The organism is Mycobacterium sp. pW045 (assembly GCF_041287085.1).
Taxonomy (GTDB): domain Bacteria; phylum Actinomycetota; class Actinomycetes; order Mycobacteriales; family Mycobacteriaceae; genus Mycobacterium; species Mycobacterium algericum_A.
Genome location: NZ_JBGGKU010000001.1, coordinates 227,178 through 457,863, shown reverse-complemented (window position 1 = coordinate 457,863; position 230,686 = coordinate 227,178). Strand labels below are relative to the sequence as shown.

The window sequence follows — 230,686 nt, the reverse complement described above, 5'->3', positions numbered from 1 at the left end:
GGGCACCGACAGCCGGCTGGAGCGCACCGAACGGGTGGGGGCCGCCGAACGCAAGATCGCGCGCAAGCAGCGGCGTGAGCAGTCGGACGAGGCATGACCAGCACGGCCCGAGCGGCGATCCGCACCGCACGCAGCGTCGTCGTCAAGATCGGCACCACCGCGCTGACCGCCGACAACGGCATGTTCGACCCGGACCGGCTGGCCGGGCTGGCCGAGGCGATCGAGTCCCGGATGAAAGCCGGCTCGGACGTGGTCATCGTGTCGTCCGGTGCTATCGCCGCCGGTCTCGAACCACTCGGCTTGGCCAAGCGGCCCACCGATCTGGCCACCAAGCAGGCCGCCGCCAGCGTGGGCCAGGTGGCGTTGGTCAATGCCTGGAGTGCGGCCTTCGGCCGGTTCGGCCGCACCGTCGGACAGGTGCTGCTCACCGCCCAGGACGTCTCGATGCGGGTGTCGCACACCAACGCGCAGCGCACCCTGGACCGGCTACGGGCACTGCACGCGGTGGCGATCGTCAACGAGAACGACACGGTGGCCACCAACGAGATCCGGTTCGGCGACAACGACCGGCTCTCGGCGTTGGTGGCGCACCTGGTCGGCGCCGACGCGCTGGTGTTGCTCTCCGACATCGACGGCCTCTACGACGCCGACCCCCGCAAGGGGCCGGCCCGGTTGGTTCCCGAGGTGTCCGGCCCGCAGGACCTCACCGGAGTGGTGGCCGGTGAGGGCAGTCAGCTGGGCACCGGCGGCATGGTGTCGAAACTGTCGGCGGCGTTGCTGGCCGCCGATGCCGGCGTTCCGGTGTTGCTGGCCGCCGCCGCCGACGCTGCCGCGGCCCTCTCGCACGCAGCGGTGGGGACTGTGTTCGCCGCCCGGCCGCAACGGTTGTCGGCGCGCCGGTTCTGGGTGCGCCACGCCGCCGACGCGGCGGGCACGTTGACGCTCGACGCCGGGGCGGTCGAGGCGGTGTTGCAACGGCGCCGCTCACTGTTGGCGGCCGGCATCACCGGGGTGTCGGGCAGATTCCACGGCGGCGACGTGGTCGACCTGTGTGGCCCGGACGCCTCGGTGGTGGCGCGCGGTGTCGTCGGTTACGACGCGACGGAGCTGGCGGCCATGATCGGTCGTTCCACCGCGGAGTTGGCGCCGGATGCCCGCCGCCCCGTCGTCCACGCCGACGACCTGGTGGCAGTGTAGGACCACCGGCATGGGTACCGTTTTCACCATCGACGGCGCCGGATGGAGCGGGTTGCTGCGGTTCATGTGCCGCGGTGCTGTCACCAGGGGCAAGAGAATCCGGAACGTCAAGTACCCCAACACCTACGTCGACGGCTTGCGGTATGTCCCGGCGGTCCGGGCGGTGGAACGAGGTGTGCAGGCCCTCGACGACATGCTGACCGCGCACTTCGACGGCCACCCCGCTGCCGATGACGTGCTGGTCTACGGCGTGAGCATGGGGGCGCAGGTTGCCTGCAAGTGGCTGCGCGAGCGTGGCGCGACCTCGACAGTCCCCGTCGACAAGGTGTCGTTTCTGCTGTTGGCCAATCCCGAGCAGCCGTTCCACGGCATCTACCGGGCCGATCCCAAACTGGTGAAGTTCATGACGCTGCCCGATTACGGCGGTGTGGGCGTGCCGGCGGCCACCCCGTTCCCGGTGACCGACGTCTGCCGTCAGTACGACGGCATGGCTGACTTCCCCAATCTACCTGCCGCACAGGTGAAATCACGTGCAGTCGTCAACGCGTTGCTGGGTCTGCTGACTGTCCACAACAACTACTTCCGGCTCGACATCGACAGCCCCGATAACGTCCGTGTCCACCGCGGCAACATCACCTACGTGTTCTCCCCGACGCGGGTACCTCCGATCTGCCGCTTCACGGCGCTGTCGCCCATCCAGCGGAACCGGCAGCGTCAGCAGATCGAGAACTGCTATGACCGCTCGGCCTGGCCCGGCCGAGTCGCGCTGTAGCGCCCGAGCTATCGGCTCGTTGGATTCAGATACAGTGCGCCCCAGACAATCTCGGTCAGCGCAGCGGAGAGTTCAGCGTCGTAGTTGGAGTCTTGCACGGGTAGGTTCTGCTGGCAGGCCCGCTCCACCATCCAGGTCAGTGCACTGGCGGTGGCCGCGACGGGTAGTGCGCGGCGAATGGAACCGTCGGCCTGGCCGTCCTCGATGACCCGGGCCACCCGGGCTGAGATGCCGGTCAGCAACTCCCGGTAGGTGGCCGCCACCAGCGGGTCGTAGCCGGCCATCTCACTGAGTGCGATCAGCAGTGGCTGGTGTCGGCGGTAGCTGGCGATGATCGCGTTCATCGCAGCGTGGACATCATCAGGATCGCGACGCGCTGCCACCTGCCACCAGCGTTCGGCCCCCGAGGCCAGATCGCCGAACACCTGGCCCGCGAGCCGGCGCAGCAGATGGCCCTTGTCCTCGAAGTAGATGTAGAAGCTGGCGCGCGACATTCCTGCCTCGGTCGCGAGCCGGTCCACGCTGAGTTCGGTGAAACTGGTGCCTTCGCCCATCAGCCGCTCGGTGGCGTCGAGCAGCCGACGCTCGATCTCCTCGCGCCGTTGTTGTCGGCTGGTCGGGGGCTTCCGGGTCACCGATGCCATGCCGACCAGCGTAGCGGCGAAACGGACATCTTGACTAGACAATCTGTCTAGACGTAGCGTTGGCGCAAACCAGCCGGTGATCGTCGTCATAGCAAAGGGGCGTCCATGTCAGCACCGTCACTGTCCACCCGCAGCTACGACCCGATCGATCTGTCGTCGCGAGCCTTCTGGTCGACCTCTGCCGCAGACCGGGAACGAGCCTTCGCCGTATTGCGCGCCGAGCGTCCGGTGAGCTGGCATCCCCCCGTCGAGGACGCCCTGATGCCCGACCCGGCCGATCCCGGCTACTGGGCGGTGACCCGGCACGCCGACATCGTCGCGGTGAGCCGCGACAACCAGACGTTCCTGTCCGGCAAGGGGGTGTTGTTCGAGAACATCCCCGAGGAACTGCTGGAGGCGTCGCAGTCCTTCCTGGCCATGGACGCACCGCGGCACACCAAGCTGCGCAAGCTGACCAGCAGCGCGATGACACCCCGGCAGGTTCGTCGCATCGAGGATTCGATCAAGGCCAATGCCGCGGCTATCGTCACCGAACTCAAGGCCGCCGGTAGCGGCGTCGACTTCGTCGAGTACTGCGCCAAGGAACTGCCGATGCGCACGCTTTCGGACATGGTCGGCATTCCGCCGTCCGAGCGGGAGCGGGTGGCCGAGGCCGCCGACACCGCGGTGTCGTGGGCCGACGAGGTGCACCTCAACGGCCGCAACCCGCTGCAGGCGTTATTCGAGGCCCAGGGCTACCTGCATCAGCTGGTCGGAACGCTGGCAGCCGAACGCCGCGAGAACCCCAGCGACGATCTGATCAGCAGCCTGGTGACCACCGAAGTGGACGGTGACCGGCTCACCGACGGCGAGGTCGCTGCGTATTTCGTGTTGTTGTGCGTGGCCGGCAACGACACCACCCGGCAAGCCACCAGTCATGCCATGAAGGCGCTCACCGACTTTCCGGAGCAGCGGGCGTGGCTGCTGGAAGACTTCGACAACCGCATCGGCACGGCGGTCGAGGAGTTCATCCGCTGGGCCACGCCGGTGATGACCTTCCGGCGCACCGCTGCCACCGATATCGAGCTGGGCGGTCAGCTGATCCGGGCCGGCGAGAAAGTGGTGATGTTCTATTCGTCGGGCAACCGCGACGAGACGGTCTTCGACCATCCGAGCCGATTCGACCTGAGCCGCGATCCGAATCATCACGTCGGCTTCGGCGGCGGCGGTGCGCACTTCTGTCCGGGCACCCACGTGGCCCGCGCCCAGTTGCGTGCCATCTTCGGCGAACTGCTGCGCCAACTGCCGGGGATCGAAGCCGGCGAGCCGTCCTACGTGCCCGGCAACTTCATCCACGGTGTCCGCGCCATGCCCTGCACGTTCTGATTCTGGGCGCGAGCAGACGCAAAAGCCCCTAAATCGACCCGCAAAAGGGGGCTTTCACGTCTGCTCGGCGGGGTTTGGGGTGAGGTGGTCGGTGCCGAACCTGCGGCCGGTGGCGTCCTTGCCGACCGCGGTCAGCACCACGACGGCGACCAGCGCCGGCACCACCGTGACCACCAGGGCGAACGGGTAGCCGTTCGCGGCCGCGAGATGCTCCTGGATCGGCAGGTTGAATGCCGCCAGCAGATTGCCCAGCTGATAGGTCACGCCCGGATAGAAGCCGCGGATCGCGTCCGGTGACATCTCGGTCAGGTGCGCCGGAATCACCCCCCAGGCGCCCTGCACGCAGACCTGGAGCAGAAACGATCCCAGGCACAGCATCCCCGCGCTCTGCGATAGCGCGAACAGCGGCACGATCGGCAGGCCCATCACCGCCGCCCAGATGATCGCGTAGCGGCGGCCCAACCGCTGCGACAGCGAGCCGAAGATCAGCCCGCCGATGATGCCGCCGATGTTGTAGATCACCGCGATCCACTTCGCCGTGACATGAGACAGCCCCGCGCCGTCGTCCGAGCTCAGAAACGTCGGGTAGATGTCGTGCGTGCCGTGGCTCATCCAGTTGAACGCCGTCATCAACAACACCAGATAGCAGAATCGCCGGATCACCTTGGCGTCGGTGAACACGTCGCGAATCCTGGTGCGCGTCACCCGCATCCGGTCCTGGGTGGCCTGCCACACCTCGGATTCGGTAACCCGATAGCGGATCAACAAGCTGATCAACGCCGGCAGGATGGACAGCCCGAACAACCAGCGCCAGGACAATCCCAGCCAGTCGTTCACCAGCAGCGAGGCCAGGCTGGCGGCCAGGTAGCCGAACAGATAGCCCTCCTGCAGCAGCCCGGAGAAGAAGCCGCGTCGCTCCGGGGGAATCTTCTCCATGGCCAACGCAGCGCCCAGGCCCCATTCGCCGCCCATGCCGATGCCGTAGAGCAGGCGCAGGACCACCAGCACGGTGAAGGTCGGCGCGAACGCGCACAGGAACCCCACCGTCGAGTAGAAGATCACGTTCACCATCAGTGGTATCCGGCGGCCCACCCGGTCGGCCCACAGGCCGAACAGCAGCGCCCCGACCGGACGCATCGCCAACGTGGCGGTGGTCAGAAACGCCACCTCGGTTTTGGTGTGGCCGAAGGTCTTGGCGATATCGGCGTAGACGAACACCACGATGAAGTAGTCGAAGGCGTCCATCGACCACCCCAGCAGGGCGGCCAGGAAAGAGTTGCGCTGATCGGAGGTGAGGCGCTGTTTCACCGGGACATCCTGCCCTATTCGCCGGGCGCTAACGCACCGAAACGGCGTCAAGCTCAGCGGCCAGTACGGCCAGTGTCGCCGAACAGCCGCCGTCGAATTTGACGTCGGCCAGCCCGTCGCCGCGAGTGGGCCCACGGTTGACGATGGCGACCGGGATACCGCGCGCCGCGGCATGGCGGACGAATCGGTAGCCGGAGAACACCGTCAGCGACGATCCCGCCACCAGCAACGTCTCGGCCTCATCGACAACGGAATACGCCTGGGCAACGCGGTCTTGGGGAACACTCTCGCCGAAGTAGACGATGTCCGGCTTGAGGATCCCGCCGCAGGCGTGGCAGTCGAGGTAGCGGAAGGATGCGGTGTCGGTCACGACGGCGTCCGCGTCGGGGGCCACCGCGATGGCGCCGAGCGGCCCGGTTCGGCTTATGAATCCGGGGTTGAGCTCCTCCAGTTGCTCGGCCAGCGAAGCCCGGCTCATGGTGGTCCCGCACCTCAGACAGACCACCGTCGCGTAACTGCCGTGCAGGTCGATGACACGGCGGCTGCCCGCGCGGGTGTGCAGCAGGTCGACGTTCTGGGTGATCACCCCGGTGACGACGCCGGCCGCTTCCAGGGCGGCCAGCGCGGTGTGCCCGGCGTTGGGGGCGGCGGCGGCCATGTGTCGCCAGCCGAGATGGTTGCGCGCCCAGTAGCGCTGACGGAAAACCGGGTCGCCGGTGAACTGGGCGATCGTCATCGGGTTACTCGGTGGGGAATCGGGGCCGCGATAGTCGGGAATGCCCGAGTCCGTGGAGATGCCGGCTCCGGTGAGCACCGCCGTACACCGGCCCGCCAGCAGCGTCAGCAGGTCGCAGACCGTCGGTTCGGCGCCGCCCATCCGGCTAGCGTAGGCACTGTGCGGCAGTCGACCGTTCGGCAGCCATGTTGCGGCACATCATCTCCAGTGCCGCATCGCCCAGCGCGGCGTCGATGTGGGCGACGGCGTCGACCGGTATCACCACCGGAAGGTGCCGAACGTAGGCGTCCAGGGCGGTGTAGAGGATGCACTGTTCGGTGACCTGCCCGGTCAGGATCAGCCGCCGGGTGCCGAGCCGGCCCAGCAGGTACTCCAACGGCGTGGAATAAAAGGCGCTGTGTCGCACCTTGGTCATCGCCCGATCGCCGGCGCTCGGCACGATGGGGCGAACCAGTTCGGGGCGTGCGCCCTCCAGCGCCGACCCGATGATGTCGGCGAATCCGGCGGTGAAGTCGCCGTGGTTGTCGTTGATGTAGATCAGGTCGACCCGCCCGTCGGCTCGACTGCGTTCGACCAGGTCGGCCAGCGGTTCGACGATCTTCGCGACGTTGTCGGCCAGTTGTGCCGCGTCGGGATGCCGGTACGCGTTGAGCATGTCGATGACGGCCACCGCGGTATCGCTCATGGCCCTGGTGATACCCGAAAGCTGCCCGTTGACACCATCGGGGCGAGAATGGGAGGCCATGGCGCATTCTGGGGACTTCTACAACGCCTACCGGCATGGCTTCGCGCGGGTTGCCGCCTGCACCCACCGCACCACGCTCGCCGACCCGGCCGCCAACGCCGAGTCGGTGCTGCGCCTGGCGAGGGAATGCCATGACGACGGCGTCGCGCTGGCCGTCTTTCCCGAGCTCACGCTGTCGGGATACTCCATCGAGGACATCGTGCAGCAGGACAGCCTGCTCGGCGCTGTCGAGACGGCGCTGCTGGAGGTGGTTGCGGCCTCGAAGCCGCTACTGCCGGTGCTGGTGGTGGGGGCGCCGCTGCGCTATGCCCACCGGGTCTACAACACCGCCGTGGTGATCCACCGCGGGCGCATTCTCGGGGTGGCGCCGAAGTCATATCTACCCACCTACCGGGAGTTCTATGAGGGGCGCCAGTTAGCCGCCGGTGCCGGCGAACGCGGGATGATCCGGCTCGGCGGCCTCGAGGTGCCGTTCGGTCCGGACCTGCTGTTCGCCGCGACCGACCTGGCCGGGTTCGTGCTGCACGTCGAGGTCTGCGAGGACATGTTCGTGCCGGTGCCGCCCAGCGCCCAGGCCGCGCTGGCCGGCGCGACGGTGCTGGCGAATCTCTCCGGCAGCCCTATCACCGTCGGGCGCGCCGAGGATCGCTGCCTGCTGGCGCGGTCGGCGTCGGCGCGATGCCTTGCCGCCTACATCTACGCCGCCGCCGGGGAGGGGGAGTCGACCACTGACCTCGCCTGGGACGGCCAGACGATGATCTGGGAGAACGGCACGCTGCTCGATGACAGCGAACGCTTTCCCACCGGCGCCCGCCGCTCGGTCGCCGATGTCGACCTCGGCCTGCTGCGCTCGGAGCGCGTGCGGATGGGCACCTTCGACGACAACCGCCGCCACCACCGCGACGCAGTGCAGTCCTTTCGGCGGGTGGAGTTCGCGCTGGACCCGCCTTCCGGGGACATCGGGCTGCGCCGGGTGGTCGAGCGGTTCCCGTTCGTACCGTCGAATCCCCAGCGCTTGCAACAGGATTGCTACGAGGCCTACAACATCCAGGTGTCCGGCTTAGAGCAGCGGCTGCGCGCCCTGGACTATCCCAAGGTGGTGCTCGGGGTGTCGGGTGGACTCGATTCGACCCACGCCCTGATCGTCGCCGCGCGGGCCATGGATCGGGAGAACCGGCCGCGCAGTGACATTCTGGCGTTCACCATGCCCGGCTTCGCCACCGGCGAGCGCACCAAGGCCAACGCAGCCGCGCTGAGCCGGGCGCTGGGCGTGACCTTCGCCGAGATCGACATCCGCGACAGCGCGAGGCTGATGCTGGCCGAGCTGGGCCATCCGTTCGCTCGCGGTGAAGCCGTCTACGACGTGACGTTCGAGAACGTGCAGGCCGGGCTGCGCACCGACTACCTGTTCCGGATCGCCAACCAGCGCGGCGGCATCGTGCTGGGCACCGGTGACCTGTCGGAGTTGGCGCTGGGCTGGTCCACCTACGGCGTGGGCGATCAGATGTCGCACTACAACGTCAACGGCGGGGTGCCCAAGACGCTGATCCAGCACCTGATCCGCTGGGTGATCAACTCCGGTGAATTCGACGCCGAGGTGTGCGCGGTACTGGCCTCGGTGCTCAACACCGAGATCAGCCCGGAACTGGTGCCGGCGGCCTTGGGCCCGGACGGAGCCGAGGAGATTCAGCGCAGCGAGGACAAGGTGGGGCCTTACTCGTTGCAGGACTTCGCACTGTTTCAGGCGCTGCGCTACGGGTTCTCGCCGGCCAAGATCGCGTTCCTGGCCTGGCACGCCTGGCATGACGCGGCCGCGGGGTCCTGGCCGCCCGGGTACCCGGCGGACAAACGAGTGGTGTATTCGCTGGCCGACATCCGGCATTGGCTCAAAGTCTTTGCGCAACGGTTCTATTCGTTCAGCCAGTTCAAGCGCTCGGCGCTGCCGAACGGGCCGAAGGTCTCCCACGGTGGTTCGCTGTCGCCGCGAGGGGAATGGCGGGCCCCGTCGGACATGTCGGCGCGGATCTGGCTCGACGAGATCGAACGGGAGATCCCGGCGGGGTAGTGAGGAGCACCGACGATGGCCGAGGTTCGACGGTTTCCGCTGCCACCGGGGTTGCAGCGGACCATGACGCTGCTCGCCGACCCGCCCACCGATCCGCAGGTCAGCCGCGGCTATCTCGACCTACTCGACGGGGCGGGGGAGGCGGGCGCGCCGCAGAACACCGGTGCCATCCAGAAGCTGTGGGCCTCGTCCTTCGGGTCGCTGTTCTACGACAACGCCCAGGCGTTGGGCCGCCGGCTGCTCGAAGCCTGGCAGCACCCGATCGACTGGCTCAACATTCCGGCCGGCGGGGTGGCGCTGGACGTCGGCTGCGGCCCGGGCAGTATCACGGCCTCGCTGGCCCGCGCCGTGGGCGCCGACGGTTTGGCGTTGGGTATCGACGTCTCCAAGCCGATGCTGGCGCGGGCGGTCCGGGTGCAGGCCGGCTCACAGACCGCGTTTCTGCGAGCCGACGCGCAGCGAATGCCGCTGCGCGACAACACCGTTGACGCGGTCGTCTCAATTGCCGTGCTGCAGCTAATCCCCGATCCGGCAGTGGCGCTGGCCGAGATGGGGCGGGTGCTCAAGCCCGGCGGCCGGATCGCGCTCATGGTGCCCACCGCAGGATCGGCCTCCCGGATGTGGCGGCTGCTGCCCAAGGCCGGTGCACGGGTATTCCACGACGACGAGATCGCCGACATCCTCGAAAGCCACGGTTTCACCAGCGTCCGGGCCAGGAACTACGGAACCATTCAGTGGGTGCGTGCCAAGCGGATCTGACCCGCTGACCGCGACTACCCGGCGGCGCCGAACGCCGACCGGGCGTTCAGCGACCGGGTTGGCCGGTCGTCAGCGCCGCTTCGATCGCCGCGGCGGTCGGGGCGCAATCGCCGGCGCCGGGAACCAGCGTCGCCAGTGCCCCGGCCACACAGGCAAGCCGCAGCGCATGTGCCTTGCCGTTGGGCCACTCGGCTGCCAGCACGCCGGCGAAGACGTCGCCGGCACCGGAGGTGTCGATAGCAGCCACCACCGGTGCCGGCACCTCGACGATGCCATCAGCCCCGCTGTAGCGGGCGCCGCGCGCTCCGAGCGTGACCACCCGATGCGGTACCGGACGGCTGAACCGCGCCGATTCCGTCTCATTGACCACCGCCACATCGATCAGCTCCGCCAGCTCGGTCAGGTCTTCACCGACCGGGGAGACGTTGACGATCACGGTCGCCCCCGCCCGGCGCGCGGCTCGGGCCGCTGCGGTGGCGGTTGGGATCGGAATCTCCAGCTGCAGCAGCACCACGTGCGCCCTGGTGATCAGCTCGCACTGGCCGGCGTCCAGCGTCAGCGCGCTGTTGGTCCCCGGCGCCACCACGATGGTGTTCTCCCCGGCCGGATCCACCGTGACGACCGCCGATCCGCTGGGACCCGCGACGGTCGTCAATCCGCCGGTGCCGACCCCGTTGTCCTCCAGGTGCCGGCGTAACCGCAGACCGGCGTCATCGTCACCCACCGCGCCGATGAACGAGACGTCGGCGCCGGCACGCGCGGCCGCCACCGCCTGGTTGGCTCCCTTGCCGCCGGGGTGGCTGCTCGGCGCCGAGCTGAGGACCGTTTCGCCGGGGGCGGGCAGCGCAGCCACCGTGAACACGGTATCCAGATTCACACTGCCCACCACGCACAGCTGCGCCACCATGCTGTCCAGCTTCGCATTCGCGACCTCGTAATGTCGCGCATCCCTTAGGGTGGGGAACCGTCTGGTAACCGGGGAAGGGAGCGGCCGGGTGGACTCGGCACCGTCGGCAGCCACGGACGACACCGTGAACGTTGAGCGACGGCGCCGGTGGCTGCCGTCTCGGCTCAGCATCCAGACCAAACTGATGCTGATCCTGCTGCTGACCAGCATCGTGTCGGTTGGTGTGGTGGGCTTCGTCGAGTTCCAGTACGGCGCAGCCGAACTGCAACGTTCGGCCACGAGCAAGCTGGTACAGGCCCGTGAGGCGCAGCACCGAGCGGTCTCGAGCCTGTTCGCAGAGATGACGAGTTCGCTGATCATCTTCAGCGGGGGAGCGACGGCCGCTGGCGCGCTCCACGCGTTCACCGCGGGCTTCGACGAACTTGCCCGCGCCACAGTCACTCCCGAGCAGCAACGTGCGATCGTCAGCCACTACCGCGACAACTTCATCGAGCAGCTGACCGAGCGGACCGGGGAGCGGGCGGACATCGCCGCGCTGCTGCCGGCGTCGACCGCGCAGCGTTACCTGCAGGCGCACTACACCGCCGGCTATACCGGGGAATCCGAGAAGCCCGAGGACGCCGGCGACGGCAGCGCCTGGTCCGCGGCAAACGCCGAATTCAACAGCTTTTTCACGGAGATCGTCAAGCGCAACGAGTACCTGGATGCGCTGCTGCTGGACACCAGGGGCAACGTGGTCTACTCCGTGAACAAGGGCGTGGACCTGGGCACCAATGTGCTGACCGGCCCCTACCGCGAATCCGTGCTGCGTGACGCCTACCGTAAGGCGCTGGCCTCCAACGCGGTCAACTTCGTCTGGATCACCGATTACCAGCCCTATCAACCCAACCTGGACACGCCGACCGCCTGGCTGGTGTCGCCGGTCGGCGTCAAGGGCACCGTCGAGGGGGTGCTGGCCCTGCCGCTGCCCAGCGCGAAGGTCAATCGGATCATGACCGCCAACCGTGACTGGAAGGCCGCCCAGGTCGGGCGCACCACCGAGACCTATCTGGCCGGACCCGACGACCTGATGCGCTCCGATTCGCGGCTGTTTCTGGAGGACCCGGAGCGGTACCGCCGCGAAGCGGTGGCGGCGGGTACGCCGGTCGCCACGGTGGACAAGGCGCTGAAGCTGGGGACCACCACCCTGGTTCAGCCGGTGGGCTCCCCGGGTCTGCGTGCCGCGCAACGCGGCCAGACCGGCACGCTCAACACCGGATACGACTACCTCGGCAACCGTGAACTTGCCGCGTACGCGCCGCTGACCATCCCCAACTCGGATCTACAGTGGTCGATCCTGGCGACCAGGGACTACTCCGACGCGTACGCCGGGGTCACCTCGTTCAGCAAGCGGGTGGTGCTGGCCACCACCGGGGTCATCATCGCCATCTGTGTGCTGGCGATGCTGCTGGCGCGGCTTTTCCTGCGGCCGATCCGACGGCTGCAGGCCGCCGCCCAGCGGATCAGTGCCGGCGACTACAGCGCCGCGGTACCCAGCGGAACGGCTGACGAGATCGGCGATCTCACCAAGGCCTTCAACGACATGGGCCGCAGCCTGCGGACGAAGGAGGAACTGCTCAACGAACAGCGCAAGCAGAACGACGAGCTGCTGTTGTCGCTGATGCCGGAGTCGGTGGTGCAGCGCTACCGCGGCGGTGAGCAGGCCATCGCCGAAGAGCACCACAACGTCAGCGTCGTCTACGCCGAACTGCAGGGGATCGACCAGCTCTCCGGCGAGGTTGCCGCGAACGAATTGGTGACGATCGTCGACGAACTGGTTCGGCAATTCGATGCGGCGGCCGAAGTCGTTGGCGTCGAACGAATTCGAACCATGTACAACGGCTACCTTGCCGGCTGCGGTTTGACCACCCCGCGGCTGGACGGCGTGCACCGCATCGTCGAATTCGCGAGCGAGATGCAGCGCATCGTCGACCGGTTCAACGTCAAATCCGGCCGCCGGCTGAGCCTGTGGGCCGGTGTCAACACCGGCGAAGTCGTCAGCGGTCTGGTGGGCCGATCCGGGGTGACCTACGACCTGTGGGGATCGGCCGTCAACCTTGCCTATCAGTTACGCAGGGGTACACCGCAATCCGGCATCTACGTCACCGGGGCGGTGCGCGACATGCTCGGCGGCGGCGCGGAGTTCACCCCGGCCGGCACCGTGGCCATCGGTGACACCGAAGAGCAGGTCTGGCGCTTGGCGGAGCCCACGTGAACATCTTCGGGCCGTGGTTCTACTGGGCGGTCGGCGTGGCCGCCGGGTTTCCCGCCGGTCTGATCCTGCTGACCGAATGGCATGTGGCGTTGACCCGCAGGGGCAGCTACCTGGCCCGGCCGGTGGCGTTGGTGCGGAATTACCTGCTGCCGCTGGGCGCGTTGCTGATAGTGCTGGGGCAGGTGGCCGCAGTACCGGCGCAGGACCCGACGGTGCGGGTCATCTACACCCTGTTCGGCTTCGTGCTGCTGGTGTTGCTGTTGTCCGGGCTGAACGTCACCTTTTTCCAGAGTGCCCCGAAAGGCTCTTGGCGAGGCCGGATCCCGACCATCTTCATCGATGTCGCCCGCTTCCTGCTGATCGGTGTCGGTCTGGCGCTGATCCTGTCCTACGTGTGGGGCGCCAAGATCGGCGGTCTGTTCACCGCGCTGGGCGTGACCTCGGTGGTCATCGGCCTGATGCTGCAGAATTCGGTCGGTCAGATCGTTTCGGGGCTGTTCATGTTGTTCGAGCAGCCGTTCCGGATCGGCGACTGGCTGTCCACCCCGACCGCGCGCGGCCGCGTCGTCGAGGTGAACTGGCGGGCGGTGCACATCAGCACCGCCGGCGGCCTGCAGGTCACCCCGAACTCGGTGCTGGCGAGCACGTCGTTCACCAACGTCAGCCGGTCCGGTGGTGCGCATCGGGTGTCGATCACGACGACGTTCGCGGTCTCCGACCCGCCAGACCGGGTGTGCGCGCTGCTGTCGCGGGTCGCCACCGCACTGCCGCTGCGTACCACCGGCGAGGCGCCCGGTTCGGTGGCACTCGGCGGCGGCGAATACCGGACCACGATCGCCCTCGACTCCCCGGCTGACGACGGTCCTGCGCAGGCCACCTTCCTGCGGTGGCTCTGGTATGCCGCCCGCCGCGAGGGGCTGCACCTCGACGACTCCGACGACGTGTTCTCGACACCCGAGCGGGTTGCCGAGGCGCTGCGCACGGTGGTGGCGCCTGCGCTGCGGCTGACCGATGCCGACCAGCAGGCCGTGGCGCCCTACGCCGTGGTGGTCCGCTACGGCGCGGATGAAGTCCTGGAGCAGGCCGGGCATGTGCCGACCGCGATGATCTTCCTGACCGAGGGCAGTGTCCGGCTCACCACCGAGGACCCGGCGGTGCCGAGCGCAACACTGCGCCACGGCGCCTTTCTCGGGGTCACCACGCTGACCCGGCAGGCCAGCCAGTTCGATGCCCGAGCACTGGAGGAAGTGACCGCGGTGGTGATCGGCCGCGACCACATCGAGGAGCTGGTGATGGCCAAGCCGCTGTTGCTGCAGGAGTTGGGCCGGATCATCGACCAGCGTCGCGCGGCGCCAGCCTAGCGCCGCCGCCAGAATGGGGCCGTTTCGCCCGATCCACCGTTCGCCGATACCCTGGATCGATGAGCGTGCCCGTACTTCCCGACCTGCGCCAAGAGGTCCACGACGCCGCCCGCCGGGCTCGGATCGCCTCCCGCGCGCTGACCTCGTTGTCCACGGTGGCCAAGAACAGTGCGTTGAACGCCGCGGCCGATGCGCTGCTGGCCCATGCCGACGATGTCCTGGCCGCCAACACCGAAGACCTGGCCGCGGCCAGGGCCGCCGGCACTCCGGAGGCCATGCTCGACCGGCTGGCGCTGAACCCGCAGCGCGTCGAAGGGATCGCTGCGGGCCTGCGCCAGGTCGCGGGGTTGCCCGACCCGGTCGGCGAGGTGCTGCGCGGCTACACCCTGCCCAATGGGCTGCAGCTGCGTCAGCAGCGGGTTCCGCTCGGCGTGGTGGGCATGGTCTATGAGGGCCGGCCCAACGTCACCGTGGACGCGTTCGGCCTGACGCTGAAGTCAGGCAACGCCGCGCTGTTGCGCGGCAGCTCGTCAGCGGCGCATTCGAACCGGGCCCTGGTCGAAGTGCTGCGCAAGGCGCTGACCGACGAGGACCTCCCCGCCGACGCCGTCCAGTTGCTCTCGGCGGTCGACCGCGCCACCGTGACCCACCTGATCCAGGCCCGCGGACTGGTCGACGTGGTGATCCCGCGCGGCGGGGCCGGGCTGATCGAGGCCGTGGTGCGCGATGCGCTGGTGCCGACCATCGAGACCGGCGTCGGCAACTGCCACGTCTACATCCATGAGGCGGCCGACCTCGACATCGCCGAAGAGGTGCTGTTGAACTCCAAGACACGGCGGCCCAGCGTCTGCAACGCCGCCGAGACGCTGTTGATCGACCGGGCCATCGCCGGCTCCGCGGTGCCGCGGCTGGTCGACGCGTTGACCGCCGCCGGGGTTGCGGTGCACGGGGACGCCGACGCGGCCGCGGGCGAGGACGACCTGCGCCGTGAATACCTGGCGATGGACATCGCCCTCTCGGTGGTCGACGGGCTCGAGGACGCCATCGACCACATCAACGAATACGGCACCGGTCACACCGAGGCCATCGTCACCAGCAACATGGCCGCCGCCCAGCGCTTCAGCGAGCAGGTCGACGCCGCGGCGGTCATGGTCAATGCCTCCACGGCGTTCACCGACGGCGAGCAGTTCGGTTTCGGCGCCGAGATCGGAATCTCCACCCAGAAGCTGCACGCCCGCGGCCCGATGGGGTTGCCGGAGCTGACATCGACCAAATGGATCGTGTGGGGCGACGGTCACACCCGTCCCGTCTAAAAGGAGCCATACCCTCGCATGGAAAAGCCCGGCATACCCGCCACCCCGGCCCGGCACGCCTCGTTGTTCACCGACATCGACGACGTGGCCCGACGGCTGGCCGAGACCGGCTACCTGGCCGACACCGCCACCACCACCGCGGTCTTCCTGGCCGACCGGCTCGGTAAACCGCTGCTGGTGGAGGGCCCGGCCGGAGTCGGCAAGACCGAGCTGGCCCGCGCGGTAGCCGCGGCGACCGGCGCCGGGCTGGTGCGGCTGCAGTGCTACGAGGGCGTCGATGAGGCCCGGGCGCTCTACGAGTGGAATCACGCCAAGCAGATACTCCGTATTCAGTCCGGCAACGCTGCCGATCAGGGCAGTGACTGGGACGCCACCAAGATGGACGTGTTCTCCGAGGAGTTCCTGCTGTCGCGCCCACTGCTGACCGCGATCCGGCGCACCGAGCCGACGGTGCTGCTGATCGACGAGACCGACAAGGCCGACATCGAGATCGAGGGCCTGCTGCTGGAGGTGCTCAGCGACTTCGCGGTCACCGTTCCGGAACTGGGCACCATCACCGCGATCCGGACGCCGTTCACGGTATTGACCTCCAATGCCACCCGGGAACTGTCCGAAGCGCTCAAGCGGCGCTGCCTGTTTCTGCACATCGACTTCCCCGACCCGGACCTGGAGCGGCGCATCCTGCTGTCCCGCGTACCCGAGCTGCCCGAACACCTTGCCGCCGAACTCGTGCGCATCATCGGCGTGCTGCGCGGCATGCAACTCAAGAAGCTGCCCTCGGTGGCCGAGACCATCGACTGGGGACGGACGCTGTTGGCGCTGGGCATGGACACCATCGACGACGCCACCGTTGCGGCCACCCTCGGGGTGGTGCTCAAGCACCAGTCCGACCAGGTGCGCGCATCAGGGGAACTGCGACTGAACTGATGGTGCAGTAGATGGTTCGCCGCATCCGCCCGCCGCATCCGCTGGCCCCGCACGGTATCCCCGGTCACCTGGTGGGGTTCGTCGAAGCACTGCGCGGCCAGGGGATTTCGGTGGGGCCGTCGGAAACCGTCGACGCCGGACGAGTGCTGGCCGCGCTCGAGCTCGCTGATCGCGAGGTGTTGCGTGAGGGCCTGGCGTGCGCGGTGCTGCGCCGGCCCGATCACCGCGACACCTACGATGCCATGTTCGACCTGTGGTTTCCCGCCGCGTTGGGTGGCCGGACCGTGGTCGTTTCGGACGAACCGCAGTCGGCCGACGACATTCCGCTGCCGGAAGACGCCGAACAGCTGCGCGCGATGTTGGTCGATTTGCTGACCGCCAACCCCGACCTGGCCGAGACCGACGCACGGTTGTCGGCGATGATCGCCGCGATCGTCGGCGCCTACGGGCAGTACCGCTCCAGCCGAGGCCCGTCGTACTCGGCCTACCAGGCACTCAAGGCGCTCGAGCTCGACGAATTGGAGGGCAGGCTGTTGGCCGGACTGCTTGCGCCTTACGGGGACGAGCCCAGTCCGACTCAGGAGCAGATCGCCAAAGCCGTTGCAGCCCAGCGGATCGCGCAGCTGCGCAAGCTCGTCGACGCCGAAACCAAGCGGCGGACCGCGGAACAGCTGGGCCGCGAGCATGTGCAGATGTACGGCATCCCGCAACTGAGCGAGAACGTCGAGTTCCTGCGCGCTTCCGGTGAACAGCTGCGGCAGATGCGCCGCGTGGTGGCCCCGTTGGCTCGCACCCTGGCCACCCGACTGGCCGCGCGACGGCGACGTTCGCGCGCCGGCACCATCGACTTGCGCAAGACGCTGCGGCGCTCGATGTCCACCGGAGGCGTGCCGATCGACGTGGTGCTACGCAAGCCTCGCCCGGCTCGGCCGGAACTGGTGGTGCTGTGCGACGTGTCCGGATCGGTGGCCGGGTTCAGTCACTTCACTCTGCTGTTGGTACATGCACTGCGCCAACAGTTTTCCCGCGTTCGGGTGTTCGCGTTCATCGACACCACCGATGAGGTCACGCACCTGTTCGGGCCCGAGGCCGACCTGGCGGTGGCCATTCAGCGGATCACCCGCGAGTCCGGGGTGTACACCCGTGACGGCCACTCCGATTACGGCAACGCGTTCGTCTCGTTCGCCGAGAAATATCCGAGTGTGGTGTCACCGCGCAGTTCGCTGCTGGTGCTGGGCGATGGCCGCACCAACTACCGCGATCCCGGGGTGGGTGTGCTCTCGCATCTGGTGACCGCCAGCCGGCATGCGCACTGGCTCAACCCCGAGCCCCGCCACCTCTGGGGCAGCGGCGACTCCGCGGTGCCGCGGTATACCGATGTCATCACCATGCATGAATGTCGCTCGGCAAAGCAGTTGGCTGCGGTGATCGACCAGTTATTGCCGGTCTGACCCCAAATCGCGAACGTGCGTGTTTGTCCGGCAACACGCCGGGCGGGCCGTGCAACTGTGCACGCTCACCTCAACCCGCCGTCCCCGCGCACCTCAAACGAGCAAGTAAGTGACCTTTCTGCGAGAAACTAGAGTAGTTCATTACTCTATGAACCCCGCAGAGCATCGAAATAGCCTAAGGCGTCTTAGCGAGTCTTAAGCATCTCGTTGTTCAACGGGGAGGTCGTGTGATGGCTGACAGCAACCGCAGTGCGAAGCGGAACTCGGCACGTAAGGGCAAGGCACGTCGCGCGAGCCGCGTCGGCGGTGCCGGCGCGGCGGTAAGTGCGTTTCTGGCGTTCGGGATGACGCCGCTGGCGTACGCACCGCAGGCCCGGGCCGACGACTTCGGGCTGGCCGACCTGTTCGACCCCTCGACGTGGGCGTTGCCCTACGACGGCATCGACTGGGGTTCCTTCGTCGACCCGGCGGCCTGGTCGTCGTTGTTCGACGCTGCGGCCTTCGACGCCACCGCCGTGGGAACCGCAACCGCGGACCCGTTCGGGCTGGATGCTGCCTTCAACTCGTTCATGAGCGACGTCAACTCCTGGGTGAGCACCAACTGGATCGGCACCCAGCTCGGCGACTGGGTCGACACCAACCTGCTCAACCCGCTGGGTGCGGCGTGGGCCTCCGCCGACAGCTGCGGGTTCGTCTGCAACGGTCTGGCCGGCACGGCCGCCGACCCGGACGGCCAGGACGGCGGTTGGCTGTTCGGCAACGGTGGCGCGGGCTACAGCTACACCGCCGGTGACGGCTTCCACGATGGTGGCGACGGTGGTGACGCCAACATGTGGGGTGACGGGGGCGCAGGCGGTAACGGCTCCGACGGTGGCGCCGGTGGCGCCGGCGGCGCGGGTGGCATGTTCTCAGGTAACGGTGGCGACGGTGGCGCCGGTGGTGACGGCCTCGCCGGCTCCGCGCACGTCGACGGTGGTGCCGGTGGTGCCGGTGGCAACGCCGGTCAGTTCTCCTTCTTCGCGCACGGCGGCGCGGGTGGCGTCGGCGGTGATGGCGCGACCGGTCAAGCCGGTGATCACGGTGTTGCCGGGGTGGATCTGGGCAATGGTGTGGGCGCGGGAACCGACGGCTCTGACGGCGGAAACGGCGGCAAGGGCGGCAGCGGTGGTTCCGGCGGGTTCATGTTCGGGACCGGTGGTGCGGCCGGTGACGGCGGTGCGAACGGCGCCGGCGGTAACGGCGGCGACGGTGCCGACGGTGTCGTCGGGAACCTCAACGGCGGTAACGGCGGTGACGGCGGCGACGCCGGCACCGTGGGTGGCGCAGGCACTGCCGGCGCCGGCAGCAGCATCTTCGGCACGGCGGGCGCCGCTGGCCACGCCGGCACCGCGACGACCACCTCCGGCAACGGCGGCGACGGTGGCGACGGTCTCGCCAGTTCCAACCCGAACGTCGACGGCGGCACCGGTGGTAACGGTGGTGACGGCGGAGCCACCGGCAACGGCGGCAACGGCGGCTCCGGTGGTGACGGCGCGGGCGGGGTGGCCAGCGACGGCAGCAACGGTGGCGCCGGCGGTAACGGTGGTACGGGCGGCGCACAGGCCGGCAACGGTGGCAACGGCGGTGCCGGCGGTGTCGGTGGTGCCGGCGCCAACGGTGCTCAGGGCTCCACCGGCACCACCGGTGTGTCCGGGGTCAACAACGGGGCCGGTGGAAACGGCGGTAGCGGCGGCGCCGGGTTCGACGGTGGTGCCGGCGGTCACGGCGGTAATGGTGGCCAAGCCCAGGCGGTCGGCTACAGCGACGGTCTCAACGGGGATGGCGGTGACGGCGGTGCCGGCGGTAATGCCGGCGCGGCCGGCAACGGCGGCGACGGCGCGGCCGGCATCTGGGGTGTCAACGGGGAGTACGGCGACGGGTCGGGCGGCCAGGGCGGTAATGCCGGCACGCCGGGCACCGTTGCCGGTAACGGCGGTCAAGGTGGCGCTGCCGGAACCGGCGGCATCGGCGGCAGTGCCGGTAACGACGGCGCCGACGGCGGCGTGCCGACACCGGGCCTGGCACACGGTGGTGCCGGTGGTGCCGGTGCCGCCGGCAACGCTGCGCATCTCGATGGCGGCCACGGCGGTGACGGTGGTACCGGCGGGACCTACGGCAACGGCGGTACCGGCGGCGAGGGCGGTGACGGCTTCCAGGGTGTGACCGGCGGAGTGTTCTCCAACGGCAACGGCATGCCGGGCGGCACCGGCGGTAAGGGCGGTGACGGCGGTCAGGGTGGTGTGGCCGGCACCTTGGCCGGTTCCGGCGGCCACGGCGGCAACGGCGGTGACGGTGGTACCGGTGGCACCGGTGGGACCGGCGCCAACGGGCAGCCCGGTACCGGTGATGACGGCGGCGACGGCGGCGACGGCGGTATCGGCGGAGCCGGTGGACACGGCGGTGATGGCGGCGGCGTTCCGGTCACGAACCTCACCGGCGGGCTCGGGATCGGCGGCAACGGCGGCAACGGCGGGAACGCCGGTGCGGGCGGCAACGGTGGGGACGGCGCCACCAACGCCACCCCGGGTGGTGACGGCGGCAGCGGCGGTAACGGCGGGGACGCCGGCACCACCGGCGGTGCGGCCGGTACTCACGGTCAGCACGGCGGCAGCGACGGCAGCGCCGGCGCGGTCTCGCATGTCGCCGGTAACGGCGGTAACGGCGCGGTGGGTGCGGACAACACCGGGACCGGTAACGATGCCGGTGACGGTGGTGACGGCGGTGACGGCGGTGCCGGGGGGACCCTGGGCCAAAACGGTAACGGCGGTGACGGCGCCAACGGCGGGACCGGCTTCAACGGCGCGAACGCCGGCGACGGCGGGGACGGTGGTAACACCACGATCGGCAACGCCGGTAACGGCGGTGACGGCGGTGACGCCTTAGGCCTACCGACGGTGGGCGCTAACGGCGGCAATGGCGGCGATGGCGGTAAGGGCGGCAACTCCGCCAACTACGGTAACGCCGGCGACGGCGGCGACGGCGGCCTGGGCGGCAGCGACAACGGCGGGGCCACCGGCGGTAACGGCGGCAGCGGCGGTGACGGCGGCGCCATCACCGTTGTCGGCCACGGTAACGCCGGTAACGGCGGCGACGGCGCCGACGGCGGCCTTGGTGGCGTCGCCGGCGGCCAGGGCGGTGATGGCGGCAACGGCGGCGGCAACGACGGGTTCAGCCCCGGTAACGCCGGCAATGGCGGTAATGCCGGCAACGGCGGCACCGGCGACGGCTTCAGCAACGGCGGCGTGGGTACCGGTGGCGCCGGTGGCACCGGTGGCGCCGGCGGCGCCATCACCTGGTCCGGCATCCACGGCAACGCCGGTAACGGCGGTAACGGCGGTAACGGTGGGCTCGGTACCGGCGCCGGCGGCAGTGGTGGCAGTGGCGGCGGCGCCGGCGTCGGCGGGAGCAATATCGGAACCGGTAACGGCGGTAACGGCGGCAATGGTGGGTCCGGCGGCAACGGCCTCAACCAGGCCGCCGGCGGTAGCGGCCAGATAGGCGCCGCCGGCGGCACGGCAGTTACCGGCAACGGCGGCAACGGCGGCAACGGCGGGTCCGGCGGTGCCAGCGCCGGCGGTGTCGCCGGGGCCAGCGCCGCGGGCGGCGCCGGCGGCAACACCACGACCGGTAACGGCGGGAACGGCGGTGACGGTGGCAACGGCGGCAGCGGCACCGCGGGCAACAGCAACGGCACCGGCGGCAGCATCGGCGGCCAGGGTGGGACCGCGGTTACCGGTAACGGCGGTGACGGCGGTGACGGCGGGTCCGGCGGCAACGGATTCGGCACCGGTAACGCGGGCCCGGGCGCTCAGGGTGGCGACGGCGGTGCCACCACCACCGGCAACGGCGGTGGCGGCGGTGACGGCGGGTCCGGCGGCAACGGCGGCGTGAACGGCTTCGGCGGCGGCGGCGGCAACGGCGGTGCCGGTGGCGCCACGGCGACCGGAACCGGCGGTACCGGTGGCGACGCCGGCGACGGTGGTGACACCGGCTTCAACTCGATCACCGGCGAAGGCTCGCAGGGTGCCGGAGGCGGTACCGGCGGCAACGGCGGTGACGTGTCTGTCCAGGGCACCGGGGGCGACGCCGGTGACGGCGGTGACGGCGGTGCCGGCGGCAACGGCGGTCCGGCGGCGGCCGGCACCGCCGGACACGGCGGCGGCAATGGCGGCGCTGCCGGCGCCGGCGGTACCGGCGGTGATGGCGCGGGCACCGGCAACGGCGGCCTCGGCGGCAACGGCGGCACCGGCGGTACCGGCGGTACCGGCTCGGCCGGCAACTCCGGCGCCAACGGCCCCGGCCAGGACGGCGGCAACGGCGGCTGGGCCGGATATGGCGGCAACGGCGGTACGGGCGGCGACGCCCTCGGCTCCGGCAACGGAGGCACCGGCGGCAACGGCGGTGCCACGGGTAACGGCGGTAACGGCGGCACCGGCTCCGATGCCACCAACGCCAGCGGCAACGGCGGTGCCGGCGGCAACGGCGGTGCGACCTCCCCGATGGGACCCTTCCCTGTCGGCGGCACCGGCGGCGACGGCGGCAAGGCCTGGGGTACCGGCACCGGTGGTGACGGCGGCGACGGGGGCGCCGGCGGAAGCTCCGGTAACGGCGGCAACGGCGGGAACGCCACCGGTACCGGCAACGGCGGCGACGGCGGGGTCGCGGGCCTGGCCGGCACCGGCGGCAAGGGCGGCAACGGTGGTGACTCCGTGGCCGGCGACGGCGGTGACGGCGGCGGCGGCGGTGACGGCGGTGACACCAGCGCGGTCGGCGGTAACGGCGGCAACGCCGCCAGCGCACCGGGCACCGCGGGCGCCGGCGGCTTCGGTCCGGGCGGCGGCTGGGCCGGTAGCGGTGGTAACGGCGGCAATGCCCTCGGCGCGACAGGCGACGGCGGGGCTGGCGGGGGCGGCGGCGCGGGCGGCGACGCTCTTGGCGCCGGTGGCAATGGCGGCAACGGCGGCGATGCCACGGCGAGCGTTGCGGGCACCAACGGTGGCACCGGTGGCCACGGTGGCATCGGCGGTGATGGCGGCGGCGGCGGCAACGGTGGTAACGCGGCCGGATCCGGGACCGGTGGCAGCGGTGGTGACGCCGGTGACGCCGGGGCCAACAGCGCCGGCGGCAACGGCGGCAACGGCGGCGACGCCTCCGCCAACCACATCGCCGGCAACGGCGGAGCAGGCGGCCACGGCGGTGGCGCTGACTACCACGCCTACTTCCCGGTCGCCGGCGGGGCCGGCGGCACTGGCGGTAACTCGCTCACCGGCGACGGCGGGCTCGGCGGCAACGGCGGCGCCGGTAGTGACGGCGCGGCCGGCGGTCGCGGCGGCATCGGCGGTGAGGGCAACGCCGGTGGCGGCGGCCAAGCGGCCGGCACCGGGGGCGCTGGCGGCACCGGCGGCTTCGGTGGCGACGCTGGGGGAGCCGGGGCCGGGGGCTACTCGACTGGCACCACGGTGGCCGCGACCGGCGACGGCGGGGCCGGCGGGAACGCGGGCTCCAGCGGCTCTGGCGGCACCGGAGGAGCTGGTGGCACCGGAGGCGCTGCGGCGGCTGGGACCGGCTTCGGCGGTGACGGCGGCCAGGGCGGTAGCGGCGGTACCGCCGGGTACGGTGCGACCGGCGGCACCGGCGGCAACGCCGGGGGCACCGGGAACGGTGGCGATGGCGGTACCGGTAGCACCGGAGGTGCCGGAGGCAGCGGCGGTGCTGGCGGCACCGGCGGTGCGGGCGTCAACGGCACCGGCGGCGGCAGTGGCGGCAACGGCGGCAATGGCCGAGACGGTGGCGACGGCGGAGACGGGGGCGCCGGCGGCGACGCCACCAATGCCGCGCTCGGCGGCGTCGGCGGCCACGGCGGCGCCGGTGGCGCCGGGGGTGCGGTCGGTGGCGGCGGTACCGGGGGTACCGGGACCGACGGTGGTGGGACCGGCTCCGGCGGCAGCGCCGGGACCACCCCCGGCGGCAACGGCGCCGAAGGCGCCGACGGTACGCCGCCACCGCCCGCATGATGGTCGGCTGAGACCGGCCACGGCACGACCGCGGTCGTCGGAGATCCAAATCCGGCGGCCGCGGTCTTGTCATGACGTGATCACTGTGAACGCCAACGGCGTTGCGCGTAGCTTGGCTCAGGCCTCTGATCGGAATCCGTCGAGCAGACGGACCAACTGGTCGCGCCGCTCGATGCCGAGCTTGGCGAACATTCGGTAAAGATGGCCATCGATGGTCCGTACCGAGACAGAAAGCCGATCGGCGATCTGACGGTTGGGCAGGCCGGCGGCAACGAGCATCGCGATCTCTCGTTCACGGTCGGTGATCGGCAGTGGCTGCGTCACCGCCACGACGGCGGGAGTGTGGATGTCGCCCTGCCCGGCCAACCATTGGGTCCGGGTCGCCGACTCCAACTGCTTGCCGCGTTGACTGACGCGCCCGTACTCAGCGGACGCTTGGGCTGCCGCATCGGCGGCGAACGCGAACGCACCGATGGCCGCGAACCGCTCCGACGCGACACTCAACAGGTCGGCGTTACGGTCGGCCAGGCCACGAGCTTGGGTGGCAACCGCATCCGGCAAGGGAGCGTCCAACTCCTTGGCGAGCTCTGCCAGTCGGTCCGCGTGCGACCGGTCGCCGAATCGGACCGCGGTGTGCAGCGCGCGCACCTCGACAGCGAGCATCCCGGACCGGCGGGCGATCTGTGCCGCTCGCAGCGCGTGGGTCCGGGCATCGGAGGTCTGACCGTGCGCCACCCGCTCCCAGGCCCGGGCAAGCTCCAGTTCCGGCAGGAACGCCGCGATTTGCGGTCCGTAGGCCTGCTCACAATGTCGCAGTGCGATAGACGCCGACACGGAGTTGCCCCGCGCCGCATCGGCTTGAGCCGACCAAGCGTTGGCCAGCATCGGCCACAGCGATGGGGCAGCGCCCGTCAGTACGGGCGCCGAGTCTTGAAATAGCGAAGTTGCCAATGGCAATTGGCCGCGTGCCAGGTGGATCAGGCCGACCAGCACACCGACCATCGCATCGGGTTCCGGCACCCCGGCCGCCATGGTGGCATAGCGTTCCGCGGCTCGTTCGGCAGCGGAGTAATCCCCGGCGTCGACGAGTGCCGTCACCTCGGCGATACCGAGCCCGAATCGAATCATCCCGGAGCGACTGTTCGCAGCGGCGCGCAATCCTATCTGGGCGATTCCGTTGACCTCGCCGAAGCGTCCGGCTTTGGCCAGCGCGTGTGCGGTCGGCAGGGCAGCCAGGGCCGTCGCCATCGGGGATATGTCTGCTTCGCAGAGCGATGTCCCGTCGCGGAGTGGCGTTGCAAGGTCGCCGGTGAAGAACGCGAAAGCCGTCTCCAGCGCATGGACCAGCGCGGCGCTGACTTCTGAGTGGGCGCGGCCGGTGACCTCGGCCAGTACCTGCTGTGCCGCGTCGATCTCACCGCAGTTCCAGAACAGATTCGACGCGCGTACGCGACCCCAGTCGACGATCGCGGCGTCGTCGGCGCCGTCGAGGCTGACATCGGTCAGCACCGATTCGGCTTCGTCGCCTCGGCCTTGCCACAGCAGTGTGTCGCCGAGCACGAGCGCCGCCGATAAGCCGCCGTCGCGGTCAAAGGCGAAGCGGGCCAGCTCTTCTGCGTGGGCGAGGTTGGACATCGTCGCTGCCCGCACCGCTGCGCCGATGATCAACTCAAAGTCGGGCTCCAGGTCGCTGCAGATCATGAACTGGGCCATCCGGATCTTGCCGCGAACGTCGGGCAACCGCAGGCGCCGACCGCCTCTGCGGAAATACTCGTCAAACGCGTTGAACAGCAACCCGTTGAGTCGGCGCGAGCGCACTACACCGATACGTTCGAGCACCGCCTCGCCGAAAATCGGGTGGGTCACCTGGACCAGAGTTCCCCCGCCGTCGGAGGCCAGGTGAATCAAGCGATGACGTTCCAGTCCGGAAACAGCTTCGGAAGAACAGATTTCGCGGAAGACTTCCCAGTCCAGCAACTCGGCAATCGCAAGAATCTCGAGTGCCTCCAGTTCGTCCGGAGTAAGGGCCTGGAGCCGAAACTCCAACAGGACAGCGAGTTCCTGGTCGGCGTGCAGTGAACCCTTGAGCTGCCAGCCGTACTCGTCTTGCACCAGGACGCCGTTGTCGCGGCCGGCTCGCAGCAGTCCGCGCAGATACAGCGGACTTCCGCCACTTCGGTCGTGTAACCGGTTGATCACCTGCGTGCTGACGACACCCCCGAGCACCCGGCGTGCGAGTTCACCGGTCTGTTCGCGGGTGAACGGGTTGATGCGCATGTTCAACAGCAGCCGTTCTTTGAGCAGCGCGGCCACCGCGTCGAGGAGCGTTTCGCCGGACCGGATCACCACTATCAGTTGCGCGGTGCCCTCGGCGGCTAGCTGATAGACCAGGGTGGCCGACAACGGGTCCAGCAGTTGGGCGTCGTCGACGACGACCACCGGGCGATCGTCGGCCGCGAGGTTCTGGTGCGCTATCGCCAACATCGCAGCCGGTTCGCAGCTCGCATCGACCGTCACCGACCGGGAGAATGCACCGAGCGGCACGTCAAACCCGGTCTGGGTGCCCAGCACGAAGCGGACCGCGCGGCCGGCCGCGGTGAGGCGGGCCCCGAGCGCGCGGGCAAGCGTCGATTTGCCGACGCCGCTGTCGCCGACCAGCGCGATGCCCTGATACTCAGAATCCGGCCCGAGCGTCGCCAGCGCCGCACGCAGTTCGTCGTCGCGGCCGACGATCGGCCACGCGGAAGATTCAGTCGTCGTGCGCAAAGGTTCCGACCTCCCCCGGACAACTGCGTGCGACTTAAGTTACGCGCGATTCTGCGGAGGTGCAGATAATTCCGCGGCAGCACGACAAAGGTTTACGGCGGCGTTAAATACGCTGCGCACCAGGGGGAAATCGCTAGCCGGCCGACCAGTCAGCGGGCCCGCTCGTAGACCAGCCAGCGCAACTCGATCGGGCTGGCCTCGCGCGAGGTCCTGAACGCATCGAGTCCGCTCACCCAGTCGATGTACCAGCTGGTGGGTGGCCAGGCATCGTCGGGCAGATGTGCTTTCTCGTAGTCGTGGACGGACTCATCGGCACGGATCTCGAGAGGCAATCCTGCTGCCGCAGCTGACATTTCATCACGGGTGAATAAGGTCGAGTACACCTGCTGACAGAATTCGCGGGCGGCATCGTCGGGGCGGTAGCCGTCGCGGGCCAGGAACGCGTTGAACACCAACCGCCCACCCGGAGCCAGATGCCGGGCGGCGAGCTCGAAAAGACTGCGTAGCTGTTGCGTCGACCGGAAATCGGTCAACACCTCCGAGAGCACGATCAAGTCGTAGTCGTCGCGCAGGTCGTCAGCGTCGACGAAAACGTCACGCACGATGACGCGCACGTCCAACGAGTCGCGTTGCGCTTCTTGCCTGAGGATATCGGCGAACGTTGCAGTCATCTCCACCACGTCGACCGGATGCCCGCGACGTGCCAGCGCCAGGGCGTTACGGCCGGTGCCCGCGCCGATATCGAGTATGCGATAAGTAGCCGGAGCCGGGGCCTCGGAGGCCAGCTGCCAGACCCGGGCATCGGGTTCGGTGCCGAACAGCGGGGGCTCGCGCGTCTCCAGCCAGCGCTCGTACGCCTGCTCGATCGAGGTCCATTCGGCGCGGACCGTGTAGTTCAGGGTGAGGCCGATCGGGGCGTCGTAGGAGATGACGATGTTCGAGCGTGGGGATGCCGAATAGGCCGCACTCAGTTGACCCGCCAAGACCCCCCGCAGATGGGCGAGTTCGGCGTCGTTGAAGCGCTTGCCCAGGCCCGCGAACACGGTGTCACACATCGAGACGTATTCGTCCAGCATGCTCGGGACGGCCGGAAGCACGACCTGACCACTGATCCGTGCCCGGGTGTAGAAACGCCGCAGCATGGCGTCCTTCGCCGATCGCGCCACATCTGATCTCGGAGACAAATCTTCCACCGCCTTCTTCTACACGATCCGGCGATGCTTTGCCGCGGCAACGGGGCTAACCGGCCGGCGGCCGTCCGGTGATGCTGTTTCCGCTGGTCCAGTAAGCTGGCCAACCATGCATGTCGGGCTACGCAGGCTGGGGGTGATGGGCGGGACGTTCGATCCCATCCATTACGGCCACCTGGTCGCGGCCAGCGAGGTAGCCCACAAATTCAAGCTGGACGAGGTCGTCTTCGTGCCCAGCGGGCAGCCCTGGCAGAAGGATCGGCACGTCTCGGCGGCCGAGGACCGGTACCTGATGACGGTGATCGCCACCGCGTCCAATCCGCGCTTCTCGGTGAGCCGGGTGGACATCGACCGGGCCGGTCCCACCTACACGCGCGACACGTTGCAAGACCTGCATGCGCTGAACCCCGATTCCGAGCTGTACTTCATCACCGGTGCCGACGCGTTGGCGTCGATACTGTCCTGGCAGGGCTGGGAGGAGTTGTTCGACCTGGCGCGGTTCGTGGGGGTCAGCCGCCCCGGATACGAGCTGCGGCATGACCACATCACCGGTGTGCTGGGCGAACTGGAGGAGCATGCGTTGACCTTGGTGGAGATTCCGGCGTTGGCGATCTCGTCGACCGAATGTCGCGAGCGCGCCGAGCAGCGTCGGCCGCTGTGGTATCTGATGCCCGACGGCGTTGTGCAGTATGTGTCCAAACGCCGGCTCTACCGCGGCGGCGACGGCTCGGACGCCAACAAGGCGGTGGGCCGATCCACCAGCCTGCCGGCCGGGAACAACGCATGACGGCCGGCTCAGAGGCGATCGACATGGCGAGGGTGGCCGCGGTGGCCGCCGCCGCCAAGCTGGCCACCGATGTCGTCGTCATCGACGTCTCGGACCAACTGGTCATCACCGACTGCTTCGTCATCGCCTCGGCATCCAACGAACGGCAGGTCAACGCGATCGTCGACGAGGTGGAGGAGAAGATGCGGCTGGCCGGCCACAAGCCGGCGCGCCGCGAGGGCACCCGCGAGGGCCGCTGGACGCTGCTGGACTACGTCGACATCGTCGTGCACATCCAACACCAGGACGAGCGCGACTTCTATGCGCTCGACCGGCTGTGGAAGGACTGCCCCGTGGTGCCGGTCGACCTGGGGCCTGCGCCGGCCCCGGAGGACGCGTCGTGAGGGTCCGCCGGCTGATCCTGTTACGGCACGGCCAGACCGAGTTCAACGCCGGCAGCCGCATGCAGGGCCAGCTGGACACCGTCCTGAGCGACCTCGGTCGCGCGCAGGCGGTTGCGGCGGCCGAGGTGCTGCGCAAGCGCCACCCGTTGCTGATCGTGTCGTCGGATCTATGGCGCGCCTACGACACCGCCACGGTGCTGGCCGAGCACAACGGGCTGCCGGTCCGCGTCGACACCCGGTTGCGCGAAACGCACCTGGGTGACTGGCAGGGGCTGACCCACGAAGAAGTCGACGCCGCGGCGCCGGGCGCGCGGTTGGCGTGGCGCGACGACGCCCGGTGGGCTCCCCACGGCGGCGAGAGCAGGGTGGATGTGGCCGCGCGCAGCGAACCGCTGGTCGCCGAGTTGGTGGCCGGCGAGCCGGCCTGGGGGAGCGCCGACCAGGTGGACCGGCCGGTGGTGCTGGTCGCACACGGCGGCCTGATCGCAGCGCTGACCGCTGCGCTGCTGCGTCTTCCGGTCGAGAACTGGCCGGCGCTGGGCGGGATGGCCAACGCCAGCTGGACCCAGCTCAGCGGGTACTCCGAGGAGTCCGACGGCGCCGGCGACTTCGCTGATGTGCGATGGCGCCTCGATGTCTGGAACGCTTCGGCGCAGGTGGCCGGCGATGTCCTCTGAACCCCTGCCGCCGGCCGAGAAGCGCCCCGCGCTGCTGATCTTCGCCGACTCACTGTCGTACTACGGGCCGACCGGCGGGCTGCCCGCCGACGACCCGCGGATATGGCCGAACATCGTCGGCGCGCAACTCGGCTGGGACGTCGAGCTGATCGGGCGGATCGGTTGGACCAGCCGCGACGTGTGGTGGGCGGCCACCCAGGACCCGCGCGCCTGGGCTGCGCTGCCTCGTGCCGGGGCCGTCATCATCGCCACCAGCGGGATGGACTCGCTGCCGTCGGTGTGGCCGACCGCGCTGCGTGAGTTGATCCGGTATGTTCGCCCGCCCCGGCTGCGGCGCTGGGTCCGCGATGGATACGGCTGGCTGCAGCCGCGGTTCTCGCCGCGGGCACGAGCGGCGCTGCCGCCGCAACTGACCGCCGACTATCTCGAGATGACCAGGGGCGCAATAGACTTCAACCGGCCAGGAATCCCGATTGTGGCCTGTCTGCCATCAGTTCACATCGCCGACACCTATGGTCGGGCTCACCAGGGGCGGGAGCCGACGGTGCACGCGATCACGCAATGGGCGCAGCGTCAGGACGTCACGCTGGTCGATCTGAAGGCGGCGGTGGCCGACGAGGTCATGAGCGGGCGGGCCAACCCGGATGGCATCCACTGGAACTTCGAAGCGCACCGGGCCGTGGCCGAACTGATGCTCAAAGCGCTGGCTGAGGCGGGCGTTCCCGGATCGTCGGCGTGACCCGTCCATGACCGTCACCGTCATCACCGATTCGTCGGCATGCCTGCCCGCGGAGCTGCGCGACCGGTGGGGTATCCGGGTGGTGCCGCTGCACATCCTGCTCGACGGCGCTGATCTGCGCGACGGCATCGATGACGTGCCAGCGGACATCTATGCCCGCGACGGCGTCAGCACGGCCGGAACCAACCCGGAGGAACTCACCGACGCCTACCGGGCCGCGCTGGGCGACAGCGCCGGCGCCGGGGTGGTGGCGGTCCACATCTCGGCGGCGTTGTCGGGCACGTTCGGCGCCGCCGAGCACGTCGCCGCCCAGCTCTCCGGGGTGCGGGTCGTCGACTCGCGGTCTGCGGCGATGGGCACCGGGTTCGCGGCGCTGGCCGCTGCGCGCGCTGCCGCCGGCGGCGCCGACCTCGACGCCGTGGTGGCCGCGGCGGAAGCGGCTGTGCTGCGCAGCCACGCCTATCTGGTCGTGCACCGGCTGGACAACCTGCGCCGTAGCGGCCGGATCGGCAGCGCGGCGGCCTGGCTGGGGACCGCGTTGTCGCTCAAGCCGCTGCTCGCCGTCGATGACGGGAAACTCGTGTTGGCACAGCGCATCCGCACCGTTGGCAAGGCCGTCGCCTCGATGATCGACCGCGTCTGTGAGGTGGTGGGCGATCGGCCGGCCGCGCTGGCCGTGCATCACGTCGCCAATCCGGATGGGGCTCGTGAGGTGGCCGACGCACTGGCCGAGCGGTTACCGGCCTGCGCACCGGCCCTCATCACCGGCCTGGGTTCGACGTTGGCGCTTCACGTCGGGGCGGGCGCGGTGGCGGTCTGTGTCGACGTCGATCCCACCGCGGGCCCCGGCCGGGTCTGACCACGTTCTACTGCGTGGCAAACCTGTCGGTGTCGGCGGCGGCCCCGGTACGCGGACGGTGCGCCGCGATGCCGCGGATGTTCTTATTGGGACCCCACGGCCGGACCACCTGCGGCCACCAGAACCACTTGCCCAGCAGCGTCGCAATCGACGGCATGAAGAATGCGCGGACCACGAAGGTGTCGAGCAGCAACCCGATCGCCACGGTGGTGCCGTACATGCCGATCGCCTTGAGATCGGAGAAGAACATGATGCCCATGGTCGCCGCGAACACCATGCCCGCCGACGTCACCACGCCACCGCTGCCGGCCATCGCCCGGATATAGCCGGTCTTGAGTCCGGCGTGGATCTCCTCTTGGAACCGCGAGACCAGCAGCAGGTTGTAGTCCGACCCGACCGCCAGCAGCACGATCACCGCCAGCACCAAAGTCACCCAATAGATATGTTGACCGAAGATGTGTTGCCAGATCAGCACCGAGATGCCGAAGGACGCGGCGATCGAACTGGACGCGGTGCCCAGGATCACCGTGGCGGCCACCAGCGAGCGGGTGATCATCATCATGATCAGGAAGATCAGCGTCAGTGACGCGACCACCGCGATCAACAGGTCGAACTCGGCGCCATTCTGCATGTCCTCGTAGAGGGCGGCCATCCCGCCGACGTAGACCTTGGCATCCGACAACGACGACTGCTTGAGGGCCTCCTGCGCGGCGATCCGTTCCGGTTCGACCCGCTTGATGCCCTCGGCGGTGGCCGGATAAGTCTGGTGCGTCACGAAGAAGCGCGCCGACTTTCCGTCCGGCGACATGAACAACCGTAGCCCGGTCTGGAAGTCCTTGTTGTCGAAGGCTTCTGCGGGGAGGTAGAAGAAATCGTCGTTCTTCGAGTCGTCGAAACTCTGGCCCATCATGATCTGGGTATTGCTCAGATCCTCCATCTGGTTGACGAAGGCCGAGAACGTCGAGTGCACGGTCAACACCAGACCGCGCATGATCTTCATGGTGTCCACCACGGCCGGCAGCAACTCGACCGCCTGCGGCAGCAGCCGGGCCGTCTTCGTGATGTCGGCGGAGAGGTTGTGCATCTCCTCCGAGAGCTGGTCGACGCCGTCGGTGGTGTCGAATGTGCTCCGCAGTGCCCAGCACATCGGGATGTCGAAACAGTGTGGTTCCCAGTAGAAGTAGCTGCGCAGCGGTCGGAACTGGTCGTCGAAGTCAGCGAGGTGATCGCGGATCCGATCGGTGACTTCCACTGTGCGCTGGGTGACCTCGGCGGTGTCTTCGAAGGTCCGGTCCACCTCCTGCAGGTAGCCGTACATCTCGATGAGTAGCGAGATGTCCTTGTCCAGCTGCTGGGAGATCGTATCGATGTCTTTGATCCGGTCCTTGAGCGTCTTCATGTTCTGCATCATCAGCTGGTTGGCCGCGCTCAGCTGAAACGGAATCGAGCTGTGCTGCAGTGGAATCCCCAGCGGGCGGGTGATGTCCTGAATCATCGCGATGCCGTGCACTCGCATGATGTTCTTGGCGACCCGGTCCAGGACCAGCATGTCGGCCGGGTTACGCATGTCGTGATCGGAGGTCACCATGGTGATGTCCGGCGCCATCCGGGCCGCCGAGAAGTGTTTCTCTGCGGCGGCATAAGCGACGTTGACCGGTGTGTCCTTGGGCAGATACTGCCGGTCGTCGTAGCCGGGTTTGAAGCCGGGCAGGGCGACGAGCCCGATCATGATGATGGCCAGACTCGCCACCGTGATCGGTGCCGGCCAGCGCACCACCGAGATCCCGGCACGGCGCCAGAACCCGCCCCGCTTGGCCGGTTTGGGATCGAGCAGCCCGAAACTGGTGACCACGACCAGCATGGCGGGTCCCAAGGTGAGCGCCGCGGCGACCACGACGATCATGCCTACCGATACCGGGATGCCCATGGTGTGGAAATAGGGCAGCCGGGTGAAGTACAGCACCGCCGACGCCCCGGCGATGGTCAGCCCCGATCCGAGCACGACAGGGGTGACGCTGCGCACGGTGGTGTAGTACGCGTCGACCCGGTCCTCGCCGGCCCGCCGGGCCTCTCGGTAGCGGCCGATGAGGAAGATGCCGTAGTCGGTGCCGGCGGCGATGGCCAGCATCACCATGATGTTGACCGCGAACGTCGTCAGGCCCATGACATTGTTGAAGCCGAGGAAGGCCACCACACCACGGGCGCAGATCAATTCCAACAGGGTCAGGAACAGCTGCGTCAACATCGCGCCGAACGAGCGGAAGACGATCAACAGCATGATCGCGATCGCGCCGATGGTGAACAGGGTGATCTTCACCAGGCTGGCGTCGCCGATCGCCCGCAGGTCGGCCGTCAGCGCCGCCGGCCCGGCGACGTAGGCCTGCACCCCGGGTGGCGCCGGTGTGTCGTCGATGGCCTTGCGGACCGCCACCACCGAATCGTTGGCTTCGGTCATGCCCTGGTTGCCGACCAGGTTGAGCATGATGTACGCCGCTTTGGCGTCGGAGCTCTGCACGCCCGCCGCGGTCAGCCGGTCTGACCAGAAGTCTTGCGCGTGCTCGACGTGGTCGGTGTCGGCGACCAGCTTCTTGACGATCTCGTCGTAGTAGTGGTGGGCGTCGTCACCGAGCTCGTCCTCGCCGACGACGACCATCATCACAGTGCTGTTGGAGTTGTACTCCTGGAAGTTCTTACCGACCAGCTGACTGGCGATCATCGACGGTGCGTCCACCGGCGCCAGCGGTGCGGAGTGCTCTTCGGAGATCACTTCCAGCTGGGGCACAAGAACGTTCACGATGACGGTGAACACGATCCAGGCGATGATGATCGGCACCGCGAAGATGCGCAGCATGTGTGCGAAAAACGGTCGTTTGACGTGCGGGTCCTGGTGCTGATCGAGCCGGTTGCGGATGCGTTTGATCATCCGGACTTCACCAGGCAGAAGGTCTGGGCGTTGAGCCCGGTGGCACGCCGCTCGTCGAGCAGCCGGTCATCGATCTTGATCCGGCAGCCGATCTCACCGGAGTTGCCCTGCACGATCATGTTGGCCTGCACGGCGGGAAGCACCGTGACGACGGTGTAGGACCACGGCAGCGGCACGTCGTTGATCTGGTGGACGTTGGCCTCGGCGTCCCAGTAGTTGATGTCGGCTCTGGTGCCCGGCGGGCCGAATGCCTCGTAGGCGACGTACTTGGGGTTGAACTGCACGATCTCGATGCCGGCGCCGGCGTGGGGGTTGAGCTCCTGCGAGGCGAACACCTTGTGCAGTCGGGTGACAATCACACTGGATACGAAGATGACCACGATGAAGACCAAGGGAATCCAATACCGTCTGAGTATTCCGCCGATCGGGATCGCCTTCATATCACCGCCTTCCGCGGGTCGATAGTGCGGTCGAACGCGGGCAGCGGACAGTTTGTTCCCCGGCCTGGCCGGAAGCGCCGAAGGCTGCCGCAAAAATTGCCCCCGGGCAGCATAACCTTCGATTGGCTAAGGATCGCAACCCCTCGTTTCCAGGCTCGCCGGTTCGTAAGTCGCCGGTAGCGCGGCGCTGGCGATCGGGCTTCAGTAGCATGGCCGCTGATGCACGGTCTGGTGAATGGCGTCCGATTCGGCGCAGTGGTCATCGTGGTAGCGCTGGCGTTGGCTGGTTGCAGCGGCAGGTCAGGCTCGAAAGCGGTGGACTCGACCACGCCGGAAGCCTCGTGGTCGGGTCCGGACGCGCCGCCGGATCCGCGTACCCTGCTTCGGGCCGGTGACCTCGCTGTTTCGCAAGTGCCCGAGAGCGTGCTGATCTTCATCGAGAGCCAGTCCAGCGACGCCGGAACCTGGAAGGCGCGGGTGGTCACCTCCGACGGCGCCGAACGGCAACTCAAGATCGGATCCGACGGGGTGGCGGTGCTGGTCGGCCCGACCGCGACCGAGGACAGCGATGCCGACAAGGCCAAGCGCCGCGCCAACGTCGAGGGCGCCCGCCTGGACTATCGGGCGGCGGTGAACAGGGTGTTGACCGCGGTGCCCAACGGCTCGATCACCGAACTCAGCCTGCTCGACATGAACGGCACCGTCGTCTGGGATGCCGACGTGTGGGACACCGACCTAATCGAACGCGACGTCACCGTCGACGCGGCGTCCGGGGCGATCACCACCAACCGTTAAGCGTCGCCGCTCAGCGCGGCGGCGCGACCGGTGACCGGCGGCAGATCGGCCAGCGTGACGATGCCCGGCGGGGCAGCGACCACCGCCGGCACCGCGTTGGTCACCGGCATCGCCGTATAGATCGAGCCCAAGCCGTTGAGGTTCGGCTCGCTCCAGTCCCGTGGTGGCAGGCAGTTGATGACGGTGCGCATGTTCGGCCGCCCGAACACCTGGATCACGTGGCCGTGCGCCACCGGTTTGGGCGGGGCGACGTGGCTGCCCATGATCCAGTTGAACCCCACACTGACGACGTTGCGGTCGCCGGCCCAGCCGCGGTGATACCCGAAGACACTGCCCACCGTGCCGGCCGGGATCTTCATGAAGCCCAGGTCACTGTCACCGGTCGCGGCGGTGAACTGCACGTCGAAGGTCATCTTGTCCAACTGCGCCCCGATCGCGTCGGCCATCATGGCGGCAGACTCGGCGAACACCTCGCTTTCGACGCGGACACTCTCGGCGAGCCCGGGAGTGTCGGGATGCTGGCCGAAACCCATCGCCGCCATGGTGGCTGCCGACTCATAGGTCGAGCAGTCCACCGATTCGGTGATCCGGATCTCGTCGACCCGTTCGCACGCCCCGGACAGCACCATGCCGACCATGTTGGTCAGCCCCGGGTGCGCGCCGCTGCCGAACATCGTCGCGTTGCCCGCGCGGCAGGCGTCCTCAATGCGGTTGCGGTCTTGCGGGGCCTGCTTGCCGCCGGTGATCCACGCCGCGGTGGAGCACACGTTGATCCCGGCTTCGAGTAGCCGGACCAACTCGTCGATGCTCGGCCACAGCGGGTTGTAGCAGCAGGCGTCGGGTTTGAGTGCGATCAGTGCGTCGATATCGTCGGTGGCGGTGATCCCGGTGGGACCCGTCTCGGCGGCGCAGCCGGCCAGCTCGGCGGCATCCACGCCGACCTTGTCCTTGCCGTGGGCGTACACACCCACCAGCTCCATGTCGGGACGTCCGATGATGGCGTGCAGCGAGCGCTGCCCGATGTTGCCGGTGGTCCATTGGATGACTCGCAACGGTGTGTTCATGGCTCACCACCATATTCGGGTGCGCCGCGACGGCCATTGTGGCACCGTCGGGTCTTGTGACCGGCGTGCACGTGCGTACCGCGACCGACGGCGACTGGCCGGCAATCGTGTTGTTGGAAGACACCGGCTTCGGGACGGTCCACCATCCTGACGGCCTTGCCGCCTTCCGCGACCTGGTGCCGGCCGGCGCCACGGTGGTGGCCTGCGAGGGGGCCACGGTGATCGGTGTGGCGTTCTATCTCGATTTGCGTCTGACCGTTCCCGGCGGGGGGATCCTGCCGGCCGCCGGGATCAGCGGCGTGGTGGTGGCGCCGACCCACCGCCGGCGCGGGGTGCTGCGGGCGATGTACGACGAGTTGCACCGCCGCATAGCCGATGCCGGCTATCCGATCGCAGCGCTGACGGCCAGCGAGGGCGGGATCTACGGCCGGTTCGGTTACGGCCCGGCGACCATCGATCACGGGCTGAGCGTGGATCGGCGATTCGCGGTGCTGCACGCCGACGCTCCCGACCCCGGGGGTGTGCGGCTGGTCGAGACCGCTGAGTGTGGCGGCGACTTCGCCGCGATCTATGACCGGTGGCGCGTCACCACTCCGGGAGGTCTGCGGCGCCCACAGCCGCTCTGGAACGAGCTGCTCGCCGACCGGCCGGAGGAGCGGGCCGGCGGCACCGCGCTGTTCGCGCTGCTGCATCCCGACGGTTACGCGCTGTACCGGGTGCACGGTGAGCACCCGAAGACGGCGCGGGTCGAGGAGTTCCGGGCGGTGAGCGCCGAGGCGCACGCGGCGCTGTGGCGCGCGCTGCTGGGGCTGGATCTGATTCAGGAAGTCGCCATCGGCACCTATCCGGACGATCCGCTGCCGTACCTGCTGACCGATACCCGGCTGGCGCGCACCACCGGCCGCAAGGACCACATGTGGCTGCGCGCGATGGACGTCCCGACCGTGTTGCAGGCTCGCCGCTACGCCTGTGAGCTGTCCGTTGTCCTGCAGCTGAACGACGGATTCCGTAGCGATGGCGGGCGTTTCGCGTTGACGGTACGCGACGGGCAGGCAAGCTGTGTGCGCACCGAGGCGCCGGTCGACGTCGAACTGGATCTCGACGTGCTGGGCATGCTGTATCTGGGCGTGCACCGGGCGTCGGTGATGGCCAGGGCCGGCCGGCTGCGGTGCGACGACGAGGCCGTGGTGAGCCGGCTGGACGCCGCCTTCGTCAGCGACGTCCCGGCTCAGCTGGGATTCTTCTTCTAGTCCGCCCTGCGGCGAGCGGGCGTGTCTCCGGCCCGACACCCCGGGAGCACGCACGCTCGCGATGCGAGCGAACCTACAGCTTGGCCAGGTCGTAGCTGCCCAGGTTGTCCATCAGCACGTGCAGCTGATCCTGCGATGAGCCCAGCGTCTGTTCGATCGCGGTGAGCCGGGCCGCCAGGTGGCCTACCGGGTATTCCCAGGTCACCCCGATTCCGCCGTGCAACTGGATGGCCTCCTGGGCGATATGCCGCCCGGACCGGCCGATCTGCAGCTTGGTGCGTGCCGCGATCACCGGGTCGAGGTTGCCGTCGGCGATCGACATGGCCGCGTAGAGGCTCATGCTGCGGGCCAGTTCCAGCGACACGTACATGTCGGCGGCACGCTGGGTCAGAGTCTGGAAGGTGTTGAGTGTCACCCCGAACTGCTTGCGTGTCTTGAGGTAATCGGTGGTGAGCCGCAGTGCCTCTTCCATCGCGCCGACCGCCTCGGCGCACACCGCCGAGGAGATCCGGATCATTGCGTGCTCGATGGCCCCGGTGGCGTCGGTCGCCTCGCCGAGCGGGCTGCCCGGCGCATTGTCCAGGTCGAGTTGGGCGCCGCGCTGGCCGTCGAAGGTCCGGTAGGGCTGGCGGGCTAGGCCGTCGGCGCTGCCGTCGACCACAAACAGCCCGGTCCCACCGTCCGGAAGGGCGGCGCTGACCACCAGCGTGTCGGCGCGGTCCCCGGTCAGTACGGGGTTCTTGCGCCCGCTCAACACCCACGAATCTCCTTGCCGCACCGCGGTGGTGGAGACCTGGGCAGCCACGCCGCGCATCCCCGGCTCGGCGTGGGCGAACGCCAGGATCTGTTCGCCCGAGGCGACGGCGTCGAGCAGTTCCCGTTGCTCGGCAGTGCCTCGTTCGGCGATCAGCGCGCCAGGTCCGAGCGCGCCGTGGATGACCGGCTCAGGTGCCAGCCGCCGGCCCATCTCGGTGAGCACCACCATGATCTCCAGCGGGCCGGATTCGTCCGGGTCGAATCCCAGACCGAGAATCCCGGTGTCGGCCAGCTGTTTCCAAACCTGTGGGTTGAATCCGGGGTCGGCCTCAATGACGTCGTTGCGGGTCTCGGTGTCGTAGCCCGACAGCATCGAACGGGTGGTGTCGCGCAGCAGAACCTGCTCGTCGCTGAGTTGAAAGTCCATGACCGTCGTACCTCCTACAGGCCGAGAATGGTGGACGCGATGATGGTGCGCTGCACCTCGTTGCTGCCGCCGTAGATCGATGTCTTGCGGTAGTTCAGGTAGGTCGGCGCGGCGTGCTGCGCCCACTCCGGTGACGCGATGCCCTCACCCGCCTGGTACGGCAGCGCGTCGGGGCCGGCCAGCTCGACGAACAATTCGGTGACGGCCTGCTGCAGCTGGCTGCCGCGCAGTTTGAGCACCGAGGACGCCGGGCTGGGCTTGCCGTCCGCCGAGTCGCTCGACACCCGCATCTGGGTGAGTTCCAGTGCCAGCAAGTCATTCTCGGTCTCGGCGACTCGCGCTGCGAACAGCGGGTCGTCGAGTGCGCCGAGCTCCTTGGCGCGCTCCTTGACCTCGGCGAGTCGGACTTTGGTGCGAGTCACCCCGGCGATTCCGGTGCGCTCGTTGCCGAGCAGGAACTTTGCGTAGGTCCAGCCGTGGTTCTCCTTGCCGACGAGCTGATCGGCGGGCACCCGCACGTCGGAGAAGAACACCTCGTTGACCTCGTAGCCGCCATCGATGAGCTTGATCGGTCGCATGGTGACACCCGGCGTGGACACCTCGAAGAGCAGGAACGAGATCCCGGCCTGCTTCTTGGGTGCTTGCGGGTCGGTGCGCACCAGGCAGAAGATCCAGTCGGCGTACTGGCCGAGCGTGGTCCAGGTCTTCTGGCCGTTCACGATGTAGCTGTCGCCGTCGCGCACCGCCGTGGTGCGCAGGCTTGCCAGATCGGAGCCGGCATCGGGTTCGGAAAAGCCCTGGCACCACCAGATGTCCAGGTTGGCGGTAGCAGGCAGGAAGCGTTCCTTGATTGCCTGGGAACCGAATTCGGCGATCACCGGTCCGACCATCTTGGCGTTGAAGGTCAGCGGTTCGGGCACCGATGCCAACTGCATCTCGTCGAGCCAGATCTGGTGCTGGGTCAGCGTCCAGTCCTTGCCGCCCCACTCAGTCGGCCAGTTGGGCACCGCCAGACCGTGGGCGTTGAGAATCCGCTGGCTGGTGACGATGTCGTCGGGAAAGATCGACTCGCCCCGCCGGCTGCGCTCCCGGATCTCGGCGGGGATCTCGGAGGTGAAAAAGGTACGCAGTTCGTCGCGGAATGCGGATTCTTCGTCGGTGAGTGCCAGTTGCACGGCGGACTCCTGGGTCGGGATGGAAACGCAGACTGGTATGCACCCTAATCCGAACCCGCCATGGCCGGTCCACAAGGCCGCTATCGTGCGTTTTTGTAGGCTTGACCGCATGAGGCGGTCGTTGTTCGCGCTGTGGGTCCTGTTGTCGGCGGTGTCGTGTTCGGCGGAACCGGCCAAGCCCGCCGAACCGGCGCCGGGCCCGTCGCAGTCGCCGGCCGCCAAACCGGCGGCGCACATCGGCCAGACGCTGGACCTGATGCGGATCGGCGGGCAGCAGATCGCTGTGACGTTGACCGAGGTCATCGACCCCGCCACCGTCCCCAACGGCTGGGGCGAGGCCGGCAAGACCTACGTCGCGACCAAACTGCGGATCGAGAACACCGGAACGACGACCATCGTCGGCAACAGCAACAGCGATGTCTCGGTGGTCGGTTCGGACGAGCACGACTACCAGGCCGATTTCGCCACCGTGACCGAGTGCCAGGACGTCGGGTACGGCTGGTTCCTGATCGCCGCCGGTTCCTCGAGCACCGGTTGCGTCGTGTTCGCGCTGCCCGCGGGGGTCACCGCGAAGAAGGTGCGTTACTCACCGTCCTCGGGCATCTCCCAGGACGTCGGCGAGTGGTTGAACCCGTAGCAGCGGCTTGCTGCACAGTGGCGCGTTGATCCACAGTCGCGAGCCGCACCCGGCGCTGGACCGGGTGGGCCGCCGGGGCCGGCATCTACCGTCGGCGCATGGCACCAGAACCACCCGGCGAGCGCCTGCAGCGGCGGCTCGGCCTGCTGCCCGCATCCGACCGCGCCGAGGAAACCCCAGAGCCCGCTGACGAGGCCGACCCGAACTCGCTGCTGCCGCGCTGGCTGCCCGACGCCACGGACGTCGGTTGGCTCGCCAAGGTGCGGGCTGATCCGGGCCGCGCCGGTGCGATCGCCCTGGCGGTGATCGCGGCGGTCGCGGTGCTCATCACCGTGTTCACGGTGGTCCGCGACCGGCCCGCGCCGGTGCTCAGCGCCAAACTTCCTCCAGTGGAGATGGTTTCGACTGCCAGCCCGCAGACCGCGGAATCATCGGCAGATCCTGCGCCGGTCGCAGATCAGGTGGTGGTCAGCGTGGTGGGCTTGGTCCACAAGCCGGGGTTGGCGACGTTGTCACCCGGCTCCCGGATCGCCGATGCGCTCACCGCCGCCGGCGGGGCGCTCGACGGTGCGGACACCATCGGGTTGAACCTGGCCCGTCCGGTGGTGGACGGCGAACAGATCGTGGTCGGTCTGGCGCCGCCGGCCGGACCGCCGGTACTCGGCAGCTCCGTCGGTGCGGCATCGCCGCCACCGGAGGCTCCCCGCAGCAGCACCGCGCCCACGGCGACGGCGCCGGCGACCAAACCCGAGCCCAAAAGCGGCGAGCCGGTCAACCTCAACACCGCGACCGTGGAACAGCTCGATGCCCTGCCCGGCGTCGGGCCGGTGACCGCGGCAGCCATCGTGGCCTGGCGGGAAGCCCACGGCAAGTTCGCCGACGTGGACCAACTCGGCGATGTCGACGGGATCGGCCCGGCGCGGCTGGCGAAGCTGCGTGCCCTGGTGCGTGTCTGACGGTGGCCCAGCCACCGGCCCCCGCACCGCCGGCGGCCCGGCTGGACGTTCGGTTGGTGCCGGCGGCCCTGACCGGCTGGGCGGTAACCGCCGCCGGCATCCAGTGGCAGATCGGCGGCACGTTGGCGGCGCTGTGCGCACTGATCGGCGTCTTGTCGGCGCTGCTGTGGCGGTATGGCGGGCGCACGCGGCGGCCCGGGTATCGGCTGGCTGGAGCGGTCCTGGCGGCGGCGTCAACGGTGGGGGTGGGGTTCGGCTGGGCCGTCGCGCTGCGCACCGAGTCGCTCAGCCACCACCCGATCACCGCAGCATTCGGCCGCACCGCCCCGGTCACGGTCACCCCCAGCGAGAGTCCACTGCCGGCCGGCGCCCGCCGGCTGCTGTTCCGGGCCACCCTGCAGTATCTCGATGGTGCCGAATCCTCGGGCAGGGTAGTGGTTTTCGCGTCCAACATGGAATTCGGTGACGTAATGGTGGGCCGGTCTGTGGCGTTCCGTGCCAAGATCGCCCGCCCGGCGCGTCGTGACTTGACGGCGGCGGTGCTGACCGCCACCGGCGAGCCGACGTGGGGCGATCCCGGACTGGTCGCGCGGACTGCACATCAGGTGCGCGCGCGGTTCGCGGCCGCTGCCGCGCGGGTACTGCCCGGTGAACAATCCCGGATGCTGCCCGCGCTGGTGCTCGGGGACACCTCGGCGATCACCGCCGCGACCGGGCGAGAGTTCCGGGCCGCGGGCTTGACGCACCTGATGGCGGTCTCCGGCGCCAACGTCACCATCGTCTGTGGCGCGGTGTTGTTTTCGGCGCGGCTGGTCGGGCCGCGTGCTGCAGCGGTGCTGGCCGGGGTCGCGTTGCTGGGGTTCGTCATCGTGGTGCAACCGACGGCCAGTGTGGTGCGGGCGGCGGTGATGGGGGCGATCGCGCTGCTGGGCGTGCTGTCGGCGCGACGACGGCAAGCGATTCCGAGTCTGGCCGCCAGCGTGCTGGTGCTGCTCGCACTGGCCCCGCAGTTGGCCGTCGACGTCGGCTTCGCCCTGTCAGTGGTGGCAACTGCGGCATTGGTGCTCATCGCGCCGGTGTGGTCGGCTCGGCTGGTGGCGCGCGGCTGGCCCGAACCCTTGGCTGCCGCGGTGGCCGTGGCATGGGCGGCAAACCTGGTCACCGCGCCGCTGATCGCCGGGATCTCCGGCCGGCTCAGCCTGGTCAGCACGCTCGCCAACCTCGCGGTCGCGGCGCTCGTCGCGCCCATCACCGTGCTGGGCAGTGCGGCGGCGGCGTTGTGCGGGTGGTGGCCGGCGGCCGCCGAACTGCTGATCCGGTTCACCGGCCCCGAACTGTGGTGGCTGGGCCACGTCGCCCACTGGACCGCCGCGGTCCCCGCCGCCACCGTGCCCGTGCCGGCCGGCGCGGCCGGGGTATTCGGCGTCGGCGCCGCTGCCGTCGCGATCGTGCGCTGTTGGCGCTGGCGGTGCTGTCGGCGGATGCTGGCCGCCCTGGTCGTATGCCTGCTGGCGTGGTCGGTCACGGAGGTGTTGACCGGCTGGGCGGTTGTCGGGGCTGCGTGACACGATTGGCGGGTGAGCCAACCGGTTTCGCCGCTACACCTGATCCTCGGTGACGAGGAACTGCTGGTCGAACGGGCCGTCGCGCAGGTGCTGGCGGCGGTGCGGGCTCAGGCCGGCAGTGCCGACATCCCGGTTGACCGGTTGCGGGCCGGCGAGGTCGACGCCGGCGAACTGGCCGAACTGCTGAGCCCGTCGCTGTTCGCCGATGAGCGTGTGGTGGTGTTGGAAGCCGCCGGCGAGGCCGGCAAGGATGCGGTGAATCTCATCGGCGCGACGGCCGCCGACGTCCCGCCGGGCACCGTGCTGGTCGTGGTGCATTCCGGCGGGGGACGGGCCAAGGCGCTGGCCGGTCAGCTGCGGCAGCTCGGCGCTGAGGTGCATCCGTGCGCCCGCATCACCAAGGCCACCGAACGCGCCGACTTCGTCCGCGCCGAGTTCCGCCGGCTCAAGGTCCGGGTTGACGACGCCTGCGTCACGGCGCTGCTCGACGCGGTCGGCTCCGACATCCGCGAGCTCGCCGCGGCCTGCTCACAGCTGGTTGCCGACACCGGCGGGCATGTCGACGCCGTCGCGGTGCGCCGCTACCACAGCGGCAAAGCCGAGGTGAAGGGCTTCGACGTCGCCGATCGGGCGGTCGTCGGGGATGTCGAAGGCGCCACCGAGGCGCTGCGATGGGCGATGATCCGCGGCGAGCCGCACGTGGTGCTGGCCGACGCGCTGGCCGAGGCGATCCACACCATCGCCCGGGTGCGGCCCAAATCCGGAGACCCCTACCGGTTGGCCGGCGAGTTGGGCATGCCGCCCTGGCGGGTGCAGCGGGCACAGAAACAGGCCCGGCATTGGTCGCAGGAATCGGTCGCCGCCGCGGTGCGGCTGGTGGCGGGCCTGAACGCGGACGTCAAGGGCGCCGCAGCCGACGCCGACTACGCGCTGGAGGCAGCGGTGCGCAAGGTCGCCGAACTGGCCGCCCGCTGAGGAGCGCCGAACAGTCGCGAAAGCCCCCGAATTCCGACCGGAACGGGGGCTTTTGCGACTGTTCGCGAGTGGATCAGAGCTTGTTGAGAGCCCGAGCCAGTGCCGACTTCTTGTTGGCGGCCTGGTTCTTGTGGATCACGCCCTTGCTGGCGGCCTTGTCGAGCTTCCGGCCGGTCGACAGCAACAGCTCGCTGGCCTTTTCCTTGTCGCCGGCCTCGGCTGCCTCACGGAAGGCGCGGATCGCGGTGCGCACCGCCGACTTCACCGACTGGTTGCGCAGCCGGGCGCGCTCGTTGGTCCGGTTGCGCTTGACCTGCGACTTGATGTTGGCCACGAAGTAGTTCCTTCTTAAAAGCTTGGTTGGGTTCGCCTCCCGACGTGGGGGCAACGGCTGTTCAGATTACCAGCTGGCCGGTCAACTCCCCAACTTGGCTCAACTGTGGCCGCTGTGCTCAGCCTCTTGCGACCACGTCGACGCGGTGCAGGTCGTCGCCGAGCTCGATCGGCCCATCGAACTCCGCGGCCGCCAACGCCCGCCACTCTTCCTCTTGCCCGGGGGCGATCGCGGGCACGTAATGGGTCAGCACCAGCGTGCCGACTCCGGCGCGCCGGGCGGTGGCGCCGGCTTGGGCGACCGAGGAGTGATAGTCGCAGATGTCGCGGATCCGCTGCTGCGGCAGCGCAGCGATGAGGTCGCTTCGAATCACGGTGTGAACCAGCGCGTCGGCGCCGGCGGCCAGCTGGTCGAGGCTGTCGCAGGGCACGGTGTCGCCGGCCATGACCACCGAGGCGGTTCCCGACGCGTCGGTGTGCTCGATGCGGAACCCGATGGTCGGTGTCACGGGCCGGTGGTCAGTGGGCGCCACGGTGATCCGCACGCCGTCGCGATCCCAGACCTGGCCGGCGGTGTGTTCCTGCACGTCGACCGGGGGCGGGGCGGTCAGGTCGTCGTGGTGGGCGATGCGGTAGCCGATGTCATGGCCGAACGCCTGCAGCATCGCCGCCACGACATCGGCGGTACCCGGCGGCCCGATGATCGGCAGCGGCGCGGGGTCGGGGGTGAACGTGGTGACCCACCGGGTGATCAACAGGTCGCCGAGGTCGGCGATGTGGTCACTGTGCAGGTGGGTGAGCAGCAGCGCGGACAGCGTGTTGGCCGACGCGCCCGCAGCGGCCAGCCGCTGCAACACCCCGCGTCCGCAGTCGACCAGCAGCGCCTGGCCGCCGGCCCGGATCAGGGTCGAGGGACCGGCACGGTTGGGGTCGGGGATCGGGCTTCCGGTGCCCAGCAGGGTGATCTCGATCGTCATGACGTCACATATGCCACACAACTCCGTCCGCCGCTGGCTGATTGACAGAGTTTGGGCATCGCCGCCCCCCGACCGGGCAAAATGGCCTAGCCTGGTGTGAAGCAGATCACTGCGGCGGGAGGCTTCTATGCGGATCGCGGACGTATTGCGGAACAAGGGCGCGGCGGTGGTGACCATCCATCCGGATGCCACCGTCATGGAGTTGCTGGCGGGATTGGCCGAGCACAACATCGGCGCCATGGTCGTGATCGGAACCGATGGCCTGGAGGGGGTGGCCTCCGAGCGTGACGTGGTTCGGCAACTGCACGTCCACGGCGCCAGCCTGCTGGCGCGGCCGGTGTCGGCGATCATGACCCGGTTGGTGGCGACCTGCACCAAATCCGACACCGCCGACGAGGTCAGCATGCTGATGACCGAGCACCGGGCGCGCCACATACCGGTGCTTGAAGACGGCCGGCTGGCCGGGATCGTCAGCATCGGCGACGTCGTCAAGTCGCGGATGGAGGAGTTGCAGGCCGAGCACGCGCAGCTGCGCTCCTACATCAGCCAGGGATAGCGGATCCCGCACCCCGCAGGGCTCAGCTCCACGCGTAGTCGCTACGCAACCGCGCGGCCACCACGTCGAACACCGCGCGTTCCAGGGTGGCGCCCTCGCGCCGGATCGACTCCTCGGGCACGTCGAGCACCCGGTCCAGCCGTACCCAGCTGAGCCGGTGGGCTTCGTCCCAACTGCCCGCGCCGATGCCCAACCAATTCGCGTCCTCGGCGTGGCGCGGCTGGCTGGACAACATCAGTCCCAGCAGCATGCTGCGGTCACGTCCGACGACCAGCACCGGCCGGTCCTTTCCTTCGCGCGGATTGTCCTCATAGGCCACCCAGGTCCAGACGATCTCGCCCGGGTCGGCTCGGCCGTTGAGATCGGGCGCGTACACCAGGCGGCGTGCGCGGTGTGCGGTGGGGACACTGCTATTGGTTACCGGGCGGCCAGCCGGAATCGCCGGCGACGGTTCCGACGCCGTGCCGGTCAGCACTTCCAGGCCGATCTTGATGCCCTGCTCGATGCCCCGCTGGATGCGCTGCTGCACCAGCGGTGACTGTTCGAGCTGACGGAGGAACCGTGGAGCTTCGTTGAACACCAGGTTCTCCGCGAATTGCTGCACCGTCTGCCATGGTGTCTTCCGCGGGGAAGCCATGTTCGCAGCATAGGCGAAACGGGGTCGGGCGCCGGCGTACCGCGTTCGGTGCGTTCGGCTGCGTTCGTCGACCGCGATGTGACGCGCCGACTTAGGGCAGCTAAGAACTCGCCGACACCGACTATTCCCCCTTAGTTACCTGGGGAAAATCTCGCAATAGCGCTCGCCGGCGCACAGCTATGTGAACGGGTAGTTGTGCTTAATCACAGGTATCTGTTAGATTTGAACGGCTTTGCAGCGGACGGTGCTGGGGGAGCATCCGGCGGTGGCAAAACGGCCCGCCGGTTGGACATCGTGAAAGGCATATGGGGCTATGAACATTCGCAAGATCGGCGTGGTTGGGGCTTTCGCAGCGGGCGCGGCATTCGCATTGGCGCCGCTGGCGGCCGCGGACCCGGGTGACCCCCCCGCGCCGCCGGACTTCAGCAACATCCTGCTGGGCCAGGTGCAGTCGATGAACTGGCTCTTCGGCGCCCAGGCCACGGCGTCGGGGGTCGACAGTGACCTCATCACCGCGGGCGAGCCGACGCTGGCGGACCCGCTGTCGTTCAGCACCATCTCCGCTGAGAACCTGACGGAAAACCCGGTCTTCGCGGCGATGTTGTTCGGTCCGAACTGGGAAGACGAGATGTCGAGTGACCCCGGTTCCTACAGCCTGTTCAACGGCGCGCTGACGCAGTTCTACGACGCCAGCAACGTGCTGACGTACGCGTTGCTGACCGGTGGTGGCGAGATCGACGTCGCAGACGCCGGCGATTACCTGTTCGGCTCCGAGGCCGGGATCGCCGATGGTCTGGCCGGTGACGGCTTCTTCGCCGACTTCGGCAACTTCTTCCAGGCGGGCGTGGCCGACCTGTTCGGGTACTTCGGATTGGGCGCGCTCGACATGTGATCGCTGCTTGAGAACGCAAACCCCCGGAGGTGCCGCCGCCTCCGGGGGTTTCGTTTTGGGGCTGTCGCCTCGCTACCCTGACAGGACAGTAGGCACACACCGCCACACCACCGCTTCACCAGGAGATTCCCATCAGCAGCTTCGCCGACCAGACCTTCACCGCGCCGGCGCAGATACGGAACTTCTGCATCATCGCCCACATCGACCACGGCAAGTCCACTCTGGCCGATCGGATGCTGCAGCTGACCGGCGTCGTCGACGACCGGTCGATGCGCGCCCAGTACCTGGACCGGATGGACATCGAGCGGGAACGCGGCATCACCATCAAGGCGCAGAATGTGCGGCTGCCCTGGGAGGTCGACGGTGAACAGTTCGTCCTGCACCTGATCGACACCCCCGGACACGTCGACTTCACCTACGAGGTGTCCCGAGCGCTGGAGGCCTGCGAGGGCGCCATCCTGTTGGTCGACGCCGCCCAGGGCATCGAGGCCCAGACCCTGGCGAATCTGTACCTGGCGCTGGACCGTGACCTGACCATCATCCCGGTGCTCAACAAGATCGACCTGCCTGCCGCCGACCCGGAGCGCTACGCCGCCGAACTGGCCCACATCATCGGTTGCGAACCCGGCGATGTCCTCAAGGTGTCCGGCAAGACCGGCGAAGGGGTGGCCGACCTGCTCGACGAGGTCGTCAAGCAGATGCCCCCACCCACCGGCGACGCCGATGCGCCCGCCCGGGCGATGATCTTCGACTCCGTCTATGACATCTACCGCGGCGTTGTCACCTATGTCCGCGTCGTCGACGGCAAGATCATGCCGCGCGAGAAGATCGCGATGATGTCCACCGGCGCCACCCACGAGTTGCTGGAAGTCGGCATCGTCTCCCCGGAACCCAAGGCCACCAAGGGGCTCGGCGTCGGAGAGGTCGGCTACCTGATCACCGGCGTGAAGGACGTGCGTCAGTCCAAGGTCGGCGACACCGTCACCACCGCGCGGGGCGGCGCCACCGAGGCGCTCACCGGTTACCGCGAGCCCAAGCCGATGGTCTACTCCGGGTTGTATCCGGTGGATGGCTCGGACTACCCGAACCTGCGTGATGCGCTGGACAAGCTGCAGCTCAACGACGCCGCCCTGACCTATGAGCCGGAGACCTCGGTGGCGCTGGGTTTCGGCTTCCGCTGCGGCTTCCTGGGGTTACTGCACATGGAGATCACCCGGGAACGCCTTGAGCGAGAATTCGACCTCGATCTGATCTCCACCTCACCCAACGTCGTCTACCGGGTGATTCGCGAAGACAACACCGAGGTGATCGTCACTAACCCGTCGGACTGGCCGGAAGGCAAGATCCGCACCGTTTTCGAGCCCGTGGTCAAGACGACGATCATCGCGCCGAGCGAATTCGTCGGCACCATCATGGAACTGTGCCAGTCCCGGCGCGGTGAACTGGGCGGCATGGACTATCTGTCGCCGGAACGCGTCGAGTTGCGCTACAAGATGCCGTTGGGCGAGATCATCTTCGACTTCTTCGACTCGCTGAAGTCACGCACCCGCGGCTACGCCAGCCTGGACTACGAGGAGGCCGGCGAGCAGGAGGCCGATCTGGTCAAGGTCGACATCCTGCTGCAGGGCGAGGCGGTGGACGCCTTCAGTGCGATCGTGCACAAGGATTCGGCGTCGGCCTATGGCAACAAGATGACCACCAAGCTCAAAGAGCTGATTCCGCGCCAGCAGTTCGAGGTGCCGGTGCAGGCCGCGATCGGCTCGAAAATCATTGCCCGGGAGAATATTCGGGCCATCCGGAAGGACGTGCTGTCCAAGTGCTACGGCGGTGACATCAGCCGTAAGCGCAAGCTGCTGGAAAAGCAGAAGGAAGGCAAGAAGCGGATGAAGACCATCGGTCGGGTCGACGTGCCGCAGGAGGCGTTCGTCGCGGCACTGTCCACCGATGGCGGCGGGACCGCCGGGGAAAGAGCCAAGAAATAGTGGCCAACCGGGTGGGCAGAACCGCTGCCGGTGCGGCGGCGCTGGCGCTGTTGGCGAGCGGGTGCACCACGGTGGTCAGCGGAACCGTCAGGCCGGCACCGGGTTTGGCGCCCACGCCGGTGACCGGGATCGCGGTCCGGCAGGTGTTGCTCGACGACGCAGAGTTGGCGAAGTTGATCGGTCAGCCCTTCCGCAGCGACCCCTCGCTGCCGCCACGGTTCGGCGGCGTCGACAGTCTGCCCGATGCCTGGGACACCGCGGGCCCGGAAGACTGCGTCGGTGCTGCGGTGGGCGGACAGCAGGCGGTCTACGAATCCGCCGGCGTGCAGGATGTCGCCCACGAGTTCTGGGACAGCACGTCCACCACCGGGCACTCGGCCCTGACCGGGGTCGGCGAGGCCGTGATCGCCTTGGCCACCCAGGCCGACGCCGACGCGCTCTTCGAGAAGTTCACGCAGCAATGGGGCCGCTGCGACGGGGTCACGGTGACCCGCGGCGACGAGGCCAGCGGCGAGGCCAGCGGCGAGATCGTCGACGTCTCCATCGGCGACACGGTACTGACCGCCACCGTACGGACCACCGTGGACGGCGAGGTGGGCCTGCGGGTGTCACGCGCAGTGGCGGTCCTGGTGAACTGCATCGTCGACGTCGACGTGTTCTGGTTCGTCGGCGAGGACGACCATGCCGACGCCCCACCGGCCGGGGATACCACCGCGGCCGACCTGGCCAGAGCGATGCTGGACAAGGTCCGCAACCTGAGCGGCTGACCCAGACCGGGCGACCCCCGCGCTCCCGGCGAAAACGACCCCTAGTTAGGCGCGTTCGCGGGCTGGAAACCCCCGGTGGAGTCGGCCTCCTCCTCGGCGCGGATCACGTGCACCACGGCGTTGATCAGCGCCAGGTGGGTGAACGCCTGTGGGAAGTTGCCCAGGTGCCGACCGGTGCGCGGCTCGATCTCCTCGGCATAAAGGTGCAGCGGGCTGGCGAACGACAGCAGTCGCTCGCACAGATGCTTGGCCTGGCTGACCTCTCCGATCTCCACCAGCGCCGAGACCAGCCAGAACGAGCAGATCGTGAAGGTGCCCTCGGTCCCGGATAGTCCGTCGTCGGTCTCCTCGGTCCGGTAACGCAGCACCAGGCCGTCTTCGGTGAGTTCCTCGGCGATCGCCATCACGGTGGCACGCACCCGCGGATCGTCGGCCGGCAAGAACCGGGTGAGCACCACCAGCAGCAGTGAGGCGTCCAGCGCATCGCTGCCGTAACTCTGCGTCAGCACGCCACGCGAATCCACCCCGTTGGCCAGCACGTCGGCCTTGATCTCCTCGGCGATCACCCGCCACTGCCGGGCGTAGGAGACCTCGCCCTGCAACTCGGCCAGTTTCGAGCCACGATCCAGCGCCACCCAGCACATCACTTTCGACGATGTGAAGTGCTGCGGTTCGCCGCGCACCTCCCAGATCCCGCGATCGGGCTCGCGCCAGTGCGCGATCGCCTCCTCCACCTGACGTTTGAGCACCGGCCACAGCGTTTCGGGGATCTGCTCGCGGGACTTGGCGTGCAGATACACCGAGTCGAGCATCGTGCCCCAGATGTCGTGCTGGCGCTGGTTGTAGGCGCCGTTGCCGATCCGCACCGGGCGGGCGTTGTCGTAGCCCGACAGATGCTCCAGTTCCTCTTCGGCGAGTTCGTGTTCACCGCCGACGCCATACATCACTTGCAGCGGACGCTGCTGGCCGTTATTGGCGCCGGACACATCGGCAATGAACGAGAAGAAATCGTCGGCCTCGCGGTCCAGGCCCAGTGTGTAGAGCCCCCACAATGCGAAAGTCGAATCGCGCACCCAGGCGTAGCGGTAATCCCAATTGCGTTCGCCCTGTGGGGTTTCCGGTAACGACGTGGTGGCTGCGGCCAGCAGGGCGCCAGTCGGCGAATATGTCAGTCCCTTCAGCGTCAGCGCGCTGCGCTGCAAGTAGGCCCGCCACGGATGGTCGGGGAAGTTGCCGATGTTGATCCACTGCCGCCAGCACTCGGTGGTGTTCCACATCTTGTCGGCGGCCTCGGCGTAAGTCTGCGGTGCCGGGTGTCTGGACCAGCTCAACGCCACGAACACGTCGTCGCCCTCGGTCAGCCGGGTTCGGGCCCGCGCCTCCCGGCCCTCCAGACCCAGTCGCAGGTTCGTCGTCAACCGCAGTGTCGGGTGGGCGTCCGGGTTCTGCCGGGCCCGCGCGATCGCCTCGCCGTAGGCGTTGGCCGAGTACTCCCAGGTGGCGCTGGTGCGGTGGTAGTCGAAAGCCGGCTCGCAGCTCATGGTCAGTTCGACGGTGCCGCTGACGCAGCGCACCGTGCGCAACAGGATGTGCTCGGCGTCCCAGTCGGTAGGGGTGCGCCGGTGGGTCTGCGACCGCGCCTCGATGTCGTGCCACTTGCCCATCACCAGCGCGTCTCGCACGATCAGCCAGCCGGTATGGGTCTGCCAGGTGGTCTCCATGATGGGACTGCCGGGAAGGTAACGCCGCGCCGCGGGCACCGAAACCCCGTACGGTCCGAGCCGAAAGTGCCCGGCGCTGCGGTCCAGGATCGACCCGAAGACGCTGGGGGAGTCGGGCCGCGGCACGCACATCCACTCCACCGAGCCGGCCGCCGAGATCAGGCAGTTCGTTTCGCAGTCCGACAGAAACGCGTAGTCGGCGATCGGGGGGAACGAGTTGCGGACCTGCCCCGGGGCGGCCGAATAGGGCACGGGCGCGGTGGCCGACAATGGCGGGGTCATTTTGGTCGCGACACGGGCATCGGGGGCTTCTCCGATGACTTCGGGAGCGGTCTTGTCGGGTGCATCGCCCGGCGGGGGGTGCAGGACCATTCCGACATCATCGCTGGCGGCCTGCCGTGAGTCCACCTGACCCACCCCGTGTCGGCGATCGCCGCGGTGCTGTGGGCGGTGATCCGCTTCGCCCGGCTTCGCCGCGCTCGCGATCGCCGCGGTGCTGATGGCGGCGATCCGCTTCGCCCGGCTTCGCCGCGCTCGCGATCGCCGCTAAGGTGGGCGGGGTGGGTGGCTTCCTGAGCTGGTGGGACGGCGTTGAGCTGTGGCTATCCGGACTCGGCTTCGTGATCCAGACCGCGGTGGTGATGCCGGTGGTGCTGGCGTTGGCCTACATCCTGGCGGTGGTGCTGGACGCGATGCTGGGGCAGGGGATCCGGATACTGGAACGGGTCCGCCCCGACGACGGCGAGGCCCGGTAGATGCCGCGTTCGCAGGTGACGTTGATTCTGGTCGGATTGATCGCGCTGGTAATCGTCAGCTGGCTGCTGACCCGCTGAACCGCGGGGGCCCGTGCCGCGGTTCCAGCTTCGGCTCTCCTCCGTCGAGCCTCACTGAACCGCGGGGTTCTGTTAGGCTTCCCCGCATGTTCGCAGCGTCCGGTGATGGAGTGTGCCGCGGCCCGGCCCTCCGGGTGTATATCGCCGTGGGTAATTGCGCTGTGGCCGACGTGCACTGTTGTCGCTGACTCCCGCCCGTCGGCGCTTGGGGGTCGCAATGCCCGGCTTCTCATTCATCGGGCCATGACCTTTGCCACGCGACGGGAACCGATTCCCTCAGTCTGCACGGAAAGGTCACCAATGCCTCACACTGTCACCCGTGGCGCTGCCCTCGGTCTGGCCGCCATTCTGATCGCCGGGTGCGGCGGCGGCCCCAGCGACGTCGTCGGCGGCGGTGAACGGTCCGACGCTCACACCACGTTGACCCTGGTGGCCTACGCGGTGCCCGAACCCGGCTGGAGCAAGGTGATCCCGGCCTTCTACGGCACCGAGGCGGGCGCCGACGTGCAGGTCGTCACCTCCTACGGAGCCTCGGGCGACCAGTCTCGTGGCGTCGCCAACGGCAAACCCGCCGACATCGTGAACTTCTCCGTCGAACCCGACATCACCAGGCTGGTCAAGGCCGGCAAGATCGGCGAGGACTGGAACGCCGACGTCACCAAGGGCATCCCGTTCGGCTCGGTGGTGACCCTGATGGTGCGGCAGGGCAATCCCAAGCACATCAAGGACTGGGACGACCTCCTGGCGCCCGGCATCGAGGTCATCACTCCCAGCCCGCTGAGTTCCGGATCCGCGAAGTGGAATCTGTTGGCCCCGTACGCCGTCAAGAGTGAGGGCGGCAAAAATCCGCAGGCCGGCCTGGACTTCGTCGACAGACTTGTGACCGACCATGTCAAGCTGCGTCCGGGCTCGGGACGGGAGGCCACCGATGTGTTCCTGCAGGGCAGCGGCGATGTATTGATCAGCTACGAGAATGAGGCGATCGCCGTCGAGCGCAAGGGCAAACCCGTGGAGCACGTGAATCCGCCGCAGACGTTCAAGATCGAGAATCCGCTGGCGGTGGTGACCTCCAGCCGACACCTGGACACTGCCACCGCGTTCAAGAACTTTCAGTACACGCCCGCCGCGCAACGGCTGTGGGCGCAGGCGGGCTTCCGTCCGGTCGACCCAAGCGTGGCGGCCGAGTTCCGCGAGGCGTTCCCGGCGCCGGGCCAGCTGTGGACGGTCGCCGATCTAGGCGGTTGGGAGGTCGTCGACAGCGGTCTGTTCGACAAGGACAGCGGCGCCATCACCAAGGTCTACACCCGGGCCACCGGATGACCGAGATCGTGGTCACCGAGGCGACCCGGACCGGCGGAGACGAGCCGCCGGTGTACACCGGGTTGCATCGCGAAGGCGTCTCGCTGCGGGTGGGTGCCGCGGTGGTGTGGCTGTCGCTGATCGTGCTGGCGCCGCTGGCCGCGGTGAGCTGGCAGGCCGCCGGTGGTGGCTGGCAGGCGTTCCGGCTGGCAGTCACCTCGCACGCCGCGCTGGAGTCCTTCCGGGTGACGCTGACGATCGCGACCGGGGTCACCGTTGTCAACCTCGCGTTCGGGCTGCTGATTGCCTGGGTACTGGTGCGTGACGACTTCGTCGGCAAGCGTTTCATCGACGTCATCATTGACCTGCCGTTCGCGTTGCCCACCATCGTCGCCAGCCTGGTGATGCTGGCGCTGTACGGCCCGGCCAGCCCGGTGAACGTGCACCTGCAGCACACCGCCTGGGGCGTCGGTTTGGCGCTGGCCTTCGTCACCCTGCCGTTCGTGGTGCGCGCGGTACAACCAGTGCTGTTGGAGATCGATCGGGAGGTCGAGGAGGCCGCCGCGTCGCTGGGCGCCTCGGGTGCGACGATCTTTCGTTCGGTAATCTTGCCGTCGTTGACTCCGGCGCTGCTGACCGGAGCGGGCCTGGCATTCTCCCGGGCCATCGGCGAATTCGGCTCGGTGGTGTTGATCGGTGGGGCGGTGCCCGGTAAAACCGAGGTGTCCTCGCAGTGGATCCGGACCCTGATCGAGAACGACGACCGCACCGGAGCCGCGGCGATCTCCCTTGTACTGCTCACAGTTTCGTTCTTGGTGTTGCTGGCACTGCGGGTACTGGGTGCGCGGGTGGCCAAGCGACAGGAGCGGTCCTGATGACTCCGTCACCGAAAGTCCGTTACCTCATCCGCTTTCTGGCGCTGACCTACATCGGCTTGTTGCTGATCGTTCCGGTGTCATTGATCCTGTGGCGCAGCTTCGCGCCCGGATTCGGACAGTTCTTCGCCTACATCTCCACTCCGGCGGCGATTTCGGCGTTGCAGCTGTCGCTGCTGGTGGTGGCGATCGTGGTGCCGCTGAACGTCGCCTTCGGTATCCCGACGGCGCTGGTGCTGGCCCGCAACAGGTTCCGCGGCAAGGGAGCGCTCCAGGCGATCATCGACCTGCCTTTTGCGGTGTCGCCGGTCATCGTCGGGGTCGCGCTGATCGTGCTGTGGGGATCGGCCGGGTTGCTGGGTTTCGTGGAGAACAGTTGGGGTCTCAAGATCATCTTCGGCCTGCCCGGCATCGTACTGGCCAGCATTTTCGTCACCCTGCCGTTCGTGATCCGGGAAGTCGAACCGGTGCTGCACGAACTGGGCGCCGACATGGAGGAAGCGGCCGCGACGCTGGGTTCAAGCTCGTGGCAGACGTTCTGGCGGATCACACTTCCGTCGATCCGGTGGGGACTGACCTATGGAATCGTGCTGACCGTGGCGCGCACGCTGGGTGAGTACGGCGCGGTGTTGATCGTGTCGTCCAATCTGCCCGGCACATCCCAGACGCTGACACTGCTGGTGTCCGACCGCTACAACCGCGGCGCCGAATACGGCGCCTACGCCTTGTCGACGCTGTTGATGACGGTTTCGGCGTTGGTGTTGATCGTCTCTGTGGTGCTCGACATGCGGCGGGCCGGAAAGGGGAGCAGATGACCGACGCAATCAGCGTGCGCGGAGCCAACAAACGCTACGGAGACTTCGTCGCACTCGACAACGTCAACTTCGCGGTGCCGTCCGGGTCCCTCACCGCACTGCTGGGCCCCAGCGGCTCGGGCAAGTCCACGCTGTTGCGGGCGATCGCCGGCCTCGACCACCCGGACAGCGGAACGGTGACGATCAACGGCGTCGACGTCACCGGTGTCCCGCCGCAGCGGCGCGGCATCGGATTCGTGTTCCAGCACTATGCGGCGTTCAAGCACATGACGGTGCGCGACAACGTGGCGTTCGGGCTCAAGATCCGCAAACGACCCAAGTCCGAGGTCAAGGAGAAAGTGGACAACCTGCTGGAAGTGGTCGGGCTCAGCGGGTTTCAGGCCCGCTATCCCAACCAGCTCTCCGGTGGGCAGCGGCAGCGGATGGCGTTGGCGCGGGCATTGGCGGTGGACCCGCAGGTGCTGCTGCTCGACGAGCCGTTCGGGGCATTGGACGCCAAGGTACGGGAGGATCTGCGGGCGTGGCTGCGCCGGCTGCACGAGGAGGTCCACGTCACCACGGTGCTCGTCACCCACGACCAGGCCGAGGCGCTGGATGTCGCGGACCGTATCGCGGTACTCAATCAGGGCCGTATCGAACAGCTCGGTTCCCCGACCGAGGTCTATGACGCTCCGGCGAACGCGTTCGTGATGTCGTTCCTCGGGGCGGTGTCCTCGCTCAACGGTGCCCTGGTGCGCCCGCACGACATCCGGGTCGGTCGCACCCCGGAGATGGCGGTGGCCGCCGTCGGCGACACCGCCGAGGCGTCCGCGGTGCTGCGCGCGGTAGTGCACCGGGTGGTGGCGCTGGGCTTCGAGGTCCGTGTCGAGCTGATCAACGCCGCCACCCATGCGCCCTTCATCGCCCAGATCACCCGCGGCGACGCCGAGGCGCTGGCCTTGGCCGAAGGGGACACCGTCTATGTGCGGGCCACCCGGGTGCCGCCGCTGCGCGAGTCCACGTTCCCAGTGAACTGACCTTCCTTCGGTCGTTTTGTTTGGATTCGTTGACAATCGCCCACTAAATTTCGTAACGTGTCGCTCACGTAGTTTTCAGGTTGTTCATATACTTGGGGGTGTTGCGATGTCGCGTTCCGTTGACGGAAGCCGGGAGCAGTGGCGTCGCGCCGCTCGACTGCGGGCGGTCACGGCCGCGGCCTTGACATTCGGCGCGGCCACGTTGAGCGTCGGCGCCCCGGCCAACGCCGACATTCCTGACTTCGACGACGTACTGTCTGACCTCGCGGCACCGGTGGTCGACGTGACGAGTGACGCTGATTTGCCGCCGTTGCTGGATGGACTTACCTTCGACCCGCACCTGGACCTCGATAGCTCGCTGATCCATCTCTCGTCTGAAACCGGGCCTGTTGTGGACGTGGATTCCGGCCCGCCGGCGCCACCGGTAGTCGGTGCGGAGGAGTTTGCCGCGGCTCACGACTTCGGGGCGACTTACGATTCTGAGGCCACTCATGATGCGGCAGGCTCCGCTGCTGCCACCGTTCCCGAAGGTATCCACGAACAGATCGAGTACTACCAAGCGGTGTTGGCGAATTATGCGTCGCAGCGGGTCTACCTCTCTCCAGACGAACGTGCGTTCTACGACCCTTACTACGAGAACATCGCAAAGAGTCTGCAAATGATGCAATGTTGGGAGCTCACCGGCGACATGAACAGTTGTGTGGGTGTCCCCGGTGGCGACGGTTTCCCGGGCGGCAATCTTCCGGACATCAATTCGCCGTGGGCAGACCCGCTCCAACTCCACAACCAGGTGGAGGACTCGGTATATCGCTTCCTCAATGACTGGTTCATCGCGCCGCTATATACCGTTGGCAGCTGGATCTACACAGTTGGCAGCTGGATCGGCTGGGCCACCGACCCGCTCTTGCCGGTCGCGCAGTTCGCGACCGAAGTCGCCCACAATGTCGCCAAAGGGCTTGCCGATATGGTGGTCTCGGCCGCACGCTTCCTGACGGGCACGTAGCCCGACCGGCGTAATCAGGCAGCCAAGCCCTTGGCAGCCAGCGCCGTCTCCACCCGGTCCAGCACGGTCGCGGCTACCAGGCGGTGCGCGCCGAGCGGTTCGGCCATCGGAATGCCCTCGCGGCGTGCGTATTCGGCGATGCCATCGGTGATCTTGCCGTGCGCCAGGAACCACGGCGCGATCATCAGCCGCTCGGCGCCGCGCGCCCGGAGCCGCTCGGCCGCTTGCGACACCGAGCCCGCCATGGTGGCGAAAGCCATTTCTACACCCGTCCAACGGGTTCCGCGCGACAACCGGTCGGTGACGCGCGCGGTGCGGGCGTTGGCGACAGCGTCCGACGATCCGACCGCGACCGCCACCACGCCCAGCTGCGGGTCGAACCGCGACACCCCGGCCGAGGTCAGCCGCTCACCGAGCACCTGCACCAGCCGACGGTCTTCGCCCAACGTGGGCGCCACCCGGACGGTCGCCCCGGATTCTTCGATCATCCCCGGGATGTCGATGCGGGCGTGGTAGGCGCTGGCCAACAGGAACGGCACCACGATGGCGTCGTCGCCGACGTCGGCCAGCACCTCGCGCAGATTCGGGGTGTTGTGTTCGCAAAACGCCACCCGCACATCGTGTTCGGGCGCCACCCGGCGCAGATGCCCGGCGATCGCCCGGGTGTTGGCGGCCGAGCGCGGATCCCGGCTGCCGTGCGCCGTCAAGACCAGGGTGGTCACGAGGCGTGCAGCCCGCATTCGGTCTTGGCGCTACCGGCCCAGCGGCCGCTGCGCGGATCGGCACCGGCCGCCGGCTTGACGGTGCACGGCGCGCAGCCGATCGACGGGTAGCCCTCGTCGATCAGCGGGTTCACCAGCACGTTGTTCGCGGCGATGTAGGAGTTGAACTCCTCGTCGGTCCAGGCCGCGATGGGGTTGATCTTCACCAGACCGAACTGCTCGTCGAAGCTGATCAGCGGGGCGTTGGCCCGGGTCGGCGCCTCCACCCGCCGCAGCCCGGTCACCCACGCCGAGTAGCCGCTCAGCGTGCGGGCCAGCGGCTCGACCTTGCGCAGCCGGCAGCACAGCGCCGGATTCGACGCGAACAGATCCTTGCCGTGGCCGGCGTCCTGCTCGGCGACGGTCTGCTCGGGGGTCACGTTGACCAACGCGATGTCATACATCGCCTCGACCGCATCGCGGGTGCCGATGGTCTCGGCGAAGTGGTACCCGGTGTCGAGGAACAGCACCGGTACCCCCGGGCGCACCTTGGCCGCCAGATCCACCAGCACAGCGTCGGCCATATTGGAGGCCACCACGTAGTTGCAGGTGGCGCCGCCACGCGGTCCGTTGACGCCGCCGAAGTTCGCCTCGGTCCACTCCAGCAGCTCGGCGGCGGTGGCGCCGTCGAGCTCGGCCGCCCCCTTGGCGGCCAGTTCTCGCAACTCGTCTTCGCTGTGCGGCCTCATCGCAGGTCGTCTTCCTCGGCCCGCACCGCCCACTGCGCGAATCGCTCGCCGGCGTTGCGCTGCTTGATGAAATTGCGCACCACCCGGTCGATGTAGTCACCGAGGTCGTCGTTGAACACCTTGTGTTGACGCAGCTTTCGGCCGAAACCGCTGTCGGCGCCCAGGCTGCCGCCGAGGTGCACCTGGAAACCCGGGACCGAGTTGCCGTTGCCGTCATCGATCATCTGGCCCTTGAACCCGATGTCGGCCACCTGAATGCGGGCGCACGAGTTGGGGCAACCGTTGATGTTGACGGTGACCGGGACGTCCAACTGCGCGTTGAGGTCATCCAGACGCTGCTCGAGTTCGGGCACCAGGCTTTGCGCGCGCACCCGCGTCTCAACGAACGACAGCTTGCAGAACTCCAGGCCGGTGCAGGCCATCAGGTTGCGCCGCCACGGCGACGGGTTGGCCGGCAGGCCCAGCGCCTCAAGTTCGGTCAGCAGGCCGTCGAGCTTCTCGTCGGGAACGTCGAGGATGATCAGCTTCTGATATGGGGTGAACCGGGCGCGGTCGCTACCGACCTGTTCCATCAGTTCGGCGATCTTGAGCAGCGTGGCGCCGTTGACCCGGCCGGAGATCGGGGCCACCCCGACCGCGTTGTGGCCGTTGCGGAGCTTCTGCACTCCGACATGGTCGATGGTCGCGGTGGGCTGGGCAGGGGCCGGGCCGTCGATCAGCTTGCGGCCCAGGTACTCGGTTTCGAGAACCTCGCGGAACTTTTCCACGCCCCAGTCCTTGACCAGGAACTTCAGCCGGGCCTTGGACCGCAGCCGGCGGTAGCCGTAGTCGCGGAAGACCCGGGTGACGGCTTCCCAGACGTCCGGAACCTCATCCAGCGGCACCCACGCGCCGAGCCGCTTGGCCAGCATCGGGTTGGTCGACAGGCCGCCACCGACCCACAGGTCCAGGCCGGGCCCGTGCTCGGGATGGTTGACGCCGATGAAGGAGATGTCGTTGATCTCGTGGGCGACGTCCTGCAGGCCCGACACCGCGGTCTTGTACTTGCGTGGCAGGTTGGCGTACTCGGGCTTGCCGATGTAGCGCCGGACGATCTCGTCGAGCGCGGGGGAGGCGTCGAGCACCTCATCGAGAGACTCCCCGGCCAGCGGTGAGCCCAGCATGCCGCGCGGGCAGTCGCCGCAGGCCTCCAGGGTCTGCAGACCGACGGCGGCGAGGCGATCCCAGATCTCTGGAACCTTCTCGATCTCGATCCAGTGGTATTGCAGGTTCTGCCGGTCGGTGATGTCGGCGGTGCCCCGGGCGTAATCGACCGAGATCTGACCGAGGGTGCGCATCGCGGTGGTCGACAGCGCCTTGCCGTCGCAGCGCACCCGCATCATGAAGTATTTGGCCTCCAGCAGGTCGGCGTTCTCATCGCCGGTGAAGGTGCCGTCGTAACCCTGCTCACGCTGGGTGTAGAGACCCATCCAGCGGAACCGGCCACGCAGGTCGTCCTTGGGGATGCTGTCGAAGCCCTGTTTGGAGTAGACGTCGATGATGCGCGCCTGCACGTTGAGCGCCGGGTCATCCTTCTTGAACTGTTCGTTGCTGTTGACCGGTTCGGTCTCACCGAGTGCCCACTGGGCCTCGCTGCGCTGCCGGCCCTTGCTCGGCGCGGACGGGGTGGCGGTCATCGATTCTCCTTCGAAAAAGGAGCTGGCGGGATGGAGCGCGGGTCACCGGTGGCTGAGTCCGGCGGCGCAGATCCGTCGGCCAGCTGGAAGATACAGGTGGGCGGCTCTACGACATCAAGGCAGACAGCGACAGGTGCAAACCCGCTTGAAATCGATGTGCCGCCGAGCCACCAGGGCAACCCCGGATGCGGTGCAGTAGGCGGCAGTCACACGGCCGATTATGCCATGGATGCCGAAAATCTTCCTTACCGGCGCAAAGTTGTGATCAGCGTGCGTAAAACTCAGTTGGGGCCCGAGGGCGAAGCGGTCGGTACGGGAGGACCGGATCGGGACAGCCGGGTTTGTGCGGATCCGGGTGCGGACCGCACCCAACGAGCTGATGGAAAGCCGATCGGAAGGCGGGTGGGACAGGTGAGTGTCGTCGACTTCGGATGGGAGCCGGTGTGGGAACCGCCACCGGCGCCTGAACCGCCGCCGCGGACCAACGGACGCGCCATGCTGCGACGCTGGCTGGCCATCGCGACCCTGGTGGCCGCGGTGGGCGGCGGCGGTTGGCTGGCGGTCCGGCATTACGAAACCCATATCGCCGGCCAGCAGGCCCTCGATGTGGCCGAGGCATATGTGTTGCGGCTGACCAACATCGACGCCGACGACGTAGACCGGAGCTTCGCCGACATCGCCGACGGCGCCACCGGCGAGTTCGACGCGATGCATGCCCGGTCTGCGGCCAGGCTGCGCCAGCTGCTGATCGACAACAAGGCGACCGCGCGCGGCCACGTCGCCGAAGCGGTGGTCAAGTCCGCCGACCGGAACCATGCCGTGGTCGTGCTGCTGGTCAACCAGGCGGTGCGCAACGCCGACAACCCCGAACCGGTGATCGACCGCAGCCGGATCCGGATGACCATGGACCGGATCGACGGCCGGTGGCTGGCCAGCAAGGTGGAGTTGGTATGAGGAAACTCACAGCGCTGGCGGCCGGTGTGCTGCTGATCGGTACTGCCGAACTGACCGCGCTGGCCCACGCCGACCCGATCAACTGGGAGGCCATCGCCAACTGTGAATCCGGTGGCGACTGGGCGGCCGATTCCGGTAACGGCGACTACGGCGGTTTGCAGATCAGTGCCGCGACCTGGGATGCCAACGGTGGAGTCGGGCTGCCGTCGGACGCCAGCCGGCAGCAGCAGATCGCTGTGGCCAAGCGCATCATGGCCAGCGAGGGGCCGGCCGCCTGGCCGGCATGCGCGTCCCGCGGCGCCGCGGCCACCACCGGTGCCGGGGCGGCCCCGGTTGGCTCGCTGACCCACTATCTGTCGGCGCTGTTCGAGGACACCGTAGGGCCGGCCGTACCGGCCGACTGAAGTAGCTACCCGGCATCGCGGTACCTAGCGTCGTGGGATGATCGGGCCCTATGACGACCGCGACCGCGGTAGCGCTGCCCGAGCTGGCGCCGGCCCGATTTGACCAGCAAAGCCCGTTCGGGGTGTATGTGCATGTCCCGTTCTGCTTCACCCGCTGCGGGTACTGCGACTTCAACACCTACACCCCGGCTGAACTGGGCGGGGCCAACCCCGACGCCTGGGTGGCGGCGCTGGCCAGGGAGCTGGAGCTGGCCGCCGCCCGGCTGGGCGGCCCACGCGCCGACACCGTGTTCGTCGGCGGCGGCACGCCCTCGCTGCTGGGCTCAGCGCGGCTGGCGGCGGTGCTCGATCATGTGCGCGAGCATTTCGGGCTCTCCGACGACGCCGAGGTCACCACCGAGGCCAACCCGGAGTCGACGTCGCCGGAGTTCTTCGAGTCGATCCTGGCTGCCGGCTATACCCGGGTGTCGCTCGGCATGCAGTCGGTGGCGCCGCAGGTACTGGCCACCCTGGACCGCATCCACTCGCCGGGCCGGCCGGTTGCTGCTGCCCGCGAGGCGAGCGCAGCCGGCTTCCAACACCTCAACATCGACTTGATCTACGGCACCCCGGGTGAGTCCGACGATGATCTGCTTCGCTCGGTGGACGCCGCGCTGGAGGCGGGTGCCGACCATGTCTCGGCGTACAGCCTGATCGTCGAGGACGGCACCGCGCTGGCCCGACGGGTGCGGCGCGGCGAACTGCCCCTGCCAGACAACGACGTGATGGCGCATCGCTACGAGCTGGTCGACAGCCGGCTTCGGGCGGGCGGGATGGACTGGTATGAGGTGTCGAACTGGGCCCGTCCCGGCGCGGCCTGCCGGCACAATCTGGGCTACTGGAACGGCGGCCGATGGTGGGGTGCGGGCCCGGGGGCTCACGGCTACGACGGCGCGCTGCGGTTTTGGAACGTCAAGCACCCCAACGCCTACGCGCAGCTCCTGGGCGAGATGACGCTGCCGATCGCGGGCTTCGAGGAACTCTCCGAGGTCGACCGGCACACCGAAGAGGTGATGTTGCGGTTACGCATGCGCGAGGGGCTGGCGCTGGCGGTTCTGGATCCGGGTGAGCGCGAACGCGCCGAGTCCGCCGTCGACGATGGCTTGCTGTGCGTCGACGGCGACCGGCTGGTGCTCACCGACCGCGGGCGGCTGCTGGCCGATGCGGTGGTGCGTTCGCTGCTGGGGTAGCCGCCGCAGCGGAGCGACAGGTCAGCCGCTGAACCAGCCGCGCCCGCCGTCCCAGCTGCCGCAGATGCCGTTGAAGCAGCCATGGCCGAAACCGCCCTGACCGGGGATGAAGCCGCCGCAGCCCTGCCAGCCGGCGTCGTGTCCACAGCCACTGCCACCGCCGTTGCCGTCGGGCCCACCGGAACCGTGCGGTTGGGCCACTACGGTCTGACCGGTCTGATCGGTCGTAGCTGCCGGCACCAGGCCGGTCGGGGCGACAGCGATCGCCGCAGCGGCGCCGGCTACGAACATCGTTCCCACGAAGTTTCGAATGCTTAGCATGTCTCCATATTCCGTACGGGCGCCCTACTTGCCAACCGTTGTGTGAGGACCGATACCGAATCGTGAACGCCCGTAACACCTCACCGCGCCGGCGGTGCAGCGGTGAGCGTCACGATCCGCGGCGGCCCGGACCGCCTACTCGGAGGCCGAAGGTCAAGATCGACGGGTGAGATACCCGGCAGGGTATAAAGGGGGGTGATGCGGGAAGGGGTCTGACGTGGTTGGTGACGACGAGAGCGTCAAGGCGGTGCTGAACCGGCTGCGCCGTGCCCACGGCCAGCTTGCCGGCGTGATCGCGATGATTGAAAGCGGCCGGGACTGCAAGGAAGTCGTCACGCAGCTTGCCGCGGTTTCGCGCGCGCTGGACCGGGCAGGTTTCAAGATCGTCGCCAGTGGGCTTCGCGAATGCCTGACCGGCGACTCCGACAGCGGAAAAGCCCCGCTCACCGAGGACGAACTCGAAAAATTGTTCCTTGCCCTGGCTTGACGGGCCGGTACCGTCGCGACACCGCATGCCGGGCCAGCCGAGGGCTACGCGAGCAGTTCGAGGATCTTTTTCGTCACCGCGGCCGCCGTCGGATGCTCCCACAGCAGCGTCGGCGACAGCGTCAGCCCGATCTGCTTTTCCAATCGACGTCGCACGGCGACGGTCATGATCGAGTCGACGCCCATTTCGATCAACGGAAGGTGGGGGTCTACGCCGTCCTCGGGGAGACCGAGTTGGCCCGCTATCGCGGCGAATACCCGTTCCGCCACCCAATCGGAGGCCTCGGCGGGATCCTCGGGCAAGCCCGCCTGTACCGGATCGCGCGATTCGACGACGTCGGATTCGGCGGGGGCGATGTCGGCAAGCATGGCTACCGACGCCGCGAGCGGCGTGACCGGCAGTACGACAGCGTTGGCTTGGTCATCGCGCATCGCCAGGTCCAGCGCCCACATCGCATCGTCGGCGCTGACGGTTTCCATCCCCATGGACTCGAGCTGCGCGGCAACGTACTCGGAGGTCGACCCCATCCCCAGACCACGCCACGCCGTCCAGGCGACGCTGATGGTTCGGTCACCCAGCTTGCGGCGTTGCCGGGCGAACGCATCGAGAAACGCATTTCCGCACGCGTAGGCGCCCTGACCCGGAAAGCCGGTGAGGTAACCACATGACGAGAACAGCAGCATCCAGTTCAGCGTCCCCGGTGGGAACATTTCATCAAGCACCCGTGCGCCGGTGACTTTTGCGTGCATGGAAGCGTCGACCTGCGCAAGCGTGGTGTCAGTCAGCAGCGCGCCGGTCTCGATACCTGCGGCATGCACTACCCCGAGTACCGGCGGCAGATCCCTCAACGCGTGGTGCAGGGCCGCCGCAGCCCCGGCTGCGCCGATGTCGACGGCGGCCACTCGCACGAATACCCCGCGTTCCTCCAGCGATCGGACCGTCTGCGCCAACCCCGGGTTCGCCGGGGCATCCGCGAGTGCCCTGTCCGGCATTCCCGAACGCGACACGAGCACAAGGCGTCTGGCGCCGAGGTCGACCAACCGGTGGGCCATCTGCCGTCCGAGGGCGCCGGTACCCCCGGTGATCAGGTAGGTACCGCCCGGCGAGCACTGCATCGGTTCACCGACGCACGTCGCGGGCGCCAGGCGTGCGGTGTAGGCGATGCCGTCACGCACCACCACCACCCCGTGTCCGGTCAGGGAACTCAGCGCGGGTACGGGCAGCTGGGGCTCGGACAGCTCCTCAAACAGGTCCAAGACCCCGCCCCAGAGCTGAGGGTGTTCGGCGGCGGCCACCCGGGACAGACCCCATAGCGGCGCCTGCTCGATATCGGTGCCTTCATGCACGTTTCGGGTCAGCACCCACAGCCGTGCCTTAGAGCCCTGTCCTACCAGGCATTTCAGTGTCCGCAGGACTAAGTCGATGGACACCCTCGGCTCATCGCGCGGCTCGGTCAATACCAGGACCACCGCACCGGAACCAGAGCTTGCGTCACCAGACCTTAGTTCCGCAGGGTCTGCAACGCTGCGGGTAGGCACGCCGGCAGCGGCCAGATCGCGGGTACACCATGCTCGCGTTTCGTCGGTGCCGCCGATCAGGGTGACGTGCTCGGGGCGATCGGTGTCACGCCACGCTGTCGGGTGCCACGCCAATCTGTGTACCAGGCGGCTGGATTCACGTGCTCCGGACCGCTCGAGATCTTCGAAGGCCAACCCGGTCATCGCGACCAGCACCGTGCCGGCAAGGTCGGTGATCACGACGTCGGTGATCGCTCCTGCTGCGCGGCGGCGCGCGTGGAGTACGGCCTCGCCGCAAGGCGGGCCGCACACCGCCACCCGCTCAATACGCGCGGGCATCTTGAGGCGTCCGGGGTCGCTGAAAAGGACCGACGCCGTCGATGTCGCGGCATCGAGAAGTCCTGCCCAGGTCGCCGGAGTCGATCCGTCCGGCTCGGCGTTGACCCGCGCCAGCAATTCGCCGTCGCCGCAGCGCAGTTCCAGGATCTCCCACTCGAATCCCATGGCGGTGACACCGAGCGATTCCAGCAGGTCGATGACGCGGGTCGAAGGCAGCACCTCCGTGCAACGTCGTTGCACGGCCGGCAGTTCGAAGGCCGGCGCTGCGACGTCGTTGTTGACCTCGGCAACCGCCGTGCAATGGGTCAGCCAACCGCCCCCGGCCGGCGTGTCGTCTGGCTCCACGAGGCGTGAGGCCAGGCTCAGGCAGTGTTCCTGCAGCACCACCTGGATGTCGCGGGTCCGTCCGGGTGCGACCGGCGTGCGTAGCCGCACATCTGCCAAATCCGTTGTGGCGGCGTTCAGCATCGTGTTCAGGAGAACGGCGGCGGGGACGATCTCGGTGCCCTGTACGGGATGATCGCCGGGATAGGGCCGGTTGGACATATCCAGCCGGGTCTGCCACATGCGGGTGGGAACGGCGCCGGTGATATCCACTGGGCCGCCTAGGAGCGTGTGGGTATCGACGTCGTGAATCCCGCCGCCGGCCGGTGGGGGAGTCGGAGTGCGCCACAAGTGCTGATGCTGCCATTGGGTGACCGGCAGGTTGTCGGTCCAGGGCGAGGTGGCCGTGACGCCGTGCGGGAACGACGCCCCGTGGCAGTACAGCGAAGCCAGCGCACGGGTGACCGCGCGCAGCTCGGGCTGTTGACGCCGGAGGGTGGGGACCACGCCGTGCTCGTCGATCCCGAGGTGTGACAACGTTTCGGCAATCGAGTGCGAGACCACCGGATGGGCTGATATCTCCAGAAACAGTCGGTGCCCGTCGTCGGCCGCGGCGATAACGGCCTCAGCGAATCGCACTTGACCCCGTAGGTTGGCCACCCAATAGCGCGAGTCGCGGGGCGCCGTTGAGCGGGGATCGTCCAGCGCGGTCGTGTACAGCGGGACGGAGGGTTCGTCTGCCGGCGGGAGTCCTGCGGTAAGCCGGGCAAGGTCGTGGGTGAGTGCGTCCATCTGCGGGCTGTGGAAGGCCACGTCGGTGTTCACCCGACGCGCCGAAATGCCGTCGTCCGAACAGCGTTGGCAGATCTGATCGATTGCCTCGACGGTGCCGGAGACCACCGCGGACTCAGGTGTGGCGCTGATCGCCGCCACCACGTCGCTTCGCTGGCACAGGCGCCGTTGTGCCTCCTCGAGTGAGAGTCCCACCAGCGCCATCGCGCCGTGTCCGGCGACCCTGCGGAAACCGCGGGCCCGGTAGCACGCCACTTTGGCTCCCTGCGCCAAGTCGAGAACACCGGCTGCCACGCATGCGGCGACCTCGCCGACCGAATGACCGATGATGGCTGCCGGAGTGACGCCGCGCTCGGCCAACAATGCGGCGAGGCCGGCTTGAATCGCGAAGGTCAACGCCTGCACCCGGTCGGTGGCGCCCAGGTCTCCGGTGCTCAGCGCTTCGCGGGCGGAGAATCCCAACTCCGCTTGAAATACCGGATCGATTTCGTCGATGACGGCGGCGAAGGCGGGCTCATTTGTCAGCAGTTCGCTGCCCATGCCCTCCCAGTGCGATCCATGCCCGGAGAAAACCCAGACGGCGCCATCCGAGCCGCCGGGTACCACGGCACCGGTGACCACGGCAGGTTGTTGGGCGTCGTTCGCCAGCGAATCCAGACCGGCCACCAGTTCGTCGCAGTTGTCGGCGAGCACGGCCGCGCGGATCCGGTCGTGCGAACGCCGGGTCCACAGTGTCGCCGCCACCTGTTCCACGGAGCAGTCGCGGGCTCGCAGGTGGCCGGCCAATGCATCGGCCTGGCGAGCCAATCGGGCGTGCGTGCGCGCGGAGATCGGAACGACGACCGGCACGGCAGCGGGCGCCGGGACCGGCCCGGGGTGCTCGGCGGGCCCCGGCGGCGCTTCTTCCAGGACGATGTGGGCGATGGTGCCCCCATAGCCGTAACTGCACACCGCGGCGCGGCGCCGTCTGTGCTGCTGTCGGGGCCAGGCCTCGACCTCGGTGGCGACCCGCAGGCCGCTGTCCGCCCAGTCGATGGCTGTGGTGAGTTTGCTGATCCCGGCTGTCGGCGGGATTGCCTCCTGATGGAGCGCCAGTGCCGCCTTGATGAGGCCGACCACCCCCGCTCCGCCTTCGAGGTGGCCCGTATTGGGCTTCACCGATCCGACCAGGCACGGCGCGGTCGAGGAGCGTCCGGCGCCGTATACCGCAGCGAGAGCGGCCAGTTCGACCCGATCGCCGACCGGTGTACCGGTCCCGTGCGCCTCGACGAAGTCAACGCTGGTGGGCTCGATCTCGGCGGACGCGCAGGCAAGCCGGAACAGATCTTCCTGGGCCCTACCGTTGGGCGACATGATGCCCGGCGTGTTGCCGTCATGGGCGACCGCGCCACCACGGACCACGGCCAGCACCGGGTTGCCGTCCCGTCTGGCGTCGCCGAGACGCTTGAGGACCACCACTGCCGCGCCCTCTCCGCGGCCGTAGCCGTCGGCCGCCATGTCGAACGTTTTGGACCGACCGTCCGGTGCGGTGGCGCCAGCCTGATCGAGCACCCGGGTCAAACCGGGCCCGATCAGCGCGCTCACGCCGCCAGCCAGCGCGAGTGACGTTTCGCCGGTACGTAATTGCTGACACGCTTGATGTACCGCCACCAACGATGCGGCGCACGCCGCGTCGAGGGCGACACTGGGACCACGAAGATCAAGTAGGTGTGAGACCCGGTTGGCGACTCCGCACAGTGCTGTTCCGATGCCGGCCCAGGCCTCGATGCCGGGCAGGTCTTCCATGATCAACTTGCCGTAGTCGTCGGCGTTGACCCCCATCAACACCGCGGTGTCGCTGCCCGCCAACGACCGGGGTGCGATACCGGCGTGCTCGATTGCCTCCCAGCACACTTCGAGTGCGAGACGCTGCTGCGGATCCATCAGTTCGGCCTCGCGCGGCGAGACGCCGAAGAACTCCGCGTCGAAGCCGGCAAGATCGTCTAAGAAGGTGCCCCACGGTGTGGTGTCCCGCAGCACCGCGGCGTTTCGCGGGTCACGCCGCAGATACGGCTCCCAGCGTTCGGCAGGTACCTGCCGAACCGCACTGCGACGGTCGAGCAGAAACCGCCAGAAGTCCGCCGGTGTGGCGATATCACCGGCCAGTCGGCATCCGATGCCGATGATGGCGATAGGTTCGGCAGTGTCGTCGGAGGGGACGGCGTGCTGGTGGATGCCGCGAGTCGTCATCTGCTGCCCACCTGGGCGACGATCTGCTTCTTGTCGACCTTCCCGACGGCGGTGATGGGCAGCGAGGGCATCGCAACGAGCATGTCCGGGCGAGAATGGGCAGAGACGCCGCGCTCGTCCAGGTAGCGGTTGAGTTCGGCGAGGCCGATCTGCTCGCTCTTGAAGGTCACTGCAGCGCAGATCTTTTCACCCAGAAACTCGTCCGGTAGCGCAATCGCGGCGGCAGCCGAGACAGCCGGGTGGGTAAGGATGTGCTCCTCGATGTCAGACGCCGAAACTGTCTCACCGCCACGGTGAATCACGTCCTTGATCCGCCCGGTGACTTCCACGTTGCCGGCGAGCGGACCGTCGGCGAAGATACGCACCTGGTCTCCGGTCCGGAAGAATCCATCGGGGCTGAACGACCGCGCATTGGCCTGATCCGCTCGGTAGTAGCCGTTGAGCGTGTACGGCCCGCGCACCAGCAGTTCGCCTTCCTCACCCGGCGCCACGTCCTGGCCGTTGTCGTCGACGACGCGCAGTTCGTCGTGTGGTGACATCGGCCGGCCCTGCGTCTGCTCGACGACCTCGGCGGGGTCGCCGGGGCGAGTGAAATTCAGCATTCCCTCGGCCATTCCGAAAATCTGCTGCAGCCCCGGCCCCAGGGTCTCCCGGAGATAGCGGGCTTCGTCGGGCGCCATCCGTGATCCACCCACTTGCAGCAATCGCAGCGCTGTCGGCGGATTCGGCTCCCAATCGCAGGCTTGAGCCCACAGCTTCGCCAGGGCGTTGACCAGCGCGGTGGCGGTCACGCCGTGCCGGTGGATCAGCGCAAAAGCGGCTTCGGGGCTGGGGTCGGCGGTGAACACCGTGGCGGCGCCCACCGACATCGCGCCCAACATTCCCGGGCATCCCAGCGGAAAGTTATGACCGGCGGGAAGCGCCACCAGGTAGACGTCGTCGCCGGTCAGTTCGCACGCCTGAGCGCAGGCGGTCGTGTTGTAGACGTAGTCGTCATGGGTGCGGGGAATGAGCTTGGGCATGCCGGTCGTGCCACCCGATACCAGCAGCAGAGCGGGCGTGGTGGTGTCGACATCGACGCGCTGAAGGGCCGGACCGGCGCATTGGGCAACTGTCGACCACGCCGTGAACGGTCCGGGATCTCCATCGACGATGACGTGCTGCAGCCTGGGGCGGCTTTCGGTGACGCGCGCGGCAAGTTCGCGGTAATCGAAACCGCCTGCACGGTCGGCGATTATCAGAGCCACCGCGTCACTCACGTCGGCGAAGTGGCCGAGCTCGGCGGCACGGTGGCCCGGCAAGCACATCACCGGCACGGCGCCGGCCCGCAGTATGCCGAAAAACGCCAGCGCGAACTGTGTCGAGTTCGGCAGCTGAAGCAGGACGCGGTCGTCCGCAGCGATGCCGAGCCGCGCCAGGCCTGCCGCGAAACGGTCGGCAGCCGAATCGAGTTCGGCAAAGGAATAGCTGCGGGCCGAATCGATGACCGCAGGCCGCTGTGGCCACGTGGCCGCCGCCTCGGTGAGGATCGAGTCCAAGGTGCGTCCGGTCCAGTAACCCGCTTGTCGATACTCGGTGGCGCGGTCAGCCGGGAAGGGCACGAAGCCGGCGAGGAGTCCGTCGGGTTCGGGCTGGAGCACAACGCTCATCCAGTCGAACCACCCCTCGGTCAATCATGGTGGTGTGCGACCGACCCCCATGAGATAGCCTTCGTAAAGTTAGGCCATCCTATACTAACTTAAGGAGACGTCGTGCGCGGTGGTGCGACACCTTCGCAGGCGGTCCGTGACGAGGTCGCCGAACTGCTTGGCGTGAGTCCAGACACCATTGATCCGGCGCAGGACCTGATCGCGTCGGGCCTGGATTCGATCCGAATGATGTCGTTGTCGGGCCGCTGGCGAAAACGGGGGATCGACGTCGATTTCGCGACCCTGGCGGCCGATCCCACCGTTCGGGCGTGGTCGGACCTGGTTGCCGCGCACGCTCCAGGGGCCGACGCGCTCGACGCCGCGCCGGAGACCGGCGCCTCGTCCGCGGACCACGGCGACCCCGCAGCGCCGTTTCCCCTTGCGCCGCTGCAACACGCCTACTGGGTGGGCCGAAACCATCAGCAGCAACTCGGTGGGGTAGCCGCGCACCTGTACGTCGAATTCGACGGTGCCGGCGTCGATCCCGAGCGTCTGGCCGCGGCGGCTGCCGAACTGGCCGCCCGCCACCCGATGTTGCGGGTCGAGATCATGACCGACGGCACCCAACGCATCGGAGACCGTGCGCTGCCGGTCAAGATCAGTGACCTGCGCGCCCTGGATGCCGAGGCCGTCGAGCAGCAGCTGCTTTCGACGCGCGAGGCCAAGTCTCACCAGCTGCTCGACGGCGAGGTGCTTGAGCTGAGCCTGTCTCTGCTGCCGGGCGGGCGAACGCGACTGCATGTCGATCTGGACATGCAGGCGGGTGATGCCGTGAGTTACCGCCGATTCATGTCGGACCTGGCGGTGCTCTACGCAGGTGGAACCCCGCCGCAGCTGGACTACACCTATCGGGAGTATCGCGCCGCCATGGCCCCGCTGGAGGCGGCACGGTCGGCTGAGGATCAGCCCTGGTGGAGCGAACGGATACCGAATCTGCCCGGCCCGCCGTCGTTGCCGCTCGTCCCGACATCTGAGCAGTCGAATCCCCGACGCAGCGTTCGGCGTTGGCACTGGTTCGACGCAGCAGCCCGCGAGGCACTGTTCGCTGCGGCCCGCAGCCACGGCGTCACGCCGGCGATGGCGTTCGCGGCGTCTTATGCCGGGACCTTGGCCCGATGGTCCACCAGCCGTCGGTTTTTGCTGAACCTGCCGATGTTCGGCCGTGAGCCGTTCCACCCGCAGGTAGACATGCTGGTCGGCGACTTCACGTCGTCGTTGATGCTCGATGTCGATCTGACGCAGGCGCACTCCCCGTTGTCGCGGGCGGTCGCAGTACAGGAGGCGCTGCACTCCAGCGCGCGCCACCGCGGCTATTCCGGGCTATCGGTGCTGCGCGAGCTGAGCCGCCACCGCGGTGTCCAGACGCTGGCCCCGTTCGTATTCACCAGTGGACTCGGTCTGGGTGATCTGTTCGGTGGTGAGGTGACCGAGCTGTTCGGCGCGCCGGTGTGGACGATCTCCCAGGGGCCGCAGGTGTTGCTGGATGCTCAGGTGACACCGCTGGGCGGCGGCCTGCTGGTGAACTGGGACGTCCGTGAGGAGGCGTTCCAGCCCGGTGTCGTCGATGCCATGTTCGGTCACCAACTCGATGAACTGCACCGGCTTGCCGACCCCGACGCCTGGACCGCGCCCGATCCACCGGAGGTCCCCGAATCCCAGCGGGTTGTGCGGGCGGCGGTGAACAGCACCGTCGCCGACTCCAGCGGCGAGGCGCTGCACACCGGGTTCTTCCGGCAGGCAGAGCGCCAACCCGATGCTCCAGCGGTGTTCGCCCGTTCCGGCGAGCTGAGCTACCGGCAGTTGCGTGATCAGGCGCTGGCGGTAACCGCCGCCCTGCGTGCCGAGGGGGTGCAGGGCGGTGACACGATCGCGGTGCTGGGACCGAAGAACGCCGAGCAGCTGCCGGCCGTGCTGGGGATCCTGGCCGCGGGGGCGGTGTATCTGCCCATCGGTGCCGACCAGCCCCGTGAGCGGGTGGAACGTCTACTGCAGACCGGATCCGTCCGCCTGGCGTTATTGTCCGGCGCGCAGCAGACACCGTCGTCGGTGCCCGCGCTCCGGCTAGCCGAGCTGCTTTCCGGCCCGACGAGTCCGGATGAATCGATTTCTGTCGCAAGCGATCCCGAAGCGCCGGCCTACGTTCTGTTCACTTCGGGCTCCACTGGAGAGCCCAAGGGCGTGGAGCTCACGCACGACGCGGTGATGAACACCGTCGAGTTTCTGCTCCGGCATTTCGACATCGGTGCCGGCGACCGCTGGCTGTCGCTGGCGACGTTGGAGTCCGACATGTCGGTGCCGGACATCTTCGCCAACCTGCGTGCGGGTGGGGCGATCGTCGTGGTCGACGAAGACCAGCGCCGTGACCCCGACGCCTGGGCCAGCCTGATCCAGGCGCACCAGGTCACCGCTCTCAACTTCATGCCCGGCTGGCTCGAGATGCTGCTCGCGGTCGGTGAGGGACGGTTGTCGTCGCTGCGGGCCGTGGCCGTCGGCGGAGACTGGGTGCGCCCGGAGTTGGCCCGCCGGCTGCGGCTGCAGGCCCCCCGAGCCCGCTTCGCGGGGTTGGGTGGCGCCACCGAAACGGCGGTGCACGCCACCATTTTCGAGGTTGACGAGGCGGCGGGGCTACTGGCGAACGGCAGCTCGGTGCCCTACGGTGTGCCGCTGCCGAACATGGCTTGCCGGGTGGTCAGCGAAAGCGGCAGCGATTGCCCGGATTGGGTGATCGGCGAACTCTGGGTGACCGGACGCGGCATCGCCCGCGGCTACCGCGGTCGCCCCGACCTCACCGCGGAGCGCTTCGTCGAGTATCCACTGCACGGTGTGACGCGCAGCTGGTACCGAACCGGGGACCTCGCCAGGTACTGGCCGGACGGCACGCTGGAATTCGTCGGCCGCGCTGATCACCGCATCAAGATCAGCGGTTACCGCGTCGAACTCGGTGAGGTTGAGGCCGCGCTGGGAAGAATTCCCGGCGTACATGCCGCGGTGGCTGCGGTCCTGCCTGCCCCCGGTGGCTCAGACGGGCTCGCGGCGCTGGTCCGCGTGGACGAAGATTCGGGTTTGACGGCAGGCCGGATTCGCGATGCGCTGATCGATCTCGTTCCCGCGCACATGATTCCGCGTTGGATCTCGCCGGTGGATCGGATCCCGTTCACCGATGCCGGCAAGATCGACCGTGCGGCCGTTGCCAGCCGGCTTGACCAGGAGTTCGGCCAACTCGGCGGCGCGACGGGATCTGTCACCGGGCCGCGATCGACCTTGGAGCGGGCGCTGTGCCATATCGTCGCGGGGGTCTTGGGCTGTGACGGTGACGCCGTGGATGTTCACGACGACTTCTTTTCGCTCGGCGGTGATTCGGTCCTCGCAACGAAGGTCGTGGCCGAGATCCGGGTGTGGCTCGATTCGCCGCGGACGATGGTGTCAGACATGTTCGCTGCCCGCACGGTTGCCGCGCTGGCCGAGGTACTCACCGGCCGGGAAAGTGACGCCGGCCGAATGGAGTCGGTTGCCGAGGCGTATCTCGAAGTCGCGGCGATGTCGGAGGCCGACGTGATGGTGGCACTCGATGCAGGTTCGGCCAACGGGTGATGGTGGCGAATTCAGCCGAGCCGGCCGACCCTGGGCTTGAGCTGTGCGGCTGAGGCGAACGTCGCTGATATGGCTGCGCAGTGGCGGCCGTCGGACCTGTCACCGTGGTAACGGCCGACCGGCAATGTATTGCGCCTGGCCCGGGTAGCTGCTACCCGAGCCCGGCATCCGCACTGCGCGAGCGTGCGTGCTTTCGCGGTAAACATCGGCGTGTCTAGCGCAGACACGCACGCTCGCGCAGGCGGCGGTACCTGCGTGGTGCGCAGGCCGTGTGCAGTTAGTTGAACAGGCCGGTCAGCCAGTCCAGGTCGAACAGGCCGGGGTCTGCCAGCGAGGCGCCGACGTCAGGGTCCACTACTTCGTCTACCGGCAGGTTCGCGGTCAGCGCTTCGGCGATCCGGCTGGGGAGCACGTCGAGGAAGTAGGAGAAGGTGCCTTGCTCGGTGAGCAGCCCCCACCACTGGCCGGTGTCTTCGCCGGTGTCCGAATCCCAGGTGATGTAGCCGTTGAGCAACGCGTCGAACGGGTCCTGTGCCACGTGTGCCACGCCGTCGGGCACGCCGCTCAGATTCTCCGACAACGCGAATGCGAAACCGGTGAGCGGTTCCATCAGGTACTTGGCGGTGGACTTCCAGAAGCTGAAGTCGCCGAAGAGCTCCTGCAGGTTCCCCAGAACGTGGGTCATGTCGGCGCCGATGCCCATCACGCCGGGCACCTCGAAGTCCTCGCCGCGCGGGACGTGGTCGAAGAGCGGCTGGAAGATGTTGTTCATGTTGTACAGCCAGTCGTTGTTGATCAGGTTCCAGACCTCGGTGAAGTCGCCGTTCTGGAAGGCCTCGAGCGCCTGCGGGATCATGTTCTCCAGCCCGAGGACTCGCCCACCGCCGGACCACATGATCTCGAGGCCGGCCTGCAGCCCGTCGAGGCTGTTCTGGGTGACCTCGCCGTAATAGCTGGACAGCTCGCCCAATGCCGTAGCGATCGGGTTCGGACCATTGAGCAGGTCCATGATGTAGTCGAGGTTCTCCGCCGTGGTCGCGGTGAGCTCCACGGCGGGCTGATGGGTGACCGCAGGGGCTAGCGGGCTGACCGGGCTGACGGCGAGCATGCCGGCGCCGGCCAGTGCGATGCCGGCCGCCAAGAGCCCGGTGGTCCGGGCGTAAGATTCGGTGCCGCGGTCCGCCGAACCGGCGACGAGAGCGAGCTGCATTGCTTCTCCTTATCGTGACCTCAACTTGGCATGAGGTACCTGTGTATTTGTAAATGCTCGCTTACATTAACCACATTTTTAGTTGTCAGGCAAGGCTAACCTAACTATGTGGGAACCGTCACAAACTAGGGTAAGCTAACCTTACTTTCAACGGTGGTGTAGCGTCCCTCGGCATGAGTGCCTCGCCATCCGATGCCGTCAGCGTCGCGCTGCGGGAGATCCTCCGCGATGATCTGAATGTCGACCTGACCAAGGTGACGGCGGAGTCGCGGCTGGTCGATGAGGTCGGCCTTGATTCGGTGGCTTTTGCGATCGGCATGGTCGCCATCGAGGATCGGTTGGGCGTGGCACTGTCCGAGGAAGACCTGCTGACCTGCGACACCGTCGGAGACCTCGAGGCCGCCATCCGGGCGAAAGCCCCCGCCGACGCGTGAGTGCGCTGGCAAGCGCCCTGACCAGGGCGATGACCGCCTCGGATGGGGACCTGGTGGTCTTCGACCAAGCCAGTGGCAGCTGGCAGCGTCACCCGTGGGCCCAGGTGCACGCCCGCGCTCAGGGGGTGGCGTCGAGGATTCTTGACACCGGCAGCGACGGCGCGGTCGGCCTGGTCGGGGAGCCGACCGTCGAACTGGTCGCCGCGATCCAGGGGGCCTGGCTGGCCGGGCGCAGTGTGTCGATCCTGCCCGGACCGGTCCGCGGCTGCGACCCGCAGCAATGGGCCCAGGCGACCCGAAAGCGGTTCAGCGGTATCGGTGTCGACACCGTCTTCACTCACGGCGGGCCCCGGCAGCTGCTGGACGATCCCGACGCCGCCATCACCGTGCACGATGTCACCGCCGCCGCCAGCGAGCCTTCGGCCGCCTTCAACGCGGTGACCGCCGCACCGGATGTGCCGGCAGTACTGCAGGGCACCGCCGGCTCCACCGGCACCCCCCGCACCGCCCAGCTGTTACCGGCAGCGGTGCTGGCCAACGTCGCCGGCCTGGCCGAGCACCTCAGCGTCGACTCGGCGACCGACGTCGGTTGCAGTTGGCTGCCGCTCTACCACGACATGGGGCTGACCTTCCTGCTCAGCGCGGCGTTGACCGGCTCCCCGCTGTGGCTGGCGCCCACCGCAGCGTTCGCTGCTTCGCCGTTTCGCTGGCTGAGCTGGCTGCACGACAGCGGGGCAACCTTGACTGCCGCACCCAACTTCGCTTACGGCGTGATCGGCAAGTATGCCCGTCGAGTGCCCGAAGTGGACCTGGGCCGGCTACGGGTGGCGATCAACGGAGGCGAGCCGGTCGACTGCGCCGCCCTGGAACGATTCGCCGCCGAACTCAGCAGATACGGCCTCGATCCCGGTGCTCTCATGCCGTCGTACGGCCTGGCCGAAGCCACCTGCGCGGTGACCGCACCACGGCCAGGGGCCGGCCTGCAGTACGACGAAATCGTCGGCGCGGCAGGCGATGACACCCCGGCGGTGCGCAGGCATGCGGTGCTCGGCGAACCGATTCCCGGGATGCAGGTCCGAATCGGCCCGGCAGCCGAACCTCACGAGGAGCTGTCGCAGCGTGAGGTCGGTGAGATCGAGATCCGCGGAACGTCGATGATGTCGGGCTATGTGGACCAGCCGCCGTTGGACCCGGACGGCTGGTTCGCGACCGGCGACCTCGGCTACTTCACCGACGCCGGACTGGTGGTCTGCGGTCGTGCCAAAGAGATCATCTCGATCGCCGGACGCAATGTGTTTCCCACCGAGATCGAGCGCGTGGCCGCCGAGGTGCGCGGTGTCCGCGATGGCGCGGTGGTGGCGGTCGGCACCGATGGGATCCGCGCGGGGCTGGTGATCGCTGCGGAGTTCCGCGGCCGCGACGAGGCCGGCGCGCGTGCCGACCTGATCTCGCGGGTGGCATCGCAGTGCGGGGTGGTGCCCGCAGATGTGGTGTTTCTGTCGCCGGGCTCGCTGCCGCGCACATCGTCGGGGAAGCTGCGGCGGCTGGAAGTCAAACGGAGCCTGGAGGTTATGAAGTGACCGACGTGACCGCCGGGCCCGACATCGCGACTTATCGAGCCTTGCTGGATGAGGTGTTCGATCAACGAGTTGCCGACTGGACTGCGGAAGCCGAAGTCACCGAACGGTTTCCACGTGAACTGATCGAGCACTTGGGCCGCACCGGCGTGTTCGCCGGCAAATGGTCCAACGACCAGCATCCCGACGTCGCCAAGCTGGTGGCGCTGGCGTTCAAACTGGGACAGCTGAGATCGGCCGGGATCGGTGTCGGGGTGAGCCTGCATGACTCCGCGATCGCGATCCTGCGTCGATTCGGGCGATCGGAGTACCTGAAGGACATCTGCGAGCAGGCCATTCGTGGCGAGGCGGTGCTGTGCATCGGGGCATCCGAGGAGTCCGGAGGCTCCGACCTGCAGATTGTCGAGACCGAAGTCCGTTCCGCGCGAGGCGGTTTCGATGTCCGCGGCCGCAAGAAGTTCGTATCGCTGTCACCGATCGCAGATCAGATCGTGGTGGTGGCGCGCGGTGTGGACCACGACGAGCACAGCCGCCACGGCAACGTCATGGTGATCGCGGTCCCGGCGTCCCAGGTGCAGGTCAACGAGCCCTACCGCAAGGTGGGGGCCGGACCGCTGGACACCGCCGCGGTCGATATCGACACCTGGGTGCCCGCTGATGCCCTGATCGCCCGCCCGGGCACCGGCCTGGCCGCGATCTCCTGGGGGCTGGCCCATGAACGCATGTCGATCGCCGGGCAGGTCGCCGCGTCGTGCCAGCTGGTGCTGGGGCTCACGCACGCTCGGATGATGCGCCGCCGACAGTTCGGCGCCACCCTGTTTCAGCACCAGGCGCTACGGATGCGCGTGGCCGACCTGCAAGCCCGTGTCGATCTGCTCCGCCACGCACTCAACGGCATCGCCGCCGACGGGCGGCTCGATCTGCGAACCGCCGCGGCCATGAAGGTCACCGCCGCCCGGCTGGGTGAAGAAGTGTTCTCCGAATGCATGCACATCTTCGGCGGTTCGGGCTACCTGGTCGACGAGACACCGATCGGGCGCTGGTGGCGGGACATGAAACTGGCCCGGGTCGGCGGCGGCACCGATGAAGTGCTCTGGGAGTTGGTGGCCGCCGGGATGCGTCCCGACTATGACGGCTACGACGAGCTGTTCGACAGCGGGTCGTCGTCGGGGTAGCGCAGTACCGCATACAGTGCCATCGTGCGATAACCCATGTCGTGTTCGCCGAGGAAGGTGCCGCCGACATATTCGGCCAGCCGACGCATCGCCGTATTGCGGTACTCGGGTTCGAACATCATCCGCCGGCACTGCGGTTCGAGGTCGAACACGCTTGTCATGACGCGCGGCAGCAGGATGGCCGCGAAGCCCCGATTGGCCACCGCCGCATCGGCGACGGCCCCGTGCATACCCAGATCGTGCGGGTCGGCGGCATAGTACTTGGCGATGGAATCTTTTGCGGCCCGGTACAACTCGATATAGCCATAATCTCGTCCGTGTCGGCTGACGATGAGCGGCCGAGTGAAAGTGCCGGCCACCTGGGCGCTCAGGTACCGATGCCAGCGTTCCGGCGGCCAGGCGGACTCCCATGTTTCCGCCAGGTGCGGCCGGTTCATCCACTCCGACACCATCTCCGCATCGGCATCCGGATCGGCCACCCGGATCGCGTACGGCTCGGCCAGTACCGGGATCGGGGGAGCAGGCACGCGGCGAACCTCGTCGGATATGTCGGTCAGCTCGCGGTGCAGGATGGCGGCGGCATCAGTCATAACGAACCGTTAGCCTACCGGAGGCCCTGTCCGTCAAAGTGAGGATAGGGTAACCTCGGTCGGGCTGGGCGGCGCGAGCGCCAGGCCCCACCCCGCGGGGCGGGTAACCGTCGGCGAAAGGACCTTGATGGCGCGCGGTTTGCAGGGCGCGATACTTAGGGGCTTCGGCGCCCGGGACCACGTCGTAACGGTGCTCGAGACCAGCTGGATCACCCCGCACTTCATCCGCATCTGGATGCACTCACCGACCCTGTTCACTGAGGCGAGTGTCGAACCCGCGGCCTGGCTGAGGTTCTGGTTCCCGGACCCGGATGGCTCGGACACCGAATTCCAGCGCGCTTACACCATCGCCGAGGGTGACGTCGCTACCGGGCGGTTCGCGATCGACATGGTGCTGCACGAACCGGCCGGGCCGGCCACCCGCTGGGCCCGCGCCGTGGAACCCGGAACCACCATCGCGGCGGTATCGCTGATGGGCTCCTCGCGCTTCGAGGCGCCCGAGGCCGACGCCCAGCCCGCCGGCTACCTGCTGGTGGGGGACTCGGCGTCGATTCCGGGAATCAACGGGATCATCGGGACGGTCGCGCCGGAGATACCGATTGAGCTCTATCTCGAACAGCACCATGACGAGGACCTGCTGATTCCGCTGCGTGAGCACCCCCGGCTGCGGGTGCACTGGGTGCCCCGCCGTGATGCGAGTTCGCTGGCCGCAGCCATCGAGGCTCGCGACTGGTCGGACTGGTATGCCTGGGCCACTCCCGAAGCCGCGACGCTCAAGGCGCTGCGGACCCGGCTGCGCGACGAGTTCGGGTTTCCCAAATCTGAGCTCCACGCGCAGGCCTACTGGACCGCCGGGCGTGCCATGGGCACCCAACGTGGGCCGGAGGCTCCGGTCGCCGAGCAGTCGGCGCCTGCTGCCCTGCCGGAGGCCGCGACGCCCGCCGCCACCGCGGCGACACCACGCGGCAGGTGGCGTGCCCAGGCGGCGGGCCGGCTGCTCAGTCCGCTGCGGGTGCCGCTGATCATCTCCGGTGTCCTGCAGGCATTGATCACACTGCTACAGTTGGCCCCGTTCGTGCTGCTGGTGGAGCTGGCCCGGCTGTTGGTTGCCGGCGCCGACGAGTCACGGCTGTGGACGCTGGCGATCGCGGCACTCTCGTTGCTGGGCCTGGGCACATTGCTGGGGGCTGGGCTGACGCTGTGGCTGCATGTCGTCGACGCCCGCTTTGCCAGCGCGCTGCGTACTCGATTGCTGAGCAAGCTGTCGCGGCTGCCGCTGGGCTGGTTCACCGCGCGCGGATCCGGATCGATCAAGCAACTGGTCGCCGACGACACCCTGTCGCTGCACTATCTGGTGACCCACGCCATCCCCGATGCGGTCGCTGCGGTTGTGGCGCCGGTCGCGGTGCTGGTCTACCTGTTCGCGGTGGACTGGCGGGTGGCGCTCGTGCTGTTCGTGCCGGTGCTGATCTACCTGGTGCTGATGTCGGTGATGATGACTCAGTCGGGTCCCAAGATCAGTCAGGCGCAGCGCTGGGCCGAGCGGATGAACGGCGAAGCCGGTACCTATCTGGAGGGGCAGCCGGTGATCCGGGTGTTCGGCGGGGTGGCCGCCTCGAGCTTCCGCCGCCGCCTCGACGAATACATCAATTTTCTGGTGGATTGGCAACGGCCCTTCATCGGCAAGAAGACGCTGATGGATCTGGTCACCCGCCCGTCGACGTTCCTGTGGCTGATCATGCTGACCGGTACCCCGCTTGTCATTCTCGACCGGATGGACCCGGTGAGCCTGCTGCCGTTTCTATTGCTGGGCACCACCTTCGGTGCCCGGCTGTTGGGTATCGGCCTGGGCGTCGGCGGAATCCGCGGCGGCATGCTGGCGGCTCGGCGACTGCAGATCGCGCTGGACGAACCCGAACTCGAGGTCGGTGTGCATGCGTCCGCGGCATCGGAGGCACCGCAGCCGGCCGGGACGGTGCGCTTCGAAGCGGTCAGCTTCGGTTACCGCCCGGGTGTGCCGGTGATCCGCGATGTGTCGCTGACGCTGCGGCCCGGCACGGTGACCGCTCTGGTCGGCCCGTCGGGATCCGGCAAGTCCACGCTGGCCGCTTTGCTGGCTCGCTTCCATGACGTGCAGGAGGGCGCGATAACCGTTGACGGACAGGATATTCGGTCCTTGTCTGCCGACGACCTCTATCGTCGTGTCGGGTTCGTGTTGCAAGAGACTCAGCTGGTTCACGGTAGCGTCCGCGACAACATCGCGCTGGCGGTGCCCGATGCGACGGATGAGCAGGTGCACCATGCTGCGCGCCAAGCCCAGATCCACGACCGGATCCTGCGGCTGCCCAACGGCTACGACACGGTGCTCGGCGCCGCCGCGGCGCTCTCCGGGGGTGAACGCCAACGTCTCACCATCGCTCGTGCCATCCTCGCCGACACCCCGGTGCTCATCCTCGACGAGGCCACCGCCTTCGCCGACCCCGAATCGGAATACCTGGTGCAGCAAGCCCTGAACCGGCTGACCAAGGACCGCACCGTGTTGGTCATCGCCCACCGGTTGCACACCGTCACCGGCGCGGATCAGATCGTGGTGCTCGACCACGGCGCCGTCGTCGAACAAGGCCGCCACGACCAACTGCTGGCGGCGGAGGGACGTTATCTGCAGCTGTGGGAGAGCGGACGCCGGGCGGTCGGCGTGGGAGCGGAGGCGACATCGTGATCCGCACCCTGATCCAGCTGATTCCGCGAGACCGCCGCGGCCGGCTTGTGGGCTACACCGTGCTGACGCTGTTGTCGGTGGTGGCGCGGGCGGTGGGCACCGTTTTGCTCGTCCCACTGGTGGCCGCGCTGTTCTCCGACAACCCGAGCCGTGCGCTGAGCTGGCTGGGCTGGCTGACCGCGGTGACCATTGCCGGCTGGCTGATCGACTTCGCGTGCGCACGAATCGGATTCGATGTCGGGTTCGCCGTCCTCGACCACACCCAGCACGATGTCGCCGACCGGCTGCCGGCGGTCCGGCTCGACTGGTTCACCGCCGACAACACCGCCACCGCCCGGCAGGCGATCGCCGCCACCGGCCCCGAGCTGGTCAGTCTCGTGGTCAACCTGCTGACCCCGCTGATCAGCGCCATCCTGCTGCCGCCGGCGATCGCGGTGGCGCTGCTCGGCGTCTCCTGGCAGCTGGGTCTGGCCGCCCTGGGCGGCGTGCCGCTGCTGCTGGGGGCGCTGTGGGCGGCCAACCGGCTCAGTGCCCGCGCCGACGTCGCCGCCGGGGAAGCCAACACCGCGCTGACCGAGCGCATCATCGAGTTCGCCCGCACCCAGCAGGCACTGCGCGCGGCGCGACGGGTCGAACCGGAACGCAGCACCGTCGGTGCGGCCCTGACTGCCCAGCACGGCGCGGCAATGCGGCTGCTGCTCATGCAGATTCCCGGCCAGCTGTTGTTCAGCCTGGCCAGCCAGGGTGCGCTGATCCTGCTCGCCGGCGCCACCACCGTGCTGACCGTGCGCGGCACCCTGGGCGTTCCGGAAGCCATCGCGCTGATCGTCGTGATCGCCCGCTACCTGGAACCGTTCACTACCATCAGCGAGCTGGGTCCGGCACTGGAATCGACGCGGGCCAGCCTGGAGCGAATCCGGGCCGTGCTGACCGCCCCGGCGCTGCAGGTCGGCGATGGTGAGCTGCCCGCTGGTGCCGGGGCTCCCCGGATCGAGTTCGACAACGTCACCTTCGGCTATGAGCCGGCCGGCGAGCCGGTGCTGGACCGGGTCAGTTTCACACTGGAGCCGGGCACCACGACCGCTATCGTCGGGCCATCCGGGTCGGGCAAGAGCACCATCCTGGCCCTGATCGCCGGCCTGCACGAACCGACTGGCGGGCGGGTCTTACTGGACGGAGTCGACACCGCCGAACTCGACGCGGTGTCACGCCGAGCGGCAAGCACCATGGTGTTCCAGCATCCCTACCTGCTGGACGGCACGATCCGCGACAACGTCCTGGTCGGAGACCCCGAAGCCGATCAGGAGGCCTTTGTTCGGGTTGCCGAGCTCGCCCGGGTTGACGAGCTGATCGCCAGATTGCCCGACGGTGCCGACACAAAAGTCGGAGAGGCCGGCGGGGCACTGTCCGGCGGCGAGCGTCAACGGGTCAGCATCGCGCGCGCCCTGCTCAAGCCCGCCCCGGTGCTGCTGGTCGACGAAGCGACCAGTGCCCTGGACACCGAGAACGAGGCCGCGGTCGTCGATGCGCTCGGCGCCGAGCTGCGCCCGCGCACCCGAGTGATCGTCGCGCACCGGCTGGCCAGCATCGCCCAAGCCGACCGCGTGCTGTTCCTCGACGACGGCCGGATCATCGAGGACGGCACGATCGAGGAATTACAGTCCGCCGGCGGGCGTTTCGACGAATTCTGGCGGCAACAGCATGATGCCGCCGGATGGCGCATCCACACCGGCTAGCGATGGTCGCAAGAACGGCGGAGCCGGGCGTAGCGGGCCATCGCCGTTGAGTCAGCGATGGTCGCAAGGGCGGCGGAGCCGGGCGTAGCGGGCCATCGCCATTGATTCCCGTGCGATCATTCCTACGGTGAACGCCGACGAGGACCCCGAGGCCCGGATCCGGGAACTGGAGCGCCCGCTGGCGGACTTCGCCAAAGCCGCCGAAGTCACCGTCTCCTCGGCCGGCGCCGAGCCGGCATCGCCGCCGGCAGGCCACGGGCGCGGGACCGCCGTGGCGGTCCGTGCGATGGCGGCGGTCTTCGTGACGGTCGCCGCCGCAGCGGTGTTCCTGATCTCGCGCGGACCAACCGGTACGACGCCCGGGTTCCCCACCGTGCCCAGCACTGCGGCGCCGACACCATCGCGATCGGTCCCGGTGGCGCCGCCCGCCCCGGCGTTGCCGGCCAACCCGACGCCGGGCCGCGCCGACACCATCACCGTCTCCGGGGCCGGGCAAGACAAGACCCTGGCGTGCGCCGGCAACCAGGTCTCGGTGAGCGGGGTCCGCAACACGATCACGCTCACCGGCCGGTGCGCGGGATTGACCGTCTCGGGCATCGGCAACATCATCACCGTCGACTTCACGCCCGCGATCACCACATCCGGTGTCGACAACCGGGTGACCTACCGCTTCGGGGATCCCGAGGTGAGCACCTCCGGGTTCGACAACGTCGTCGTACGTGGATGAGGCGGCTCGCCCGGCCGCGGAATCCGATCCGGCCCGGATGGACGCAGCCGGGCAGCTGTATCTGGCGGTGGCACAGCGGGATTCGGGGCGGCGGCCGATGCCCTCAGCCGATGACTTCTGACGCCCAGTATTCGCGCAGGCTGGCGATCTGTTCCCCGGCGAACTCCAGAATGGCGACTTCGCGCATCCGCTTGCGCTGCCCTTGGACGCGGTCATCGAAGGTGGCTTGCCATTCGGCGATCACCGTGGTGCCGTCGGTGGCGCGGTAGAGGTTGAGCAGCCGGGCGTCGATGTCGGCTTGGCCTTCCACGACCTTGGTCTGCCAATAGTCGCGGATCCCTGCTCGAGTGCGAATGGGTTCCTGGAGTACCCGCTCGTGGTAGGTCGCGTCGTCGGTGAAGATCGTGACGATGAGGTCTGGGTCCTGCTGCATCCAGGCGCGCAGGTAGGTGTCGATCGTGGCGCGGACATCCATCATGGGCAGGAGTGTGGCCCACGTGGCGGGCCCGCCATTGCCGAACGCGCATTCCCTGCGATGAAACCGGCGAGAAACCGGTCCCGGTACACGCTCGGTGGGGCGCCGGCCGGCAAACCGGCGGAGCGCTCGCCCGGATTTCCCGGCCGCCCCCGATGGGGGTAACCTTACCCGGGGAAATTAGGGCAGCCTTTACTAACACCCAGCGAGTGCGCGGAGGAGATCGGATGGCCGGCGACGACATCTCGGCCGTCGCGCGTTTTCCCACCTGGATCGGCCGCTTCTCCGGCCCCGGCCCCGCAACGCTGGTCTTCCCGCACGCCGGCGGCGCGGCCGTCAACTACCGTCCGCTGGCGCTGGCGTTGGCCGGCGGCGTCGACACCTACGTCATGCAGTACCCGCAGCGCGCCGACCGGTTTCGCGAACCCGCCGCCGAGACTCTGCCGGAGTTGGCTCAAGGACTGTTCGACGCCGGCCCCTGGGAGGAACTCGGCCCGCTGCGGCTGTTCGGCCACAGCATGGGCTCCATCGTCGCATTCGAGTTCGCCCGCCTTGCCGAACAGCGTGGCATCGAGGTGCAGCGACTGTGGGCCTCGGCGGGGCCGGCACCGGGCGCGGTGGCCGGACTGCGCAAGGTGCCGACCGGGGATGCCGAGCTGCGCGCGGAGTTGGAGCAACTCGGCGGCACCGACCCTCGAATCCTCGCCGACCAGGAATTCCTCGCCTTGCTGCTGACCCCCGTGCGCGCGGACTACCAGGCGTTCAACCGTTACCGGTGCGCGCCGGAGGCGACCATCCACGCCGACATCAACGTGCTCGGCGGCCGATCCGACGACCGGGTGGGCACTGACCTGCTGAAGCGCTGGGCCGACCACACCACCGGCAACTGCACGATCTCGCTGTACGACGGCGGGCATTTCTACCATTACGAGCACATTGACACTCTCGCGAATCGGATCATCGCCAATGCCTGACCGGTGCGAGGATCCGGTCGTCATAGTCGGTCTGGGCGTCGAAGCGCCCGGGGGTATCGAGACCGCCGAGCAGTACTGGTCACTGCTGGCCGACGGGCGCGAAGCGCTGAGCACCATTCCCGACGACCGGGACTGGGCGGTGCGCGAACTCATCGACGGATCACACCGTGACGGCTTCAAACCGCTCTGCGACTCTGGTGGGTTCCTTTCCGGCGCCACCGAATTCGACCCCGGTTTCTTCGGCATCGCGCCACGCGAAGCCGTCGCAATGGACCCGCAGCAACGGGTGGCGCTGCGAGTGGCCTGGCGCGCGTGCGAGGACGCCGGGATCAACCCGGACGAACTCACCGGCCACGACGTCGGCGTCTACCTCGGCGCATCCGTTACCGGCTACGGCCCGGACATGGCTCAGTTCTCCGAGCACAGCGGTCACCTGCTACCCGGCACCGCGTTGTCGGTGATCTCCGGCCGCGTCGCCTACACCCTCGGGCTGGCCGGACCGGCGATCACCGTCGACACCTCCTGCTCGTCAGCGCTGTCGGCGCTGCACCTGGCGATCCAGGCGATTCGGACCGGCGACACCGACATGGCGCTCGCCGGTGGTGTGTGCGTGATGGGCTCACCGGGCTTCTTCGTCGAGTTCTCCAAGCAGCACGCGCTCTCCGACGACGGCCATTGCCGGCCCTACAGTGCTGCCGCCTCGGGGACGGTATGGGCCGAAGGTGCCGGAATCTTTGTGCTGCAGCGCAAGTCGGCCGCCCTGCGCGAACATCGCCACATCTACGGCGAGATCCTGGCCAGCCGGCTCAACCAGGACGGCCACACCACCGGGCTGCTCACCCCCAGTGAGCAGGCGCAGCAGCGGCTGTTCCGGCACGCGCTGGTCGACGCCGACGTGCACCCACGCCAGGTCGGCATGATCGAGGGGCACGGCACCGGCACCCGGGTCGGTGACCCCGTCGAACTGCGGTCGCTGATCAACGTGTACGGCGCAGCCACCGAACCGGGCGCTGGACCGCGACTCGGGTCGGTCAAATCCAACATCGGGCACACGCAGGCCGCGGCCGGTGCGCTCGGCCTGAGCAAGGTGCTGCTTGCCGCCGAACACCAGGCGATACCACCGACGCTGCACGTCGACGACGGGTGGCACGACGGCATCGACTGGGACGGCGGCGAGGGCGGGGGCATCACGCTGGCCGACGCCCTGACCGCCTGGCCGGCGAGCGACGGCCGTCGGATCGGATCGGTCTCGGCGTTCGGGATGAGCGGCACAAACGCGCATGTGATCGTCGCTGTCGATGACAGCCGCGACAGCCAGGCGGTGGCGGCGTGCTGAACAGTCACCCGGCCGCGCTGCCCGACGGCCGCACCCCCGTCCTCATCTCGGCACACGCCCGCGACCTGGTACAGGCCGAAGCCGGCGCGCTGGCACGCTACCTGCGCAACCGGCCCGCGGGGGTCGGGGCCGTCGCCCAAACGCTGCGGGCAACCCGCCCGATCCGCCGGTACCGCACTGTGATTCGGGCGCGTGACACCAACGAACTGATCAGCGGCCTGGACGCCGTCTACCACGAGGTCGAGCATCCGCTGGTGGCCCGGTCGAACCGTCAAGAGGCCGCCCGCATCGCCTTCGTGTTTCCCGGGCAGGGCAACCAGTGGCCGGGCATGGGCGCCGATCTGTTCGGAATTGCGGCCTATTGCGCCGAGGCGGACCGCTGCGAGGATGCATTCCGCCGCGCCGGGCACGCCTCGCCGCTGACCTATCTGCGCGGCGCCGATGACCCGGATCCGGTGGTGGTGCAGGCCGCCCAGTTCACGCACGCCGCGGCGCTGGCCGCCACCTGGCGCCATTTCGGCGTACTGCCCGACATCACCGTCGGTCACAGCCTGGGGGAACTCGCCGCCGCCTACACCGCCGGAGTGGTGGACCTGGATGCCGCGGCTGCGGTGGTGATCGCGCGGGCGGAACTGACCGATCTGCTGGCCGACAACGCCGCTGGCCGCTTCGGCATGGCGATGATCGCGCTGGCCGCCGACGACGTCGCCGAACTCATCGCTGGCGTCTCGGGCTGGCTGGAGCTGTCGGTGATCAACGGTCCCGAGTCGGTCGTAGTTTCCGGCGAATGGGCTGCGGTGCAGCAGATCCTGGAACGCGCCGACCGGCGCGGGGTGTTCGCCCGCGAGCTGGCGGTGCGCTACCCGGCGCACACCAGCGTCTTGGAGCCGCTGCGCGACCGCATGACCGCGCAGTTACCGGATGCGCAATTCCACGGCGCCCCGGTGGAATTCATCGGATCGGTGTATGGCGGACCGATACCGCCGGGAAAGACCTTCCGGCAGTATTGGTTCGACAATCTCCGTCAGCAGGTGCGGTTCGACCTGGCTGCCGCCGCTGCGGTGGCGCGCGGTGTCACCACTTTCATCGAGATGTCGGCGCATCCCACGCTGCTCGTGCCGCTCGGAGATGTCGCCGGCACCGCCCAAGTGCTGGCCAGCACCGACCGTGACCAGCCGGCCGGCGAGGCGTTGGCCGCCAACATCGCCGCCGCGGCCGTCGCCGACCCCGGTTACCGCTGGCGGGATTTCGCCGCGCCGGCCGCCGCGCCGCTGCGCCATTTCCCGCACGCGCCGATGCACACCACCCGGCTGTGGGCCGGCAGGAAAACCCCCGCGCCGCGCCCAGGGAGGCCGGTGGTCATGAACGAACAATGGCAATCGATCGAGATTCCGGAAGATCGGCCCGCCGGGATGGCCGTCATCGACTACACCGGGCAATCCCCGAAGCTCGCGGCAGAACTGATCGCGGCGATGGGCGCAGACCCCGCGGACCTGGCACATGCCGAACAGCTGGTGCTCGTCGCACCCCCTGCCGGTGACATCGAGATCACCGCGGCGGCAGCCGCGTTCACCGGTACTGCCGTGGCCCAGGCGCCACCGGCGCTCGGAGTGCACTGCCGACGGGTCTGGCTCATCACCGCCGGCGCCGAGCAACTCGACGGTGACCCGCCGCCGCGGCCCCAGGCCGCCGCGCTGGCGGCACTGCACCGCAGCACCGGATTCGCCCACCCCGACCAGACGTTCGCGCACCTGGATCTGCCGGTCGATCCGACCGCCGACGACATCGGCGCCGCGGTGGCCGCGCTGAGCCTGACCGACACCGAAGTCGCGGTGCGCGCCGGCCGCCTTTCGGTGCGCCGGCTGGTGCGATCCGATGCCGCCCCGGCCGTGCCCGCAATCCCGGAGGTCGTGGTGATCAGCGGCGGCACCGGCGCCATCGGGATGGCCTTCGCGGCGTTCTGCGCCGACCACGGCGCCCGCGACATCAGCCTGCTCAGCCGCAGCGGCGACACCGATGCAACCGCGGACCGGTTGGATGCCCTGCGTGTGCGTACTGGGGCTCGCATCACCGCGATCCGGTGCGATATCACCGACGATGCCGCACTTGCAGCGGTGATCGCCGAGCACCACCCGGCCCCGTCCGGACTCGTGGTGCATACCGCGTCGGCGGAAGCGGTCGCCGCCGAGCAGATCACCGAGGCAGCGGTTCGGGACGCCCTCGGCGCCAAAGTGATCGGCCTGAACAATCTGGTGCGGCACTGGCCGCAGCGGTCCGACGCCCGGGTGCTGGTCTGCTCGTCGGTGTTGGCGCTGTGGGGCGGCTCGGGACACGGCCTCTACGCAGCGGCCAATCGGATGGCCGACACCCTGGTGAGCCGGCTGCGGGCGCAGGGCCGCAGCGCCAACTCGATCCGGTGGGGATTGTGGCAAAGCGTGGCCGTGGTGAGCGGCGACGAGAAGACCCGGATCGCCCGGACGGGTCTGACCCCGATGGCGCCCGAGGCCGCGATCACCGCAGGGCTCAGCGCCACGCCGAACGACCCGGCGATTTTGGCCGCCGACTTCGACCGGCTGGGGGTGTTCTTCGACAGCCAGGGCGTTCCCTCTCCCTTCGATGTCACCGCGGCACCCGCGAGTGGCATATCGGGGGATCGCCCGGTCGGCGACGTCGTGGTCGGCGAGCTCGCGGCGGTGCTCGGCCTGGACCGCACCGACGACATCGACATGCATCGGGCATTGGTCGACCTCGGCATGGATTCACTGCTCGCCCTGGACCTGCGCAAGCGGCTGGCTCGCACCACCGGGAGAAGGGTGGCGCTCGGACCGCTGCTGGCCGGCATGACCGCGGCGCAACTGACCGCGACGCTCCGTGATGACACCGCTGCTGCCGCGGCGACGGAAAGGACTGTTTTCACCCATGACTGACACCGTCGACCAGTCGACAGACGCGACCGAGTTGCGACTGGAGTTGCTGCGCCGCCGGCTCGCCGAACGCGGGCTGGCCGCCACCGCGCCGGCCACCGAACCCGCCGAACCCGCGATGAACGATGGGCAGCGCCGGATGTGGTTCGTCCAGGCGCTGGACCCCGACGGCACCGTCGCCAACATCTCGGTCTCCTACCGGCTGTCCGGCCGGCTGGACAGCGACCGGTTGAGCACAGCTCTGGCCGCGGTGGCCGACCGTCACCCGTTGCTCCGCACCACATATCGCGTCGATGACAACGGCGAACCGCGGCCGGTGGTCGCAGCGGTCACACCGGCCTACACCGAACACGACCTGACCGAGCTCGCCGGACAGGCCCGGGCACTGCGGCTGGAGGTGCTGGCCCAGCGCGAGTTCGCCACCCCGTTCCGGCTCGAATCCGATGCCCCGTTGCGGCTCACCGTGATCCGGCTCGGGCCCGACGAACACATTCTGCTGCTGGTCGCCCACCATATCGCCTGGGACGACGCCTGCTGGCCGGTCTTCTTCGCCGATCTGACCGCCGCCTACACCGACCCCGACGCGTTCGCCGCCCGCCCACCCGCAGCTGTTGTCAGCACACCGCCGGTCTCCGATCACGGCGCCGACCTGGACTACTGGCGCACCCTGCTGGCCGAGCCGCCCGACCCGCTGGAACTGCCGGGCCCGCGCGGCTCCGCGGTGCCCCACACCCTGCGGGCCGGGCTGTGCACCCGGCCGCTGCCGGCCGAATTGATGGACAGCATCACCGACCTGGCCCGCGACTACGGCGCAACGCCCTACATGGTGGTCGCGGCGGCGCTGTCCGCGCTGATCCACCGCTACACCGGCACCGATGATTTCCTGATCGCCTCACCCGTTCTCAACCGAACGGCCGGCACCGAGGAGACCATCGGCTACTTCGGCAACACCGTGGTGCTGCGTGCTCGGGTCACCGCATCCGACCGGTTCAGCGACCTGCTGACCCGCACCCGCGACAGCGCACTGGGTGCGTTCGCCCACCAAGGCATCAATCTCGACCGGGTGGTCCGTGAGCTCAACCCGGACCGCCGGCACGGGGGCGTGGAGCGGCTCACCCGGCTCAGCTTCGGATTCCGGGCCGGCGGCGGTGAAGGTTTCCACCCGGACGGAATAACTTGTGTCCGAGCCGATTACCGCGGCAAGATCGCCCAGCTGCCGTTGGGGATTATGGTCGAGGCCGGCGGCTCCCGCGACGGCGGCGCGCTGATCGAAGCCGAATACCTGCACGACGTGCTCGACGAAGCGCTCGTCGAGCAGCTGCTGCGACACCTGGTGCAACTGCTGGGCGCCGCCGTCGCGCAACCGCAGGCGGCCGTCAGCGAACTCGACATGCTCGGAGACGACGATCGCCGCTGGCTGGAAACGGCTTCTCGCGGGCCGGACTTCAGCGCCACTCCGACGACGCTCGGCGCACTGGTCGCCGACCGGGCGGCGCTGACCCCGGACGCCATCGCCGTGGTCGACGACCACGGCCGCTACACCTACGCCGAGATCAACGCCCGTGCCAACCGGATCGCGCATCACCTCATCGCCGCCGGTATCGGCACCGAAGACAAGGTTGCGGTGCTCTTCGGCCGCTCGGTCGACCTGGTGGTCACTGCGCTGGGCATCGCCAAGGCCGGCGCGGCCTACGTTCCCGTCGACCCCGAATATCCGCCGGACCGCATCGAGTTCATCCTGGGCGACGCCCGGGCCGCCCTGGTGATGCGTGAGCCCTTCACGTCCGAGGCGTTGGCCGACCGTCCCGACACCGACCCGACCGATGCCGACCGGGTGCGCCCGCTCCGGCCGGATAATCTGGCCTATCTCATCTACACCTCGGGATCGACCGGCCTGCCCAAGGGGGTCGAGGTGTCCCACGTTCCGATCACCGAGTACCTGATTTGGTTCGGGGACGAGTACGGCATCGACGACACCGACGTACTGCTGCAGGTCGCATCGCCCAGCTTCGACGTGTCTGTCGGTGAACTGTTCGGCACGCTGGGCAACGGCGCCCGGTTGGTCATTCCGCGCCCCGACGGGCTGCGCGACATCGGCTACCTGACCGATCTGCTGCAGCGCGAGGGCGTCACCGCCATGCACTTCGTGCCCTCACTGCTGGGGCTGTTCCTGTCGCTGCCCGGGGTTAAACAGTGGCGCACCCTGCGACGCATCCCGATCGGCGGCGAGCCGCTGCCGGGCGAGCTGGCGGACAAGTTCCATGCCACCTTCGATGCGATGTTGCACAACTTCTACGGCCCCACCGAGACGGTGGTCAACTCGTCGCGCTACAAGGTGGAGGGCGCGCAGGGCAACCGGGTCGTGCCGATCGGCAGTCCCAACATCAACACCACCATGTGGCTGCTCGACGACGCGCTGCAGCCGGTGCCGGTCGGGGTTATCGGCGAGATCTACATCGGCGGAACACATGTCGCCCGCGGCTACTTCGACCGTCCCGGCCTGACCGCGGAACGCTTCGTCGCCGACCCGTGGACGCGGGGAGGACGGCTGTACCGCACCGGTGACCTGGCCCGCCGCAACGCTGCCGGCGACCTGGAATTCATCGGCCGCGCCGACGACCAGGTGAAGGTCCGCGGCTTTCGCATCGAGCTCGGCGAGGTGGCCTCGGCCATTTCGGTCGACCCCAGCGTGGGTCAGTGTGTGGTAGTCGTGTCCGACCTGCCGGCGCTCGGCCGCAGCCTGGTCGCCTACCTGACACCCGCGGAGCGTGGTGCGGGCGAGGACACGGTTGAGATCCCCCGGATCCAGGCCCGGGTCGCCGCCGCGCTGCCCGAATACATGGCCCCGGCGGCCTATGTGGTGGTCGACGACATCCCGATCACCGCCCACGGCAAGATCGACCGAGCCGCCCTGCCCGACCCGCAGCCCATCGAGTCGGCCCCCTACCGAGAGCCGCAGACCGACACGGAACATACGGTGGCGCAACTGTTCTCGCAGCTACTCGACCGAGAGCAGGTCGGCGCCGACGACTCGTTCTTCGACCTCGGTGGTCACTCGCTGCTGGCCACCAAATTGGTCGCCGAGATCCGAGCCCGATGCGGCGTTGAGATTGGCGTCCGCGACATCTTCGAGGCAAGCACGGTGACCCGGCTGGCCGCCGCAATCGATCGGGCGCCGGCCGGGGGCTCCGGGCCGGGTCGCCCGCCGCTGATCGCAGTGGACCGAACCGGGCCGCTTCCGGTGTCCGCGTCTCAGCTGCGCACCTGGTTCGCCTACCGGCTCGACCCGCGGGCTACCGGCGACAACATCCCGCTGTCGGCCCGGCTCACCGGTCCCTGCGACACCGCCGCGCTGACCGCTGCGATCAACGACGTGGTGGCCCGCCACGACAGCCTGCGCACCACGTTCTGTGAGATCGACGGAGTGCCCCACCAGATCATCAACCCGCCCGTACCGGTCGAGATAGCCGAACTGCGGTGCCCGGAAAGCGATCCGGAGGCGGTCGAGCGGTGGACCGGTGACCGGCTCGACGAACAGCGGGCCGGCGCCTTCGACTTGGAGCACGACTGGCCGATCCGGACGGCACTGCTGCACCTACCCGGCGATGAGCGGGTGCTGTCACTGGTGGTGCACCACATCGCCGCCGACCACTGGTCGGTCGAGGTGCTCTTCACCGATCTGCTGATCGCGTACCGGTGCCGGGCTGCCGGTAGTGCGCCGTCGTGGCCACCGCCGGCTTTGCGGTATGCCGATTTCGCGCACTGGCAGGGTGAGCTGCTGCTTGACGAATCCGGGTTGATCGACGCGCAGCGCCGCTACTGGATGGAACAACTTGCCGGACTGGCCGATGACACCGGCCCGCGGCCCGATTTCCCGCGGCCGGCCACCGCCGACGGGGCCGGCGACTCCGTCGCCTTCACCGTCACCCCGGAGGTACGGGCCGGGCTGGCGGCGTTGGCCCGCGACACCGGCGCCACCGAGTTCATGGTGCTGCAGGCCGCGGTTGCGGTGCTGCTACACCTGGCGGGCAGCGGCGACGACATCCCGCTCGGTGTTCCGGTCGCCGGCCGAACCGACAACGCCCTGAATAACTTAGTCGGGTTCTTCGTCAACATCCTGGTGCTGCGAAACCGGTTGGACGGCAACCCGACACTGCGCGATGTCGTGTTGCGGGCACGCGAAGTGGCGCTGGGGGCCTACGCGAACGCCGACCTGCCCTTCGATCGACTGGTCGAAGCGCTCAACCCCGTCCGGACGCTGTCGCGCAACCCGCTGTTCCAGGTGGTGGTGCACGTACGCGACGCCGCCGAGGTCACCCATGTCATCAGCAGCGGAGACAGCGGCGATGGTGAAGACGACCTGGTCTTCCGCACCGTGATGCCGACGTTCGACATCGCGCACGCCGACCTGTCGGTGAACCTGTTCGCCACGACCGCCACCGGCGGCGACGGCGCCGGCTACGACGGCCACCTGATCTACCGCACCGACCTCTACGAACGATCCACCGTGCAGCGACTGGCCGACTGGCTGGGCCGGGTGCTGGCGGCGATGGCCGGCGCGCCGGAGCGCACACTGCGCGACATCGGCCTGATCGACGACGAACAACGTGACCGCATCCTCACCCAATGGAGCAACGGAGCGCCGATAGGCGACGCTGACCCGCAGACGATCGCCGAGGTGCTCGCCCCGAGCCGGAGCTTCGACGGTGTCGCGGTGCGCTGCGCTGGAGCCGAGCTGAGCTATCCGGAGCTGCACAGCCGCTCCGACCGGCTCGCCGGGCTGTTGATCGAGGCGGGCGTGCAGCCCGGAACCCTGGTGGGCCTGTCGGTTCGGCGTGACCTGGACCTGGCCGTGGCGCTGGTCGGGATCATGAAGGCAGGTGCCGGCTACTTCCCGCTGGACCCCGGCTATCCGCGGCAGCGCCTGGAGTTCATGGTCGACGACGTCTTTTCCGACCCGGTTGCGCCGAAGGTGATCGTGGTCAGCTCGACGACGCGTGACGCGATGCCGCACGGGGCGACGCTGCTGTGCCTGGACGACGCGGACGTGCAGGACGAGCTGGCGAAAGACCCTGACGGAACGGTCCTTCCGGTGCCGCACCCGGACGACCCGATGTATCTGGTGTTCACCTCCGGCTCCACCGGCGTGCCCAAGGGAGTGCTGGGCACCCACCGCTCGATGAGCGCCCGACTCAACTGGCAATTGGCCCACTACCCGGTGCACGGTGACGACATCCGGCTTGCCCAGTCGTCGATGACGTTCCTCGAGGGCGGGATGGAGTTGTTGGCCGGCCTGGCGGCCGGGGCAACGATGATCTTGGCCGACGACAACGAGTTCCGCGATCCCGAAGCCCTGGCCCGGCTGATCACGGCCGAGCGGGTGGCCCAGGTGACCGCGGTGGCCAGCCTGATCTCGGTGCTGGTGGATTCGACGCCCGATGCGGTACGAGGTCTGCGCCGGCTGGTCTGCAGCGGCGAGCCGGTCTCCGCGGACCTGCTGGCCCGGCTGACCGCGGTGCTCGACTCGGACACCCAACTGCTCAACAACTTCGGTGCCACCGAGACCTCCGGGGCCGCGGTGCGCGGCGAGTTGACCCCTCCGACACCGAAACTCGGGCGGCCCACACCCGGCTCGCAGGCCTACCTGCTCGACGACGCGCTGCGGCCGGTGCCGCCCGGTGTCGTCGGCGAGGTCTACTACGCAGGTCCGCAGATTGTGCAGGCCTACTGGAAGCGGCCCGGGCTGACCGCCACCCGATTCGTGGCCAACCCGTTCAGCCCCGGTGACCGGCTCTACCGCAGCGGGGACCGGGCCCGCTGGAGTACCGATGGAGTACTGGAGTTCGTCGGCCGCACCGACCACCAGGTCAAGGTGCGTGGCTTCCGGGTCGAGCTGGCCGAGGTCGAGGCCGCGCTGCGCGCTGCCCCCGGGGTGGCGACGGCTGCCGCCCGGACCTGGGAGCAGCGGGGCGCCACCACACTGGCCGGCTACCTGGTGCCGGCCGAGCCGGTCGCCGACGCAGCGCCGTTCGTCGCATCGGTGCGCGCCGCGCTGGCCGCGGAGCTGCCCGGTTACATGGTGCCGTCGTCGCTGACGGTGCTGGAAACCATGCCACTGACCGACTCGGGGAAGCTGAATCGGCCGGCCCTGCCGCAGCCGGCGGTGGCCACGCGCGGAGCGGCTGACCCGCCGGTGACTGCCACCGAGAAGACACTGGTGGGCATCTGCGCCGAGTTGCTCGGCGTCGAACGTATCGGCCGCAGTGACGGATTCTTCGAGCTCGGCGGCGACAGCATCCTCTCGGTGCAACTGGCCGCCCGGGCGCGCGCTGCCGGACTGGACATCGACCCGCGGATGATCTTCGAGCACCCGACATTCGCCGGACTGGCCGCCGCGGCCGACCGCCTTGCCGCGACCGGAGGCGGCACCGACACTGCCGTCGACACGGCGTTCGCCCCGATGAGCGTCTCGGGGTTGAGCAGCGATGCGCTGGCCGATCTCACCGCGACATGGGGCGACTCACCGTGACGGAGGCCACAACTCAGCGCAGCAATGCGCAATCCATCGAGGACGTGCTGGCGCTGTCGCCGCTGCAGCAGGGATTGTTCTCACTGGCAAAGCTGGCCACCGATGGGTTGGCGGCTGCGGACGGGGTTGACGTCTACACCGTGCAGTTCGTCATCGACATCGTCGGGGCTGTCGACGCGCAACTGCTGCGCCGGAGTGCCGAGGCCATGCTGGGCCGGCACGCCAACCTGCGGGCGTCGTTCTGGGATGTCGACCTGCCGCACCCGGTGCAGATCGTACCGGTCGAGGTCACGCTTCCGTGGCGGGAAATCAACGCGACACCAAACGAATTCGATGAGATAGCACGTAGTGAACGCACCGCCAACTTCGACCTGGCCCGCGGCCCGTTGCTGCGCTTCGTGCTGGCTCGCTCGGCGCCCGATCGGCACCGGCTGATTCTCACCGTGCACCACCTGTTGGTCGACGGCTGGTCGATGGCGGTGTTCTTCGACGAACTGGTGGCGATCTACCGTGCCGGCGGCACCGACTCGTTGCCCGCGCCGCGTCCCTACCGCGACTACATCGGCTGGCTGGCGACCCAGGATGTCGCAGCCGCCACCGAGCGGTGGCGCGACTATCTGGCGCCACTGACCGCGCCGACGATCCTGGCCGACGGCGAGCGGACCGAGCTGGGCAGCGTCATGCCGCAGACCTACGAGGTGGCCCTGGATCCCGACGACACCGCCCGGCTGACCGAGTGGGCCCGCCGAAACGGGCTGACTTTGAACACCGTGCTGCAGTTCACCTGGGCGGTGCTGCTTGGACGGCTCACCGACCGTCGCGAGGTGGGATTCGGTGCGGTGGTGTCGGGCCGGCCCCAGCAGCTCACCGGCGTCGAATCCATGGTCGGCCTGTTCATCAACACCGTTCCCGTAGTCGCCGCCACACCGGCCGGCGCCGAGGTGATCGCGGTCTGCCAAGCTCTGCAACGGGATACCGCAGCGATGCGCGACTTGGGCTACCTCAGCCTGGCATCGGTGCAACGGGCCGCACGTAACGCTGTCTTCGACACCCTGCTCGTTTTCGAGAACGCCCCGATCGGGTCGGCGGCAGCCGGGGTGACCACGCCGGACGGAGTGCAGTTCATCCCGGTCACCGTGGCGAGCCTGACCCACTACCCGCTGACCGTGGTCAGCTACCCGCCGCGCGACGGCAGGCTCACCCTGCTGCTGGAAGCGGTGCCGGAGGCCCTGGGCGAACTGTCGGTGCCGGACCTGGGCCGGCGACTGCTGCAGCTGCTGCGCCAACTGGTCGACCCGGCGCGGCCGCGCGTCGCCGACCTGGACGTACTGTTACCCGTCGAACGGTCTCGCCGCGGCTCGCCGGTGGCTGCGCCGGCGGGGACCGTGCCGGCACTGTTCGCCGCCGCCGCAGCACGCCATCCGGAGAGCCCGGCGCTCACCGGCGAGCGGCAGATCCTGACCTATGCCGAACTGGAGGCCGAGTCGAGCCGGCTGGCACAGGCACTGGCCGGGCGCGGCATCGGACCCGAGGACCGGGTTGCGATTGCGCTACCGCGCTCGGCCGATTCGGTCATCGCCATCCTGGCCGTGCTGCAGTCCGGAGCAGCCTACGTGCCGGTGGATGTCGATCTTCCGAAGAAGCGGATCGAATCGATTCTGCGCCAAGCTGATCCGAAGCTCACATTGACCGTCGAGCTGTTGGCCCAGTTGCGATCCGATGCTGCGCGGCGGCGCCCCACACCGGCGGGGATCCACCCGGACTCCGCCGCCTATGTCATCTTCACCTCCGGTTCCACCGGCGAGCCCAAAGGCGTCATCGGCACCCACCGGGCGCTGACGTCGTACTTCGCCGACCATCAGCAGCGCATGTATGCGCCGGCGATGGCCCGGCTGGGACGGCCACTGCGCGTCGCGCACGCCTGGTCGCTGAGTTTCGACGCGAGCTGGCAGCCGCTGGTCGGCCTGCTGGGCGGGCAGACCGTGCACCTGTTCTCGGCAGCGGAGATGCGCGATGCCGAGGCGATCATCGACGGTGTCCGCCGACACCGGCTGGACATGATCGACACGTCGCCGTCGATGTTCACCCAGCTGTTCGATGCCGGCCTGCTCGACGCGCACGCCGCCCACCGCCTCACCGTGCTGGCGCTCGGCGGCGAGGCGATCGCCCCGCACGTCTGGACGAGGCTGCGTTCGGTCGCGGCGGCATCGTCGGTCGCCGTGCACAACTGCTACGGCCCCACCGAGACCACCGTGGAGGCTGTCGTCGCCGACGTCGCTCACACCGAACTGCCGGTGATCGGAGAACCGGTGCGGGGCATGACCGCTCACGTGCTGGACTCCGCGTTGCGGGAGGTTCCCGACGGGGTGGTCGGCGAGCTGTACCTGGCCGGTGCGCAGGTCACCCGCGGCTACCTGGGCCGGGCCGGCGCGACCGCGGCCCGCTACGTCGCCGACCCGTTTCACCCCGGTGGCCGGATGTATCGCACCGGGGACCTGGTGCGACGCCGCACCGACGGCCGACTGATCTACCTGGGCCGTGCCGACGACCAGGTCAAGGTGCGCGGCTACCGGGTCGAGGTCGCCGAAGTCGAAGCAGCGCTGGCCGCGGCGACCGGGGTCGCGGCAGCAGCGGTGCTGCCCGTGGACGGCGCCACCGGAACGCAACTGGCCGGATTCGTCACCGGCACCGGCCTGGACGCGGCCCGGGTGCGGACAGCGGTCAGTGCCCGGCTGCCGGCGTACCTGGTGCCGGCCAGGATCGTCGTGGTGGAGTCGATGCCGTTGACCCCCAACGGAAAGCTGGACGCTGAAGAGCTGCTGGCGCTCCTCGCCCGGGCCGGGCCCGTTGTCGGCGACGGCGATGAGCCGGCCACCGAGACCGAGCGGATATTGGTCGAGCTGATGGCCGAGATCTTCGGCGGGCCGGAAAGCCCGGCGCCCGGCGTCGAGACCGATCTACGCGACCTGGGCCTGGACAGCATCGTGGCGTTGGCGATGGTGCGGGCGGCCCGCCGGGCCGGACTGTCGTTGCGTCCGCGGACCGCATTGAGTTGCACCACGATCCGGGACATGGCCGCCGCCTTGGATAGTGAAGCCGCTGAAGCTGCCGAAGCCGCCGCGGTGGCCGTCGCGGACGACGGGCCGATGCCACTGCTGCCGGCCGGCCGGTGGCTCTACCAGTACGGCAGCCCGCGCCGGCTCGGGCAAGTCGAGGCGGTTCGGGTGCCGGCCGACATCGACGCGGGACAATTGCGGTCGGCGCTGGCCGCGATCGTCGCCGCGCACCCGGTGCTGCGCGCACGGCTCGACCCGGACACGCTGACGCTGTGCCCGGCCGAACCTGCCGATGTCCTCAGCGAAATCACCGTCGGTGCTGACGAGCTGACTGATCTCGCTGCGGTCACCGAGCACGGCGGCAAGCTGTTGGCGGATCTGGACCCCGAGAACGGGGTGCTGTTGCGCGCGGTATGGCTGCGTCCGCCGACCGGGATCGGCGTGCTGTTGCTGTGCGCCCACGTGCTGGCGCTCGACCCGGTGTCATGGCAGGTGGTTCTGGGCGAGTTGCACGCCGCGCTGGCCGGCGCAGATCCGCTGCCCGAGCGCAGTGGCTACCGGCGCTGGGCGGCGGCGCTGAGCGCGCGGGCGCAAAGCCTGGACACCGTGGACTTCTGGGCCGAGCAGATCACCGGTGACGATCCCCAACTGGGCTCTCGGAGGGTCCGTCCAGACCACGACCGCGCCGGTGACCTCACGGTCTCGGTGGCTGTCGCCGACCCGGAAGTCACCGCAGCGTTGCTCGCTTCGCGTGCGCCGATGCATGATCTGCTGGTGGCGGCGACCGCGCGGATGATCGGGGCCTGGCGGGCTCGGCGCGGGCAGCAGGGCCCGGCACCGCTGCTGGCATTGGAGACCCATGGGCGCGCCGAAGATCTGGTGTACGACGGCCGCCGGGTCGACCCCGCCGACATCGCCGGGCTGCTGACGTCGATCTACCCGCTGCGAATTCGTCAGGCCGACCCGGGTGGGGTCGCGCGGGCACTGGCCGAGATCCCCGGCAGCGGAATCGATTACGGATTGCTGGCCTATCTGCGTGATGACACCGCGACCCGGTTCGCCGGCCATCCGGGTCCGCAACTGCTGCTGAACTACCTTGGCCGCGTCGACCGGGTCGGGGACGGGCCAGCCCTGGCGCCCGACCTGATCGCCGGCCTGCCGTCGGTGCCCGAACCCGATCAGGCGGTGCGTCACGAGTTGGGCATCTTCGCCGCGGTGGCCGACCTCGGGGCCGGCGCGGTGGTGATGACCCAGTGGCGGACGCTGCCCGACATCCTCGGCGACGCCGAGATCACCGAACTGCAGGAACTGTTCACCGGGGCCCTGCGTGACCTGGCGGAGGAGCTGTCATGAGAACCCTGGCAGTGGTGGGGGCAGGCGCCAAGGCGGTCGCGGTGGCCGCGAAGGCCGCGGTGTTGCGGGAGATGGGCGTTGAGACACCGGAGATCGTCGCCGTCGAACGCACCGAGGTGGCCGCCAACTGGCGGGCGACCGGCGGGTGGACCGACGGGGCCCACCGACTGGGAACCAGCCCGGAGAAGGACGTCGGCTTCCCGTATCGCTCGGCGCTGGTGGCGGGCCGCAACGCCGAACTCGACGAGCGGATGACCCGGTACAGCTGGCAGTCCTACCTGATCGCCACCGGACAGTTCGCCGAATGGGTGGACCGGGGCCGTCCGGCGCCCACCCATCTGCGATGGAGCCAGTACCTGCGTTGGGTCGCGGACGCCGTGGCGCTGACCGTGATCCCCGGCGAGGTCGATCGGCTGGCCGTGGCCGGCGACGGCTGGGCGCTGCACACCCGGGAGACCGAAGTGGCCGCTGACGCGGTGATGATCACCGGTCCGGGCCAGGCCGAGAGGTCGATTCTGCCCGGTAACCCGCTGGTGCTCTCGATCGCGCAGTTCTGGCACCGGGCCGCGGCCGACCGGATCAGCGCGGAGCGTGTCGCCGTCATCGGTGGTGGTGAAACCGCCGCGTCGATGCTCAACGAACTGTTCCGGCACCGTGTCTCGACGATCACCGTGATCTCCCCGCAGGTGACGCTGTTCACCCGCGGAGAAGGCTTCTTCGAGAACGCGCTGTTCTCCGATCCGACCGACTGGTCCGCGCTGACACTGGCCGAGCGACGGGATGCGCTGGCCCGCACCGACCGAGGGGTGTTCTCGGCACGGGTGCAGGACGCGCTGCTGGCCGACGACCGCATCCGGCACCTCCGTGGGCGGGTGGCGCACGCAGTGGCTCGTGACGGTCGGATCCGGTTGACGCTGAGCACCAATCGGGGCGGTGAGAACTTCGAGACCGTACACGGCTTCGACCTGGTGATCGACGGTTCCGGGGCCGACCCGCTGTGGTTCGTGTCGCTGTTCGGGCAGGACACCCTGGACCTGTTGGAGCTGGGCCTGGGTGGGCCGCTGTCGGGGGACCGGTTGGCCGAGGCGGTCGGCCACGATCTGGCCGTCGCCGGCGTCACCCCGAAACTGTTCCTGCCCAACTTGGCCGGATTGACCCAGGGGCCGGGTTTTCCCAACCTGAGCTGCCTGGGTCTGCTGTCCGACCGGATCCTGGGCGCCCACATCCCGGCGAGCAGTCGCGAAAGCCCCCTTTCGGCGCCGCCTGAGGGGGCTTTGGCGACTGCTCGCGGTCAAAATAACGAGGAGAACTGATGAGCACCAACCCCTTTGACGACGACAACGGTAGTTTTTACGTGCTGATCAACGATGAGGACCAGCACAGCCTCTGGCCCAGTTTCGCCGAGGTTCCCGCCGGGTGGCGGGTGGTCTACGGGGGCGAGCAGGGCGCAGCGCGCGCGGCCTGCCTGGAGTACGTCGAACAGCATTGGACCGACCTACGCCCCAAGAGCCTTCGTGATGCGATGGCGGCCGAACGGGGATAGCCCGGCCACGATCGCGTCGATGCCACGTACCCTCGGGTGAAGACTCACCCCATGGTTTTTGCTCGACGCAATCAGAAAGGCGTGGTTATGTCCGTGAAACTGCTCACCGTCGGTATGGGCCTGGCGGCCGCGATCGCCGTGCCGGGCGTGGCGGTCGCCGAAGTGCCGAACCAGCCGCCGCTCACGGTGTTTCACGCGCCGCTTCCGCAGGACCCGCCACCGGCGGCGAGCCTGCCGAGCGCCGAGCAACTCACCGGAATCCTGGACAACCTGGTCGATCCGCAGGTTCCCGCCGAGGTGAAAAGCGGCTTGGTGGCCGGTGGTCTGCAGCGGCACCAAGCCGACGTGTTGGACCACCAACTGCGGCGACTGGGCCACCACGGTGGGCTTCCGCTGACCTTCACCGCGGCCGACATCGCGTCCACCGGTCCCGACACCGTCAGCGCCGATATCACCGCCACCGGACCCGGGTTGCCGGCCCCCATCACCAAGCCGGTGACCTTCACCGACCAGAACGGCTGGATGCTGTCCCAGAACGGGGCCGACGAGCTGATGGAGGAGATCGTCGGCCGGCTGCCGCACTGAGTCGCCCCGGGGTCGGAGCCGGCGGTCCGGGCGCGGGAGCACTCAAGAACGGCTGAGCCGGGCGAACATACCCTTCTGCGTCCGGTAGAGGCGCGGGAATTCGGCGAACAGCCGGTCGTAGACCGCACGGTTGCCCGCGTCCGGCTCGAAGACGCCGTCGAGGGGGATCAGGTCGTGTAATTCGTCGCGGTCCAGTTCGCCCATCCCGATAGCGGCGAACAGGGCCGCACCGCGCAATTGGGCGTTGAGCGGGTCGGCGACCCGTTCGCAGGTGCGGCCGCACACGTCGGCGATGATCTGGCACCACAGCTCCGAGCGGGCACCGCCACCGACGATCCGGATGGGTCCGGTCGTGGTGGTGAACCGGTTCACGCAGTCGAGTAGCCAGCGGCTGTTGTAGGCCACTCCTTCGAGCACCGCGCGCACCAGATCGGCGCGGGTGGTGTCCAGCGACAGATTGTGGAAGCCGCCGCGGGCATTGCGATCGTCTATGGGGGAGTGTTCGCCTTTGAGCCAGGGGGTGAAGATCACCCCGTTGGAACCGGCCGGCGCATCGGCGGCCAATGCGGTCAGCGCAGGGTAATCTAAGTCATCGAACAGGTTGTCGCGCAACCATTGCAGTGCCCGGCCGGCGGTGTCTTGATTGTTGACCAGTAGGTAGCTCGTCGGATCGAGTCCCGGCACCGTCGCGAGCTGGTGCAGCGCATCGGTTTTCTTGATCGTCATCGGGCAGCTGATCCATGAGGTGGTGCTGATGGTCAGGTGCAGCTCGCCCGGCCGCACCGCACCGGAGCCCACCGCCGCGCTGTGCATATCCGGGGTTCCGGTAACCACTTGTGCCACAGGCGAAATGCCCAGGTCAGCGGCGACTGCCGGGGCTACGGGTGAGATGATTGAGCCGGTCGGCACCAGCGGCGGCAGCTTCGCCCGTTCGACACCGGCGAGTCGCACCAGCACGTCGTCGTAGTCGAGCACGGATAGGTCGCGGTTGTCGGTGAGCCACGCGCCCATCATCGAGGCGCGCGACGCCGCGGCGCGCCCGGTGAAACACATGCTCAGGTAGTCCACCGGCTCCAGAAGCCAGCGGGCCCTGGCGAACACCGTCGGGTCGCCATGCTGCAGGTACAACATGTGCCCGACCGGATCGTCGCCGCTGGGCGAGGGGATGCCGCCGTTGCGGCGAAGCCAGCTGAGTAATGCCCGCGGTCGGTAGCCGGCCAGTCGGCCACCAAATACCTTGCGGCTGTAGGGCGCTCCCCGGGTGTCCATCCACATCACGCACGGACCGACCGGGCGGCCGTCGGCGTCGACCGCGACGGTGCTGGCCCACTGCCCGGTGATCGACACCCCGGTCACCTGATCGCCACGCACGCCGCTGTCGGCCAGGCCACGTCGGGTGGCGTCGCGGATGATCGCCCACCACAGCCCGGCATCCTGGGTTGCCGCCCCGCCCGGCCCGTAGGTGGTCGGCACTGCGATGAGATCCGACCACAATACGGTGCCGTCCAGGGCGACGAATCCGACTTTGGGGCCGCCGGTGCCCAGGTCGACGGCGAGGACGACGCGGTCGCGGTTCATAGGGCGCCGCTCCTCCTCATCACTTCGCCGGCGTTCCGTCCTGCATCGTCTCGGCGCGGGTCATAGCGGCGGCAGAGACTGCTGGGTGTCGAGCATCCGCTCCATGAAGCCCTCGATGAATTGGGCTGCCTCGTCGGTCATTCCGCCGGGCACGCCGCCGTAGATCGCAGCGCTGATCGGCGCCTGGCCGGCGGCGGTCTGCTTCTTGGCGTACTCCACCGCGTCGGCCAGGTCGGCGGCGAAGGCCTCGGCCACGCCGGGCTGGGTCTGCGGCCGGGTGACCGCCATATGGATGGCGTTGGGGTACTGCTGGCCGTTGAACCGCCAGCCCTTGGGTTTCATCGCGTCGGCGACGTGGTAGATGTCGAACTCGTCGGAGCGGAAGGCGAAGCAGAACGTCGGCGAACCCATGATCGTCAGCTCCGGGTGGCTGCGCACCGCGCCCTGCATGGTGAACGCGGTCTCCAAGATGGCCTTGGCATACGACCGGTAGCCCTCCCGGCCCAGCTGCACCATCGAGGCCCACGCCGCGGCGATCAGACCACCCGAGCGCGAGCCCTCGATGCCCGGCGAATGGTATTTCCCGCCGCTCCATTCCGGTAGGTAGAAGTACTGCGCGTTGCGGTAGGCCTTGTCGCGGAACAGCAGGGTGGAGGCGCCCTTCAACGCATAGCCGTACTTGTGGTTATCCGCCGAAATGCTGGTGACCCCGGGCACCCGGAAATCGAACAGCGGGACGTCATAACCCAGCTCCTGGGCGAAGGGCAGCACGAACCCGCCCAGGCAGCCGTCGACGTGCAACCCCACCCCGCGCGACAAGGCCAGCTCGCCCAGCTCCGGGATCGGGTCGACGGTGCCGTAGCCGTAGTTACAGGCCGACCCCATGATCGCGATGGTGTTCTCGTCGATGTTGTCGGCCACCCAGTCGACGTCGACTTCGGTGGTCTGCGGGTTGATCGGGGCTCGGCGAATCTCGATGCCGAACAGGTGACAGCCCTTGTCGAACGCGGGGTGGCCAGTCTCGGGCTTGATGAAGTTCGGCCGGGTGATGCCCCGGTGCTTGGCGGCGTGCTCGCGGTAGGCCAGCAGCGCGTGGATGATGCTGCCGGTGCCGCCGGTGGTGACCATCCCCACCGGTTCGCCATCGCTGACGGCGCCGGCGTGCATCAGGTCCAGGGCCATCGCGATGATCTCGCCCTCGAACTTGGTCGCCGACGGGCAGATGTCACGCTGCAGCACGTTCACGTGGGCGAACAGCCCGAACGCCTCATCGAGGAAGCGGTAGTGCTCGTGGTCGCCGCAGTACATGGTCCCGGAGACCTTGCCGGTCTCCCAGGTCGGGTCTTCGGCCTGTGCCATCTCCCGCAGTTCGGCGAGCACCTCCTCGCGTGAGCGGCCGCGTTCGGGTAGCACGCGGTTCACGGTGAAGCGATCGGCGTAGGGGAAGTCGGGCATGCCGTTCCTCTCTTCTGCGCGAGCGTGCGCAGATGTACCGGGATCCCGGCGTGTCGGCGTGCAAACGCGCACGTTCGCGCCGGGGAACGTCCCAGAAAGTAATCTAGTGCTATGGGTGTGGCTGATGATCGTCGCTTCGAGGTGCTGCGCGCCATCGTCGCAGACTTCGTCGCGACAAAAGAACCGATCGGGTCCAAGGCACTGGTTGAGCGGCACAACCTCGGGGTCTCCTCGGCGACGGTGCGCAACGACATGGCCGTGCTCGAGGCCGAAGGCTACATCGCCCAGCCGCACACCAGCTCCGGGCGGGTGCCCACCGAGAAGGGTTACCGGGAGTTCGTCGACCGCATCGACGAGATCAAACCGCTCTCGAGCGCGGAGCGCCGGGCGATCTTGTCGTTCCTCGACTCCGGAGTCGACCTCGACGACGTGCTGCGCCGGGCGGTGCGCACCCTGGCCCAGCTGACCCGCCAGGTGGCCGTCGTGCAGTACCCGACCCTGTCGGTGTCCACGGTGCGTCACCTCGAGGTGATCGCGCTGACCCCGGCGCGGCTGCTGCTGGTGGTCATCACCGACTCCGGCCGCGTCGACCAGCGCATCGTCGAACTCGGCGACGCCATCGACGACCACCAGCTGTCCCAGCTGCGCGAACTGCTCGGGGCGGCACTGGACGGCAAGCGGATCTCGGCGGCCTCCACCGCCGTCGCCGAGCTCGCCGGGCACCTGGACGGGCGCAGCGGGCTGTCGCCGGGCCTGGCCAACGCGGTCGGGCGGTCGGCCACGGTGCTGCTGGAATCGCTGGTCGAGCACCGCGAGGAGCGACTGCTGCTCGGCGGTACCGCCAACCTGACCCGCAATGCCGCCGACTTCGGTGATTCGCTGCGGTCGGTGCTGGAAGTACTCGAGGAGCAGGTCGTGGTGCTGCGGCTGCTCGCGGCGCAGCAGGAAGCCGGTAAAGTCACGGTGCGCATCGGTCACGAGACCGAGGCGCAGGAGATGGCCGGGGCGTCGGTGGTGTCCACCGCCTACGGTTCCCAGGGCACCGTGTTCGGCGGTATGGGGGTGCTGGGTCCCACCCGGATGGACTATCCGGGAACTATCGCCAGTGTTGCTGCCGTTGCAACCTACATCGGTGAAGTGCTCGGAACCCGATAATCTCCGGTCGGCAGAAGTTGGGAAAGGTCAGTCGTGGCACGCGATTATTACGGACTGCTGGGCGTCGATAAGGGCGTCAGCGACACCGAGCTGAAGCGCGCATATCGCAAGCTGGCTCGCAAGTACCACCCCGACGTCAACCCCGACGAGGCGGCGCAGGCCAGGTTCAAGGAGATCAGTGCCGCCTACGAGGTCTTGTCCGACCCGGAGAAGCGCCGCATCGTCGACCTCGGCGGCGACCCGCTGGAGAACGGCGGCGGGGCCGGGAACGGATTCGGCGGCTACTCGGGCTTCGGCGGCCTCGGCGACGTGTTCGAAGCCTTCTTCGGCGGCGGCACCACCTCGCGCGGTCCGATCGGCCGAGTCCGGCCGGGGTCGGACTCGCTGCTGCGCATGCGCCTGGACCTCACCGAATGCGCGACCGGGGTGACCAAGCAGGTCACCGTCGACACCGCGGTGCTCTGCGATCGCTGCCAGGGGCGCGGCACCCACGGTGATTCTCGCCCGATGGCCTGTGACACCTGTCATGGCCGCGGTGAGGTGCAGACCGTGCAGCGCTCACTGCTCGGCCAGGTGATGACATCGCGGCCGTGCCCCACCTGCCGCGGAGTTGGTGAGGTGATCCCGGACCCGTGCCAGCAGTGCGCCGGCGACGGCCGGGTGCGGGCCCGCCGTGATATCAGCGTGAAGATCCCCGCCGGTGTCGGCGAGGGGATGCGGGTCCGGCTGGCCGCTCAAGGTGAGGTGGGACCCGGCGGCGGACCGGCCGGCGACCTCTACGTCGAGGTGCACGAGCAGCCCCACGACATCTTCGCCCGCGACGGCGACGACCTGCACTGCCACCTCTCGGTGCCGATGGTCGACGCGGCGCTGGGCACCACGGTGGTCGTCGACGCGATCCTCGACGGCCCGACCGACATCACCATCCCGGCCGGGACCCAACCCGGGGCCACCCTGGTGTTGCGCGGCCACGGCATGCCGCAGCTACGTTCCGGGGCGCGCGGTGACCTGCACGCCCACGTCGAGGTGGTGGTGCCCGAGCGGCTGGACCAGCACGACATCGAGCTGCTGCAGCAGTTCAAGCAGCACCGCGAACGCGAGACCGCCGAGGTTCGCACGTCACACGCCTCGCACGGCGGCGGACTGTTCAGCCGGCTGCGCGAGACGTTCAGCGGCCGCTGAGACTTGGCCGGCCTGTTCTATGTCGGGGCGCTGCCCGAGGTGGGTGCGCTGGCCGACATCGACGGTGACGCCGGGTTCCATGCCGCGACGGTGCGCCGGATCCGCCCCGGCGAGCAGCTGACGCTGGGCGACGGCGCCGGCGTGCTGGCCGAATGCCGGGTCGAGCAGGCCGACCGGACCGGGTTGCGGGTTCGGGTAGTCGATCGCAGGGTTGTCGCCGCGCCCGCCCCACCGGTCACGGTGGTGCAGGCGCTGCCCAAATCCGAACGGTCCGAGCTGGCGATCGAGCTGGCCACCGAGGCCGGCGCCGACGGGTTCGTGGCGTGGCAGGCCGACCGCTGCGTCGCCCGCTGGGACGGTTCGCGGGCCGACAAGGGTCTGCGGCGGTGGCGAGCGGTTGCCCGGGCGGCGGCCGGGCAATCGCGGCGCGCCCACATTCCGCCGGTGGAGGGCGTGCTGGCAACCGCCGAGCTGGTCTCATGGGTGCGCGAACAGGTGGCCGGCGGCACCACGGTGCTGGCGTTGCACGACGGGGCCGGCGCCGGGTTGCCCGCGGTGGCTGCCGCGTCGGCGTTGGCGCTGATCGTCGGCCCGGAAGGCGGTATCACCGACGCGGAGCTGGCGGCGCTGACCGGCGCTGGCGCCGTCGCCGCGCGGCTGGGGCCCACCGTGCTGCGCACCTCCACCGCGGCGGCGGTCGCGCTCGGGGCGCTCGGGGTGCTGACGCCGCGCTGGGGGTGAGGCAGCGGACCTGGCGGTCGGCGAGGGCTATGCGGTAGCGCTGGGAAGCCGGCCCGAGTGCAAGCGCTGGGAGCTGGCGGTGGCCGACGGTAGACTCACAGCAACCGGCTGACCCGCTGATACCCGGCGCTGACCAGAAAGCAGGCATCGAAAACCCCGTGACGCCCCGCGATACCCCCGCTGCCGTGCCGGCCTCGCAGGTTCGCAGCAGTGTCGACATTCCACCCGACCTCGTCGTGGGTCTGCTGGGTTCCGCAGATGAGAACCTTCGCGCCCTGGAGCGCCTGCTGGCCGCCGACCTACATGTCCGCGGCAACGCCGTCACCTTCTCCGGGGAGCCGGCCGACGTTGCCCTGGCCGAGCGGGTCGTTTCTGAACTGATCGCGATCGTGGCCGGCGGCCAGGTGCTCACCCCGGAAACGGTGCGTCACAGCGTCGGCATGCTGACCGGCGTCGGCAACGAGTCCCCGGCTGAGGTCCTCACCCTCGATGTGCTGTCGCGGCGCGGCAAGACGATCCGGCCCAAGACGCTCAATCAGAAGCGTTACGTCGACGCCATCGACGCCCACACCGTCGTGTTCGGCATCGGGCCCGCCGGTACCGGCAAGACGTACCTGGCGATGGCCAAGGCCGTCAACGCCTTGCAGACCAAGCAGGTCACCCGGATCATCTTGACCCGTCCGGCGGTGGAAGCCGGTGAGCGGCTGGGTTTTCTGCCCGGCACCCTGAGCGAGAAGATCGACCCGTATCTGCGTCCGCTCTACGACGCGTTGTACGACATGATGGATCCGGAGCTGGTCCCCAAGCTGATGAGCTCGGGGGTGATCGAGGTGGCGCCGCTGGCCTACATGCGGGGACGCTCGTTGAACGACGCATTCATCATCCTCGACGAGGCGCAGAACACCACCGCCGAGCAGATGAAGATGTTCCTGACCCGGCTCGGCTTCGGTTCGAAGATCGTGGTCACCGGCGATGTCACCCAGATCGACCTGCCCGGCGGCGCGAGATCCGGGCTGCGGGCGGCCGTGGACATCCTCGACGACATCGACGACATCTATGTCGCCGAGCTGAGCAGCGCCGACGTCGTCCGGCACCGGTTGGTCTCCGAGATCATCGACGCCTACTCACGCCATGAAGCCGAACAATCCCAGCCGGGACTGACGATGAACCGGGCGGCCCGCCGGGCGGCTCAGGGCCGGTCGCGCCGGTGAGCATCGAGGTCTCCAACGAATCCGGTCTCGACGTCTCCGAGGTCGAGCTGGTCAGCGTCGCCAAGTTCGTGCTGGCCAGGATGGACGTCAACCCCGGCGCCGAATTGTCGATGGTGCTGCTGGACACCGCCGCGATGGCTGACCTGCACATGCGGTGGATGGATCTGCCCGGGCCCACCGACGTGATGAGCTTCCCGATGGACGAACTCGAGCCCGGCGGGCGCCCGGACGCCCCCGAGCCCGGGCCGTCGATGCTCGGCGACATCGCGCTGTGCCCGGAGTTCGCCGCCGAACAGGCCGCGGCGGCGGGGCATTCGCTCGGTCAGGAACTCGCGCTGCTGACCGTGCACGGCGTGCTGCACCTGCTGGGCTACGACCACGCCGAGCCCGACGAGGAAAAAGAGATGTTCGCGCTGCAGCGCCGGCTGCTCGAGGAGTGGGTCGCCGACCAGGTGGAGAGCTACCGGGCCGAGACCCAGAGCGAGAAGGACCGCCGGTTGCTGGACAAGTCTCGGTACTTCGACGAACCGTGACCGGAACACCGCTGGTAGTCGGCGTGATCGCGCTGATCGGTCTGGGCGGACTGTTCGCGGCGATCGATGCCGCGGTCAGCACCGTCTCGGTGGCGCGCGTCGCCGAACTGGTCCGCGCGAAACGTCCTGGTGCGGTGTGGCTGGCCAAGCTGATGGCAGAGCGGCCCCGCTACATCAACCTGGTGGTGCTGCTGCGCATCACCTGCGAGATCACCGCCACCGCGCTGCTGGTGTTCCTGTTGCACTCGGTGCTCGGGCTGGACTGGGGGCTGTTCGCGGCCGCGGCCGCCATGGTGGTGGTGAGCTTCGTGGTGATCGGGGTAGGGCCCCGCACTCTGGGGCGGCAGAACGCCTATTCGATCGCCCTGGCGTCAGCGCTTCCGCTGCAAGTCCTTTCGGTGCTGCTCGCCCCGATCAGCGGTCTGCTGGTCTTGCTGGGCAATGCGCTGACCCCGGGCCGGGGATTCCGCAACGGGCCGTTCGCCTCCGAGATCGAGTTGCGCGAAGTGGTCGATATGGCGCAGCAGCGTGGGGTGGTCGCCGCCGACGAGCGCCGGATGATCCAGTCGGTCTTCGAGCTCGCCGACACCCCCGCCCGCGAGGTGATGGTGCCGCGCACCCAGATGGTCTGGATTGAACACGACAAATCAGCCGGACAAGCCACCTCTTTGGCGGTGCGCAGCGGTCACTCCCGCATCCCGGTGATCGGCGAGAATGTCGACGACATCCTCGGCGTGGTCTACCTGAAAGACCTTGTCCAACAAACCTATTACTCGACAAACGGCGGGCGGGACACCACCGTGGCGCAGGTGATGCGTCCAGCGGTGTTCATGCCCGACTCCAAGGCGCTCGACGCCTTGCTGCACGACATGCAGCGCGCTCGCTACCACATGGCGCTGCTGGTCGACGAATACGGCGCGATAGCGGGGCTGGTCACCATCGAAGACGTGCTTGAAGAGATCGTCGGCGAGATCGCCGACGAGTACGACCAGGGTGAAGTGGCACCGGTGGAGGATCTGGGGGCCAACAGGTTCCGGGTTTCGGCACGACTGCCCATCGAGGACGTCGGTGAACTCTACGGGATGGAGTTCGACGCCGGCCTCGACGTCGAGACCGTCGGCGGCTTGTTGGCGCTGGAACTGGGCCGGGTCGCGCTGCCCGGCTCCGAGGTAGTGTCACACGGACTGCGGCTGCGGGCCGAAGGCAGCCGCGACAGCCGCGGGCGGGTGCGGATCAGCACCGTTCTGGTCAGCCCGGTCGACCCCGACGGTCAGGAGGCCGCAGTTGAGCAGTGATCTGCCGGGCGCACAACCCGACGCGAGTGCGCCGAGCGTGCGCTCATTGCGAAAGTCTTCGCGAGAACTCGCGCTGAGTGCACGTTCGGCGAAGGGTCTCTCGTGAGCGAATTCCATTCCGGCTTCGTGTGTTTCGTCGGCCGTCCCAACACCGGAAAGTCCACCCTGACCAACGCTCTGGTCGGCGCGAAGGTGGCGATCACCTCCAACCGGCCACAGACCACCCGACACACCATCCGCGGCATCGTGCACCGCGAGGATTTCCAGATCATCCTGGTCGACACCCCCGGCCTGCACCGCCCCCGAACGCTGCTGGGCAAGCGGCTCAACGAGTTGGTCAAGGACACCTACGCGCAGGTCGACGTCATCGGCCTGTGCATCCCGGCCGATGAGGCGATCGGCCCGGGGGACCGCTGGATCATCGAGCAGATCCGCGCTGTCGCCCCCAAGACGAAACTGGTGGTCGTTGTCACCAAGATCGACAAGGTCTCCCGAGACAAGATCGCCGCACAACTGGTCGCCGTCGGTGAGTTGGCCCCGGAGGCCGAGATCGTCCCGGTCTCGGCTGTCAGCGGCGAGCAGGTCGACGTCCTCATCGGCGTGCTGGCCGCGGCGCTACCGGTCGGCCCGGCCTTCTACCCCGACGGCGAGTTGACCGACGAACCCGAAGAGACCCTGATGGCCGAGTTCATCCGGGAGGCCGCCCTGGAGGGGGTGCGCGACGAACTGCCGCATTCGCTGGCGGTGGTGATCGACGAAGTGCGCCCGCGGGAAGACCGTGATGACCTGATCGAGGTGTACGCGGTGCTCTACGTCGAACGCGACAGCCAGAAGGGGATCGTGATCGGCCGCGGCGGCTCCCGGCTGCGCGAGGTGGGAACCGCCGCCCGCTCCCAGATCGAAAAGCTGTTGGGCACCAAGGTCTTCTTGGATCTGCGGGTCAAGGTGGCCAAGAACTGGCAGCGCGACCCCAAACAACTCGGCCGGCTGGGGTTTTAGAACCGGCCTATGCCCCCGCGCGAGCCGGCGGGCAGCTCGGCCCGTCGGCGCGCCAGACCACGGACGGTCCCCGCCGGTGGCCGGACCGGGGACACATTCTCTCGCCGGTAGGCGCCATTGGGTACATTCCAGGGGTGCTGGAACCCAAGTCGCTGGTTGTCTCCACTGTTGGCCTGCTCATGTGCGCGCAAGCACTGACCGGTTGCGGGGGCGGCCAAAAGCCGATCGATACCACCAAGCTGTTCAACGTCGAGTCGACGTTCGGCTCGGAATACAAGACCCAGACCCAGGGTCCCAAGGACATCGATCCCAAGATTCTCGGGCCGCAGAAGATGCCGCCCGGTGTGACCTTCGAGCCCTCGGACTGCGCCGACTACGCGGCCAGCAGCGGTCGTCCCCCCAAGGGCATCCGGGGCAAGATGTCGATGGTCTCGATCGTCGGCAACGGCAACCAGCTGGTCGCCATCGCCATGCAGGCCGACCAGGATCTGCCTTACGACGAGTCCGCCGCCGAGAGGTGCAAGCACGTCTCCTTCCAGGCCGGCAAGCTCACCGGCTACCTGGATGAGACCGATGCGCCCGAGATCGACCGTGCCAAGACGGCCGGCTCGCACTCCGAGATCGAGATCACCGGCAAAGACGGCCAACAGCAGTCCCGTGAGTCCTACACCTTCACCGCCTACCTCGGTAGCGCCCTGGTGCAGGTGACCGCGAGCCCGCAGGCGGTGCGCGGTCAGCCGCCGGGCATGGTCGACGCCGATCGGGCGCGCCAGCTGCTGGTCGACGCGGTGTCGGCGCTGCGCAGCTAGGTTATGCGTACGCCGTCGGCGCGGGATCGGCGGTGAGCGCGCGCGAGCCCCGCGTCATCGTGATCGGCGCGGGCATCGCCGGCATCACGACCGCGCATGTGCTGCGTGAGCGCGGGTTCACCGACATCACCGTGCTGGAGAAGGGTTCCGACGTCGGCGGCGTCTGGCACTGGAATCGCTATCCGGGTCTGCGGTGTGATGTGCCGTCGCAGATCTATCAGTTCGGGTTCGCGCCGAAACCCGACTGGCGGCATGCCTGGGCCACCGGCACGGCCATCCAGCGCTACCACCGCGACGTCGTCGACCGGCTCGGGCTGGCGCCGCTGATCCGGCTCGACACCGAGGTCACCGCCGCACAGTGGGATGAGCGCCGACATTGGACCCTCACCACCGCCGCCGGTGAGCAGCTGGTCGCCGATTTCGTGGTCTGCGCGACCGGTGTGCTGCACCATCCGTTCACCCCCGACATCCCGGGGCTGGCGAATTTCGCCGGCGCGGTTGTGCACACCGCCCGCTGGGACGACGAGCTCGACACGGCCGGTAAGCGGATCGCGGTGATCGGAACCGGGTCGACCGGTGTGCAAGTGGTGTCCGCGCTGCAGCCCGGCGCGGCGTCGATCGACCACTACGTGCGTTCGGCGCAGTGGATCCTGTGGGCGCCCACGTCGCTGCGGCAGGTCCCGGGTGCTGCCGCGGTGCTGGGGCGGTTCCCGACGCTGCACCGGGCGCTGTACCGGCTCATGACCTTCGGTGGGTCGGCGCTGTTGACCGACGTCACCACCCGCCCGTCGTGGCGACGTCGGGCCGTCCAGGCCTATGCCCGAGCATGTCTGCGAATTCAAGTTCGGGACAAAGAATTACGGGCCAAACTCACCCCCGACTACCAGCCGTTGTGCAAGCGCCAAGTGGTGTCGGGACGTTACTACCGGGCGATCCGCGCCGACAACAGCGACCTCGTCACCGACGACATCGCCGAAGTCACCCCGAGCGGCATCCGCACCGCCGACGGCACCCACCGCGACACCGACGTCATCGTGCTGGCGACCGGGTTTCACGCCCACCACTACATGCGCCCGATGCGGCTGCTCGGCCGCGACCGGATCAGCATCGACGACGCGTGGTCCGCCGGTCCGCGCGCTTACCGGATGACGGCGATCCCGGGCTTCCCCAACCTGTTCACGGTGTTGGGTCCGAACTCGCCCACCGGGTCGATCTCGTTGCAGTACACCTCCGAGCTGACCGCGCGTTACATCGCGCAGTGGCTGGAGAGGTTCCGGGACGGAGAGCTGGCGAGCGTCGAGGTCACCGAGGAGGCGACGGCACGGTTCAACGACGAGGTCGCCGCCGCGATGGGGCCGACGGTCTGGAACACCGGCTGCAACTCGTGGTACCTGACCGAGGGCGGCGCCGTCGACCTATGGCCGTTCGACCGCGCGACGATGAACGCGATGCTGGCCGGCCCGGACCCGGCGGACTTCCACCTGAGCTGAGGCGGAGCTCAGTCCTCGCCCCGCGCCACCGGCCGGGACGGGTCCGAACTCCACTGCGACCACGACCCGGGAAACATCGCGGCGGACCGGCCGGCGGCGGCCAGCGCCGCCACGATCACCGTCGCGCTGATACCCGATCCGCAGTAGGCGCCCACCGCGTCGTCGGCCCCCACACCGCGATCGGCGAGCAGCCGGGCGACCGCGGTATCGGGCAGGAAAGTCCCGTCGGCGTCCAACAACGCGGTGAACGGCAGGTTCTTCGCGCCCGGGATATGGCCGGCGACCGCGTCGACGGGTTCCCCGTCGCCGCGGAACCTTTCCGGGGCGCGGGCATCCAGCAGCGCCAACGTGCCAGACCCGGCGCCGTCGCCGGCCTCGTCAGCGGTCAGGGTGGGCCGAAGCCCGTCGTAGAGATCCTCGGGCAGCACGGTGACGTTGCCCGGTTCGGGGGAGACCTCCCCGGTCTGCAATACGCCGCCGTTCGCCGTCCAGGCCGACAGCCCACCGTCGAGGATGCGCACTCCGGCCACCCCGGACGTAGACAGCAGCCACCACAATCGTGCGGACGCGGCCCGATTCCAGTCGTCGTAGACCACCACCGGCGTGTTGCGCCGCACCCCCCACCGGCGCGCGGCGGCCTCGAGGTTGCGACCGGTCGGGAGCGGATGGCGGCCCCGGCCGGTGACGGCACGGTCGGACAATTCGTCCTCGAGCGAGACGTACACCGCGCCCGGCAGATGACCCTGCAGGTAGGCCTGGTGTCCGTCCGGTGCCTCCAGGCTCCAGCGGGCGTCGAGAATCGTCACCGGATCACCGGCACCCAACAGCTCAGCGAGCTCGGTGGCGGTGATCAGAACCTTGTCGCGCGGGTTCACCGCTGGGCTCTGCTCAGTAGTTGTTGCAGGAGACGGCGATCGAGGTGATCGTGCCGATGTACTGCTGGGCCTCGGGCATGGCCTGGATCTGGGTGGCGATCCGCTGGCGCTTGTCGGGCGGCGAGGACAAGAAGGACCGCAGCCAGGTCTGGGCCATCGGCGAGGCGTTGAACTCCGCGGCGGCCGCGGGGTTCTCTGCGTTCAGCGCCGCGTTCACCTGCGAGTAGTTACAGGTGGTGTTGATGATCGGCCCGAGGTCGGGATCCGCGGACGCGAACCCGGCCCCAGCAGACAGCGACAAAGCCAGACTGCCGGCTGCGACAGCGATCCTGGTCAACGACAGAGCGGCCATTTTGCAGACGCCTTTCCCCAGTGCATTTCACGTGTGGATATGAGGTCCTACTTCGAAGACGGACCAAGCTTAGCGGACAGCCGATGGCGCCGCCGAAGTCGCTGGTCGCCGCCTTTTTGGGTGTTACGGGCAGGGGTTGGGATCGGTGCGCCACCACGGTGTGGGCTGTTGTGCCGCCCAGCCGCTGATGCCCTCCAATTCCGCGGCCAGTGAAATCAGCAGACCGTCACTGTTGGCCGGCCCCAGCAATTGCACCCCGATCGGCAGGCCCTCGGCGGTGAACCCGGCCGGCACGTTGATCGACGGCCAGCCCAGCAGGTTCCACGGCCAGGTCACCGGGCAGGCCGCGATAATGGCGCGGTCGGTCGCCAGGGCGTTCAGGTCGTCGAACGCGTGCACCAGTGGCGGCGGCTGGGCGGTGGTGGGGGCGAGCACCGCGTCGACGATGCGAAAGATCGAACCCACCCGGCGCTGATCCTTCGCCTCGTGAGCGCGGGCCTTGCGCAGCACCGCCTGCGACAACAGCCGGCCGGTGCGCATGTTGGCCAGCGTGCGCGGATCGAGGTCCACCGCGCCGCCGAGCGCATTCGCGGCAGTCAGCACCCCCGCAGTGGAGCGGGACAGGAAATTCCACGACAATCGCACGCCGTAGTCGGGATTACCCGGGAACACGATGTGCCCGAGCAGTCGAAGCTGCGCGGCGACCTGCTCGAGCGCGGCCCTGATCTCCGGGTGCAGCCGGGCGCTGAACCCGGTGTAGGGAAACCGGGTGGACATCGCGATCCGCAGCTGTCCGGGCGCCCTTCCCACGTAGTCGGACGCCATGATCGGGGGCGGTTTGTGCAGGTCACCGTCGGCATTACCGGAGGCCGCGTCCAGCACCAGCGCCGCGTCCTGGACCGTGCGGGCGAGCACCCCGTTGGCAGTGAGGCCGTTGAACGCCTCCGGCAGCGGCCAGGTGGAGATGCGGCCTCGCTGCGGTTTGATGCCGACCAGATGCGTCCACGCGGCGGGTATGCGCACGCTGCCGGCGCCGTCGGAACCGATCGCCGCGGCGACCAGACCCGCGGCGACCGCGGCGGCGCTGCCGCCCGACGAGCCGCCCGGGGTGTGCCGGCGAGACCAGGGATTGCGGGTGTCGCCGAACCCGGGGCCGCCGGTGAACGGCCACTGGCCCAACTCGCAGGTGTTGGTCTTGCCGACGATCACCGCTCCGGCGGCTTTGAGCCGCCGCACCACCTCGGCGTCGTGGGCGGCCGGCTCGACGTAGCCGGACGTGCCGAAGGAGGTGGGTACACCCGCGACGTCGGTGTCGTCCTTGACCGCGATCGGGACGCCCAGCAGCGGGGCGCGATCGCCAGCGGCGCGGCGCCGGTCGGCTTCGGCGGCACTGCGCAGCGCCGAATCGGTGAACACCACCCGGAAGGCGTTCAGCGTGGACTGGCTGGCGTCGATGGCGTGCAGGCAGCGGCGGACCAGGTCGACGGAGGCCACCTCGCCGCTGGCCAGCTGGTAGAGCTGTTCGGTGAGGGTGGGAAAGCGGGTGCCGGGTTCCGCGGGCGGGTGGGTCATCGGTGACGAGACTATCCGGCGTGCCACGCCGGTGACCGTCCTCGAAACGCCCCCGTAATGATGCGAAACTGGTGCGATGCGGCTGTACCGGGACCGGGCGGTGGTGCTGCGCCAGCACAAGCTCGGCGAAGCCGACCGGATCGTCACTTTGCTCACCCGCGACCACGGACTGGTCCGCGCGGTGGCCAAAGGGGTGCGCCGTACCCGCAGTAAGTTCGGTGCCCGCCTGGAGCCGTTCGCCCACATTGACGTACAGCTGCATCCGGGCCGCAACCTCGACATCGTCACCCAGGTGGTGTCGGTGGACGCGTTCGCGAGCGACATCGTCAGCGACTACGGCCGCTACACGTGCGCCTGCGTGATGCTGGAGACCGCCGAACGTCTCGCCGGCGCCGAGCGGGCACCGGCAACGGCGTTGCACCGGCTGACCGTCAGCGCGTTGCGGGCGGTGGCCGACGGCCGTCGCCCCCGCGAGCTGGTGCTGGACGCCTATCTGCTGCGTGCCATGTCGGTGGCCGGGTGGGCGCCGGCACTGACCGAATGTGCCCGTTGTGCCACCCCCGGCCCGCATCGGGCGTTTCATGTCGCGGCCGGCGGTAGCGTCTGCGGTCACTGCCGCCCGGCCGGGTCGACCACCCCGCCGATGGGGGTGCTGGATCTGATGGCGGCGCTGCACGACGGGGATTGGGAGCTTGCTGAATCTTCTACGTCGGCGCACCGCAGCCACGCCAGCGGATTGGTGGCCGCCCATCTGCAGTGGCATCTGGAGCGCCGGCTGCGGACATTGCCGCTGGTGGAGCGCGTTCAGCGGGTGGCGGCCGGGCAGGACGCGGTGGGGGTCGAGGCGGTACCGGAGGCCACCGGCAGCGACGGCTGACCCCGGGGGCACCGACCTGGCAATTGTGTTCGTTTCCGTGGACCATTCGCGGGTCGGCGGTAGGCTGATGCAACTTCACGATCCGAAGGCTCAATCTGGAAGGCAGGCCGAATGATTCACGACACCGGGTGGGGACGCTGGGCGCACTACACCGCGCCGCGATACGCGGCCGGCCTCGGCGCAGCGGCGGGAGCCCTGCTGGTCGCGGGAATGCTCCCGGCGGTGGGCCCGGTCGCGCAGGCGGGCTTCGGGCTGGGTGTCGGGGTCATGGCGCCGTTGTCGACTCATGCCCCGGGTGCCGACGGCGCCGATGGCGCCGACGGTGCCGACGGTGCTCCGGGAGCCGACGGCCGGGGCGGTAAGGGCGGCAAAGGCGGGCAGGGCGGCAAGGGTGGCCAAGGCGGCAAGGGCGGCCAAGGCGGCGCCGGAGGTAAGGGCGGTGACGGCGGCAAGGGCGGCGCCGGCGGGCACGGCGGTGCCGGTGGCGCCGGTGGTGCCGGTGGTGCGACCGGCCCCGGCGGGCAGCCTGGTGCGGGCGGTGCCGGTGGTGCCGGCGGAGCGCCCGGACCCGGTGGAACGCCTGGTCAGCCCGGTCAGCCCGGACAGCCCGGACGCGCCGGCTGACTGAGCGATACGAGCGAACCGACGCGTCTGGCACGCTGCTCCGATGGGAGTGGCACCCGCCGCGGCGACCCCAACCACCCCCGCTAGAGTCTGACTCGATCGCCGGGGGGCAACGTAACAAGGAGCCACAAAGAAGTGACTGACAACCCACGCGCAGACGTCGTATCCCGGCAGTACGAGCGGTGGACCTACCCGCCCCCCATCCACGACCTGCAGGCGTGGTCGGCCGGGAACTGGGAGTGGTTCGACCCGAGCCATGCCCACCGGGTGCTGTGGCCGGACCGGGAGTACCGGCCCGAACTCGACATCCTCATCGCGGGCTGCGGCACCAACCAGGCGGCGGTCTTCGCCTACAACAACCCGAAGGCCAGGGTGGTGGCCGTCGACATCAGCCAGGCATCGCTGGGGCACCAGCAGTACCTCAAGGACAAGCACGGGCTGTGGAATCTGGAGCTGCACCAGCTCCCGATCGAGGAGTTGGCCACGCTGGGCACGGACTTCGACCTGGTGGTGTCCACCGGCGTGCTGCACCACATGGCTGACCCGAAGGTGGGGATGAAGGCGATCGCGGAGCGGCTGCGGCCCGATGGCGTCGCCGCCATCATGCTGTACGCGCGCTACGGCCGGATCGGCATCGAGATCCTCGAGTCGGTCTTCCAAGACCTGGGATTGGAGCAGAGCGATGCCTCCATCCAGACCGTGCGGCAGGCCATCCGGATGCTGTCTCCGGACCATCCCGTCCAGTCGTATCTGAAGATCGCCGGCGACCTGGTTTCGGACTCCGGCCTGGTGGACACTTTCCTGCACGGTCGGGCGAAGAGCTACGACGTCGACGGCTGCATCGATCTGGCCAATTCGGCGGGGCTCGACTTCCAGGGCTGGCTGCTCAAGGCGCCGTACTACGCGCACGACATCGCCGCGCCGTCGGGCGGCTTCTACGACGTGGTGAATGCGCTGCCCGAGGCCAAGATCTGGTCGGTGATGGAGCGCATCCACACCCTCAACGCGCGGCACTTCTTCCTTGCCACTCGTCCTGACCGTCCCAAGAACACCTACACGATCGACTTCTCGACGCCCGAGAGTCTCGACTACGTGCCGCTGTTCCGCTTCAAGTGCGGTTTGAACGGCAACGAGATCTTCCGTCCGGGCTGGCGCATGCAGCTCAACCCAGCCCAGCTGCCGTTCGTCCAGAGCATCGACGGGCGCCGGAGCATCCGTGAGATCGCCTCGAGCCTGGCGCAGGCCGGCGGGCCGTCGCGGGGGAGCACAGCCGATCTGGAGAAGTTCGGTCGCAAGCTGTTCCAATCGCTGTGGCGCCTGGACTTCGTCGCGATGGACCTGAGTACCGATTCCTGATCGTCGGCATGGCCGGTAAACCGCCGCAGCGCAGGCGCGGTCACCGCAGGCGGTGCCGGCCCGGTCGGGCAAAATTGGGCGCATGGTGTTGAATCGGGCCGATCGCAAGGGCGGCTGCCCGCAGTTGCCCGCGGCACCCGAGGACTATCCGGTGTTCCCGGACACGTCCACCTGGCCGGTGGTGTTCCCGCAGTTGCCGTCACCACCGGGCGGGGGGCCGTGCCGTCCGCCGCAGCACACCTCCAAGGCCGCCGCCCCGCGGATTCCGGCCGAGGCGCTGCCCAATCACGTCGCGGTAGTGATGGACGGCAATGGCCGCTGGGCCACTCAGCGCGGCCTGGGCCGCACCGAGGGCCACAAGATGGGCGAGGCGGTGCTGATCGACATCACCTGTGGTGCCATCGAGTTGGGCATCAAATGGCTCACCGTGTATGCGTTCTCCACGGAGAACTGGAAACGTTCCGCCGAGGAGGTCCGCTTCCTGATGGGGTTCAACCGCGAGGTGGTGCGCCGCCGCCGGGAGAACCTCAACGCAATGGGAGTGCGGATGCGCTGGGTGGGCTCGCGACCCAAGATGTGGCGCAGCGTCATCAAGGAATTCGAGATCGCCGAGGCCATGACAGTCGGCAACGACGTCATCACCATCAACTACTGCGTCAACTACGGGGGGCGCACCGAGATCGCCGAGGCCGCACGGGCCATCGCCGCCGAAGCCGTTGCGGGCAAGCTGAACCCGAACCGGATCAATGAGGCCACCGTCTCCCAGCATCTGCACCGCCCGGACATGCCCGACGTCGACCTGTTGATCCGCACCTCTGGTGAGCAGCGGTCATCCAACTTCATGCTGTGGCAGGCGGCCTACGCCGAGTACATCTTTCAAGAAAAGCTGTGGCCCGACTACGACCGCCGCGACCTGTGGGACGCCTGCGAACAGTACGCCTCCCGGCAGCGCCGATTCGGGACGGCGTGATGACGGATCTGGCCCACCGTCTCCACACGGCGCTCACCGCGGCGGCGGTGCCCACGGACGCCGAGCCCGACGGTGCGCTGACCGTCCATCATGACGGCACGCTGGCGTCATTGCGGGTGGTGCCGATCACCGACGAACTGGAGTTGGTGTCGCTCACCCAGATCCTGGCCTGGGACCTGGCGCTGACCAAGAAGCTGCGTGAGCGAGCGGCCGAGCAGGCGCGCCTGAGTCAGCTCGGCACGGTCACCGTGGTAGAGAAGGGCACCACTAAGTCCGCAGATGTGTTGCTGCGCTACAACTTTCCAGGCTCCGGTCTGAGCGACGACGCGCTGGCCACGCTGGTGCTGTTGGTGCTGGCCAAAGGCGTTGATATCCGCCAGGCGCTCACGTCCTGACCCGGGCTTCGTTGACGGCTCCCGCCGAGCGCACTAGCTTAACGTGATCTGAGTGTTCGCTGATGTGTCCCCAAAGGCGAGAGATTGGGGGAGACGTGATCGCCAAGCACCGCGGCGGCCCGGCTGTGGTCACCGCCCTCGGCGCCCTGCTGGCATTCGGCGCGTCCCCGGCAGCCGCCCCGCCGGCCCGGGCGGACGTCGTCGATACCGACTGGCTACTCGACCAGCTGGCCCCCGAACCCGCTCCGGCGGCCGCCTTTGACCCCGTCGATCTGAGTCACCTGTTCGACCAGTGGTTCTACGCCCCGCTGCACGCCGGGGTCGCGGAGTGGCTCGACAGCGCCGTCGGTCAGAACATCGCCGACGCCGTCAACGTCGTGCTGGGCAGCTTTGCCATCGGCAACGGTGCTGATGGCACCGCCGATCACCTCGACGGGTTCGCCGGCGGCTGGCTGCTCGGTGACGGCGGTGCCGGATTCGGCGGCGGCAACGGCGGTGACGCGGGGCTGTTCGGCAACGGCGGGGCGGGGGGCGCCGGAAGCTACGGCATGGCCGGCGGGGACGGTGGAGACGGCGGCTGGTTGCTGGGCCGGGGCGGCGACGGCGGCGCCGGCGGCGCCGGAATTACGGGGGTGGACGGTGCTGCGGGGATCAATTCCGCCGGCGGCGACGGTACCGATGGCGGTGACGGCGGCGCCGGCGGCAACGGTGGCGCGGGCGGATTGCTGTTCGGGATCGGTGGCCGGGGCGGTTCCGGCGGTGCGGCCGGGGCCGGGGGCAGCGGTGGCGCCGGTGCCGACGGTGTCGAGGGGCACATCGACGGGTGGGCGGGCGGCGCCGGTGGCGATGCGGGGCTGACCGGCGCCGGGGGGCGTGGCGGTAGCGCCGGTTGGTGGGGGGCGACCGGGTCCGGCGGGGCGACCGGCGATGCGGTGGACAGCATCAGCGGTAACGGCGGCGCCGGCGGCAACGGCATGGACGCCGGGGTGGCCGGCGCGGCCGGAGGCAACGGGGGCGCCGGCGGGACCGGTGGCGATCACGGCGACGGCGGTGCCGGCGGGCACGGCGGTAACGGTGCTGTAGGCGCGGCTGGAGCCGATGCCGAACCGACCGTGACCGGTGCCGCCGACGGCGCGGCAGGACAGGCCGGTCAGAGCGGGGGCGCCGGCGGTGATGGCGGTGCCGGCGGGGCCGGGGGCGTTACCAGCGGCAATGGCGGCGCCGGCGGCCGCGGTGGTGATGGCGGCCGGGGTGGCGCCGGTGGTGTCGGCGCAGACGGCGGCGACGGCGTGCTCGGCGGTAACGGCGGCAATGCCGGGCTGGGCGGTGCCGGCGGTGACGGCGGCGCCGGCGGCCGGGGCGGTGACGGCGGCGCGGCCGCCCACGGACTGGCCGGTACCAACGGTGATGGCGGAAACGGCGGCGCCGGTGGGGATTCCGGTGCCGGAGGCAACGGCGGTGATGGTGCCACCGGTACCGCCGCACACACCGCGGGAGGCAATGGCGGAAACGGCGCCGACCCCGGCGCGGTCGGAGCCGGCGGTGCCGCGGGCGCGGCGGGCACCGGCGGGCTGGCCGGCAGCGGTAGAGCCGGCGCGGTCGGTGCCGACGGGCTGATGGCCACCGGCGGGGGCAACGGCGGCATCGGGGGCCGTGGCTACGACTATTCGGGAGCGGACTCGGGGGCCCGGATCGTTGCACTGGCGGCGCCTTCGGGTGGCGCGGCGACCGGCGGCGCCGGTGGACTCGGCGGCAACGCCGCCGCGCTCAACGGGGTGGGCGGAGCCGGGGGCGACGGCGGCAACGGTGGCGCCGGGGGTTTGGGCGGAAGCGGCGGCTATCAGGGCGGAGCCGGGGGCAAGGGCGGCGACGGCGGCGACGGCGGTACCGGCGGCGCGGGCAGCCTGACCGGTGCCGCCGGTACCGGTGGTCGCGGCGGCAACGGCGGCGCCGGCGGGGCCGGCGGCAATTGCCTGGATCTGCCCGGCGCCAACTGTGCCGGCGGCATCGGCGCCGGGGGTCAGGGCGGCGTGGGTGGCAAGGGTGGCGCGGGCGGTGTGGGCGCGAACGGTACGGCCGGGGCGATCGCTGTCAACAACGGTGCCGGCGGAAACGGGACCAACGGCGGTGTCGGCGGCCAGGGCGGTGATGGCGGTGCCGGCGGTGATGCCGGCACCAACCTCGCCACCGGCGCGGTAGGCCTCAACGGCAATGGCGGCGCCGGGGGCGCCGGGGGTGTCGCCGGTGCGGGCGGCAATGGCGGCGCCGGCGCCGACAACACCAGCAATGTCATCAACAACGGCACCGGCGGCGCGGGTGGTCGCGGTGGTGACGCCGGGACCGGTGGTGGCGGCGGTAACGGCGGTGCGGCCGGAGGCACCGCGGGCGGTGGCGGCACCGCCGCGACCGCCGGTGCGGCCGGCGGGCTGCCGAGCGGGCCCAGCGGCAATGGTGGCGACGGCGGACGCGGCCACGACGCGACGAGCAGCGGTGCCGCCGGAGGGCAAGGCGGCCGGGGCGGCGACGGCGGCAATATCGGCAACGGCGGGGAAGGCGGCGCCGGCGGCAACGGAGGGCAGGGAACGACGGGAACCAGCCCGAGCACCGCGGGTAGCAACGGCGGCACCGGTGGGGGTGGCGGGATCGGTGGCAATGGAGGTGCCGGAGGCAAGGGCGGCTCGACCTCGGGTGACGGCGGTGCCGGTGGGCAAGGCGGCCGAGGAGGAATCGGTGGCACCGGCGGGAACGGCGCCGTCGGGAATAACGGCGGTCTGGCGAATCTCAACGGCGAGAAAGGTGGCACCGGCGGCGCCGGGGGAGTCGGTGGCGTCGGCGGTGTCGGCGGTGTGGGCGGAAGCGCCACTACCGGCGTCGGCGGTGGCGGAGGTGCCGGCGGCGTCGGCGGAGTAGGGGGCCAAAGCGGCAACGGCGGTACCGGTGGCCAAGGACTGCTCGGCGTGTTAGGGCTCGGGGGTATCGGAGGCGACGGCGGCAATGCCGGAACGCCGGGCACCGGCGGCTACGGCGGTACCGGTGGCGTGGGTGGCGCAAGTGCCAGTGGCAGCGGCGGTACCGGCGGTAGCGGTGGTAGCGGCGGCACCGGCGGCCAGAGCGGCAATGGCGGCAACGGCGGTGCGCCGGCACTCGGCCTAGGCCTGCTGGGCGGTAAGGGCGGCAGCAGCCCCGACGGCGGGACCGGTGGCCACGGCGGTACCGGCGGCAACGGTGGACACGTCGGTGGCGGGGCGGGCGTTGGCGGGGCCGGCGGGGTCGGCGGCCAGACCGGCGTCGGCGGTCAGGGCACTAACGGCAGCGGTGCCGGCAGTTCCGGAGTCCAGGGCGCTGACGGCCTGGTGGGCAGCGACGGCTGTATCGACGGAGCTACACCGCCCTGCTGAGCGGGCGGCCGATGGTCGCGCCTGCTCAGAACCGGAGCGGTCGCCTGAATCTCACTGGAAAATCTCAGGTTTATGGGTTTCGCACGGCCGGGCCCGCGTTCACGACTCCGGGGCGGGGTGGGTTCTGCCGTCCCGGACTCGCCCTGCCCGGCTGGTGGGGCGGGTGCCGCTGGCGCGAGGTATAGGCAAAACGTTGGCGAACTATATGAAAAAACAATAAATGAATACCTAGATTTTTACTAAAAAGAAAATCTCCAATAGCTAAACTAACGGCCACGGATATAACTCAGTAATTCCCTAAATCGGACTTATAGTCCGGATAGGAGAACCGGGATGACCATCAGGCATCGCGTCACCGGACACCGAGTCACCTCCTTCGCCGCAAAGCGTCCACGCCGCCGCGTGCTCGGCGCCGGAACCGCGGCCGGGGCGTTTCTGGCGTTCGGAACCGCCCCGCTGGCCAGCCCACCGCCGGCGCGCGCGGATCTGGATTTCGGTTGGCTGATCGACCTGTTCGACCCGGGGCTCGCCTCTGACGTCGACGCCGGCCCGCTGACCGAAGCACTTGATCTGCAGCCGTGGCTCGATCCGGCGACGTGGGCCGAGCAGCTGCCCGGCCTGGCCGCCAGCTCCCCAGCCGAATGGGGCTCGACCGACTGGACCGCGCTGTTCGACCAGTGGATCTACACCCCGCTGCACGCCGGCCTGCAGGACTGGATCAACAGCCCGTTCGGCCTCCAAGTCGACACGGCAATCAACGGCTTGCTGGGTTCCTTCGCGATCGGCAACGGCGCCGCCGGCGACGCGACCAGCCCGGACGGCGGGGCCGGTGGCTGGCTGTTCGGCGACGGTGGCGCCGGCTACGACGGCAGTGCCGGGGGTGTCGCCGGCGGCGACGGCGGAGATGCGGGCTTCTTCGGCAACGGTGGGGCCGGCGGTGACAGCGGCGGTGGCTTCACCGGGGGCGCCGGTGGCACCGGGGGTTCGTTCATGGGCGTCGGCGGTAACGGTGGGGCCGGCGGCGACGGTGGCGCGGGCGCTTCCGGCGGCAACGGGGGCGTCGGCGGCGCCGGAATCGGCTGGCTGTTCGGTAGCGGTGGCGCCGGCGGCCTCGGCGGCGACGGTGGCCTGGGTACCGCGGGAGTCACCGGCGCCCAGGGCATCTGGACGGTGGCCGGCGGCACCGGCGGGCTCGGCGGCATCGGCGGCGGCGGCGGCGCCGGCGGCAACGGCGGAGCGGGGGGTTCAAGTTCGTCGCTGCTGTTCGGTGATGGCGGACGGGGCGGCGGCGCCGGGAACGGCGCGGCCGGCGGTAATGGCGGCGTCGGCGGCCTGGGCGCCAGCGGTGACTTCAGCGCTCATGTCTCCGGTGCCGGCGGCGATGGTGGCGACGGCGGGAACGGTGGCGTCGGTGGCGCGGGCGGCCAGGCCGGCGCCGGTGGTCTGGGTGCCCAGTTCGGCAGCGCGGGGCTGGCTGGGGCCGGCGGGAACGGCGGGTCCGGTGGAAACGCCGGTGCCGCCGGTGATGGCGGGGCCGGCGCGGCCGGTACCGCCGATCATGTCGACGGTGGTGCCGGCGGCAACGGCGGTGAGGTCGGCCGGTCCGGCGCGGGCGGGTCGGGTGTCACCGGGGTGGCCGCCGCCGGACAGGCGGCCACCAGCGGCGGCGACGGCGGTGCCGGTGGAGCGGGCTGGACCTCGACCGATTCCGCCGTCGACGGCGGCAACGGCGGCGCCGGCGGCAACGGCGGCAGCTACGGCAACGGTGGAAACGGTGGTGCCGGGGGCGCCGGGGCGGCCGGCGCCCAGGGCGACGACGGGACAGCAGCGACATCGGCTGGGCAGCTCAGCAGCGCTGGTGAAGTGGGCGGCGCCGGCAGTAACGGCGGGGCCGGCGGCAACGGCGGGCTGGGCGGATCGATCGCCGGTGACGGTGGTCAAGGCGGCGCCGGCGGCGCGGGTGGTGCCGGCGGCCGCGGCGGGCTCGGCGGCGACGGTTACGACGCGGCCTCCGATGCCCATGCCGCGGGAGGCGCCAACGGTGGTGACGCCGCGCTCGGCGGCAACGGCGGACACGGTGGCAATGGTGGTGCGGGCGGGTCCGGTGGTGGTGTGGCGGCCGGCGGCTCCGGCAGCGCCGGAGCCAACGGTGACGGCGGTGTCGGGGGCGCCGGAGGTGACGCCGGTTCCGGTGGCAATGGCGGCGATGCCGCTAATGGCACCGCCGGTCACGTCGACGGCGGTAACGGCGGCGCCGGCGCCAATGCCGGTGTGGCCGGCGCCGGTGGCCTCGGGGGCGTGGCCGGCACCGGCGGGCTGGCCGGCACCGGGGTGGCTGGGTCCGCCGGCGCCGACGGGGTCAAGGGACTGCTAGGCGGCAACGGCGGCGACGGCGGTGACGGCTTCAACCAGTCGCCGGTTGGTCAGGGTGGCTTCGCCGGGCAGGCCGCCACCGTCATGTCCGACGGCGCCCGGACCGGCCTGGCCGGCGGCAACGGCGGGTTGGGCGGTCGCGCGGCCTTCGACGCCGGAGTCGGTGGCGACGGCGGCAACGGTGGTTCCGGCGGCGCCGGCGGTGCCGGCGGGTCCGGGGGCTGGGCGGCCGGCAACGGCGGTACCGGCGGCAGCGGCGGCCAGGGCGGTGCCGGCGGGGAGGGCAGCTCGATTGCCGCCGGCGGCAAGGGCGGCGCGGGCGGTGCCGGGGGCAACGGCGGCGCCGGCGGCAACTGGACCGGCGACCAGTCCAGTCTGGATGCGGGCGCGCCGGGCACCGCCGGCAACGGTGGCAATGCCGGCGAAGGCGGCCACGGCGGCCAGGGCGGGGTGGGCTACATCGGCCAGCAGGGCGTGCTGTCCGCCAACAATGGTGCCGGCGAGGCCGGCGGGCAGGGCGGCGAAGGCGGGCAGGGCGGCGCCGGCGGCACCGGCGGCAACGCCGGCACCGGCGCCCACGACACGGTGGGCACAAACGGCAATGGCGGCAACGGAGGCCAAGGCGGCAACGGCGGTACGGCCGGCTCCGGCGGACAGGGTGCGACCGGCGACACCACCCTGGCGATCAACCAGGGCGCCGGCGGCAGCGGCGGCGCGGCCGGAACCGCCGGCGCGGGCGGTCGCGGCGGTGACGGAGGCGGGGGTGGATCGACCGCCGGTGGCAGCGCCGGCAACAACGGCTCCGGCGGCAAGGGTGGTGACGGCGGTGCCGGGGCCGGCGGTGGCGACGGTGGTGACGGGGCGCAGGGACTGGCCGAGGTCGCGGGCGCCAACGGTGAACTCGGGGCCGGTGGCGACGGTGGGAATGGCGGCGACTCCGCGCAGGGCGGGGCGGCCGGCGTCGGCGGCAACGCGGGCACCGGGGGCACCGGCACGGCCGGGGTGGCCGGGGGCTCCGGCAGCGCCGGCCAGAGTCTTTCGGTAGCGGCGGGCAACGGCGGCGCGGGTGGAAATGGCTACGACCCGTCGGCAGCCGGGACGGGTGCATCGGCTGGGACCAACGGTGGCAACGGTGGCGCCGGGGGTAACGGCGGCAACATCGGTAAGGGCGGTGACGGTGGTGCCGGCGGCTCCGGGACTGCGGGGGCCGACAACTCCGGGACCACCGGTGGCGTCGGCACGGGCGGCATCGACGGTCTGACCGGCGGCACCGGCGGCGCCGGCGGTAATGGTGGCGCCGGTGGCAACGGCGGAGCGATTTCGGGTGCGGCCGGCAATGGCGGCAACGCCGGCAGTGGCGCCGACGGTGGCGGCGGAGGTGGTGGAGTCGACGGAACGGCGGGTGCCGCCGGCGGTGATGCCGGCACGACGCTGGGCAACGGTGGTGCCGGGACCGCCGGTGGGACCGGTGGTCGCGGCGGCCACGGCGGAGTCGGCGGCAACGGCGGCGCGGCGGGCAGTGCCACCAATGGGGCGGCCGGCTCGGTCGGTGCCAACGGCACCGGTGGTTCCGGCGGTGCCGGCGGCGACGGCGGAAACGCCGGCGCGGGTGGCCAGGGTGCACTCGGGGTGGCCGGGATCGCCGGCGGCGGCGACACCGGTGCGGCGCTCGGTGGCGGCGGCAATGGTGGTGCGGCCGGAGCCGCGGGCGTCGGTGGTGCCGGCGGTAACGGCGGTGCGGGCGGGTCGACCGCGGGTGCCGCGGCCGGTGCCGACGGTGCCGGCGGCCACGGCGGTAATGGAGGCGACGGAGCCGCCGGTGGTGGTGGCGGACAGGGTGCTGCCGGTACCGCCTCGGATGCCGGCTTCGACGGTTTTGCCGGTTCCGGCGGGCACGGTGGCAACGGTGGCGACTCGGCCATGGCCGGTGCCGGCGGCGGTGCCGGGACCAATGGGGACGGTTCCACCACTCCGGGCAATGCTGGCAGTGACGGCGCTTCGGTGACCGGGCCGGCCGGCAACGGCGGTGACGGCGGTGCCGGTTATGACCCGTCAGCGGCTGGGTCCGGGGCGTCGGCGGGGACCAACGGCGGCAACGGTGGCGCCGCGGGCAACGGCGGCAATATCGGCAAGGGCGGCGACGGCGGCGCCGGCGGCTCCGGAACTGCGGGCACCAACGGTGCCGCGGGGACGCCGGACAGCGTCGACGGCGGCTCGGGTATCAAGGGCGGCTCGGGCGGCGCGGGCGGCAACGGCGGCCTCGGCGGTTCGATCTCCGGCGATGGCGGTATCGGCGGCGCCGGCGGCAACGGTGCGGTCGGCGGAAATGCCGGCGCCGGCTACAGCTTCGCCGGTACCACCGGCGGGACCGGTGTCAATGACATGGACGGCCGGGCCGGCGGCAACGCCGGGGCAGTCGGCGCGGGAGGAAACGGAGGCCACGGCGGCAGCGGCGGCGGCACCGCCGGTGGCGACGGTGCGGCCGGCGCCAACGGCAATGGCGGCAACGCCGGAGCCGGTGGCAACGGTGCCGCCGGCGGTGACGGTGGAGCCGGTAAGGCCGGGGTAGCCGGCCAGATCATCCACGGCAGCCTCGGCGGCGGCGGCAACGGCGGCGCCGGCGGCGACTCCACCCAGGGCGGGTCCGCGGGCACCGCGGGCGCGGCCGGCACCGGCGGTGCGGTGGGCACCGGCAGCGCGGGCAATGCGGCGACCGGCGGCACCGGCGTGGCCGGGCCGGCCGGCAACGGTGGCGACGGCGGCGCCGGGTACGACCCGTCAGCGGGCGGTGCGCCGGCGGGAACCAACGGCGGCAACGGCGGTGCCGGCGGCGACGGCGGCAACATCGGTAAGGGCGGCAACGGCGGCGAGGGCGGCTCCGGCACCGCGGGCACCGACAACTCGGCGAACACCACCGGTTTGGCCGGCGACAAGGGCGGCTCCGGCGGGGACGGCGGTCAAGGCGGCAACGGCGGCTCGATCTCCGGTGCTGCCGGGGTCGGCGGCAACGCCGGGACCGGTGCGTCCGGTGGCGGCGGCGGCACCGGGAACGCCGGCTCGGTCGGTACCTCCAGCACGGTCGCGGGCACCCAGGGCGGCATCGGCGGCGCCGGTGGTGACGGTGGCAACGGCGGCAACGGTGGTGCCGGCGGTAAGACACTGGGCGGCACCGGCGACCAGGCGCCCACCGGGACCGGCGGCGACGCCGGCGCGGGCGGTACCGGTGGCGGCGGCGGAACCGGCGGTGCCGGATACACCGGCCAGGACGGCGTCAACACGGTCACCACCACCGCGAATGGCGAATCCGGAAGTGCCGGCGGCACCGGCGGCATCGGCGGCCGGGGCGGCACCGGCGGCAACGGCGGTACCGGCAGCACCAGCGGCGCCAACGGCAACGGCGGCCAGGGCGGCCAGGGCGGTGCCGGCGGCAACGCCGGCGCCGGCGGCGACGGCGGTGACGGCCAATCGGGTATCGCCGGTGGCACCGACACCGGCGCTGCCCGCGGCGGCGGCGGCATCGGCGGCAACGCCGGCACCGCCGGCGCGGGCGGGATCGGAGGCGCCGGCGGCGGTGGCGGCACCACCGTCGGGGCCGGGGGCACCAACGGCAACGGCGGCGCCGGTGGTACCGGCGGCAACGGCGCCCTCGCCGGCGACGGCGGTGACGGGGCTCAGGGCGTAGCCGGGGTCGCTGGCGGCGGTATCGGCGCAGCTACCGGCGATAACGAAGGCGCCGGCGGCAATGGTGGCGATGGCGGCACCACTAGTTTGCGGGGCACCGGTGGGTCCGGCGGCGCAGCCGGTACCGGTGGCGCCGGCGGCGGGGGGACGGCCGGCGTCGGCGGCGCGGCCGGTAGTAACCCGGCACCGTTGCCCGCCGGCAACGGTGGCGACGGCGGCGACGGATACGACCCGTCGGGAACCAACAGCGGCGCGTCCGGCGGCAACGGCGGTAACGGCGGTAACGGCGGCAACCTGGGCCGGGGCGGCGAAGGCGGCGAAGGAGGTAGCGGCGCCAGCAACGGCTCGCCGGGCTGATCCGACCGGGCGGGGCCTACTTATTTCCTACAGTCGGCTTTCCTACAGTCGGCGCAGGTGCCGAAGATCTCGATGGTGTGGCTGACGTCGGAGAAGCCGTGCTCTGCGGCGATCTGGGCCGCCCACGTCTCGACCTCATGGTCGGCAACCTCCACCGTGGCGCCGCAGTCGCGGCACACCAGGTGGTGGTGATGGTGCTCTGAGCAGCGCCGGTACACCGATTCACCGGTGTCGGAGCGCAGGGTATCGACCTGACCGGCCGACGCCATCGCCTGCAACGTGCGATAGACGGTGGTCAGCCCGATGTTCTCGCCGCGCTCACGCAGCGCGTCATGCAGTTCCTGCGCCGAACGGAAGTCGTCGATGGTCTCCAGCAGCGCCGAGATCGCCGTGCGCTGCCGGGTGGAGCGCACCCCGGGGGCGGTCAATGGTCTTCACCGGCGTGGGCCACCGCGTCGATGACGATATGCGCCAGGTGATGGTCGGCCAGCCGGTAGAGCACTTCGCGGCCCGACCGTTCCCCGGTGACCACCCCGGCCGATTTGAGGATCTTCAGATGCTGGCTGACCAGTGGCTGCGGCACCCCCAGCGCGTCGACGAGTTCGTGGACGCAGCGGTGCGACTCCTGCAGCTGCAAGACGATCGCGATGCGCACCGGAGCGGCCAATGCCCGCAGCAATTCGCCGGCGGCGTCGAGGATCTCACGCGGCGGCGTGACCGGGTAGGCGGGCCCGGTGTGTTGGTGGTCATCGGCTACCAGACCGGACGCTGCGGGCGCCATGCCACCACCTCCGCCCATGTTGGAAACCGTTTTCAGCTGGCTCCACTGTTCCATGCGTAATGATGCATGTCAAAGAACTCCGAGCTTATCGATACGATGTCGGTGCTCTGCGTGTCGGCGTTGCCGGCGCGGCCTCGACAAGACAGGAGTGCACCCCCTCGTGGCGTCCGTCATCGACACCGTCGTCAATCTGGCCAAGCGCCGCGGCCTGGTCTTCCCGGCCGGCGAAATCTACGGCGGCACCAAATCCGCCTGGGACTACGGTCCGCTCGGCGTGGAGTTCAAAGAGAACATCAAACGACAGTGGTGGCGCTCGGTCGTGACGGCCCGCGAGGACGTCGTCGGCCTGGACTCGTCGATCATCCTGCCGCGCGAGGTGTGGGTGGCCTCCGGTCACGTGGACGTCTTCAACGACCCGCTGGTGGAATGCCTGTCCTGCCACAAGCGTCACCGCCAGGACCACATGCAAGAGGCGGTAGCCGCCAAGCGGCTTGCAAAAGGGGAGCAGGTCGACCCCGATGACGTTCCGATGAGCGAGATCGCCTGCCCGGACTGCGGTACCAAGGGCCAGTGGACCGAGCCCCGCGAGTTCAACATGATGCTCAAGACCTACCTCGGCCCGATCGAGACCGAGGAGGGGCTGCATTATCTGCGCCCCGAGACCGCGCAGGGCATCTTCGTCAACTTCGCCAACGTGGTCACCACCGCGCGGCGCAAACCACCGTTCGGAATCGCCCAGACCGGCAAGAGTTTCCGCAACGAGATCACCCCGGGCAACTTCATCTTCCGGACCCGCGAGTTCGAGCAGATGGAGATGGAGTTCTTCGTCGAGCCGTCCACCGCCCGCGAGTGGCACCAGTACTGGATCGATACCCGGCTGGCCTGGTACGTCGACCTCGGTATCGACGCCGACAAGCTACGGCTGTTCGAACATCCGCTGGAGAAGCTGTCGCATTACAGCGCCGGCACCACCGACATCGAGTACAAGTTCGGTTTCCAGAACAACCCGTGGGGCGAGCTGGAGGGCATCGCCAACCGCACCGACTTCGACCTGTCCACCCACACCAAGCACTCCGGTGTCGACCTGTCGTTCTACGACCAGGCGTCCGACACCCGCTACACGCCGTATGTGATCGAGCCGGCGGCCGGCCTGACCCGCTCGTTCATGGCGTTCCTGATCGACGCCTATCACGAGGACGAGGCCCCCAACGCCAAGGGCGGGGTAGACAAGCGCACGGTGTTGCGCCTGGACCCGCGGCTGGCGCCGGTCAAGGCCGCGGTGCTGCCGCTGAGCCGCAACGCCGACCTGTCGCCGAAGGCCCGAGACTTGGCCGCCGAGTTGCGCCAGTCCTGGAACGTCGAGTTCGACGACGCCGGGGCGGTGGGCCGGCGCTACCGTCGCCAGGACGAGATCGGCACCCCGTTCTGCATCACCGTCGACTTCGACTCCCTCGAAGACCAGGCCGTCACCGTGCGCGAGCGCGACAGCATGGCTCAGGAGCGGGTGGCCATCGACTCGGTGGCCGACTACCTGGCCGTGCGCCTCAAGGGCTGCTGACCTCCGGCTGGCGGGCCTGGATCTGCGCGCCGGTGAACAAGTCGCGGTCTGCCTTGGCACCGCCGCTGCGGCGTACGGTTTCGACACCGAGGACGACTCCGACCTGCACGTGCTGAACCCGGCAGGGCATCAGCTGCGCAAGTCCGACGGGTTGGTGGTGCATCGCCGTCACGGCGTGCCGTTAACCGTAATCGACGGTCGGCTCGCCACCGAGCCCAATTGGACCGCAATCGAATTCGCCCGCAGCCTCCGCCGCCCCCGGGCGCTGGCCGTTCTCGACAAGGCGCTGCGCAGCGGCCACTGTGACCCGCGCCGGTTACGCCGCGCGGCGGCGCACCAATCCGGGCGGCCGGGAATCGTCACAGTGCGGGAGCTGATTCCGCTGGCCGATGGAATGCTCGACGGCGGGCTACCCCCGCCCGAACTGCAGTTCACGATCATCGACCGCAACTTCCAGGCATGGCGGGTGGACTGCGCCTGGCCGCAGTATCGAGTGGCCGTCGAATACGACGGCTTCGACTTCCACAGCAGCCCTGAGGCGCTGCGCCGGGAGAGGCGCAAACGCGCGGCATTGCAGGAGGTGGGGTGGACGGTGCTGTCCATCGTCGACGACGACGTTCGACGCCGATCCCGGGACATGGTGCGCCGCATTGAGACGGAGCTTTCCCGCTCGCGCGCCGCGCGAATTTGCCGGCGCGAGCGTGCGTATCTCCGGGAAATTGTGCGGCGTGTCGAGCGGGGACGCGCACGCTCGCGGTGGTGGGGTTAGAAGCGGCCGCCGCCGCCGAAGAAGCCGCCGCCACCCGAGGAGCCGCCGAACGAGGTCGGACTCCAACCGCCGCCGCTGCTACCGCCGCCGAAGCCGCCACCCATACCGCCACCGCTGAGGATGTTGCCGATGATGATGCCGCCCAGCATGGCGCCGGTGTCATTGCCACCACCGGGGCCGCCGCCGTAGCGCCCGTAGTAGGCCCGCTGCGCGGCCTGCACGTCGGCCTTGGCCAGTGATTGGGCCGCGGCGGCCAGGGTGGCCGCACCGTTGGCCTGGCTGATGGCGCCGGCGACGTCGGTGCTGCGCTTGTCCTGGGCGGCCTCGAGCCGGCGGCGGGCCTCGGCCAGCCGGGTGCGGGCCTCCGGGCCGACGCTGCCGCGGCGGGTGTCGATGTAATCCGAGACGGCGCGGATCCGCGACGACGCGGTGAACAGCGCCTGCTCCAGCGTGCGGGCCAGTCGCTCGGCGGCCGCGCGTTCCTCAGCCACGGTGTCCAGCAGCCGGTCCAGATCAGCGTCGGCCTTGGTCAACGCGGTGAACGCCCCCAGCGGATCTCCGCTGGCCCGCGCGGCGGCAACAGCCTTGACCGCGGTGTCGCGGGCCGACGCCAGCTCGGAGCGGTGTGGGCCCGCGCCGCGCTGCAGCTGCGCATTGGCCTGTGCGATGCCGGCCTCGGCGTCGGTGATGGCCTCCGGCAGCGTGGCGACCGCGTGGCGGATGTCGCGGGCGGCGTTGTCCACCGCGTCGAGCAGCGCCCGGCCCTGGCCCAATCCGGACTCCGCGGCCCGCACCGCGTCCACCAGTTCGCTCTGCCCGCCGGTCACCGGATGATCGGCCAGCCCGCGCGCCCGGGTGATGTTGCGTTCGGCGAAGGCCGCTCGGTCCTGGGCGGTCTTGACGTTGCCGGCCACCGAACTGAGTGCGGTGGCGTCGAATTCGCGATGCAACTCGATCAGGTGCTGCTCGGAGGCCGGAATGCGCCCGGTCAGCTCGACGAGCCGCTGGGTCAGATCATCGAGGCGTGCCGCTGCGTTGAGCACCAGGTCGCGCAACTGCTCGAACGAGGCTCGCTGCGTCTCCAGTTCGCGGTCGGCCTTGGCGGCGGTGACGATCACCCCGGTCAGCAGATCGCGCTGCTGGGCCGGTGTCTCGGGGATGTCGTCGTCGAGTTGCTGACGCACGGTGAAGGCGTGCTCCATGGCGGACTTTGCGCTCGCGACCGCCTGTGCGAACGGCCGGGTGCGTTCCTGCCCGAACTCATCGACCGCCAGCTGCAACTCGTTGGCGCTGGTGCGCACCGCGTTGTCGACCTCGACCACCTTCTCGCGCGACAGCGCATCCAGTGCGAACACCGGCACGGCGGCCAGCGCATTCGGATCGGTCGGGTCGACGCGCCGGGCTGCGGCCAGCGCCGCGGCGTGCCGCCTACGCCGCAGCTGACGGGCCACCAGCCACACCGCCACGCCGGCGGCCGCCACCGCGGCCAGCGCGATCAGGATCGGCGCCCAGTTCACCTCGGCTGGAGCTGCCGCCGCGTCCAATCCCTCGGCGGCGACAGCGGCCGCCCCAGCCCAGTCGCCGCGGTGCAGGGCCGGCTCGATCTGGTTGCGCCGCAGGGCGTCGACCTTGCCGGTGCTGATCTCGGCGATGCCGTTGGACACCAGGAACGCATAGCTGCGGTCCGCGGTGGCCACCGCCAGCAGGGCGTCGTTGTTGCCCAGGTCGCTGAGCTGGGCCGTGCTGCGGCCCCACCCGTCGGCGGTCTGCCCGGAGAAGACCTCGACGTAGACCACCCACAGCCGGATGTGCCGGTCGGCGTAGAGCTTGTCGATCGCGGCCTGCACCTCGGCGCGGTCGGATGGCGACAGCACCCCGGCGCTGTCGGTGATCGAACTGGGCAGCCGCAGCGGTGGTTGCCCTGCGGCGCTCGGCGCCACGAGCAGCGCGGCGGTGAGGATCGCCAGGACGGCGCTGATCAGGCGCGTGATTCGCATGCTGGTCAATGTATATGCGATCCCTGGGCGAGCGATGGAATTCTGCGGCCGGCCTGGGCGCGGCCTCGGGCGCCGCGGCGCCGGGCTTCGGGCTGGCGTGTCATCGAAATGGGCGCGCGCTAAATAGACTGGCGCCGGTGGCCATGAACTCATACGACAGCTACGGCGCGCACGATCGCGATCGCCTCGTGGCGGAGCCGTCGAAGACGGCCGGCCTGCCCGGAACCGCCGGCCAGCACCGGACCGACTTCGCCCGGGACCGGGCCCGGGTGCTGCACAGCGCCGCATTGCGCCGGCTGGCCGACAAGACCCAGGTCGTCGGACCCCGCGACGGCGATACGCCGCGCACCCGGCTGACCCATTCGCTGGAAGTGGCCCAGATCGGGCGGGGGATGGCGATCGGACTGGGCTGCGACCCCGACCTGGTCGACCTGGCCGGACTGGCTCACGACATCGGGCATCCGCCGTACGGTCACAATGGCGAGCAAGCGCTCAACGAAATCGCCTCCGGCTGCGGCGGATTCGAAGGCAATGCGCAGAACTTCCGCATCCTGACCGGCCTGGAACCGAAAGTCCTGGGGCCGGACGGTGCAAGCGCGGGACTGAACCTTACCCGGGCGGCGCTGGACGCGGTCACCAAATATCCGTGGCCGCGACGGCCGGAAAACGGCCCGGCCCGAACCAAGTTCGGGTTCTACGAGGACGACCGGGCCGCCGCCGAATGGATGCGTCGAGGCGCGCCGGAGGACCGGGTCTGCTTGGAGTCGCAGATCATGGACTGGGCCGACGACGTCGCCTACTCGGTGCACGACGTCGAAGACGGTGTCATCGCGGGCCGCATCGACCTGCGGGTGCTCGGTGACGCCTCGACGGTGGCCGAACTGGCGCGGCTCGGCGATCCCGACGGCGAGCATGATCTGGCGGCGGCGGCTCAACGACTCACCGAACTGCCGGTGGTGGCCGCGGTCGCCGGTTACGGCAAATTCGTGGTGACGCTGTCGGCGTCCGTGGCGTTGAAGCGACTCACCAGTGAGCTGGTCGGTCGGTTCGCCTCCGCGGCGATCAGCGCTACCCATGCCACCGCCGGCCGCCGGCCGCTGACCCGCTACCAGGCCGACCTTAAGGTGCCTGAACTGGTTCGGGCCGAAGTGGCCGTGCTGAAAACCCTTGCGGTGCAGTTCATCATGTCCGAAGATCAGCACCGCAAGATTCAGGCCGTCCAGCGTGAGCGGATTCACGAGGTCGCGCACCGGCTGCTTGCCGGGGCACCGGAGAGCTTGGATCCGATCTTCGTCCCGGCGTTCGTCGCCGCCGCGGACGACGGCGCGCGGCTGCGGGTCATCATCGATCAGATCGCGTCGTGCACCGAGGGGCGATTGGAGCGTCTCGCGGGGGGCTGAGTGGCGCCTCAGCTGAGTTCGGTGACCTTGTCCATCATCGCCTGCACGGCCTGGATGCTGCTGGTTTGGGGATCGGCGGAACCGGTGGCGTTCTCGGTGCCGGTGAACGCGATCAGTACCCCGACGATGTAGTTGCCGCGCACGCCGATGGCCCGGGTGTCGGGGGCCTTGGGGCTCTTGTCGAGCACGATGGACGCCGCCAGCACGTCATCGGTGACCCGCACGTCGGTGATGTGCATTTCGGTGCCGTGCAGGTGCGGCTGCGCTCCCGAAACCGGGTCGGTCGTGTCGACCGGACGCCCGTCGCAGCGCTTCCACTGGTCGGCGAAGCTCGCGAACAACTCCTGGGCGTCGGCCTCGCTGGGCAGCGCGACCACGGCCTCCTTGACGAACATCACCCGGGTGGTGAGCGGCGTGAAGCCGTCCCGGTGGGGTTCGGAGTCGATCCACGTCTCGCGTGCGTAGCTCTGCACGTCGGCCCCGGCGTACACGCTCTTTGGTGCGACGTCCACGACGCCCACGCATTCGCCGGGCGCCGACGAGTCCTCCATCGCCTCCAGACCGCCGTAGGCCGGCGGCCCGGTGACCGTGGTGAAGGGCTGGTCCAGCATCTTCGTGAGCTCGGCGCCGTCGAGCAGGACCTGCTTGACGGTCTCGCCGGTGATACCCGATGCGGCGCCGCGGGAGCGGTCGGGCGAGCCCAGCCACATCACCAGCCCCACCACGGCCAGCACCACGACAGCGATCGCGAGCAGGAGGCGAGGTCGCTTGGATTTCGCCGCCGTTGGCTGCTCGGACAGACTCATGGGCGCTCCCGGACCTCGACGTTGACGGACCGAGCTTAAAACATCGGGGTTGGCCGACCGGCGGTGCACTCTAGACTGACCCGGTGCCCGGCCGTATCTCCGATCGCGACATCGCCTCCATCCGCGAGCGTGTCCGGATCGAGGATGTGGTCGGCGATTACGTCCAGCTCAGGAGGGCCGGAGCCGACTCGCTCAAGGGCCTGTGCCCGTTCCACAACGAGAAGTCGCCGTCGTTTCACGTCCGGCCCAACCACGGCCTGTTCCACTGCTTCGGTTGCGGGGAGGGTGGTGACGTCTACGCATTCGTGCAGAAGATCGAGCACGCCAGCTTCGTCGAGGCGGTCGAACTGTTGGCCGACCGGGTCGGCCACACCATCACCTACACCGGGGCATCGGCCACCAACATCCAGCGCGAGCGCGGCGGCCGCAGCCGGCTGATCGCCGCCAACGCGGCGGCAGCGGAGTTCTACGCCGCGGCGTTGGGCAGCCCCGAGGCCGCACCGGCGCGCAAGTACCTCACCGAACGTAACTTCGACGCCGCCGCGGCCCAGCGGTTCGGCTGCGGGTTCGCCCCTTCGGGGTGGGACGGCTTGACGAAACACCTGCTGCGTAAGGGCTTCGAGTTCAAGGAGCTGGAGGCCGCAGGGCTGTCCCGGGAGGGACGCCGCGGCCCGATGGACCGGTTTCACCGTCGGCTGCTGTGGCCGATCCGGTCCTCGGCGGGGGAGGTGATCGGGTTCGGCGCCCGCCGGTTGTTCGACGACGACCCGATGGAGGCCAAGTACGTCAACACCCCGGAAACGACGCTGTACAAGAAGTCCAATGTGCTGTTCGGTCTCGACCTGGCCAAACGGGACATCGCGCGCGGGCACCAGGCCATCGTGGTGGAGGGTTACACCGATGTGATGGCGATGCACCTGGCGGGGGTGACCACCGCCGTCGCGTCGTGCGGCACCGCCTTCGGCGACGAGCACCTGGCGATGCTGCGGCGACTGATGATGGACGACAAATTCTTTCGGGGCGAGCTGATCTACGTCTTCGACGGCGACGCGGCCGGGCGTGCGGCGGCGGTCAAGGCCCTCGAGGGTGAACAACAACTGGCAGGACAGTCGTTCGTCGCGGTGGCCGCCGACGGCATGGATCCGTGCGATCTGCGGCTGGCCCACGGCGACGAGGCGCTACGCGACCTGGTGGCACGCCGAACTCCGTTGTTCGAGTTCGCAGTCCGCACCGCGCTGGCCGAGATGGACCTGGACAACGCCGAGGGCCGGGTCGCCGCGCTGCGTCGCTGCGTACCGATGGTCGCCCAGATCAAGGACCCGACGCTGCGCGACGAATACGCCCGCCAACTGGCCGGCTGGGTGGGATGGGACGACGTCGCGCAGGTCATCGGAAGGGTGCGCGCCGCGGCCAAGGGTTCCCGGGGCGCCGCGAAGCGCATGTCCACCACGTCGGCCGCGGCGGCCGCCCAGCCGCCGGTGGCGCGCCCCAACCCGGCCGATCCGACGCTGTGGCCGCAGCGGGAGGCGCTCAAGGCGGCGCTGCAGTTCCCTGCGCTGGCCGGGCCGGTGTTCGACAGCCTGACGGTGGAGAGTTTCACTCACCCCGGTTACGCGGCGGTGCGCTCGGCGATCGACACCGCCGGCGGAACCGCCGGGGCGGCCGCGGGCGCGCAGTGGATCGAGACGGTGCGCGAGCAGACCACCTCGGCGCTGACGATCGGTCTCATCCACGAGTTGAGCGTGGAGTCCATCCGCGTCGACGACGAGAAACTGCCCCGCTACATCGGCGGGGTGCTGGCCCGGTTGCAGGAGGTCTGGGTGGGCCGGCAGATCGCCGAGGTCAAGTCCAAGCTGCAGCGCATGTCACCGGCAGAACACAGTGACGAATACCACGCCCTGTTCGGGGACCTGGTCGCGATGGAGGCCTACCGGCGCAGTCTGCTCGAGCAGGCCAGCGGCGACGATCTGACCGCCTGATCGCAAGGCCGGCCGTAGGTCGGGTGCAGCGGGTCAGGCGCGAGGGGTACCGCCTGATCGCAAGGCCGGCCGTAGGTCGGGTGCAGCGGGTCAGGCGCCACTGGTACCGCCTGAGCGAATCAGCGCGGGCCGGGTTCGTCCGGGTCTTCGGGCCGCAGCACCGTCGTGCCGTCCTCCAGCTCGGTCAGGGTCACCATCTTCTGGCCGGGATGGATTCGGTTGGCGATGCTGCGCCGTCCCTTATCGATCACCGATTTGGCGACCGGGCTGCTGGTCAGCGCGTGGTAGGTGCCGACGATCTGCTCGTAGCGGCGACGGCCGGCTTTCGTGCCCATCACGTAGCCGACGCCCATCACGACGACGTACCCGATCAAATGCTGCTCCCTACATCGTGCGGTGTTTCCATCCTGCCTCACGCAACGGCGGCGCGTTTGGGTGCGACCCCCGTCGGGAGGCGGTGCTGTCCGGATGCGCTAGAGTCGTGCAAGTCCACGCGGACAGCAGTCCCCTGTAGCTCAATTGGCAGAGCATTCGGCTGTTAACCGGAGGGTTGGTGGTTCGAGTCCACCCGGGGGAGCCACCACGTCGTACCGGCGTCAGTCCAGCCGGGGAATCACCGAGGGACCGGCCTGCGAAGGCGGCTGCTGCGGTGCGAACATCGGGGGCGTCTGCTGCGACTGGGACTGCTGCTGCTGAGCCGCGCGGGCCTGGGCGAGCGCACTGACCAGCGGGCTGTTGGCCATCATCTCGCGGCGCTCTTCGTCGGTCAGCTCGTAAATCGCCCACGCGCCCCAGGCGGCCGGCCGCACATACAGGGTGACCTTCTGCCGGCCGTTGTTGAAGACGGCGGGAACCGCCACCGCCCGGTCGGTGGCGGCGAAGCTGGCCATCTCCTCGGTAATCCGCTCGATGTCGGCGGAGTCCTGCAGCTCATAGGTCGGTGCCTGGACGCCCTTGGTCGGTGTGGCATTCAGCGCGAGGAACCACGCCATGGTTGGTACTCCTTTGTTTGAGCATCGATGCGGACAGCCTATGACGGTCGGCCGGTGGATTCACCGGCGGGCAGTCTCTGCCAAGTGTTCCGGATGCAGCATCTCGGCGTATCGCAGCTGCTCCGGGATGCCGAACCCGTCGACCAGGGTCTCGGCGTGCGGCCGCAACTTCCGGCACCGGTCGTTGATGCCGCGGGTCACCGCCTTGGCCCGATCGGTGGACAGGTAGCGGTGCTCGATGTACCACGCCTTGTCGTCCTCGATGACACTGAGCGCGTACAGGTCGCACACCAGTTCCAGCAGCTCGCGGGCTTCGGGGTCCGGGCAGGACTCGATGCCGGCGACGAAGGCCTCCAGCACCACCCGATCGATGTGGGCGGCCGCGGCGTGCAGCACGTGGTCCTGCACGGCGTTGAAGGCGTCGAAGTCGCTCATCTCCTCGGACTTGGCCCGCAACCGGCGCGCCACCGACGTCAGCAGATATTCTTCGCGGTCGGTGAACATGTGCAACTGGGTACCCCGGTTGAACAGACTGCCTTCTTCCTCGCTGTCTTGGCGGGCGTCGACGAAGGTCTGGATGATCGTCTCTGCGGCGGTACGTTTCAGCACCCGGTCGCTGACCGTCTCGGCGGCGAAACGCACCCAGTCCACCGGGCTCATGCCGGCGATGTCGTCGGCATAGGCGGTCAACAGTTGCTTGGCCACCAGTTGGGTGAGCACGTGGTTGTCGCCCTCGAAGGTGGTGAACACGTCGGTGTCGGCGCGCAACGCGATCAGCCGGTTCTCGGCCATGTAGCCAGCGCCGCCGCAGGCCTCGCGCGCCTCCTGGATCGCCCGGGACGCGTGCCAGGTGTTGGCGGCCTTCAGCCCGGCCGCCCGCGCCTCCAACTCCCGCTGTTCCTCGGGGTCGGGGTCGTCGGCGGTCTGCAGGTCATGGCACTTGCTCACCAGTTCGTTCTGAGCGAACTGCAGCGCGTATGACCGTGCGATCAGCGGCAGCAGCCGGCGCTGGTGTACCAGGTAGTCCATGATGAGCACCTCGTGCTCGGCACCGTCATCGCTCGGCGCGCTGAACTGCTTGCGCTGCAAGGCATATCGAGTAGCGATGTCCAGCGCGACCCGGGCGGCCGCGGCCGCGCTCCCGCCCACCGAGACCCGGCCGCGGATAAGGGTGCCGATCATGGTGAAGAACCGCCGGCCGTCGCTTTCGATCGATGACCGATAACTGCCGTCCGGGTCGACATCGGCATACCTGTTCAACAGGTTCTCGCGCGGAACCCGGACGTGATCGAAGACGATGCGACCGTTGTCCACCCCGGGCAGACCGCCCTTGTAGTGACAGTCCGAGGTGGTGACGCCGGGCAGGTCGTTGCCCTCGGCATCCCTGATCGGCACCAGGAAGCAGTGCACGCCGTGACCTTGCTCTTCGCCGCCCGGGCCCGGTGTTCTCAACTGGGCGAAAACCGCCGCGACGGTGGCGGTTTCGGCCGCCCCGCCGATGTAGTCCTTGCGGGCCGTGTCGGTGGCCGAATCGATGACGAACTCCTCGGTCGCCGGGTCGTAGGTGGCGATGGTCTCCAGCGCCTGCACGTCGCTGCCGTGGCCGGTCTCGGTCATCGCGAAGCAGCCCAGCAGGTCCAGGTCGATGATCTTCTGGACGTAGGCGCGGTGGTGGCGCTCGGTGCCCAGGTTTTCCACGGCGCCGCCGAACAGCCCCCACTGCACGCCGGCCTTGACCATCAGCGACAGATCCGACATCGCCAGCATCTCGATCATGGTGATGGCCGCGCCGACATCACCGGTTCCACCGTGTTCCTTGCGGAAGCTGTCGGCGGCCACACCGGTGCCGGCCATGATCCTGAGCTGTTCGGCGACCTTGGCGCGCGCAATCACCGTGTTCGGCGTGTAATGCGGGCGGAATATCTCATCGGACAGGGTGGCCCGGACCCGATTCTTGACCGCGCGCCAACGGCCATCCAAAGCGTCACAGAGAGCTGCGGAGATGGTCACCCCTGCACGGTAGCCGCGCCGGGCGGCCGGTAAACCGGGTTTAAATGACGGTGTGCGTTGGAAGCTGGCCCGGCTGTTGCCGCTGTGTTGGATCCTCGCCGCCGGCTGCGGACCGTGCGAGGCGCCGGCCGCGGCGTCGGGACTGGAATACCTGGGCCAGACCCATCTGGCGCCGGGCACCGTGTTCGCCGGTACGACGGTGGGCGGATTGTCGGGGATCAGTTACGACTCGCAGCGGGACTGTTACTACGTCATCAGTGACGACCGGTCGGCCAGCGGGCCGGCCCGGTTCTACACGGTACGGCTGTCGGTGTCCGATCGCGGCGTCGATGCCGTGGCGATCATGGCCGTCCACCCGCTGCTGGACGAACACGGGCGGCAATTCGAACCGCGGTCGTTCGACAGTTCAACGCCGGTCGTGCCACCGGACCCGGAAGGTATCGCGTTCGACAGCGGCCGGCAGCGGCTGTATTGGTCGTCGGAGGGGGAGCGGCGCACCGACGGGCCGCGTGGTCCGGTGCTGGCCGATCCCTGGGTCAGGATCGCCGGGCTCGACGGCAGTTATCTCGGCCGGTTGACCACGCCACCGCAATTGGTGATGTCGGCGCAACGCACCGGGCCGCGCCGCAACATGACGCTCGAGGGGCTGACACTGAGCCCGGACGGCCGGTGGCTGTTCGCCGCGATGGAAGGACCCGGCTACGACGACGGCGCCCTGCCGGATCAGGGCCGCGGCGCGCTGACCCGCATCACCGCCTACCGCGTGGACCCGGGCGCCGACTCGGCCGCGCCGTTCGCCCAATACGCCTATCCGCTGGAGCCGGCCACGGCCCCCGCCGAGACAAACGGTCTGACCGACCTGGTGGCGTTGTCCGACACCGCGTTCCTGGTGATCGAGCGGGCGTTCAGCGTGCGCCCGACGGTGCGGTTGTTCCGCGCCGAAATCGGGGACGCCACCGATGTGTTGGGCGTGCCGGCCCTTGCTCAGGCGGCCGTGACCCCGATGGTCAAGACGTTGGTGGCCGACCTGTCGACCACACCCGGCCTGCAACCGCTGGACAACATCGAGGGGATCACGCTGGGCCCCAAGCTGCCCGACGGGCGTCAAACGCTGGTGCTCGTCAGCGACGACAACTTCTCGCCGCGCCAGCTGACGCAGTTCGTGGTGCTCGCGATGCCCGCACGCTGAGTCGATCTGGCGACGCACCGGCGAGGAACGACCCGGGCCGGAGACCACCCGCTTGGATGGGCACTATCATCGGGGGCAGGCCGGCCACCTGGGAGACCAAATGTAACCCGGCAGCCGCTAATTGATATTCACCGAATGCCGGCTCTCGTTATTGGCGATTGCGGGTATCGAAAAGGTTTAATTTGCACAGTGCCCTGATAGCGTTAGCGCAATGCGGTACGACTGCCGGTCAGTGACGAGGCTGAGATCGCGCGTTGGCTGACTCCACCGACCGGCGCGCCGATGCGACGCGCCAGCAGATCATCCGCGCCGCTGCGCACCAGTTCGCCCAGCGGCCCTATCACGACGTCGGCCTGGACGATATCCTCGCGGAAGCGGAATTGACCAAGGGCGCAATGTATTTCCATTTCCGCTCCAAGCATGCTCTCGCACTTGCCGTCATCGACGAACAACTCGCCAGGGCCGGCGCGGCGGTACAGTCGCTGGTCGACCGGAAGCTTTCCGGCCTGGAAACCCTGATCGACGTCGGCTATCTGATGGCGGTCGAAGACATCTGTCGCGACACCGCGCGCGCGGTGCTGCATCTTCTTCCGGTTGTCGGTCGTGGCGAAGGACTGCAGACCACGGTGCTCAACAATGCGGTCCAAGCGCTGAGTGTGGTGGCCGAACGCGCAGTCGCCGAAGGGGACATCGTCGAGCAGGAACCGCAGGATGTGGCCCGGATGCTGGTGGCGCTGTACCTGGGGTTGCGGCAGGCGGGCGATCTCGACGATCCCGAACAGTTCCTGGGGCAGATCGAGCGGGGCTTTATCGTCGTGCTGCCCGGATTGGTGCCGGACGACCGTATCGACTATTTCCTCCAGTTCATCCGGCGGCGCACCGCGCTGGCCATCAAGACCGCGTCGGAGAACCCCACCGCGGCCGACGACCGGGCGGGCTGATGGCACGTCAGGTTCGATCCGAGGCGACCCGACGGAAGCTGCTCGACGCAGCCATCGACGTATTCGGCGAGGTGGGCTACGTCGCCGCCGGCCGAACCGCGATCATCGAGCGCGCGGGAGTGACCAAAGGCGCCCTGTACCACCACTTCGATTCGATGGAATCACTGGTGATGGCCATCATCGAGGGTGGATTCAGCACCATGCTGAGCACCTTCCGGAACATGTGCCAACCGTCGTCGCCTGCCTTGGAAGGCATGATCCACGGCATGTTCGCCGTCACCGCGGTGCTGGCCGTCGACAAAGAGGCGCGGGCGGCGGGCCACCTGGTTTTCGCACTGTCGGAATCCAACGAACTGGGCGGTGACGTCGCCGACGAATGGGCGGCGACGGTGGCCGCCCAGACCGCACGCGCAATCGCCGAGGGGGATTTGCGCGAGGGCCTCGATCCCGCCCTGGTCGCCGAGCCGATCACCGGCGCGATGCTCGGGACATGGCTGCTGTCGAGCGCCGCGGACGGCATCGCCCGATTGACCCGGATGTGGGAGATGCTGCTGCCCGCGATCGTCGCGGCGGACTCGCTGGCGTACTTTCAGCAATTCCTGGCCCGCGAGTCGCTGCGTTACCAGGCCGAGCCCGGACCCGGGGGCGGCGGCGAGGACTCGGCCGCCGTCGACTGAGGCGCTATCGCTCGTCCGTCCACAGTTGCTCGGTGAGGTCTTGGAAGGTGGCGAGCGCAACCCGGTCGTCGGCACGTTCGAGCGCCGACTTGCTCATCAGGGCCCGCACCGTTGAACCATCCCGATGTTCCAGGGAGACAACCAGATTGGCCAATGAGTGCATTACCGACAATGCGGACTCCTCAGCTGGCGGCACCTCGCCGAAGATCTGCCGGAACTCCAGGGCCAGCACTTCTTCTTGGGTGTAGCCGAGCATGCCGGCGAAGCCGGTGTTGGCGAACAAGATGGTGCCGTCGTCGGCGATCGCCAGCACGGGCACCGGGATCCGCTCGAGCGCGACCAGGGCCGGCAACTGCCGCAGCGTCTCCATCGGGGTCTGGGGGGTGTGCGCGTTTCGCCGTCGCTCCATGCATCTGATTATGACGGGCGTGGCCCTGCTCGCGGGCATCCTTGCCGGTCCCGGCGGCCCGGCGTGTGGCCGTCGACGCACCGTGTGCCACACAAGTCCTAACGACCGGTCTTGTAAGGATTGGACATCATACGAAAGGTATGTACTATCTCCATTTATGCGAGGGACTGGTTTGCAAGGCAGGGGTGCGCGACAGCGCGCGCCGTGGCCGGCGCCGGTGAGTTCCTCCCACAGCTTCGCCCGGGGCACCTCGAGGGGTCCGCACCGCCGATTGCCGCCGTACGCCGAGACGCGCTGGTGCACCGCACCGGCTGCAGAGCTCGCCGGCCGGCAGCCGGGGGTGCGGTTGTGTGCCGCGTTCTACCGGGCGTTGTTCTTTTCAGATCACCAAAGCCTGGCTGTCGGCCAGGAAAGGCATGGCCATCCAGCGCGACGCCAGCATTGATTCCGCGGCGGCGCCGGGCACCGGGCGCGAGAACAGGAAGCCCTGCGCGCGGTGGCATCCGTGACGCATCAAGGTGAGCGCGGCAGCTGAGGTCTCCACGCCCTCGGCGACCACTTGCAGTCCGAACGCCTCGGCAAGTGCGATGATCGCCCGCACGATCGCCAGATCGCCCGCGTTGACGCCCAATTCCCGCACGAATACGGTATCGATCTTCAGCGTGTCGACCGGCAGATCCTTCAGATGCGACAGCACGGCGTAGCCGGTGCCGAAGTCGTCGATGGCGATCTGAACTCCGGCCTCGCGCAGCTCGGCCAGCGTGCGCCGGGTGGTTTCGATGTTCTGCACCACCGCGCGCTCGGTGATCTCCAGGCACAACGACCCCGGACGCAGACCGAACTCCTCGACGGTGTCCACCACGTTCTGAACGAATCCGCGGGCGGCCAGCTGCACCGGCGAGACGTTGATGCGCAGGGTGGCGTTGGTCCGGACGCCGTTGGCCTGCCACGAACTGAATTCCGCGCACGCACTGCGCATCACCCACCGGCCCAGGTCGTCGGCCAGGTTGGCGGATTCGGCGATGCTGATGAACGAGCCGGGCAGCAACAACCCGCGGGTCGGATGCCGCCACCGCACCAGCGCCTCGACCGCCACGATCGCCCCGCTCCACAAGTCGACCTCGGGCTGGTAGTACAGCAACAGTGACTCGTCGTCGATCTTGCCCTGCAGGTGCAGCTCGATGTCCTTGCGGAACAAGCTCTTCAGCGACATGTCATCGGTGGAGCTGACGGTCTGATTACCACCACCGCGTTTGGCGGCCAGCACCGCCTCGTCGGCGCGATGCAATAGGCCCGCGCTGGTGTCCTCGCCCGGTAGCCCCACGGTCACGCCCACACTGACCGTGCTGGTCACGGTATGGCCCTGGATCTCCACCTTGTCCCGCAGGGCACCTTGCAGCCGATCGGCGAAGGTCTCTGCGCTGGCCATCGACATGGGCCAGTCCGGGATGACGACGAACTCGTCACCGCCGATCCGGGCCGTCATGGTGCGGTTCCCGGCATATGCCCGGAGACGCCGGGCGAAGTCCTGGATGAACCAGTCGCCGGCGGCGTGCCCGAGATAGTCGTTGATCGGCTTGAGCCGGTCCAGGTCGATGTAGAAGACGCCCACCGGGCCGGGATTGCCCGCGACCAGCCGGTCGGAGAGATGAGCGACGAGCGCGCGCCGGTTGTGCAGCCCCGTCAGGTCGTCGTGGTCGGCCAGGTAGCGCAGCCGCTCCTCGGCGACCACCCGGGCCTGCAACTGCGCGAACAGCGACGCGATCGCTTCGATCGTGTTGAGTTCTTCCGGCCGCCACTTGGGCCGGCGGAACTTGACCAGGCCGAGCATGCCGGTGGTCACCGGCCCCGAGATCAGCGGTGCGGTGGCCACCGACAGTGATTCGATCGCATGATCGATCGCCATCTGGCGCACATAGCCCGACTCCGACGGTTCCGGCCGGATGACCGCCACCCGCTTGCCGTGCGCGCAGGTGGTGAAGACCGGATCGGCGGTGGTGAACGAGACAACCGCCAGCGGATCCGGGTCGGGTGGATCGGTACGCGGCGGCCACTCCGCCACGAGCTTGGACGCCCGGATCTCGTGGTCGTTGTGGCGCAGGAATCCGGCGTCGACGTTGAGCTGCTCCACCAGCGTCTGCAGCACCCGCTCGCTGACGGCGGGCGCCGTGGCCGGCGTGGTGGCCATCAGCTGGGCGGCGATCGAAGTGACCAGCGCCAATCTATCCGCCACGATGTCCTTCCCCCGAAGACCGGTAGCCCCGCGCGGGAACCGCACGGGCCGCAGCACGCCTGGGCTCGCGTCGGGTTGATGTCGCAGTGAGCATATTCCGAAACCGCTCAGGCTGGAACATCTCAGCTGAACCGGCTGCTAGCGCTCCGGTCTGCTCGGAGCGATCTCGGCCAGGAAACGCCGTAACACCTCGACGGCCTCGGTGAGCGTCCGGCGGTCTTCCGCGGACAGCCGGTCCAACTCCGGGTCGATCGCCGAGGCCCTGTCGCGGCGAACCTGGTCGAGGGTCTGCACGCCTTTCTCGGTGATCCGGATCAGCACCGCGCGAGCGTCCTGCGGATCCGGGGTGCGGGTGGTCAGTCCGGCGTCCTCGAGTCGCCGCACCTGGGTGGTCATCGTCGGCTGCGAGCAGTGGTCGACCGCCGCCAAATCGGAGATACGGGCCTCGTCCAGATCCTCGATGGTGGACAGCAGCCGGGCTTGGGCACCGGGAATCGGCAGGGCGACCCGCTGGGTGGCCACGCGGTTGAGGCGGGCGACGACGCTGAGCAGGTCGGCTCCCAGGCTGATGTGGGCGGGGGCTGCCATCGCGCGAGTATGGCACAAGAGTGGACACAAGTGGATCATCTCGCCGCGGCCGCGTATCGGGGGGTTTCCGGAGCGGCTGGCAGAATCGACGGGTGACGAAGACCGGCCAGGGTGGTAGCCGAGTTCGGGCGCGGTCGATGCGGCCCGTCGAGATCGCGCAGGCGGCGGTGATGGCGGCGTTGTGCGCGGCGACGGCGATCATCGCGGTCGTCGTGCCCTTTGCCGGTGGATTGGCGCTGCTCGGGACGGTGCCGATGGGCCTGCTGGCCTACCGCCACCGGTTTCGGGTGTTGACTGCCGCCACGGTGGCCGCCGCAACGATCGCGTTCCTGATCGCGGGGATGGGCGGCTTCATGACGGTGGTGAACTGTGCCTACATCGGCGGGTTGACCGGCGTCATCAAGCGTCACCGCCGTGGCCTGCCGACCGTGGTCGTGGCCTCTGCGGTGGCCGGCGGAATCTTCGGAGCCGCCGCCGTGGCGGCGTTGACCGTCCTGTCGCGGCTGCGCCACCTGATCTTCGATGCGATCACCGCCAATGTGCACGGCGTCGCCGCCGCGATGGACAAGGTCCCGCTGCCGGAATTCCAGCGGGCCGCGGCGGACCTCACCGGCCTGCTCGCCGTGGTTCTGCGTTACTGGCAGTGGCTCCTGCTGGTGCAGTCGACGATCAGCGTGATGATCGTGTCCCTGCTCGGCTGGTGGGCGCTGTCGCGGGTGCTCGACCGGCTGCGCGGCGTTCCCGACGTGCACAAATTGGACCTGCCGGCCGAGAGCGGGCCGGTAGCGCCGGTCCCGGTGCGGCTGAATCAGGTGCGCTTTCGCTATCCGCAGACCAACCACGACGCCCTGGGGCCGGTGAGCCTGGAAGTCCACGCGGGCGAACACGTCGCGGTCACCGGGGCCAACGGCTCGGGCAAGACCACCCTGATGCTGCTGCTGGCCGGGCGTGCGCCCACCGCAGGCACCGTCGAGCGCCCCGGAGCGGTCGGGTTGGGCGCGCCCGGCGGCACCGCAGTGGTGATGCAGCATCCCGAGAGCCAGGTGCTGGGCACCCGGGTCGCCGACGACGTGGTGTGGGGCCTGCCCGCGGGGGCCACCACCGACATCGACCGACTCCTCGGCGAGGTCGGTCTGAGTGGGTTCGCCGAGCGCGACACCGGCGGGTTGTCCGGCGGTGAGCTGCAGCGCTTGGCGGTGGCCGCGGCCCTGGCCCGCGAACCGGCACTGCTGATCGCCGACGAGGTCACCAGCATGGTCGACCCGAAGGGGCGTGAAGTCCTGCTGGGGGTGCTCTCGGGGCTGGCGGGCTCGTCCGAACGGCGCTGCACCTCCCTGGTGCACATCACCCACTACAACGATGAAGTCGGCAGTGCCGACCGGGTCATCGATCTGTCCGGCTCGCGCGACAACACCGCCATGGTGGAGACCGCCGAGGTTCCTGCCGCGGCGTCCGGCGGCGCCACCGCCGGGCGCAGTGGCCGCCCGGTGCTCGAACTGATCGGTGTCGGACACGAATACGGCAGCGGCACCCCATGGGCCAAGACCGCGCTGCGTGACATCAGTTTCACCGTTGACGACGGAGACGGCCTGCTGATCCACGGCGGCAACGGCTCCGGCAAGTCGACGTTGGCCTGGATCATGGCCGGCCTGACCACGCCCACCACCGGCCGCTGCCTGCTCGGCGGGCGACCGGCCGACGAACAGGTGGGGGCGGTGGCGCTGTCGTTCCAGGCGGCCCGGCTGCAGCTGATGCGCAGCCACGTGGGTCTGGAGGTGGCGTCGGCCGCCGGCTTCTCACCGCACGACCACGCCCGCGTCAGCGCCGCGCTGGCGGCCGTCGGTTTGGACGCGGCGCTGGCCGGCCGGCGCATCGACCAACTCAGTGGCGGCCAGATGCGTCGACTGGTGCTGGCGGGCCTGTTGGCCCGTTCGCCGCGGGCCCTCATCCTCGACGAACCGCTCGCCGGTCTGGACGCCACCAGCCGACTGGGGCTGCTGCGGCTGCTGGAGGGCCTGCGGCGCGAGACCGGCCTGACCGTGGTGGTCATCTCGCATGACTTCGCCGGGCTGGGCGAACTGTGTCCCAGGACCCTGCACCTGCAAGACGGTGTGATGGTGTCGGCACCGGCGGGTGCGGCATGACCGGGGAGGCACGCCGAAACCCACGCCCGGTGGTGTTGCTGCGCCCGGTGCCCGGCGACTCCGTCGTGCACCGGTTGTGGGCAGGAACCAAACTGCTCGTCGTCTTCGCTATCTCGGTACTGCTGACCTTCTATCCGGGCTGGGTGCCGATCGGTGCGGTGGGCTTGTTGGTGTTCACCGCGGCCCGGGTTGCCCGCATACCGCGAGGCGCCCTGCCATCGGTACCGCGCTGGCTGTGGGTGTTGCTGGTGGTCGGCGGTGCCACCGCCGCCATGGCCGGCGGCGAACCGGCCGGTCTGGGCGGACTGTTGAATTTCCTGCGGATCACCGCGCTGTCGATCGTGCTGCTGGGCTTGGGCGCGATGGTGTCGTGGACCACCAACGTCGCCGAAATCGCGCCCGCGGTAGCCACACTCGGCCGGCCATTGCGGCTACTGCGCATTTCGGTCGACGAGTGGGCAGTAGCGCTGGCGCTTGCGCTGCGCGCCTTCCCGATGCTCATCGATGAGTTCCGCGTGCTCTACGCCGCTCGCGGACTGCGTCCCAAGACCCGGCCGCGGACCCGCCGGGAACGTCGACGCCGCTGGGCTCGTGAGGCGATCGACCTGATCACCGCGGCCATCACCGTCACGCTGCGCCGCGCAGACGAGATGGGCGATGCGATCACCGCTCGCGGTGGCATCGGCCAGATCTCGGCATCGCCGGCGCGGCCGAAGCTGGCCGATGCGGTGGCGCTGGCACTGGTCACCGTGACCTGCGGTGTGTCGCTGGCCCTCGAGCTGACGGTGCTGAGCACGGTGGGCTAGCCGCGAGATCACGCTCACGCAGGTCGCTACTCGGACATTTCCTGCGTGGATCCGATCTCGCGCGGGCTCACCGGGCGGCTGCGGTGTTGGCGGCGTCTTGAGCCCGGCGCAGCGTCGCGGCGACGTCGGTGCGACCCAGGAACATCTCGTCGAAATACGGCTTGATCGCCTGGTTGCCCGCCGGAAAGCCCGCACCGCCACCGGGAGCCGGGATGCGCGGCCCGTCCAGCACCGCGAAGAACGGGGTGACATCCACCCCGCGGCGCGCCCAGTAATCGAAGTAAACCCGTTGCGCGCTGAGCACGGCCGGAATCGCCGCCCCCTGACGGCCCAGGTATTCGTTTCCCTGATAGCTGCCGAGCCAGGCCAACACGTCTCGCACCGCCTGCGGGTGAGGCGATGCGGCGTTGCCGACCGCGGCGATGCCGTTGGTGACGCTGACCCGGCCGGCCGGCCCGACCGGCAGCATCGCCACACCCCATCCGAACGCGGCCTGCTCGGCGACCGCGGCCAGGTTGTAGGTGCCGGACTGGAACAGTGCCATCTTGCCGGCGAGGAATTGGTTGCGGGAGAAGTCGCCGTTGGTGTTGGTTTCCGACGCCGGCGGCGCCACGTGATCGTCGTTGATCAGCCGCACCAGGTATTCGAACGCGGCCACGGCCGCGGGGTTGTCGAAGGCGAACTCGTCGCCGCGCTGGAACACCCCGCCGGCCGAGCCGATGTAGTTCAGGTAGATGCCCTGCGGGTCGTTGGCGGCGTTATAGCCCCACTGCCGGATGCGGCGCTCGTCGAATCCGGGGGTGTCGGCGCTGCGCCCGGCGACATCGCGGGTGAGCTTGGCCAGCAGCGGCCGCAGCGTGTCGTCAGCGGGGCGCGGATCCCACCGCAGCCGTGTCAACGCGGTGGGATCGACTCCGGCCGCGGCCAGCAGCTCCGCGTTGTAGTACACCGCGATACCGGCGTCGGTGAGCTGCGGTACCCCCCACAGCGTTCCGTCTCGGGTGAATTGGGTGACCACCGACGGCTCCCAATCAGCTTTGTCCGCATCGATTTTCAGTAGCCGCCCGCTGTCGGCATACCCGGCGAGGTAGGCGTCGGACAGCCAGAAGATGTCGTCGGCGCCGCCGCCGGCCACATCGGTGCGCAGCGTGTCGAAGTAGGTGGCGTAAGAGACCACGTTGACGCGCACCTCGATGTCGGGGCGCGCGCGGTGCAACGCCGCGAACGACTGCCGATAGGCCCCGGCGACCTGCTCGTCCCACAGTCGCACCGTCACCACCGTCGCACCGGTGGTAGAGCGGGTCGAGGCGTCATCGAGCAGCACCCCCGCAGCGCCGAGCAGTGCGGCGAGTGCGATCACCGCCCCGGCGAACAGGGTGGAGAACCGCGGCCGGCTCACTTGATCCCCGTCACGACGATCGATTGCACGATCCGCCGCTGGAACGCCACGAACAGCACGATCAGCGGGATCATCGCCACCGTGGTCGCCGCCATCACCAGCGTCCACTGCGCGTTGTAGCGGGACTGCAGCGCCGCGGTGGCCACCGTGAGCACCCGCCACTTGTCGCCGCTGGTAATCACCAGCGGCCACATGAAGTTGTTCCACTGCGAGACCACGGTGATCAGACCGAGGGTCACCAGGATCGGCCTGCTGGCCGGGACCATCACGTGCACGATCACGTCGAGGGTGTTCGCCCCGTCGAGGCGGGCGGCGTTCACCAGGTCGGCAGGCACTGCGCGAAAGTACTGGCGTAGTAAGAAGATCGCGTAAGGGGAACCGAACACAAACGGCAACACCAGGGCCCAGAAGGTGTTCCGCAGGCCGAGTTGCGCCATCATCAGATACAGCGGCACCACCGTCACGGTGGCCGGCACCATCAGCGTGGCCACGTAGACCCAGAACAAGGCGTCCCGTCCGGGAAACTCCAGCCGCGCGAACGCGTACGCGGCCAGCACCGAGAACGTCAGCTGTCCGAGCACGATCACCGCTGTCATCAGCGTGGTGACTGCGGCCGCCCGCCCGAATCCGGCACCGCCCAGATCGGCGTAATTGTCCAGGGTCGGCGGGTCGGGCCAGGCCAGCGGAGTGCCCCTGGCGAATTGGCGTGCCGGGGTGAACGACGTCAGCAGCCCCAGCCCGAAGGGAGCCAGCGTGATCAGTGCGCCGAACGTCAGCAGCGCGTAGACACCGGCGTTACGTGAGGTCATAGCTGACCCGCCGGCCGAACGAAAGCTGCTGAACCACCGTCACCCCCACCAATACGGCGAACAGCACCAGGGCCATCACCGCGGCCCGCCCGATCGCCGCCGCCCCGAACGCCTCGTCGTAGATGCGGTGTGCGATCAGATCGGTGCGACCGGCGGGGCCGCCCCCGGTGAGCGCGTAGACGGTGTCGAACACCTGCGCCGCGCTGACCACCCCGGTGACCAGGACGAAGAACATGGTGGGCCGCAGCATCGGCAACGTCACCCGCCAGAACCGCTGCCAGCCGTTCGCCCCGTCGATCCGCGCCGCCGACAGCACCTGGGTGGGGATGGCCAAGATGCCGGCCACAAAGAACAGCGCCACGTAGCCCACGTTGGTCCATACCACCACCGCCGACGTCACCGGCAACGCCAGCCCGGGATCGGTCAGCCACTCCACCCGGTGCCCCAATACGGTGCTCACCGCGCCGTCCGTGGGGCTCAGGATCCAGCGCCACAGCACCGCGATCGCCAGCGGCGCGCAGATCCACGGCAGCACGTAGATGGTGCGAAACATCCCGCTGCCGGGCAGGCCGTGCGCCAGCAACACCGCCACCCCCAGTCCCAGCAGGGTTTGCAGCGGGACGACGATCGCTACGAACAACACCGTCACCACCAGTGAATTGCCGAACACCGGATCGGTCAGCACCGATCGCCAGTTGTCGCCGCCGACGTAGCTGATCGGCCCCAGCAGATCCCAGCGGTGCAGGCTGAGCCACACCACCACCAGGATCGGCAGCAACAGGAACGCCACCACGCCGAACAGGCTGGGCGCCAGCAGCGCGTAGCCGAGCGCGGTAGACCGGGGTGCCTGGCGCATAGGTGTATTAAAGCGGCCGCGGCAAGTCAAAAGCGGGTCTTCATCCGCTCGAGAACTCCGGGAACGTCGACGAAGGAGAAGGACTCGCCGGACAAGGATGTCACGGTGCCGCGGTAGGTCCCGGCGAGCTGCCAGTAGTCGATCGCGGCCGCGACCAGGTTGACCTTGACCGCTTTGCGTCCCGCGGGTGTGAACGTCACCTCCAGCCTGCGATCGCGGTCGCAGACGTTCACGCTGGACAGCTGATCACCGGAGGCGAAGTCGAACCGAACCCCGGCGAGCGGCTCGACGCCGCCGGGAACCCAGTTGGACGACTCGTCGTCATCGTCGCTGAGCTCGGTCCGGTCGACGAAGTTGGAGCCGACCACACCGCCGGGCATGCGGACCGCGAAAGTCCCCCACGTCCAGGTCGTCGCATACGGGAACTGCGAACGGTGCTCGTCGAGGATGGCGAAATCGCGTGCCGGGTCGAACTCGTAGGTCCGGTCACCGACGGTGACCGTCCCCTCGACGGGAAACGGTTGCTTGAACGTGTAGTAGTCGATCGTCGGGGTGAGCTTCGCGCTGAGGCTCAACGGCGGCGCGGCCCCCCGCACATCCAGCCGCAGTGCACCGGTGATCGCAGGCCCGCGCTTGTCCGCCGCGCAGTCGATTCGCACGGTGTCGGCATCGAAGTCGTATTCGAGCCGATAGCCGCGCTTGGCGATCCGGCAGCGCCCGCCGCGCAGCAGCTCGTCGGGCAGGTCCAGGCTGCCGCCCCGGAAGCGGGTGCTCTTCTCCACCAGCACACCGGCCGCGTCGCGGACGAACAGCTCCGAGGACCCCAGATACTTGACGTCCTGCATGATCATCGCGCCCGACATCTCGGGGTGGATCAGCGCGAAGCCGATCCACTCCTTGAGCCGGAACTGGTGCCAGCGGCGCGACCAGCCGCGGTGGGCGTCGACCGGGTTGGTGACCGCGACCCGCTGGGCGAACCGGCCGTACCGTCGAACACCGTCTTCAACCAGCCGCTGCGGCGCCCTCACGCGGTGATCATTATCGACACCTATGCCGTGGTCAATCACCGGCACGCCGTTACGGTGGACCGGTGACACCGAACCGGGGGATCGATGCCCAATTCCTGGCGCTGCCCCGCCACGAGCTGGCCGACGCCGCGCTCTCGGCGGCCAGAGCGGCCGGCGCCGAGCACGCCGACCTGCGTATTCACCGGATCGCCACCGAGATGGTCCGGCTGCGCGACGGCGAACTGGAGACCGCGGTGGTCAACCGCGAACTCGGGTTGGCGGTCCGGGTGATCGTCGACGGCACCTGGGGTTTCGCCTCGCACGCCGAACTGGCGCCGGGCGTCGCGGCCGACACTGCCCGCCGGGCGGTGCAGGTGGCCAAGACGCTGAGCACCCTCAACGCCGAACGCGTCGAGTTGGCGGCCGAACCGGTCTACCGCGACGCCAGCTGGGTGTCGGCCTATGCGATCGACCCGTTCGCAGTGCCCACCGCCGACAAGATCGACGTGCTGGAGGACTACTCCGGCCGGCTGCTGGCATCCGACGGGGTCAACCATGTGACCGCTGCGCTGACCGCGGTCAAGGAACAGGCCTTCTACGCCGATACGTTCGGCTCGTCGATCACCCAGCAGCGGGTGCGGGTGATGCCAGTCTGCGAGGCGGTCACCGTCGGGCCGGACGGTTTCGATTCCATGCGCACGCTGGCGCCGCCGACCGCGCGGGGCTGGGAGGCGGTGGCCGGCGACGAGGTGTGGAACTGGTCGGATGAACTGGCGCAGCTGCCGGTGCTGCTCGCCGAGAAGATGAAAGCCCCCAGCGTGATCGCCGGCCCAACCGATCTGGTGATCGACCCGACCAACCTGTGGTTGACGATTCACGAATCCATCGGGCACGCAACCGAATACGACCGTGCCATCGGCTACGAGGCGGCCTATGCCGGCACTTCGTTCGCCACCCCGGACAAGCTCGGCACGATGCGCTACGGGTCGCCGGTGATGAACGTGACCGCCGACCGCACCGTGCCCTACGGGCTGGCAAGCGTCGGTTACGACGACGAGGGGGTGGCCGCCCAGAGCTGGGACCTGGTGCGCGACGGGGTGTTCGTCGGCTATCAACTGGACCGGGTGTTCGCGCCCCGGCTGGGCCAGACCCGCTCCAACGGGTGTTCTTACGCCGACTCGCCGCACCATGTCCCGATCCAGCGGATGGCCAACGTGTCGCTGCAGCCGGGCGCCGAGGACGTCTCGACCGCCGATCTGATCGCCCGGGTGGACGACGGCATCTACATCGTCGGAGATCGATCGTGGTCGATCGACATGCAGCGCTACAACTTTCAGTTCACCGGGCAACGATTCTTCCGGATCCGCGACGGCCGGCTCGACGGCCAGCTGCGCGACGTCGCCTATCAGGCCACCACCACCGATTTCTGGAATGCGATGGAGGCGGTCGGCGGTGCCTCGACGTGGCGCCTCGGCGGGGCGTTCAACTGCGGCAAAGCCCAGCCCGGTCAGGTGGCCGCAGTCAGCCACGGCTGCCCGTCGGCACTGTTCCGGGGGATCAACGTGCTCAACACCCGGGCCGAGGGGGGCAGGGAATGATCGCCGGCGCCGACGACGCAGTGGGGGTACCCCCAGGCGCGCAGCGGCGAGGGGGACGAAGCGATGAGGAGAAGGCGGCGCAATGATCCCCGCTGTCGACGATGCAGAGCGAAGCGATGAGGAGGAGGCGGCGCATTGATCCCAGCGCAGCAGGTGATTGACCATGCCCTGGAAGCCGCGGGCAGTGGTCGGCATGCCGGCACCGAAATCGAGACGATCGTGCTGGTCACCGACCGCGCCGAGGCTTCGCTGCGCTGGGCGGGCAACTCGATGACCACCAACGGGGTGTCCAACAGCCGGACCACCACGGTGGTCACGATCGCCCGCGACGACGAGGGGCCGCGGGTGGGATCGCTGTGCTCAGCGGAGGTGGATCCCGCGCTGATCCCCGAGCTGGTGGCAGCCTCCGCGGAGGCCGCCGCCGGCGCGCCGGAAGCCCGCGACGCCGCAGAGCTGGTGAGTGGCACCGGCGTGCCGGATGATTGGGATGCCGAAACGCCGGGTACCGGCGCCGAGGTCTTCGCCGGGCTGGCGGAGTCGTTGAGCCGGGGTTTTCGCGGTACCGACCAGTTGTACGGCTTCGCCCGACACGAGATGGCGACGACGTTCTTGGCGTCCTCGACCGGGCTGCGGCGCCGCTTCACCCAGCCCACCGGGACGGTGGAGATCAATGCCAAACGCGATCGCGCCAGCGCCTGGGCCGGAGTGAGCACCCCGTATTTCGTTGACGTGCCGACCGATTCGCTGCTCGAGCAGCTGTCGACGAGGCTGGGGTGGGCGGCGCGCACCGTCGAACTGCCGGCCGGGCGGTATGAGACGTTGATGCCGCCGTCCACGGTGGCCGACATGATGATCTACCTGGGTTGGACGATGAGTGGCCGCGGCGCTCAGGAGGGCCGCACCGCCTTGTCGGCGCCCGGCGGCGGCACCCGGGTGGGGGAGCGGCTCACCGAGTTGCCGTTGACCCTGTACTCCGACCCGCACGCGTTCGGCCTCGAGTGTGCGCCGTTCGTGGCGACCGGCGCCTCCTCGGAGACGGCGTCGGTGTTCGACAATGGCCTGGACATCGGCTGCGTGGACTGGATCCGCGGTGGGGTGATCAACGCGCTGGCCTACCCGCGGGCGGCTGCCGCGGAATTCGGTGCCCCGGTCGCCCTACCCGCCGACAACCTGTTGATGACCGGCGGCTCGGCCAGCATGGACGAGATGATCGCCTCCACCGAACGCGGTCTGCTGCTGACCACGCTGTGGTACATCCGCGAGGTCGACCCCACCACGCTGCTGCTGACCGGGCTGACCCGCGACGGCGTCTATCTGGTCGAGGACGGCCAGGTGACCGCGGCGGTGAACAACTTCCGGTTCAACGAGAGCCCGCTGGACCTGCTGCGCCGCGCCACCCAGGCCGGCATCGCCGAGCCGACGCTGCCGCGGGAGTGGGGCGACTGGGCGACCCGGGCGCTAATGCCCTCGCTGCGGATACCCGACTTCCACATGTCATCGGTGAGTCAGGCGCAGTGATCTTCAGGCGGTGAGGCCGGCAGGTCCAGCTCGTCGAATCTGGCGAGCGCGGCCGCGAGGTCGTCCTCATCGAACAGTTCACAACGGTTGACCGAATCTCCGTGGACGGTCACGATCGCGACACCGTGCCACTCGGCGTCGAAGCCCTCCTTCGTAAGCCCTTGCGCCACATGGGTGACGACGGCCCCGAGCGTGCTGAGCCGATGCGCCTTGCCGGCGGTGCGCGGTGGATCGTCGCCCCACAGCAGATCGATCAGCGTCTCGGCGGACACGACCGAACCGCCGTGCAGTCCGAGCATCGTGAGGATGGCGCGAGGTTTCGCGCCCGGGATGATGACCGGGGCGCCGGTGTGCCGGGCCTGGAGAGGTCCCAAAACCCCCAGCTCCACGGCTTGAATGGTAGTCACGTCGTCATCGTCGGTGGGGCGATTCAACGCGCGGTCAAGATCCGGTAAAGCCGGTCCGCGGGTTCAGCCCCCCGGGGCGCACCAGGACCTCGTCGGTAAAATCCGGCGCTATGAGCGAACGTGTGGAGCAGCTGGAATTTCAGGCTGAGGCCCGTCAGCTGCTGGATTTGATGGTCCACTCGGTCTACTCCAACAAGGATGCGTTCCTGCGGGAGCTGATCTCCAACGCCTCCGATGCGCTGGACAAGCTGCGGCTCGAGGCATTCCGCAACAAGGACCTCGAGGTCGACACCTCCGATCTGCACATCGAGATCGAGGTGGACAAGGCGGCCCGCACGCTGACCGTGCGTGACAACGGGATCGGCATGTCGCGTGACGAGGTGGTGGACCTGATCGGCACACTGGCCCGCTCCGGCACCGCCGAGCTGCGCCAGCAGCTCAGGGAAGCGCAGGATGCCAAAAACTCAGCGGCCTCCGAAGAGCTGATCGGCCAGTTCGGCATCGGGTTCTACTCGGTGTTCATGGTTGCCGACCGGGTCGAGATGGTCACCCTCAAAGCTGGCCACCGCGAGGCCATCCGGTGGGAGTCCAGCGGCGACGGCACCTACACCATCGAGCCGGTGGAGGGCGCGCGGCAGGGGACCTCGATCACCTTGCACCTCAAGCCCGAGGACACCGAGGACGAGCTGCACGACTACACCGCGGAATGGACGATCCGCGGCCTGGTCAAGAAGTACTCCGACTTCATCGCCTGGCCGATCCGCATGCAGGTCGAGCGGCGCACCCCGCCTGCCGAGGAGGGCGGCGAAGAGACCGTCACAGTGGAGACCGAGACGCTGAACTCGATGCAGGCGCTGTGGGCGCGCCCCAAAGACGACGTCTCGCAAGAGGAATACAACGAGTTCTACAAACACATCGCGCATGCCTGGGACGAGCCACTCGAAGTCATCGCGATGAAGGCCGAGGGCACCTTCGAATACCAGGCGCTGCTGTTCATCCCGTCGCGCGCCCCGTTCGACCTGTTCAACCGGGATGCGCAGGTCGGGGTGCAGCTGTACGTCAAGCGGGTGTTCATCATGGGTGACTGCGATCAGCTGATGCCCGAGTACCTGCGCTTCATCAAAGGCGTCGTCGACGCGGCGGACATGTCGCTCAACGTGTCCCGCGAGATTCTGCAGCAAGACCGCCAGATCAACGCGATCCGGCGACGGCTGACCAAGAAGGTGCTCTCGACCATCAAGGAACTGCAGTCGCAGCGGCCCGAGGACTACCGCACCTTCTGGACCGAGTTCGGCCGCGTCGTCAAGGAAGGACTGCTCTCCGACTTCGACAACCAGGAGACGCTGCTGGCGATCAGCTCCTTCGCCTCGACGCACAGCGAGTCCGAGCCGACCACGCTGGCGCAGTACGTCGAACGCATGAAAGACGGCCAAGAGCAGATCTTCTATGCCACCGGCGAGTCCCGCGAGCAGCTGCTGAAGTCGCCGCACCTGGAGGCGTTCAAGGCCAAGGGTTATGAGGTGCTGCTGCTGACCGATCCGGTTGACGAGCTGTGGGTGAACACCGTCGCCGAGTTCGATGGCAAGCCGTTGCAGTCGACGGCCAAAGGCGAGGTGGACCTGGACTCCGAGGAGGACAAGACCGCCCACGAGGAGCAGCGCAAGGAGCAGGAAAAGGAGTTCGCCGACCTGATCGCCTGGCTGCAACAGACCCTGGACGAGCACGTCAAAGAGGTGCGGCTGTCGACCCGGCTGACCGAATCACCGGCCTGTCTGATCACCGACACCTTCGAGATGACCCCGGCCTTGGCGCGTATCTATCGCGCCAACGGGCAGGAGGTGCCGGTCGGTAAGCGGATCCTCGAACTCAACCCGGCCCATCCGCTGGTGACCGGTCTGCGCCAGGCGCACGGTGAGCGCGGCGACGATGCCGAGTTGGCCGACACCGCGGAGTTGCTCTACGGGACAGCGCTGTTGGCCGAGGGCGGGGCGCTGGAGGACCCGGCGCGGTTCGCCCAACTGCTCGCACAACGGTTGACCCGCACCATCTGACCTCGGTCGTCTCCGTCGACGCGGGCCGCCGGTGGGCGTGGCTCAGCAGTCGGTGAGGCCGTCGGCACTGGTCATTTCCGCGCCGTCTCGCCTCGAGTCGGACAACGTTCGTACACGTCGTTCCCCCCCGCTTTTGGGTGTCAGATCCGATGGCGGAGGGCGAATGCACAACCGAGACTGGCCGGTGGCAGAAGTTTTCCCGCACCGGAGTCCCCGGCGGGAAGACGAATGCTCGGTGGTATCGCCGCCACACGACCCGGTCCGGTCGAGCAGGCGTTGGTCGACCGACTCTGTGGGCTCCAGAGGCGGGGCGAGTCCGGCACCGCTCGTCGCCGATAGAACGGCAACCAGAGGGGATATGCAAGGTGTTGGATTTCGGAACGTCCCCGCCCGAGATCACCTCGGCGAAGATTTACACCGGCCCGGGTTCCGGGCCGTTACTTGCCGCCGCGGCAGCTTATGATTCGCTTTCCGCGCAGTTGAATTCATTTTCCACCGGCTATCTCTCGGTGATCGCGGATCTGCAGGGCGAGAATTGGGCGGGTCGGGCGTCCGCGGCGATGGCGGCCGCGGCGACCCGGTATGCCGAGTGGGCGGCGGTCACGGCGGGCCAGGTTGAACGCGCTGCCGGCCAGGCGCGCGCCGCGGCGGCCGCCTACGAGAACGCACGTGCCGCGATCGTGCCGCCGATGGTGGTGACCGCCAACCGCGCCCGGCTGGCGAACCTGGCCGCGACCAACATCCTCGGGCAGAACACGCCCGCGATCGCTGCCACCGAATTCGAGTACGCCGAGATGTGGGCCCAAGACACACTCGGGATGTATGGCTATGCGACCTCCGCGGCGACGGCGACGCAACTGTCGCCGTTTCAACAGCCGCCGCCGACCACCACCGGTGGCGCCGGCCAGGCCGCCGCGGTGGCCGGCTCGGTGGCCGGCGCGGGCGCGTCGAACTCGCAGAGCTTGCTGCCGCAACTGCTTGCGGAGTTGCCGCAGCAGCTTGGCGGCCTGTCGACCGGGGCGGCCGCAGCAATGCCGGCGCAGGTAGACCCGTTGTTGCCGCTGGCCGGGATCGAGGCGGTGAACATCCTGCTGGGGCCCGCCTCATTCGGCTTGCAGACCGCGCGCACGGTCTCGGCGGTCGGCTCCTTCGCGTTGGCGGGGAACGCCTATCTGGTCACCCATGGCAACGCCGGTGTGGGCGCGGCCGGGGCGGCCGCGCCGGTCCTGGCCAAGGAAGCGGCACCGGTGCCGGAGCCTGCCGGCGGTCGCCATGCCGTACTCGCGCACATGGGCGGCGATGCGCCGCCGGTGGGGCAGCTGTCGGTGCCGCCGGCGTGGGCCGATGCCACCCCGGCTGGGGCCGCTAGTGAAGACCCGGTGTGGCTGGCGGATACCGATCTTCCCGATGTGTCGCCGGACGGTGTGATGGCTGACGTTCCCGGTGCCGCTCCGGCGATGGGCATGGGGCCGATGGCGGCAATGATGGCCGGTGCGGTGGGGCGCCAGTCGGTCGCCGGCGCCTTACGCGTCGCACCTGACCGCTTCAAGATGCCGCGCCCGTCCTTTGGCGGCTAGCCGATGCGCTCGAACGGGCCGTTCGATGTTTGACTTCGGGGCCTTGCCACCCGAGATCAATTCGACCCGAATGTATTCCGGTCCGGGGTCGGGGCCAATGCTGGCGGCGGCAGCGGCCTGGGACGGCATCGCCGTGCAACTGGAGTCGGTGGCAACCGGTTACTCCGCAACGATCTCGACACTGCAGGGGCAGCACTGGTCGGGTCCAGCCTCGGACGCGATGGCGGCGGCCGCTTCCCGGTATATGGCGTGGGCGACGGCGACCGCGGGTCATGCCGAACAGACCGCAGCGCAGATCCGGGCGGTGGCGGCCGCTTACGAGGCGGCGTTCGCCGCGACCGTGCCGCCGGCGGCGGTGGCGGCCAATCGTGCCCAGCTGGCGACGCTGGTGGCCACGAATTTCTTCGGGCAGAACGCCTTGGCGATCGCGGCCACCGAGGCCCTCTACGCCGAGATGTGGGCTCAGGACGCTGCCGCGATGTATGGCTACGCTGCAGGCTCGGCGCAGGCGAGCACGCCGGCGCGGTTTCAACACCCGCCGCAGACCACCGACCCGGGCAGCCAAGCCACCCAGCACGCCGCGGCGTCACGCGCTGTCGCCGAGGCTGTCACGCAAGATACGAAACTGCTTCTCTCCGAGCTGGTTTCCGGTAGCCAACAGCCGTCACAGATTCTTACCGCAGCAACGGCGCAGTCACCGCCGGTGAGCGTGGCCCAGGCGGTACCGCCGGCGTCGGTGCCGATAATCGCCCAAGTGGCTGCTTTTGGCCCGTCGTTGGGGGTGCTGAGCGTAGCTCAACAGGTGGTCTTCACGACCGGGTCGCAGGGCATCTTCGGGATGGCGATCTTGAATGCACAAGACCAAGCGGCCGCCGCGGCCGCGCCGCCCGACACGGTTTTCGTGGACGATGCACTCCGAAGCGCCCCGACGGGTGTTCCGGCAGCGGTGCTGGCGGGTGCGGGCAAGGCGGCGCCGGTGGGACGGCTGTCGGTGCCGCAGCACTGGTTGACGGCAACGCAGGCGGCGAACACCACCGACCCGGCAGCGCGATCACCGCGACCGGCGACCGTTGCGATAGCCGCAGAGCCAGCCAACGGGTCGCGGCCCCCCGCGGGCCACCCCCCGGCGGGCGTGCTGGGGCCGATGGACCGTGGTGCGTCGCACACCCGCGGGACCGCGGTGTTTCGTATGCGGGATCGGCGCTTCTGGATGCCGCGGCCACCTGCGGCGGGGTAAGCACGGGGTTAGCGCCGTCGTCGTGCGTCCGGCTCAGGGCACCAGCACCACCTTGCCGACGTTCTCCCGCGCAGCCAGGATGCGGTGGGCTTCCGGGGCGTTGGCAAAGGGCACCGCGGCGTGCACGATGGGCGCCGCGGTACCGTCGGCCAGCGCCTGCGACAGTGGTGCGATCCAGGGTCCGAGCGTGCCGCGGTCGTCCCACAGCCGCAACATGTTCAGGCCGATCACCGTCTTGGATTGCTCCATCTGCGTAAGCAGGCTGAAACCCCGCAGCATCGCCAGCGCCTGCGGGGCCGCCCGGCGCAGCGATCGCTTCTCGCCCCGCTGCAGCGATGAAAGCCCATAGGCGACAAGCCGTCCGCCGGGACGCAACAACGCCATCGACCGCCGCAGCGAGGTACCGCCGAGCCCGTCGAGCACGACGTCGTAGGGCGGCAGCCCTTTCCACCAGCCGGTCCGTCGGTAGTCGATGGCCCGGTCGATGCCGAGGGCCTCGAGCTGACCATGCTTGCCAGGTGACGAGGTCCCGTCTACAACGGCGCCGGCGGCCTTGGCCAGCTGGATCGCCGCGATACCGACGCCGCCGGCAGCCGCATGCACCAGCACGCGTTCGCCGGCCTGCAGGGACCCGTAGCCGTGCAGCGCCGCCCACGCCGTCGCATAGTTCACCGGTATCGCAGCGCCCTGTTCGAAGCTCATCGACGGTGGCAGCGGCACGGTGTCGGCGGCGTCGGCGTTGATGAGCTCGGCGTAACCGCCGAATCGGGTGCCGGCCACGATCCGCTCGCCGACCCGGGCCGGGTCCACACCCTCGCCGACCGCTTCGACGGTGCCCGCCACCTCGTAACCGACCACGCTGGGCACCTTCGGCGCATCCGGGTACAGCCCGACCCGGGCGAGGTGGTCGGCAAAGTTCACCCCGGCCGCACGCACCGCGATCCGGACCTGGCCGCTCGACGGCGGTGGCGGATCGGGGCGATCCTGCACTTCGAGCACCGAGGGAGGTCCGTGTTTGGTGATGACGACGACGCGCACGGGTTTCAGCCTATTGCGGTTCGGTCCATAATCCTGGCATGGACATTCTCGCTGAGCTGAACGCGTTGGTGGCGTTGTCGGGCGGTGCCGTCGGCGCAGCGGTGCGGGCGGTGTGCGCCCGCACGCTGGGCCTCCCGCCGCTGCCGGCCGAGGTGGACGGTGATCAGGCCGGTGCCGATCCGGCGGTGGCAGAGTTCGCCGAACAGTTCAGCGTCGACGTTTCGGTGATCACCGAAGCCCAGCGCGACCGGCTGAGGGATGCCATGGGGGACAAGGCGTTCGACGCCGTCGTGCAGATGTACATCGCGGACTTCGTGCCGCGGGTGCGTGCCGGGCTGGAAGCGGTGGGTGTTTCGGTGTCGTGGCCGGAGACGATCGTGTGGGATCACTTCAGCCACCCGGGCGACGCGTTGTTCAACCGGTTCATGCCAGCCGTGGCGCGGCTGCGGTCGTTGGACGCGGTGACCTCCGAGGTGGTCCGGTTGCGCGGTGCGGCCCAGCACAACTGCCGGTTGTGCAAGTCGCTGCGGGAGACGACCGCCCTGGACGCCGGCGGATCCGAGTCGCTCTACGACGAGATCGAACGCTTCGAGTCCTCCCGGATGCTGAGCGAGCCGCAGAAAGCGGCGCTGCGCTACGTCGACGCGCTGATCTGGACACCGGCGTGCATCGACGCCGACGTCGCGGCCGGGGTGCGCCGGCACTTCACCGACGACCAGATCATCGAGCTGACACTGGATGTGATGCGTAACGCCGGCAACAAGATCGCGGTCTCACTCGGTGCCGACGCGCCGCGGGTGGCCGAGGGAACCGAGCCCTACCTGCTCAACGCGGACGGCCAGACCGTCTTCAGCTGACTGTGTCGGTGTGACGGGCGAGGAAGCCCAGGATCGCGTCGGCGAAGATGTCGTTGCGGTCGCCGGCGACCATATGCCCGGCACCGGCCACGTCGATGAACTCCACCTGCGGGAAGCGGGCCAGAAACAGCTCGGCGTTCTCGGCACTGACCAGGTCACTGAGCTGGCCGCGCACCAGCAGCATCGGCACGCCGTCGTTGAGGATATTGGCCACCGCGGCGTTGAGCCGGTCGACGTCGTGGATCTCAAGCGGTGAGAACTCGTCTGAGCCGCTGACGAACTTCGGGTCCCAGTGCCAATACCAGCGGTCACCCCGGCGGCGCAGGTTGGTGGTGAGTCCGTCCAGGTCGGCGGGGCGGGGCCGGTGCGGGTTGTAGGCGGCGATCGCGTCGGCGACCTCGTCGAGTGAGCCGAAACCCGAATTCATCCGCTCGGCCATGAACGCCTGAATCCGTTCGGCGCCGGCGGCGTCCATGTTGGGCACGATGTCGACCAGCACCACCGCGCTGGCCGCACCGGGCGCCAGCTCGCCGGCCAGCAGCATCGCGGTGAACCCGCCCAGGGAGGCACCGACCACCACCGGATCCGGCGGCAGCGTGCGCAGCACCTCGTGAACGTCGGTGGCGAAGCTGACCAGCCGGTAGTCGCCTTCGCTCGCCCAATCCGACTCGCCGTGGCCACGGAGGTCGACGGTGATGGCCTGCCAGCCACGCTCGGCCACCGCGGCGGCTGCGCGGGCCCACGAGCGCCGGGTCTGGCCGCCGCCGTGCAGGAACACCACCGCGCGTGCCTCGGGGTCACCGTGACGGTCGGCGATGATCCGGACATCGCCGGGGGTGTGGGTGACGAACGTTTCCGCGGTCATGGTGGGATCGTAAGCCGGTGCTGATGGACGCTGCTCAACTGCCCGACAAAAACCCTTGTTGAGCTGCTTGTTTCCGGACTAGGATGAGGGCTTCACCGGCTGGGGAGGGCGCCATGGCCCGATTTCTCGCACTGGCCTACGCGGTGCTCAACTATCTGGCCTTCCTGGCGGTCTTCCTCTACGCGGTCGGCTTCGTCGGCGACTTCGTGGTGCCGCGCACCGTGGACCACGGTCTGGCGGCGCCGACCGGCCGCGCGATCGTGATCGACGTGCTGTTGCTGGGCTTGTTCGCCGTGCAGCACAGTGTGATGGCGCGACCGGCGTTCAAGCGATGGTGGACGCGACGGGTACCGCCGGATATCGAACGCAGCACCTACGTTCTGGCGTCGAACCTCGTTCTGGCCCTGCTGTTTTGGCAGTGGCGTCCGATCCCGGCGATCATCTGGGATGTCGCGTCGCCGGTGGGACGGACCGCGCTGTGGGTGCTGTTCTGGATCGGGTGGGCGATCGCGCTGGCATCGACCTTCATGATCAGCCACTTCGACCTGTTCGGGCTGCGCCAGGTCTACCTCGCGTGGCGCGAACAGCCCTACCAGCCGGTCGGTTTCCGCGCCTTGGCGCTGTACCGGGTGGTGCGCCACCCACTGATGCTGGGGTTCGTGATCGCGTTCTGGGCCGCGCCCACCATGACCGCCGGCCACCTGCTGTTCGCGGCGGCGAGCACCGGCTACATCCTGATCGCGCTGCAGCTGGAGGAACGGGATCTGTCGGGGATGCTCGGTGAGGAGTATCAGCAATACCGTCGCCGGGTGCGGATGCTGATTCCGGTCCCCAGGCACGACGTCGCGTCGCGGTAGTTCAGGCGAACGGCTGCAGGAGGAACCGCCCGCGCCGCAAGCTGCCGGACGTGCCGCAGCCGACGGGGACCGGCGGGCGCAGCGGGAGGGGCGTCGACGCCTTCCTGGCGGCCGCGCAGGGAGGCGATTTCGACGCCCTGTTGCGGGTGCACGGTCCCGACGTCAGATGCCGTCAACACACGCCGCGCGGGGTGGCGGTCATGACGGGATCCTCCGCGATCGCCGAGGCGGTTCGCCGAGGCCAGGGGGCGCGCGGCGCGGCTGGCCGGCATGGATCTGCCGCAGCATCCCCAAGCGCTCGGCAGCGCCCACCAGCCGCCACGGAGGTGAACGTCGGACGGTTGCGGCGCACCGGGGCGTGGTCGGCGGTCATTCCGCGCGCTAATCTCTTGGTCGTGCGAAGGCCTCGCGCCGACGCCGACCGACGACCTTGCGGGACGGTCATCCGCAGCTAGTTGGTGCCTGGGGCGGTAGCTCAGTCGGTTAGAGCCGCGGACTCATAATCCGTTGGTCGCGGGTTCGAGCCCCGCCCGCCCCACCGTAGCGCGCTGAAGCGCCCGCCTGGGAGCTCCGTATGGCGGCGCTAGCAAACCCCGCATTCCCACGACTGACCACCGTGTCCAGAGTTACCGTAGTGGCACCTGTAACGAAATGAGTGTTGTGGGAACAGTCAGTCCCTTCCGTCTCACCGTCGGCGTCGCGACGCTGGCTACCGGCGCCCTCATCGCACCGGTCGCGGTGACGCCGCGAACTGACGTCGTCGTGCGCGCGGCCGAGCTGGCCGCCAGCCCACTCGAACCGTATGTCGACCTGTTCACCAACACCCTCGAGAACCTGGGCGCCCTCGCTGGCCACTGGGTGGAGGACCCGCTGCCGGTCGTCGTCCAATTGTTCGCCAACGGATTCGGCTACCTGCAGGCGACGTTCGACGCGTTCGATGCCACCTTCTCGTCGTTCGTCGACGGGGTGATCAACTTGCCCGACCAGCTTGACACCCTGTTCGACGCCATCTCGTCGGAGGACATCGTGGGTGCCGTGGCGGAGGCGATCATCATCGTGCTCAGTGCCTTTCCGGTCTTCGGGCTGGTGGACCGGCTGGTGGCGATCCCCATCGAGATCGCCGGAAACATCGTGAATGCGGCGACGGCCGCCCTTCACGCGCTGCAGGTGCCGGTCGGCCTTGCCGCGCTCAGCTCCCTGCAGGCCGCCGTCACCGAGATCGAGACGATCGCCCACGATTTCATCGAGGACCTGTCGGCCGGGGATCTCACCGGCGCGCTGGTCGGGCTGGTCGGCGCACCCGCCCAACTCCTCAACGCCTACCTGAACAGCGAAAGCCCGGGTCTGGCAGGCATTCTCATGCCTTTTCAGGATGTGAACCATACGGGCTTCGTCGACGCGCTGCTGAACTATCTGCCGCGCGCCGTCGCGGAGTCGATCGGCGCGCCGCATACGCCGATCGACGACTCGCCGGCGCCGGATTTCGGGGACATCGACGTGGGCGACCCTGGCGCCCTGCTGCCCGACCTCTGAATCACCTTGTGCTTGCGTGGGTTCCGGCACGAGATGCCGCGATCGGAGATCAAGTTAATCCGAAGAACCCATTGGGCTGCATCCGTGACCATGTCGTGTTACCTGCGTGATTTTTGGACCGCATTGTTACGGGCATTGCGCGGGTGTCCCGAGCGCGTGAGTCGGTGTCGTAGCCGAATGAGGAGTCTGGTCCGTGGTCGGTGGGTCCGCAGTTGCGCGTCCGCGGCGTCGCGTCGGGTTGATCGCCACTAGGGGTGTCGCAACACTCCGCCGGCGGTGGACCGCTGTAATCGCAGTGCTGGCAGTACTTCTCGGCGGCACCGGAGTTGCGGCCGGGTTGCCGCCCATGGCGTCGGCGGCGATCGCCCAGGCGCAGCACGTGGTGGCCGTGACCACCACGGCCGCTCCGGTGACCGCCGGCCTGGTTGCCGCCCCGGCGAGCCCGGCAACTCAGTACGCCATCGTCACCGCACCCGCGTACGGCACGGCGACGGTCAGCGGTGCCACGTTCACCTACACTCCGGCGAACGGCTACGTCGGCGTCGACGCCTTCAGCTACGCCGCCACCGACGGCAGCTCGTACTCGACACCGGCCACCGTCACCATCCACGTGCTGGCCCGTAATTCGGCGCCGCCCTCGCTGGCCACCGCCTGCACCGATCTGGGTCCGGCCTTCACCCCGGTGTGCACGGCGATCGGTGACCTCACCGATCCGCTGGTGCAGGCCTGCAGCACGGTGGGCTCGGTCGAGGCGTGCAGCTGGTTCGGTGGCAACAAGCACGGGTTGATCAGCGCCTGCTTCGACGTCGTCACCGGACAACTCGCGGTGACGTGCAAGACGCTTGACGCGGCGGCGCAACTGGTGGCCAGCCAGTGCCGGGCGGTCAACGGCCCGATCGACTACTGCGCGCTGCGCAACGGTAGCCCCATCGGCGATCGGTCCGTACAGAACTACCTGGCCGGTCCGGTGCACCGGGCGCTGGTCCAGCAGTATGAGCTGGGCCTAACCGTGCCGCTGGGGGAGGCCCAGATACCGGCCACCCACAACTCGTTCAACTACACGAATGCCAACATCCCGCCCACGTTGTCGGGAATGGACCCCGACCAGCTGTACTCGATGGTCCACCAGCTCGACCTGGACATGCGTTTCCTTGAGCTCGACCTACATTGGTACCCCAGCCTCGGCGCCCCCGGCGGGTACGCGCCGATCCTGTGCCACGGCTTCGACAACCACTTGGGCTGCACCTTCGAACGGACCGCGGCATCCGGCCTGCAGGAGATCCGCCGCTGGTTGGACGCCCACCCCGAGACGGTGATCATCCTGTACGTGGAGAACCGGCTCGACGATCCGGTCGACGACATCAGCAAGTCGCTGCCTGCCGGAGCCGCGGTCATTGAGAGCACTCTGGGCACCACCTCGGGGCGTGACCTGTTGTTCCGTCCCGAGCAGGTGCAGCCCGGTGCCACCTGTGAGACCCAGGCCATCCCGCTGCATGTGAGCTTGGCCCAGATCCGGGCGACGGGCAAGCAGGTGCTGCTCTACACCAGCGGGTGCGGCCACGATCCGGGGTGGGATGTGCTCGGCTTCAACGACAGCAACGTGGTGGAGAAGGGTATGCCGGTCACCGTGCAGTTCCCCGACTGCTACTTCACCAGGACGCAGTTCGAGAGTTCCTATACGCGGTTCTTCGACTCCAACACGCTGGTCGACGTGCTCGCCGGCGGGGGCAACCTGCTGCCGATGACGGCTGAGCAGATCCACGAGATGATGCGTTGCGGCGCCAACGCGCCCGGCCCGAACTTCGTGGACCCACATGCCGATCAGCTGGCGGGTTTCGTGTGGAGCTGGTCCTACGGTCAACCGCTGTCGGGCTCCGCCCAGCAATGCGCCGTGCACAATGGCGACGGCCGCTTCCAGGCCGAGTCCTGCGGCCAGTTCTTGCGCTACGCCTGCCAGGGCCCTGACGGCTGGCACATCAGCCCCGGCGCCGGTCAATTCGCCGGCGGCGCCCTGGGGTGCGTCGGCCAGGGCGGGTTCGCGGTACCGCGCACCGGATATCAGAACGAACTGCTCAAAGCGGCCAAGGCCCAGGCGGGTGTCGACCGGGTATGGCTGGCTTACACCGCCGGCAACGATGGGAACTGGACCATGGGAGCGACGCCCCCGCCAACACCGTCGGCACCGCTCAGACCGGCCACGCCGGGTCTGCCGCCGCTACCGATACCCGTCGCGCAGTTCCCGGGCCGGGTGTCCTGACTGCGGTGATTCCGGCCGCGGCTCGGCGGCCGGAATCACCACATCATCCCGTCGTGGTTCGGCAATCGCGTCACCGGCGTCTGGCGTCGCGCTTGCCGCCGTGCGGGTCAAGCGGCTGTGTGGTTACACGTTGAAGAACGCACTGAACAGCGCTTGGAACAGCTCGGGGAAGCTGAGTTCTGGAATCTCGTTGAACGTGGTCAGTCCCTGGGTAACTGAATCCGCCGCGTCGATCTGATCCGGCGTCAACCCGAAGTAGGCATTGTGGACTGCCAACCCGTACAGCACGTCCTGCCAGTTGGTGTTCCCCATCAGCAGGTCGAACCAGCTCTTGGTTAACGAGTGCGTCGTGTAGATGTCGCCGTCGATGTTGAATACCTCGGTGGGATACATGTTGGTGGGGACGGCGGCGGGGGTGGCGCCGAGCATCACGAAACGTAACGCGTCCTCGGGGACGCCGGCTTTCACCAGGTCGTCTTGGGCGTGAGCGGCTATCAGGCTGCTTTGGGAGTAGGTGAAGATGGTCAGCGGGTCGCTGCACACACCCGCATCGTCGCAGCCCATTGCGCCGGCGTTGTACTCGGCCAGGACCGCCTCGATAAGGACCTTTTCGCCGCCCGGAACGCTGTCCAGGAAGTCAAAGGAGTTGGGCAGCGTCAGCGCGTGCGACGACTCAACGGTGCCCTCGTAACCCAGCGGCTCGAGGTACAGGTCGATCCCATTGCTGATGTAGTTGGCACTCGGTGTCCCGATGCCGGTCGGGCCCAGGACTAGCGCCTCGTCCGAGCCGTAGAGGAAATCGTACTTATTCTCGTCGGCCGCGTTGGCTGTGCCAGCGAATGCCATCGCGGCGCCACACAGCGCGGCGCCGATTATCAGTCGCTTCATAGCTCCCCCTTTTTTTGCAAAGATCCCAGATGTGTCGTCCGGCTGTTTTGCTCGGCATGTGAATGCATCGACCGACACCTCCGCGGTGTAGATGTGAATCCTGCTGTGGCGGCAGTGGTTGCCGACACACGGATTATTGCCGGTGACGTCAATTTAATCCCCGGAATCGAAATAATCGCGCGCCGGTTACCGATGCCATGGCTGCTGATGCACTAAGTGAATGACCTCTGGAACATAAGCGGAAGATAAGCAGACGAGCGTCCATGGAAAAGGACCATCGGGTCTGTCCCGGCCAACTACGCCATTGACAAATGGCACAATCGATGATGTCATTCCGACCGTGAGGAAACCCCACGGCGCGGCGCTGCCCGCCATACCCACCCGTGCGACGCTGCGGGCCGTGCTGTCAGCCACAGCCACCCGCTGGACGCTGGGATGTCTCACCAGCGCGATCCCGATGAATCGACCCGGTGTCTGGTTCGGACGCGGGTTGATCGCCACCATCATGGCGGCGTTCGGCTCGATGCCCGGTGGCACACGGATCGTGCCGGTGACCGGGCCCGGGTTGCGGGGGGAGTGGGTGCTCGGACCGGGCGTGGAGTTCGGCAAGCGCGCCGGCTACTACGTGCACGGCAGCGCCTACGTGATCTGCTCGGCGCGGACCCACCGCAAGCTGGTCGCGCGATGGTCACAGGCCACCGGCCTACCGATGTTCGTGGTGGATTACCGGCTGGCGCCCGAGCACCGGTTTCCCGCGGCTGCCGACGATGTCGAAGCCGGCTACCGGTGGCTGTTGACCCAGGGGTATGCGGCATCCGACATCGCGATCGGTGCGGACTCCGCCGGCGGCCACCTGGCCTGTGACATGCTGCTCGCCCACGCCGATGACCCGCATTTCCGGCCCGCTGCTGTGGTGCTGTTCTCACCCTTGATCGACCTCAGCCTGGGGCTGGCCCTCCAGCAGGAAGCGGTGCGCCGCGACCCGGCCATGTCGGCTCGCGCCGCGCGCCGGATGGTGAGCCTCTACCTGCGCGGCCACGACCAGGCCGACCCGCGCCTGCGGCTCGACTTCGCCCGGGCAGATCGGTTGCCGCCGACGCTCATTCAGGTCGGTGAATACGAGATGCTCAGCGCTGACGCACGATACCTGCACGCCGAACTGCGCCGGGCCGGCGCAACCAGCACCCTGGAGATCTGGCCGGGGATGGTGCACGTCTTCCAAGCGCTGCCGCGGCTGGCGCCGGAAGCCGCAGCGGCGCTGCGTCGGGCGGCGGCCTTCATCGCCGATGCCTACGGCGACGAGCGATCCGACACCCTCGAGGGGGTGTCGTGACCTTCGGAATCGACACGGTGCTCAACGCCTTCCGGACCGACCGGCGCTCGGTCAAGGCCAAGGCGGTGGTCACCGGTGCCGGCAGCGGTATCGGACGTTCCTTCGCCCTGGAATTGGTCCGTCGCGGCGGCGACGTCGTCTGCGCCGACATCGACGCCGACCGCGCGGCCGAGACCGTGGCACTGATCGAGCAGCTTCCCACCGGCACCGGGCACGCGGCGCAGTGCGATGTATCCGACCGTGCCGCAGTCGAGCAGCTGGCCCGGCATGCCCTGGAGGTCTTCGGCGGTGCGCCGACCCTGGTGATCAACAATGCCGGCGTCGGCATCGGGGGAAAGCCGGTCGGCGACATCGGCTTCCAGGACTGGGAATGGGCGCTCGGGATCAACCTGTGGGGGGTGGTCCACGGCTGTGAGATCTTCACACCGATCCTTCGCGAGGCCGGCCGCGGCGGGATCATCAACGTGGCATCGGCGGCAGGATTCGCTGCCGCGCCCTCGATGGCGGCCTACAACGTGTCCAAAGCCGGCGTCATGTCGCTGTCGGAGACGCTGGCCGCCGAACTCGATGGGACCGACATCGCGGTCACCATGTTGTGCCCGACCTTCGTCAAGACCAACGTCTTCACCGACGGCCGGATCACTCCCGGCTCGATGAGCCTCAGCCAGCAGCTGGCCCGCTGGACCGGATTGTCCGCGGACAGTGTCGCGGTGCGCACGCTGGACGCGCACGACAGCGGGCGGTTGTATGTGGTGCCACAGTTCGACGCCACCGTCATCTGGCACCTCAAGCGACATTTCCCCGCGCTGTATGCCCGTGGCGCCGGCCTGCTCGGCCGCGTCCTTCCCAAGAACTGAACCGTCTCACGAAAGGAATACAGCCGATCATGGCGATGGACCTGGACGACATGCTGCAGAAGATCAAAGACAAGCAGTGGGCCTTGGTCGATATCGACTGGGATGCCCCGGGAGCCGAGCTGATCGAGCCGGAGCTGTGGGCCAAGCTCAAACCGTTCATGATCGATCTGATGTGGATCGAGAACGTTGGTGCCCGGGGATTCGCCGCGCTGGCCAAGAAGGCGCCGACACCGACACTGAAGAGCATCTACGAGCACTTCCATGCCGAGGAGCAGAAGCACGCCAACGCCGAGCTCGCGCTGATGCGACGGTGGGGCATGCTGGAGGACGACGAAGTCCCGCCGCCGAGCGTCAACGTGCAGCTGGTGATCACCTGGCTCGACAAGTTCTCCGACGGCATGTCGTTGTCGATTCTGGGCACCGTCATCCCCATGCTGGAAGTGGCCCTCGACGGCGCACTGATCAAATTCATCACCGATGAAGTCAAAGACCCGGTGGCACAAGAGGTGTTCAAGCGGATCAACGCCGACGAGTCGCGTCATCTGGCGGTCGACTTCGAGGTGATGGACATCCTGGGCCACGCCAGCATCCGCAAGCTGGCTGTGGAGCTCGTCGGCAACTGGCTGAACCCGGCGCTGGTGGTCGGCACGTTGAGTTACTTCCCGCTGCTGAACAAGATGCGCGACAACATCGTGGCGATGGGCGTCAATGAGGAACGGCTCTACCAGGCGATGCGCCGGTTCCAAAGCGTCGGTGAACGAAGCGCATTCGCCCGCCGGGTCCCGATGTACCGGTTGATCTCCTGGCACGGCAAGAAGGTGATCGACCGCAGCTCGAAGTACCACTGGCTGGCTGATTCGCTGGTGAAGGTCACCGGCGTCATCCCGGCGTCATTGGTCCGCCACGAGCCGAGTTGGTCGCGGGAACTGACCTATGAGCCGGTCGCCTGAAGGAGCAGCCGCATGACGATATCTGTAGCCATCGTCGGCGCCGGGTTCGCCGGCATCGGCGCCGCCATTCGCCTCAAAGATCGGGGCATCACCGATTTCGTGATCTTCGAACGTGATTCGCGTGTGGGCGGCACCTGGCGGGACAACACCTATCCCGGCGCGCAATGTGATATTCCGTCAAGGCTGTACTCCTACAGTTTTGCGCTCAACCCCGACTGGTCGCAGACGTATTCGGGTAGCGCCGAGATACTCGATTACATCGACGGGATGGTCGCGTCCGCCGGGATCGCCCCACATATCCGATTCCAGCACAACGTGACCGCGCTCGGTTATGACGCCGAGGCAGGCGAATGGACGATCGACTTCGAGGATCGGGAACCGGTGCGGGCCCGTGCCGTGATCGTGGCCTCCGGCCCGCTGGCCAATGCCAGCCTCCCGGATATCCCCGGAATCGACGACTACCAGGGCCGCAAGATCCATAGCGCCCGTTGGGATCACGATTACGACTTCGCCGGCAAGAAGGTCGCCGTCATCGGCACCGGCGCCAGCGGTGTGCAGATCATTCCGGAGCTCGTCAAGGTCGCCAAGTCGGTCAAGGTGTTCCAGCGCACGCCGGGCTGGGTGCTGCCCAAGGTCAACACCTCGACCAGCGGCCCGCTCAAATGGGTCTACAAGAACGTGCCCGCGGCGGAGAAGCTGACGCGGGCCGCCTGGTATTGGGGTCATGAGTCGGTTGCCCTCGGCGTGGTGTGGGACAGCCCGTTCACCCGGCTGGTCGAAGCGGTCAGTGCCGCCAACCTGCGGTTGCAGGTGAAGGACCCGTGGCTGCGACGGCAGTTGACGCCGGACTTCTCCGCCGGCTGCAAACGGCTGCTGATGACCAGCGACTATTACCCGGCGTTACAGGCGGACAACTGCACCCTGGTGACCTGGCCCATCGCCCGCCTCTCGCCCAAGGGCATCCGCACTGTCGAGGGTATCGAGCACCGGTTCGACGCCATCGTGTTCGCCACCGGCTTCGACGTTCCCAAGGCCGGCACCCCGTATCCGATCACCGGGCGAGACGGGCGGGAGCTGGCCGCCGAATGGAGCGCTGGCGCCTACGCCTACCGCAGTGTGGCGGTATCGGGCTACCCGAACCTGTTCTTCACCTTCGGACCGAACTCGGGTCCCGGCCACAGCTCCGCCCTGGTCTATATGGAGGCCCAGATCGACTACATCGTCTCCGCAATAGCCAAACTCCTGCAGTTCGACTGGAAATCGCTGGATGTGCGGCCCGAGGTGCAGTCCCGCTACAACAAGGACATTCAGCGGCGCCTGGAATCGACCACCTGGAACTCCGGATGCCAGAGCTGGTATCTGACCGAGGACGGCTTCAACGCCACCATGTTTCCGGGGTTTGCCACCCAATACGTCAACCAGCTCAAGACGGTTGACTTGAAGGACTTCAAGATCACCGTGGCGGAGACCAGCCGCGACCCGGTTCTGACCACATAGGCTGCACTGGTGGCCGAGTACCGGATCGACGACCTCGCACGGGAGGCGGGAACGACCACCCGCAACGTTCGGGTCTATCAGGAGAACGGTCTGCTGCCCCGACCGCAGCGCCGGGGCCGGGTCGCGATCTACACCGACCGGCACCTCAAGCAGCTGAAGGCGATCATTCGCTTGCTCGGCGAGGGCTTCACGGTCAAGCACATCCTGAAGTTCCTCACCGGTCTGCAACGCGGCGAGGATCTGGTCGCGGTGCTGGATCTGGCCGATCTGGGCGAGTTGGTGACCGCGCCGTGGTCGAACCCGGTGTCGCAAACCATGTCCCGTGAACAGCTGGAGATGCGGCTGGGCAGCCTGGACGCCCCGATGCTGCGTCGGCTCGTCGAAGACGGAGTGATCGAGCCCAGCGACACCGAGAACAACTACCGGGTGATCGATCTGCGCCTCGTCGATGACCTGGCCGCGCTGATCGCGCGCGGTATGCCATTGCCGGCACTGCTGAACGCGGTCGGCGAAGTCGACCAGAAACTGGACGAAGCGGCCGGCGTGCTGGCCCGCAGCGGACATTCGGAGGTGGTGCGCCAGCGAGGGGCTGGATGGTTACCCGCCAACGACGACGAACTCGCGTGGGCCGCCGACTTGGTGGATGCCATGCGCCGGGTGGCACGACGAGCAGCGCACGCCAGCCTGGACCGGGCGTTCGACGCGGCGGTACGCACCGAGTTGCGGCGATACCGGCAGGAAAGCGACGAGCGCGCCACGCCCGCGGCGGACAACGGCTGACCTTGCGGCGTAGCGCCGCGGGCCGCGGTCCCGCCCGGTAGCGCCATCCGGTCGAGCCTGGCTATAGCGGACCGCCCGGACTAGAATGTTGAGTCCATGGCCATCCGGCGCGCGGTGCTCGTCATCGCCGACATCGGCGGATACACCGCCTACATGAACTGGAACCGGGGCAACCTGCTGTGTGCACAGACGGCGGTGGCCACCCTGCTGGAGTCGGTCATCGACGCCGCCAAGGGCATGAAGCTGGCGAAGTTGGAGGGCGACGCGGCGTTCTTCTGGGCACCCGACGGAGATGCCCGACTTCTGATCGGTGAACGGCTGGCCCGGATGCATCGGGCGTTCCTCGATCGGCAGGCACGCCTTGACAACGCCCGCGAATGCCGCTGTGAGAGCTGCGAGCAGCTGACGAATTTGTCGTTGAAGTTCGTCGCGCATCAGGGCGAAGTGGCCGAGCACAAGGTCAAGCGGCGCACCGAGTTGGCCGGCGTCGATGTCATCCTGGTGCATCGGATGCTGAAAAACCAAGTGCCGATACGGGAATACGTGCTGATGACCGACGCCGTCGCGCAGTGCCTCGACGAACCGATTCGCCGAGACTGCACGGCGCTGGTCCACGAGTTCGAGGGTCTGGGGCAGAAGTCGACGTACTACATGTGTCTGGTCCGATCGGCGGTGCAACCGTCGACCGCCCTGGGACTGGGCAACCGGCTGAAGCTGCGGTGGAACCGGTTGCCATTCCTGATCGGGGCCAAGGAACCCTGCGAGGGATTCCGCAGTCTGGATCGTGGCGCCCCCGAACTCTCGGCGGGCTGACCGGCTACAGCTTTCCGGCGACGAAGCCCGCGGCCTCGTTGACCATCCCTGATGAGATATAGGCGCTGGCCAGGTGCTGCGGCCAATTCTCCTGCCAGGTATTCGGGTCGGCGGGGTTGCAGATCGGGTCGGCGCCATGACACTGCTCGATGGTCCGATCGTTGTAGATCGGGCTGAAGTTCGTGATGGGACCGACCCATTGACTGCCGTTGCCGAACAGTGCGACCGCCGCGATGTGCTCGTCGGCACCCGGAGGCAGGGGATTGGTGAAGCCGAACGCCGAGAAGGGGACGGCGAGCACCACGTCGGTGACTGCGGCGCCCAGTGAGTAGCCCCCCGGCACGATGCGGGTATTCGGGCACCCGTTGATCGTGTTCTGGATGCGGGCGCTCATGTCGTTGGCGCCCTGGTCGATCTGATTGTCAGCGGGGTAGTTCACCGCATACAGACTGACGTTCTTGGAGGTCTTGGCGCGCAGCGCGCTGACGAACGCGTTGCCGACCGCGCCGGCCCCGGGCGATTCCAAACGCCCACGGGCGAACACCACTTCGACGTCGGGGCAGGCCGCGCTGGCCGGGGCAACCGCGCCGGGCGCCCCGGCGGGGATCACGACGGGGGCGGTCAGCAGCGCTGCCGCCAGCACAGTGACCCGACTTGTGAGTCGCAATCGGCGGGCCGAGGAATCGCTCACGAAGTGGATAGTAGTGGTCCGCCGACCCACTGTCGCCACCGGCTCGGGCTCGGTCGACGTACCTGGTCCAGCGGTGGCGTCGCGCCGCCTCAGCTGCCCCGCGACTCTTCGAGATACGCCGCCAGCGCGTTGGTCAGTCCGCGGCGGGCCTCCTCGAGATCGGCGTACGAGCCCAGCTGGCGCTCGGAGACCAACCCGCGCATCGCACCCGGAATGAGAGCGGCCACCTCACGCACCCGCTGTGGATCGACCCCCAGGCCGGCGAACGCACTGTGGCAGGTCTGCAGCCAGCTTCTGCCCCAGGAGAACAACTCCGCCGCGGTGCGCGGGTACAACCGTTCCAGCTCACCGTGGTCGCGCGGGAGCGCGGCGCGCAGGTTCTCGATCGCCCGCGAGTCCTGTGACGCCAACCCGTCATAGAGCGTGTCGATGATCGCGGCGACCCGATCGCGCAGCGGCGCATTCGTCTTCACACCTGCGAATGCCGACATCGCCGCATCCCGGCGTTCGGCGGTCCGGTGCAGCACCGCCGCCCAGAAGCCGTCGACGTCGCCGAACTGATACTGCACCGCACCCCAGGTGGCGCCGCTCTCCTTGGCGATCCGGCTCGCCGACACCGCGCCCGGGTCGCCGGTGGCCAGTGAGCGCACCGCGGCGTCGAGCATCGCCTCGCGGGTCGCCAGCCCCCGCTTATTGCTGCGCCGCGGCGCCGGTTGCGTCATCCCGGGAATCCTAGCAACGTTTCCATAGCACCCCCTATGATTCTGGTGCGGGCCGAACTATGCTGCGGAAGTCGGCTCGGTCGAGGCATCGGAGAGAGGACATCTGCGCATGGCTAAACCGCCGCTGTCGATGAAGCCGACCGGCTGGTTTCAGGTCGCCTGGTCCGACGAGATCGGTGTCGGCGAGGTGCACAGCATGAAGTACTTCGATCAGGAGATGGTCGCCTGGCGTGCCGAATCCGGCCAGCTCACCGTGATGAACGCCTACTGCGAGCATCTCGGGGCGCACCTGGGCTACGGCGGCACCGTCTGCGGCGAGGTGCTGCAGTGCCCGTTTCACGGCTGGCAGTGGAACTCCCAGGGCCGCAACGTCTGTATCCCCTACCAGGACAAGCCCAACCGCGGCCGGCGGATCGGCACCTACCCGGTCGTCGAGCGCAACGAGTCGGTCTACATCTGGCATGACGTAGACCGACGCGAGCCGTATTTCGACCCGCCCGATGTGTTCGCCAGCTTCGATGACCGCACCGCCGCCGACTATTACCCGCAGCAGCGGCTTTTCCGGCAGTCTCTCGAGATGCACCCGCAGTATGTGCTCGAGAACGGGGTGGATTTCGCCCACTTCAAATACGTGCACCGCACCCCGATCGTGCCGGTGTTCACCCGCCACGACTTCGCCGAACCGGTGTCCTACGTGGACTTCACCATCACCTTCGAGGGTGACGACGGCCAGCGGATCGAAGATGTCAACAGTGGGGTGGAGGCCATCAACGGCGGCCTGGGCATCGCGGTGACCAAGAGTTGGGGCATGATCGACAACCGCACCATCTCGGCGATCACCCCCGTCGACGATTCCACCTCCGACGTGCGTTTCATGGTCTACATCGGCCGCTCGCCGGCCGGCGGTTCAGCGAGGCTCGACGGAGGAGAGGCGAAGCTGGGACCGCCGCATGAACCCGGCGATCCCGGCCGCGCCGAGGCCCGTGCGGGTGAGTTCGGGCGGGAAGTGATCCGCCAATTCGAACAGGACATCCACATCTGGTCGCACCAGCGCTATTCGGACCCGCCGGCCCTGGCCAGCGCCGAATACGAGGGCTTCACCGCAATCCGGCAGTGGGCCAAGCAGTTCTATCCCGATGGCATCGGCGGCAGTGCTGCCGAGGTCGCTGAAGCCACGGCCCAGAAAGGCTCATCCACATGACCGCATCCGACGCACCGATCCGCGTGTTCCAGGTCGCCACCGGCAATGTCGGTACCGAGATGATCAAGCGGATCGCGCCCCGCCCCGATCTCGAACTTGTTGGCGTGCATTGCTATTCACCCGACAAGATCGGCAAGGACGCCGGCGAGCTGGCCGGAACCTCGCCCAACGGGGTGATAGCGACCGGGACCGTCGAGGAGATCATCGCCGCCAAACCGGATGTGGTGACCTTCCACGGCGTGTTCCCCGACGAGGACCTCTACGTCAAGGTTCTGGAGGCGGGCATCAACATCGTCACCACCGCGGACTGGATCACCGGCTGGCACCGGGACCACAACCACCCGCACCCGTCGGGGAAGCCGGTGACACAACTGCTGGCCGAGGCGTGCGAAAAGGGCGGGTCAACCTTCTACGGCACCGGGATGAACCCGGGTCTCAACCAGATACTGGGCGTGGTCGCTGCGGCCGACGTCGCCGAGATCGAGAACGTCACCACCATCGAATCGGTCGACGTGTCATGCCATCACTCCAAGGAAACCTGGATCGAGGTCGGCTACGGCCAGCCGGCCGATGATCCGGAGATCCCGGCCAAGTTGGAGAAGTTCACCCGCGTCTTCGCAGACAGCGTGCTGATGATGGCCGACTGCTTCGACCTGACGCTCGACGAGGTCACTTTCGGCTACGAGCTGGGAGTGTGCACCAAAGACGTCGACCTGGGCTGGTACACCCTGCCCAAGGGTTCGTTGGGCGGCAACTACATCAAGTACCAGGGCATGGTCGGCGGTGTGCCCCGCGTCGAAACGCACCTGGAATGGCAGATGACCCCGTACACCGAACCGAACTGGAAGATCAAGGGCTGCTACATCACCCGGGTCACCGGCGATCCGTGCGTGTACAACAAGCACATGATCTTGCCGAAGCCCGGCGTCGACCTGTCCGACCCGGACAACTTCGCCTCGATCGGGATGACCGTGACCGGACTGCCCGCACTCAACGCGATCAGTTCGGTGGTGGCCGCCCGTCCGGGCCTGTTGACCAGTGCCGACCTACCGTTGCGGGGTTTCGCCGGCCGCTTCAAACTCTGATCGGCCAGGGCGGCCGAGCGTTAGGGACGCGCCGGTGTCCCCGCCGAACCGCCCGCCGTAGCCGACGAATCGGGCAGCGGCGTGCCGGAACTGCCTTCGGGCAGCGGCGTGCCGGAGCTGCCAGCGGGCGGTGAAGCCGGCGCCGGATTGGCGGGGCGCGATGACGGGCCTTGAGCCGGAGCCGGCGCCCGATGGCTACCGCCGGTTGCGGGGGACTGCGATCCGACTCCGGCCGGAGCCTGCGGCTGCGGCGCGGCCGGCCGGGACTGCGGTTGCGGCGCCGGAACCATCCACCGGATCAGGTCGGCGCCGCCGGCCTGATACACCATGCTGTTCGGCGCGTCGCCGGTGACGTCGAAATAGACCTTTCCGCTGGTCTTCTGGCCCTGGGTCAGGCCGGTCGGCACGATGCCCTGCGGAGTGGGCACGGTGAACAGCGACTGGTAATTCTGACCGCTGGCCGAGCGGGCACTGAGGTTGGCGACGATCGGGAACACCGTGCCCTGGATCGCCTCGTCGGTGGCGGTGGCCTCCCACAGCGTGCCGCGGGGTTCGTACGGGATGGCATCCGAGCTGGGCCGTAGGTTGGTGACCGTCCAGCCGTGCACTCCGGGACCCTCCGGCACCGTGCCCTGGGTGCCGAGCGGGTGAGTGGCCGGGGCCGGCTCGTCAGCGGCGGCGATTCCGGTGCTGAATGCACCGGCGGCGGCCAATGCTCCGGCTGCCAGGACGGTCGAGATGGACTTCATGTGGTCTGACTCCTCGGTTCGGCGGCATCCCGGTGATTGGTACTCAAGTACGGAATCCTAACGGGCCGCCGACCGGGCCGCCCCGGAAACGAGTCCGGCCCGGCCCCGCGGAAGCGGAGGCCGGGCCGGATGAACGACCTATGGCGCGGTCAGTTCGACCCGGTCACGTTGCTCGTGCCGCTGGCCGCCGGCGCACCCGGGGCCGGAAGCGGCGTGCCCTGGTTTCCACCCGAAGCCGTCGCGCCGCCCGCGTCGCTGCCGTGCGAGCCGGCCGCGGCCGGGCTTTCCGCCCCTGCGGTCGAGGCGCCGGGCGTCTCGGCGGGAAGCGGCGTGCCGGAGCTGCCGGCCGCCGCCGGGGTGTTGGCCGGAGCGGACGCCTCGGGGGTGCCCGCCGAGGTCGGCGTCTCCGAGCCGCTCGCCGCTGCCGGGGTGCCCTCGGTGCTTCCCGTGGTCGCGGGCGTGCCGTCGGCCTCGGCCGGCAGCGGGGTGCCCTGGCTGCCCGAGTTCAGCGGCGTGCCCTGGCTGCCGGTGGCCGACGGGGCGCTCTCGCTGCCGGTGGTCTGGTTGCCGGCAGGCGCCGGGGTGGTCTGGCTGCCCGACTGCGCCGGCTTACCGTTGCTGGCCGCAGGGTTGCGCTGCGAGCCGGCCGCCGGGGCCGACGAACCGCCGCTGGCCGGTGCCGCCTGGACCCAGATCAGCTGGTCCTTGCCGGCGAACTGGTAGACCGCGCTGTTGGGCGCGTCGCCGGTGACGTCGAAGTACACCTTGCCGGTGGTCTTCTGGCCCTGCGCCAGGTTCGAGGGGTTCACACCCTGCGGGGTGGCGACACCGAACAGCGCGGGGTAGGTCTGACCGCTGGGCGACCGGGCGCCGAGGTTGGCGACGACCGGGGTGACGGTGCCCTGGATGGCGACGTCGGTGGCGGTGGCCTCCCACAGCGTGCCGCGCGGCTGGTAGGGGATGGCGTCGGAGCTGGGCCGCAGGTCGCTGATGGTCCAGCCCTGGATGACCCCGCCGTTGTCGATGGTGGCCTGGCTTCCGATCGGGTGGGTGGTAGGAGTGACGTCACCGGCGTCGGCGCCGGCGGTTGCGACGCTGAGGGCGCCTGCCGCGGCCAATGCTCCCGCTGCTGCGACGGCAGTAGTGATCAACTTCATTTTTGGTTGACTCCTCGGTTCGACTGGATTTCGGGGGTTGTGCAGTCCAGACCGGGATCTTAACGGATTTGACCTTGTTGTTTGCTTGTGTCTCAGAGTTGCGGCACATCTCGTTGCGTCGGCGCGGTACGGCCGGTCAGGAATGCGAACTCCACCAGGAATAGAACTGCTCCAGGCTCGGGGTGCTGTGTTCGGTGCGCAGCACCGCCATCATCAGGGGGGCATCGTTGGTCCACACCAGCGTGGGCGAGCCCTGCCGCGTACCGCACAACAGCATTCCGCTCGGTTTGTCTGGTGTAGCTGTCCGGTGCCACGCCCCCGGCGACTGGATCCGGCCCGGACAGGTGACGACGTTGGTGGCCTGCACGGTGTTGTCGAAACTCAGCCGCAATGTGCCCGCATTCGGGAACAGCGAGTAGGTTGCCGAGGGCGGGCCGTCCACATCGACGTTGCGGCCGCAGGTCACCTCCGCGATGGCGCCGCCCATCGGCGTGGTCGACGTGCAGGCGTCCTGCGGATAACCGGCGGGCAGCAGTTTGAGCAACCGCGCCTGGGCTTCGGCGTTCGACAGCGGCGATGCGGGCTCACTGGCGGCGGCGGCGGACTCCGGCAGGTTGCTGTCGGCGGCGAAGTCATCGGAACCCGACCGGTTCGTCAGCCAGCTGATCAGCCCCACGACCACTGCCAGCGCCGCGGCAAGACGCAGCAGATTCTTGCGTTTAGCGGGATCGCGATAGGCGGGCACCGGTCGCGGCGAGCTGAACCAGTCATGGTCGGGGGTCGAGATGCGCGGAATGCTCGGCTGTCCGGCGGCGCGGACGTCGGCACCTGATGGTTCCGGTGCCGGCGCGGGTTCGCTCTCCGGTGTGGCCGGCGCGGTGGGCGGCGGGGTGCTCGGTTGGGTCGCGCCCCGTGACACCGGCGGGGCGGGCGGCACCGGCGGGGCGGGTGGCACCGGACCTGCCGGCGACGTCGCGGTCGGTGCCGCCGGGGGTGTCGGTTGTTCGGGCGGCTGCGCAGGGGGGACCACTGGCGGCGCGCTCGGCTTCGGTTGCTCGATCAACGGCGGGGTGGATTGTTGACTGGCCTCGTAGATCTGCAGCGCCCGGTGCTGATCGGGCGCACCGAGCGCTTGATAGGCCGCGGTCGCCAGTTCGGCGGCGCTGCCATAGCGCTCCTGGGGATCCTTGGCCATGCCCTTGGCGATCACCGCATCAAAGGTGGGCGGGATGGTGGACCCGGCATGGCTGGGCCGCGGAATGGGCTTGGTCTGATGAGCATTGGCCAGCATCTTGACGCTGTCGGCCCGGTACGGCGGTGAGCCGGTCAAAGACTGGTAGAGCACGCACGCCAGCGAGTAGACATCGACGCCCGGGCCGAAGTCACCGCCGGAGAACAGCTCCGGCGCCGAGTACTTCCAGCGAGCGCCCGCGTGGTCGGCGTCACCGGCGTCCGCCCCGGGCGCCCCGGCGATGCCGAAGTCCACCAGGTAGACGAAGTCGTCACCGGTCAGCAGGATGTTCCGCGGTTTGACGCCGCGGTGGATCACGCCGGCGGCGTGCGCGGCATCGAGCGCCGAGGCAGCCTGCCATACGATATTGACCGCGCGCGACGGCGGCAGCACCCCGGTGCGTTTCAGCAGCGCGGAAAGGTCGGCGCCGTGGACCAGGGGCATGTCGATGAAGACCTCGCCGTCCAGTTCGCCGTAATCGCGGACCGGTACCACGTGCGGTTCCTGAACCCGCCCGACGGTCAGCGCCTCACGCTGCAACCACTCCCGGAACGCCGGGTCGCGCCCCAACACCGGTGCGAGCAGTTTGAGCGCGGCGGGGCGATCCTTCTGCGTGTCGACGGCTTCGTAAACCTCGCCGGTGGGGCCGCGGCCCAGCAGGCGTTTGAGGAGGTAGCGCCCAACACGTGACCCAGCCCGCGAACCCGGCGCGGTCCCGACCATCATCGACTCCTCAAGCAGACCCGTGAACACCGACCACCGAACCGGCGGTTGATGACATTGCTGCCAATAATTTCACCATTGAATCTGGCGGCTATCAGCCGGTCGCACCAACCTGCCCCGAGACGGGGTCTCGGGTCACCGGCTGGTCAGGTTGCTGATCGTCAGGATCTCCAGGTTGCGGTAGGCGCGCCCGGTGGGCTGCACCAGATCGTGGAACCAGACCTGCGGCTCCGCGGCGTAGGGGCTGTCCCAGGAGTCCCACGGCAGGTAGGTCTGCGTTCGCCCGGCGACGAAACCCCAGTTGTAGGCGCCCACATTGTGGCGCTTCATGATCGGCAGAATGCCGTCGATGGTGTTGCCCTTGGTGCGCGCCAGATACTCGGTGCACATCATCGGCCGGCCCAGCGGGGCGAGCTCGGCGATCCGCTCACTGAACGCCGCCGGCTTGTCATAGGAGTGGAACGTGATGATGTCGGAGCTGTTCAGTTGGGTGTTGACGATCGTGCTGCCCTGCCGCGAGCCCTCCCAGATGCCACTGGTCAGCGGCTGACGAGCGTCGACCGCGCGCGCCCAACTGAAGACCTGGGGAAGCAGGTCGCTGATGAGCTCGAGTTTGTCGGAGCGCTCGACGCTGCTGTACTCCCGAGCCATATTGTCCGGCTCGTTCCACAGGTCCCAGGCCAGAATCCGTTCGTCGTAGCGGAACTGGGTCATCACGCCGGTGACGTAGTCATAGAGGGTGCGGTAGTAGTTGCGGTCACCGAGCCGCTCGGCGCCGGGGCTCTGCACCCACCGCGAGTTGTGGATACCGGGCCGGGGCGCAAGCTGCTGGCCCGCCTTGGGGTGCGGGTCCCAGCAGGAATCGAACAGTACGAACATCGGCTTGATCCGGCGCCGGGCCGCGACCGAGACGAACTGGGCCAGCCGGTACTGAAAGCCTTTACGGTCGGCCGCCCAGAGCTGGTCGTGCAGGAACACCCGCACGGTGTTGAACCCCGCCGAGCGGGCCCAGCCCAGCTCGGCGTCGATGCGCCGCAGGTCGAAGGTCCCGGGCTGAAACATCTCGAGCTGGTTGACGGCGGTCGAGGTGATGTAGTTGGAGCCGACGGGCCAGCCCTGCGCCTGATACCAGCGATTGGCCCGGTCGATCGACCACCGGCCGGCGTCGGCACCGGCCCGCGGGATCCGGCTCAGGGCGGGACCCGCCGCCAACAGGAGCGGCAGCCCCAGTGCCGTTCGACGCTTCACGCAGTGACCATAGCGCCCGGCTCGCCGGTGCGGCCGGTGGCTGTCCGGCCTGTCGCCGGGCAAATCGGGCGCGCGTCACAGATGCATCCGCGGCCACCTACACTCATCGAAACTTCTCCGTCCGAGTCGCGTTGCCGGGAGGCCGACTATGTCGCAGCACCTACAGGACAAAGTTGTCGTCGTCACCGGCGCCGGCGGTGGGTTCGGCAAACTGATCGCCGAGAAGTGCGCCGCCGGCGGTGCCCGTGTGGTCGGCGTGGACATCGGCGCCGAGAACCTCGCCGCGGTCTTCGACGGCATCCGCGCCGCCGGGCTGTCGGGCACCCACCACATCGCCGACGTCACCGACATGGGGCAGATGAAAGCCGCCGTGGAGCACGCCGTGCAGACCTTCGGGGCGGTGGACGTCATCGTCAACAACGCCGGGGTGATGCCGTTGGCCTACTTCGCCGACCACGACAAAGCCTGGCAGCAGTGGCACCGCGCCATCGACATCAATATCAAGGGCGTGGTGAACGGGATCTCGGCCGTCTACGACCAGATGATCGCCCAGGGCCGGGGCCACGTCGTCAACATCTCCTCGATCTACGGCAACGCCGGAGTGGCCGGTTCCGGGGTCTACAGCGCGACCAAGGCCGCGGTCACCGTGCTCTCGGACTCCTTGCGCAGCGAGGCCAAGGGCAAGATCAAGGTGACCACGGTCAAACCGACCGGCGTGCTCGGCACCAATCTCGGCAGCGGGGTGGTCAACGGCGCGGCGATCATGGGCATCGTCGGTTCGCGTGCCGAGAACTACATGCAGTCGATGACCGCATTTGCCAACGGCACCCTGGCGGCCGAGCAGACCGACGTCGACTCGGTGAAGTACTGGCTGATCACCCCCGACGACCTCGCGGCGGCCGTGGTCGCAGTGATCGACCAGCCGTGGGGGATCAGCATCAGTGACATCACTGTGCGGGCAAGCGGCGAAGACTACATCTACTGACACCGAGGCGGCCGTCACGATGTATCCCGGTGCTCATGCGGCGGCCACGCCGGACAAGCCGGCGATCATCGTCGCCGACACCGCGGAGACCCTCACCTACGGCCAACTCGACACCCGCTCGCTGCGGTTCGCCCGCCACCTCTACGACGTCGGGGTCCGGCCGGGCGATCATATCGCGGTGCTCTCCGACAACCAGCCGCGCGCATTGGAGATCTACTGGGCCGCTATGCGTTCCGGGCTCTACATCACGTTCCTCAACGCGCACCTGACCGCCGGGGAAGTCGCCTACATCGTCGACGACTGTGACGCGCAGACGTTGGTGATCGCCGAGAAGTATGCCGATATCGCCGGTGCGGTGATCGCCCGGACACCCCGAGTCGCTCGCCGGATCGCACTCGGCCTCGTCGACGGATTCGACGACTACGAGACGGTGGTGGCGGCCGCCTCGGCGCAACCGTTGCCGGCGCAACCGTGCGGTGCGGACATGCTGTACTCGTCGGGGACAACCGGGTTCCCCAAGGGGATCGAGGTGCCGTTGCCCCGCCGTGGCGTCGACGAGCCCGGCGACCGGATAACGGGATTGTTCGCGCCGCCGATGGGCCTGGATTCCGATTCGGTCTACCTGTCGCCGGCCCCGATCTACCACTCGGCCCCGCTGCGGTTCATGGCCATGGCGCACCGGGTCGGTGCCACCGTGGTGATGATGCGACGTTTCGACGCCGCCGACGCGTTGCGGTTCATCGAGCGCTACCGGGTCACCCACAGTCAATGGGTGCCGACCATGTTCGTCCGGATGCTCCGGCTCGACCGGCGCCTTCGTGACTCCCATGACCTGTCGTCGCAACGCTGCGCGGTACATGGCGCCGCGCCCTGCCCGGTGGAGGTCAAACGCGCCATGATCGACTGGTGGGGGCCGATTCTGCTGGAGTATTACTCGTCCACCGAAGCCGCCGGCACCACCATCATCGACAGTCATGACTGGCTGCGACATCCCGGGTCGGTCGGCAAACCGGTACTGGGCGTTGCCCACATCTGCGACGACACCGGCGAGGAGGTGGCGACCGGAGAACCTGGCACCGTCTACTTCGAACGCGACGCGGTGCCGTTCGAGTACCACAACGACCCGCAGCGCACCGCCGAAACCCGCCACCGCAACCATCCGAACTGGACCACCACCGGTGACGTCGGATACCTCGACGCCGAGGGTTACTTGTATCTCACCGACCGTAAGTCGTTCACGATCATCTCCGGTGGGGTCAACATCTACCCGCAGGAGATCGAGAACGCGCTGGCACTGCACCCGGCGGTGCTGGATGTGGCCGTTATCGGTGTCCCCGATGAGGAGATGGGGCAGTCGGTGCTGGCGGTGGTCCACCCGGCCGCCGAAGCCGGCCCGCGCGACGAGTTGACCGCAGCGCTCGATCGGTTCCTGCGGGAGCGGCTGGCGCACTACAAGGTGCCCCGCCGCTACGAATTCAGCACGGACCTGCCGCGAACACCCACCGGCAAGCTGGTCAAGGGACGACTGCAGGAGCGTTATGCCTGACTGGGATTCGCCGGCGTTCACCGCAGCCGAGGTGGCCCGCTATCACGACGCCGGGTGGTGGTCGCAGACCACGCTGTCGGATGCAGTCCGCCGCAACGCGCAACGTTTCCCGGGTCGCGCCGCCTACGTCGACCATCCCGGCGCGGAACTGACGTGGCGGGAGTTCGACGCGGCGGCGGACACCCTGGCGGCCAGGCTAGCCGGCGCAGGAGTGTCGCCGGGTGACCGTATCGCGGTCTGGCATGGCGATTCCGCAGCCATCCATGTGCTGTTCGTGGCTATCGAGCGGTGCGGCGCGGTGGTGGTGGGCATCGGTGCGCGTGCCGGGATCCGAGAGGTGACGGCAATCCTGGCCGCAGCCCGGGCCGAGCTGCTGATCACCGACGAGCCGCGTCGGGCGGCCGCGGCCGACCTCGAGATCGACACGGTGCACATCGATGCGCTGAACGCCGCCGCCGAAATCAGGGCGCCGGGGCCGCAACTCGGCGCCGACGACGTCTTTTTGATCAACTCCACCTCCGGTACCACCGGGCTGCCCAAGTGCGTCGTGCACACCCAGAACCGGTGGCACTACTTCCATCAGCTGGCCGTCGCCAACGGTCAGCTGAGCGGCGATGACGTCTTTCTGCCGATCATTCCGACCCCGTTCGGTTTCGGGCTCTGGACCAGCCACACCACCCCGATCCACCTCGGTACCACGGCGATCCTGCTGGACCGGTTCACTGCCGCGGCGACCTGCGCTGCCATCGCCGAACACCGCGTCAGCGTGTTGTGTTGTGTCAGCACGCAATTGACGATGATGATGGCCGATCCGGCGAGTCGGGAGTTCGACCTGAGCTCGCTGCGGGTGGTGTTCACCGGCGGCGAGGCGTTGCCCTACCGGCCGGCCGCGGAGTTCGAGGAACTCACCGGGGCGACGATCCTGCAGTTCTACGGTTCCAACGAGACCGGCCTGCTCAGCGCGACCACCCTCGACGACCCCCTGGAGCGGCGGCTGCGCACCGGGGGACGGATCGTTCCGGAGATGGCGGTCCGACTCTTCGGGGGCGAGGACGGCGACACCGACGTGACCGACAGCGGTCGTGGCCAACCCGCCTGCCGGGGACCGGCCACCAGCCTCGGTTATCTGGGCGGTGTCGATCACGACAAACTGTTCACCGCGGACGGCTGGATGCGCATGGGTGACATCTGCGAGATCGACGCCGACGGCTACCTGAGCGTCACCGGCCGGACATCGGACTTCATCCTGCGGGGCGGCAAGAACATCAGCGCCGCACAGGTCGAGGACGCCGTCATGACCCACCCGGCGATCGCGGTGGCCGCCGCGGTGCCGATGCCCGACGAGGTGTTCGGCGAGAAGGTGTGCGTGTTCGCCGAACTCGCAGACGCGAAAGTCGCCGGCACCGGCAACCTGGAATTGCCCGAGCTCGTCGAGCATCTGCTGGCCTTGGGGGTGTCGAAAGAGCTACTGCCCGAGCGTTTCGTCATCGTCGACGAACTGCCGCGGTCCTCCGGGGGCAAGATCGCCAAAGGGCAGCTGCGGCAACAGACCCGCGGCTACTCGTAGCCCTCGTAGACCTGCGACGGGCCGTCGGGCGTGATGCGATAGCCCACCGTCGCGATGTGTACGTCGCCGACCGGGTCGAGCTCGCGGTAGCCGCCGAACAGTTCGACGTCGTCGTCCTGCAGGCCTACCCGGAAGCCACCCCACAGGTAGGGAACCGGGAACCACAGCTGCTTTCCCGGCAGCTCGTGCAGCACCCCGACCGGGGGATAACGGAACATCTGTCGCAGATCGACGCCGCGGAACAGTTGCTGGATCAAATCGTCGATGATTCCGGTGAGCTGGGTGTCGAGCGCCGCGATTCGATCGCGGTCCAGCGGCGCCGCCGGGGGCTCGAGTACCCCCAACAGCTCGGCAGGCCGGTGATGCTCCACGGCGATGTCGTAGGCGGTACGACCAGCGGCGTCGGGTTGGCTGCGCAGCGCGCCCCGCTCGATCAGCCATGACGCGACGTCCGGGGACGCCCCGTGCCAGCCGGCCTGATGCAGTACGGTCAGCCAGGTCTTGCCGCCGGGACGCCACGCCTTGACGTCGACCACGTGGTCACCGCGGTCGAGTTCGCGAACCACCTTGCGCCACTTACCTCGCTTGGCGGCGTCGGCCAGATACAACGCGGCCTGCGCCTGCCGGTTGCCCAGCAGTGAGCGGTCCATCACGCCCGGCCACAGCGGCGCGTTGTTTCGGATCTCGGCGTAGGTCGTCACCGGGTCATCATCTCGCGAGCGCGACCGCGCCGCATTACGGGTACTCGTCGGTGTCGAGGAGTTCCTCGGGATGGTGCAGGTGGTTGATTCGGGGCGGGCCGGTGCCGTCGGTCCAGCCCAGTCGGCCTTGGTTGGTGACGGTGGTGCGGAGGTCGCCGCGGGTGGCGGCGCCGTGGTCGAAGCCGCAGCAGAAGAACAGTTCGTCAGGGTTGGTTTGGCCGCCGTGTGCCCAGGGGTTGGCGTGGTGGACTTCGCAGTGGTAGCCGGGTTCGGGGCAGTTCGGCCGAGTGCAGCCGCGGTCGCGGGCATGGCAGATGATGCGGTGATCCATGGTGGCGATGCGTTTGCTGCGGCCGAGGTAGAGGGGCCGGTTGGAGTGGTCCTCGAAGACGGCGAGGTAGTGGATGGAGTTCGCGGCCATGCGGATCAGGTCGCGCATGGGTAAGCGGCTGCCGCCGCCGGTGCGGCCGGGGGCGGGCATGGGGATGTCGGGGTTGGTCGTGGCATGGATGGCTTGGTCGAGTTCGGCGAGTGTGGTGGTGACGATCACGGTGACCGGAACGCCGCGGTGGGTGCCCATGGCGCCGGATTCGGTGGCGTGGCGCAGCGCAAGTTTGAGGGCGTCGTGAGCGCGCTGCCCGGACGTCCGAACGTCGCGTTGTTCGGGGGCCTCGGGTTGGCGATGGCCGGGGCGGACCGCGGCGATGATGGGCTCGAGGTAGGCCCGTATTTCGGGGTCGATGCAGCCGGTGAGCCGACTCATGCCGTCGGGGCCTTGGCGGCCCAGCACGAGGTTGCGGCGCCGTGCCCGATCCTCGTCGGAGAAGTTCCCATCGGGATTGACGTTGGCGGCGATGCGGTGGCCGACGGCGGTGACGAACTTGGCGTCTTGCTCGCCGGCGTGGCGGACCAGGGTGCGCTCGGCCCTCTCCCGGTCGGCGGAGGCGACCTTGGCGGGCAGTTCATCGAGGGCGCGGGTGATCGCGGTGATGTGGTCGTCGCCGATCCGCCCGGCTGCCACGGCAGCGCCGACTTCGGCGAGTTCGGCCGGTACCGGGGGACCGGTCAGGTTGCGTCGCGGCCGGATTCGCGCGGCGAGGCAGAACCGGCGCCGGATCTCGGCACGGGTGATGCGCAATCGGGACCACAGCAGGTCGCTGACCTTGGTGTCGGCGGGCATCCGGGGGTCGTCGGGTCCGTCGGCAGGGTCGGCGATCTCACCGAACATGCGGTAGGAAAGACCGCGATTGAGGCGGTGCTGCGTTTCGAGGCGTTCGGCGATCTCGACGCGAAACGCATTGCCCACGATGTCGGTGTCGGTGGCCCGCAACCGTGCCTGCACCTCGTCGATCAGCGCCAGGTCCGCGCGGATCGCCGCGCGGGCCGCCGCCGCGGGCGGCAGGATCTGATCGGGATCGGACATGCCTCCAACGTATCGAACAGATGTGCGATTTCTCCGGTCGTGTGGCGAGTTGTGGATAGCCCGGCCGACTGTGGACAAAGTGTCGGAACCGCCCGGCCGCAACGCGGTCGGTGGCGTGGCACAGTGCGCCGTGTCCGCGACTCGTCAGCGGCGTTCGGTAGGGTCCGTCGGCGTGACCGCGAACCTCGCCCTCAAACCGGTAAACGCCCGCCTCGCCGAGGAATTGGCGGTGGCAGAACGACAGGTCGCCGCGGCTGTCGCGTTGCTCGACGAGGGGGCGACGGTGCCGTTCATCGCCCGCTACCGCAAGGAGGTCACCGGCAGCCTGGATGACGGGCAGCTCCGAACCCTTGAGGAGCGACTGCGTTACCTGCGTGAACTCGACGACCGCCGGGCCGCCGTGCTGGCCTCGATCGAGGAGCAGGGCAAGCTCACCGATGAGCTCAGCACCGCGCTGCTGGCCGCTGACACCAAGGCGCGGGTCGAGGACATCTACCTGCCGTACAAGCCGAAGCGCCGCACCAAGGCGCAGCTCGCCCGCGAGGCCGGTCTGGAACCGCTGGCCGACCGATTGCTGGCCGACCCGATGCTGGACCCGCAACAGCTCGCCGGGGAATTCACCGGCGAGGATGTTGCCGACGCCGCGGCGGCGCTGGAGGGCGCGCGTGCCATCCTGGTCGAGCGCGCCGCCGAGGATGCCGAACTGGTGGGGGCCGTGCGGGAGAAGTTCTGGTCCTGCGGGTCGCTGCGCACCGCGCCTCGGTCAGAACAGGCTGCGAAAAGCGCTGCCGCACAGAAATTCCGGGACTATTTCGAGTTCAGTGAGGCGTTGGAGACGATGCCGTCGCACCGGGTGCTGGCGGTACTGCGCGGCGAGAAGGAGCAGGCCCTGGCGCTGACCTTTGGCGGCGGCGACGCCCAGCCCTACCAGGCGATGGTGGCCGAGTCGCTCGGGGTGGACATGGCCGCGCCCGGCCAGGCGACGCCCTGGCTGGCCGAGACGGTGCGGTGGGCGTGGGAGACCAGGCTGGCGTTCTCGGCCGCCGTCGACGCCCGGATGCGGCTGAAGCAACGCGCCGAATCCGATGCGGTGGCAGTGTTCGCCACCAACCTCAAGGACCTGCTGCTGGCCGCCCCGGCCGGCAATCGCACCACCCTCGGGCTGGACCCGGGGTTTCGTACCGGCGTCAAGGTGGCCGTGGTGGACGGTACCGGCAAGGTGCTCGACACCTGCGCAATCTTCCCGCACCAGCCGCAACGGCGATGGGACGAGGCCAAGGCGATGCTGGCTGCGCTGATCGCCCGCCACGGCGTGGAGCTGATCGCCGTCGGCAACGGCACCGCCTCGCGGGAGACCGACGCCCTGGCCGGTGAGCTGATCGCCGACCTCAAGTCCGCCGGCGCCGCCGCGCCGGTCAAGGCGATGGTCAGCGAGGCCGGCGCGTCGGTCTACTCGGCGTCGGCCTACGCCGCACACGAACTACCCGACCTCGACGTCACGCTGCGCGGGGCGGTGTCGATCGCGCGGCGGCTGCAGGACCCGCTGGCCGAGCTGGTCAAGATCGAACCGAAGTCCATCGGCGTCGGCCAGTACCAGCACGACGTTTCGCCGGGCAACCTGGCGCGCAGCCTCGACGCGGTGGTCGAAGACGCCGTGAACGCCGTCGGCGTCGACCTCAACACCGCGTCGGCACCCCTGCTGGCAAAAGTTTCGGGCGTCTCGGAATCACTGGCCGAAGCCATCGTGGCGCACCGCGAACAGGCCGGGCCGTTCCGGAGTCGGGCCGCGCTGCGCGACGTGCCGCGGTTGGGGCCCAAGGCATTCGAGCAGTGCGCCGGGTTCCTGCGCATCCGCGATGGCGACGACCCGCTGGACTGCTCCGGGGTGCATCCGGAGGCATACCCGGTGGTCCGCCGGATCCTGGACCGCGCCGGCGTCGCACTGGCCGAGATCATCGGCGACGAACGACTGCTGCGGTCGTTGCGGCCCGCCGATTTCGCCGACGACCGCTTCGGGGTTCCCACGGTGACCGACATCCTCACCGAGTTGGAGAAGCCGGGCCGTGACCCGCGGCCGGTGTTCGCCACGGCGACGTTCGCCGCGGGGGTGGAGAAGGTCGCCGACCTCAAAGTGGGCATGGTTCTGGAAGGGGTGGTGACCAACGTCGCCGCCTTCGGCGCCTTCGTCGACGTCGGAGTCCACCAGGACGGCCTGGTGCACGTCTCGGCGATGGCGGACCGTTTCGTCTCCGACCCGCACGAGGTGGTCCGTTCCGGCCAGGTGGTGAAGGTCAAGGTCGTCAGCGTCGACGTCGACCGCCAGCGGATCGGACTCAGTCTGCGACTGCGCGACAAGCCGGAGCGCGGCTCGGCCGCCAAACCGGCTGCGGGCCGCGACACCGGCAAGCAGAATCGGGGGCGGCGACCCGGTCACGGTGCCGGGCGCCGGGACGCGGCCCCGGCCGGCGGGTCGATGGCCCAGGCGCTGCGGGACGCCGGATTCGGAAAGTGAGGGGCCGGCATGGGCATGCTAGACAGCGCGCAGGCCGACGCTGCCCATCGGTTCGCTGACATCGTCGGCGCGGCCGGCCTGCTCACCGGTGAGCAGATCGGCCCGGACTACACCCACGATGAGGCACTGGTCGGGGCGCCGGTGACACCGCGCTACGTCGCCCGCCCACAGACCGCCGAACAGGTCGCAGCGCTGCTGGCCGCCGCGACCGACGCCAGAATCCCGGTGACCGCCCGCGGGTCGGGCACCGGGTTGTCGGCCGGCGCGCGACCGTGCGCCGACGGCCTGCTGATCTCCTTCGAGAAGATGGCGACGGTCCTTGAGATCGACACCGACAACCAGGTCGCCGTGGTGCAGCCCGGGGTCACGCTGGCCGACCTCGACACCGCAACCGCCGCGACGGGGTTGATGTACACCGTCTTCCCGGGGGAGCTGTCGGCCAGTGTCGGCGGCAACGTCGGCACCAACGCCGGCGGCATGCGCGCGGTGAAATACGGGGTGACCCGCCACAACGTGCTCGGATTACAGGCGGCGCTGCCGACCGGCGAGCTCATCCGCACCGGCGGCCGGATCACCAAACTGTCCACCGGATACGACCTGACCCAGCTGATCATCGGCTCGGAGGGAACCTGCGCGCTGGCCACCGAGATCACGGTGCGGCTCTACCCGCGGCTGGCCCACTCGGCGACATTGCTGGCGCCGTTCGCCGATCTGCCCGCGGTGATGCGCGCCGTGCCGACGGTGGTGCGCAGCGGCGTGGACCCGGTGATCCTGGAATACGTCGACAAACTCACCCTGGCGGCGATCAGCTACGCACAGCACCTCAACCTGGGTATCCCCGACGAGGTCCGTGACAGCGCCGAAGCGCACCTGGTGATCGGGCTGGAGAACCGCGACCATGCCCGCCTCGACGACGACGTGGCGATGTTGGGCGAACTGCTGGGCTCATTGGGTGCAGTCGATGTCTACGTACTGGAAGGAAACTCGGCGCACGCGCTGATCGAGGCGCGCGAGAAGGCGTTCTGGACGGCCAAGGCCGCCGGTGCCCACGATGTCATCGACGTGGTGGTTCCGCGTGCGGTGATGCACGAGTTCTTCACCCGGGCTCAGCAATCCGCGCAAGCGGCCGGCGCGGGCGTGGTCGGATGCGGGCACGCCGGAGACGGCAACGTGCACCTGGCGGTGTTCTGCGCCGACGACGAGGTCCGGCACCGACTGCTGCACGACATCTTCGCGGCGGCGATGGGGTTGGGCGGTGCGATCTCCGGCGAGCACGGCCTCGGCCGGGCCAAGACGCAACACTTCCTGGAGTTAGAGGACCCGGTCAAGATCGCGCTGATGCGCCGGATCAAGGACGCCTTCGACCCCGCCGGGATCCTCAACCCCGGCGTGCTTCTATAGGACAACCGCTGCGACCGGAAACGTCGCGACGCCCGGACGGCGTGTCGCGTCGGAGGATTCCGGCTCGGCGGGACGAAGAAAGGCAACCTCATGACCAACGGAGCACAGGCCCTGATCACTACCCTGGTCGACAGTGGCGTGCAGGTCTGCTTCGCCAACCCCGGCACGTCCGAGATGCATTTCGTGGCCGCGCTGGATTCGGTGCCGCAGATGCGGGGGGTGTTGTGCCTGTTCGAAGGAGTGGTGACCGGCGCGGCCGACGGCTATGCCCGCATCGCCGGGAAGCCGGCGGCCACCCTGCTGCACTTGGGGCCCGGGCTCAGTAACGGCCTGGCCAACCTGCACAACGCCCGCCGGGCGCATGTGCCGGTGGTCAACGTCATCGGTGACCACGCCACCTACCACAAGAAGTACGACGCACCACTGGAATCCGACATCGAGCCGCTGACGGACTGGACCCACGGCTGGGTGCGCCGCACCGGCGCGGGGACCGAGATCGGCCGGGATGCGGCCGAAGCGGTGGCCGCCTCGATGGCCAGTCCGGCGCAGGTGGCCAGCCTGATCCTGCCCGCCGACATCTCCTGGGACGACGGGGCGCAGGCGGCCGGTCCGGTCGAGGCGGTCGCGGCGGCCGCCCCCGACGCGCATGCCGTCGCCGAGATCGCCGACGTGCTGCGCAGCGGCGAGCCGGTGGCGCTGCTGATCGGTGGCCCGGCGGCCGCCGATGTGGCAGCACTGCAGGCCACCGACCGGATCGCCGCGGCGACCGGAGCCCGCGCGCTGGTCGAGACCTTCCCGGCCCGCTTGGCGCGTGGCGCCGGGGTGCCGGCCATCGACCGGCTCGGTTACCTGGCCGAGCAGGCCGCGTTCCAGCTCGACGGGATCAAGCACCTGGTGGTCGCCGGCACCAGGGCCCCGGTGTCGTTCTTCGCCTACCCGGGCAAGCCCAGTGACCTGGTGCCCGAAGGCTGTGCGGTGCACCAGTTGGCGGGCCTGGAGACGGATGTGGCCGCTGCGCTGACGCAGCTGGCCGAGGCGGTGGCGCCGGGCGTGCAGCCGCGGCCCGCACCCGCCGCCGCCCCGCAACTGCCGGCGGGGGAGCTGACCCCGCAGAACTGGGTGCAGGTGATCGGGGCGCTGCTGCCCGAGAACGCGATCATCTCCGATGAGTCCAACACCTCGGGCCTGATGTTGCCGGCGGCCACCGCCGGCGCGGCGCGCCACGATGTGCTCACCCTCACCGGCGGTGCGATCGGACAGGGACTGCCGGTCGCACTGGGCGCTGCCGTCGCCGCACCGGACCGCCCGGTGATCGCGCTGCAGGCCGACGGCAGCGCGGCCTACACCATCTCGGCGTTGTGGTCGATGGCGCGGGAGAACGCCGATGTGACCACGGTGCTGGTCAACAACAGCTCCTACGCGATCCTGCGCATGGAACTGGCCCGCGTGGGTGCCGAAGGTGAAGGTGGGCGTTACGGGCCCAAAGCGGAAGCGCTGCTGGATCTTTCGCGGCCCAACATGGACTTCGCCAAGATCGCCGAAGGTTTCGGGGTGCCGGCGAGCGTGGCGACCACCTGTGAGGAACTCGCCGACCAGTTCCGGCGGGCGCTGGCCGAGCCGGGGCCGCACCTTATCGATGCGCGGATGCCGAGCGTGTTCTGAGCGAGCCCTGCTAACCGCTCGTCAGGCGATTCACGGCGAAGGCGGCGCCCTCGTCGGCCTTGCCGTCCTGCACGTACATCAGGTGCGGCACCACGCTGCCGTTGTCTTCGCAGTAGATGTCACCCGCCAGGCAGAAGGTGATGGTCTTCGGCTGGTACGACGCGGCGAGGACCGGCAGCGGGCCGCCCCACAACGAGGTGGAGTACGGGCTCGATGGGGGACCGAAGAGGACCACTGCGGCCACCCGCTGGGCGACCCCCGGCGGCAGCGAATTGCTGGACATCTCGATGACGCTGGCGCCCTGGGAGTAACCGCCCAGCACGAGTTTGGTGTTCGGGCAGTTGTCGGCGGTGGCCTGGATGCGTGCGGTGGCGTCGCTCTCACCGAGCAGCGCGCTGTTGCGGTAGTCGGTGCTCGCCGGGTAGTCGACCGGGTAGATCCGTACGTCGCGACCGGGCAGCTTTTCGGTGAGCGAAGCGACGAACGCCTCGCCGACGTCACCGAGCCCGACGGGCTGTCCGGAACCGCGCGCGAACACCACCTCGGTGTCCGGGCAGGGCTCGGCGGCGGCGGCCGGAACGCCCGTCGGCGAGCCCAGCAGGGTTCCCATCAGCATCACCGCGGCAGTGACGGTGCGAACAGCGTTACGCAAGGTCATGTTCAAATGCTGACATGTCGCGGTCGCCCGACCGGCCCGCGGGGTCGACCTTCGGTGCCGTGCCGGCCCGGTCAGGTCATCGCCCGCGCCTTGGCAACCGCGGCCGTCTGGGGGCCACCAGCAAACAGCACTGCCGGCGCCACGCTGCGACGACAGTGATTACAGCCGGTTTGCCGCGTAGGCCGCACCCTCGTCGGCGATCCCGTCGTAGGCGCCGGGGGCGTGCGCCGCGAAATTCATTCCCTCGGAGCAGACCGGGTCTTCCGGCGCGCACAGCTGAAGGGTCTTGGCCAGGTAGGCCGGACCGATGACCAGGGGCGGTTGGCCCAGGAAGTTCATCGCCCGCTCGTTCGGGGTACCGAACAACACGACGGCGGCGACGTGATCGGCCACCTCGGGGGCCATCGGCCGTGGTATATCCACTCCTTCCACGCCGTCCGGGATGGCGTTGGCGGTGGAGAAACCCATCACCGCGGCGCCCTGCGAGAAGCCACCGAGCACCATCTTGGTCTTGGGGCAATTCGCGGCGGTGGCCTGGATGTGCGCGGTGGCGTCCCGGATGCCCTGGATACCGGTCGGCCAGTCGTTGGTGGCCGGGTAGTCGACGGCGTAGACCGCCATGGAGCGCTCGCCGAGTCGGTGCTGCAGCGCATCGACGAACGCTTGCCCGGTCTCACCGACGCCGATCGCTTCATCGGTGCCTCTAGCAAACAATACTTGGACGTCCGGGCAGGGTTCGGCATAGGCGGGGGGAGGGGTGACAGCGGTGCTCTGCAGCAGCCAGGCCAGTGCCGGCACAACACCGAGGGAGCGAAGAATCCGACGTGTGTTCACCCGTTCATGGTGGCATAACTCGTGCCGCGACGTAAGCAAGCTGGCCTGGGAATTAACGTAATACCGGAGGCGGTTACCGGCGCGTCGCGGCCTGACTCGCATGCCCTGTCCAGGATTTGGTTTATGACCGGACCACGCGCACGTGAGCGGCCGGTTACCACGGCATGTCGGCCCGGTGTCGGTGCAGTGGCCACCGCACCGTGTTGCCGGAGCAAACTCGGCACCGGACGCCGCCGCGCGGTGCCGCCAGCCTGCCCCCGACACGGTGTCATCGACTGCCGGAAGCCGGGGGCCGCAGGTGTTCGGGTGTTGCGAGCGGTTCGGCGCACCAATGGGGCTGCAATGCGGAGGAAATTGGAGACGCATCGATAAAATCGCATGGATCCGGTGCGTTCCGATCGCCGGTGGACACTGCGGATGGGACAGCATGGCGCATGACACAGGCCCCGCGATGGGCATGTCTGTCGGGGCGACCACTCTGGCGGCGGTCACCGCCGATCGCGCGATCACCCGCAGGCCGGTGCTCACGCTGTTCCGGGACCGGCCGTCCCAGATCGGCATGCCGTCGGAGAATTCCGCCGTCAACGTCGACCTGGTCGAACGCGGGTTGGTGGTGACCGATTTCGTCGATCGCGTCGGCGGCCGGGAGCCGGTGGTGGCGGGCGACGGATCCACGCACCGCGCCGAGCAACTGCTCGGCGACGGGCTGCACGCGCTGGCCTATGCCGCGACCGAGGGACGCCCGATACCGCCGGCGGTTGCGGTCAGCCATCCGGCCCACTGGTCGCGGGAAGCCATCGGCGCGCTGCGCACCGCCTTGGGGCGGGTGTCGGAATGGGCGCAGCATCCGGTGACGCTGATCTCGGACACCGCTGCGGTGTTGACGGCCCTGCGGGCCAATCCGGGCCTGCCCGACCACGGCATCATCGCGGTATGTGACTTCGGCGGCAGCGGTAGCAATATCACCCTCGTCGACGCCCGACGCGATTACGAACCCATCGGCGCCACCCGCCGGATCACGACGTTCTCCGGTGATGTGATCGATCAGGCGTTGCTCGATCACGTGGTGGCCGATCTGGGCGGCAACAGTGACGGGCCCCCGACCGTCGGGTCGTTGACCAGATTGCGCAGCCAGTGCCGTGACGCCAAGGAGCACCTGTCGACGGAGACGGTCGCCGAGCTTGCCGGATTCCACGGCGGCGTATGGCTGACCCGCGCAGAGCTCGATGAGGCGATGCGTCAACCACTCGACGGCTTCTTCGCCGCATTACAAGAAACCTTGGACGACAACGAGATCGCTCCCGGCGAGCTGTCGGCGATCGTGTCGGTCGGCGGTGGGGCCAATATGCCGACGGTCACCAACGGCCTGTCGCAACGCTTCGGTGCCGCCGTCATCAGCTCGCCCCGGCCACAGTTGACAGCGGCCATCGGCGCGGCGCTCAGCGTTGCCGGCAACGTGGTGGCCACGCCGAGAAAGGCTGCGCCGCCGGCCGAGCCGCCACCGCTGCCCGAAACCGCGCCGGTCGAACCGCCGCCACCACCGCCGCCGGTGGCGGACAACCCGCCCGACGCGGCGTTCAAACCCCTGATCACGCCGCCGCCGGCGGCCCGCCCTACGCCCGTACCGCAGCCTGTCGCACCCGAGCCGGTGGAGATCGGCGACCGGGGCGGGGTGCCGTGGTACCGGCGACCGGCCCCGGTGGTGATCCTGGCCGCGCTGGTCGCGATGTTGTTGGGCACCGTGGCGGTGCTGGTGTTGCGGCAGGCCGCCGATGAGGGACCCGGTTCCGGGGTGCTGACGACGGTGTCCACGACCCCTCCCACGACCACCGTCGAACTGCCGCCGGCGTACGTGCCGCACCCCCAGCCGGCCCCGCCGGCCTTCCCGCAGCTTCCCGAGGCGCCGGCCATGCCGCCGGGCCCGGAACCCGCCGAGGCCCCGGCCGTCCCGTAGCGTTACGCCGCCCTTTTGGACAGCACCACCAGCGCCAGCGGGATCTGCACCTGTTGCGGGCTGCTTGCCAACTCGGCGGCGACACCGTCCTGCAGGCGCTGCACGAAGTCGGCCGCCCGCGGGTCGCCGGCCCCGCCGGCCAGTGCGGCGGCCAGCGCCGGAAAGATCGCGGTGCTGGTGAACGCGGCCCACCGGGCCCCCAGCGCACGCGCGTCGGCGTCGAGCAGGTAGCGCTCCCAGAACCGGTCCTCGGCGTCGAATACCTCGAGTCGATCGATTGTCAGTGCTTCGAACCGCCCGGCCGGGGCGAACGGCGCGCGAAGCTCCTTCTCACTGCGGCCGAGCACCGGGATGGTCATCCGAGTGACCTCGTCGCGGCTCAGCAAGCCGTCGCGAACCAGTTCGTGGAGCGCCGCGACGATGGCGTCCAGCACGGGCTGGTAACCGGTCCGGCCCTGCGCGTCGACGGCCGCGGTCAACACCAGCAGTTTGCCGCCCGGGGCCAGTTCCCGGCCGCGGAAGGCCAGGAAGTCGTGCCAGTCCTGAGCGGCCCGGCGGGTGTACTCCTGCCGGGCGTCGGCGTCGTCGCTGTGGTCGACATGGACGTGGTCATCGAATTCGGGCAGTTCTCCGGCGGGTCGGCGCAGCCACATCGTCGCCCACGAAGTCCAGCCCAGGTTGACGCTCTGCGATGGCAGGATCTGGGCGTAGAACGACCGGCCTATCGCCGAGGGGAAGCTGGCCGCGTCCTTGCGGGTGTAACTGTCCGGATCGTTGGCAAGCGTGCTGAACAGCGCGGTGAAGTCGTTGTCGGGCAGGTCGGTGTGTGCCACCAGCACGGCGTGGTCGGGCCGGGTGCGCCGCCGGAACACCGCGATGGCGGCGCCGATCGGCAGCAGTGAGTTGTAGCCGGTCGCCGCGCCGTAGTCGGCGACCACGATCGGCCGCGGGGCGCGCGGTAGCGGGACCGTGGCCGCCAGCCGTTCGAACACGGCGGTGGCATGGGCCAGGCCGGCTGCCTGCAATCGTCTCGAGGGGGTGCCGGCAGCCGCCGGGCGTACGACGATGCTCGACTCCCGCATCTGCACCTCCCACCGTTGCGGGCATTCGCAAACACCACCTTCGACGGTAGCGGGTGTGCCGCTGCCGGTGATCACCGTGGGACACTGCCCAGGTGAGCGGCGCGCAGGCGACCCGACGGGTTTTGGTCGTGGTCTCGGCGGTCCTGATGGCCATCGGCGCCATCGGGTTTGTGGTTGCGCTGATGCTCAACGTTTTCGTGCTGGATCGCTACAACGCCTACGGCGAGGTGCCGATCCCGGGGGCGGGAACCGTCCACCTTCCGGCAGGCGAGGTGACGGTGAGCCTGCACACCCGGGTCATCTCCAGCCCCAGCGGCGGCGGCCTGCCGGTGCCGCCGTTGAGCCTGGGCGTGGTGGCACCGGCCGGGGCGGCCGATCCGGAGTTCACCGAGAGCGTCGGGATCACGACGACGGTCAACAACGACTCCCGGCGGCGGTTGTGGCGGGCGCAGGTGGCGGCGGCCGGCGACTACCAGATCACCACGGACGGCGACGTCAGCGGCTTCATCGCCCCGCGGCTGGCCTTCGGCAGGTCCGGTGCCCACGGTTCGCTTCCGTGGGTGTTCGCGGCGGTGTTCGGGCTGGGCACGGTGGGTCTGATCGGAGCAAGATTCTGGCGGGTCCGCGACCGCAGCCGGCCGACGGTGGGCGCGGCGCTGGTCCCCGACGGCGAGGGCATCCGTATCGAACAGCTCAAAACGATTACGGCACTGCGTGATTGTGGCGCGTTGACGGCGGCCGAGTTCGAGGCCGAGAAGCGGCGTATCCTCGACGAACGCTGATGCTGCCGCTTCCTCTTCACCGCTCGTTCCTCGCGGTGCATCGTCAGTGGCTGGGTTGGTTGGGCCGCTTCCTCTTCACCGCTCGTTCCTCGCGGTGCATCGTCAGTGGCCGCGGGCCACCCATTCGTCGTAGTTGACCAGTTCGTCGCCGATGCGGGTGTTGTCGCCGTGGCCGGTGTAGACGACGGTGTCGGCCGGCAGACTGCCGAGCCGCTCGGAGATCGACGCCAGGATCGTCGGAAAGTCCGAGAACGAGCGTCCCGTTGCCCCCGGACCGCCGCAGAACAGCGTGTCGCCGCTGAACACCGCGCCCAGTTCCGGCGCGTACCAGCACACCGATCCCGGCGAGTGGCCCGGGGTGTGCAGGGCTCGGAGCTCGGTGCCGGCGACCCGCAGCGTCTGGTCGTCCGACAGCGGCCGAAAGTCCTTGTCCGGATGGGTCATCCGCCACAGCATCTCGTCGGAGGGGTGCAGCAGCACCGGGGCGTCGAATGTTTCACCGAGTTCCGGCGCCACGGTGATGTGGTCGTTGTGGCCGTGCGTGCACACCACCGCGACCACTTTGCGGCCACCGACGCCTTCGATGATCGGCGCGGCGGTGTGGGCGGCGTCGAAGACCACCACCTCCGAGTCGTCACCGACGATCCAGATGTTGTTGTCGACGTCCCAACTGCCACCGTCGAGTTCGAAGGTGCCACTGGTGACGACGCGCTGGATGGCGGGGCCGCTCACAACATCACCACCGAACGCAGCACCTTACCGTCGTGCATCTTGTCGAAGGCCTCCTCGATGTCGTCGAGTCCGATGCGTTCGGAGACGAACTTCTCCAGCGGCAGCCGGCCCTGCAGATACAGGCTGATCAGCGTGGGGAAGTCGCGTTCGGGCAGGCAGTCGCCGTACCAGGACGACTTCAGCGACCCACCGCGGGAGAAGAAGTCGACCAGCGGCATGTCCAGCCGCATGTCGGGGGTCGGAACCCCTACCAGCACAACGGTTCCGGCCAGGTCACGGGCGTAGAACGCCTGCTTCCAGGTCTCCGGCCGCCCGACGGCGTCGATCACCACGTCGGCGCCGAAGCCGTCGGTGAGCTCCTGGATGATCTCCACCGGGTCCTGGCTGCGAGCGTTGACGGTGTCGGTCGCGCCGAACTCGCGGGCCCAGGCCAGTTTGGTGTCATCGGTGTCGACGGCGATGATGCGGCGCGCACCCACCAGCGCGGCACCGGCGATCGCGGCGTCGCCCACGCCGCCGCAGCCGATCACCGCCACGGTGTCGTCGCGGGTGACGCCGCCGGTGTTGATCGCCGCGCCCACACCGGCCATCACCCCGCAGCCCAACAGCCCGGCCACCGCGGGGTCGGCGGCCGGGTCGACCAAGGTGGCCTGGCCCTCGTGGACCAGTGTCTTGTCGGCGAACGCCCCGATGCCCAGCGCCGGGGTGAGCTCGGTGCCGTCGGCCAACGTCATCGGCTTCGAGGCATTGAAGGTGTCGAAGCACAAGTGTGGGCGACCGCGCTTGCAGGCCCGGCACCGTCCGCACACCGCACGCCAGTTCAGGATCACGAAATCGCCGGGCGCCACGGCGGTCACCGCCGACCCCACCGCCTCGACGGTGCCGGCGGCCTCGTGGCCCAGCAGGAACGGGTAGCTGTCGTTGATGCCGCCGTCCCGGTAGGTCAGGTCGGTGTGGCACACCCCGCAGGCGGTGATGGCGACGACGACGTCGTTGGCGCCGGGGTCGGGGATGACGATGTCGGTCACTTCGACCGGTTTGCCCTTTTCGCGGGAGATCACGCCGCGCACTGTCTGACTCATGATGCCAACCTTATGTTGCGGTTGGCGCGCCCGCCGCCGGCACCGTGGCCTGCGCGGTGACGGCCGGGGTGCGGGTGTCGGCGCGCAGGAAGCTTCCGGTGCGCTGCGTGCCGAGCACGCCGGTGGGTTGCCCGTCGAGGACCACCGCGCGGCCCGAGATGAACACGGCGGTGACCGCCTCGTCGTTGCGGTTGACCATGCGCGACATACCGCCATAGGCGGCGAAGGTCTCCTCGACGTAGGCATCCAGCGTGTCGTCGAGGTGGGCGGGGTCGACCACCACGACGTCGGCGCGATCACCCACCCGCAGGTGGCCGGCGTCGATGCGGTACCAGTCGGCCAGTTCACCGGTCAGCCGGTGCACCGCCTGCTCGATCGACAGGAACGGCTGCCCGGCCTGCTGGGCATCGAGGACGTGGCGCAGCAACCGCAGACCCATGTTGTAGAACGCCATGTTGCGCAGGTGCGCGCCGGCGTCGGAGAAGCCCATCTGGACGCCCGGCTCGCGGGCGATCTTGCGGAGCATGTCGGGCCGGTGGTTGGAGATGGTGGTGTGCCAGCGCAGCGCGGTTCCGTGTTCCAGCACCAGGTCGAGGAAGGCGTCGACGGGATGCACCCCGCCGCGGTCCACCCCGACCTGACCGAAGGACTTCCCGATCACCGACGCGTCGGGGCACTCGACGATCTCGGCGTCGAAGAAATCGCGATGCCAGACCCGGGGGCCGTACTTGTTCTGGTAGTCCTTGCGGAAGCGCCGCCGGTAGCCCTCGTCGCGCATCAGCTCGTCGCGTTCGACCGACTCGCGCAGGTGCAGCGCTTCGGCGCCGGAGCCGAACTCCTCGAAGATCACCAGATCGATGCCGTCGGCGTAGACCTCGAACGGCACCGGCAGGTGCTGCCAGCGGAAGTCGGCGCCCAGCTTGTTGAGCATGCGCGAGGCCTTGATCATCGCCGGAACCGCAAGCGGGTTGCTCTTGACGTCGGCGGCTGCCAGCAGGCTGGTCTTGAGTGGCCGGCGGAAAATCCCCAGTGCCTGCGCCAGTTGCGACACCACGTCCAGCGGGTTCTTGACGTCCGGGCCGGCCTGCAGAATTCGTCCGCTGCGGCGCAGCTTGGACTTCAGCCGGCGCAGTTCCTTCGGCTTGGCATACGTCGACGGCAGGGTGCGCGACCGACAGACATCCCCGTCCATCTTGTCGAAAAGCAGCTGCTGGGACGACATCCCAACGAACCCGGCCTGCAGTGCCTCGTCGAGCATCTGCTCCATGCGGGCCTGCTCGGCCGCGGTGGGCCGAACGTCGGCGCGGGTGGCACGGTCCAACCCCATTGTCGCCGCGCGCATATCGGAATGGCCGATGAATGCCGTCACGTTCGGCCCGAGCGGCAGCCGCTCCAGGCCGGCGATGTAGTCCGCACAACTCGACCAGTCCTTGTGCTTGTCGATGGTGTCGACGACGTACTGGCGCGGGATCGCCTCCACCCGGCCGAACAGGTCGCCGGCGTCCTGGCCGTCGACGTGGATCGTTGACAACGAACACGATCCGACCAGCACCGTGGTGACACCGTGCCGTACCGACTCCGACAGCGACGGGGCGACCAGCACCTCGACGTCGTAGTGGGTGTGGATGTCGAGCAGTCCTGGCAGCACCCATTTGCCGGCGGCGTCGATCACCTGGCCGCAGCCCGCTTCGTCGAGCGGTTCGGCCGAGATCGCGGCGACATGACCGTCGCGGATACCGATGTTGCGGATCGCCGACGGCGCGCCGGTGCCGTCGAACCACCGGCCGCCACGAATTACGGTGTCAAAGCTCACGGGACGTTCCTTCCGATCGATGCCTGATCCAGCATGGCCTGCCCCGCGGGCGAAGTCTTGACATCTGCGGACATTTCTTTGATATTTGCGGACATGTCGGTGGTGCGCGGCACCGCGTTGTCCGGTTACCCGGAGTTGGTCGCCGAACTCGGCGGCGATCCGGCGGCGTTACTGGCAGCGGCCGGGGTGCCGTCCGGGGCGGCCGGGACACACGAGGTGTTCGTGCCGTACCGCGCGGTGATCCTCGCCGTCGAGAATGCAGCGAATGCAGTCGATTGCCCGGATTTTGGGCGACGGCTGGCCCTGCGCCAGGACATCGACATCTTCGGGCCGCTGGGCGTGGCGGCGCGCACCGCGGCCACCGTCGGCGGCGGCTTCTCGATCGTGGAGCGGTTCATGTCCGCCTACAGCCCGGCGATCTCGGCTCGCATCACCCCGGGGGCGAAGAGCAGCGAGTCGTTCTATGCCTTCGACGTCCTGCTCGAGCGCTCACCGCCGCACCCGCAGACCACCGAGCTGTCGCTCGGGGTGTCGCTGGGCATCATGCGGATGATGTTCGACAGCCCGTATGCGCCGCTGTCGGTGCACCTTCCGCATGAACCGTTGACCCCGGTGCGTGACTACCTGGCTTACTTCGGCTGCCGCCCCTACTTCGCGCAACCGGTCGCGGGGTTCACCTTCCGCACCGCCGACCTGAACCGCCCGCTGCACCGCGACGACCAGGCGCACCAGGCCATGGTGCATTACCTGCGCGCCATGACCGACGAGTCACCCGGCATCGCCGCGTCGGTGCGCGTCATGGCCCGCCAGCTGTTGCCCACCGGGACGGTGAGCCTGGAGCTGATCGCCGACGAGCTCGGCCTGCACCCCAAGGCGCTGCACCGGCGGCTGGCCGCCGAGCAGACCACGTTCGCCGCCCTGGTCGACGGTGTCCGCCGAGACGCCGCAGACCGGTATCTGCGCGAGACGGACATCAGCCTGTCGCACCTGGCCCGCGAACTCGGGTACGCCGAGCAGAGCGTGCTCAGCCGGTCCTGCCGTCGCTGGTTCGGGTGCACCGCGAGCAGTTACCGCAAGGCGGTTCGAGGCTAGGCTGGCGGCCGATGCCTGCAGCCCTCGATGCCCTCGGTGATTGGCCCGTCGACAACGTCGCGGCCGTGGTCATTGGCCCGCAGGGTGTGCTGGCCGACCACGGAGATACCACGCGGCCGTTCTATCTGGCGTCGGTGACCAAGCCCTTGGTGGCACGCGCGGTGCAGGTTGCGGTCGAGGAGGGCGCCGTGGAGTTGGACACTCCGGCCGGGCCGCCCGGCGCCACGGTGCGGCATCTGCTTGCGCACGCCTCTGGGCTCTCGTTGGACTCCGACCGGGTGCTGGCCAAGCCGGGCACCCGGCGGGTGTACTCCAATCACGGCTTTGCGGTGCTGGCCGAGGCGGTGCAGCAGGCGTCCGGGATCGAATTCGGCCGGTATTTGACCGAGGCGGTGTTCGAACCGCTGGGCATGGCGGCCAGCCGGCTGGACGGCGGCGCCGCGGCGGCCGGATTCGGGGTCACCTCGACGGTGGCCGACCTGGCTGCCTTCGCCGGCGAGTTGCTGGCACCGCTGACGGTGTCGCCGCAGTTGCACGCTGAGGCCATCACCGTGCAGTTCCCCGGACTGGACGGCGTGCTGCCCGGCTACGGGCAGCAGCGGCCGAACGACTGGGGGCTCGGCTTCGAGATCCGCGACGGCAAGTCGCCGCACTGGACCGGCTCGGCCAACTCGGCGCGCACCTACGGTCATTTCGGCCAGTCAGGCACGCTGATCTGGGCTGATCCGGTGATTGAGCGGGTGTTGGTGGTGCTCACCGACCGCAACTTTGGCGACTGGGCGATGCCGCTGTGGCCGGCGCTGGCCGACGCGGTCGTGTCGGAGTACGGCGGGGACTAGCCAACAGGCGTCTCACGAGGCACAATAGACACATACGACTCTAAATAAACAGCAGCATCAGCACCGTTCCACACGGTTCCGCCAGGTCGTTGGGGAAGACGTCCCTCGTGGATCCGAAGGAGCAACTGATGCGCGCGACGAATCAATTCGCCGACGTGACCAGCGGCGTGGTGTACATCCACGCGTCGCCCGCGGCGGTGTGCCCGCATGTCGAGTGGGCGCTGACCTCGACGTTGAACGCGCAGGCCAAGCTCAACTGGACACCACAGCCGGCCATGCCCGGGCAACTGCGTGCGGTGGTCAACTGGGTGGGTCCGGTCGGGACCGGTGCTCGCCTGGCCAGCGCGCTGCGCTCCTGGTCGGTGTTGCGATTCGAGGTCACCGAAGATCCCAGCGCCGGCGTCGATGGGCACCGGTTCAGCCACACCCCTCAATTGGGGCTGTGGAGTGGATCGATGAGCGCCAACGGTGACGTGATGGTCGGCGAGAACCGCCTGCGCACCATGATGGCGGCCGGCGCCGACGCGTTGGCCGCCGAGTTGGAGACGGTGCTGGGCACCGCCTGGGACGAGGCTCTGGAGCCCTTCCGCGACGGCGGCGACGGCGCGGAGGTGTCCTGGCTCAGCCGTGGCGTGGGCTGATTTCTTTGGCGCGAGCAGACATGAAAGCCCCCATTTTGGCTGGAATCCGCCCCGGAAATTTAGGGGCTTTCGCTGGGGGCACCTCCCGCTTGCGGGGGACTGCTCGGCGTCACTTGGGGCGCAGGATCTGCAGCGCGCCCGGCACCGCCGTCACCGTCACCGGCAGCGGGGCGACGAAGTCTCCGTCGGCGTAGGCGTTGATGCCCGGGCATTCCACCCGGATATTGGCCGCCCGCCGGGTGCTCACCTCGTCGAGATCCACGTGGGTGCCCTTGAACACGGTGGGGAACAGCCGGATCAGCTTGGTGCGCGATCCCGAGTGCACCATCGTGACGTCGAGCAGGCCGTCGGCGTGGTCGGCGTGCGGGCAGATCAGCATGCCGCCGCCGTAGCTGCGGGTGTTGCCGAACGCCGCCAACGTCAGTTCGATGGCTATCGGCTCGTCGTCGTCGAAGGTCAGCCGGAACGGCAGCAGCCGCAGCTTGGACATCTCGGCCACCATGGCCAGGTTGTAGCGCATCCGCCCGTGCGGCCAGCGCATCCGGTTGACCCGATCGCTGACCAGTGAGTCGAAGCCGGCCGCCATCACGGTGCCGAACCACGACGGGGCGCCGCCGTCGGGGGTGATGCGGCCCAAATCGACCGTTTCGGTGAATCCGTCGACGACGACATCGGCGGCCGCCTCGGGGTTCCCGGTGGGCAGACCGTATTCGCGGGCGTGATCGTTGCCGGTGCCGGCCGGGATGATTCCCAACGGCACGGCGCCGAGGGCCAGCGCCTGCAGCGCCAACGAGATGACCCCGTCGCCGCCGGCCACCACCACGGCGTCGGTGCCGGCGGCCAGCGCCTCGTCGAGCAGCTGCCGGGCGTGCCGGGGATCGGAGCCGACGATGTGGTTGACGTCCACGCCGCGCTGCTGGAAGCGGGCGAGGGCCCGCTCGGCCGCATGCCGGGCGTTGCCGTGCCCGGCCGCCGGATTGGTCAGCAGCGTGACCCGCCCGATCCGGGTCACGGGATCAGCTTGCCCGGGTTGAGGATGCCGGCCGGATCCAGTGTTGCCTTGACCGCCCGCAGCACCTGCACACCCAGCTCGCCCACCTCGTCGACCATCCAGCGCCGGTGGTCGGCGCCGACGGCGTGGTGGTGGGTGATGGTGCTACCGTTGCGCATGATCGCTTCGCTCGCAGCGGCTTTCGCCGCCAGCCACTGGTCGATCGGGTTGCCGCGCTGCCCGGCGACGACGGTGAAATACAGCGACGCGCCGGTGGGGTAGACGTGCGAGATGTGGCACAGCACCAGTGCCGGCGTGCCACTGTCGGCCAGTGCGGTGGTCAGCGCGTCGGTGACGGCGGCCTTGAGCGTGCCGAGGTTGGACCAGCTGGTGGCGGTCTCCAGCGTTTCGCACAGCGCTCCCGCCGCGAGCAGCGAATCCCGCAGGTACGGCGCGGAGAAGCGGCCGCGTTCCCAGGCCCGTGCCGGTCCCTCGCCCAGCGAGGTGCCGCCGTGGCCGGCCAGCAGCGCCCGGGTTTCGGCATGCCGGCTCTCGGTGTGCTCGGCGGTGCCCTCGAACAGGGTGATCGCCAGGCAGCCGCCGGTGATCTGCTGCTCGCCGATCTGTTCGGTGCTGGCCAGGTTGACGCCGGTCTCAGCCTCGTCGGAGAGCCGGACAACGGTGGGGCCGGTGCCGGTCTGGGTGATCGCCCGCAGCGCGGCGGCGCCGGTGGCGAAGTCCGCGAACGACCACGCCTCATAGCGGGTGGTCGCCGGCACCGGATGCACCCGCACCCGGACCCGGGTGATGACGCCGAACACGCCCTCAGAACCGATCAGCAACTGACGTAGGTCCGGTCCGGCCGCCGACGCCGGCGCCCGCCCCAAATCCAGCACCCCGGCCGGGGTGATCATCCGCAGCCCCCGGACCATGTCGTCGAACCGGCCGTAGCCGGCCGAATCCTGGCCCGAGGACCGGGTGGCCGCAAAACCGCCGAGGGTGGCGAACTGGAAGCTCTGCGGAAAGTGACCGAGTGAGAAACCGCGCTCGCCCAGCAGTCGTTCGGCCGCCGGCCCGGTGACCCCGGCGCCGAACTCCGCCTCGCCGGAGATCTCGTCGAGGCCGAGGAGTTCGTCGAAGCGCCGCAGGTCCAACGAGATGACGGCATTCAACGCGCCGGATTCACCGCGGATCGGGTCGAGCCCACCGACGACGCTGGTACCGCCGCCGAACGGGACCACCGCGATGGCATGCCGGCTGCAGTAGTCCAAGATCTCGGCGATCTGGTCTTCGCCGTCCGGGCCGCCGGGCAGCAGCACCGCGTCAGGCGCATCCTGGGTGCCGGGGCTGTTGCGCCGCAGCAGGTCCAGCGTCGACTTGCCCCCGGCACGCAACAGTCGCCCGCGCTGATCGACACGGCAGAATTCCTCGCCGACGATCGCCGCCAGTGCCCGGCGATCGGTGTCGGCCAGCGCCGATGGCCGCAGCGCCACCTGGTCGGGATCGGCGGCTACGGCGCCGGTGCCCTCGATGCCCAGCGCGGCTTTCAACAGCTGGCGAATGCCATCCGATAGTGGTTTGGCGGCGTCCGGGTCGCCCCAGGCGTTCCACTTCATCGGCGGAGTCAGGACATCCTGGGCATCGGGCGGAGTCATGCGTTACAGTATTACATATGCTGTCAACCAGTAATGATGAGCAGCTTGCCGTGGAGGACCGGATTCTCGACGCCGCCGCGAGTTGTCTGCTGGCGCTGGGTGTGGAGCGGGTGACCTTGGCGGCCATCGCGCGCCGTGCCGGAGTGAGCCGTCCCACGGTGTACCGGCGGTGGCCCGACAGCCGCTCGGTGATCGCCGCGCTGCTGACCGCCCGGGTCACCGACGCCTGGACCGAGGTGACCGTGCCGGGGGCCGGACGTGAGGCGCTGGTCGAGCGGATCGTGGCGGTGGCCGCACGGCTGCGGCGAGACGAGGTGGTGATGCAGGTGCTGCATCACGCACCGGAACTGGCGATGGTCTACATCACCGAGCGGATGGGGGCCAGCCAGCAGCGGCTGATCGACCTGGTGGCGGCCGAACTCGGCACCGCCCAGGTCGGCGGCGGCGTACGGCCGGGGGATCCGCGCGGGCTCGCCGCGATGTGTCTGCTGATCACCCAGTCGGCGATCCAGTCGGCGCAGCTGGTCGCGCCGATCCTCGATGAGGCCGCCCTGGCCGCCGAACTGAGCTACGCCCTCAACCGGTACCTGTCGTGATGCTCGAGACCGCCGCCCTCAACGCCGCTCGCCGCACCCGGGAGCTGACGGCGCTGGCCGACGGCACCGGCGTCGACGTCGTGGTGATCGGTGGCGGTATCACCGGTGCCGGCATCGCACTGGACGCCGCCACCCGCGGCTTGCGGGTGGTGCTGGCCGAGAAGCACGATCTGGCGTTCGGCACCAGCCGATGGAGCTCCAAACTGGTGCACGGCGGGCTGCGGTACCTGGCGACCGGCAACGTGGGCATCGCGCGGCGAAGCGCGATCGAACGCGGAATCCTGATGACCCGCACCGCTCCCCACCTGGTGCGGGCGATGCCGCAACTGGTGCCGCTGCTGCCTTCGATGCGTCGCCGCAACCGGGCCCTGGTGCGCGCCGGGTTCCTCGCCGGCGACGCGCTGCGCCGGCTCGCCGGCACTCCGGCGACGGTTCTGCCACGCTCGCAACGGATCTCACCCGACCAGGTGATCGACCTGTCGCCCACTGTTCGACGCGACGGCCTGGACGGCGGACTGCTGGCCTATGACGGGCAGTTGATCGATGATGCGCGCCTCGTCACGGCGGTCGCTCGCACCGCCGCCCAGCACGGCGCGAGCATCCTCACTTACGTGGCGGCGTCGGAGGCCACCGGCGACTCGGTGCGGCTGACCGATCAGCTGACCGGTGAGTCCTTCGAGGTCGCCGCGCGGGCGGTCATCAACGCGACCGGAGTGTGGGCCGCCGACATCGATCCGGCGCTGCGGCTGCGGCCGAGCCGGGGCACCCACCTGGTCTTCGACGCAGCGGCGTTCGGCAACCCGGCCGCCGCGCTGACGGTACCGATCCCGGGTGAGCTCAACCGCTTCGTGTTCGCCATGCCCGAGCAGCTGGGCCGGGTGTATCTGGGGCTCACCGACGAAGAAGCCCCCGGTCCGGTTCCCGATGTCCCGCAACCGACTTCGGCTGAGGTGTCCTTCCTGCTCGACACCGTCAACACCGCTCTGGGCACCGAGCTGAGCGACGCCGATGTGATCGGCTCCTATGCCGGACTGCGCCCGCTGATCGACACCGGCGAAGGGCGCACCGCCGACGTCTCGCGTAACCACGCCGTCGTCGAATCCGAAGCCGGGGTGCTCAGCGTGATCGGCGGCAAGCTGACCGAGTACCGCTATATGGCGCAAGACGTGCTGGACCGCGCGGTGCGGATCCGCGGGCTGGCTGCCACACCCTGCCGCACCCGGGATCTGCCGCTGGTCGGCGCACCGGGCAATCCGGGCTCGCAGCTGCCGGCGACCGCTGAGCTGCCGGTATCACTGGTGCTGCGCTACGGGGCGGAGGCACCCGGGGTGCTGGCCGCGGCCACCTGCGAGCGGCCAACCGACCCGGTGGCCGAGGGGATCGACGTGATCCGCGCCGAGTTCGAGTACGCGATCACCCACGAAGGGGCGCTGACCGTCGCCGACATCGTGGACCGGCGGACCCGGATCGGGTTGGTCGCCGCGGATCGGGAGCGAGTGGTTCCGGTGGCGCAGGAGTTTCTCGCGGCCGCGGATTGAGGCCGCCGCTCACAGATACCGGCGCACCCGGCTGGTGTATTCGGCGTACTCGCGCCCGTAATGCTCGCGCATGAAGGCTTCTTCTCGCAGCACCTGACGGTGGAACAGCCCGACGCCCGCGACCAGGTAGATCAGCGGAATCCAGCTGGGGAAGACCAGGAACTGGCCGAGCAGCACCAGTGCGAATCCGACGTAGATGGGGTTGCGGCTGATCGCGAACACCCCCGACGTGACCAGCTTGTCCGGTCGATCGGTGTCGATGCCGACGCGGAAGCTGGTGCCGAAGGAGATCAGCGTCAGCAGTACCAGCTCCAGCCCGACGAAGCACAGGGCGACTCCGGCCCAGGCGAGGGCGGCGGAGGTGAAGAACCGGCCGGAGGCTCCCAGCGGCCAGCCGAAGGCGCCGGCGAAGATCACGTAGAAGTAGACCAGCGCGAACGGCGGTATCAGGAAGTCTTTGCGGTCGGTGCTGGCGAAGTGCAGGGCCCGCGTTCCGCTGCGCCGTAGCGCGATGAGACGTCCGGCGACCAGGGCGGGACACAACGCCAGGGCCAGCGCGGCCAGATATTCAGGCATCGGGATCCCTCCGGTTCGGCCCAGCTGCACTCAATTCATCGCACGATGAATTCTCTTGCCGGTCCTGCCGAATGTCAAGGGCGTCGGCCCGAGGTCCGATCCCGCCCCGTCGGAGAGTGGCTGACGCTCTCGGCGATTTCATTAAATCGAGTCTGTATTCAGGCGTGGTGACGGCGCGAGGTCCCGATCGGTAGGCGCAAGCATCGATTCGGCCAATGATGATCAAATATGTTGATATACAACAAATAAGGACCATCCAGAGGGAACAGTCGAGAGGATTGCCGTAGGCGCTTTCGCGGAACCCTTGCGGGCCGCGGGGGAATACTGTTTAATCTCAATTCAACACATGAACCACGTCACATTGTGGCAGCGGCACTACTGACCGACGGCTGGGGGGACTGGCTTGTACTCTCCGAATCCTGCGACGCGTACCCCGTTGGGGTGGGCGAGGCCAGGCTGCGCCGAGGTGCGGTGTCGTGATGCGTAGCGCCGTGGACGTGGGCAAGCCGGTGCGTGCACTCGGCGATTTCTTCGCGATGACGCTCGACACGGTGACCCAGATATTCCGGCCGCCGTTCGCGTGGCGTGAGTTCTTGCTGCAGTCGTGGTTCGTCGCGCGTGTCTCACTGGTGCCCACCATGGTGTTGTCCATCCCGTTCACCGTGCTGGCGGTTTTCATGTTCAACATCTTGTTGAGTGAGATCGGGGCGGCGGACTTCTCCGGTACCGGTGCCGCGCTGAGTGCGGTACTCCAGATCGGACCGGTGGTCACGGTTTTGGTGGTCGCCGGCGCGGGCGCCACCGCGATGTGCGCGGACCTGGGGGCGCGCACCATCCGGGAGGAACTCGACGCACTACGTGTCATGGGTATCGACCCGATTCAGGCGCTGGTGGTCCCTCGGGTCCTGGCCGCCACCCTGGTCGCCCTGCTGTTGTCCCCGCTCGTGGTTTTGGTGGGGCTGTCCGGCGGCTTCGTCTTCTCGGTGTACTTTCAGCACGTCACGCCCGGTGCGTTCGTCGCAGGCCTGACATTGATCACCGGTCTCAGCGATGTCGTCGTCTGCCTGGTCAAGGCCACGTTGTTCGGCCTCACCGCCGGCCTGATCGCCTGTTACAAGGGCACTTCGGTCGGCGGCGGCCCTGCCGGCGTGGGCAATGCGGTGAATGAGACGGTGGTGTTCTCGTTCATGGCGCTGTTCGTCATCAATACCGTGGTGACCGCCATCGGGTTCCGGGTGACGCCGTGAACCGCGCGGCAGGCACCGGGGCCCTCGACTTCGGCCGAACCGTTGGTCGGTGGGTGTCCGCCTGGGACCGTCTCGGCGCTCAGATCCAATTCCACGTCAAGACACTGACTTCGGTCCGCGAGGTCTTCCTGTATTACCGGGTCGAGTTGGTGCGGCAGGTGGCACAGATGAGCCTGGGTGTGGGCGCCCTTGCGATGATCGGTGGCACCGTCGCGGTGGTCGGCATCCTCACGCTGTCCACCGGAGCCCTCATCGCGGCGCAGGGCTTCAGCCAGCTGGGACAGATCGGGGTGGAAGCCCTGACCGGATTCGCCTCGGCCTACTTCAACGTGCGGATCCTCGCACCACTGACCGCCGAATTCGCTTTGGCGGCAACGATCGGCGCCGGCGCCACGGCACAACTCGGGGCGATGCGAATCAATGAAGAGATCGACGCCCTCGAGGTCATCGGGGTCCGCGCCATCGCATACCTGGCTTCCACCCGGGTGCTGGCCGGACTCATCGTGGTCATCCCCTTCTACTGCGTGGCCGTGCTGATGACCTTCTTCTCCGCGCGTTTCGGCACAACGGTGATCTACGGTCAGTCCTCCGGCGTCTACGACCACTACTTTCATACGTTCTTGAATCGAACGGACTTGATCTGGTCGTTCATTCAGGTCGCGATCGCCAGCATCACGATCATGATCATTCACACCTACTACGGATTCACCGCCTCGGGCGGCCCGGCCGGAGTCGGTGAGGCCGTGGGCCGGGCCACCCGCGCCTCGGTGCTGGCGGCGGTTCTGGTCACGGTCGCGATCACATTGGCCGTCTACGGTCAATCCGGCAACTTCCACCTGGCGGGATAGCGATGCCGGCCAGGAGAACCGAATCGTGGATCCACCCCCGGTGGTGGGCGCTGATCTTCATCGTCTTCGTCGTTTTGGCGGCGTGGCTGGTGGGGCAGTGCTTCAACAGATCGTTCCAAAGCCATGTCCCGGTGACGATGATCTCCGACCGCGCGGGTTTGGTCATGGAGACCGGCGCTCAGGTGAAGATGCGCGGAGTGCAGGTCGGCCGTGTCGGCCAGATCGTCGGTGGCACACAGCCGGTCAGCCTGAAACTCGAATTCGACCCGCGGCTCATCCATCGCATCCCGAGCAACGTCGGGGTTCGGATCTCGGCCACCACCGCCTTCGGTGCGAAGTTCGTCGAGCTGGTCGATCCGGAACGTCCCAGCCCGGTGCCGCTGACGGCCAGCTCGGTACTCAAGTCGGCAAACGTCACGACCGAGGTCAACACCGTCTTCCAGAATCTGGTCGGCGTGATCAAACAGGTCGACCCGGTCGAACTGAACGCGGTGCTGTCCGCCGTTGCCGACGGCGTGGGCGGACAGGGGCAGCGGATCGGCCATGCCACCACCGGGGCGCATGAGACATTGGTCGCGCTCAACGCCCGCAGCCAGACCGTCCACGGGGACTGGCGAGCGTTGAAGGGCTTCTCTGACACCTACAACGCTGCGGCAGAAGACATCTTGAGAACGCTGTCCGCCGCCAGCACCACCAGCGCGACGATCGCAGACAACGCGGCAGACCTGGATGACCTGCTGCTCAACCTGGTCGGATTCGCGCACAGCGGCATCGATCTGATCGGGCCGAACCGGGACAACCTGGTCCGGTCGGTCAATGCCCTTGAACCCACCACCAGCCTGTTGCTCAAGTACGACCCGCAACTGACCTGCACACTGCTCGGGGCCAAGGCGGCGCTGGACGACTACGGGCTGGCCGACTACATGGGCGGCGCGAACGGCTCATCTCTGATCGTCGATGTCGCTCTGCTGCTCGGTGACGAGATCTACCGATACCCCGACAACCTACCGATCACCGCAGCCAAGGGCGGCCCGGGAGGCAAGCCGGGATGCGGCTCGCTCCCCGATGTCGCCAAGAACTTCCCGGTCCGCCATCTTGTCACCAACACCGGCTGGGGAACCGGCCTCGACCTGCGCCCCAACCCCGGCATCGGGCAGCACTGCTACGCCGACTGGTTCCGCGTCACCCGCGCGGTGCCCCTGCCTCCGGCAGTCCGGCAGTGCCTGCCTGGGCCGGCGGTGGGTCCGCAGCCCGAACTGGGGTTCGGCACGCCCCCGTACGGGGCGCCGCAGTACGGGCCCGGCGGGGTGCCGCTGTTCCCCGGCGTGCCCCCGGCTCCGCCCCCGGAACCCTGATCCGAGAACCCGTCGTCATGGACCAACGAGACAGCTGGAAAGGGCACGATCGCCGTGAAAGCTAACTTGAGGCACACCGTGTGGCGCCTCGGCGCCTTCCTGATCGTCACCATGCTGGGAATGTTCGCGCTGCTGACCATATTCGGCCAGTTCCGGTTCGACTCCGCGCGCAACTACACGGCGGAATTCACCGACGTGACCGGACTGGCCAACGGAAACTTCGTGCGGATCGCCGGGGTTGAGGTCGGCAAGGTCAAACGTATTGCGCTGAAAGACAACGGGAACGTCGAGGTGGCATTCAGCGCGGACGACTCCGTGGTCTTGACCGAGGGCAGCAGGGCGGCGATCCGTTGGGGCGACGTGATCGGCGGGCGCTACCTGTCCATCGAGGAAGGGACGGGCGGAACGAGGACGCTGGCGCCGGGTGGCAACATCCCCGTCGACCGCACCGAGCCGGCACTGGACCTCGACGTGCTGATCGGAGGTTTCCGTCCGCTGTTTCGCGCGCTGGACCCCGACCAGGTCAACGCGTTGGCAGGTCAGTTGATCGCGGCCTTCCAGGGCCAGGGCGTCACCATCGGATCCTTTCTGAACCAGACCGCGGCGCTGACGAACACGCTGGCCGACCGCGACCTGCTGATCGGCCAGGTCATCGGCAACCTGAACACCGTGCTCGGATCGTTGGGTGATCGCAGCGATCAATTCGCGACGGCGGTCGAGTCTCTGTCCGGACTGATGAAGGGACTGGCGGACCGCAAACAAGACATCAGCAACGGTGTCGCCTACGTCAATGCGGCGACGGCCTCGATCGCCGATCTGCTTGCGCAGGCCCGACCGCCCCTGCAGAAAGCGGTGCTGGAGACCGATCGCACCGCATCGACCGTGCTCGCCGACCAGCGCTACGTCGACCACGTGCTCGAGAATCTGCCCACCGCACTACGCATCCTGAATCGTCAAGCGCTCTACGGCGATTACTTCACCTTCTACTTCTGCGAGGTGGCGCTCAAGCTCAACGGCAAGGGCGGGCAGCCGATGTATGTCAAGGTCGCCGAGCAGACCTCGGGGAGGTGCACGCCGAAGTGAGAGCCTTCCGGGAACGCAACCTCACCACGATCGGGATCATCGGATCGGTGCTCACCGCCGCGGTCACCCTCGGTGCGTGGTACTACGACGAGCTTCCGGTGATCTCGGCGGGGAAGTCCTACTCGGCGTATTTCGCCGAGGCCGGCGGCCTGACCCCCGGCGCCGAAGTCCAGGTTGCGGGTATGCGGGTCGGCAGCGTCAACAGCGTCACCCTGGACGGCGACCGGGTATTGGTGAAGTTCAAAGTCGCCGACGACGTGCGGCTCGGCGATCGGACCGAGGCGGCGGTCAAGACCAAGAGCCTGCTGGGCACCAAGATGCTGGGCATCACTCCGCGTGGCGACGGACGGTTGTCCCAGACCATCCCACTGGACCGCACCACTCCGGCCTACCAGCTGCCGGATGCGCTGGGAGATCTGACGGCGGCCATCAGCGGGCTCGACACCGAGCAGCTGTCCGATTCACTGCGAGTGCTGGCCCAGACGTTCCACGACACCCCGCCGGACCTCAAGGTCGCCACCGCAGGGGTGGCGCGGCTGTCTAGCGTCCTGAACAAACGGGACACCCAGCTGCGGAATCTGCTGTCCAATGCGCGCAATGTGACCGGCGTATTGGCCGAACGCAGTGACCAGATCGTTCGCCTGGTCCATGACACCAACGACCTGCTGGGCCAGCTCAACAGCGAGAGCGCCGCGTTGGATCAGATCTCCGGCAACATCTCCCGAGTCAGCAAACAGCTCACCGGGTTTGTGGAGGACAACACCCAGTCCCTCAGGCCGGCGCTGGAGAAGCTGAATGGGGTGCTGGCCACCGTCGAGAATCGGAAAGCGGAGGTGCAGGAGTACCTGAAGCGGCTCAGCTGGTACGTCATCGGGCTGGGGGAGTCCCTGTCGTCGGGACCGTTCTTCAAGGCCTACGTCGCCAATCTGGTTCCGGGACAGTTCATCCAGCCCTACATCGACTCCGCGTTCTCCGACCTGGGCCTCGACCCGAACGTACTGCTGCCATCCGAGCTGACCGACCCGCAGACCGGCCAGCCGGGCACGCCGCCGTTGCCGGTGCCCTATCCGCGCACCGGCCAGGGCGGGCCGCCCCGGGTGTACCTCCCGGATGCCATCACCGGAAACCCCGGTGATCAGCCGTGCGTTCTGCCCGGCACCGGCTGTTACCCCTATCGGGAGCCGCCGCCGGCGCCGGCACCGGGAGGGCCACCGCCCGGCCCGCCGGCGCAGTCGCCGCCCGGTCAGCAGTCCACGGCCGAACCCACCCCGAGACCGGTGTTCGTTCCGGCGCCGGATGAAGTACCCGCATCCGCACCGGGAGAGGGCCGATGATGACGTCCCGAAAACTCCGCATCGGATTGGCCGCCGTCCTGGTGGCTGTGCTGGCAGCCGGGGTGTACACGCTGGGCGCGTCGAGCAGCCGGTTCGGGCGGACACACGTGACCGCATACTTCGAGAACAGCAACGGAATCTTCGTCGGCGACGACGTCCGCATCCTCGGCGTCCGGGTCGGCCGCATCGACAGCATCGAAGCCCAACCCGACCGGGTGAAGGTCCGCTTCTGGTTCGACGACAAGTACCGGGTTCCGGCCGACGCCAAGGCGGCGGTCCTGTCACCGTCGCTGGTCACCGCGCGTGCGATTCAGCTGACCCCGGTCTATGCCGGTGGCCCGGTTCTGCCGGACGACGCGGTGATCCCTCGTGAGCGCACCGCTGTCCCAGTGGAGTGGGACGACTTTCGGGACCAGCTGCGCAACCTCACCGAGATGCTGCAGCCGACCGAGGCCGGGGGAGTGAGCACCTTGGGGCAGGCCGTCCAGACCGCGGCCGACAACCTCCGCGGTGAGGGCGCCAACATTCGCACCGCCATCATCGAGGTGTCCCAGGCGATCTCCGCGCTGGGCGATCACAGTGGCGACATCTTCAGCACCGTGAAGAATCTGTCGATCCTGGTCTCGGCGCTTCGCGACAGCGACACCGTACTGCGGAAGCTGAACCAGAATCTGGCATCGGCCACCGCGGCACTGGCCAACAACCCCAACGAGGTGGCCAACGCGATCAGCGACCTCAACAGCGCGGTGAAGCAGGTCAAGACGTTTGTCGCAGACAACCGCGAGACACTGGGCACCACCTCGGACAAGTTGGCGTCGGTGTCGCAGACGCTGGTGGGCAGCCTCGACGATCTCAAACAGACTCTGCACGTGTTACCCACCGCAGCACAGAATTTCGTCAACATCTACCAACCCGCCCAAGGCACGCTGACCGGTGCGCTGTCGACCAACAACCTCAGCGATCCGCTGTCATTCGTGTGCGGCGCGATACAGGCCGCATCGCGCCAGAACGCGGAGCAGTCGGCGAAACTGTGTGTGCAGTACCTGGCGCCGATCGTCAAGAACCGCCAGTACAACTTCTTCCCGCTGGGCGAGAACCTGTTCGTCGGGGCCAGCGCGCGCCCCAACGAGGTCACCTACAGCGAGGACTGGCTGCGGCCGGACCACGTCCCCGAACTACCGGATCCCGCGCCGCAGGATGCCGCCGCGCTGCCGCCCGGAGTGACCGAAGCGCCGATTGCGCAGCCGACGGATCCGCAAGCCGGTCTGTCCGGCCTGATGATGCCGAATGGAGCGGGATCATGAGCCGGTGGCACCGACGGGTGGCTTCGACGGTGGTCGGGTGCATCGCCGTTGTCGCACTGTCGGGTTGCGGGTGGCGAGGGCTCAACTCGCTGCCGATGCCCGGCACCGAGGGAAGAGCCCCCGGCGCCTTCACGATTCGGGCGCAACTGCCTGAGGTCAACAGGCTCGAGCCCAACTCGCGGGTGCGTGTCGGTGACGTCACCGTGGGCAGCGTGACCAAGATCGAGCGGCAGGGCTGGCATGCGTTGTTGACGATGCGGCTCAACCCCGACGTCGACCTGCCGGCCAACGCCACCGTCGCACTGGGCCAGACCAGCCTGCTGGGTTCACTGCATATCGAGTTAGCGGCTCCCACCGATGTCACACCGGAGGGAAAGCTGCGCGAGGGTGCGCTGATACCTCTTTCCGCCGCGGTCAGTTACCCGACAACGGACCAGACACTGGCCGCTGTCTCGATGCTGCTCAACGGGGGTGGCATCGGCCGGATCCAGGAGATCACCCGGGCGTTCAGCACCGCCTTCGCCGGGCGCGAAAAGGACCTGCGCGGCCTGATCGCCCAGCTCGACGAGTTCATCGCCCATGCCAACGAGCAGAGCGACGACATCATCGCGGCGACCGACAGCCTGAACAATCTGGCCGGCAAGTTCGCCGAACAGAAGCCGGTGGTCGACGAGGCGCTCGAGACCCTTCCCAGAGCGCTGGCGGTGCTCAGAGACGAACGCCGACAACTGGCCGATGCCGCCGACCGGCTCGGCAAGTTCGGCGCGCTGGCCGCCGAGACGACGAACCAGACCAAGCGGGCGTTGGTCCAAGAACTCAAAGACATCGGCCCGGTACTGGAATCACTGGCCAACTCCGGTCCGGCGCTGACCCGGTCGCTGGGCTTGTACCCGACATATCCGTTCGCCACCGAGACCATCCCCAACTGGTTCCGCGGCGACGCCGCCAACCTCACCGCCGTGATCGATTTGACCCTGAGCCGGCTGGACGCGTCGTTCTTCACCGGCACGAAATGGGAGTGCGACCTCACCGAGCTGGAAATGCAGTGGGGCCGAACCATCGGCCAGTTCCCGAGCCCCTGCACCGCCGGCGGCCCCTTCAATCCGGGCAACCCGCTGGTGATTCCCTACCACTTCGATCAGGGGCCCTGACATGTTGAACAGACGCATCATGGCCCAGTTGGCCGTGTTCATCGCGATCAGTCTGATCGGCGGCTCGATCATGGCTTTCCGATACATGGAGCTGCCCAACCTGCTGCTGGGGGTCGGACGCTACGAAGTGACCGTGCAACTGCCCACCACAGGTGGGCTGTACAAGAACAGCAACGTCACCTACCGCGGCGTCGAAGTCGGCCGCGTCGAGAACGTCGCCATGACCGACATCGGAGTCTCCGCGTTGTTGTCCCTGAAATCCGGTGTCCGGATTCCGGCCGACCTCGACGCACAGGTGCACAGCCAAAGCGCGATCGGCGAACAGTATGTGACGCTGGTGCCCCGCAGCGGCACCGGCCCGCTGCTCAAGGACGGCGACGTCATCCCGGTCGAGCGAACGTCGCTGCCCCCGGATATCAACGAGTTGTTGGACGCCACGAACCGGGGATTGCAGGCGATCCCCGGCAACGATCTGCGCACCGCCGTCGGTGAGGCGAAGATCGCGGTCGGCGGCCTGGGCCCGGAGCTCTCCCGGTTCGTCAAGGCGTCGACCAGACTGGCCATCGACGCCCGCGAGAATCTCGAGTCGCTGACCACCCTGATCGACCAGACCACACCGCTGCTCAACACACAGATCGACACCGCCGACTCCATCCAGCGGTGGGCCGCCAACCTGGCCGGCGTCACCGAGCAACTGCGCGCCCAGGACGACGCGGCCGCCGACCTGATCAAGAACGGTTCATCCGGGGTCGACCAGGCACGCCAACTGTTCGACCGGCTCCAACCGACCCTGCCGATCGTGCTGGCCAACCTGGTCAGCGTCGGTGACGTCGCAGTGGCGTACCAGCCCAATCTCGAACAGGTCCTGGTGTTGATCCCGCCGTTGACGGAGATCCTGCAGGGTGCCGGCCTGGCCAACCGCAACACCAAACAGGGCTACCGCGGCGCGTATCTGAGCTTCAACTTGAACGTCAACTTGCCACCCCCGTGTCTGACCGGATATCTCCCGGCCCGGCAGGCGCGCGCGGCCAGTCTGGAGGATTTCCCGGATCGGCCGGAGGGCGAACTGTACTGCCGGATTCCGCAGGATGCCATGTTCAACGTCCGCGGAGCGCGGAACCTGCCCTGCGCGACGCGGCCCGGCAAGCGGGCGCCGACGGTGAAAATGTGTGAGAGCGACGAAGAATACGTGCCGCTCAACGACGGCTGGAACTGGAAGGGCGATCCCAACGCCACCATCACCGGCCAAGACATTCCGCAACTGCCGCCCGGGACGCTCAGCAGCCCGACCCCGCCACCCGCCCCAACGCCGGCTATTGCGGCCGCCGAATACAACCCAGCCACCGGAAGCTACATCGGCCCGGACGGGCAGGTGTACACCCAGACCGATCTGTCCCGAACCGCGAACAAGGAGCAGACATGGCAGTCGATGATGATGCCCCCGAACGCCCGATGAACGAGCCGGCGCCCGCGTCGGCACGTCTGCGGGATGCGGCGGTGTTCGTAGCGGTGGCGGTCCTGGCGTTCGGGGGGCTGGCCGGCTGGCTGGGTTTCCGGACGTACCAGTCGCACCGGGCCGAGGTGCAGCGCGAGCAGTTCCTGCGCGCGGCACAGCAGGGTGCGCTGAACCTCACCACCATCGACCACGAGCATGCCGAGGCCGATGTGCAGCGCGTGCTGGATTCCGCGACCGGAACGTTCTACGAGGATTTCAACAACCGGTCGCGGCCCTTCATCGAGATAGTCAAGACGGCACAGGCGAAATCGGTCGGAACCGTCACCGAGGCAGGCATCGAGGCGCAGACCGCCGACGAAGCGCAAGTGCTCGTCGCGGTCAGCGTCAACACCACCAACGCCGGCGCCGCAGAGCAACTCCCGCGGGCATGGCGGATGCGGATCTCGGTGACCCGGGTCGACGGCCAGGAAAAGGTCTCCAATGTCGCATTCGTCCCATGACCGATCCCGGGCGAACGAAATCGACCACAGCGCAAGGAAGTGATCACAGGTGACAGTTCTGGCCAATCTCAGGCCCGCAGCAGACGAGGCCGAACCCGAGGATGCGGCTGTTCCCGGTGACAGCGCCGACGAGGGTGCCGGCACCCGACGTCGTCGGCTGCCGCGGCCGACGTTCGTCTACGGACTGTCGGCTCTGCTCGTGCTGGCCCCGGCCATGGGCGCGTCGGTGTTGAAGTACTGGGACTCGACCGCTCGCAGCTCCCAGATCGCGCGCACCGAATCTGTCGAAGCCGCAAAAGAGTCCGTCGTCGCGATGCTGTCCTATCAACCCGAGAACGTAGAGAGCCAGTTGGCGGCGGCACAAGAACGGCTGACCGGCGAATTCCGGGACTCTTACGCAGGCTTGACGCGTGATGTCGTCATTCCGGGAGCGCAACAGAAACGCATTTCGACGGTGGCCAACGTCCCCGCGGCAGCATCGGTGTCGGCCACGCCCGACCACGCCGTGGTGCTGGTCTTCGTCAATCAGTCCGCGATCGTCGGCAGCGACGCCCCCACCGACACCGCCTCCAGCATCCGCGTGACGCTGGACAAGATCGACGGCCGCTGGCTCATCTCCGGCTTCGACCCCATCTGATCCGGTGGCGACCATGGGCTGCTTCGCGAAACTCGAACGACCGGGCAGGGCGCTCACCGCGATCGCGTCGGCTTGCGGACTGCTGTCCGGAATCGCACTGACGAGCCTCGCCCCGTGCTCGCGTGCCGATGTCGAACCCGACAAGAAACTGGCCTATCTGATCGGAGTGACGATGCGGCCGGGATATGACTTCGCCGACGCCGAGGCGGCCCTGGACTACGGGTATGGCATCTGCGGAAAGGTCTCCCGCGACATCGGCTACGCACAGCTGATCACCGAAGTGCAGGGCGACTTCCACACCTCCGACGACTACCACGCGTCCTATCTGATCTCGCAGGCCGTCAACGAACTCTGCCCCGAGCTGATCTGGCAGCTGCGGAACTCGGCGGCGCACCACCGGCCGCCTGGCCCGAGATCCCCCTAACCGGAGAGCAGTCCTGAGGAGAAGAAGGGAGCGGTATGAAGTTTCAGCTGCTGACGCTGTCGGCTCTGGGAGCCGTGCTCACCGGGGTGCTGGCGGCACCGGCCGGGTACGCCGATAACGACAACAACACCCTGATCCCGAACAACAAGCGGCTCAATGACGGAGTGGTCGCCAACGTCTACACCATGCAGCATCAGGCCGGCTGCACCAATGACATCAGAATCGACCCACAATTGCAGCGCGCCGCCCAATGGCACACCGACGACCTGCTGGGCCATCGGGAGCTGACCGGGGACATCGGATCAGACGGATCCACCCCACAGGGGCGCGCCGGTGCGGCCGGGTTCCGCGGCGCGGTGGCCCAGACCGTGGCCATCCACCCCGCGCTGGCGATCAGTGGTATCGAACTGATCAACAAGTGGTACTACGATCCCGTCTCCTTCGACATCATGTCGAACTGCGCCAA

General features: G+C 68.7%; 184 protein-coding genes, 2 tRNA genes and 2 pseudogenes (2 of these 188 only partly in view). 122 read left to right on the top strand and 66 right to left on the bottom strand.

The features are described from left to right. The 3 genes in view from obgE to ACAG20_RS02020 are tightly spaced (at most 10 nt apart) and all read left to right on the top strand, a layout consistent with a single transcriptional unit that may run on beyond the window. Positions 1 to 97 carry the final stretch of a GTPase ObgE gene (gene obgE, locus ACAG20_RS02030; RefSeq protein WP_370491348.1) on the top strand. The gene continues 1,349 nt to the left of window position 1, outside the view, so only the last 97 of its 1,446 coding nucleotides appear in the window; the start codon falls outside the window, past its left edge; its stop codon occupies positions 95 to 97. Next, positions 94 to 1,197: a glutamate 5-kinase gene (gene proB, locus ACAG20_RS02025; protein ID WP_370491347.1), complete on the top strand. Its 1,104-nt coding sequence runs from the start codon at positions 94 to 96 to the stop codon at positions 1,195 to 1,197. The genes obgE and proB overlap by 4 nt, the downstream gene beginning before the upstream one ends. A 10-nt stretch (positions 1,198 to 1,207) precedes the next feature. Beyond that, complete coding sequence (locus tag ACAG20_RS02020) at positions 1,208 to 1,969, top strand: PE-PPE domain-containing protein (protein WP_370491346.1); 762 nt, start codon at positions 1,208 to 1,210, stop codon at positions 1,967 to 1,969. An 8-nt stretch (positions 1,970 to 1,977) separates the two neighbouring features. On the opposite strand, the gene ACAG20_RS02015 is transcribed toward ACAG20_RS02020, so the two are convergent. Further along, positions 1,978 to 2,613: a TetR/AcrR family transcriptional regulator gene (locus ACAG20_RS02015; RefSeq protein WP_370491345.1), complete on the bottom strand. Its 636-nt coding sequence runs from the start codon at positions 2,611 to 2,613 to the stop codon at positions 1,978 to 1,980. 105 nt (positions 2,614 to 2,718) lie between these two features. Between ACAG20_RS02015 and ACAG20_RS02010 the strand changes: the two genes are divergently transcribed. Further along, positions 2,719 to 3,978, top strand: a complete 1,260-nt coding sequence (locus ACAG20_RS02010) for a cytochrome P450 (protein WP_370491344.1) — start codon at positions 2,719 to 2,721, stop codon at positions 3,976 to 3,978. Between the two features lie 54 nt (positions 3,979 to 4,032). Here the strand turns inward: ACAG20_RS02010 and ACAG20_RS02005 are convergent, their stop codons facing one another. The 3 genes from ACAG20_RS02005 to ACAG20_RS01995 all read right to left on the bottom strand — a co-directional run bounded on the left by ACAG20_RS02005 (position 4,033) and on the right by ACAG20_RS01995 (position 6,707). After that, positions 4,033 to 5,223 carry an MFS transporter gene (locus tag ACAG20_RS02005; RefSeq protein ID WP_370491420.1) on the bottom strand — a complete coding sequence of 397 codons (1,191 nt, stop codon included), beginning with the start codon at positions 5,221 to 5,223 and terminating at the stop codon, positions 4,033 to 4,035. Positions 5,224 to 5,314: 91 nt separating this feature from the next. Next, positions 5,315 to 6,163, bottom strand: a complete 849-nt coding sequence (locus ACAG20_RS02000) for a Sir2 family NAD-dependent protein deacetylase (protein ID WP_370491343.1) — start codon at positions 6,161 to 6,163, stop codon at positions 5,315 to 5,317. Positions 6,164 to 6,167: 4 nt separating this feature from the next. Then, positions 6,168 to 6,707 (bottom strand): cysteine hydrolase family protein, encoded by a 540-nt coding sequence (locus ACAG20_RS01995; protein WP_370491342.1) that lies wholly within the window; start codon positions 6,705 to 6,707, stop codon positions 6,168 to 6,170. A gap of 58 nt (positions 6,708 to 6,765) precedes the next feature. Between ACAG20_RS01995 and ACAG20_RS01990 the strand changes: the two genes are divergently transcribed. Together ACAG20_RS01990 and ACAG20_RS01985 are read left to right on the top strand one after the other, a co-directional pair. Further along, on the top strand, positions 6,766 to 8,832 hold the full coding sequence (locus tag ACAG20_RS01990) for an NAD(+) synthase (RefSeq protein WP_370491341.1): 2,067 nt from the start codon (positions 6,766 to 6,768) through the stop codon (positions 8,830 to 8,832). Positions 8,833 to 8,847: 15 nt separating this feature from the next. Next, a complete protein-coding gene (locus ACAG20_RS01985) occupies positions 8,848 to 9,591 on the top strand; it encodes a methyltransferase domain-containing protein (RefSeq protein ID WP_370491340.1) in 744 nt (247 codons plus the stop codon). A 46-nt stretch (positions 9,592 to 9,637) separates the two neighbouring features. On the opposite strand, the gene ACAG20_RS01980 is transcribed toward ACAG20_RS01985, so the two are convergent. Further along, positions 9,638 to 10,498, bottom strand: a complete 861-nt coding sequence (locus ACAG20_RS01980) for a ribokinase (RefSeq protein ID WP_370491339.1) — start codon at positions 10,496 to 10,498, stop codon at positions 9,638 to 9,640. Positions 10,499 to 10,559: 61 nt separating this feature from the next. Here ACAG20_RS01980 and ACAG20_RS01975 point away from each other — a divergent pair, with 61 nt between their 5' ends. From ACAG20_RS01975 to ACAG20_RS01950, 6 genes are all read left to right on the top strand, one after another. Continuing rightward, positions 10,560 to 12,752 (top strand): adenylate/guanylate cyclase domain-containing protein, encoded by a 2,193-nt coding sequence (locus ACAG20_RS01975; protein WP_370491419.1) that lies wholly within the window; start codon positions 10,560 to 10,562, stop codon positions 12,750 to 12,752. Continuing rightward, on the top strand, positions 12,749 to 14,113 hold the full coding sequence (locus ACAG20_RS01970) for a mechanosensitive ion channel domain-containing protein (protein ID WP_370491338.1): 1,365 nt from the start codon (positions 12,749 to 12,751) through the stop codon (positions 14,111 to 14,113). The genes ACAG20_RS01975 and ACAG20_RS01970 overlap by 4 nt, the downstream gene beginning before the upstream one ends. Positions 14,114 to 14,172: 59 nt before the next feature. Next, entirely contained in the window at positions 14,173 to 15,426 is a 1,254-nt protein-coding gene (locus ACAG20_RS01965; protein WP_112686524.1) for a glutamate-5-semialdehyde dehydrogenase, read from the top strand. Between the two features lie 18 nt (positions 15,427 to 15,444). Further along, a complete protein-coding gene (locus tag ACAG20_RS01960) occupies positions 15,445 to 16,353 on the top strand; it encodes a MoxR family ATPase (protein ID WP_112686522.1) in 909 nt (302 codons plus the stop codon). A gap of 11 nt (positions 16,354 to 16,364) precedes the next feature. Continuing rightward, entirely contained in the window at positions 16,365 to 17,804 is a 1,440-nt protein-coding gene (locus ACAG20_RS01955) for a VWA domain-containing protein (RefSeq protein ID WP_112686520.1), read from the top strand. A 230-nt stretch (positions 17,805 to 18,034) separates the two neighbouring features. Then, on the top strand, positions 18,035 to 23,857 hold the full coding sequence (locus tag ACAG20_RS01950) for a PE family protein (protein ID WP_370491337.1): 5,823 nt from the start codon (positions 18,035 to 18,037) through the stop codon (positions 23,855 to 23,857). A gap of 117 nt (positions 23,858 to 23,974) precedes the next feature. On the opposite strand, the gene ACAG20_RS01945 is transcribed toward ACAG20_RS01950, so the two are convergent. Further along, on the bottom strand, positions 23,975 to 26,623 hold the full coding sequence (locus ACAG20_RS01945) for a LuxR C-terminal-related transcriptional regulator (RefSeq protein ID WP_370491336.1): 2,649 nt from the start codon (positions 26,621 to 26,623) through the stop codon (positions 23,975 to 23,977). A 149-nt stretch (positions 26,624 to 26,772) separates the two neighbouring features. Beyond that, positions 26,773 to 27,765 carry a class I SAM-dependent methyltransferase gene (locus ACAG20_RS01940; RefSeq protein WP_370491418.1) on the bottom strand — a complete coding sequence of 331 codons (993 nt, stop codon included), beginning with the start codon at positions 27,763 to 27,765 and terminating at the stop codon, positions 26,773 to 26,775. Positions 27,766 to 27,922: 157 nt separating this feature from the next. Between ACAG20_RS01940 and nadD the strand changes: the two genes are divergently transcribed. The 5 genes from nadD to ACAG20_RS01915 are packed head-to-tail and all read left to right on the top strand — an operon-like array spanning position 27,923 to position 31,258. Further along, positions 27,923 to 28,600 carry a nicotinate-nucleotide adenylyltransferase gene (gene nadD, locus ACAG20_RS01935; RefSeq protein WP_370491335.1) on the top strand — a complete coding sequence of 226 codons (678 nt, stop codon included), beginning with the start codon at positions 27,923 to 27,925 and terminating at the stop codon, positions 28,598 to 28,600. After that, a complete protein-coding gene (rsfS, locus tag ACAG20_RS01930; protein ID WP_370491334.1) occupies positions 28,597 to 28,983 on the top strand; it encodes a ribosome silencing factor in 387 nt (128 codons plus the stop codon). The genes nadD and rsfS overlap by 4 nt, the downstream gene beginning before the upstream one ends. Beyond that, positions 28,980 to 29,660, top strand: a complete 681-nt coding sequence (gpgP, locus tag ACAG20_RS01925; protein WP_370491333.1) for a glucosyl-3-phosphoglycerate phosphatase — start codon at positions 28,980 to 28,982, stop codon at positions 29,658 to 29,660. Before rsfS ends, gpgP begins: the two co-directional genes overlap by 4 nt. Then, positions 29,650 to 30,399 carry a diglucosylglycerate octanoyltransferase gene (gene octT / locus ACAG20_RS01920; protein WP_112688839.1) on the top strand — a complete coding sequence of 250 codons (750 nt, stop codon included), beginning with the start codon at positions 29,650 to 29,652 and terminating at the stop codon, positions 30,397 to 30,399. Before gpgP ends, octT begins: the two co-directional genes overlap by 11 nt. Positions 30,400 to 30,406: 7 nt before the next feature. Further along, positions 30,407 to 31,258, top strand: a complete 852-nt coding sequence (locus ACAG20_RS01915; protein WP_370491332.1) for a DegV family protein — start codon at positions 30,407 to 30,409, stop codon at positions 31,256 to 31,258. Between the two features lie 7 nt (positions 31,259 to 31,265). Here the strand turns inward: ACAG20_RS01915 and ACAG20_RS01910 are convergent, their stop codons facing one another. After that, positions 31,266 to 34,181, bottom strand: coding sequence for an RND family transporter (locus ACAG20_RS01910; protein ID WP_370491331.1), 2,916 nt, complete (start codon positions 34,179 to 34,181; stop codon positions 31,266 to 31,268). After that, positions 34,178 to 34,621, bottom strand: coding sequence for an MmpS family transport accessory protein (locus tag ACAG20_RS01905; RefSeq protein ID WP_370491330.1), 444 nt, complete (start codon positions 34,619 to 34,621; stop codon positions 34,178 to 34,180). Before ACAG20_RS01905 ends, ACAG20_RS01910 begins: the two co-directional genes overlap by 4 nt. 219 nt (positions 34,622 to 34,840) lie before the next feature. Between ACAG20_RS01905 and ACAG20_RS01900 the strand changes: the two genes are divergently transcribed. Continuing rightward, positions 34,841 to 35,416: a PepSY domain-containing protein gene (locus ACAG20_RS01900; protein ID WP_370491329.1), complete on the top strand. Its 576-nt coding sequence runs from the start codon at positions 34,841 to 34,843 to the stop codon at positions 35,414 to 35,416. Here the strand turns inward: ACAG20_RS01900 and ACAG20_RS01895 are convergent. Then, positions 35,413 to 36,480 carry a dihydrodipicolinate reductase gene (locus ACAG20_RS01895; protein ID WP_112687797.1) on the bottom strand — a complete coding sequence of 356 codons (1,068 nt, stop codon included), beginning with the start codon at positions 36,478 to 36,480 and terminating at the stop codon, positions 35,413 to 35,415. The genes ACAG20_RS01900 and ACAG20_RS01895 overlap by 4 nt on opposite strands. Positions 36,481 to 36,545: 65 nt before the next feature. Between ACAG20_RS01895 and ACAG20_RS01890 the strand changes: the two genes are divergently transcribed. Then, entirely contained in the window at positions 36,546 to 37,730 is a 1,185-nt protein-coding gene (locus ACAG20_RS01890; protein ID WP_370491417.1) for an enhanced intracellular survival protein Eis, read from the top strand. Between the two features lie 73 nt (positions 37,731 to 37,803). On the opposite strand, the gene ACAG20_RS01885 is transcribed toward ACAG20_RS01890, so the two are convergent. After that, positions 37,804 to 38,913: an acyl-CoA dehydrogenase family protein gene (locus ACAG20_RS01885; protein ID WP_370491328.1), complete on the bottom strand. Its 1,110-nt coding sequence runs from the start codon at positions 38,911 to 38,913 to the stop codon at positions 37,804 to 37,806. Between the two features lie 14 nt (positions 38,914 to 38,927). Next, complete coding sequence (locus ACAG20_RS01880) at positions 38,928 to 40,088, bottom strand: acyl-CoA dehydrogenase family protein (RefSeq protein ID WP_370491327.1); 1,161 nt, start codon at positions 40,086 to 40,088, stop codon at positions 38,928 to 38,930. Positions 40,089 to 40,197: 109 nt separating this feature from the next. Here ACAG20_RS01880 and ACAG20_RS01875 point away from each other — a divergent pair, with 109 nt between their 5' ends. From ACAG20_RS01875 to holA, 4 genes are all read left to right on the top strand, one after another. Continuing rightward, positions 40,198 to 40,725, top strand: a complete 528-nt coding sequence (locus ACAG20_RS01875; RefSeq protein ID WP_370491326.1) for a DUF4352 domain-containing protein — start codon at positions 40,198 to 40,200, stop codon at positions 40,723 to 40,725. A gap of 98 nt (positions 40,726 to 40,823) precedes the next feature. Continuing rightward, complete coding sequence (locus tag ACAG20_RS01870; protein WP_370491325.1) at positions 40,824 to 41,681, top strand: ComEA family DNA-binding protein; 858 nt, start codon at positions 40,824 to 40,826, stop codon at positions 41,679 to 41,681. A gap of 2 nt (positions 41,682 to 41,683) precedes the next feature. Next, positions 41,684 to 43,246, top strand: coding sequence for a ComEC/Rec2 family competence protein (locus ACAG20_RS01865; RefSeq protein ID WP_370491324.1), 1,563 nt, complete (start codon positions 41,684 to 41,686; stop codon positions 43,244 to 43,246). A gap of 12 nt (positions 43,247 to 43,258) precedes the next feature. Continuing rightward, positions 43,259 to 44,221 carry a DNA polymerase III subunit delta gene (gene holA / locus ACAG20_RS01860; protein WP_370491323.1) on the top strand — a complete coding sequence of 321 codons (963 nt, stop codon included), beginning with the start codon at positions 43,259 to 43,261 and terminating at the stop codon, positions 44,219 to 44,221. 73 nt (positions 44,222 to 44,294) lie between these two features. Here the strand turns inward: holA and rpsT are convergent, their stop codons facing one another. Together rpsT and ACAG20_RS01850 are read right to left on the bottom strand one after the other, a co-directional pair. After that, positions 44,295 to 44,555, bottom strand: a complete 261-nt coding sequence (rpsT, locus tag ACAG20_RS01855) for a 30S ribosomal protein S20 (RefSeq protein ID WP_112683998.1) — start codon at positions 44,553 to 44,555, stop codon at positions 44,295 to 44,297. 118 nt (positions 44,556 to 44,673) lie between these two features. Continuing rightward, the gene (locus ACAG20_RS01850) at positions 44,674 to 45,531 is read right to left on the bottom strand and encodes a ribonuclease Z (RefSeq protein ID WP_370491322.1); all 858 of its coding nucleotides are present in this window, start codon (positions 45,529 to 45,531) and stop codon (positions 44,674 to 44,676) included. 127 nt (positions 45,532 to 45,658) lie between these two features. On the opposite strand from ACAG20_RS01850, the gene ACAG20_RS01845 reads away from it, so the two are divergent. Next, the gene (locus ACAG20_RS01845) at positions 45,659 to 46,087 is read left to right on the top strand and encodes a CBS domain-containing protein (protein ID WP_370491321.1); all 429 of its coding nucleotides are present in this window, start codon (positions 45,659 to 45,661) and stop codon (positions 46,085 to 46,087) included. Positions 46,088 to 46,109: 22 nt separating this feature from the next. Here ACAG20_RS01845 and ACAG20_RS01840 read toward each other — a convergent pair whose 3' ends face one another. Then, on the bottom strand, positions 46,110 to 46,724 hold the full coding sequence (locus ACAG20_RS01840) for a type II toxin-antitoxin system PemK/MazF family toxin (protein WP_112684036.1): 615 nt from the start codon (positions 46,722 to 46,724) through the stop codon (positions 46,110 to 46,112). A gap of 313 nt (positions 46,725 to 47,037) precedes the next feature. On the opposite strand from ACAG20_RS01840, the gene ACAG20_RS01835 reads away from it, so the two are divergent. The 3 genes from ACAG20_RS01835 (at position 47,038) to ACAG20_RS01825 (ending at position 50,365) form a co-directional block, all read left to right on the top strand. Further along, positions 47,038 to 47,616, top strand: coding sequence for a hypothetical protein (locus tag ACAG20_RS01835; RefSeq protein ID WP_370491320.1), 579 nt, complete (start codon positions 47,038 to 47,040; stop codon positions 47,614 to 47,616). Between the two features lie 125 nt (positions 47,617 to 47,741). Continuing rightward, positions 47,742 to 49,598 (top strand): translation elongation factor 4, encoded by a 1,857-nt coding sequence (gene lepA / locus ACAG20_RS01830; RefSeq protein ID WP_370491416.1) that lies wholly within the window; start codon positions 47,742 to 47,744, stop codon positions 49,596 to 49,598. Positions 49,599 to 49,609: 11 nt separating this feature from the next. After that, positions 49,610 to 50,365, top strand: a complete 756-nt coding sequence (locus ACAG20_RS01825; RefSeq protein ID WP_370491319.1) for a sensor domain-containing protein — start codon at positions 49,610 to 49,612, stop codon at positions 50,363 to 50,365. Between the two features lie 41 nt (positions 50,366 to 50,406). Here ACAG20_RS01825 and ACAG20_RS01820 read toward each other — a convergent pair whose 3' ends face one another. Further along, positions 50,407 to 52,368 (bottom strand): glycoside hydrolase family 15 protein, encoded by a 1,962-nt coding sequence (locus ACAG20_RS01820; protein WP_112684037.1) that lies wholly within the window; start codon positions 52,366 to 52,368, stop codon positions 50,407 to 50,409. 269 nt (positions 52,369 to 52,637) lie between these two features. Here ACAG20_RS01820 and ACAG20_RS01815 point away from each other — a divergent pair, with 269 nt between their 5' ends. The 6 genes from ACAG20_RS01815 to ACAG20_RS01790 all read left to right on the top strand — a co-directional run bounded on the left by ACAG20_RS01815 (position 52,638) and on the right by ACAG20_RS01790 (position 57,927). Continuing rightward, positions 52,638 to 52,841, top strand: a complete 204-nt coding sequence (locus ACAG20_RS01815; protein ID WP_370491318.1) for a hypothetical protein — start codon at positions 52,638 to 52,640, stop codon at positions 52,839 to 52,841. Between the two features lie 378 nt (positions 52,842 to 53,219). After that, positions 53,220 to 54,239, top strand: coding sequence for an extracellular solute-binding protein (locus tag ACAG20_RS01810; RefSeq protein ID WP_112684004.1), 1,020 nt, complete (start codon positions 53,220 to 53,222; stop codon positions 54,237 to 54,239). Next, entirely contained in the window at positions 54,236 to 55,093 is an 858-nt protein-coding gene (cysT, locus tag ACAG20_RS01805) for a sulfate ABC transporter permease subunit CysT (protein ID WP_370491317.1), read from the top strand. Before ACAG20_RS01810 ends, cysT begins: the two co-directional genes overlap by 4 nt. Beyond that, positions 55,093 to 55,908 (top strand): sulfate ABC transporter permease subunit CysW, encoded by an 816-nt coding sequence (gene cysW / locus ACAG20_RS01800; protein WP_370491316.1) that lies wholly within the window; start codon positions 55,093 to 55,095, stop codon positions 55,906 to 55,908. Before cysT ends, cysW begins: the two co-directional genes overlap by 1 nt. Then, a complete protein-coding gene (locus ACAG20_RS01795) occupies positions 55,905 to 56,924 on the top strand; it encodes a sulfate/molybdate ABC transporter ATP-binding protein (RefSeq protein WP_112684007.1) in 1,020 nt (339 codons plus the stop codon). Before cysW ends, ACAG20_RS01795 begins: the two co-directional genes overlap by 4 nt. Before the next feature lie 106 nt (positions 56,925 to 57,030). Continuing rightward, positions 57,031 to 57,927 (top strand): hypothetical protein, encoded by an 897-nt coding sequence (locus tag ACAG20_RS01790; RefSeq protein WP_370491315.1) that lies wholly within the window; start codon positions 57,031 to 57,033, stop codon positions 57,925 to 57,927. 14 nt (positions 57,928 to 57,941) lie between these two features. Here the strand turns inward: ACAG20_RS01790 and ACAG20_RS01785 are convergent, their stop codons facing one another. The 3 genes from ACAG20_RS01785 to ACAG20_RS01775 are packed head-to-tail and all read right to left on the bottom strand — an operon-like array spanning position 57,942 to position 61,053. Further along, positions 57,942 to 58,667 (bottom strand): sirohydrochlorin chelatase, encoded by a 726-nt coding sequence (locus tag ACAG20_RS01785; RefSeq protein ID WP_370491314.1) that lies wholly within the window; start codon positions 58,665 to 58,667, stop codon positions 57,942 to 57,944. Then, entirely contained in the window at positions 58,646 to 59,377 is a 732-nt protein-coding gene (locus tag ACAG20_RS01780; RefSeq protein ID WP_370491313.1) for a phosphoadenylyl-sulfate reductase, read from the bottom strand. Before ACAG20_RS01780 ends, ACAG20_RS01785 begins: the two co-directional genes overlap by 22 nt. Continuing rightward, positions 59,374 to 61,053 (bottom strand): nitrite/sulfite reductase, encoded by a 1,680-nt coding sequence (locus ACAG20_RS01775; protein WP_370491312.1) that lies wholly within the window; start codon positions 61,051 to 61,053, stop codon positions 59,374 to 59,376. The genes ACAG20_RS01780 and ACAG20_RS01775 overlap by 4 nt, the downstream gene beginning before the upstream one ends. Positions 61,054 to 61,464: 411 nt before the next feature. Here ACAG20_RS01775 and ACAG20_RS01770 point away from each other — a divergent pair, with 411 nt between their 5' ends. Genes ACAG20_RS01770 through hemW form a run of 3 tightly spaced genes read left to right on the top strand, consistent with a single transcriptional unit; the run spans position 61,465 to position 63,640 of the window. After that, a complete protein-coding gene (locus ACAG20_RS01770; protein ID WP_234825518.1) occupies positions 61,465 to 62,007 on the top strand; it encodes a hypothetical protein in 543 nt (180 codons plus the stop codon). Continuing rightward, the gene (locus tag ACAG20_RS01765; RefSeq protein WP_370491311.1) at positions 62,004 to 62,411 is read left to right on the top strand and encodes a transglycosylase family protein; all 408 of its coding nucleotides are present in this window, start codon (positions 62,004 to 62,006) and stop codon (positions 62,409 to 62,411) included. Before ACAG20_RS01770 ends, ACAG20_RS01765 begins: the two co-directional genes overlap by 4 nt. A gap of 50 nt (positions 62,412 to 62,461) precedes the next feature. Further along, positions 62,462 to 63,640, top strand: coding sequence for a radical SAM family heme chaperone HemW (gene hemW, locus ACAG20_RS01760; RefSeq protein WP_370491310.1), 1,179 nt, complete (start codon positions 62,462 to 62,464; stop codon positions 63,638 to 63,640). Between the two features lie 21 nt (positions 63,641 to 63,661). On the opposite strand, the gene ACAG20_RS01755 is transcribed toward hemW, so the two are convergent. Next, positions 63,662 to 63,931 carry a hypothetical protein gene (locus tag ACAG20_RS01755; protein WP_370491415.1) on the bottom strand — a complete coding sequence of 90 codons (270 nt, stop codon included), beginning with the start codon at positions 63,929 to 63,931 and terminating at the stop codon, positions 63,662 to 63,664. 247 nt (positions 63,932 to 64,178) lie between these two features. Between ACAG20_RS01755 and ACAG20_RS01750 the strand changes: the two genes are divergently transcribed. Further along, entirely contained in the window at positions 64,179 to 64,448 is a 270-nt protein-coding gene (locus tag ACAG20_RS01750) for a metal-sensitive transcriptional regulator (RefSeq protein WP_112684015.1), read from the top strand. Between the two features lie 44 nt (positions 64,449 to 64,492). Here the strand turns inward: ACAG20_RS01750 and ACAG20_RS01745 are convergent, their stop codons facing one another. Both ACAG20_RS01745 and ACAG20_RS01740 read right to left on the bottom strand, forming a co-directional pair. Then, entirely contained in the window at positions 64,493 to 69,649 is a 5,157-nt protein-coding gene (locus ACAG20_RS01745) for an SDR family NAD(P)-dependent oxidoreductase (RefSeq protein WP_370491309.1), read from the bottom strand. Further along, positions 69,646 to 71,298 carry a (2,3-dihydroxybenzoyl)adenylate synthase gene (locus ACAG20_RS01740; protein ID WP_370491414.1) on the bottom strand — a complete coding sequence of 551 codons (1,653 nt, stop codon included), beginning with the start codon at positions 71,296 to 71,298 and terminating at the stop codon, positions 69,646 to 69,648. The genes ACAG20_RS01745 and ACAG20_RS01740 overlap by 4 nt, the downstream gene beginning before the upstream one ends. A gap of 102 nt (positions 71,299 to 71,400) precedes the next feature. On the opposite strand from ACAG20_RS01740, the gene ACAG20_RS01735 reads away from it, so the two are divergent. Further along, entirely contained in the window at positions 71,401 to 74,928 is a 3,528-nt protein-coding gene (locus ACAG20_RS01735; RefSeq protein ID WP_370491308.1) for an amino acid adenylation domain-containing protein, read from the top strand. Positions 74,929 to 75,205: 277 nt separating this feature from the next. Here the strand turns inward: ACAG20_RS01735 and ACAG20_RS01730 are convergent, their stop codons facing one another. After that, positions 75,206 to 76,138, bottom strand: a complete 933-nt coding sequence (locus ACAG20_RS01730) for a hypothetical protein (RefSeq protein WP_370491307.1) — start codon at positions 76,136 to 76,138, stop codon at positions 75,206 to 75,208. A gap of 167 nt (positions 76,139 to 76,305) precedes the next feature. On the opposite strand from ACAG20_RS01730, the pseudogene ACAG20_RS01725 reads away from it, so the two are divergent. From ACAG20_RS01725 to mbtN, 3 genes and pseudogenes are all read left to right on the top strand, one after another. Next, positions 76,306 to 76,572 (top strand): annotated as a pseudogene (locus tag ACAG20_RS01725) (acyl carrier protein); the annotation flags it as partial. Continuing rightward, complete coding sequence (mbtM, locus tag ACAG20_RS01720) at positions 76,569 to 78,152, top strand: long-chain-fatty acid--ACP ligase MbtM (protein WP_370491306.1); 1,584 nt, start codon at positions 76,569 to 76,571, stop codon at positions 78,150 to 78,152. The pseudogene ACAG20_RS01725 and the gene mbtM, both read left to right, overlap by 4 nt. Positions 78,153 to 78,157: 5 nt before the next feature. Further along, positions 78,158 to 79,324 (top strand): mycobactin biosynthesis acyl-ACP dehydrogenase MbtN, encoded by a 1,167-nt coding sequence (gene mbtN, locus ACAG20_RS01715; RefSeq protein WP_370491413.1) that lies wholly within the window; start codon positions 78,158 to 78,160, stop codon positions 79,322 to 79,324. Here the strand turns inward: mbtN and ACAG20_RS01710 are convergent. Then, complete coding sequence (locus ACAG20_RS01710; protein ID WP_112684021.1) at positions 79,285 to 79,914, bottom strand: GNAT family N-acetyltransferase; 630 nt, start codon at positions 79,912 to 79,914, stop codon at positions 79,285 to 79,287. The genes mbtN and ACAG20_RS01710 overlap by 40 nt on opposite strands. A 127-nt stretch (positions 79,915 to 80,041) precedes the next feature. Between ACAG20_RS01710 and ACAG20_RS01705 the strand changes: the two genes are divergently transcribed. From ACAG20_RS01705 to ACAG20_RS01690, 4 genes are all read left to right on the top strand, one after another. Further along, positions 80,042 to 82,633 (top strand): ABC transporter ATP-binding protein/permease, encoded by a 2,592-nt coding sequence (locus tag ACAG20_RS01705; RefSeq protein WP_370491305.1) that lies wholly within the window; start codon positions 80,042 to 80,044, stop codon positions 82,631 to 82,633. After that, complete coding sequence (locus ACAG20_RS01700) at positions 82,630 to 84,369, top strand: ABC transporter ATP-binding protein (protein WP_370491304.1); 1,740 nt, start codon at positions 82,630 to 82,632, stop codon at positions 84,367 to 84,369. The genes ACAG20_RS01705 and ACAG20_RS01700 overlap by 4 nt, the downstream gene beginning before the upstream one ends. Before the next feature lie 127 nt (positions 84,370 to 84,496). After that, entirely contained in the window at positions 84,497 to 85,096 is a 600-nt protein-coding gene (locus ACAG20_RS01695; protein WP_370491303.1) for a DUF3060 domain-containing protein, read from the top strand. Beyond that, positions 85,089 to 85,217, top strand: a complete 129-nt coding sequence (locus ACAG20_RS01690) for a hypothetical protein (protein ID WP_370491302.1) — start codon at positions 85,089 to 85,091, stop codon at positions 85,215 to 85,217. The genes ACAG20_RS01695 and ACAG20_RS01690 overlap by 8 nt, the downstream gene beginning before the upstream one ends. Here ACAG20_RS01690 and ACAG20_RS01685 read toward each other — a convergent pair. Further along, on the bottom strand, positions 85,200 to 85,574 hold the full coding sequence (locus ACAG20_RS01685; protein WP_234825519.1) for a nuclear transport factor 2 family protein: 375 nt from the start codon (positions 85,572 to 85,574) through the stop codon (positions 85,200 to 85,202). The genes ACAG20_RS01690 and ACAG20_RS01685 overlap by 18 nt on opposite strands. Before the next feature lie 224 nt (positions 85,575 to 85,798). Between ACAG20_RS01685 and ACAG20_RS01680 the strand changes: the two genes are divergently transcribed. The 8 genes from ACAG20_RS01680 (at position 85,799) to ACAG20_RS01645 (ending at position 103,871) form a co-directional block, all read left to right on the top strand. Continuing rightward, a complete protein-coding gene (locus ACAG20_RS01680; RefSeq protein ID WP_370491301.1) occupies positions 85,799 to 86,545 on the top strand; it encodes a thioesterase II family protein in 747 nt (248 codons plus the stop codon). Further along, positions 86,538 to 87,881 carry a polyketide synthase gene (locus tag ACAG20_RS01675; protein WP_370491300.1) on the top strand — a complete coding sequence of 448 codons (1,344 nt, stop codon included), beginning with the start codon at positions 86,538 to 86,540 and terminating at the stop codon, positions 87,879 to 87,881. Before ACAG20_RS01680 ends, ACAG20_RS01675 begins: the two co-directional genes overlap by 8 nt. Next, positions 87,875 to 90,808 (top strand): SDR family NAD(P)-dependent oxidoreductase, encoded by a 2,934-nt coding sequence (locus ACAG20_RS01670; RefSeq protein WP_370491299.1) that lies wholly within the window; start codon positions 87,875 to 87,877, stop codon positions 90,806 to 90,808. Before ACAG20_RS01675 ends, ACAG20_RS01670 begins: the two co-directional genes overlap by 7 nt. After that, positions 90,801 to 97,334: an amino acid adenylation domain-containing protein gene (locus ACAG20_RS01665; protein ID WP_370491298.1), complete on the top strand. Its 6,534-nt coding sequence runs from the start codon at positions 90,801 to 90,803 to the stop codon at positions 97,332 to 97,334. The genes ACAG20_RS01670 and ACAG20_RS01665 overlap by 8 nt, the downstream gene beginning before the upstream one ends. Beyond that, positions 97,331 to 101,743, top strand: a complete 4,413-nt coding sequence (locus ACAG20_RS01660) for an amino acid adenylation domain-containing protein (protein ID WP_370491297.1) — start codon at positions 97,331 to 97,333, stop codon at positions 101,741 to 101,743. The genes ACAG20_RS01665 and ACAG20_RS01660 overlap by 4 nt, the downstream gene beginning before the upstream one ends. After that, positions 101,740 to 103,056, top strand: a complete 1,317-nt coding sequence (gene mbtG / locus ACAG20_RS01655) for an NADPH-dependent L-lysine N(6)-monooxygenase MbtG (RefSeq protein ID WP_370491296.1) — start codon at positions 101,740 to 101,742, stop codon at positions 103,054 to 103,056. Before ACAG20_RS01660 ends, mbtG begins: the two co-directional genes overlap by 4 nt. After that, positions 103,056 to 103,286: an MbtH family protein gene (locus ACAG20_RS01650; protein WP_370491295.1), complete on the top strand. Its 231-nt coding sequence runs from the start codon at positions 103,056 to 103,058 to the stop codon at positions 103,284 to 103,286. Before mbtG ends, ACAG20_RS01650 begins: the two co-directional genes overlap by 1 nt. Before the next feature lie 87 nt (positions 103,287 to 103,373). Beyond that, the gene (locus ACAG20_RS01645) at positions 103,374 to 103,871 is read left to right on the top strand and encodes a hypothetical protein (protein WP_112684030.1); all 498 of its coding nucleotides are present in this window, start codon (positions 103,374 to 103,376) and stop codon (positions 103,869 to 103,871) included. A gap of 42 nt (positions 103,872 to 103,913) precedes the next feature. On the opposite strand, the gene ACAG20_RS01640 is transcribed toward ACAG20_RS01645, so the two are convergent. Next, positions 103,914 to 105,449: an FGGY-family carbohydrate kinase gene (locus ACAG20_RS01640; RefSeq protein WP_370491294.1), complete on the bottom strand. Its 1,536-nt coding sequence runs from the start codon at positions 105,447 to 105,449 to the stop codon at positions 103,914 to 103,916. A 60-nt stretch (positions 105,450 to 105,509) separates the two neighbouring features. After that, entirely contained in the window at positions 105,510 to 106,904 is a 1,395-nt protein-coding gene (locus tag ACAG20_RS01635) for an aspartate aminotransferase family protein (protein WP_370491293.1), read from the bottom strand. A gap of 111 nt (positions 106,905 to 107,015) precedes the next feature. Between ACAG20_RS01635 and hrcA the strand changes: the two genes are divergently transcribed. The 9 genes from hrcA to ACAG20_RS01590 all read left to right on the top strand — a co-directional run bounded on the left by hrcA (position 107,016) and on the right by ACAG20_RS01590 (position 116,319). Then, positions 107,016 to 108,059, top strand: coding sequence for a heat-inducible transcriptional repressor HrcA (hrcA, locus tag ACAG20_RS01630; RefSeq protein ID WP_112684033.1), 1,044 nt, complete (start codon positions 107,016 to 107,018; stop codon positions 108,057 to 108,059). A 33-nt stretch (positions 108,060 to 108,092) separates the two neighbouring features. Beyond that, a complete protein-coding gene (dnaJ, locus tag ACAG20_RS01625; RefSeq protein WP_370491292.1) occupies positions 108,093 to 109,241 on the top strand; it encodes a molecular chaperone DnaJ in 1,149 nt (382 codons plus the stop codon). A 3-nt stretch (positions 109,242 to 109,244) separates the two neighbouring features. Continuing rightward, positions 109,245 to 109,982, top strand: coding sequence for a 16S rRNA (uracil(1498)-N(3))-methyltransferase (locus tag ACAG20_RS01620; protein WP_370491291.1), 738 nt, complete (start codon positions 109,245 to 109,247; stop codon positions 109,980 to 109,982). 158 nt (positions 109,983 to 110,140) lie between these two features. Further along, the gene (locus ACAG20_RS01615; RefSeq protein ID WP_370491290.1) at positions 110,141 to 111,193 is read left to right on the top strand and encodes a PhoH family protein; all 1,053 of its coding nucleotides are present in this window, start codon (positions 110,141 to 110,143) and stop codon (positions 111,191 to 111,193) included. Beyond that, positions 111,190 to 111,726 (top strand): rRNA maturation RNase YbeY, encoded by a 537-nt coding sequence (ybeY, locus tag ACAG20_RS01610; RefSeq protein WP_112688283.1) that lies wholly within the window; start codon positions 111,190 to 111,192, stop codon positions 111,724 to 111,726. Before ACAG20_RS01615 ends, ybeY begins: the two co-directional genes overlap by 4 nt. Further along, positions 111,723 to 113,021, top strand: a complete 1,299-nt coding sequence (locus ACAG20_RS01605) for a hemolysin family protein (protein WP_112688280.1) — start codon at positions 111,723 to 111,725, stop codon at positions 113,019 to 113,021. The genes ybeY and ACAG20_RS01605 overlap by 4 nt, the downstream gene beginning before the upstream one ends. A 102-nt stretch (positions 113,022 to 113,123) precedes the next feature. Continuing rightward, a complete protein-coding gene (gene era, locus ACAG20_RS01600) occupies positions 113,124 to 114,020 on the top strand; it encodes a GTPase Era (RefSeq protein ID WP_370491289.1) in 897 nt (298 codons plus the stop codon). 134 nt (positions 114,021 to 114,154) lie between these two features. Next, positions 114,155 to 114,829, top strand: coding sequence for a DUF5642 family protein (locus tag ACAG20_RS01595; protein ID WP_165825087.1), 675 nt, complete (start codon positions 114,155 to 114,157; stop codon positions 114,827 to 114,829). Between the two features lie 32 nt (positions 114,830 to 114,861). Further along, positions 114,862 to 116,319 (top strand): flavin-containing monooxygenase, encoded by a 1,458-nt coding sequence (locus ACAG20_RS01590; RefSeq protein WP_370491288.1) that lies wholly within the window; start codon positions 114,862 to 114,864, stop codon positions 116,317 to 116,319. 8 nt (positions 116,320 to 116,327) lie between these two features. Here the strand turns inward: ACAG20_RS01590 and ACAG20_RS01585 are convergent, their stop codons facing one another. From ACAG20_RS01585 to ACAG20_RS01575, 3 genes are all read right to left on the bottom strand, one after another. After that, a complete protein-coding gene (locus ACAG20_RS01585) occupies positions 116,328 to 117,194 on the bottom strand; it encodes a sulfurtransferase (RefSeq protein WP_370491287.1) in 867 nt (288 codons plus the stop codon). 13 nt (positions 117,195 to 117,207) lie between these two features. Beyond that, positions 117,208 to 117,546 (bottom strand): hemophore-related protein, encoded by a 339-nt coding sequence (locus ACAG20_RS01580; RefSeq protein ID WP_112688269.1) that lies wholly within the window; start codon positions 117,544 to 117,546, stop codon positions 117,208 to 117,210. 123 nt (positions 117,547 to 117,669) lie between these two features. After that, complete coding sequence (locus tag ACAG20_RS01575; RefSeq protein ID WP_370491286.1) at positions 117,670 to 119,118, bottom strand: amidase; 1,449 nt, start codon at positions 119,116 to 119,118, stop codon at positions 117,670 to 117,672. Between the two features lie 76 nt (positions 119,119 to 119,194). Here ACAG20_RS01575 and recO point away from each other — a divergent pair, with 76 nt between their 5' ends. From recO to ACAG20_RS01540, 7 genes are all read left to right on the top strand, one after another. Further along, positions 119,195 to 119,995, top strand: a complete 801-nt coding sequence (recO, locus tag ACAG20_RS01570) for a DNA repair protein RecO (protein WP_370491285.1) — start codon at positions 119,195 to 119,197, stop codon at positions 119,993 to 119,995. Between the two features lie 111 nt (positions 119,996 to 120,106). Then, on the top strand, positions 120,107 to 120,619 hold the full coding sequence (locus ACAG20_RS01565; RefSeq protein WP_370491284.1) for a hypothetical protein: 513 nt from the start codon (positions 120,107 to 120,109) through the stop codon (positions 120,617 to 120,619). Positions 120,620 to 120,754: 135 nt separating this feature from the next. Next, entirely contained in the window at positions 120,755 to 121,975 is a 1,221-nt protein-coding gene (locus ACAG20_RS01560) for a class I SAM-dependent methyltransferase (protein ID WP_370491283.1), read from the top strand. A gap of 82 nt (positions 121,976 to 122,057) precedes the next feature. Beyond that, positions 122,058 to 122,945 (top strand): decaprenyl diphosphate synthase, encoded by an 888-nt coding sequence (locus tag ACAG20_RS01555; protein WP_370491282.1) that lies wholly within the window; start codon positions 122,058 to 122,060, stop codon positions 122,943 to 122,945. Continuing rightward, entirely contained in the window at positions 122,945 to 123,340 is a 396-nt protein-coding gene (locus ACAG20_RS01550) for a hypothetical protein (RefSeq protein WP_370491281.1), read from the top strand. The genes ACAG20_RS01555 and ACAG20_RS01550 overlap by 1 nt, the downstream gene beginning before the upstream one ends. A gap of 95 nt (positions 123,341 to 123,435) precedes the next feature. Continuing rightward, a complete protein-coding gene (locus tag ACAG20_RS01545) occupies positions 123,436 to 126,738 on the top strand; it encodes a PGRS repeat-containing protein (RefSeq protein ID WP_370491280.1) in 3,303 nt (1,100 codons plus the stop codon). 333 nt (positions 126,739 to 127,071) lie between these two features. Continuing rightward, complete coding sequence (locus ACAG20_RS01540) at positions 127,072 to 133,149, top strand: PGRS repeat-containing protein (RefSeq protein ID WP_370491279.1); 6,078 nt, start codon at positions 127,072 to 127,074, stop codon at positions 133,147 to 133,149. Positions 133,150 to 133,169: 20 nt separating this feature from the next. On the opposite strand, the gene ACAG20_RS01535 is transcribed toward ACAG20_RS01540, so the two are convergent. Further along, entirely contained in the window at positions 133,170 to 133,577 is a 408-nt protein-coding gene (locus ACAG20_RS01535) for a Fur family transcriptional regulator (RefSeq protein ID WP_112686766.1), read from the bottom strand. Further along, positions 133,574 to 133,930 carry an ArsR/SmtB family transcription factor gene (locus ACAG20_RS01530; RefSeq protein ID WP_370491278.1) on the bottom strand — a complete coding sequence of 119 codons (357 nt, stop codon included), beginning with the start codon at positions 133,928 to 133,930 and terminating at the stop codon, positions 133,574 to 133,576. The genes ACAG20_RS01535 and ACAG20_RS01530 overlap by 4 nt, the downstream gene beginning before the upstream one ends. 148 nt (positions 133,931 to 134,078) lie before the next feature. Here ACAG20_RS01530 and ACAG20_RS01525 point away from each other — a divergent pair, with 148 nt between their 5' ends. Continuing rightward, complete coding sequence (locus ACAG20_RS01525) at positions 134,079 to 135,488, top strand: glycine--tRNA ligase (RefSeq protein WP_370491277.1); 1,410 nt, start codon at positions 134,079 to 134,081, stop codon at positions 135,486 to 135,488. Here ACAG20_RS01525 and ACAG20_RS01520 read toward each other — a convergent pair. Next, entirely contained in the window at positions 135,475 to 135,597 is a 123-nt protein-coding gene (locus ACAG20_RS01520) for a hypothetical protein (RefSeq protein ID WP_370491276.1), read from the bottom strand. The genes ACAG20_RS01525 and ACAG20_RS01520 overlap by 14 nt on opposite strands. On the opposite strand from ACAG20_RS01520, the gene ACAG20_RS01515 reads away from it, so the two are divergent. Continuing rightward, positions 135,598 to 136,257 carry a hypothetical protein gene (locus ACAG20_RS01515; protein ID WP_205868886.1) on the top strand — a complete coding sequence of 220 codons (660 nt, stop codon included), beginning with the start codon at positions 135,598 to 135,600 and terminating at the stop codon, positions 136,255 to 136,257. On the opposite strand, the gene ACAG20_RS01510 is transcribed toward ACAG20_RS01515, so the two are convergent. Further along, a complete protein-coding gene (locus ACAG20_RS01510) occupies positions 136,254 to 138,254 on the bottom strand; it encodes a TPM domain-containing protein (RefSeq protein ID WP_370491275.1) in 2,001 nt (666 codons plus the stop codon). The genes ACAG20_RS01515 and ACAG20_RS01510 overlap by 4 nt on opposite strands. Before the next feature lie 137 nt (positions 138,255 to 138,391). Between ACAG20_RS01510 and ACAG20_RS01505 the strand changes: the two genes are divergently transcribed. Next, on the top strand, positions 138,392 to 139,654 hold the full coding sequence (locus ACAG20_RS01505; protein ID WP_370491274.1) for a deoxyguanosinetriphosphate triphosphohydrolase: 1,263 nt from the start codon (positions 138,392 to 138,394) through the stop codon (positions 139,652 to 139,654). A gap of 8 nt (positions 139,655 to 139,662) precedes the next feature. On the opposite strand, the gene ACAG20_RS01500 is transcribed toward ACAG20_RS01505, so the two are convergent. Next, entirely contained in the window at positions 139,663 to 140,460 is a 798-nt protein-coding gene (locus ACAG20_RS01500) for a sensor domain-containing protein (protein WP_370491273.1), read from the bottom strand. A gap of 83 nt (positions 140,461 to 140,543) precedes the next feature. On the opposite strand from ACAG20_RS01500, the gene dnaG reads away from it, so the two are divergent. Further along, entirely contained in the window at positions 140,544 to 142,439 is a 1,896-nt protein-coding gene (dnaG, locus tag ACAG20_RS01495) for a DNA primase (protein ID WP_370491272.1), read from the top strand. A gap of 119 nt (positions 142,440 to 142,558) precedes the next feature. Here the strand turns inward: dnaG and ACAG20_RS01490 are convergent, their stop codons facing one another. Beyond that, positions 142,559 to 142,813, bottom strand: a complete 255-nt coding sequence (locus ACAG20_RS01490) for a hypothetical protein (protein WP_370491271.1) — start codon at positions 142,811 to 142,813, stop codon at positions 142,559 to 142,561. A 130-nt stretch (positions 142,814 to 142,943) separates the two neighbouring features. Here ACAG20_RS01490 and ACAG20_RS01485 point away from each other — a divergent pair. After that, positions 142,944 to 143,019: transfer RNA gene (locus ACAG20_RS01485), tRNA-Asn, on the top strand. 16 nt (positions 143,020 to 143,035) lie between these two features. On the opposite strand, the gene ACAG20_RS01480 is transcribed toward ACAG20_RS01485, so the two are convergent. Next, positions 143,036 to 143,431, bottom strand: a complete 396-nt coding sequence (locus tag ACAG20_RS01480) for a hypothetical protein (protein WP_013828513.1) — start codon at positions 143,429 to 143,431, stop codon at positions 143,036 to 143,038. 60 nt (positions 143,432 to 143,491) lie between these two features. Beyond that, complete coding sequence (locus tag ACAG20_RS01475) at positions 143,492 to 145,441, bottom strand: acyl-CoA dehydrogenase (protein ID WP_370491270.1); 1,950 nt, start codon at positions 145,439 to 145,441, stop codon at positions 143,492 to 143,494. A 52-nt stretch (positions 145,442 to 145,493) separates the two neighbouring features. Here ACAG20_RS01475 and ACAG20_RS01470 point away from each other — a divergent pair, with 52 nt between their 5' ends. The 3 genes from ACAG20_RS01470 (at position 145,494) to ACAG20_RS01460 (ending at position 148,248) form a co-directional block, all read left to right on the top strand. Next, a complete protein-coding gene (locus ACAG20_RS01470; protein ID WP_370491269.1) occupies positions 145,494 to 146,630 on the top strand; it encodes an esterase-like activity of phytase family protein in 1,137 nt (378 codons plus the stop codon). A 254-nt stretch (positions 146,631 to 146,884) separates the two neighbouring features. Beyond that, positions 146,885 to 147,571: a TetR family transcriptional regulator gene (locus ACAG20_RS01465; protein WP_370491268.1), complete on the top strand. Its 687-nt coding sequence runs from the start codon at positions 146,885 to 146,887 to the stop codon at positions 147,569 to 147,571. Next, positions 147,571 to 148,248, top strand: coding sequence for a TetR family transcriptional regulator (locus ACAG20_RS01460; RefSeq protein ID WP_370491267.1), 678 nt, complete (start codon positions 147,571 to 147,573; stop codon positions 148,246 to 148,248). The genes ACAG20_RS01465 and ACAG20_RS01460 overlap by 1 nt, the downstream gene beginning before the upstream one ends. A gap of 4 nt (positions 148,249 to 148,252) precedes the next feature. On the opposite strand, the gene ACAG20_RS01455 is transcribed toward ACAG20_RS01460, so the two are convergent. From ACAG20_RS01455 to ACAG20_RS01445, 3 genes are all read right to left on the bottom strand, one after another. Then, positions 148,253 to 148,618, bottom strand: a complete 366-nt coding sequence (locus tag ACAG20_RS01455; RefSeq protein WP_013828518.1) for a PAS domain-containing protein — start codon at positions 148,616 to 148,618, stop codon at positions 148,253 to 148,255. 418 nt (positions 148,619 to 149,036) lie between these two features. Then, positions 149,037 to 150,845, bottom strand: a complete 1,809-nt coding sequence (locus ACAG20_RS01450) for a putative bifunctional diguanylate cyclase/phosphodiesterase (protein WP_370491412.1) — start codon at positions 150,843 to 150,845, stop codon at positions 149,037 to 149,039. A 183-nt stretch (positions 150,846 to 151,028) separates the two neighbouring features. Next, positions 151,029 to 151,478 (bottom strand): MarR family winged helix-turn-helix transcriptional regulator, encoded by a 450-nt coding sequence (locus ACAG20_RS01445; protein ID WP_112686794.1) that lies wholly within the window; start codon positions 151,476 to 151,478, stop codon positions 151,029 to 151,031. Between the two features lie 137 nt (positions 151,479 to 151,615). Here ACAG20_RS01445 and ACAG20_RS01440 point away from each other — a divergent pair, with 137 nt between their 5' ends. Together ACAG20_RS01440 and ACAG20_RS01435 are read left to right on the top strand one after the other, a co-directional pair. Next, positions 151,616 to 153,622, top strand: a complete 2,007-nt coding sequence (locus ACAG20_RS01440) for a DUF2232 domain-containing protein (RefSeq protein WP_370491411.1) — start codon at positions 151,616 to 151,618, stop codon at positions 153,620 to 153,622. Then, positions 153,619 to 154,428, top strand: coding sequence for a CbiQ family ECF transporter T component (locus ACAG20_RS01435; protein ID WP_370491266.1), 810 nt, complete (start codon positions 153,619 to 153,621; stop codon positions 154,426 to 154,428). Before ACAG20_RS01440 ends, ACAG20_RS01435 begins: the two co-directional genes overlap by 4 nt. Positions 154,429 to 154,495: 67 nt before the next feature. Here ACAG20_RS01435 and ACAG20_RS01430 read toward each other — a convergent pair whose 3' ends face one another. The 4 genes from ACAG20_RS01430 to ACAG20_RS01415 are packed head-to-tail and all read right to left on the bottom strand — an operon-like array spanning position 154,496 to position 158,520. Beyond that, positions 154,496 to 155,827: a sugar ABC transporter substrate-binding protein gene (locus tag ACAG20_RS01430; protein WP_370491265.1), complete on the bottom strand. Its 1,332-nt coding sequence runs from the start codon at positions 155,825 to 155,827 to the stop codon at positions 154,496 to 154,498. Further along, complete coding sequence (locus ACAG20_RS01425) at positions 155,824 to 156,636, bottom strand: carbohydrate ABC transporter permease (protein ID WP_370491264.1); 813 nt, start codon at positions 156,634 to 156,636, stop codon at positions 155,824 to 155,826. The genes ACAG20_RS01430 and ACAG20_RS01425 overlap by 4 nt, the downstream gene beginning before the upstream one ends. Next, positions 156,623 to 157,492 (bottom strand): carbohydrate ABC transporter permease, encoded by an 870-nt coding sequence (locus ACAG20_RS01420; RefSeq protein ID WP_370491263.1) that lies wholly within the window; start codon positions 157,490 to 157,492, stop codon positions 156,623 to 156,625. The genes ACAG20_RS01425 and ACAG20_RS01420 overlap by 14 nt, the downstream gene beginning before the upstream one ends. A 26-nt stretch (positions 157,493 to 157,518) precedes the next feature. Continuing rightward, on the bottom strand, positions 157,519 to 158,520 hold the full coding sequence (locus tag ACAG20_RS01415; RefSeq protein ID WP_370491262.1) for a DUF2804 family protein: 1,002 nt from the start codon (positions 158,518 to 158,520) through the stop codon (positions 157,519 to 157,521). Between the two features lie 62 nt (positions 158,521 to 158,582). Here ACAG20_RS01415 and ACAG20_RS01410 point away from each other — a divergent pair, with 62 nt between their 5' ends. Beyond that, the gene (locus ACAG20_RS01410; protein WP_112687191.1) at positions 158,583 to 160,097 is read left to right on the top strand and encodes a TldD/PmbA family protein; all 1,515 of its coding nucleotides are present in this window, start codon (positions 158,583 to 158,585) and stop codon (positions 160,095 to 160,097) included. Between the two features lie 135 nt (positions 160,098 to 160,232). Continuing rightward, positions 160,233 to 161,615, top strand: coding sequence for a metallopeptidase TldD-related protein (locus ACAG20_RS01405; protein ID WP_370491261.1), 1,383 nt, complete (start codon positions 160,233 to 160,235; stop codon positions 161,613 to 161,615). Positions 161,616 to 161,821: 206 nt separating this feature from the next. On the opposite strand, the pseudogene ACAG20_RS01400 reads toward ACAG20_RS01405, so the two are convergent. After that, positions 161,822 to 162,004: pseudogene (locus ACAG20_RS01400) on the bottom strand (hypothetical protein); the annotation flags it as partial. 128 nt (positions 162,005 to 162,132) lie between these two features. On the opposite strand from ACAG20_RS01400, the gene htpG reads away from it, so the two are divergent. The 3 genes from htpG to ACAG20_RS01385 all read left to right on the top strand — a co-directional run bounded on the left by htpG (position 162,133) and on the right by ACAG20_RS01385 (position 166,887). After that, positions 162,133 to 164,073: a molecular chaperone HtpG gene (gene htpG, locus ACAG20_RS01395; protein WP_370491260.1), complete on the top strand. Its 1,941-nt coding sequence runs from the start codon at positions 162,133 to 162,135 to the stop codon at positions 164,071 to 164,073. A gap of 365 nt (positions 164,074 to 164,438) precedes the next feature. Then, positions 164,439 to 165,650, top strand: coding sequence for a PPE family protein (locus ACAG20_RS01390; protein ID WP_370491259.1), 1,212 nt, complete (start codon positions 164,439 to 164,441; stop codon positions 165,648 to 165,650). A 25-nt stretch (positions 165,651 to 165,675) separates the two neighbouring features. Next, positions 165,676 to 166,887: a PPE family protein gene (locus ACAG20_RS01385; protein ID WP_370491258.1), complete on the top strand. Its 1,212-nt coding sequence runs from the start codon at positions 165,676 to 165,678 to the stop codon at positions 166,885 to 166,887. A 33-nt stretch (positions 166,888 to 166,920) separates the two neighbouring features. Here ACAG20_RS01385 and ACAG20_RS01380 read toward each other — a convergent pair whose 3' ends face one another. Further along, positions 166,921 to 167,925: a zinc-binding dehydrogenase gene (locus ACAG20_RS01380; protein ID WP_370491257.1), complete on the bottom strand. Its 1,005-nt coding sequence runs from the start codon at positions 167,923 to 167,925 to the stop codon at positions 166,921 to 166,923. Positions 167,926 to 167,963: 38 nt separating this feature from the next. Here ACAG20_RS01380 and ACAG20_RS01375 point away from each other — a divergent pair, with 38 nt between their 5' ends. Beyond that, positions 167,964 to 168,782, top strand: a complete 819-nt coding sequence (locus ACAG20_RS01375) for a carboxymuconolactone decarboxylase family protein (RefSeq protein ID WP_370491256.1) — start codon at positions 167,964 to 167,966, stop codon at positions 168,780 to 168,782. Here the strand turns inward: ACAG20_RS01375 and ACAG20_RS01370 are convergent. Further along, complete coding sequence (locus ACAG20_RS01370; protein WP_370491255.1) at positions 168,775 to 169,647, bottom strand: alpha/beta fold hydrolase; 873 nt, start codon at positions 169,645 to 169,647, stop codon at positions 168,775 to 168,777. The genes ACAG20_RS01375 and ACAG20_RS01370 overlap by 8 nt on opposite strands. 113 nt (positions 169,648 to 169,760) lie before the next feature. Here ACAG20_RS01370 and mddA point away from each other — a divergent pair, with 113 nt between their 5' ends. From mddA to ACAG20_RS01350, 4 genes are all read left to right on the top strand, one after another. After that, the gene (gene mddA, locus ACAG20_RS01365; RefSeq protein WP_370491254.1) at positions 169,761 to 170,504 is read left to right on the top strand and encodes a methanethiol S-methyltransferase; all 744 of its coding nucleotides are present in this window, start codon (positions 169,761 to 169,763) and stop codon (positions 170,502 to 170,504) included. Positions 170,505 to 170,968: 464 nt separating this feature from the next. Further along, positions 170,969 to 171,042, top strand: a tRNA-Ile gene (locus ACAG20_RS01360). Between the two features lie 122 nt (positions 171,043 to 171,164). Further along, the gene (locus ACAG20_RS01355; protein WP_370491253.1) at positions 171,165 to 172,037 is read left to right on the top strand and encodes a hypothetical protein; all 873 of its coding nucleotides are present in this window, start codon (positions 171,165 to 171,167) and stop codon (positions 172,035 to 172,037) included. Between the two features lie 295 nt (positions 172,038 to 172,332). Next, on the top strand, positions 172,333 to 174,294 hold the full coding sequence (locus ACAG20_RS01350) for an Ig-like domain-containing protein (protein WP_370491252.1): 1,962 nt from the start codon (positions 172,333 to 172,335) through the stop codon (positions 174,292 to 174,294). 123 nt (positions 174,295 to 174,417) lie between these two features. Here ACAG20_RS01350 and ACAG20_RS01345 read toward each other — a convergent pair whose 3' ends face one another. Then, a complete protein-coding gene (locus ACAG20_RS01345; protein ID WP_112686644.1) occupies positions 174,418 to 175,182 on the bottom strand; it encodes a PE-PPE domain-containing protein in 765 nt (254 codons plus the stop codon). A gap of 340 nt (positions 175,183 to 175,522) precedes the next feature. Here ACAG20_RS01345 and ACAG20_RS01340 point away from each other — a divergent pair, with 340 nt between their 5' ends. From ACAG20_RS01340 to ACAG20_RS01315, 6 genes are all read left to right on the top strand, one after another. After that, positions 175,523 to 176,515, top strand: a complete 993-nt coding sequence (locus ACAG20_RS01340) for an alpha/beta hydrolase (RefSeq protein ID WP_370491251.1) — start codon at positions 175,523 to 175,525, stop codon at positions 176,513 to 176,515. Next, on the top strand, positions 176,512 to 177,372 hold the full coding sequence (locus ACAG20_RS01335; RefSeq protein ID WP_370491250.1) for an SDR family NAD(P)-dependent oxidoreductase: 861 nt from the start codon (positions 176,512 to 176,514) through the stop codon (positions 177,370 to 177,372). Before ACAG20_RS01340 ends, ACAG20_RS01335 begins: the two co-directional genes overlap by 4 nt. A 29-nt stretch (positions 177,373 to 177,401) precedes the next feature. Further along, positions 177,402 to 178,322, top strand: a complete 921-nt coding sequence (locus ACAG20_RS01330) for a ferritin-like domain-containing protein (protein WP_370491249.1) — start codon at positions 177,402 to 177,404, stop codon at positions 178,320 to 178,322. 12 nt (positions 178,323 to 178,334) lie between these two features. Continuing rightward, positions 178,335 to 179,819, top strand: a complete 1,485-nt coding sequence (locus ACAG20_RS01325) for a flavin-containing monooxygenase (protein ID WP_370491248.1) — start codon at positions 178,335 to 178,337, stop codon at positions 179,817 to 179,819. Positions 179,820 to 179,828: 9 nt separating this feature from the next. After that, entirely contained in the window at positions 179,829 to 180,599 is a 771-nt protein-coding gene (locus ACAG20_RS01320) for a MerR family transcriptional regulator (RefSeq protein ID WP_370491247.1), read from the top strand. Between the two features lie 96 nt (positions 180,600 to 180,695). Further along, entirely contained in the window at positions 180,696 to 181,412 is a 717-nt protein-coding gene (locus ACAG20_RS01315) for a DUF2652 domain-containing protein (protein ID WP_112686651.1), read from the top strand. Between the two features lie 4 nt (positions 181,413 to 181,416). On the opposite strand, the gene ACAG20_RS01310 is transcribed toward ACAG20_RS01315, so the two are convergent. Both ACAG20_RS01310 and ACAG20_RS01305 read right to left on the bottom strand, forming a co-directional pair. Next, positions 181,417 to 182,103 (bottom strand): cutinase family protein, encoded by a 687-nt coding sequence (locus tag ACAG20_RS01310; protein WP_370491246.1) that lies wholly within the window; start codon positions 182,101 to 182,103, stop codon positions 181,417 to 181,419. 89 nt (positions 182,104 to 182,192) lie between these two features. Further along, a complete protein-coding gene (locus tag ACAG20_RS01305) occupies positions 182,193 to 182,825 on the bottom strand; it encodes a TetR/AcrR family transcriptional regulator (protein ID WP_370491245.1) in 633 nt (210 codons plus the stop codon). Between the two features lie 109 nt (positions 182,826 to 182,934). Here ACAG20_RS01305 and ACAG20_RS01300 point away from each other — a divergent pair, with 109 nt between their 5' ends. Together ACAG20_RS01300 and ACAG20_RS01295 are read left to right on the top strand one after the other, a co-directional pair. Continuing rightward, on the top strand, positions 182,935 to 184,026 hold the full coding sequence (locus ACAG20_RS01300) for a Rieske 2Fe-2S domain-containing protein (RefSeq protein WP_370491244.1): 1,092 nt from the start codon (positions 182,935 to 182,937) through the stop codon (positions 184,024 to 184,026). Further along, positions 184,023 to 185,111: a dihydrodipicolinate reductase gene (locus ACAG20_RS01295; RefSeq protein ID WP_370491243.1), complete on the top strand. Its 1,089-nt coding sequence runs from the start codon at positions 184,023 to 184,025 to the stop codon at positions 185,109 to 185,111. Before ACAG20_RS01300 ends, ACAG20_RS01295 begins: the two co-directional genes overlap by 4 nt. Positions 185,112 to 185,131: 20 nt before the next feature. Here ACAG20_RS01295 and ACAG20_RS01290 read toward each other — a convergent pair whose 3' ends face one another. From ACAG20_RS01290 to ACAG20_RS01275, 4 genes are all read right to left on the bottom strand, one after another. Further along, positions 185,132 to 185,860, bottom strand: a complete 729-nt coding sequence (locus ACAG20_RS01290) for an MPT63 family protein (RefSeq protein WP_370491242.1) — start codon at positions 185,858 to 185,860, stop codon at positions 185,132 to 185,134. Positions 185,861 to 186,009: 149 nt separating this feature from the next. Beyond that, a complete protein-coding gene (locus ACAG20_RS01285) occupies positions 186,010 to 187,017 on the bottom strand; it encodes a DUF1942 domain-containing protein (RefSeq protein ID WP_370491241.1) in 1,008 nt (335 codons plus the stop codon). A gap of 136 nt (positions 187,018 to 187,153) precedes the next feature. Further along, the gene (locus tag ACAG20_RS01280) at positions 187,154 to 188,971 is read right to left on the bottom strand and encodes a serine/threonine-protein kinase (RefSeq protein WP_370491240.1); all 1,818 of its coding nucleotides are present in this window, start codon (positions 188,969 to 188,971) and stop codon (positions 187,154 to 187,156) included. A 135-nt stretch (positions 188,972 to 189,106) separates the two neighbouring features. Then, positions 189,107 to 190,219: a cellulase family glycosylhydrolase gene (locus ACAG20_RS01275; RefSeq protein ID WP_112687572.1), complete on the bottom strand. Its 1,113-nt coding sequence runs from the start codon at positions 190,217 to 190,219 to the stop codon at positions 189,107 to 189,109. 148 nt (positions 190,220 to 190,367) lie between these two features. Here ACAG20_RS01275 and ACAG20_RS01270 point away from each other — a divergent pair, with 148 nt between their 5' ends. Genes ACAG20_RS01270 through ACAG20_RS01260 form a run of 3 tightly spaced genes read left to right on the top strand, consistent with a single transcriptional unit; the run spans position 190,368 to position 194,317 of the window. Further along, a complete protein-coding gene (locus ACAG20_RS01270; protein ID WP_370491239.1) occupies positions 190,368 to 191,204 on the top strand; it encodes an SDR family oxidoreductase in 837 nt (278 codons plus the stop codon). A gap of 19 nt (positions 191,205 to 191,223) precedes the next feature. Next, entirely contained in the window at positions 191,224 to 192,750 is a 1,527-nt protein-coding gene (locus tag ACAG20_RS01265) for an acyl-CoA synthetase (RefSeq protein ID WP_370491238.1), read from the top strand. Beyond that, complete coding sequence (locus ACAG20_RS01260) at positions 192,743 to 194,317, top strand: AMP-binding protein (protein ID WP_370491237.1); 1,575 nt, start codon at positions 192,743 to 192,745, stop codon at positions 194,315 to 194,317. Before ACAG20_RS01265 ends, ACAG20_RS01260 begins: the two co-directional genes overlap by 8 nt. Here ACAG20_RS01260 and ACAG20_RS01255 read toward each other — a convergent pair. Then, the gene (locus ACAG20_RS01255; RefSeq protein ID WP_370491236.1) at positions 194,308 to 195,018 is read right to left on the bottom strand and encodes an ankryin; all 711 of its coding nucleotides are present in this window, start codon (positions 195,016 to 195,018) and stop codon (positions 194,308 to 194,310) included. The two genes, ACAG20_RS01260 and ACAG20_RS01255, sit on opposite strands and share 10 nt — an antisense overlap. Before the next feature lie 34 nt (positions 195,019 to 195,052). Beyond that, on the bottom strand, positions 195,053 to 196,441 hold the full coding sequence (locus tag ACAG20_RS01250) for a DUF222 domain-containing protein (RefSeq protein ID WP_370491235.1): 1,389 nt from the start codon (positions 196,439 to 196,441) through the stop codon (positions 195,053 to 195,055). Between the two features lie 172 nt (positions 196,442 to 196,613). On the opposite strand from ACAG20_RS01250, the gene ACAG20_RS01245 reads away from it, so the two are divergent. The 3 genes from ACAG20_RS01245 to ACAG20_RS01235 all read left to right on the top strand — a co-directional run bounded on the left by ACAG20_RS01245 (position 196,614) and on the right by ACAG20_RS01235 (position 202,016). Then, positions 196,614 to 198,953 (top strand): Tex family protein, encoded by a 2,340-nt coding sequence (locus tag ACAG20_RS01245; RefSeq protein ID WP_370491234.1) that lies wholly within the window; start codon positions 196,614 to 196,616, stop codon positions 198,951 to 198,953. 9 nt (positions 198,954 to 198,962) lie between these two features. Beyond that, complete coding sequence (locus ACAG20_RS01240) at positions 198,963 to 200,354, top strand: FAD-binding oxidoreductase (RefSeq protein ID WP_112687586.1); 1,392 nt, start codon at positions 198,963 to 198,965, stop codon at positions 200,352 to 200,354. A gap of 90 nt (positions 200,355 to 200,444) precedes the next feature. After that, on the top strand, positions 200,445 to 202,016 hold the full coding sequence (locus ACAG20_RS01235) for an acetolactate synthase large subunit (RefSeq protein ID WP_370491233.1): 1,572 nt from the start codon (positions 200,445 to 200,447) through the stop codon (positions 202,014 to 202,016). A 10-nt stretch (positions 202,017 to 202,026) separates the two neighbouring features. Here the strand turns inward: ACAG20_RS01235 and ACAG20_RS01230 are convergent, their stop codons facing one another. Together ACAG20_RS01230 and ACAG20_RS01225 are read right to left on the bottom strand one after the other, a co-directional pair. Further along, positions 202,027 to 202,674: a cutinase family protein gene (locus ACAG20_RS01230; protein ID WP_370491232.1), complete on the bottom strand. Its 648-nt coding sequence runs from the start codon at positions 202,672 to 202,674 to the stop codon at positions 202,027 to 202,029. Between the two features lie 159 nt (positions 202,675 to 202,833). Continuing rightward, entirely contained in the window at positions 202,834 to 203,508 is a 675-nt protein-coding gene (locus ACAG20_RS01225) for a cutinase family protein (RefSeq protein ID WP_165825124.1), read from the bottom strand. Positions 203,509 to 203,935: 427 nt separating this feature from the next. Between ACAG20_RS01225 and ACAG20_RS01220 the strand changes: the two genes are divergently transcribed. Beyond that, entirely contained in the window at positions 203,936 to 205,462 is a 1,527-nt protein-coding gene (locus tag ACAG20_RS01220) for an Hsp70 family protein (RefSeq protein ID WP_370491231.1), read from the top strand. A gap of 2 nt (positions 205,463 to 205,464) precedes the next feature. Here ACAG20_RS01220 and ACAG20_RS01215 read toward each other — a convergent pair whose 3' ends face one another. Further along, positions 205,465 to 206,544 (bottom strand): SAM-dependent methyltransferase, encoded by a 1,080-nt coding sequence (locus ACAG20_RS01215; RefSeq protein ID WP_370491230.1) that lies wholly within the window; start codon positions 206,542 to 206,544, stop codon positions 205,465 to 205,467. Positions 206,545 to 206,690: 146 nt separating this feature from the next. Here ACAG20_RS01215 and ACAG20_RS01210 point away from each other — a divergent pair, with 146 nt between their 5' ends. After that, positions 206,691 to 207,326, top strand: coding sequence for an SHOCT domain-containing protein (locus tag ACAG20_RS01210; protein WP_370491410.1), 636 nt, complete (start codon positions 206,691 to 206,693; stop codon positions 207,324 to 207,326). Positions 207,327 to 207,428: 102 nt separating this feature from the next. On the opposite strand, the gene ACAG20_RS01205 is transcribed toward ACAG20_RS01210, so the two are convergent. From ACAG20_RS01205 to ACAG20_RS01195, 3 genes are read right to left on the bottom strand one after another with little or no spacing between them, the layout of a single operon-like run. Continuing rightward, positions 207,429 to 208,058, bottom strand: coding sequence for an MBL fold metallo-hydrolase (locus ACAG20_RS01205; protein WP_370491229.1), 630 nt, complete (start codon positions 208,056 to 208,058; stop codon positions 207,429 to 207,431). Then, the gene (locus ACAG20_RS01200; protein ID WP_370491228.1) at positions 208,055 to 209,140 is read right to left on the bottom strand and encodes an S-(hydroxymethyl)mycothiol dehydrogenase; all 1,086 of its coding nucleotides are present in this window, start codon (positions 209,138 to 209,140) and stop codon (positions 208,055 to 208,057) included. Before ACAG20_RS01200 ends, ACAG20_RS01205 begins: the two co-directional genes overlap by 4 nt. Before the next feature lie 10 nt (positions 209,141 to 209,150). Beyond that, positions 209,151 to 210,953: an amidohydrolase family protein gene (locus tag ACAG20_RS01195; protein ID WP_370491227.1), complete on the bottom strand. Its 1,803-nt coding sequence runs from the start codon at positions 210,951 to 210,953 to the stop codon at positions 209,151 to 209,153. A gap of 93 nt (positions 210,954 to 211,046) precedes the next feature. Between ACAG20_RS01195 and ACAG20_RS01190 the strand changes: the two genes are divergently transcribed. The 3 genes from ACAG20_RS01190 (at position 211,047) to ACAG20_RS01180 (ending at position 213,525) form a co-directional block, all read left to right on the top strand. Then, positions 211,047 to 212,045 (top strand): AraC family transcriptional regulator, encoded by a 999-nt coding sequence (locus ACAG20_RS01190; protein ID WP_370491226.1) that lies wholly within the window; start codon positions 211,047 to 211,049, stop codon positions 212,043 to 212,045. Positions 212,046 to 212,056: 11 nt separating this feature from the next. Further along, positions 212,057 to 212,884 (top strand): serine hydrolase domain-containing protein, encoded by an 828-nt coding sequence (locus ACAG20_RS01185; protein ID WP_370491225.1) that lies wholly within the window; start codon positions 212,057 to 212,059, stop codon positions 212,882 to 212,884. A 128-nt stretch (positions 212,885 to 213,012) separates the two neighbouring features. After that, positions 213,013 to 213,525 carry a DUF3145 domain-containing protein gene (locus ACAG20_RS01180; RefSeq protein ID WP_112685545.1) on the top strand — a complete coding sequence of 171 codons (513 nt, stop codon included), beginning with the start codon at positions 213,013 to 213,015 and terminating at the stop codon, positions 213,523 to 213,525. A gap of 109 nt (positions 213,526 to 213,634) precedes the next feature. On the opposite strand, the gene ACAG20_RS01175 is transcribed toward ACAG20_RS01180, so the two are convergent. Both ACAG20_RS01175 and ACAG20_RS01170 read right to left on the bottom strand, forming a co-directional pair. Beyond that, on the bottom strand, positions 213,635 to 214,528 hold the full coding sequence (locus tag ACAG20_RS01175; RefSeq protein WP_370491409.1) for a diacylglycerol kinase: 894 nt from the start codon (positions 214,526 to 214,528) through the stop codon (positions 213,635 to 213,637). Positions 214,529 to 214,533: 5 nt separating this feature from the next. After that, positions 214,534 to 216,132, bottom strand: coding sequence for an FAD-binding oxidoreductase (locus ACAG20_RS01170; RefSeq protein WP_370491408.1), 1,599 nt, complete (start codon positions 216,130 to 216,132; stop codon positions 214,534 to 214,536). Positions 216,133 to 216,188: 56 nt separating this feature from the next. Between ACAG20_RS01170 and ACAG20_RS01165 the strand changes: the two genes are divergently transcribed. Then, positions 216,189 to 216,767 carry a TetR/AcrR family transcriptional regulator gene (locus tag ACAG20_RS01165; protein WP_370491224.1) on the top strand — a complete coding sequence of 193 codons (579 nt, stop codon included), beginning with the start codon at positions 216,189 to 216,191 and terminating at the stop codon, positions 216,765 to 216,767. Further along, positions 216,767 to 218,305 (top strand): glycerol-3-phosphate dehydrogenase/oxidase, encoded by a 1,539-nt coding sequence (locus ACAG20_RS01160; RefSeq protein ID WP_370491407.1) that lies wholly within the window; start codon positions 216,767 to 216,769, stop codon positions 218,303 to 218,305. Before ACAG20_RS01165 ends, ACAG20_RS01160 begins: the two co-directional genes overlap by 1 nt. A gap of 9 nt (positions 218,306 to 218,314) precedes the next feature. On the opposite strand, the gene ACAG20_RS01155 is transcribed toward ACAG20_RS01160, so the two are convergent. Further along, on the bottom strand, positions 218,315 to 218,881 hold the full coding sequence (locus ACAG20_RS01155) for an isoprenylcysteine carboxylmethyltransferase family protein (RefSeq protein ID WP_370491223.1): 567 nt from the start codon (positions 218,879 to 218,881) through the stop codon (positions 218,315 to 218,317). A 479-nt stretch (positions 218,882 to 219,360) separates the two neighbouring features. Here ACAG20_RS01155 and ACAG20_RS01150 point away from each other — a divergent pair, with 479 nt between their 5' ends. The 12 genes in view from ACAG20_RS01150 to ACAG20_RS01095 are tightly spaced (at most 54 nt apart) and all read left to right on the top strand, a layout consistent with a single transcriptional unit that may run on beyond the window. Beyond that, complete coding sequence (locus tag ACAG20_RS01150) at positions 219,361 to 220,128, top strand: MlaE family ABC transporter permease (protein WP_370491222.1); 768 nt, start codon at positions 219,361 to 219,363, stop codon at positions 220,126 to 220,128. Then, the gene (locus tag ACAG20_RS01145) at positions 220,125 to 220,976 is read left to right on the top strand and encodes an ABC transporter permease (protein ID WP_370491221.1); all 852 of its coding nucleotides are present in this window, start codon (positions 220,125 to 220,127) and stop codon (positions 220,974 to 220,976) included. Before ACAG20_RS01150 ends, ACAG20_RS01145 begins: the two co-directional genes overlap by 4 nt. A gap of 2 nt (positions 220,977 to 220,978) precedes the next feature. After that, complete coding sequence (locus ACAG20_RS01140; RefSeq protein WP_370491220.1) at positions 220,979 to 222,331, top strand: MCE family protein; 1,353 nt, start codon at positions 220,979 to 220,981, stop codon at positions 222,329 to 222,331. 54 nt (positions 222,332 to 222,385) lie between these two features. After that, complete coding sequence (locus ACAG20_RS01135) at positions 222,386 to 223,414, top strand: MCE family protein (protein ID WP_370491219.1); 1,029 nt, start codon at positions 222,386 to 222,388, stop codon at positions 223,412 to 223,414. Further along, positions 223,411 to 224,748, top strand: a complete 1,338-nt coding sequence (locus ACAG20_RS01130) for an MCE family protein (RefSeq protein ID WP_370491218.1) — start codon at positions 223,411 to 223,413, stop codon at positions 224,746 to 224,748. Before ACAG20_RS01135 ends, ACAG20_RS01130 begins: the two co-directional genes overlap by 4 nt. Further along, positions 224,748 to 226,052: an MCE family protein gene (locus ACAG20_RS01125; protein ID WP_370491406.1), complete on the top strand. Its 1,305-nt coding sequence runs from the start codon at positions 224,748 to 224,750 to the stop codon at positions 226,050 to 226,052. Before ACAG20_RS01130 ends, ACAG20_RS01125 begins: the two co-directional genes overlap by 1 nt. Further along, positions 226,049 to 227,203, top strand: a complete 1,155-nt coding sequence (locus tag ACAG20_RS01120; RefSeq protein WP_370491217.1) for a virulence factor Mce family protein — start codon at positions 226,049 to 226,051, stop codon at positions 227,201 to 227,203. The genes ACAG20_RS01125 and ACAG20_RS01120 overlap by 4 nt, the downstream gene beginning before the upstream one ends. Position 227,204: 1 nt before the next feature. Beyond that, positions 227,205 to 228,659 (top strand): MCE family protein, encoded by a 1,455-nt coding sequence (locus ACAG20_RS01115; protein WP_370491216.1) that lies wholly within the window; start codon positions 227,205 to 227,207, stop codon positions 228,657 to 228,659. Next, on the top strand, positions 228,623 to 229,159 hold the full coding sequence (locus ACAG20_RS01110) for an Mce protein (protein WP_370491215.1): 537 nt from the start codon (positions 228,623 to 228,625) through the stop codon (positions 229,157 to 229,159). The genes ACAG20_RS01115 and ACAG20_RS01110 overlap by 37 nt, the downstream gene beginning before the upstream one ends. 49 nt (positions 229,160 to 229,208) lie before the next feature. Further along, positions 229,209 to 229,796 (top strand): hypothetical protein, encoded by a 588-nt coding sequence (locus tag ACAG20_RS01105; RefSeq protein WP_370491214.1) that lies wholly within the window; start codon positions 229,209 to 229,211, stop codon positions 229,794 to 229,796. A 13-nt stretch (positions 229,797 to 229,809) separates the two neighbouring features. Continuing rightward, entirely contained in the window at positions 229,810 to 230,220 is a 411-nt protein-coding gene (locus tag ACAG20_RS01100; RefSeq protein WP_370491213.1) for a DUF732 domain-containing protein, read from the top strand. 35 nt (positions 230,221 to 230,255) lie between these two features. Further along, positions 230,256 to 230,686 carry the 5' portion of a CAP domain-containing protein gene (locus ACAG20_RS01095; RefSeq protein WP_370491212.1) on the top strand. It continues 226 nt past the right edge of the window, so only the first 431 of its 657 coding nucleotides appear in the window; its start codon is at positions 230,256 to 230,258; the stop codon falls past the right edge of the window.

Excerpts from the sequence above, each read along its gene's own strand:
- htpG (WP_370491260.1), top strand. The coding sequence starts at position 162,133 with ATGAGCGAACGTGTGGAGCAGCTGGAATTTCAGGCTGAGGCCCGTCAG.
- cysW (WP_370491316.1), top strand. The coding sequence starts at position 55,093 with ATGACTCCGTCACCGAAAGTCCGTTACCTCATCCGCTTTCTGGCGCTG.
- ACAG20_RS01940 (WP_370491418.1), bottom strand. The coding sequence starts at position 27,765 with ATGCTGCGGCGTTTCTACACCCGGGCACGGATCAGTGGTCAGGTCGTG.
- ACAG20_RS01895 (WP_112687797.1), bottom strand. The coding sequence starts at position 36,480 with ATGAACACACCGTTGCGAGTCATCCAATGGACCACCGGCAACATCGGG.
- ACAG20_RS01640 (WP_370491294.1), bottom strand. The coding sequence starts at position 105,449 with ATGAACCGCGACCGCGTCGTCCTCGCCGTCGACCTGGGCACCGGCGGC.
- ACAG20_RS01710 (WP_112684021.1), bottom strand. The coding sequence starts at position 79,914 with ATGACTGATGCCGCCGCCATCCTGCACCGCGAGCTGACCGACATATCC.
- ACAG20_RS02000 (WP_370491343.1), bottom strand. The coding sequence starts at position 6,163 with ATGGGCGGCGCCGAACCGACGGTCTGCGACCTGCTGACGCTGCTGGCG.
- ACAG20_RS01870 (WP_370491325.1), top strand. The coding sequence starts at position 40,824 with ATGGCACCAGAACCACCCGGCGAGCGCCTGCAGCGGCGGCTCGGCCTG.
- ACAG20_RS01765 (WP_370491311.1), top strand. The coding sequence starts at position 62,004 with ATGAGGAAACTCACAGCGCTGGCGGCCGGTGTGCTGCTGATCGGTACT.
- nadD (WP_370491335.1), top strand. The coding sequence starts at position 27,923 with ATGCATGTCGGGCTACGCAGGCTGGGGGTGATGGGCGGGACGTTCGAT.
- ACAG20_RS01985 (WP_370491340.1), top strand. The coding sequence starts at position 8,848 with ATGGCCGAGGTTCGACGGTTTCCGCTGCCACCGGGGTTGCAGCGGACC.
- ACAG20_RS01875 (WP_370491326.1), top strand. The coding sequence starts at position 40,198 with ATGAGGCGGTCGTTGTTCGCGCTGTGGGTCCTGTTGTCGGCGGTGTCG.
- ACAG20_RS01280 (WP_370491240.1), bottom strand. The coding sequence starts at position 188,971 with ATGGTCGGGACCGCGCCGGGTTCGCGGGCTGGGTCACGTGTTGGGCGC.
- ACAG20_RS01480 (WP_013828513.1), bottom strand. The coding sequence starts at position 143,431 with ATGGCGTGGTTCCTCGCGCTGAATGCCACACCGACCAAGGGCGTCCAG.
- ACAG20_RS01160 (WP_370491407.1), top strand. The coding sequence starts at position 216,767 with ATGCTCGAGACCGCCGCCCTCAACGCCGCTCGCCGCACCCGGGAGCTG.
- ACAG20_RS01345 (WP_112686644.1), bottom strand. The coding sequence starts at position 175,182 with ATGAAGCGACTGATAATCGGCGCCGCGCTGTGTGGCGCCGCGATGGCA.
- ACAG20_RS01260 (WP_370491237.1), top strand. The coding sequence starts at position 192,743 with ATGCCTGACTGGGATTCGCCGGCGTTCACCGCAGCCGAGGTGGCCCGC.
- ACAG20_RS01220 (WP_370491231.1), top strand. The coding sequence starts at position 203,936 with ATGGCGCATGACACAGGCCCCGCGATGGGCATGTCTGTCGGGGCGACC.
- ACAG20_RS01885 (WP_370491328.1), bottom strand. The coding sequence starts at position 38,913 with ATGGACTTTCAACTCAGCGACGAGCAGGTTCTGCTGCGCGACACCACC.
- ACAG20_RS01745 (WP_370491309.1), bottom strand. The coding sequence starts at position 69,649 with ATGACGACTCGCGGCATCCACCAGCACGCCGTCCCCTCCGACGACACT.
- ACAG20_RS01635 (WP_370491293.1), bottom strand. The coding sequence starts at position 106,904 with ATGCCCGACTTCCCCTACGCCGATCGCTTCACCGTGAACCGCGTGCTA.
- ACAG20_RS01705 (WP_370491305.1), top strand. The coding sequence starts at position 80,042 with ATGGCGCGCGGTTTGCAGGGCGCGATACTTAGGGGCTTCGGCGCCCGG.
- ACAG20_RS01250 (WP_370491235.1), bottom strand. The coding sequence starts at position 196,441 with ATGTCCGATCCCGATCAGATCCTGCCGCCCGCGGCGGCGGCCCGCGCG.
- ACAG20_RS01210 (WP_370491410.1), top strand. The coding sequence starts at position 206,691 with ATGGCCATCGGCGCCATCGGGTTTGTGGTTGCGCTGATGCTCAACGTT.
- ACAG20_RS01155 (WP_370491223.1), bottom strand. The coding sequence starts at position 218,881 with ATGCCTGAATATCTGGCCGCGCTGGCCCTGGCGTTGTGTCCCGCCCTG.
- ACAG20_RS01510 (WP_370491275.1), bottom strand. The coding sequence starts at position 138,254 with ATGCGAATCACGCGCCTGATCAGCGCCGTCCTGGCGATCCTCACCGCC.
- ACAG20_RS01990 (WP_370491341.1), top strand. The coding sequence starts at position 6,766 with ATGGCGCATTCTGGGGACTTCTACAACGCCTACCGGCATGGCTTCGCG.
- ACAG20_RS01420 (WP_370491263.1), bottom strand. The coding sequence starts at position 157,492 with ATGCGCCAGGCACCCCGGTCTACCGCGCTCGGCTACGCGCTGCTGGCG.
- octT (WP_112688839.1), top strand. The coding sequence starts at position 29,650 with ATGTCCTCTGAACCCCTGCCGCCGGCCGAGAAGCGCCCCGCGCTGCTG.
- ACAG20_RS02020 (WP_370491346.1), top strand. The coding sequence starts at position 1,208 with ATGGGTACCGTTTTCACCATCGACGGCGCCGGATGGAGCGGGTTGCTG.
- ACAG20_RS01120 (WP_370491217.1), top strand. The coding sequence starts at position 226,049 with ATGAGCCGGTGGCACCGACGGGTGGCTTCGACGGTGGTCGGGTGCATC.
- ACAG20_RS01960 (WP_112686522.1), top strand. The coding sequence starts at position 15,445 with ATGGAAAAGCCCGGCATACCCGCCACCCCGGCCCGGCACGCCTCGTTG.
- ACAG20_RS01500 (WP_370491273.1), bottom strand. The coding sequence starts at position 140,460 with ATGAGTCTGTCCGAGCAGCCAACGGCGGCGAAATCCAAGCGACCTCGC.
- ACAG20_RS01300 (WP_370491244.1), top strand. The coding sequence starts at position 182,935 with ATGGCTAAACCGCCGCTGTCGATGAAGCCGACCGGCTGGTTTCAGGTC.
- ACAG20_RS01580 (WP_112688269.1), bottom strand. The coding sequence starts at position 117,546 with ATGGCCGCTCTGTCGTTGACCAGGATCGCTGTCGCAGCCGGCAGTCTG.
- ACAG20_RS01675 (WP_370491300.1), top strand. The coding sequence starts at position 86,538 with ATGCCTGACCGGTGCGAGGATCCGGTCGTCATAGTCGGTCTGGGCGTC.
- ACAG20_RS01100 (WP_370491213.1), top strand. The coding sequence starts at position 229,810 with ATGGGCTGCTTCGCGAAACTCGAACGACCGGGCAGGGCGCTCACCGCG.
- ACAG20_RS01540 (WP_370491279.1), top strand. The coding sequence starts at position 127,072 with ATGACCATCAGGCATCGCGTCACCGGACACCGAGTCACCTCCTTCGCC.
- ACAG20_RS01950 (WP_370491337.1), top strand. The coding sequence starts at position 18,035 with ATGGCTGACAGCAACCGCAGTGCGAAGCGGAACTCGGCACGTAAGGGC.
- ACAG20_RS01445 (WP_112686794.1), bottom strand. The coding sequence starts at position 151,478 with ATGGCAGCCCCCGCCCACATCAGCCTGGGAGCCGACCTGCTCAGCGTC.
- ACAG20_RS01460 (WP_370491267.1), top strand. The coding sequence starts at position 147,571 with ATGGCACGTCAGGTTCGATCCGAGGCGACCCGACGGAAGCTGCTCGAC.
- ACAG20_RS02015 (WP_370491345.1), bottom strand. The coding sequence starts at position 2,613 with ATGGCATCGGTGACCCGGAAGCCCCCGACCAGCCGACAACAACGGCGC.
- hemW (WP_370491310.1), top strand. The coding sequence starts at position 62,462 with ATGACGACCGCGACCGCGGTAGCGCTGCCCGAGCTGGCGCCGGCCCGA.
- ACAG20_RS01845 (WP_370491321.1), top strand. The coding sequence starts at position 45,659 with ATGCGGATCGCGGACGTATTGCGGAACAAGGGCGCGGCGGTGGTGACC.
- ACAG20_RS01685 (WP_234825519.1), bottom strand. The coding sequence starts at position 85,574 with ATGATGGATGTCCGCGCCACGATCGACACCTACCTGCGCGCCTGGATG.
- ACAG20_RS01850 (WP_370491322.1), bottom strand. The coding sequence starts at position 45,531 with ATGACGATCGAGATCACCCTGCTGGGCACCGGAAGCCCGATCCCCGAC.
- ACAG20_RS01455 (WP_013828518.1), bottom strand. The coding sequence starts at position 148,618 with ATGGAGACGCTGCGGCAGTTGCCGGCCCTGGTCGCGCTCGAGCGGATC.
- ACAG20_RS01955 (WP_112686520.1), top strand. The coding sequence starts at position 16,365 with ATGGTTCGCCGCATCCGCCCGCCGCATCCGCTGGCCCCGCACGGTATC.
- ACAG20_RS01730 (WP_370491307.1), bottom strand. The coding sequence starts at position 76,138 with ATGCAGCTCGCTCTCGTCGCCGGTTCGGCGGACCGCGGCACCGAATCT.
- ACAG20_RS01650 (WP_370491295.1), top strand. The coding sequence starts at position 103,056 with ATGAGCACCAACCCCTTTGACGACGACAACGGTAGTTTTTACGTGCTG.
- ACAG20_RS01185 (WP_370491225.1), top strand. The coding sequence starts at position 212,057 with ATGCCTGCAGCCCTCGATGCCCTCGGTGATTGGCCCGTCGACAACGTC.
- ACAG20_RS01965 (WP_112686524.1), top strand. The coding sequence starts at position 14,173 with ATGAGCGTGCCCGTACTTCCCGACCTGCGCCAAGAGGTCCACGACGCC.
- ACAG20_RS01115 (WP_370491216.1), top strand. The coding sequence starts at position 227,205 with ATGTTGAACAGACGCATCATGGCCCAGTTGGCCGTGTTCATCGCGATC.
- ACAG20_RS01840 (WP_112684036.1), bottom strand. The coding sequence starts at position 46,724 with ATGGCTTCCCCGCGGAAGACACCATGGCAGACGGTGCAGCAATTCGCG.
- ACAG20_RS01810 (WP_112684004.1), top strand. The coding sequence starts at position 53,220 with ATGCCTCACACTGTCACCCGTGGCGCTGCCCTCGGTCTGGCCGCCATT.
- ACAG20_RS01435 (WP_370491266.1), top strand. The coding sequence starts at position 153,619 with ATGACCGGGGAGGCACGCCGAAACCCACGCCCGGTGGTGTTGCTGCGC.
- recO (WP_370491285.1), top strand. The coding sequence starts at position 119,195 with ATGCGGCTGTACCGGGACCGGGCGGTGGTGCTGCGCCAGCACAAGCTC.
- ACAG20_RS01125 (WP_370491406.1), top strand. The coding sequence starts at position 224,748 with ATGACGTCCCGAAAACTCCGCATCGGATTGGCCGCCGTCCTGGTGGCT.
- ACAG20_RS01165 (WP_370491224.1), top strand. The coding sequence starts at position 216,189 with ATGCTGTCAACCAGTAATGATGAGCAGCTTGCCGTGGAGGACCGGATT.
- cysT (WP_370491317.1), top strand. The coding sequence starts at position 54,236 with ATGACCGAGATCGTGGTCACCGAGGCGACCCGGACCGGCGGAGACGAG.
- ACAG20_RS01835 (WP_370491320.1), top strand. The coding sequence starts at position 47,038 with ATGAACATTCGCAAGATCGGCGTGGTTGGGGCTTTCGCAGCGGGCGCG.
- rsfS (WP_370491334.1), top strand. The coding sequence starts at position 28,597 with ATGACGGCCGGCTCAGAGGCGATCGACATGGCGAGGGTGGCCGCGGTG.
- ACAG20_RS01240 (WP_112687586.1), top strand. The coding sequence starts at position 198,963 with ATGGGCATGCTAGACAGCGCGCAGGCCGACGCTGCCCATCGGTTCGCT.
- ACAG20_RS01790 (WP_370491315.1), top strand. The coding sequence starts at position 57,031 with ATGTCGCGTTCCGTTGACGGAAGCCGGGAGCAGTGGCGTCGCGCCGCT.
- ACAG20_RS01645 (WP_112684030.1), top strand. The coding sequence starts at position 103,374 with ATGTCCGTGAAACTGCTCACCGTCGGTATGGGCCTGGCGGCCGCGATC.
- hrcA (WP_112684033.1), top strand. The coding sequence starts at position 107,016 with ATGGGTGTGGCTGATGATCGTCGCTTCGAGGTGCTGCGCGCCATCGTC.
- ACAG20_RS01555 (WP_370491282.1), top strand. The coding sequence starts at position 122,058 with ATGGTGTTGAATCGGGCCGATCGCAAGGGCGGCTGCCCGCAGTTGCCC.
- ACAG20_RS01440 (WP_370491411.1), top strand. The coding sequence starts at position 151,616 with ATGCGGCCCGTCGAGATCGCGCAGGCGGCGGTGATGGCGGCGTTGTGC.
- ACAG20_RS01665 (WP_370491298.1), top strand. The coding sequence starts at position 90,801 with ATGACTGACACCGTCGACCAGTCGACAGACGCGACCGAGTTGCGACTG.
- ACAG20_RS01820 (WP_112684037.1), bottom strand. The coding sequence starts at position 52,368 with ATGACCCCGCCATTGTCGGCCACCGCGCCCGTGCCCTATTCGGCCGCC.
- ACAG20_RS01740 (WP_370491414.1), bottom strand. The coding sequence starts at position 71,298 with ATGAGCGTTGTGCTCCAGCCCGAACCCGACGGACTCCTCGCCGGCTTC.
- ACAG20_RS01780 (WP_370491313.1), bottom strand. The coding sequence starts at position 59,377 with ATGAGGCCGCACAGCGAAGACGAGTTGCGAGAACTGGCCGCCAAGGGG.
- ACAG20_RS01755 (WP_370491415.1), bottom strand. The coding sequence starts at position 63,931 with ATGTTCGTAGCCGGCGCCGCTGCGGCGATCGCTGTCGCCCCGACCGGC.
- ACAG20_RS01680 (WP_370491301.1), top strand. The coding sequence starts at position 85,799 with ATGGCCGGCGACGACATCTCGGCCGTCGCGCGTTTTCCCACCTGGATC.
- ACAG20_RS01980 (WP_370491339.1), bottom strand. The coding sequence starts at position 10,498 with ATGGTGGCGCAGCTGTGCGTGGTGGGCAGTGTGAATCTGGATACCGTG.
- ACAG20_RS01530 (WP_370491278.1), bottom strand. The coding sequence starts at position 133,930 with ATGGCGCCCGCAGCGTCCGGTCTGGTAGCCGATGACCACCAACACACC.
- proB (WP_370491347.1), top strand. The coding sequence starts at position 94 with ATGACCAGCACGGCCCGAGCGGCGATCCGCACCGCACGCAGCGTCGTC.
- ACAG20_RS01150 (WP_370491222.1), top strand. The coding sequence starts at position 219,361 with ATGCGTAGCGCCGTGGACGTGGGCAAGCCGGTGCGTGCACTCGGCGAT.
- ACAG20_RS01910 (WP_370491331.1), bottom strand. The coding sequence starts at position 34,181 with ATGATCAAACGCATCCGCAACCGGCTCGATCAGCACCAGGACCCGCAC.
- ACAG20_RS01370 (WP_370491255.1), bottom strand. The coding sequence starts at position 169,647 with ATGACCGCGGAAACGTTCGTCACCCACACCCCCGGCGATGTCCGGATC.
- ACAG20_RS01285 (WP_370491241.1), bottom strand. The coding sequence starts at position 187,017 with ATGAAGTTGATCACTACTGCCGTCGCAGCAGCGGGAGCATTGGCCGCG.
- ACAG20_RS01450 (WP_370491412.1), bottom strand. The coding sequence starts at position 150,845 with ATGGCCACCACGCCGGCCACGGCGCCCGCCGTCAGCGAGCGGGTGCTG.
- ACAG20_RS01995 (WP_370491342.1), bottom strand. The coding sequence starts at position 6,707 with ATGAGCGATACCGCGGTGGCCGTCATCGACATGCTCAACGCGTACCGG.
- ACAG20_RS02010 (WP_370491344.1), top strand. The coding sequence starts at position 2,719 with ATGTCAGCACCGTCACTGTCCACCCGCAGCTACGACCCGATCGATCTG.
- ACAG20_RS01550 (WP_370491281.1), top strand. The coding sequence starts at position 122,945 with ATGACGGATCTGGCCCACCGTCTCCACACGGCGCTCACCGCGGCGGCG.
- ACAG20_RS01575 (WP_370491286.1), bottom strand. The coding sequence starts at position 119,118 with ATGACCCACCCGCCCGCGGAACCCGGCACCCGCTTTCCCACCCTCACC.
- mbtG (WP_370491296.1), top strand. The coding sequence starts at position 101,740 with ATGAGAACCCTGGCAGTGGTGGGGGCAGGCGCCAAGGCGGTCGCGGTG.
- ACAG20_RS01795 (WP_112684007.1), top strand. The coding sequence starts at position 55,905 with ATGACCGACGCAATCAGCGTGCGCGGAGCCAACAAACGCTACGGAGAC.
- ACAG20_RS01565 (WP_370491284.1), top strand. The coding sequence starts at position 120,107 with ATGATTCACGACACCGGGTGGGGACGCTGGGCGCACTACACCGCGCCG.
- ACAG20_RS02005 (WP_370491420.1), bottom strand. The coding sequence starts at position 5,223 with ATGGACGCCTTCGACTACTTCATCGTGGTGTTCGTCTACGCCGATATC.
- ACAG20_RS01330 (WP_370491249.1), top strand. The coding sequence starts at position 177,402 with ATGGCGATGGACCTGGACGACATGCTGCAGAAGATCAAAGACAAGCAG.
- ACAG20_RS01215 (WP_370491230.1), bottom strand. The coding sequence starts at position 206,544 with ATGCGGGAGTCGAGCATCGTCGTACGCCCGGCGGCTGCCGGCACCCCC.
- ACAG20_RS01170 (WP_370491408.1), bottom strand. The coding sequence starts at position 216,132 with ATGAAGTGGAACGCCTGGGGCGACCCGGACGCCGCCAAACCACTATCG.
- ACAG20_RS01900 (WP_370491329.1), top strand. The coding sequence starts at position 34,841 with ATGCACGGTCTGGTGAATGGCGTCCGATTCGGCGCAGTGGTCATCGTG.
- ACAG20_RS01325 (WP_370491248.1), top strand. The coding sequence starts at position 178,335 with ATGACGATATCTGTAGCCATCGTCGGCGCCGGGTTCGCCGGCATCGGC.
- ACAG20_RS01290 (WP_370491242.1), bottom strand. The coding sequence starts at position 185,860 with ATGAAGTCCATCTCGACCGTCCTGGCAGCCGGAGCATTGGCCGCCGCC.
- ACAG20_RS01270 (WP_370491239.1), top strand. The coding sequence starts at position 190,368 with ATGTCGCAGCACCTACAGGACAAAGTTGTCGTCGTCACCGGCGCCGGC.
- ACAG20_RS01425 (WP_370491264.1), bottom strand. The coding sequence starts at position 156,636 with ATGACCTCACGTAACGCCGGTGTCTACGCGCTGCTGACGTTCGGCGCA.
- ACAG20_RS01915 (WP_370491332.1), top strand. The coding sequence starts at position 30,407 with ATGACCGTCACCGTCATCACCGATTCGTCGGCATGCCTGCCCGCGGAG.
- ACAG20_RS01265 (WP_370491238.1), top strand. The coding sequence starts at position 191,224 with ATGTATCCCGGTGCTCATGCGGCGGCCACGCCGGACAAGCCGGCGATC.
- ACAG20_RS01775 (WP_370491312.1), bottom strand. The coding sequence starts at position 61,053 with ATGACCGCCACCCCGTCCGCGCCGAGCAAGGGCCGGCAGCGCAGCGAG.
- ACAG20_RS01295 (WP_370491243.1), top strand. The coding sequence starts at position 184,023 with ATGACCGCATCCGACGCACCGATCCGCGTGTTCCAGGTCGCCACCGGC.
- ACAG20_RS01385 (WP_370491258.1), top strand. The coding sequence starts at position 165,676 with ATGTTTGACTTCGGGGCCTTGCCACCCGAGATCAATTCGACCCGAATG.
- ACAG20_RS01180 (WP_112685545.1), top strand. The coding sequence starts at position 213,013 with ATGCGCGCGACGAATCAATTCGCCGACGTGACCAGCGGCGTGGTGTAC.
- mddA (WP_370491254.1), top strand. The coding sequence starts at position 169,761 with ATGGCCCGATTTCTCGCACTGGCCTACGCGGTGCTCAACTATCTGGCC.
- ACAG20_RS01305 (WP_370491245.1), bottom strand. The coding sequence starts at position 182,825 with ATGACGCAACCGGCGCCGCGGCGCAGCAATAAGCGGGGGCTGGCGACC.
- ACAG20_RS01140 (WP_370491220.1), top strand. The coding sequence starts at position 220,979 with ATGCCGGCCAGGAGAACCGAATCGTGGATCCACCCCCGGTGGTGGGCG.
- ACAG20_RS01235 (WP_370491233.1), top strand. The coding sequence starts at position 200,445 with ATGACCAACGGAGCACAGGCCCTGATCACTACCCTGGTCGACAGTGGC.
- ACAG20_RS01785 (WP_370491314.1), bottom strand. The coding sequence starts at position 58,667 with ATGCGGGCTGCACGCCTCGTGACCACCCTGGTCTTGACGGCGCACGGC.
- ACAG20_RS01190 (WP_370491226.1), top strand. The coding sequence starts at position 211,047 with ATGTCGGTGGTGCGCGGCACCGCGTTGTCCGGTTACCCGGAGTTGGTC.
- ACAG20_RS01905 (WP_370491330.1), bottom strand. The coding sequence starts at position 34,621 with ATGAAGGCGATCCCGATCGGCGGAATACTCAGACGGTATTGGATTCCC.
- ACAG20_RS01315 (WP_112686651.1), top strand. The coding sequence starts at position 180,696 with ATGGCCATCCGGCGCGCGGTGCTCGTCATCGCCGACATCGGCGGATAC.
- ACAG20_RS01200 (WP_370491228.1), bottom strand. The coding sequence starts at position 209,140 with ATGAGTCAGACAGTGCGCGGCGTGATCTCCCGCGAAAAGGGCAAACCG.
- ACAG20_RS01230 (WP_370491232.1), bottom strand. The coding sequence starts at position 202,674 with ATGACCTTGCGTAACGCTGTTCGCACCGTCACTGCCGCGGTGATGCTG.
- ACAG20_RS01375 (WP_370491256.1), top strand. The coding sequence starts at position 167,964 with ATGGACATTCTCGCTGAGCTGAACGCGTTGGTGGCGTTGTCGGGCGGT.
- ACAG20_RS01110 (WP_370491215.1), top strand. The coding sequence starts at position 228,623 with ATGGCAGTCGATGATGATGCCCCCGAACGCCCGATGAACGAGCCGGCG.